The following is a 230,686-nucleotide window of genomic DNA, read 5'->3' on the forward strand; positions in this document are numbered from 1 at the left end:
TTCCGAAACCCAGTCAAAATCTGAGGATCAGAGAACTCAGGAATAAACTTTGAGATCGGATCATCCAGTTTAAACTTCCCCTCTTCCCAAAGCATCATCACCGCAGTGGAAGTGATTGCTTTGGTCTGAGAAGCAATTCTAAAAATTTGATCTTTAGCCATCTGAGTACCGGAAGGAACATCGGCGAAACCTTTGGCTTCATGATAGACTATCTTCCCGTCCTTTACAATTAACGCTACCAAACCGGGAACTTGGTTATCGCTTAGGGTTTGATCTAGCATTTGATCTATACGATCCAAACGAGTAGCAGAAACCCCATTTAATGGCTGATTTCCTTGGGGAACAAGTTTGGTGGATGGAGTTTGACTTAGAACGGTATTGCTTAAAATCAACAGTAAAAAGCAAGAAGTAAAACTTGAAAAATATTTTTTCATACGGAGTGAATTTATTGGGGAAGTAAAATAGTAAATATGTTCAGAAAACCTGTCCTTCTACACCTAATCACAAAAAAACAGGCCGATGATCTCTCAGCGGCCTGTCCATTTATCAATTTTTATTCACTCAATTTACCTCAAAGTAATATTCCGTACCATCTTGGAACATTCCGAGTACGACTATAGGATCACCTTCTGTATCATTTAAAACTTCTAGTAATCTATCTACGCTAGTAATCCTAACTCTTCCGCTTTCTGTAATAATGGACGTAATGATAAATCCTGCTCTTGCGCCGGCATTTTTCCATTTTTCACCCTTCACTGATGCAATTACAGCTCCACCAGCAAGCTCTAATTGTGTCTTTATTCCTTGCGGCACTTCTTCGAAGCTAACCCCTTGAAATTCATAGGTTATAGGGATTACTTTCTCTACGATGTCTGTTGTTCCCGCAAAATTCTTCAGTGTTGCATTAGTTTTTATTGTTTTTCCACCACGGATATATTCCACATCTACTTTGTCCCCAGGTCGCTTTCTTGCAACCATTTCCTGCAGGTTAGCTACATTATTAGTCACTCTGCCGTCCACGCTGACGATAATATCACCTGCCTTGAGACCAGCTTCCTCGCCTCCACTATTCTTATTTACTTGGCTTACATAGACTCCTTGCTCTACTGGAAAATCAACTCCAAGTCCCTCAGCTAGCTCTTGACTAACATCTAAGATCCCAACGCCAAGCAAAGCTCGTTGTGCAGTACCATACTTCATGAGATCATCCATTACTTTTTTCACCAGCGTACTTGGCACTGCAAATGAATAGCCATTGAATGTTCCTGTTTTGCTCGCAATAGCAGTATTGATACCGATCAACTCTCCAGCAAGATTGACAAGTGCTCCTCCTGAATTACCTGGATTTACTACCGCATCAGTTTGTAAGAATGCTTCCACAGAAAGATTATCTTCCACATTTCTAAGAATCCCGATATTCCTGGCTTTTGCAGAAATAATTCCTGCAGTAACTGTAGAGTTTAGATCAAATGGATTCCCAACAGCAAGCACCCATTCTCCAATTTTAGTCATGTCAGAATCTCCAAACCTTACAAAAGGCAATCCTTCGGCGTCAATTTTCAATAAGGCCAGATCGGTTGTTGGATCAGTTCCAATTACTTTGGCCACGTATCGCTTATTGTTATCCAGAGATATCAGCAGCCTTGTAGCATTTTCTACTACATGATTGTTTGTCACTATATAGCCATCTGGCGAAATAATCACTCCTGAGCCTGTACTCATCACAGAAGGTCGCTCTTGGCCGCTTCCTCCCTGTTCTTCTCTGGGAGGTATCCCAAAATACTCCTTTATAGGATCTCTACGGCCTCTGCTGCTACCAGAATAGGTCATTTCACTTCTCACATGAACCACTGCCGGTACCACTGCTTCAGCTGATGCTACAAAATTGATTCCATCAGGAACCGTGAATTCAGCCCCTGAAAGTAAGTTGGCAAAACTCATTGGCTGCTTCTCATCGAAGCTATTTCCACTGTTTGGTTGCGTGAGAAACCTAACGCCCGCTAGGACGACAATGCCTCCGATTAAAGAGGCAAGAAGCATTCCCAGAAAGAATTGTCTTTTGCTCATATTTTTTTGGTTTATTTTACAACTACATAAACTGATTGTCGCTCAAAAAGGTCCAACTATAACAGCTTAAAATTTAAGCGTTTGGTCAAATTAACATGAATTAACCGCATTTGAGCACATTACTGTAAATTCTCAGCTTCTAACTTCCATAGTTAACTGGTAAGTCTGTAACTCAATTTTACCGCTGGATGTTTAATATAAGCTAAATCATATCGTCCGTAAATCTTGTATCCTTGCATATAGAAGAAAATTAATCTCACAAAATCGCGAATAGTACTTAAGGTTTGTGCTTCAAATGCCATTTAGAACGATTTTCTCTATATTAAACTCAAATCTGAATTTATGAAGCGCTTGTTATTAGCAATAAGTTTTATCCTTTCCATTTCACTATTAGGCCAAGCCCAAAATAATGCAGCCCCAGCAGAAACTAATAAATCAAATTCTATCACAGCTATTGACACGCTTTTCAAATTTGAGGGCACAACACCCGCACCTGCTCAGGCTCCCAAATCCGCAGGTGCTGTTCTCACTCAAGTAATCAATAAAGCGCAGCAATATGCCTTCGATCTGAGCGAAATAAAGATAGAACTCTCAGATTACTTGGACACGACGGATATGTCCACTCAGCTTCCTGAAATAAATCTTATCGCGGTAAGGATAAAGGCTAGGACTGAACGAGATTCTGAGTACCTCAACCATCGCTATTTGATAGGTATGGAAAATTTGGTCGCTACCGTCGGGGACCTTAATAAATCCTTCCAAAATAGAATTCAAGAACGTGTCGAAATTCTAACTGATGTAGGTACTAAACTAAATGCAATTAAATCAGATTCACTTTTTGCTATGACGCTGCGTGATTCAACTCTGATTCCTGAGATTAATCATGAGCTCAAAATGCTAAATAATTCCTTGAGAACAATTGACAGCATTTACTTGGAACAAGAGATCCTAACAGCAAAGTTTCAAGCTAGAATATCTGAAAACGCTGTGGTTTTTCTGTCTTTAAAACAATACTTAAATCAAAACAAAAAGAGACTAGATAGGCAATATTGGACTAAAGAAATCAACTACGCATGGCAGCCCTCCACATATTCAGGCGACATAATTTTCTCATCTGTAGTCAAAGAGTCAATGGAATTTAATATCGCGTTGATGAAAGCTTACCTGGAGCGGACAGGTTACATTTTTCTGATATGCGTAGTGATTTTAATTTTATTCTATTTAAAAATAAAATCAACTATCAATGAAATTAGTAAGCAAAAAGATTTTGCCTCCCTAATTCTTGATCGTATCAAATACTTTAAAAAGCATACGTTCATATCTACTTTACTAATTCTGGTACCTGTATTTCTGATTGTTTTCAATAAGCCTCCTTTAGTTTTCATATCCATCTTGTCATTGATGATGGTCATAGCATCTAGCTTGCTGGTTAAAGAACAGTTTGGAGATTACTTTAAAAAAATCTGGTTTGTTTTCCTTACCCCTTACATACTGCTTGCTTTAAGCAGTTTGAACTGGAAAGTTGCGTATCAAGAAAGATGGTTCATCCTCTTATCAACCATACTATTCATTATCATGGGCATCTTGCTGTTGAAGTATGCCAATTCAAGTGAAAACAAACGACACAAATTCGTCAAGTATCTCGCTATCTTTTTGATAGCCATTGAAACATTCGCTTTCCTAACAAATGTGATGGGAAGATTTAATTTATCTAAAACTTATGCAGTCACAGGTGCTGTACTATTTTATAGAGGCATAGGCTTGTTTCTTTTTGTCAATGTATTTCTGGAAGCTATTTATCTATTTATTGAGAATAGCAAAAAAGAGACAGATGGCTTCACCACCTATTTTGATTTCCAGGATTTACAGAAGCGAATGAAAGGCTTGCTGTATGCTTTCGCCATCTCAATTTGGGTGTACGGAGTCTTATGGCAATTGGGATATTTTGACGATGTCTATAAATGGTTTTACGACTTCCTTATTCAGGACCGCACCTTGGGGGAAACTGTTTTTCAATTTGGTAGTATTCTACTTTTTATCACCATTTTATATGTATCTACCTTTCTAGCTAATAACATCGCTTATTTTGCGTCGGTTAAAGATCAGAAAACAGCAATATCTAGGAAGCAGAGATTGGGAAGTTCCGTGCTAATTATCAGACTTGCCGTTTTGACAATAGGGTTCTTCATAGGTATGACAGCCGCCAAAATTCCATTTGACAAAATCGCCATAGTATTAGGAGCATTATCAGTCGGCATTGGCTTCGGTTTGCAAACGATTATCAACAACCTCGTTTCTGGTGTAATTTTAGCCTTTGAGCGCCCTATTCAGATCGGGGATGAGATTCAGGTGGGAGAAAATTCCGGAACTGTGAAGGAGGTAGGAATCAGGGCCAGTAAGATTCAGGCTTATGATGGTTCAGAGATTGTAGTCCCGAATGGCGACTTGCTTTCGCAAAGCTTGATTAACTGGACGCTCTCTGATAAAAAACGAAGAGTAGAATTGATTATTGGAGTTGGATATGGCTCTGACATGAAAACTGTGAAGTCTGTGCTGGAAGAAGTGCTGAGCCAAGAAAGAATACTTAAAGCTCCTTCTCCAAAGGTATATATGCAAACATTCAATGATAGTTCGGTGGACTTTCGTGTATTATTCTGGGTGGAAAGTATGGATATTTGGGTAGATGTACGTGCAGAGGTGATGAGTACTATTTTCGAGAAATTCGCCGAACATGAGATTGAGATCCCATTTCCAAAAAGAGACCTTTACCTTAAGTCAATACCTTCGAACTGGCAGGAAAAAATATCCAGACCAGGGGAAGATATAAGTCCTAAACAATTAGATGTTGGATCAAAGGAGCCAACAGGTATACATAAAAAATCCTCTGAAGAGTAAACTTCAGAGGATTGATTCTCGCTAACAAAAAAAGATCTTAATTAAGCTCTTTTTACATTGACAGCATTAGGGCCTTTGTTGCCTTCTTTGATGTCATAAGTTACTTTGTCGTTCTGTGCGATCTGATCTACCAACCCGGTTGCGTGTACGAATACTTCGCTTTGAGATTCATCGTCAACGATAAATCCGAACCCTTTGGCCTCATTGTAAAATTTTACTGTTCCCGTAGACATAATAATTTGTAATAAATTGTAATTGAAAGAGTGCTAAAATAAATATTCAATTAAAAAAAACAAAATAATAATTCTTTTATTCCGAAAATGAAGAAAATAATTTTGGTTAGACATGGGAAGTCTGCTTGGAACAATTCCAATTTGACAGATCACGATAGGCCCTTAGCTACTCGAGGACTTGATGATGTACCAGAAATGGGCTTTAGATTAAAGGAAAAAGGCATAATTCCTGATCTCATAGTTAGTTCTACAGCCATACGCGCTTCACAAACTTCCGAACTACTTGCAGAGGTACTTCATCTACCCAAATCAAAAATAGTCTATGATAAAAACCTCTACCATGCCTCTTATTCTATGATTTTGAAATGCATACAGAGACAAGATGATGCACATGAATTAATCTTCATAGTTGGGCACAACCCAGGGATGAATGATTTTATTGATTTTTTCGGTGGCAATTTTGACAATCTCCCCACTGCTGGACAATATGGATTACTCGTTGATTCAGCACATTGGATACAGCTTAGACCCGAAAACGCAAAGTTTTGGTTTACAGATTACCCGAAAAACAAGAGCTGAAACGCTGTCAGCAGTAAAAGGGAAAAAGTAGTAAGTAGTAAATTAGTAAAAAGTAAGATGTAAAAAGTGTGCAGTCGCGGTGATCAGTATTGAATAACGCGAGCTCTCATCGCCGAAGTTTGTGTCTCCAAGATCGAATTGCTAAAACAACTGATTGCATTCCCCGAGTATTATTTTGAGAGTTTCGCGGTGACAATTTAACCATCAGTAAAAACTAAGGCAAATCAAAATCCCGAACATCCTGAATCACTTCTTTGAATTCATTTTCATTCTGTAGCAAGTAGCTGATCTTGGCGGCCACGGATTCAGGTGTGGATAGGTCTCCATTTTCCTTGTACGTTTTGAATCGTTCGATTTCGGGAAAATCTAATCCATCAGCTAGTCTGATTTCATGCTGCATCTCTGTGTCCACTATTCCTGGAGCTACGCTGAAAAACCTGAATTGCGAATTGGTATTTTCTTTTGCAGCAACTTTCGTAAACATCGCTATGGCTGCCTTTGTACTGCAATATTTGCTCCAGCCTTCCATAGGCTTGGAAGCAGCACCAGAACTGATGTTGCAGATGATTTTTTTCGCATCTAAGTCTTTGTAAGCCGCTACAAAAGCGTTAGTCAAGTACATGGGAGCCAATAAATTAATATTAACATTCTCCCTCATCATTCTCACCTGAAGGCTTCCTACTGCTTTGATCTCTCCTATCCACCCAGCATTATTGATCAGGATCACTTCTTTAAAATCCCCAGCTGGAAACAAATCAGAAAGCTTATTCTCCAACACATCCAAATCCCCAAAATCAATACTGATTTCGCTTAATTTGGAATCTTCGAGACCAAGTATCGTTCTGGAAATCCCTACAATTTCAAATTCATCCTTTTTCAGGTAGGTATCCAAAATGGCTCTCCCTAAGCCTTTGCTATGGCCAGTAAGTATAAGAAGTGATTTTTGCATTGCTAAACTACTTAAGTTCTCAATTAAAGAATATACTGGGACAAATCTCTATTTTTCACGAGAGTATTCAATCGCTCTAGTACCATTTCTTTGTTCACCATTATCTTAGAATTAGCAGTGATTGTATCCGGCACATCAAATAAGAAGTCATTAAGTAGATGACTCATCACAGTATGAAGTCTTCTTGCTCCGATATTTTCCACTTCCTGATTGATCAAAAATGCCAGTCTGGCGATCTCCTCAATTGCATCCTCAGTAAATTCAAGATAGACTTCTTCCGCCTCAAACAGCGCTTGATACTGCTTGGTAAGTGCATTTTTTGGCTCGCGCAAAATTCTAGAGAAATCCTCCTGGGTCAAACTTTGCAGCTCAACACGAATCGGGAATCTACCCTGCAATTCTGGAATCAAATCAGATGGCTTCGCGATATGAAAAGCTCCCGCAGCAATAAAAAGTACGTGGTCTGTATTCACCACGCCGTATTTGGTATTTACCGCTGATCCTTCAACAATTGGCAATAAATCACGCTGTACACCTTCACGACTTACGTCCGGACCACCGCCATTCTTGCTGGATTTGGAAGCAATTTTATCAATCTCATCAATAAAAATAATTCCGTTATTTTCTGCCAGTTTGATTGCTTCTTCCTTCACTTCCTCAAAATCAACTAGCTTAGACATTTCCTCTTCAAGCAAGATTTTTCTTGCTTCAGAAATACTCACTTTTCGTTTTTTTACTTTTTTAGGCATCATGTTGGAAATCATATCCTGAAGTCCGGCCATGCTTGCGTCGTCCATCATTCCATTTCCAATCATCCCTACTCCCATTGAGGAGCCTGCTTTGACGCTGATTTCGATTTTGCGATCATCTAATTCTCCGTCACGAAGTTTTTCTCTAAAACGATCACGCGTTCTCTCATTCAATTCTGCATCGCTACTTGGCTCCGAATCACCCTCCGTATCCACAGGGATAGCACGAGTGAAACCGGCACTTTTCACTGGAGGTATCAAAATATCCAAGATAAGTTCTTCCACCGCTTCGGTAGCTTTCACTTTTACAGCCTCATTTTTCTGCTCTCTCACAAGCGCTACTGACTGCTCCACAAGGTCTCTAACCATGCTTTCCACATCACGCCCTACATAACCAACTTCGGTGAACTTGGAGGCCTCCACCTTGGTAAATGGCGCATTGGCAATTTTGGCAAGTCTTCTCGCAATTTCCGTCTTGCCGACACCGGTAGAACCTATCATCAGAATGTTGTTTGGAACTATATCCTTTTGGATCTCCGTCTTCACCATCAGGCGTCGAATTCTATTTCTCAGAGCAATCGCTACGTTACGCTTGGCATCGTTTTGCCCAATAATATATTTATCCAACTCAGCGACAATCTGTCTCGGAGTAAGTGAAATTATTTTTTCCATGATGTTAGGTTAAAATGTGTTCAGATCGACGTGGCCACTTGCGATCTAAACGGTTATGGTATGTTAGTTTAGGTAAAAATGCCTCCAATAGAGGGAGCATTGCTATTCCTACTGGTTGTCTTTTCCGTTTTCAGGTTGTAGTCTAAATTGAAGCGGGTCATCGACTTTCGTTTTCAATAAAGCGATTTCCAATACTTCCTCCACTCTATTCACAAAATGGAATTCCACTCCCTTTACATAATGTGCATCGATTTCTTCGATATCACGTCGGTTTTTGTAGCAAAGGATAATTTCCTTGATTCCAGCTCTTTTGGCAGCTAATATCTTCTCCTTGATTCCTCCTACAGGCATCACTTTTCCTATCAGACTGATCTCACCAGTCATCGCTACTTTAGCTTTGACTTTTCTTTGTGTGAAAACAGAGGCCATAGCCGTCAGCATCGTAATACCAGCGGAAGGCCCATCTTTAGGAACTGCACCAGCAGGAACGTGAATATGTAGATCATATTGATCAAATACCCGGTGATCGATCCCCAACTTATCAGCTTTCGATTTCAAGTAAGAAAGAGCGGTTATTGCCGATTCTTTCATCACCTCTCCTAATTGCCCGGAAAGTGTAAGCTTACCTTTTCCTCTACTTAAGCTAGTTTCAATAAATAAGATTTCTCCTCCTACACTTGTCCACGCCAGACCCGTCACCACGCCAGCAATGTTGTTATCCGTGTAAGCTTCCTTGTCGAAAATCTCCGATCCCAGTATTCTTCTTACTGCTACTGCATTGATTTTCGGATCATATTCCTCTTCCATCGCTATGGATTTAGCAATATTTCGGACCACTTTTCCTATTGCTCTTTCTAGGCTTCTTACGCCTGATTCCCTAGTGTAATCTTCTATCAATTTAACCAAAGCACCCTTGTCAAATGAAATTTGCTTAGCTTTCAAACCATGCTCTTTTCGTTGCTTTGGCACTAAGTGACGCTTCGCAATTTCTACCTTTTCCTCTTGCGTGTAACCAGTTACTTCGATGATTTCCATTCTATCCCGCAAAGCAGGTTGAATAGAATCCAGCGAATTTGCTGTCGCAATGAAAAGCACTTTACTCAAGTCATATTCTACCTCCAAATAGTTATCTAAGAAGGCATTGTTTTGCTCCGGATCCAGCACTTCAAGAAAAGCTGAAGAAGGATCGCCACGGAAATCAGAAGAAAGCTTATCAATCTCATCCAGTACATAAACTGGATTGGAGATCTTCACTTTTTTCATATTCTGGATGATCTTGCCAGGCATCGCGCCTACGTAAGTCTTGCGATGACCACGAATCTCCGCTTCGTCATGCATCCCTCCAAGAGACATTCTTACGTATTTTCTACCCAAAGCCGCTGCTACAGACTTTCCGAGAGAGGTTTTACCCACACCTGGAGGTCCATAAAGGCAAAGAATTGGTCCTTTCAGATCATTCTTCAGCTTCAAGACGGCAAGGTATTCTATGATTCTTTCTTTAACTTTTTCTAAGCCAAAATGATCTCCATCCAGTACCTTTTTAGCATGCTTGAGATCAAAATTATCCTGAGTAAACTCATTCCAAGGTAATTCAACCATGGTTTCAGCGTAATTCAAGGCGATCGGATATTCTGCTGCAGAAGGGTTAATTCTGAGAATTTTATCCAATTCCTTCAGAAAATGCTTATTGACCTCAGGAGGCCAATTTTTCAAAGCTCCCCGAGCGGCAAGGTCCTCCACTTCTTTTTCAGGTCCTTCATCTCCAAGCTCAACCTGAAGAACTTTCATCTGCTGACGCAGGAAATAATCTCGCTGCTGCTGATCAATATCTGTATGCACTTTCTTCTGGATCTCAGACTTCAGTTCCAGCATCTGGATATCCTTCATCATGAATTCAAGCAAAAGCGTCGCACGCTCTACTCCATCGTTAATCTCAAGCAATCGCTGCTTTGCTTCCACCGGGGCATTGATATTGGAAGACAGAAAATGAGTTAAAAAAGGTGTATTGTCAATGTTGTCCAAGGCAACCTGAGCTTCACGGGGGATTTCAGGATTCAAATGAAGAATGCGCGTTGCAGATTCTTTCAAAGATTCTTCTAAGGCTTGAATCTTCTTGGAGCTTTTCGGAAAATTCTCTTCCAAATATTCTGCTTTAGCGATGAAATACGGATCATCCGTCACTTGCTCAGTGATTTTGAAACGCTTTTTACCTTGAATAATTATGGTAGTATTTCCGTCAGGAAGGACGATCATTTTAATAATCTTGGCGAGAGTACCTACTTGATAGATATCTTCCCACCCTGGATCATCGATATTTGGATTGATCTGAGCGCATACTCCTATCAATTTATTTCCTTTTTGGGCTTTCTTGACCAAACGAATGGATCGCTGTCTTCCCACAGTAATCGGGATGACAACTCCTGGAAAAAGGACCGTGTTTCTCACTGAAAGGATCGGAATTTCTTCTTCAAGAATTTCTTTTCCCGGTGTATCATCCTCTTCGTCAGTTATTAGCTGGATCAGATCTCCCTCACCGGCAAAATCACCGACCATTAAGTTTTGAAACACAGAATTTTCGAATTGGCTCATATAGACAGAATGACAGCTAGGCTGTCGGTTTTATGCTAAAATAAAAGAAGAACCCCCAAAATACGAAGGTTCTTCCTAAAAGGTCAAGGTGTATGCCAAGAGACCGAAGTGGTCAGATTGGCAGTTGATAGGAATTATCCCTCCCCTGTAAATAGCTTCAGTACGTCATTTCCTATTGCAAAAACCATTAGGGCAAGAAGTATAACCATTCCGACTTTCTGAGAATTCTCTAAAAATCTATCTGAAGGAGCTCTCCCAGAAATCATCTCATAGAGCAAGAAAATAACATGCCCACCATCCAAAGCTGGAATTGGTAGCAAATTCATAAATGCTAGAATCATTGAGATCAAACCAGTAATAGTCCAGAACTTACCCCAGTTCCATGTATCTCCATATATCTTTGCCATTCCAATGGGACCACTTACATTTTTGGTAGAAACCTCTCCTGTGAACATCTTACCCATTGCTTTCGCATTTACGATTACAACAGTAAACGCCTTTGAAGTCCCTTTTTTAAGTGATTCAGCAAAGCCATACTTATGCTGCACCATTTCAATCATAGGTGTCACTGCGATGTCAATAGTACCTCGCTCAGTCACCGCTACCTTTTTATGAATTGTTTCATTTGAGCTTGTCACTAATTCAATATCAGTTTCTTGGCTTTTATACTTTGCCAATTCAGATTGCAATTCATCGAAGTAAGTAACTGGCTCACCATTCACCGATACAATCCTATCCTCCGTCGTGATTCCAGCTTTAGCCGCAGCACCACCCTCGTCTATTACTTTTAATTCAAATGGATATCTAATATCCACAAAGCTATTGATCGCTTCCTGACTATTAAAAGAGTTGATAAAACCCCTTGGAATGTCAATTTTAATAATATCTCCATCACGATCTACTGTGTAATAGCCATTTTCGCTTAGCAGAGCTGAACCAGCAGTCAGATCATTGATCGACTTATAGGGTTCCCCATTAATATCCAGAATTTTATCTCCAGTTTTCAGACCGATAGATTCGCCGATCTCCAAGGCAACTATACCATTTTCTACAACTTGATCACGTGAAAAATAAGTTTCGCCATTGTTATAAACCAAGATCACAAAGATGACAATACCAGTAACGACATTGACAATAATTCCACCAAGCATCACTATGAGGCGCTGCCAGGCTGGTTTTGATCTGAATTCCCAAGGCTGAGGTTCTCCAGACATTTGATCAGAATCCATGGATTCATCTACCATTCCGGAGATTTTGACAAATCCTCCCAATGGGATCGCTCCTATAGAATATTCCGTTTCCCCATACTGGAAACCAGCGATTTTCGGAGGGAATCCTATAGAAAATTTCTCTACTCTCATGCCAAACATCTTGGCGGTAAGCAAGTGGCCCAACTCGTGTAAACCCACTAGAATTGATAATCCTAGGAGCAACTGGCCCACCATAATTAAGGTATCCATTATGCTTTATTCGTTATTAGTTCTTTAGTAATTTCTCTCGCCCGCTTATCCGTCCCCACATAATCCTCCAAATTTGGCTGCGCAATAAACTCAGCTTTTTCGAGAGTTTCGCCAATCAAATCAGACATTTCTAGAAAACCGACTTCTTTATTCAAGAAAGCTGCTACCGCAATTTCATTGGCTGCATTTAACACACAAGGCGCATTACCGCCTTTTGCAAGAGCATCATAGGCCAACTGAAGGTTTTGGAAAGTCTTTAAATCCGGCTGCTCAAAGGTCAATTGTGGGTAATTCATAAAGTTAAATCTCTCGAAATCACTTTTCAATCGATCAGGAAAGCTTAGGGCAAACTGAATTGGGATACGCATATCAGGCAATCCGAGTTGTGCTTTAATCGATCCGTCCTCAAACTGTACCATTGAATGAATGATACTCTGTGGATGTACGACTACTTCTATCTGTTCGGTTTTTAGTCCAAAAAGCCATTTCGCTTCGATCACCTCCAAACCCTTATTCATCAGAGATGCCGAGTCAATGGTGATCTTGGCGCCCATATCCCAATTAGGATGCTTAAGTGCTTGTTCGCGAGTGACAGTTTCTAGGAAAGTTCTGTCTTTACCTCGGAAAGGCCCACCAGAGGCTGTAAGGATTATTTTCTCAATAGGATTATGAAATTCACCAATAAGGCATTGAAAAATCGCCGAATGCTCCGAATCTACTGGATAAATATTTACGCGGTTTTCCTTAGCCAAAGCGGTAATAATTTCACCTGCTACTACCAAGGTTTCCTTATTAGCTAGCGCTATCTGCTTGCCAGCTTTGATGGCATTTACAGTAGGTATAAGTCCTGAATAGCCCACTAAGGCTGTCAACACCACATCAATGGTTTCCATCTCGACTACCTGGGCAATTGCTTTCATACCCGCAAAAACCTTAATGTCCTTTGGCTGCAAAACATCTCGTACTTGTGCATAAAGGCTCTCATTTCCGATTACCACAGCATTTGGATTGAATTCCAGTGCCTGCTCAATTAGTAAGTCTGCGTTATTTTGTGCGGTAAGAACCTCAACGATAAAGTCTTTAGGATGCTGACGAATTACCTCTAGGGTCTGAGTACCAATGCTTCCGGTACTTCCTAGGATGGCTACGCGTTTGGGTTCTGTCATTCAATTTTTGGTTGTTGAGCAAATTAAAACCCTCAAGAATAATATGGGTTTTCTCAATAGCTGACAAAATTACAAGATGCTCCCAGTTTTCCTCTTACAAATCGACAGTTTTTGCTAAATGGCATGATAATTAATCTTATTAGCCGCAATGATTCCAGTATCCTAAATCCCTCTGATTGGGTGGCAAGAAGACCGCTGACCGAAGACCGAAGTGGTCTAAAACACAGTTAGGATCATATCAACTCATGCTTTTGACCCTTTTGTTTCAGAGAAAATTGAATATAATTGAATTGTAAACTGGACAAATATCACACCTATACAGAAATTAAAAAATGTGAAATACCCAACTGAATATTATCTCGCTCGTCAATTGATTAATGATAATGTATATCCACTATTGCACCAATAAAAGATAAAACGCGGCTTATTAGTGAGTAAACACTCGAATTGAGATTACTTCTGTCAAAGGTCTCCCTATTGCTATCGGAAGGTCTTCCAGCCTGATAAGTAAGGAAAACAAACATCCTGGCAACATTTCAGATAATCATATAAACTATTTACCTATGAAAAATCTATTTAAAACAACCGGAGTTTCCTTTTTGGCAGGCTTGGCAGGAGCTGCAGTCTGGGGCTCCATCAATTTTAATGAAGTACAACCAACCTTTGATTTTCCCCAGAAAAATAAAATGGATGTGAGTTTTACTTCGCAGTTCGAACCTATCGGCTCTTACGCTCCATCCGATACTCCCATTTCTTTTGTGGAAGCTTCTGAAAACAGCACAGAATCCGTAGTGTTTATCAAGAATTTTTCCGGAACAGATCCAACTCGATACAGTATGTTTGACTATTTCTTCGGTGGTGGGGGCGGAGCACAATCACAGCAAGTGAGTACTGGGTCTGGAGTGATCATATCAGGAGATGGCTACATCGTCACCAATAACCACGTGATAGACCGAGCTGAGACAATCGAAGTAGTACATAAAAAAAGAACCTACAAAGCGAAGCTAGTCGGCACAGATAAAAACACAGACATTGCTGTTTTGAAAATAGAAGGTGAAGATCTCCCATCAATTATCCGTGGCAGTAGTCGAGATCTGAAAATTGGAGAATGGGTTCTCGCTGTCGGCAATCCTTTCAACCTGACTTCCACCGTCACTGCAGGGATAGTTTCTGCCAAAGAGCGCCAAATCAATATCTTGGGAGGAGATTTCCCTTTGGAAAGTTTCATTCAAACTGATGCACCTATTAACCCAGGAAACTCAGGTGGAGCATTGGTGAATTTAAAGGGTGAGTTGGTCGGCATCAATACCGCTATTCTGTCTAGAACTGGCTCATACACAGGCTATGGTTTTGCTGTGCCTGTAGATATCGCAATGAAAATATCAAATGATTTGATCCAATACGGAGAGGTTCAAAAGGCCATCCCTGGAATCGAAGCAGTAGAGATCACCCCTGAGCTGGCTGAAGAGATGAAAATCAAAACCCTTGATGGTGTGATAATCACACACGTTATCAAGGATGGAGCTGCCGAAAGAGCTGGCCTTCAACGAAACGATGTGATTACTAAGCTCGGAGCTCAAGCGATTACAGGAAAAGGAAGTTTTGAAGAAGCACTTTCCTACTATTATCCTGGAGATGAACTTCCTGTTTTTTATATAAGAAATGGAGATCAAAAGACTGCCAAGCTTCAACTTCAGAATCTAGAAGGTGGAAATGGTATAATCAAGAGGGAATTTTACACTTCGGCTATTTTGGGGGCCAGACTTGAAGCTGTTAACACCATTGAAAAAGATAAGTTTGGAGTGGATTACGGGATCAAACTCACTGGACTGACACGTGGATATCTGAGAGAACTTGGACTGAGAGAAGGGTTCATAATCACGCAAATCAACGGCGATGCTGCCAAAGACCCGAATAAAGTTGGTGGCTATTTGGAAAAATTCAGTGGCAGATTACTTCTAGAAGGTGTTGCTGCTAATGGCCAGCCATTTATGCAGAGCTATTCTATAAGATAGGCTTCATTTGTAGTTTAAACTTGGATGAACCTAAGGGATAACCGAGCTTTTCAATTTGAGAAGCTTAGTTATCTCAATTCATTTTTGTACTTTAAAAGTACTTTCTAATCGACCACAAGCTATCAAGCCCAAAATGCATCTTACTATGAAAACTGTCTTAAAATCCTGCGAAAAATGTCTAGAAGAATTCAGTAGGGAATTAGTTGACCTTACAGATTATGCCAATCGCTCTAAAAGTGGGAAACTGACTGAAACTCAGTCCAGAGATTTATTGAAACATTTTGAAAAAACACATGAATTAGCTTTAGATACCATTACGCAATATTTTGTAAAGATTGGAAAAGGCCCCTATTCAGGTTCGCGGGATTTGACGGTCGAAGCATTTCATGCAGAGTTAATTGATGATGGAAAAGCTTGGCTAGATATCGTGATTGATCGTATCCAATATAATCCAGTGTATGATATTGATACTCAGGAAAATTTTCTGGAAAACATTCAAAAAAGCTACATCAGATTACTTCAGCGATTTGAAGAGACAATGGGGAAAAAGCTGAATGAATAAAGCCGCGCTTTAGAGTGAGTTTTAATTTTTGTAAGAAGGGAGTGGTGAAAAGTAAAAAGGAAACAAACAATAGGTGAATACTCACTTTTTTATCAATAGAAACTTAACGAATCAAAGGTCTTGAATTTTACTAGCGAATTCGCGTCTTCTCTCATCCTTTACTTGTACTGAGCGTATCAAAGTATCGGTCTTCCGTCCGGTAAAGCAAAGCAATAAGGCTAATGACATATCTTCTGACCGGGTGGGCGAAGAAATTTTGGTTACTAGCAAGATTAAGGACAAACAGATTCTAATAAGACCTCATTTTGAATTTTTTCTTCAATTCAAGCACTGAATTACGGAATGAAGTATCTGTTTCCATGATGTCATTCACTGTCTGAACCGCGTGAATCACCGTAGAGTGATCTCTACCTCCGAAGTGGTAACCAATCGATTTTAAAGAATGATTGGTGAATTCCTTGCAGAAATACATTGCTACTTGTCGGGCGGTTACAATCTCCTTTTTTCGAGTCTTTGCTTTCAAATCATCCAGCGCAATACCGTAATATTCTGAAACGGTTTTCTGGATAAAATCTACACCAACTTCCGTTTCAATATCCTTGATGATATTTTTCATAACGGTCTTGCCAAGCTCAAGACTTATTTCCACACGATTCAAAGAAGCATGTGCAATAAGAGAAATTAGAATTCCTTCCAACTCCCGAACATTCGTATCTACAGTGTAAGCAAGGTATTCTACTACATCGTCAGGAATGACAATTCCCTCAGATTCCATTTTTCTCCGGATAATTGCTACTCTAGTTTCAAAATCTGGCATTTGAAGATCAGCTGTCAGACCCCATTTGAAACGGGAAAGCAAACGTTCTTCCAAGCCTTTTAAATCCCTAGGCGGGCAATCAGAAGTCATGATGATTTGCTTCTTGCTCTGATGCAGGTGATTGAAAATATGGAAAAACATCTCTTGTGTCCTATCCTTTCCTGCCAAAAATTGAATATCATCAATGATCAATACATCTACTTGCATGTAGAAGTTGGTGAAGCTTTTCACATTACCGTCCTTGATGGAGTCCATGAATTGATTCACAAATTTCTCAGAAGAAACATACAGCACGAATTTGTTATCCGGACCATTTTTGATCTCGTTCCCAATCGCTTGTACCAAATGCGTTTTTCCTAAACCTACTCCACCGTAAACCATCAGCGGGTTAAAAGAGGTGATCCCTGGTTTGGTCGCCACAGCAAAACCAGCTGAACGAGCAAGCCGGTTACAATCACCCTCTATGTAAGTAGTAAATGTGTAAGTGGGATTGAGATTACTATTCGTGAGCGCCTCAGCATTCAAGGATTTCATCTCAAAAGGAGTCTTATCTGGCTCTACATTAGCCTGAACCTTCTTATTATTTCCAGAATTCCCTTGGGGGAAAGAAACCACATACGGTTGATTCGACGAATTTCCACGATCTACAACTACTGCATATTCCAGTCTTCCGCTCTGCCCCAAAGTAGTTTTGATGGCAATTTTTAGTTCTTGCACATAGTTGTCCTCCAGCCACTCATAGAAGAATTGGCTGGGAACCTGAATAGTCAGCGATGTGCCTTCAAGTTTGACAGGATTAATGGGCTTAAACCAAGTTGAAAAGCTCTGCTCATTGACGTGCTGTTCGATAACACGTAAACATTCATTCCAAACGGCGCTAGCTTCTGAACTCATTAGAGAAGATTTCTGAAAAACAAATTTCTTGCGGTAAGTGCAAGGGGGTCAAATTTGAGCATAATTAACTTAAATAAAAAATTGATTTCTTCTTGAAATATTGAGTTTTTGGACAAGAACTAATTTACCACCAAAGGAAATTTGGTAGCCCAATACTTTTAAGTTTGAAGGATTCAGGATAGGGTGAAATAGAGACCTATTTGGCTTCTTTTTACTGAGTATTCTAATTTTCAGCCTTTTAAAAAGAAGTTTAAAACAAATCGAAATATTAAACCGATTCACATAAACTCTTTGTTTTCGCTTCATTTTCCTAATTTTGGTAAAGCCTATTAGGTAGCACTTCTACTAATTAAAAAGTAGATTTTATTCTCAGATATTCGAGTTAAGTATAAATTAAAAACCCAACTATGATAAATCAGGACTTTTATACCTTCCCTCCTTCCAGTAAAAATGACTGGATTGATCAGATAAAGCGAGATCTAAAAGGCAAAGATTATGATAGCACCCTCACTTCCGAGCTTTGGGACAAAATCAAAATTCAGCCTTTCTATACTTCAGACGATTTAAATGAAGAGGTCGCCGAGTATAAATTCCATCCGGAGTCAAAACTCCCAGGAATGTCACCAAGATTATGGAATAATTTAGTTTCCATATACCCTGAAAATGAAAAATCAGCAAATGAAGAAACTCTGCATACACTACAAAACGGGGCTGACGGACTGGTTTTTCATTTGGATGGATCAGAGAATCTAAATCAAATTTTAAGGGCTGTCCATACTGAGTTTATTTCTACTAACTTTTTACCCACCGGCGAAACTGCCCTCTTATTTCGAGCTATCCATGAATGGATTCAATCAACTACCCTTAAACCAAGTATGCTCAGCGGAGCAATCCTTTGGAATCCCTGCGATGAGTTATTTTTGACAAACGGAGATTTAGAGCTAGGAATTGACTTAGCTGCTAAAGCAATAAACGACTTCAAAGAATTCAGAGAATTTTATCCTATGACTATCGATCTTTCTCGCTACGCAAATGCTGGAGCCACGGGAATCGAAGAGCTCACTTATGGATTAGGGGAAGTCATCGAATTGATAGATAAGCTTTCCAAAAAAGCTATTTCACCAACTCAAGTTTTTGAAAACCTCGCTTTCCATACGGCTATTGGCGATTCTCACTTTGCAGAGATCGCCAAAATAAAAGGGTTGCGAAAGTTAATCAAGGAGCTGGCAGGGAATTACGGCGTTGAGGTAGAGATGGAAAGCATTCATATTATTACCTCCACCAGTACTTGGAGCAAATCACTTCTGGACAAAAACACCAATCTTATCCGACAGACCTATGAGGCTATGGCGGGAATCCTAGGAGGGGGAAATTCACTTTGGGTGAAACCTACAGAAGGAAGGAACGCATCCGTTTTGGAAAAAAGGATTGCTAGAAATATTTCAACCATAGTAAAAGAAGAGAGTTATCTCGACAAAGTGATGGATCCTGCAGCTGGATCGTTTTATTTAGAAAAGCTTCAACAGGAAATCGAAGAGGAGGTAATCTTGGAGCTTCAAAAATTAGAAGAAACAGGGGGTTGGCTTAAGGGATTTGAAGCTCGCACTATTCATAAAGAAATTCGAGCATCACGAGAATCCGCTCAGAAGAAAATTCTTTCAGAAGCTAACATTAAGGTTGGCGTAAATAAATACCTCGCCAAAGGTAAACTGGAAAACCATCTTCCATTTGAGCAAATCATCGAAAAAGACTTTGAGTTAGTTCCTAGTCGAGCAACATACTTTGTAGAACAAAATATCCTAAGCAAGGCATGAGACCAGATATAAAAAATTGGAAATCCTCGAAAATTCAGACTTCTAAATCGGAAGTAAAACAGAATTGGGAAGCTCCTGAGCAGATTTCTATTCCTTCTGTTTTTGACAAAAATGAAATCGCTGCCCTTTCTCATGTGAATTATGCTGCAGGAATTCCTCCTTATTTGAGAGGCCCTTACAGTACGATGTACAGCATGCGACCATGGACAATTCGTCAGTATGCTGGATTTTCAACTGCTGAAGAGTCCAATTCGTTTTACAGAAAAAATCTAGCAGGAGGTCAGAAAGGGCTTTCTGTGGCTTTCGATCTGGCAACTCACCGAGGCTATGATTCTGATCATCCCCGCGTAGTTGGTGATGTAGGAAAAGCTGGCGTTGCTATCGACTCAGTGGAAGATATGAAGTTGTTGTTTGACCAGATTCCTCTGGATCAAATGTCAGTTTCCATGACTATGAATGGAGCTGTAATCCCGATTTTAGCTTTCTACATAGTCGCAGCTGAAGAGCAAGGCGTAAATCCTGAGCAACTGAGCGGCACGATTCAGAATGATATTCTGAAGGAATTTATGGTTCGCAATACTTACATATATCCTCCACAACCGTCGATGCGGATCATAGCAGACATCTTTAAGTTCACTTCCGAGCGCATGCCTAAGTTCAACTCCATCTCTATCTCTGGCTATCACATGCAGGAAGCTGGAGCCACAGCAGATCTGGAATTAGCTTACACCCTTGCTGATGGATTGGAATATTTGAGAACAGGTGTACAAGCAGGTTTGGATATTGACAACTTCGCTCCTAGACTTTCCTTCTTTTGGGCAATCGGAATGAATCACTTTATGGAAATTGCAAAAATGAGGGCAGGGCGTCTGCTTTGGGCGAAAATTGTAAAGCAATTCAATCCAAAGTCAGATAAATCACTGGCTCTAAGGACGCACTGCCAGACTTCCGGCTGGTCATTGACCGAGCAAGATCCGTATAATAATGTGACACGGACCGCCATCGAAGCGCTAGCCGCAGTGATGGGGCATACACAATCACTCCACACGAATTCACTTGATGAAGCTATTGCTTTGCCTACAGATTTCTCTGCAAGAATTGCACGGAATACGCAATTGGTACTCCAAGAAGAAACTAGCGTCACCGACGTAGTTGATCCGTGGGGAGGCTCACACTATGTGGAGTTTTTGACAGATCAACTCGTACAACGAGCTTGGACTCTGATCGAGGAAGTAGAAGCACTTGGTGGCATGGCCAAAGCCATTGAAGCAGGTTTACCAAAGCTTAGAATTGAGGAGGCTGCCGCCAAAAAACAAGCTCGAATAGACAGCGGAAGAGATATTATCGTTGGAGTAAATCGCTTTCAAGTAGATGAGGAATCTGAAATAGAAGTTCGGGACGTCGATAATCAGGCTGTTCGAGAATCTCAGCTTGCAAGATTGGGAAAAGTGAAATCATCCAGAAATAAATCAGAAGTAGCAAAAAGCTTAGATTCTTTGATTCATGCTGCCAAATCAGGCACAGGTAATCTCCTTGAGTTAGCAATCGATGCAGCTAGAAAAAGAGCTACTTTGGGTGAAATTTCAGATGCAATGGAATTGGCTTTTGGTCGTCATCAAGCACAGACGAAATCTATCACTGGAGTATATGCCGCAGAAGTGAAAAATCAAGTATCATTTAAAACAGCAATTACTCTCTCCGATGAGTTTGCAAAACTAGAAGGTCGCAGACCAAGAATAATGGTTGCCAAAATGGGCCAAGACGGTCATGACCGAGGAGCAAAAATAATTGCTACAGGCTTTGCTGATATGGGATTTGACGTGGACATCGGGCCACTTTTCCAGACTCCTGCCGAAGTTGCCCAGCAAGCAATTGAGAATGATGTGCATATTGTCGGTGCTTCCTCTTTGGCCGCAGGCCACAAGACGCTAGTTCCACAATTGATAGAAGCGCTAAAAGAATTAGGTAGAGAAGATATTATGGTTGTGGCTGGCGGAGTAATTCCAGCGAAGGATTATCAATTTCTAAAGGATGCTGGAGTATTTGCTGTATTCGGTCCTGGGACGGTACTTTCTGAAGCAGCTAGTGAGATTCTGAAGAAGTTGATAGAGGAGTGATTTAGATGCATCATTTTGATTTAAATATCTCCTAGCCCCCTTAGAAGAAACACCATATTTGAACTTTGGTATTTTACACCAAAAGTATACCTGCCATTAGATTTGAAAGCCTAAAATGAAGAACATCACTTTTGTATATGATCCGGAAACGGAGCAGGAAAAACTTGAAGAGTTGCTAGAAAGGCTAGATCCAAAACCTGTTGAGCACATTTCTTTTTCAGATCTTAAAATATCTAATTATTCAGAAAGGGATTGCTTGGCTTGTTCGCTTTCAGACGAGCATCTAAAAGATCTCATACAATCGCTAGGTGAAAATAAAGTGAAGTTAGCCTTGCTGCCGCATCCTCAGATGATCGAGGCAAGGAAAGGATATGGTATCAATTCAAATTTTGAGAAAGCCTGGGAAGAAATACAACTAGCTGAGGAAATACCAGTAATCGATATGATGCAGGTAAATGAAAAGATGGCATTCAACTCTTTGGTCGTGGGCACATCGTTGGGAATCTTATACTCCAGTTCTTCTTCCAACTTTTTTGAAGGCCTCAAACAGCGACTAAAGCAATTAGGTAGCCTTTTTCGAAGGGTAAAATTGAAGCCCTATACGATCACCTACAAGAATGGAAGTGATGAAGAGAAAGTCATAGAAACTGCTGCTATGGGTATTTTGGCAGTCGCTCACTGCGAAAGCAACATAATTTTCCGAAGGGTCATTCAAGAATCCGGACTCGAAGACGGAAGAGTTCATCTTTTGATTTTAGCTCCAAAAAGTCTGTTTTCACTTATTCAATTTGGACTTCAAAATCTTTTTTTCCCAGTAAAAGGAAGTACGCTTCCAAGTTTTGTAGGATACCTCTCCACAAGTGAGGTTGTAATTACATCCTCCGAAACTATTCAATTTGCTATGGATGGAAAGGAAGGTGAGGAAAAAGAATTACATATCAATTTGGTTGAGGAGAAGATAAAACTTCTTCCGGGAGCATCCATACTCGAAGCCGAAAAAACAGATGGTCCGGATGAAATCAACGCAAGACTACTGCCTACTGGAAGATTAAAAGAAGAGCTGCTCCACTCCTATTTGCCTTGGGTGCGTCACGCAACGGCTGAAGAATTCAAGGAATTATTTTCATTGTTAAGACAAAATGCTCAAACAAGTTCTACCTACTTGGTTTTAATGGCTTTGTCAACGATGATCGCCACGTTTGGTTTATTTGGAGATTCAGCCCCGGTAGTAATTGGTGCGATGATCTTAGCGCCTCTGATGGGGCCGATTATCTCCTTGGCTATGGGAGCACTTCGGCAAGATGCTTTGCTGATAAAAAATAGTTTAATCACGATTTTCTGGGGAATTATATTGGGACTTCTATTTTCTATACTGATAACTTCTATCACACCTTTAGAAATATTGAATGATCAGATTCTTGCACGGATTCGTCCAAATTTACTTGACTTGGGAATTGCCGTTGCATCCGGGATAGCTGGCGCATATGCCTATTCTAAAGAAGAAATTAATAAAACACTGGCTGGAGTAGCGATATCAGTTGCTTTAGTACCTCCTTTGGCGGTGGCTGGAATTGGGATAGGTTGGCTGGATTGGAGCGTTTTTGGAGGCGCGATGTTATTGCTGGGAACAAACTTGGCAGGTATTGTCATGGCTGCCTCAATTACTTTTTTGGTTCTAGGATTTTCTCCCTTCAGGCTGGCCAAACGAGGCCTTATGATTAGCCTTGGAATATTTATCGCAATAGCATTACCCCTTGGACTCAGCTTCAATAAGATGGTAGATGAAAACTCCATCATCCAAGAACTTGCTGGCAAGGAAATTCCTCACGGTTTATTAAGAGAAGTGAAGGTAGTTCAAATGAATCCGCTACGTCTATCTGTCACCTTGCTTTCGGATAAAGTTTTGACGGAAAATGATTTTGAAGAGATAAAATCAGAGATTGAGGAAGAAATCAAACAGCCAATAGAACTTGAAATGACCTTAGGAATTTCTATGGGTGAATCAGCAAGAAAAGTCAAACAGGAAGGATTTAAGGACGGTATCTGGAAGTCAATTTTCAATTAGGAATCAAGTCACAATACCAAAATCCATACGCGGATGGATCTTCCTTTTTATCAGAAAAACACTGGTCAGCATCATCTAGAGTTTTCGGTGCTTCGTACTTTCTTAAGACAATTTCACCAAGTTCAAATTTAACCGGGTTGCTAAAAATTGGTCCATCAAATACGAATGTATGAAACTCCCCATTCTCTCCAAAGGGATCAACATTTGCAGGTAAATCTTTCAAAAAGTCTTTGTCGATCACTCGACCTACAAAGCTTTTATCCAAAAATTTCTCATTCACACAAGTAGTGATAGTCTTAAAGCCTAAATCCAAAAATTCTCTGATAAGCCTATCAGTTGGTTGCTTCCACAGTGGAAACACAGCTTCAAGCTCTAATTCCGCTAATTTACTTTCACGATATGACCTTAAGTCTTCCAAAAATATATCGCCGAAAATCGAGGTAGTGATACCTTCTTTCTTCAGATTAACAAGCGTAGTACGCATCGCCTCTTCATAGACCTCCATAGATGGCATATCTGGGATTTCCATTTTTACCAAAGGAATTCCGATACTTTCAGCCTGTAATTCCAGCAAATCTACTCGAACTCCATGCATGGAAATCCGCTGAAACTTCTCACTTATACTCGTAAGTAAGCATGCAATTTCATAATCTTGGGATTGTTGCAATTTGTAAAGTGTCAGCGCAGAATCTTTGCCTCCACTCCAATTCATCAAGGCTTTATGTGTTGATTTCATACTAATATAATAGGACTTAAGGTCATAAAAATGCCCCATTTCAACAATTGGACTGCTGAAATAGGGCTTTTCAACTAATTAATAATTACTCTTTGGCTCGGGTCAATTTTAAACTTCCCATTTCAGACTTAATCAGTATTTCATCTTTTGAAATTAATTCACCAGCGTGCTTAATAGTCATGTTATTAAATACAAAATCATAGGTGAATTTTTTCCCATCAACTTTCCCGTGATCTAAGGGAAGCTCGCCCATTTCACTTCCGATTGTGCCGGTCACAAGCTCATTATTCACTTTAAACTTGAGAACCAACGGGTAATCTCCATCTGGACTGGAATAGACTGTGTTCCACTTTCCATTAATGTCACTCTGTGCGTAAGCTGCCATTCCGACAAAGAGAAACACAGCACATAACAATACTAATTTTTTTAAATTCATATGTAGTTGATTAAGGGTTTATTATGCTGCTATTTAAATAAAAATTTACTTTTTCAACTTCTTTCTTGGAAGCATTTCATCTTTTTGTGCTGTGCTATATACGAAAGAAGCTACTACTACCGCCATCTGTTTTAAGTCATCCATCTCCAATCGCTCATACGTATCCATGTTGGTATGGTGTGTACGCGTACGGTATTCGATAGGATCTTGAATAAACTGAAACCCTGGGAGGCCAAGTGCATCAAAGCTCTGGTGATCTGTTCCACCTGTGTTATCTATCGTGATGGTTCGGTCTTCTACGATATCATCCAAAGGAGCAAACCATTCATTAAATATCGGCCCAACTGCCTCATTTCCTTGAAGGTAAATTCCACGAATTCTTCCTGTACCATTATCGATATTGTAATAGGCAGACATCTTCTCATGCTCTGGCAACATTTTCATAGTTTCCCGATCACCAAAATGGTTGTTCACATAGCCTCTAGAACCATGTAAACCTTGTTCTTCACCACCCCATAGCGCAATTCTAACAGTCCTTTTTGGCTGTAATCCAGTTGCTTGCAATATTCTTACGGCTTCCATCATCACGATACATCCAGCAGCATTATCTGTAGCGCCATTTGCTCCATGCCAAGAATCCAAGTGACCTCCAAGCATTACAATTTCAGACTTCAATGTAGGGTCTGATCCAGGAATCTCTGCGATGACATTGTATCCCTGAAGATCATCATTTCTGAACCTTGTTTTTACTTCAGCTTCGATTTCTACTTCAACTCCATTTTCACTCAATCGAGCCATCAAGTTCACATTCTCAGGAGCAGTTTCCAATTCAGGAATACCTTCTGGAGTATCTTTAATATATCCTCTTGGGCTACTTGTAAAAAGTGTCCCATGTCGCCCGTTCACTCCTTTAATAATCAAAGCAGGACCTTCAGCAATAATAAATTCACTGATTTTTTGAGACAAAGCTCTGGCAGCTCTGATTTCAGACATTCTATCAGTGTTTCCATTATTTGCACGAGATTCTCGTGAAGCTGGTGCCGCCATACGCTGCAATTCCTCCTCCGTAAATCTTACTGCATCTGGTGCAAATGTTGGTTCTTGAGTTCCAGATGGTTTGATCGCCACAATAGCGCCTTTGAGTTTTCCCTTGTATTTAGCGAAATCTTTCTCTGTTTTAATATCTAGGAACACAACTTTTCCGCTCACCTCACCTTTAGTGCTTTCCGTCCACGCTTTCGGAATAGCGATGAAAGGCATGTAATAGGGTTTGGTCATCGCCACATAACTCTTTTCCATTTCCCAGCCACGACCAAATTCTCCCCACGGTTCAGCGGCTGCATTTTTCAGTCCCCAGTCAGTAAGTTGTTTGAGGGTATACTCAACAGCCCTTTCATAGCCTTCCGAATTACTCAATCTAGGCCCGGCCTTATCTACAAGTTGAAAAGCCAACTCTTCTACATGCGAATTTTCAAGGCCTTCTTTTTTAATTTTCTCAATTGCATCAAGCTCAACTACTTGCGCAAAAGTCATCCCAGCTAAAAACAATGCTGGCAGCAATAATAGTTTTCTCTTCATAAATATTAGGGTTACGTATTCGTGGTGCCTCTATGAAGTTCTGCTACTACATAGATTTCAGGCTTAAATTAAACCAAAAAAAAGGATGTTAATTGCTGCTCGTGTAAAAGTCAGGTGAAGGCAGAACCTCTATTCACAGGATTGTCACTCAATTCTGCTAGCAACTTTCAATTTATAAAATCCAAAAAATGTAAATTAGTCTGGTCACCCAGCCTAATTCCCTGTTGGAAGCATGTTTCTAATAGCAGAGATTTTCCATTGATTGGTCTCCGTCACCACGACAAAGGTGCTCCACATTTTACGGATAGTCCCATTTGCATTTTTGATATCATAGCGCGCATCCACAATAGCCGCATCAGGATTGACAAAACGAATAGACTCTACTTTCAATGTTCGGTCTCCAGGATTTGACGTAGAACTCTCCATCATTCCTTGAACTGCTTCTGCGATCCCTTTGCGCCAAACTCCAGAGGAAACCAATTGATCCACATCTTTGATCAATATCTCTTTCAGCAACACGGTATCTTTAGTGTCACGAGCTTTGGAATACGAATTGATCAGGTTGATTATTTCTTGGGATTCTTCTTTTGTGTCGAGTGGATTTTGGCAAAAAGCGGAAGAGGTGATCAGGAGGAGGAAGAAAAAGATTGGGAGAGTTTTCATTGGGTAGATTTTTTACGAAATTTCAAATTACTCAATCAACGATAGAAAGCACAAAATCAAGTCCGCTTTTTTCGTGAAGCGGTACTGTCAAAGCCTAATTCCCATTTGTGCTCAAAAAACTCTTTTCTCCCCTCTCCGGAAGATAGAAATAGACAGGCACAATAACTTTGAGGGCACCCTCAACTGAATCTTCTTTCCTGTGGAATCTTATCTCCCATGTTGATTTAAAAAGCTCATCTATTATCTCCGAATCTATCTCAGCTTCAAACCCTTTTATCAAATTTATTTCCGAAGGGCAAACCTGATCATTAAGAATTACTTCAAAAAGTGCGTATTGTTCTTTCAGCTCAATCCCTTTTTTACTTTCCAAAAACTCGGAGAAACTTGAAGATATTATAGGCTCATATGTGGCTGTAAGCGTACTGTCATACTTACTTAAAACTCGTATGCTCTCTAAATCACGCTGATCTTTATCTCTGTTGTTTTTGAAATCAATTGGAAAGGAGCACATACCAAAAGAAACTCTTCCACCAGAATCATTTCTGGCAAAAACCAATAAGTCTGATCCTTCAGGATAAAAAACATCGCAGGATGAACCTAAACTTCCATCACTTCGCCCAGCGATGTAGATTGATTTGATTTTGTCCCCTTTGAAATGCTCGATTATTTCCACATCAGCTTTATAGGGTTTATTATCTGCCTCATTGGGATACACTTTTACAATCTTTATCCGGCCCACAAAATCAGCTGACAGAAATCTATCTGAAGGGGTAGAAAAGGCACATCTACAAGCCAAAGCTTGGTCGCTTAAAACCAGGAAAATAAAGATTATTAAATATTTCATGTCACACTAAAATAACAAAAGCTACTCAGCACTGAATTGCTTTAAGAATTATTAAGGTACGTATACTAGTTTTAATAGTCTAGCTTCTGAAGAAGCAGGATCTCTGTGCTTTTTGCGCATCCTTTGGGAACTTTGTGATTGAAAAAATAAAGCCACCCATTACTGAGTGGCTTTAAGAATATTTAAAACTAGTAATCGCTTACTGATCTTCTCCCCGTAGTTTGATGACAGAGCCATCTAGCACATCTCCGATGCGGATTTGGCAAGCCAAACGTGAAGTAGGAAAGTAATCTGGAAGATTCTCCAGCTGATCCAATTCAGGATCAGTAGCTTCGCCCAATTCGTCCTTTCCTTCCAGTATTTCGATGTGACAAGTGCCACATAGTGCCATACCTCCACAGGTTGCCAAAATAGGATATTCGTATGCTTTGAGGACTTCCATCAGATTTAAGCCCATGTCATCTGGCGCTTCGCAATCTTGACGATTTCCTTCTTGATCTTCTACAGTGAAATTAACCATACCGCAATAATAGTATTAAAATGAATTCACACCATTAACGGTTGTGTATTTGAAGCTCAATTTTTGATCTGGATAGACATATTTAAATGCTGAGTGCATCATAATTGCTGCTTCATGGAATCCACAAAGAATTAATTTCAACTTACCAGGATAGGTATTGATATCACCGATCGCATAGATTCGGTCCACTCCAGTGGAGTAATCACGCGTATCAACCTCTATCGCATTTTTGTCTATGCTCAATCCCCAATCCGCAATCGGCCCAAGCTTTGGACTCAAGCCAAATAGCGGGATCAAATAATCTGCCCCAATTTTGATTTCTTCCTTGTTTTTATCTGTAAAAGTCACCGTATCCAACACACCATTTCCAGAAACTCCCTTCAAATTGGCAGAAAGTATCAGGTCTATTTTACCTTTATTGGCCAGATCAAAAACCTTTGAAGCAGAATCTGGAGCTCCACGGAAAGTCTCATTTCTATGAACTAAAGTGACTCTTTTGGCAACTTTAGAAAGAAATATAGTCCAGTCCAAAGCTGAATCTCCCCCGCCGGCAAGAATCACATTTTTATCACGGAAAGTCTCAGGATTCTTCACCATATAAGTAATTCCTTTGCCTTCGAACAGTTCCAAATTCTCAACGACTGGCTTTCTAGGCTCAAAACATCCCAAACCACCAGCGATGACGATCACCTGTGCATGAATTTTAGTCTTATCGCTAGTAGTCAAAATGAAGGATCCATCTTCTTGCTTGGCCAAGTGATCCACGCGCTCACCCAAAGTAAAAGTCGGTGAAAATGGCTTAGCCTGCTCCATCAAGTTATCCACCAAGTCCTGAGCATTCACTTCAGGATAACCCGGAATATCATAAATAGGCTTTTGCGGATAAATCTCCGAAAGCTGACCTCCGACCTGAGGCAGAGCATCGATTAGGTGACAGCGCATTTTCAGCAAACCAGCTTCGAATACTGCAAATAGGCCAACTGGGCCGGCTCCGATAATACAAAGGTCTGTATGGATCATAATGAATGAAAATTTGGGGTTTTCCCTGATTAAAATTCTCTTTAGTTATTAACTAGTTATTGTTCAAGTGACTCACCGTTAAGATTTTGGTAAATCGTATCAAGAATCCGCTTAAACTCGTCGAAATCGTTTGGACTTAAGTTCTCCCAAGCTTTTTCTCTGATATTATGTATTTCAGGTCGAAGTGAGACAACTTTAGATACGCCAGTTTCTGTAAGATGCAACTGAAAACTACGCCTGTCCTGAGGGTGTGGCACACGCTCCACATACCCCTTTTTGCAAAGCAAATCGATAATTCGAGTAAGCGTAGGATGATCTTTAAAGACCAAATTTGCCAGTTCCGTCTGACTTAGGGCATCGTTTTCCGACAAGTTTTTCATCACCAACCACTGATCTACCGTCACATCAAAATCTCCTGATTTGAACTGTTGCTGAGCGTATTGCTTCACTTTTCGGGCCGTACGGTCCAATAAAAATGAATACTTAGAATATTGCTCTTGTGTCATACCAATAGTTAGTGTGACAAATATATAAAAATATGAATTGAGTTTCCAATTCTCTATTATTTTTATGGGGTTTGTAGGCTTTTAATATTGGAAGATTGCAAAATTGAAAGATTTGAAAATTGAGACTTGAATTTGAAAATTGAAAATTCTCAATAACCATATTTCCCCTGCCACTTCGAGCTAAGATATCTTCTCAACTCATTTTCCCTGGCATTTTCTCCTGGATCGTACAATTTCAAGCCTTTGATCTCATCGGGCATAAACTCCTGAGCAACGAAATTTCCAGGGAAATCGTGGGAATATTTGTAAGCTTTCCCATAGTTCAATTCTTTCATCAACTTGGTTGGAGCATTGCGTAAGGCCAAAGGCACGGACAAATCTCCCTTCTCCCGCACAAGAGCCTGAGCTTGATTGATCGCCATATAAGCCGCATTGCTTTTCTGAGAACTCGCCAGGTAAGTCACGCATTGGGAAAGAATAATCCTTGACTCAGGATACCCAATAATCTTGACAGCCTCAAAGCAATTAGTAGCCAAAAGCAGCGCATTCGGATTGGCATTTCCGATATCCTCAGAAGCCAAAATCACCAAGCGTCTAGCGATAAATTTCACATCCTCTCCCCCTTCGATCATCCGAGCCAGCCAATAAACGGCCGCATTCGGATCAGAACCTCGTATGGATTTAATAAAAGCTGAAATAATATCGTAATGCTGCTCGCCGGACTTATCATAAAGCGCAACTTTCTGCTGTGCGATTTGCATGACCTTTTCATCAGTAATTACACAGGGATCTTCATTGATTCCATCAATTACTATTTCCAGCAGATTCAGCAATTTTCGCCCATCTCCTCCAGAAATCCTCAATAGTGCATCTGTTTCTTTAAGCTCTACTTTGATTTTTTTCAACTCAATATCATGCTCCAACGCCTGATGGATCATGGCTTCAAGCTCAGATTTACCCAAAGAATTCAACGTAAAAACCTGACATCTAGAAAGTAAAGCTGCATTGACTTCAAAGGAAGGATTCTCCGTAGTAGCTCCTATCAAGCGGATCACTCCCTTTTCCACAGCACCCAGAAGCGCATCCTGCTGGGACTTATTGAAGCGGTGAATTTCATCGATAAAAAGAACTACTCCCTGCTGAAACTTCGCTTTTTCGATCACCTCACGGATATCCTTCACCCCAGAACTGATCGCACTTAGCGTATAGAAAGGAGCTTTAATTTCATTTGCAATGATATTCGCTATGGTCGTTTTTCCTACGCCAGGAGGCCCCCAAAGGATCAAAGAAGGTACATTGCCAGTTTTGATGGCCTTAAATAAAAAAGACTTGGGCGAAGATAAATGTTCCTGCCCAATCAGGTCTTCCAATCGGGTTGGGCGCATGCGTTCTGCAAGAGGGGTGTTATTCATTTGCTAGCGTGATTAAGGCTTGCAAGATACTAGACAAAAAGTAAAGCTTGTGAAGAGCCTCCTAAATTGACAAAGATTGTCACCAAAAAAATTAGCCGAAAAGAGATATATTAGAAAGTGGTTTTGAGCTTGAATAAAAGGATATGATGTGAATCAATTCATTGTCTAAAACCACATAAATAATTCTGAATTGCTTGTAAATAATTTCCCTGACACTTTCATTATTCAACTCTGGAACCACTCTTCCTACGGTTGGAAATGATGCTAAAAGTCTCTCCTTAGAGAAAATCTGGTCAGTTACTTTATTCGCAAATTTGGGTGAAAGCGGCAAATAATATTCTCAATAGCTTGCTTAGTCCATTTTACTTTGACCATTCCTTGATCATCTTTTTAGCTTCCTTAGCCGTAAAGGTCTCGCCATTTTTGGATTGATCCAATCCTATTTCAATTTTGTTCAATAGAAGCAATTTATCTATCAAATCATCGATTGAAAACTCTTGAGGCATATTCTTAACAGCTTCTAATACTTTTTCACGAGTCAATATATTTTTGCATTTTTATGAATATACATATTTAAAACGTACAGAAGATTCACAAAGGTTTAATAATTACACTCCAAAAACTAACTACATAAAGCGAGAAAGATACTTCATCACTGCGGTGTGCGTCCCCACAGATCAATCCAAATTGGGCGAAAAATGTTTCGCCACTACCACTTGCGAACTCTGTATAAATCTCTGTGAATCCTTGCTGTTAACTATCCTAAAATGAAATCTGTTTAACTCTACTCCCAAACTCCTCCAACCCCTCATCTCCAAAATCCAGATGTGTAACAAATCGCACCAAGTCTGGCCCAAATTTGACTGATTTAATTTGTTGCTCATCCAGCTTATCCATGAATTCTTCCGGAGAAAGACCATCCAATCTGGCGATCACAATATTCGTCGCTACGGGAAAAACTTCTGATACAAAGGACAAGTTCTCAAGTATCTTTCCCAAAGCTCTTGCTCGGGCATGATCTTCTTTTAAACGATTGACGTGATTATCCAGCGCATATATTCCTGCCGCAGCCAAAAATCCTGCTTGACGCATTCCTCCACCCCAGACCTTTCTGACTTTTCTCGCGCGCTTGATATCTACTTTGGAACCCAGAAGTAATGAGCCAACTGGACAGCCCAATCCCTTACTCAGGCAAATCGAAATCGTGTCGAATTGTGCTCCCCAGTCTTCTGGGCTTTCTCCAGATTCAGCCAAGGCATTGAACAATCTTGCTCCATCCAAATGAAGCTTCAAGCCATTTTCTTTGCAAAGCTCCTTAATTGGATTGACTTCATCCAATGTATAAATACTTCCTCCACCCTTATTCATGGTGTTTTCCAAAGAAACCAAGGTTGTCTCCGGCGCATGCACATCGTCCGGATTGATTGCTGCTTTGATCTGATCCGCAGAGATTTTCCCCAAATCTCCTTCAAGCAACTTCACTGATGCCAGAGAATTTGACATGATTCCGCCACCCTCATAGAGATAGACATGAGAATATTTATGACAAATAACCTCCGCCTGAATACGGGTATGCAATCGAATTGCGATCTGATTGGTCATAGTGCCAGATGGGCAGAAAATAGCCGCTTCCATTCCAAAAAGTTTAGCAGCTTTCTCCTCCAGCGCATTCACTGTAGGATCTTCACCAAAAACATCATCTCCTACATGCGCAGAAAACATCGCTTCCTTCATTCCTGCCGTCGGTTTTGTGACGGTATCGCTTCTTAAGTCAATTATCATTTCTTGAAATACTTGGATTTAGAACTTGTTGATGGAGCCAAAGTCTTGATGGCCGCGGCGGCTTCTATAGGTCTATCAGTGGCCAGGATATCTGCACCTTTCTGCACAAAACTCGCATACAACTGATCTCCACGGGCAATTGCTCTTCCGTCTAGGTTACCCAAAACGCCCAAAATAGTAAACACTCCTTTTTCATGTAAAGCCTTATTAAATTCATGTGGACGCTCTGCTACTCCGGTAAAAGCAATCACTCGAGTCCAAGGGATACCCGACTCCTCAAATCGCTCAATCTCCTCCATATTCCGAATCGTCACTGAAAGCATCATCTCAGGAGCCATATAATGCAGCTTTTTGGCTGACGCAAAAGAATAAGTAATCAAGGCCGCGTGAGCTTCAGATCCGGTACTTCGAACTACTTCAACTATCTTTTCATAAGGCACCGACTGCTTAATATCAACTGTTAAAAGTGCTTTCCCCTTGGACCAAATCAAAGCTTCTTCCAAGGTTGGCACTTTGAAATCAGTGATATTCCCATCTTCATCTTTCAGAAAAAGGGTCTGAATATCAGCATAAGTTGCATTGCTCACCAATCCTCTGCCAGTCGTCGTTCTATCCAGTTTATCATCGTGCATCAGCACCAAAACTCCGTCTTTGGTCATCGCCACGTCCAATTCAATTATCGTAGGAGTATATTTCACCACATTGGCAAAGGTCTCGATAGCATTTTCTGGAAATCCCGGATAGGGTCCGCCTCGATGGGCTGAGACCATAGGGATTCGATCTGAAGTCCAAGTATAAAACGCTCTAGCTTCTTCTACACTGCTTAATTGGATGTGATTCCCGGTCGTTTCTACTTCTGAATCAACTGCTAGAACTCCCTGTTCTACTACTGGTTTTTGGCTACATGAACCAAAAAATAAAAGTAGAAACGGAATCCACAAAAACTTATTCTTCATCTTTTTTCGTGTCTTTTTTGAATATAAAATCTAATCCGCTACTCCGTTTTTGAAAGATCTCTTCCATGTCCTTCAGTTCCAGATTTAATGCTTTCGTAGAAATCTGAATCTCCACCAAAGAAATCAAGAGCGAAACTAAAAGCGAGCCCATACTTCCTACAAAAATCCAATTGGCGGCCATAGTATAACCACGGAAAAGCAAATACATACAAATAATACATAATAGAAAGCTGAATACTCCAAAGAGTTGCATGTTTTTGATGAGTGTCAGTCGACGGCGTAAATTATGAATTTGCTCCACGATAATCTCTTGATCGGGTGCTTTCATGTAGTTTTTATGTAGCCCCCGAATCAAGCTGGCTATAGCCAAAAAGCGATTGGTAAAGGCGAGCATCAAAAGTGTAATTGCCGAAAAAAGTAAGGCTGGCGTTGAGAGTTCGAGTTCCATGAGTTCAAAGATGCCTCAATTTACTGGAAATGAAAAAAGCCTGCTCTTTTCAGAACAGGCAATTTTAAATTATATCATTTTCAATTTAAAATCCTTAAGCCACTTCCCCTAACACAACTAGTTTCTCAAGTGTAGGTGCTTTGGAACCACCTTTAGGTTCTATAGTGATGGCAAATGCCCCAGCTTGTGCCACTGCTTCCATTTGCTGCCTAGTCATTTTTATACCTTCATTCACCAAACCAATTCCCACTGGCCCGTCATCTCCAATTGCCCAAAGTTGATAGTCAAGATCATCACTTAAGTCATTAAGATTATTGACAGCGATAAATACCTCCTGTGCTTTCTGATCCCAAATCAAATCGACTCTGGCATCTTTTTGCATCTCAAAACCTTCGCCTTTCATCTCCACTCGCTTATAAATTCCTGCCACGAATTTATCGAACTGACCATCCACTTTTTTAAGTTCCTGATTTACCTGATTCAGATTGCCTGCCATCACAGTTTGATCTTGAAGTAAAGCAGTAAATTGCTGATCTTTTTCCTGAAACTTACCTGCATAATATAATGCTGCTCCTGAAGCAACGATTGCTGCAATAGATGCTGCTATGGCGAAAGGCTTCCATGGATTGCTCATTGAAATAACTTTCGCGTCAGCTCTGTCAGCGGTAGGCTTTGGAACTTCTTTGAGGATAAAGCTACTCTCGAGGGTTGAAAAGATTCTCTTCTTAACTTCCTGAGATGGCGCTAAACCAGTTAGATTATCAAATGCAAACATAGTCTCCTGCAGATCATCCAACTCCTGCTGGATCTCAGGATAACGCTTCGCAAAGTCTAAGACTTCCTCGCGCTCCCTCTCTGTTAACTCTCCAAGTAAGAAAAGTTCCAGTTTTCCTGACGATATGTATGATTGAATATCCACTAAATTCTTGCTACATTTTTTTTCAACACTTGTATGGCCGCTCTCACCCTAGACTTAACGGTGCCCAGTGGTATATCAAATTCCTCAGATACCTCTGAATGCGTATACCCTTTAAAGTAGATATATTCTACAATGAACTTTTGATCTTCATTAAGTGCGATCATTAATTCCTTCACTCCGATTCCGTCTATATGTTCTTGGGTGCCTGATTGGCTCTCCATTCCATATACGAAGTCATCTATTGTGTTGGTCTTACCGGATTGTGAAATTTCTTTGGAGCGAAGTTTATCAATGGCTGAATTACGACAGATGTTGGCCATCCAAGTATATAACCGACCTTTTGACTCCTCGTAACGATCTATTTTTTTAGTTATTTTGACAAAAGCATCATGAAAAACTTCCTCTGCAATATCCTTATCAAATACAATTCTCGAAATCACCGCATAGAGAGCTCTAGAGTATTTGTCGTACAAATACTCTGTGGTCTTTCTGTCTTTTGCCCTTAGTCCGGCGATGATTTGTACTTCTTCCAAAAATCGGTGGTTTGAAAAATTTCTTCCTTAAAAGTAAGACAGAAGACCAATTAGTTGTTGGTCTTCTGTCTTTTTATTTTGAAAATTTATATCAAAGGTGGATTACCTCGTCATAAGCAGCGGCTGCAGCTTCCATTATCGCCTCTGACATCGTTGGGTGAGGATGCACGGTTTTGATAAGTTCATGACCTGTGATCTCCAATTTACGAACAGCAACAATCTCAGCGATCATCTCTGTCACGTTTGCTCCGATCAGGTGTGCGCCAAGCAACTCACCGTATTTCTTATCGAACACCAGTTTTACGAAACCATCCTTTGCGCCAGCAGCTGAAGCTTTACCAGATGCAGAGAATGGGAATTTCCCTATTCGCAACTCGTAACCAGCTTCTTTAGCCTTAGCTTCCGTCATACCTACAGAAGCAATCTCAGGAGAGCAATAGGTACAACCTGGGATATTTCCATAATCCAATGGAGCAGGATTCTGACCAGCAATCTTCTCCACGCAAATAATCCCTTCCGCAGATGCTACGTGTGCCAAAGCTGGTCCAGGAACCACATCTCCAATAGCATAATAGCCCGGCATATTTGTCTTATAGTATTCGTCAACTTGAATTTTTCCTTTTTCCACCAAGATTCCAACGTCTTCTAAACCACAGTTTTCCAAGTTTGAAACAACACCAGCAGCAGAAAGAACGATATCACATTCTAATGTTTCTTCACCTTTGGCAGTTTTTACCGTCACTTTGCAACCTGTTCCTTTGGTGTCTACCGCAGTCACTTCCGAAGAAGTCATGATAGTCATTCCTGCTTTTTTGTAGAGTTTCTCCAAAGTCTTGGAAACTTCAGCATCCTCCACGGGTACGATTCTATCTAAAAATTCTACTATAGTCACCTCAGTGCCCATAGTAGCGTAGAAATAGGCGAACTCAATTCCGATGGCTCCAGAACCAACGACCACCATTTTCTTTGGCATCTTATCCAACACCATGGCATCACGGTAACCGATAATTTTCTTCTTATCAATTTTCATTGAAGGAAGTTCACGAGATCTTGCTCCAGTAGCGATGATGATATTATCAGCTGAATAAACAGTCTTTGTATCTTCGCTATCAGTGACTTCCACTTTCTTTCCAGACTGGATTTTACCCCAACCTTTAATTACTTCGATCTTGTTCTTCTTCAGCAGAAATGTTACTCCCTTACTCATTCCATCAGCTACGCCACGACTTCTTTTGACGATCCCTGTGAAATCGGCACTTGCATCGGCCACTGTGATCCCATAATCCGCAGCGTGATTTATATACTCAAATACCTGAGCACTTTTCAATAAAGCTTTAGTGGGAATACAACCCCAGTTAAGACAAATACCACCCAATTCCGCAGCTTCTACTACGGCAGTTTTTAGACCGAGTTGGGAAGCGCGAATAGCAGCTACATAGCCACCTGGTCCGCTGCCCACCACGATTAAGTCAAATTTGGTCGAAGACATATCTATTACTTGTTTTTAGAACGAATTGAATAATGTAAACCAGGTATCCTCAATTTTTCAGTAGCATTAATCTCCTTGCGTTATAGGCTAGAAGACGGATGCCCTCCAGATAGTTATCGGGAGACCGAAGTGGCCTAAAGTTTAAAACGAAGCTATTTCTAATATGCTTTGAGCTATCTACTGGTACAATTGAATATACCTATCGCAAAAATAAGCCTTTTGGCTTCAGAAAAAAATTTGGTTTGATTCTCAATTTCGGGAGAAAAGCCTGATTTCTTTAGTACAAAATCTCTATTTCCAATTAATATTCTACTTTTCAATGATATTGTGAAATAATCTATTTAATAAACTTCATTTGGCCAACGATTGACAAATACTCTAATCATAAGGCAAGTGAATTCATTTTTAGAATCAAAAGTTTTAGCTTTTTTTCTAATTTTGGCAAAACAAAATTTTAAAGTCCATGGGATTACTTTCAGGAAAAACGGCATTGATCACCGGTGCATCCAAAGGCATCGGAAGAGCAATTGCTATCAGATATGCACAAGAGGGCGCAAATGTCGCTTTTACTTTTTTGTCAAGTGTGGAAAAAGGCCAAGCACTAGAAGCGGAATTGGCGGCATTTGGCATCAAAGCCAAAGGCTATAGATCTGATGCTTCGGACTTCAAAGCAGCTGAAGAGTTAGTAAACGCAGTTGTAGCAGAATTCGGTAGATTGGATGTTTTGATCAACAATGCTGGTATCACTCGTGACAATTTGTTGATGAGAATGACAGAAGAAGCTTGGGATGAAGTGATTGGAATCAACTTAAAATCCTGCTTTAATACTGTAAAAGCAGTGAACAGAACTATGATGAAAGCGAAGTCTGGCTCCATCATCAATATCACTTCCGTAGTGGGAATTAAAGGAAATGCTGGCCAGGCAAACTATGCTGCTTCGAAAGCTGGAATCATAGGTTTCACCAAATCTATTGCCTTGGAACTTGGCTCTAGAAATATTAGATGCAATGCTGTCGCACCGGGTTTTATCGAAACTGAGATGACAGCCGTGCTTGATGAGAAAACTGTACAAGGCTGGAGAGACGGAATCCCTATGAAGCGTGGTGGCCGACCAGAAGAAGTGGCCGATGCCTGTGTTTTCCTGGGGTCAGAGATGAGTAGCTATATCTCTGGACAGGTGTTGCAGGTGAATGGTGCTATGCACACCTAGGTGATCTTAGATTTTTGATTTACGATTTACGAGCGGCTGGAGAGATTCAGCCGTTTTTTGTGTTCTAACCTTTGTGGTGTTATTGTGAGCTAAAAGGTAGCGCACAATCTCCACGAAGTTTTTTTTTAAAATAAAGTGAACCTTTGAGTTCTTACTTTAGGAATCGTAATTAGACTTTAAAGGCTTCATATCACCTAATTTCTTTTATATCCAACACCCCTGAAATCAAGACCTTCGAGGAGATCCCGAAGCCGCTGGCATTCGGGACAACACCTCAAAGGTCAATCGACAAACCCACTCAAATCAATCTTATAAAACTCGTATTCATCCTCAGATTTTTGCTCGGGTTTATTGATAAAAAGTCCTTCGGAAGTAAGGAACCAATTTTCAATTTCTAGCTCTGTTTCGAAGTCAAAAAAGTATTCTCCTTCGGCTCCCACTCTCCTGAGTAGATACTCAAAATATAATGTTTGGTTCGTTCAAATTTGGTCTCCCCAGTTCCAGATTCCTTGATCTTTGAGCAGCGGATATTCAGATCACGGTAAGAATCATATAGTAAAAAGACATTTGCTGAGGCTTCTTTAGGTAGAGTCCAAGCTGTCCACATCTCTCCCACTGGAATAATCTCGCTGGGAAGAAAATTAAAAGTAATAGTGGATTTGGGAATTACCTTTTTCTGGAGATTAAGTCCTTCCAAAACATATAACTCTTCGGAATATGGCCACGCGAGCGCGTAAACCCCTCTTTTTTCATCATATGCACCCAAAAGCTGTGTCGCTGTCACATCTCCTTCAAAAACTTCATACCCATCAGGTATTCCAAAATCGCTGTTCTCAATCTCCCCGGTTTGTACGTTTATTCTGGTCAGCCATGACTTGAAATCCAATGGAAAACTAGACCTCATCTCACCCGGACCGGTGTTTTTTGAAATTGTGTTAAAATGAGAAGGGTTCTGACCTATTTGAATATAGGGATGTTGAAAGTACATCATCCCTCTTTTAGTTTCCGCCATTACCAGAGATTCCAAAGTACTAGATAGATTCAACTCAGATTTCAATTCAGACAACTTTGATCCTTTAGAATCATAAGCAGCTGTCCAGCCCTTTCGATTTACAGCCAATATTTTATCTGGAGAAATTGGCAAATAATAGCCACCTCCACTCATTGCGTCTGGGCTTTCTGAAGGAATAGTTATTTCTTGTTCTATTTCTGAAGTTTTCAGATTTAAGAAAATATAGGAAGTTCCTTTAACAGATCTTGCTGATCGAGGATAGACTAAATACTCATTGTCAGAATCGGTCAAAACTCTAAGATTTGTAAACCCTCTTGTCAGAGAATCTTTTTCCAAGCTGAAATCCTCCAAAAGCAATTCTTCAAGTTTGCCTTGGTAGATTTTTTCAGTCCCTTTTTCGGCGCAGGAAAAGATTACTATAATTAAAAAAAGTAAACAAAGTCTTTTCATTTACGAGATTTTAGAAGAATAATTAAACCTAAAAAAAATTCTTGATTAGGAAAATGATTCATTAATAAGAAGTCTATTTATTTAATCTACCACTAGCTCTGATGCTGTTCATTCTACTCAACTATAAAACCTTTGATTTGTAAAAAATCCATCAAATTCATATAAGAATCTGAGCACTTACATTCTAAAAAATTATGTCATTTTTTTAAAACTTGTAAGGCTTTCTAAATCCACTGATTCGTCCTATAAATAAATGAAAATCATAAGCATCCAGCAGGTTGAGAATTTACGTATGTATTAAAATAATTAACAAATTTTAACCATCATACCATGAAAAACTCCTTTCAAAAATTAATGTCCCTTGCTTTTTTGGCCTTTGTTGCATTCAGCTGCCAAAACTTGCAAGATGTATCACCTGTGATGAATCAAGCATCAGATGATAATGCAATTGCTTCTGCCTCAGAATCCGACCCCAATGCACGTAAAGGTCAGCTTGCTGAATTCGGCGCATTCTTAATAGGTACAGAAGAAAACCCTGCAGTGATTTCCCCTGGATCAGGTGCTGCACGTATTACTCAAGTAGATGGAAACACACTTAAATTCGAAGTGCGAGTTGCAAACACAACAGGAATACTTTTCGCTCATCTTCACAAAGCGGTGACAGGATCAAATGGAGGAGTGGTTGTTACTTTACTTCCAACTCAAAGTCCTTCAGGACTTATGAATGGAGTAATTGCTGAGGGCATGATAGATGCCTCTAACTTGTCTGGAGCTTTGAAAGGAATGTCAATTTCAGATTTGATTAAAGAAATGGAAGAAGGTAGAATCTATGTAAATGTGCACACTTCAGCTAATCCAAGCGGTGAACTTCGTGGTCAAGTAAGTATGGTGAAGTCTAATGACAACAAAAATTATGGCGCAAAGCTGACTGGATCAAACGAGGTACCTTCGGTAATGTCCTCAGGGTCCGGAATTGCAAAATTCAATTTTTCAAATGATGGAAATTCAGCCTCATTTCATGTGAATGTTGCAGGTTTATCTGATGTAAGATTTGCTCACATTCACTTTGCAAAGGCTGGCGCAAATGGCGGCGTAGTATTTACACTTAGAATGGATAAAGTGAATGGTCCAGTTTCTGGTCTTTATGCAAAAGGTGAAATCATGCCAATGAAATTCTCTGGACAACTACTCGGTGGTGATTTAATTATACTTAGAGAGGCGTTTAGAACAGGTAATGCTTATGTTAATGTGCATTCAGATAAATTTCCTGGTGGTGAATTGAGAGGTCAAGTTGATTGAGTTAACTAGTCCTTTAAAAGTTAAAAAAGGTCAGCAGATGCTGGCCTTTTTCTTTATCTATAAAAAATGGATTGTTATGGCGAAATAGAACCTGCTGTTTACAGTTATAATTATCCACCTCGAAGTTTCGTTTTCTGATACTTCTTTAGAACATTTCTCTAATTTCTATATTCTTTAATCTTATTATCCGCAATCTTGCCAGTACCCAAAATCCCTTTGCTCAACCGGTCAGAAGACCGAAGACGGGTGACCCCTGCCTACCAGCAGGCAGGGAAGTGGCCTAAATTCTTAAGTTAACCAAATCCTATTATGCTTTTGATTCTTTACTGGTAACAAAGCGGATATACATATTCTATAATTCACGTTTGTTTACTAAAGTATCCCACACTAAAAAAGCATGGATATTGATATTACATTCATTTTTTCATGTTCTGAGAGAATATTTATTTGTAATAATAAATAATTGTTCAGCCCCACTTCTTCTACTTTTTCATCAGATAAGACAATTATAAAACAAATTGTAGTGGCATTTTTATGCTAATCCTCAGGCTATATTTTGAAAAAAATTATAAGTACTACTGTCTTCTCCTCTATCTAAAAAAGCCCCGAATCTAAATCCGAGGCTCTTGTAACCTTTGTGGTGTTATTGTGAGCTACAACGTAGCGAACAATCTCCTCGAAGGTTTTACTTCAATAAGTATCTACTCAAGACCTTCGAGGCGATTCCTACTTCTTCGTCGCAGGAATGACACCTTAAAGGTCACTCGTATTACTTGTCGCTTTCCAAGAAAGGATATTTATAATCCACCGGAGATACGAAGGTTTCTTTGATCGTACGTGGAGAAACCCAACGTAGCAAGTTGATCATAGAACCAGCTTTGTCATTCGTGCCGGAAGCTCTCGCCCCACCAAATGGCTGCTGTCCTACAACAGCTCCTGTTGGCTTGTCATTGATATAGAAGTTGCCCGCTGCATTTCTAAGCTTGATAGTAGCCAACTCAACAGCATACCGATCCTGTGAGAATATCGCTCCTGTCAAAGCATATGGGGAAGTCTGATCGACCAATTCAAGCGCCTCTTCGAATCTTTCTGCATCATATACATAAATTGTCAGAACAGGACCAAAAATCTCTTCGCACATCGTCGTGTACATGGGATCTTGCGTGACGATGACAGTCGGCTCGATGAAGTAGCCTTTCGACTTATCGTAATTACCTCCAGCGATAATCTCTACTGCTGGGTTAGACTTCGCATTGTCTATGTATTTGGCGATTTTGTCAAACGATTTTTCGTCAATCACAGCATTGATGAAATTGGTAAAATCTTCTGTTCCGCCCATTTTCATATCTGCAAGATCAGCGACTAAACCTTCTTTTACTTCATCCCAAATATTGGAAGGGATATAAGCACGAGAAGCTGCAGAGCATTTTTGACCTTGAAACTCAAAAGCTCCACGAGAAAGTCCTACTGCCACAGCTTTAGGTATTGCAGATTTGTGAGCGATCACAAAGTCTTTACCACCAGTCTCACCCACGATCCTAGGATAAGCTTTGTATTGATGAATGTTCGTTCCGATGGTTTTCCAGATATGCTGGAAAACACCGGTAGAACCTGTAAAGTGAATTCCAGCAAAATCAGGATGCTTAAAAATAATATCTCCTGCCGTTGGCCCATCCACATAGATTAAGTTGATCACGCCATCCGGAACTCCAGCTTCCTTAAATACTTGCATCAACACATTTGCAGAATAAATTTGCGTGTATGCTGGCTTCCAAACAATTGTATTTCCCATCATGGCAGCAGAAGTAGGGAGGTTTCCGGCTATTGCCGTAAAGTTAAACGGAGTCAAAGCGAAGATAAACCCTTCGAGTGGACGCTGCTCCAATCTATTCCAAATGCCATTACCAGAAACCGGAGGCTGTTGGGCATAGATTTCAGTCATGTATTGCACGTTGAAGCGCAGGAAGTCTATAAACTCACATGATGCATCTATCTCTGCCTGCATCGCATTTTTGGATTGACCAAGCATGGTTGCTGCATTGATTTTTGCACGATATGGACCTGCCAAAAGATCTGCTGCTTTCAAGAAAATCGCTGCTCTTTGCTCCCAAGCTAAGTTTTCCCAAGCCTCCTTGGCTCCAAGTGCGGCATTGATTGCCTGCTCCACGTGTGAAGCATCTCCTTCGTGAAAATGACCCAAGATATGCTGGTGATCATGTGGCGGTGACATTTTATGCGTATTGCCAGTTCTGACCTCATCCGAACCAATGTACATCGGCACATCAATTTGCTGAGCTCGAGCTTCCTTTAAAGCGGCTTGCAATTCAATTCTCTCGGGACTTCCGGGAGCGTAAGCTTTTACTGGCTCGTTTACTGGAGCTGGGACATTAAAAAAACCTTTGAGCATAGTATCTGGGGTTATAAATTTTCTGTTTGGCCAAAGATAACCAGAAGGTTTTATTGGCTGACGAATTTGAAGTAAAAGAACCCTAAAGTATAACTTCTGGTTCGCTAAAACTTCCGTTCATTTTTCATTTAAAGGGAAGTAAATGTGTAAAGATTGTTGAAGCTGTGAGTGTCACCTCTCACTCTGGAGAGTCAGGCAGACCTTAAAGCAGGTCTTCCAACTCTCTTAAATGAGTAATAGTATAAGTTGGAATAAAGTCAATTGAATTCCCAAGCGGATTGAAAAACACCTGATCAATGCCCGCTCCATGCGCTCCTTGGATGTCTGAAATAGGATTATCACCTATCATGAGGCTGCATTCCTTTTTTGCCCCTGCTTGCTCCAACGCAAACTGGAAGATTCTAGGATCCGGCTTTTTATGTCCTGTCGTCTCCGATGTTACAACTAACTCGAAGTAATCACTTAAGCCTGAAGACTTCATTTTTCTAGCTTGACTCTCGTCAAAACCATTCGTGATCACATAAAGTTTGTACTTAGGTTTGAGGTAATCCAGGATCTCTATGGTATGAGGAAAAAGATGTGGCTTACTCGATGTGCGATGCATAAAATCACTTTCAAATTCTTCTGGAATTGCTGCATCAATGATCCCTGCATGTGCAAAGATTCTAGGAAACCGAGTGGTTCTCAATTCCTCTTTGTGCATTTCTCCTTTATCATAAGCAGCCCAAAGTTTGAAATTCACCGCATAAAATGAATCAATAAAATGCTGTGAGGATACTACTCCTAGATTTTCAAGCTGATAATGAATGAATAGTTCTGAAAGGGATTCTTGGACATTTCGATCATAATCCCAAAGTGTGTGATCAAGATCGAAGAAGAGGTGCTGGTAAGTTTTCAAGGTAATTAACGTCTGTACTGATTGTTCTGAATTTTATTGATAGCAAGTTCTCTGTTCGATCTGAGGATTTCAAAAGTCGCCTGATCCTTAATGAGGCTTGGATCTTTCTGGATAAACTTGAAAATCTGCTGAATGATTTCCATGTACTCTTCTAAAATGTAGTAAAAAACCCATTGATCCACTCGCTTACTACCGAGTAGGCCGGCATTTTTCAAGTAAATCAAATGCCTGCTTGTTTTAGTTTGAGTAAAATCAAGTATCAATTCAAAGTCAGATATCGAAAGTTCCTTATTTAACATCAGCAGATGAAAAATCCTTACTCTCGGTTCTTCGGAAAGTGCTTTGAAAATTCTAAGCCCGTAATTTAAACTGATATTTTTTAACCGCATTTGTAAGATTTAACGGAGTTTATGAGTGTAAAAATAAAATTTCAGCCGAAATTAGGGTAATATCGCATCAGAAACACCATTGTCTGCCACACCATAAAGTCCTCTAATTTGTGAAGAATTCATTACTCCTTAGTGCCTCCTTTGTTTTCCTCGTGGGAATATTTTTTTCTTCACTTGAAGTGAAAGCTCAAGATGTGAAAGAAAAAAAAGTAATCCAACTTTCTGGTATTATCCTTAATGCTGACAGCACTGATGCTGTAGCGGGTGTGAATATTTATGTTCCTACTAAGGGACGAGGTACAAGTTCTGGGCGCTTCGGATACTTTTCTATGCCTGTTTTAGCAGGAGATTCTGTCGTATTTAGCTTTATAGGATTGAAGAAGCAAACCTTTAAAGTTCCTGATGTAATGGAGGACGATAAAATCAGTTTGATACTAACTATGCAAGTGGACGAAATTGCTTTGGCTGAAATTGAAGTCATGCCTTATCCCACTGAGGAGGAGTTCAAACAAGCTGTGATTGCACTGAACATGGTGGATCCTATGGCAATATCTCGAGCCAATATGAGTCCAGAAATGCTTCTTCGCTGGGCAGAATCCATGCCTGCCTCTGGAAACGAAAACTTTCGATATTTCCAACAAGGCCAAGCCCAACAAAACCAAGATCTCTACGGACCAAGAACACTTCGTCTCCTCGATCCATTCGCTTGGGGACAGTTTATCCGGTCTATCAAGCGGGGTGATCTGAAGAAGAAGGATTAATTAACGATTTAGAATATCTCCCGCAAGGAAACTGATTAATAGTCTGAAATAATCTCGCGGCGACGCAGCGGCGCAGCGAATAATTTGGTTGATTATTTTTATACTAGTTATAGATTATTGGCAACTCTTTTAATTCCATCTTTCAGTAATGCTTCATTGAAGTTTATCAGTAAGCCTAATTTCAATTTTGTGAGTCGTAGATATGTCATTAATTGTTTCGCGTGAACTGGAGAAATAATTTGCACTGACTTGATCTCTACTATTATACTTTTTCATTAACAATTAAATCAGCCCTAAATCCATTTTCAAACGTGATATCATCCCACTTGAAAGGGATGAATACTTGACTTGTAACATTAAGTCCAGACTTTTTCAATTCATGGAATAACACTCGCTCATAAATAGATTCCAGCAAGCCTGGCCCCAATTCCCGATGAATCAGAAATGCCTTATCTAGAATCAAAGTAGCAATATCATTTTCAACCTTTTCCATATTCAAAACAAAAATCGCTGCGCCGCTGCGTCGCCGCGTGAAATAAATCTTAAATTCTCACTAATCGATCTCTGGCAGCACCCACTCCTCCAGCACACTTGGCAGACGCATCATCTCCTCGATACCAGCGACAGTTCTAGGCGCATCTCCAGACAGATTCACAGATCCTTTCTCAGTAATCAAGATATCATCTTCGATTCGCACCGCAATTCCCCACCATTTTTTGTCGCAATCAGAACCCTCTGGAATATAGATTCCTGGCTCTATGGTAAACACCATCCCTATTTGCAGTGGGTTACTCGTACCTGGATCATGAACATCCAATCCTATGTGGTGACTGGTGCCATGTGGAAAATACGAGTGACTTGCTCCTCTTTTGATAATACCAAGGTTAGCAAGCCCTTCGTCTATGATTTTACGACCTGCGGCATCGATCTGCTGAAAAGTGGTCCCGGGCTTTGATATTGCTATTCCTGCTTCTTGAGCTTGATAGACCAATTCATAGATTGCTTTTTCTTCTTCATTGAATTTACCCGAAATTGGAATAGTACGCGTAACATCAGCCGTATAGCCTCTCCATTCTGCACCTAGATCCATGAGCAGTAACCGATCTGTCAGATTACGCTTGTTATTCTCGATGTAGTGTAAGATGCAACCATTATTCCCTCCACCCACGATGGATGGATAGCCAAGTTCTTCTGCACCGTATCGCTTATAAATAAACTCATGAACACCTTGAATTTCTCTTTCCGTCATCCCGATTTTGGCAGCTTTCATCACCTCCACTTGCCCTACAGCGGAGATTTTTACTGCCTTTTTAAGTAGCACAATTTCCTCTGGAGTTTTGATTTCTCTCAGTTCAGCCATCATTTCTCCAAGAGCGGATATATCAAGCTTTTGCTCAGGAATCCCATCTTTTACAAGCATTCTCTTTTCTGGAGATTCTGCATTCATATAAGAAGAGATTAAGGGATCTTCCATAAAATCTGGGTATTGGCGCTCATATCTTTTAAGCATTTGTACCACCTTATCAGATGTTTTCAAATCCGAGTTTTTTATCATTTTATATACTTGTGCACTCACTTCATCCTGCTTGTTCGGGTATGCAGAGGCAACTTTAAATTCATTCACCATCTGGATTAAAGGCTGATTAACACTGCTTTCTTCAATATTTTCAGATAGGCTAAAAGTCAAAATCTTATCAAAGTCCTCTAAGTTGATGCCCGACTTCGTGCCAAATTCTGAATTAAGCATTGCGTCCTCAAAACCCAATTCACTCATCATACCTTCGATTCCCAATCGCTTTCCATTCCACATTTCTGCGCGAGGATCTCTATTCTGCAGGAAAATCAGCTCGTCGGATGACCTGCCATTAACTTCTCGAATTTCACTGAAAATAACCAGCACTGCATTTGGCTCGCGAAAACCAGTCAGATAGAAAAAATTAGTATTGGGATGATAGATAAAATCGACATCATTGGTTCTATTTTTCACTGGATTATTGAAAAAAACCGCAACCGAATTTGGTGACATCAGTTTTCTCAATTCAGCTCTTCTACCCTTGTGCCATTCTGATGAAAGCCCGTCTTCAAAATAAGATTGAGAGAATCCTGTGAATGTAAATGCCAGATAAAACAAAATTCCAAATATTCTTTTCATATCGATAACGCTAATTAAAGTTTCTAATGTCAACGCTTTTGACCACTTAACAAAGACTTAATACACAGATTGAGGCATATCCTTATCTTTGGGCACTGATAACAAATCAAAATATGAAATCAAGCATTATAAAATCGTCACATCCTGGGATGACATTTTACCCTGCGAGATTCCTCCCGATAGCTATCGACTTGACCATAAAAAACTAATTATAAACAGATGAAAAAATTCGGAATTATATTTTTGCTATGTGTTCTGGCTTCAAGCTCTATGCAGGCGCAGTCACAAGCTGACAAGCCTAAGCTAATTGTCGGGATTGTAGTCGATCAAATGCGCCAAGAGTATTTGTACCGCTTTGCGGATAGGTATTCTGATGGTGGATTTAAGCGAATGATGAAGGATGGCTTTATGATGAAAAATGGCCATTATAATTACATTCCGACTTATACAGGTCCCGGACATGCGTCTGTTTACACAGGAACTACTCCAGCCACCCACGGGATCATTGGTAACGATTGGTATGTAAAAAGCTTAGATCGTATGATCTATTGTGCCGAAGATACATTAGTAACTAACGTAGGAGGTTCTGCTGAAAACGGATTTATCAGTCCTAGAAATTTACTTACTACAACTATTACTGACGAGCTTCGAATATCTACTCAGAAGCGTTCTAAAGTAGTTGGTGTAGCGATCAAAGACCGTGGCGCAAGTATGCCAGCAGGTCACCTCGGCGATGCTTATTGGTTTGATACCAATACAGGTGAGTTTATGACTTCTACTTATTACCATGACAAATTGCCTGAATGGGTTGAAAAATTCAACGCAAAGAAATCTGTAGACTCATACTTATCTCAGACGTGGAATACACTCTATCCAATAGAGACTTATACTGCAAGTATGGTAGATGACAATCCTTTTGAGGGGAAATTCAGTGGAAAAGACACTCCAACTTTTCCTTATGATCTTAAAGAACTAAGACAAACAAATGGAGATTTTGGATTAGTTTCTGCAACGCCATTCGGCAACTCGATGACATTGGATTTTGCGATTGCAGCACTTGAAGGTGAAAAAATGGGAATGGGAGAAGACACTGATTTCTTAGCCTTGAGCTTTTCTTCTCCAGACTATATAGGACATAGATTTGGGCCGCAGTCTAAAGAAGTTGAAGACAACTACCTTCGGCTAGATCAGGACATCGAAAGATTGCTGAACTACCTAGACAAGACTTATGGCAAAGATAACTATGTAGTATTTCTATCTGCCGATCATGCGGTCGCAGAAATAGCTACACATATGGTAAGCGAAAATGTACCTGGAGGAAATGTTCGTACAGGTATAGTGAATACAGAGCTTCTCAATTACCTATCAGCCACTTACGGTGAAGGAGATTGGATCAAAAACAGCTCAAATGGTCAACTTTTCCTAAATCATGAATTGATTCACGAAAAAAAATTAACCCAAGAGGATTTAGAAAATGAAATTGCTCTATTCTTGCTCAAATTTGACGGGATCAAAGAAGTCTATACAGGGACAGCTATGCGCACCAGTGCCTTTACAAAAGGTAGAGCAGAGCTACTTCAAATGGGATATAACCACAAATCTTCTGGAGATATTATGATAATTCTAGAGCCAGGATGGCTCACGGGAGGTGCAACAGGCACATCTCATGGCACAGGCTACACATATGACACTAACGTTCCCATCTTGTTTTATGGGTGGAATGTACCAGCTGGAGAAAGTTCCCGCTATGCCACGATCACGGACATCGCCCCTACACTTTCTATGATGTTAAATATCAAGCTACCAAATGGCGCTACCGGACAGCCAATTTTGGAGATTACTGACAAAAAGTAAGTACTCCTCCTAGCAACAAAAAGCCTCGATCTTCAGTAGATCGAGGCTTTTTGTTGTTTAGATAAGCTGGCTTAACTCGCTATAGTTTCTAGTAACCTTACGCAACGCAAGACGGCAGCTGTCAACTATGAAACAACAATCTCCACTCTCGCAGCAAGGCAGTAAAATCTATTGCCGTAATTCGCAAAACCTACTCCGTCCAGCTCATTGGATAGTTTTCATCCACAAATTCTAGCGCATCCGTGGTAATCTGAAGTGACTTGAATGTATCCAGCATCACAGCATATTCATCCGTAGATTTTGCCCCTATGGATTTCTCTACCGTGCCAGGATGCGGCCCATGTGGTAATCCGCCCATGTGAATGGTAAACGACCCACGATCTATCCCTTTTCTGCTCATAAACTCTCCTTCGGCGTAGTACAAAACTTCATCCGAATCAATATTGGAATGATTGTAAGGAGCAGGAATGGAAAGTGGATGATAATCAAAAAGTCTCGGCACAAAGGAGCAAATCACAAATCCAAATGCCTGGAATGTCTGATGAACTGGAGGTGGCTGGTGAATTCTTCCTGTAATAGGTTCGAAATCATAAATCGATAGTGCATACGGATATAAATACCCATCCCAGCCTACAATATCTAATGGACTGTGCCCATAAGAATACTGATGAAGCATTCCCTGTTTTTTGATTTGTACTAGGTAATCACCTTGCTCCTTTTCTATATGAAGTTCATGAGGCGGACGAATATCCCGCTCACAGTATGGAGAATGCTCCAACAGCTGCCCAACTTCATTTCTATAGCGATTGACTGTCTCTATTGCTCCTTTGGACTCAATGATAAGTAACCTCAGTGGCCCTTCTTCCTCGAATTCAAATCTATAAATTGTTGTCCTTGGAATCACGATATAATCTCCCTTGCGCACCTCCAGTTTTCCAAACTGAGAATACATGACACCTTCTCCATCATGTACATAGATTAACTCATCTCCATCTGCATTTTTGAAGTAGTACTCCATTTTCCGCTTCCGAGGAGAGCAGATCCCCATCATCACATCAGAGTTCATCATGAGATTTCTTCTCGCATCAAGGTAATCCTCCCCAGTAAATTGTACATCAGATGTTTTCAAATGGGTCTGATTCAATCCATGATCTGTGGCCGGCTTCCATGAAAATGGCTTAGGAATACCTATAGATTTCACTTCATTAGGATTATGGATGTGATAAAGTATTGAGTAGATGCCTGAGAAGCCTTTGGAACTCACTACTTCTTCTTTAAAAAGACTACCATCGGGTTGACGGAACTGCGTATGTCTTTTAGGCGGGATGGTTCCCATTCTGTGATAGTATGCCATTAGTTCTGGGTTTATTTCTTTGGTTAAATTTAATCAAACTATCAAAGGGACCTTGCTTAACTGCGAAAAATGATTGGAGGCATAAACTAGGTGGTAGTAGAAAATAGATTAATGTGATTATCCGCAATGATGCCAGTTGCCTTAAATTCTTTGTTTATCTGGTCGGAAGACCGATGACCGAAGACCGAAGTGACCTCAATTATAAATTTGAACAAATTCTAGATTGCTTTTCCCTCTTTACTGGTAGAAAATCGGATATACATATAGATTAAAAAAGAAAAGCACCTGATATCATAATAAATCCAGCTTCTAGGGAATATAGAAAATAGTTGGGCCTACAAGATGTTTTTATAATTGATATTACTATTTCTCACGAAATCGGCATAAAAAAAGCGGCTATTGCCGCTTTAATTCTAATTCAAATTAATCTTCAAAGAGCTCTTTTCTTATAGCATCTTCCGCTTGACCAGTTCGCTTTTGGATTTTACCTAGCAATTGATCCTCTTTGCCTTCTACATAAGTCAAATCATCATCGGTCAATTCTCCGTATTTTTCTTTAAGCTTACCTTTTAAGATATTCCAGTTTCCTTTTAATTTTAAGTTGCTTGACATAATAGTTGTGGTTTAAATTTAAATATTAACTATCTAGTATTTTGCAAAGCAAATACCAATTAAGTCCAAGATGAAGACAGCTCTCTCCTTTTCCCTTCTACTATTCTGCACAAACCTATGCGTAACTGCCCAAGAAGCCCGAATAGTCTGGTCTGATGAGTTTTCTACAGAAGGGTTGCCTGATCCGAGTAAATGGACTTACGATGTGGGAGACCATGGCTGGGGCAATCAGGAATTGGAATTTTATTCACAAAGTGACCTTAAAAATGCCCGAATTGAAAACGGAACATTAGTTATAGAAGCACATGCTGACTCCGAATACTCCAAGGGATATACCTCAGCAAGATTACTCACGAAAGGAAATGCAGCTTGGAAATATGGCTACATAGAAGTCAAGGCCAAATTACCTCATGGCATAGGTACTTGGCCAGCAATCTGGATGCTTCCCGAAGAAAACCTTTATGGCGGCTGGCCAAAAAATGGGGAAATAGATATAATGGAACATGTAGGCTATGATCCTGGAAAAGTTCATGGTACTGTCCATACCGAAGCATTCAACCATAGCATCGGTACACAAATAGGAGGATTTCAACTAGTACCTGATTTCAATACTGAATTCCATACCTATGCCATCAATTGGACTGAAGAGAAAATTGATTTCATTATCGACGGAAGCATTTATTTTACTTTTGAAAACAGCGGGAATGACTATAAAGAATGGCCATTTTATCAGCCTTTTCATTTGATTTTAAACATTGCAGTCGGTGGCGGATGGGGTGGCGTACAAGGAGTTGCCACTGACATTTGGCCTCAGCGCATGGAGGTAGACTATGTCCGTGTCTATGACAAAAAACCTTAATTAGGTTGTTTAAATTAGAATTATAGAGCTTTTATAAATAAAACATCCTTCTCCTCTTGGTTTAAAAAATTTGGGAAGTCTTTCTAATATCCCTAAACTAAGATCTGAAACACCTTACAACTGAATAAAAATGAGAAATATTATTTTTAAAAAAAGGAAAATTACAGCACTTGTAGTTATTGGTTTATTAATGCTTTTGATGTATGGAACAAACCTAACTGAACGTCAAGCATTCAAAAATATTAGTAACACGTTCACAGAAGTCTATAATGATCGCTTGGTGGTGGAAGGGTATATCTTCAGGATTTCGGAAAATCTTTTTCGAATTCAAAAACTAGTTGATCATTGTGACAACAACTTTGATTATTCGAATGTGGTAGATAAAATCGCTGAACACGAAAGGAACATTTTAGGAATAGTGGATGCATTTGAGAAAACTAACCTCACAGAAAATGAAGAGCAATATTTGACTGATTTCAGAAACATTATTGAAAATGATCTTCAAATAGAAAACTATAGCTTAATCTTTTCAGATTCTTCTGGCATTAATTTGAGTCAAGTACAACTCTATGATGATAAGATCAGCAAAGCTCAGCAAGACCTCGATAATTTGAGTAAAATCCAGTTAGAAGAAGGTGAAAAACTTATTAACAAAGCCAACATCATCATCAACAGATCACAGATTTGGTCTCAATTCGAAGTTGCATTATTGATCATTTTAGCGCTCACGTTATATCTGACGTTATTTAGAAATAAAGAAACTATTTCTTAACGAAAGCTTTCAATGGGATGAGGTAAATAGGATTTTTCGCTCAAATGTCTATAAGTTTTATTCGAAGAAATCGAGTTTGGTGTGCTACGAAATACTTCATCCGTATTGATACAACTGATTTCTTAAATCTTTATACTGAACCCACCGATTCTATGGAGTGCCAAGTTCGTGAACATCACTTGCTTAATTTCTGACCTCTTTATTATTAATAAGTAAAACTGGCTAGAGAATCTTTCTATGTAAAGGTTCATAAATAGAAAAGCCTGCTCCGATGAGCAGGCTTTATTTATAGAGTTTTAATAGTTTAAGCGTATGCTTTGTCGCCCGAATTGTATGGAATACATGCATCAAATCTCCCTGGAGTTTCCACGTATTTCAATGCTTGTGTAGATCCAATTTCAGAAGAGAAATAACCTAACACAGTCAAATCGCGGAGCATATTAATCACTTGTGGACTTCTATCTTCCCCTCTACCTTTGAACTCCTCATACATTCCATTCAAATAAGCTAATCTTTCCTCTGCAGGTGCGCCTACAAAATCTTTTCCATTGGCAGCTTTGAAGTCTTTACCCAACTTATTCACTCCATCGACGAATGCTTTTTGGCTTTCGCCGTCATAGGTGTCTTTGACCATCATCGCCATAAATGACCCTATACCGGCTGCTTTAGCGCCAGGAGTATCTGTATCAGGAATTATAGTGTCTCCTAATTCATCTAAGAAAGCAATATCGTTTGGATCAAAATCCAATCCTTCAATTTGGTTTTCAGGAGTACAACCTGTCATGATCGCCGTAGCGCCGATCATAGTCCCTCCCATCATTACCATAACGCTTTTCAAAGCGTCTCTTCTATTCATAGTCATAGTATTGTCTTTTAGGATTAGAGATTTTGCTTATTCAATTCATTCACTGCGAAAGCTGCCGCTCTTGCCGTCAATGCCATATAGGTAAGTGAAGGATTGACCGCTGCTGCTGAGGTCATGCATGCACCGTCAGTCACGAACACGTTTTTTGCTTCCCACACTTGGTTATTTCCATTCAAAACAGACGTTTTAGGATCGCGTCCCATTCTTGCAGTTCCCATTTCATGAATTCCCTGTCCGAAGGTATAGCCAGCGTCATACTCTTGAACATCTTTAAATCCTGCCACTTCAAGCATTTCGGCAGCATCAGACATCATGTCTTTACGCATTTTTAGCTCATTCTCTTTGATTTCTGCGTTCATCACCAATGCCTGCATGCCCCACTTATCTTTTACTGTATCACTAAGCTTTATTGTGTTTTCATGATAAGGAAGAATCTCTCCAAAAGCGGTAATACCCATAGACCAAGGGCCTGGCTGAGTTAAAGCTTCTTTCATCGGAGCACCAAAATTCAATTCTGCAACATCTCGAGACCAGCCACTTCGACTAGCTCCACCTTGATATCCAAAACCTCGCAGGTAATCTCTCTTATCACCTTGTACGTTTTGGAATCTTGGTATATATAGTCCCGTTGGTCTTCGACCAAAGTAATATTTATCTTCATATCCTTCCATTGATCCTCTTGCTCCAAGACGGAAATGGTGATCCATGACGTTGTGTCCAAGTTCTCCTGAGCTACTGCCCAGTCCACCTGGCCAAACATCCGTAGCAGATCTCATTAGGATAGCAGTAGAATGGAATGCTGATGCACATAGAAATACAATTTTCGCATCGTATTCTATGGTTTGGTTAGTTTCTGCATCTAATACTTCGACGCCCGTAGCTTTCTTCTTGTCTTTGTCATAAATCAATTTAGTGACAATAGACCAAGGTCTAAGCGTAAGATTACCCGTAGCTCTCGCTGCAGGCAAAGTGGAAGATTGCGTACTAAAATATCCGCCAAATGGGCAGCCCAATGAGCACTTATTTCTGTATTGACATCCAGGTCTGCCAGGAAGTGGTTGTGTAATATTAGCAGGACGACCGATCGTCCAAGTTCTTGCTCCTTTATAATACTCCTTTATTTTGGCTGCGCCATCTTCCTCAACACAGTTCATTGGCATAGGTGGCATAAATTCACCGTCTGGCAGTACTTCCAAGCCATCTTTTGAACCCGACACACCTATAAATTTTTCTACATAAGAATACCAAGGAGCGATATCCTTGTATCGTATTGGCCAATCGACTGCTACGTCTTCTTTTACATTTCCTTCAAAATCAATATCAGACCATCTGTAAGACTGTCTGCCCCATAGAAGCGAACGCCCACCTACTTGATAGCCTCTGAACCATGTAAATGGTTTTTCTTCTACATAAGGAGAATCATCTTCATGTGCCCACCAGTCTAGGTTCAACTCATTCAGCACATAATCTCTTCTCAGGTTTGGGTGATTTTCTAATTGCTCTTGTGTCCTTCTACCACGATGAGGCACTTCCCATGGAGGGGTAGTAGCAGTTTTGTAATCTTTGACGTGCTCTACCATTGGTCCTCTTTCGAGCATCAATACTTTTAGTCCTTTTTCTGTTAATTCTTTGGCAGCCCATCCGCCACTTATTCCTGACCCAACTACAATTGCGTCATATGATTCATTTGCCATAGTTATGGTTATTAAATTGTCAATTCTTAGATATCACACTCCTGCACACCTTGTGCTAGAGCTGCCATTTTATCTTCTGATTTCGGTATAAATTCATGAGAAACATATCCTTTAAACCCTGTTGCGAGAATAGCTCTCATCACTGCCGGGTAGTATATTTCTTGTGTATCATCTAGTTCATTTCTTCCTGGATTACCTGCTGTGTGGTAATGCCCAAAATACTGATGGTTGTCCTGAATACTTCTGATGAGGTCACCTTCATCGATCTGCATGTGGTAGATGTCGTAAAGCAACTTGAAATTCTCGCTACCGAGGCGCTTACAAAGTTCTATTCCGAAAGCAGATTTATCACACAAATAATCTGGATGGTTTATCCTACTGTTGAGTAACTCCATCTGGATTATCACCCCATGTTTTTCTGCAATGGGAATAATTTTCTCCAGACCAGCTACACAGTTTTTCAGTCCAGTTTCATCATCCATACCTCTTCTATTGCCAGAGAAACATATCAGATTCTTGTATCCCGCTTCAGCTACTTTTGGGATCATCTCCGTATAGTTCTTAAGCAATTGCTCATGGTACTGTACTTCACCGAAGCCTTCAGTAAGACTGATCTCAGCACCATTACACATGGATGAATCTAGTCCGTGTTTTTTCAGAATATGCCAATTACTTGGGCCAATTAAATCTACTCCTTTAATACCAATTTTCTTTACTTCCACGCAAAAGTCCTCAAGGCTATATTGGCGAAAACACCAATGGCAAACGCCGTGATTGATATTCCCTTTCAGTGCAAAGGGTTTTTCTTGCTTAATTTCAAATGAAGACAGGGAGCTGAGAGCTGCACCACCAAGCAGAACTTTTTTGAAAGATTCTCTTCTTCCGTTACTAATAGGTTTGATCATTAGGGGTTTATTGAGATGAATTTATTTGCTCTTTTTTGAAAAGAGCCATGAAAAGTAACAAAACCAATACAGAAATACCAGAAGGAATCAACCAAATTGATTTCCAAATATGCGCACCACTTTCCAAAACATAGAAATTTGATATCATTCCTGCTGCCCAAAAGCCAATTAGCATACCTACGCCATAGGTTGCTAAAGTAATTAAACCCTGAGCTGATGACTTATATTTTGCTCCGGCATGTGCATCCGTATAAATCTGTCCACTTACAAAGAAGAAATCGTAACAAACGCCATGTAAGGCTATTCCTAAAAGCAACATCCATACGCCTTCATTTCCATCTCCATAAGCAAATAATAGGTAACGTACCGCCCATGCGAGCATAGCTACAATCAAGGTTTTTTTAATCCCAAATCTAATAAAGAATATAGGCAGAGCGAGCATAAAAACCACTTCCGAAACCTGGCCCATTGCCATTTTTCCTGTGGAATTAGGTAATCCAATCTCAGTGAGGAATGGACTTGTATTTTGATAATAAAAGGCGAGAGGAATACAAATCAAAATAGAGGAAACGAAGAAAACCGCATAATTCTTATGCTTGAGCATTCCTAAAGCATCCAATCCAAGAACTTCAGAAAGCTTGAAACCTTCTACAGATCTGGCTTGAGGTGGAGTATGTGGTAGTGCAAAACTGAACAGACCAAGAGCCAGTGAACTGACTGCTGCCATCAGCCAAGTATTTCTGAGCAGACCTTCTTTCAATCCTTCTGCACTGTCCCATGACAAAAAACTGATCAATAATCCAGCGACTACCCATCCAATTGTTCCCCATACGCGAATTTTGGAGAATTCTTTGGCAGGGTCCTTCATCTGATTAAAAGAGATAGAGTTCACCAGTGCGAGTGTAGGCATGAATAAAATCATGTAGATAAGAAGAATGGGGAAAAACCCAGAGAAATCCGTGGATGTATAAAGGAAATACATTAATCCCGCTCCAATCAAGTGTATTACACCCAATATTCTCTGTGCATGAAAATACCGATCGGCAATCATTCCGACTATGAATGGCGCAATGATAGCTCCGAAAGATTGTGTGGAAAATGCGAGCGAGATTTCCTGATCTTTTGCTAGAAGATTTGAGCCCAGAAATGTCCCCAAAGTCACAAACCAGGAGCTCCAGATAAAAAACTCCAAAAACATCATCAGAGAAAGACGAAACTTGGTATTGAAAGGCATAAAATTAAAAAGGGATTAGGTAAGTGTCATTTTTAAAGAGATCGCCAAAGTTTAAAGTCTAGCCAATTTGACTTATTTTAGGCAGTTCAATTGAGTTCCAAGGAAAGGCTTATTAATAGAATACAAATAGCCATTCATACCTTGATAGCGCTATCGATCAAGTATTCTATCAATTCGATCTAATAGCACAGGTTTTTCTAATCAGAATCAATTATTTCAAGCATTTAATCCTGAATATAAAGTCTTTTATCAAATGTATTCTTCACAAAAACTAAAAATCGGACTTATCGGTGGCGGCCCCGGATCTTTTATAGGAGCTATTCATCTAAATGGAGCTTTAATGGATGGCATGTTTGAGCTAGTCGCTGGAGCATTTAGTTCGAATCCTATGAAGTCAAAACAACGTGGAGAAGAACTTATGCTCGATCCTTCACGGGTCTATGACAACTACGATGAGATGTTTGCAAAAGAACTAGAACTGCCTGCAGCTGAGAGAATAGACGTAGTGGTGATTGTAACACCTAATAATTTGCATTTTGACCCGACGGTAAAAGCGCTAAACGCTGGTTTTCATGTCGCACTAGATAAGCCGTTAACCTTAAATTATGCTGAAGCTAAAGAGCTATATCATATTGTACAGGGCTCGGAGAAGAGATTTCTACTGACGCACACCTACTCGGGATACCCGATGATCAAGCAAGCCAAGCAAATGATTGCCGAAGGCAAAATCGGGAATGTCAGAAAAGTCTATGTAGAATACCCCCAAGGCTGGCTTTGGAGATTGCTAGAATCTGAAGGAAATAAACAAGCAGCATGGCGCACAGATCCTAAAATAAATGGATTGGCAGGATGTATGGGGGATATTGGTACGCATGCCTTCCATTTAGCTGAGTATGTTTCGGGTGAAAAAGTAACTGCTCTATGTGCAGATTTATATATCAAAGTAGATGGTCGGCCAATCGATGACGATGGAGTAGTGTTGATGAGATTTGAAAATGGCGCCTCTTGCGTATTAACAGCCTCACAAACGGACACTGGAGCAGAAAACAACCTGAGAATTCGCGTATATGGTGAAAAAGGAGGATTGGAATGGCAGCAAGAACTGAACAACACCTTAATAGCCAGATGGCCTGATGCCCCTGCTCAGATTCTGAGGGCAGGAACAGGGTATTTGGGTTCTTTAGCAAATGAAAACACCCGTACCCCAGCCGGACATCCAGAAGGCTATGTGGAGGCTTTCGCCAACTTGTATAGAAATTTCGCAAGATGTATTTATGCTGATCGAGCAGGAGAAACTCCAAAACCAGAATGGGAAGATTATCCTGGTATTGAAGACGGAATCAGAGGTATGGCTTTTATAGATCATGTTTTAAAAAGTAATAAGTCCGATCTTAAATGGACACCTTTCATAGTAGAAAAATAAATACTTAAACCTAATAAGTTAACCTAAGTAAAATGAAGACAATTAAAGGACCTGCGATCTTTCTCGCTCAATTTATTGACGACAATGCGCCATTTAACAACCTAAAGAGTATCTGTAACTACATGGCCGACCTAGGCTACAAAGGAGTGCAGATCCCTTCATGGGACGCTCGGATGATAGATTTGCAAAAAGCAGCCGAAAGCAAGACCTATGCAGATGAAATCATCGGCACAGTACAAGAAGCCGGTTTAGAGATTACAGAGCTCTCCACCCACCTCCAAGGTCAATTAGTGGCAGTTCATCCTGCATACAATGAGTTGTTTGATGGGTTTGCACCAGACAATTTGAAAGGAAATCTTAAAGGAAAAGCAGAATGGGCTACAAAACAGTTGAAATATGCAGCTAAGGCGTCCCAAAACATGGGACTCACAGCACATGCTACGTTCTCAGGAGCATTGATGTGGCAGACAGTTTATCCGTGGCCGCAACGACCTGCAGGATTGGTGGACACTGGTTTCACAGAGTTAGCTAATAGATGGCTACCTATCTTGAATGAATTTGATGATAATGGAGTGGACCTATGCTATGAACTTCATCCTGGGGAAGATTTACATGATGGAGTGACATTTGAAATGTTTCTAGATAAAGTAAATGGTCACAAAAGAGCTAACATTTTGTACGATCCAAGTCACTTCGTATTGCAGTGCTTAGACTACTTGCAATTCATTGATTTTTACCACGATAGGATTAAAATGTTTCATGTGAAAGACGCTGAATTTAATCCAACAGGAAAGCAGGGAGTATATGGAGGATACCAAGGTTGGGTAGAGCGTGCGGGAAGGTTTAGATCTTTAGGCGACGGACAAGTTGATTTTAGCGGAATTTTTAGCAAACTTTCGCAGTACAATTATGATGGGTGGGCAGTTCTAGAATGGGAATGCGCTATCAAGCATCCGGAACAAGGTGCGGCAGAAGGTGCCCCATTCATTGATTCACACATCATAAGAGTTACAGAAAAAGCCTTTGATGACTTCGCAGGAAGAGGTGCAGATGAGGCATTCAACAAAAGAATTTTAGGAATTTAATTACACAATTTTAATATCCAACTCAATGAAAATGGTAAAACCTATTAACCTTGCCTTAGTAGCTTTGGCAGGTATTACATTCGCCTGTGGCGGAGGAGAGAAAACATCAGAAACCACTTCAACCCCAGTTGTGGTAGCGCCAGCGAAAGAAATTAGTCTGGAAGAAAAGCACCAAGATGATCCTATTTACATCAAAGGCTTAGCAAAACTTAAAACCTCTGACTGTACATCTTGTCACATGGTAGAAAGAAAAATCGTCGGTCCTTCTTATGCAGATGTAGCAGCGAAATATGAAGCAACGGATGAGAATATCGATATGCTAGCCAAGAAAGTAGTTGAAGGTGGTGTAGGCACATGGGGAGAGATTCCAATGACTCCACATCCAGCAGTGAGTATGGAAGATGCTAAAGACATGGTTCGCTATATTCTACTTTTAAAATAATAGGATGAAAAGACATTATATTTTAGGCGCAGCATTGGCGGGCATTCTTGCTTCTTGCTCTGGGGAAAAAGCAGTAGAAACAAAAGAGATAATCGTGATTGAAACTCCTACTGAAGAATGGACTGATCTTTTTGCAAATAATGATTTCTCTAACTGGCATAAATACGGCGGTGGAGAAGTGGGCAAAGGTTGGAAAATCGAGAATGGCGAAGCTTACCTTGATGCCACAAATAAAGATAACTGGGCAGAAGGAGATGGCGGAGACATTACCACAAATGAGGAATATGAAAATTTCCATTTGAAATACGATTGGAAAATCTCGCAAAACGGAAATAGTGGATTGATATTCTACACGCACGAAGCCCCGGATTACAAGCGCTCATATAATACAGGCTTGGAAATGCAAATTCTAGACAATGAAGGCCATCCAGACGCTAAAATCATCAGCCATAGAGCTGGTGATCTTTATGATCTAATTGTAAGCAGTGAGGAGACCATAAAGCCATATGGCCAATGGAACTCTGCTGAGATCATATCAAATGATGGTAAACTAGAGTTAATACTTAACGGCACCACAGTAGTAAGCACTACACTGTGGACTCCTGAGTGGGAAGCTCTGGTTGCTGGTAGCAAATTCAAAAACATGCCAAATTGGGGTACCTTCAAAAAAGGAAGCATCACCCTTCAAGATCACGGCGATCTGGTTTATTTCAAAAATGTAATGATCAAAAAACTTTAATCTTTACAGATAATAGAAATAAGAGTCCTGCAGAGATGTGGGACTCTTTTTTTGTTTAGGGTTGACTCTACCCATCAAAACAACCTTTCTTAATAGCCATGTAGAACTCAGTCTTAGCTTAATCTATAAAAAAGAATACTGTTACATCAAGTAAATTGTGATGAAGCGAAAAGCTTCTTGCTCACATGTGCTAGAGAATCTTATTAGTCAAATACTCGGCTTTTGATTGTAATCAATCGGGGACTTGTATCTAGCGCTTTACAAACCCAGAAACCTCACGATAAAAATCGGGATGCTTTGCTACTCTGAGCTTACTTAATCCTCTATATACTTACTAGATTTCATTTTTTTTATCTGAGATTTCCTTCATTTAGCAGATGGTAAATCATCAAATTGCTCTTGATAGACTAACTCCCATGGAAGTGAATTTGGAGTATTCTATAGAATGCTTATACAGTCGCCTTTCTAAATCTATGCATGCACCCACATAATATTTATTGAGCTTTTAAGTAAAAAAGAAGGTAGACTGCTGCCATAAAGCACTACCAAAATAATTGGCTAAAAATAAGAAAAGCAGTCCAATTAGACTGCTTTCTTGTGATTCCTCTGGGGCTTCCCGATATCTTCTTGCTACGCTTCGGCTTCATCAGGATAAACTTCTAGCCCAAAGTGTATAACCAAAAAAATCTAGCCTATGGCTAGATTTTTTGAAAGTGATCCCTCTGGGGCTCGAACCCAGGACCCATACATTAAAAGTGTATTGCTCTACCAGCTGAGCTAAGGAATCGGTAATAGATATTAAAGTAAAAAGCGGAACGTTATTCCGCTTTAGTATTAGTGTGATCTTGTCAGGCTCGTCCAGATAACTATCGTGGACTAAAACCAACTACTTAGATTCACATTAGTGATCCTGTCAGGACTCGAACCTGAAACCTACTGCTTAGAAGGCAGTTGCTCTATCCGGTTGAGCTACAGGACCGGACAATTAGTAAGAAGTGAAATACTCCAAAACTAATAATAATAAAGTCGGGGTGGCAGGATTCGAACCTACGACCTCCTCGTCCCAAACGAGGCGCGATACCGGGCTACGCTACACCCCGAAACTTCTTTTTAACTCCTTATAAGTTAAAGTTGTGAATCTATCAATCTTTCAATGACATCATCTTGTGATCCCTCTGGGGCTCGAACCCAGGACCCATACATTAAAAGTGTATTGCTCTACCAGCTGAGCTAAGGAATCATAATGGTATAAGTGAAACTTTTTTCACTTTGTAATTCTATTCTCTGACCCAAACTTCAGTTCTCCGAATTATTATCAAAACGAGCTAAAATTTGAAATCATAATCCTCTGAAAATTTTCAGAAAATTTAACCATAAATTGATGGCTTAAAACCTTTCAAATTGACTCCCTAGCCTTGCTTTTTGCTAGATCATTGCCGTTATTGGACTGCAAAAATAAGGGGACAAATTTTAAATGCCAAACGTGAAATCAATCTTTCTCACAAAACTTTTGATATTTTTATCGATATCTCTACAAAGTATTCATTGTCAAGCAGATGTATTTGCTATAGAAAAAGCAGATTCTTTGTTTAATTCCAGAAGCTACAAGGAAGCGATGGAAATCTACGATTTTAAGTACCAATCTGGGATTTATTCGCCTGCAATGCTCTTGAAAATGGCTTTCATTGCCGAGGGAATTGGAGATAATGAGAGGGCTACACTCTACCTGAGTAAATACTACGATCTGGATCCAAATCCTCAAGCTATTACTAAGATCAAAAGTTTAACTGGACAAAGCTCCTTAGTAGGATATGAAGTGAGCGATGGTCAGCGATTTTTGATTTTCCTTACTGAGTATCAAACTTACATTGTAGGAGTGCTGACACTATTTCTCATGCTCTCTATTATTACCAGTTGGATAACAGGCAGGAAGTCGGAAAAGACACAAACCTATTGGCCTACGATTTTATTGATCCTAATGATCTTTGTAGCGAACAACTTTCTCAATGGGCCAAGAACTGGGCTAATCACAAGTAGTCCTACTTACATCGTCAGTAAACCAACAGCTGGTGGTGATTTAGTAGATATGGTAGAACCAGGTCATCGAATCCGAATAAAGTCATCAAAGGACATTTGGTATGAAGTGGAATGGAAGAATGAGCGAGCTTATATCAAAAAAGAAGATGTGACTAGACTTTGACTTCTGGAAAGGATAAAGCGTGTAATTTGGAAACTTACCAGTATGTAATACAAATCCCTGCATCATCAAGCTCTCTTAGGAGTATATAGGATGTATGGAGAGACCATCTTTTTGAATACGCAGCTTTGATCACCTAGAAGCCTCGCATGCCTCTTGTAGCTATTAAAAGCAAATTTAGATTTCAAACAGAACTTGAAAAAAACAAAATGCTTGACTCTTGATGATTTGGTGCTGAGGCAGAAAATAAAAGGTCACTTCGTTATTGGGGTGTCAACAAAAAACTGATGTTTATGAAACCTATGATTCATTTGTAATTTATCCCCTACCCCAGCACCTTTTTAACCGTTTCTAGAAAATTTTCAATTTCAGACTTACTGTTATAAATATGAGTTGATATACGGATAGCGTTCAACTTGCTTTCTGGCACTTGACGAATACGGAAACCTTCTTTGCTGATCAAAGCTCCAGCCTCTTGATACCCTATGGATTTGGGTTTGAAAGTGATCATACTGATTCTTGACTCTAATTCTGGCGAGCTCAAAACATCCAACAGTAAACTCATTTCAGAAAGTCCATCATACAAATATTGATTCAGTTCGCGTAATCGACTTTCTATTTTCCCCTTCCCTATTTCCAGATGAAAATCTGCAGCTGCTACTGCCCCACGCATCATCGGTAAGCTTTGACTTCCGTAATCAAAGCGATGCGCAGTCGGCACATAGCCTTTAAATTCTGGTGGGTTTTGGTATAGATCCCAACCCAAATCCGAATAGGCACCAACTTGGTACGCTTGAACCTGCTCTAATATTTCCTCTCTCACATAAAGAAATCCTGTTCCATTTGGCCCCAGAACCCATTTATGATAACTACTAGCATACAAATCACAACCTAGATCATGAAGATCAAGATCGAATGTCCCTGCACCATGAGCACCGTCGATGGCAGTGAAAATCCCTTTACTTCTTGCGAATGCTGAAATCTCTTTGACCGGAAAAACCAGGCCGGTGGTACAGGTGACATGTGGAATCGCTATAACTTTGGTTTTTGAAGTCACAAGAGATTTGATCAAATCCAAGTTCTCTGCTTGTGTAGCTTTTGGTTCAAAAGGCTTCAAGACTATTCCGTGCAATTTTGCCCTATTGAGCCATGGGATTGCATTGCCAGCATGTTCATGCAAAGTGATAATTACCTCGTCGCCGGGTTTCAGAGGAAGGCCCCAAGTCATGATGTTGATCCCTTCGGTAGTATTATGAGTCAGGGATATCTCAGAAGTTTCGATTCCTACAAACGCAGCTAATTTCTCACGTTCAGGATCAATATGACCATATTCTCCACTGGTGTTTGTCTCTGTAAAAGAGCTATGAAGAGCTTTTAAAACCACATTGGGTGATGGTCCGAATGTTCCATTATTCAAGTAAACTCGTGAATCTTTCAATGGGAATTGCTTTCTAATCCCAGCCCAAAACTCTTCACCTTTCAGAGACTGGTTTATTACATTCTGGGATATCTGTTGTGGAGAATTGAAAGAAACTAAGCCGGGAATGGCTATTCCAACTCCAAGTTTTTGAATAAACGATCTTCTACTTTTCATCTGTGTATAATTGTTGTCAAAGGTCCTCCCGATAACTACCAGGAGAAATTTCGCATGATTATTAACTTTCCCCTTTTTGATGCTTAGATCATATCTGTCTGCCTTAGGCAAACACGATTTCATGAGAATTTTGGCTTCTCGTATGAGTTATGTAATGATCGCCAATAAATCAAAAGGAATGCTAACCGAAAGCAAAAAAACAGATTTATCGGAAAATAGATAAGGAGAAAAATGCCTGTAAACTAATCATATGGAGAATATTCACAAACTTCTTAAAAAAATGATGGCCTGTAAATTCACAGGCCATCAAAGCAAAATTTTTAAGTAATAATGGGTTACGCTAACGCGTCGATTACTTTTTTCAACCCATCTCGCACTTCTTTAGCTACAGATTCCAATCCATCGTTTTTGACACCCATCATGGAGACCACGGGATCTACTGCAGCCACTTCAATTTGACCCGGCACTTTTTCCTGAACTATAACATTGCAGGGAAGCATCAATCCGATTTTGTCTTCGGCTAACAAAGCTTTGTAAGCATTGGGAGGATTACATGCTCCGAGGATTTGATAGTTATGAAAATCTACATCCAACTTTTTCTTCAGTGTTGCCTTCATATCAATAGTTGTCAGGACTCCAAATCCTTCTTTTTTCAATTCTTCTGTGACTTTTTCTATCACTTGATTAAAGTCTCCCTTTATCGTGGTTGTAATATAGTAGCTCATGTGTTTTTTTTATTCAATAACGGAAATCCTGTTTCAAAGGATGGTGACAATAGTCACCTACACTATTTTATACCTTCAACACAATTAAATAGTGACTTTAAACAGCATATTTGTCCTCTTAATTTACAGTTAATTTTACAGAAATGCATGGAGATCCATCCAATTTCTCATCACGAATGGCAAAGAGATTGGTAAAACTCTCCCATAATTCTATAATTATTTTTGACAAAAAACAATTTTTTAAAGAGGACGAAGGTAGTTTTTTACGCATCTCTAAATTCACATACTCAACCTTACTCCTCAGCTTAAACACTATGCTGAGGGTTCTGTCAAACCTCCTCAATCACTTCGGTTAAAATTCTTTCAAAACACCTCAATTAATTGCATCTTAAGTCACTATTACCTTTAAAGCCCAACATGAATCAGTATATACTTATTCTACTTTTTGCATTCAGTTCTTTTTTAACTCAGCAAAACACTGAGACTAGCCCTACAGATTTCTTAGCTAAAGAAAGAATCCGAGTAGTTCGACTTGCAGCCATATACAAAGATCTTAAACCCATCACTGTGACCGCGGAATACAGTTCCCGAAGTGCTGGCGGAATTAAAGATTTCTATTCTGAAGGAGATTACTGGTGGCCAGACCCTGATAATCCAGATGGTCCATACATTCAGCGAGACGGCTTAACCAACCCAGATAACTTTATAGCACATCGCGAGGCTATGATCCGTTTTAGCCAAATTTCAGGAGCATTAGCTTCAGCTTATTTGGTAACCAAAAAGGCTAAATATGTGGAAGCTTTGGCACCACATCTGAAAGCCTGGTTTATAAATGAGGAAACGAAGATGAACCCAAACTTGCTCTATGGACAAGCTATCAAAGGCAAAGTTACCGGGCGAGGTATCGGGATCATCGACACGATCCAATTGATGGAAGTAGCCAAAGCAATTCAGGCGGTGGAAGGTTCTGGAATGATAATTAATTCTGAAATTCAACTGATGAAAGACTGGTTTGAAGAATACTTAACTTGGATCACAACGCATCCTTATGGTGTCGCAGAGCGGGATCATGGCAACAATCACAGCGTGTGCTGGGCGATGCAGGCTGCAGTTTTTGCGCATCTTGTCGGAAACCAAGAAGTTCTCGACTACTGCAAGGAAATGTATAAAACCGTGCTTTTACCTGACCAAATGGCAACTGACGGTAGTTTCCCGCAGGAGCTTAAGCGCACCAAACCCTATGGCTATTCTTTATTTACTCTGGATGCCATGGCCACTCTGTGTCAAGTATTTGCAGGGGATACTGAGAACCTATATGATTATTTTACCCCTGACGGAAAATCACTGGGCTTAGGGATTTCATTTCTCTATCCATTTGTGGAAGATAAGGATGCATGGCCTTATCAAAAAGATGTGATGTACTGGGAAAAGTGGCCCGTGCGTCACTCATTCCTACTTTTTGGAGGATTGGCCTATGATCAGAAGACTTACATAAAACTTTGGAATAATCTTAATGCTGATTTTGATACGCCAGAAATTATCCGAAATATGCCCGTGAGATTCCCCCTACTGTGGATAGTAGGAGAGTAATAGTATATTTCAAAAAATATTAACTACAAAAAGCGCATAGTTTTCGCAAAATTCATCCCCTCCAAGGGCTGTGACCCTACCTACCAAACAATGAGCATGATTTTGTAAATACTATATCTAGAAATAATTGAAAACAATCTGAGGTCTTCGAGTCAACATCCATAAATATTTCCCCATGAAATCCCTTTTACTTCTATTCTTTTTTTCTATCACCCTAATCTTTGCACAAGCTCAAACCGACAGATCTTTTTACTCTATTTCTTCAGAAAGAGCATCACAGCTAATTGCGGATGGAATAGTTCGCTACACTGACTTTGGGGCAAAAGGCGATGGGACAACAGATGACATGGCATCCATTGCAGCAGCTCATGAATTCGCAAATAAGCAGGGTTTATCCGTGAAGGCAGACAATGATGCTACCTATTACATCGGTGGACAGGAGCTCACAGCTATCATTCAGACAGACACTGATTTTGGGAGAGCTAACTTCATCATTGACGATATAGAAGTGGAAAATCGAGATGCTCCTGTTTTTCTAATCGAATCAAGTCAAAAATCATTCAAACTAAATGGAATCAGCTCTCTTAAAAGAAATCAGGAAAAGATCGATGTATCCTTACCTCAATCTTCTTTAATTACGGTTACCAATACTAATGTTAATCAATACATCCGTTTTGGACTAAATCCATCTAACGGAAATGCTCAAACGGATATTTTCTTGGTGGACAAAGACGGCAATGTGGATAGCAAGGCACCGATTATTTGGGATTTCGATCAAATCACCGATATCACCGCACTTCCTATTGATGAGGATACTCTCACAATTACCGGAGGGATATTTACGACTATTGCTAATCAAGAAAAGTCCGAGTACAATTACTATCAGAGAAATCTCTCCGTCAAACGATCCAATGTAATCATCGACGGGCTTGTACATCACATCACCGGGGAAGGTGAACACGGTGCGCCCTACAGCGGTTATGTCTCTATTAGCTATGCTACTAATGTCATGGTGAAGAATACAATTCTGACTGGACACAAAACCTACGTAACTATTGGCAGAGCTGACAAGCCAGTTTCCATGGGTTCTTATGATATTTTAGTCAACAGAGCGCTGAATGTTTCATTTGTCAACGTCACTCAAACAAATGACATCGATGACAGTACCTACTGGGGAATTATGGGTTCAAACTACAGCAAAAACTTACTTTTCGACAAATGCACTCTATCTCGTTTTGACGCTCACATGGGCGTGGCCAATGCTACCATCCGGAATTCTACACTTGGACACATGGGAATCAATGCGATTGGCAGTGGGACTTTCCTTTTGGAAAATTCGGAAATCCGCGGAAGGAGTATTATCAATCTACGTTCAGACTATGGTAGTACCTGGGAAGGAGAACTAATTATTCGAAACTGTACTTTCATACCTTCAGGCGGAAAACCAATCAGCGCTTCCCTGATCAGCGGATACTACACCGGACAGCATAACTTCGGTTATACCTGCTTTATGCCAGAAAAAATCACAATAGAAAATCTTAAAATCGACGATTCCAACCATCCAGAAGATTATCAAGGCCCAGCTATTTTCAGCAATTTCAATCCAGAGATGACAGCTGACACCTATCATGAGCAATTCCCTTATATTATAACCAAAGAAGTTAGACTCAAGAATGTTACTACTTCGAGCGGCAAGGAATTCAGAATAAGTGACAATGAGGTGATGTTTAAGGGGGTGAGGGTTGTTGAATATTGATAATTTTTAATAGCCCATTAAAAGGAAAATTACCAAGCTGGCCCAAAATACCATTTAGCTGTAAACTGAATTTGACCCGAGATATCAGGGCTTAGTGATTTGTCTTTTATAGTGTTCCCATCCAACTTTGAATTGGTAGTGGTCATAAGTACAAATTCCAATGCAAAATCCCAATCTCCACTTAAATTCGTGCTCACTCCAGTTCTTATAGGGATATAAGGAATAAAATTAGTTTCGTTGTAAGTGACAACACCTCCATCAATTATTTCACTATTTCCTAAAATTTTATTTTTCAGTATTTTTTGCTCTCTTTCCACATACATGACCCCAAAACCTAATCCTGCATAGAATTGAACTGAAGACATAAGCATACCCGCAGCATTCGGATTAGTTGTAAATACAGGCATTACATCCGCAAAGTACCCTCTACCTTTGTAGCCATATGCTTGATTCTCATCTCCCCATTGTCTAATTTTCTTGGGAAACGCCAAATCATAATCACCACTATCAAAATTTTGAGCACCTATAGAACTTCTTAAACCTATATATTCATTTATCTGCTTATTGATTGAAAGAGTAATAGCAGGTTGAACTTTAAATTTAAATTTACGGTATATCCCAGAATTATCTCCATAAATCAGAGATGGCCCAATCCCCAAAGAAATATGATCTCCCTGTGCAAATAGTGATTGGCTAAAGAACATAGAGAAAATAATAACTAAAAAAACCTTGTTCATTTCTTGTAATATTTTTTTTGGATTTTGAATCATAAATAATGCATTTGGATCAATACAATATTTGCGAAATTAGTCATGTAATTGGAATTTACCATGAATAATATTTTTAACATGGCTGCTTTTTACAGAAAAAATCACATTTGATGAGATTTTGAGAATTTGAAGATTAGATTATTTTTTCACCTCTAATTCATCTATTGGACTATCAATATTTTTTGGCGGAACAAAAAACTGTAAAGGCTTAAGTGCAAATCGACCGAGCACTATCTTAAATAGTTCAGCCCGTTGATTAAAATTCACTCCCCTAGACTTTGTCGCTACAAAAATTGCCAAAGAAAAACTCACCAGAAAATTCATTAACCCAATACAAATAATACCGAAAATAGTCACTCCTATATCTTGGTGGGACAAGGAATCACCTACAGATACGAATGCCAACCCGAAATTTGCTGAGGCAAAAGTTATATGGCGGATATCTAAGGGCAATCCCAGAATGACACCAATTGTACCAGTACATCCTAAAAAAATTCCTAAGAAAAAATTCCCCGCCAGGTTCCCCAGATTTGAATCCAAATACTCACTGAAGTTACTGGTTACTTTTTTTCCGAAAACATTATTCAAAAACCTATGTTTCTTTATCCGTTGCGGGATCTTATTATAAACACCCTTATTATCATAATACCCTGATATCAGGCCAGATAAGAACAAAAATACGCCAGCAATGCCTGCATGTAAAATTGCAAAACTGGTAAAAGGGTTGAGCTCTTTTATTAAAAGTAAGGCTTTTTCTGGAGCTGCAATTTGGTTTCCAGAGAAATAAGCATAACCCCGTGCAATCAGAAAAGCGACAGGAAAAGCTATAAGCACATTCCCCACAAATGCTATAAATTGAGATCGGGATATCCTGACAATTACCTCAGCGAGATTTTCCAAGGCTTCAGATTTTGCCTTCACTAGTTTATCCAATGCCTCCGATAGGTTGGAAGCCGTCATAGAAGGCTGCTTTGTTGCCAATGTGGAATGAGACAAGTGGATTCCCATAAATCCGAATGAATAATTCATACTGTACATAAAGGCTTCTCCAAATAAAGGAAGTCTTAGATAGTAAATTAACACCTTGAATATGGATAGAAACCCTACTATAAATCCTCCTCCCATAGATGAAAAAAGCATACTCCACCATTCCTTTCTATTATTGGCGATGTAATGTTCTCCCGTTTTGCTCGCATGCTCTGTGATTTGAAATGCAAGTAATTTTATATTGTTCTCAAAGTGTTCACTTAAAGAATTCTTTTTGTTTTCTGCTATAACCAGATTTTTAAAAAGTTCTATTTCAACATTGAAAGGTGTTTTTTCTGGCGAGGTTACGATCAAGCGCAAAAGTGTACGGAGTCTATCAATATTTTGATTCAGGCGCGACAGTAAGTATGTCAAATGGAGGTCTGCACCGTATTTTCTTTTATTCTTACCAATCACCAGTCCGAAGTCTGAACATTGGTTCAGCATAACCAAAATCTGCTTGTAATCTGGATTTTGATCAGATAGGTCAAATCCAACACTATTTTGGATATTGTCTAAGTATAAAAAAATATCTTTGTTTTGCACCATAAATGGCGAGTCAAACTCCTCCAACTCAGGTAGCTTTGAGAGGATTTCCTGCTCAAGACCAAGAGATCCTATGCGTTGTGATAGAACTAAGATGCTATTCGTCAATTGACCAAACACCTCATCCGTTACCTCTAGATCATTTACTTCTTTTTGCCCTAGCACCCGAAATAATGAAATCCAATCCTCGTAAGCTATTTCATTTATCCACAGATAGTCCCAAGGTTTATGAAATATTTCATTGAATGTCCCTGTATGATCAGAATCTCCATAAGCTCTCGGCAATACTTTGGAAGCCATTCTTTCAGAAGCTTCAGCAAAAAAACCTTTATTAGTCAGAATTCCTGAGTTCGTTAAGAGAGGCACAAGATGCTTTGAATTAATGAAATCATTAAAATAAAGATGTAAAGCTTCTTTTTCTCTTTGGTGTTTTTCTAACACCTGGATCAGATCTCTGACGTTTTCACTCGCTTTATTTAAATTCTTCTTTGGCGGTCTGATTTCATCAACGATTAGAATCAATCCTTCCGGTGAAGAAGGGTCCTGAATCCCCTTTATTTCTTCAATTATATCCAATAATTTCATTCTTCTATGGGGTAGGGCTTTTTTAAGCTCAAAATCATAAGGGGGCTTAAGCAAAAAATCTAAAATTAGATTTAGTTGTATACTGTCTACCTAACCGAAAGGTTTGAGGTCAAAATTAACCTTAGCAATTACTTCTTCCTACTATTCTGTGACTCCAAATCAACTGTTAGAAAAATCAACTCCTTTAAATCTAAAAACAGGATAAAGTTCTCACTCTGCCTTTGTTTGCTAACTACTTAATTTACAAACATGTTTGAGAATTTGTTTCGAATTTGTAACATAGGCAACAACAGCTTACCAATTATTTAAAAAAACTATGAAAACATGAAATCTTAAGAATTCAAATGAAAGAAAATTATGTTCATGTTTCAGGACAAAATTTTCGAAGCCTATCCGTGTAATAAAAATACGATGGTCTCCCGATAGAATTTTGATGATTTGGTGGGATTATACACTATACCGCCCATTCGTATCTGAAATAATAAATCATTAGGTCGCGTAATGTTTCTTTATCGTGCCATGCGTACCAAAATCCAAAAGACATCAATTCCTAAACCCTCTCCTTTATAATTTTGATTTCTTAATTTGAAGTTTAATCCTAATCTCATCATATATCCATTTCATAAATGAACATCCTTGAAAATTTAGCCTTCACAGACGAAAGACCTTCCGTCTGTCCTATCCAACGAAGTGATAAGACTAACTACTTTGCCATAGGCCTCCTCTCTAATCAAGTCCTGAAAAAACACACAGCAAATGTCCCTTCCCTACTTACAGTATTGAAAGGAGAAGTTGAGTTTTATATCAAAGGAGAGATCTTACTCCTCAAGGAATTTGACACCTATGATATTCCTGTGATGATCGAGCATGAAGTGAAAGGAGTGAAAGAGAAAAACATCTTTACGATTATTCAGGAGAAATAGGAAATGCCCCCTTTGTCATATCCTCCCCTTGTACACAGCTAGCACTTCTACAATCTTTTCTAGCGAAAAAGTATTTTAACAAAGAAGTAGCGCTAACAAGACTACCAGTCTTGTTAGTGCCCGCTTTTAATTTCTCACCCCAACATCCCTGCAATAAAAAATCCAGCATATGTCCCGAGCGCATTTCCCAAACTACCCACTAATACGCCTGGAATCAGAAGATCTGGACGGTCCAAACTTTCGGCAGCGGCAAGAGCAGTGGTATTTCCCCCTACGTTAGCTTGAGAAGCCACAGCGATCACATCCCAATCGACTTTAAACAATGCACCCACCCCAAAAATCACCAAACCATGGATCAATACAATTATGGTCACGAAAAGAAATAGCGTTGCAGCCAGTTCTCCAATACCCGATAGCGTCCCTAGATCACACAGGGTACCGATAGTAGCTAGAAATAGTAAGATGAGAAAAAACCCAATAGTGTGTGTTCCTGATAGTTTTTTAGCGAAAGGCAACTGTGCCAAAATCAAAGCGAGTGTTGTGAGCGTGATAATCTCAGGAATCTGTGGAAAAGCCAGAAATACAAACTTTGAAAATGCTAAAGATAAAAATGCTAAACCCAGAATAGTCGCCATACCACTCATGCTTATAGCTTCGTGCTTTTTTATTTTTTGCAATTCATTATCTGCAGACATAAGTTTCTTTCTAGGGAAAAAGCGTTGCAAATACTTTGGTAAAATTAGTGTCGCGATGATCCAAGGCATGCCAATCAGGTTATCCACCACCGTAGTAGCTGCATACAAATCCGCATTTTCATTGACTTGATAGCTCAAGGCTATCGCGTTGAAATTAAGGCTGCCACCAATATATGTTCCAGTGTACATACCTGCCACAGCATTTGCCATCGAACCAATTTCCGCAGCAGGCTGCACCAAAAACCAAGCAACCAACACCCCAATAATCGTCCCCAGCCCACCAATACCAAACATAAACAAAATCGGTCCACCGGCTTTTTTAAGACTTTTGAGATCTACCTCTAGCAATGCAATGAAAATCCCCATCGGGGCTAAATACATAAACACACCCGTATAAACAGGATTACCACTAGTAGCCGTAGGAATAATTCCAAAATTACTGGCAATAGCCGCAATCAGAATCACCAAAATCGGCGTACCGAGAGCTTTCCATCCTCTAAATTTGGCTAACCAGACGGACATTAATACAAATATGCACAGCATTCCACTGACGTAAATCGGGTCTTGCGTCCAAGTCATGCGGGAAATTAATTGAAAAAGTCCTGAATAGTTTTACTTATATATTCTATTTCTTCCTCTTTCATCCATGGATTGAGCGGAAGAGAAAGTCCTCGCTGACTCAGATTTCTAGCATTTGAGAAATCTCCTTTAGTAAAATATGGCTTCATGTCAGGTAAAATATGAGGGTAATGAATAGCGGTTCTGATTCCATTTTCCAATAAAAAACTCCTCAGTTCTTCTCTTTGGGATGTTTGAATAACAAAAAGATGAGCATTATGACATTCTTCCAGAATTCCAGATGGAAGTTTCAAATCCTCGATTACAGCTAAACCTTCTAAGTACAACTCAGCATACTTTTTTCGAAGGGTTTGAAATGAGTTAAAACGCTCTAAAAAAACATTCAAAAAACCCGCTTGTAAAGAGTCAATTCGGCTATTTCTCCCTACCATTTCATGCTGATCACGAACCAACTGCCCATGATTTAGAAGCATTTTAATCCGATCACTAAGTTCCGACGAGCCCGTCAAACACATTCCAGCTTCTCCCAAAGATCCAAGGTTTTTCGTCGGATAAAAACTTAAACATCCTACATCTCCAAAAGTCCCAGCTGCTTTACCGTTTTGAAAAGATCCAAAAGATTGCGCTCCATCTTCAATAACATAAAGTTTGTGGCTTGCCGCCTGAGTAGTCAAACGCACCATATCCACCATTTTCCCATAAAGGTGAACAGGCATGACAGCTTTGGTTTTTGGTGTTATTGCTTGTTCCCAATCTAAAGCCAAGAGTCCATCTTGATCAGTACCCCAAAAACTGGCGTTGCCCCTACCATCATGACTACTTCAGCGGTAGAAACCCAGGTCATGGCAGGGACGATAACTTCATCTCCAGGACCAATTTCTAAAGCTCGCAAAGCAAGCTCGAGGGCATCAGTTCCATTGGCGCAGGAAATAGTATGGGAAGAATTAAGGTAGTTTGATACTTGAGATTCAAAAGCCATAACTACCGCTCCTCCAGAAAAAACGCCACTTTCCAGCATCATTTCAAACTTGGACTTTAAGGCATTTTTCAGCTCCAAATCCATTTTCTTCAGATCAAGAAAGGGAATCTGCATCCAGTAATTTAGCTAGTTGAAAACTTAAATTTATGCGGGAATACTGCTCAATTCCAGTAGCGGGCTCTGATTCGCCACTTCGCTCAAATAACTTCCGAAGGCTTATCTGAATAGCCACTCGATCGGAATGATTTAATATTTCCCCAACACCTGTTTTATCCAAGATCTTGGCTGAATCTCCTTCAGGATCTCCTAGAGCTAAAATAGGCAAAGATGTCGCCATGTATTCGAATAACTTGCCAGGAATATTCCCTTTCGCATTTTTAGTATTCGTGAGGATCAAAGCCAGTGCATCGGCTTTTGCATAATATTCAAAAACCTCATGATGAGAAACATAACCAGCGAAATACACGTGTGCCGACAGCCACGAATCTGCTATTATTTCCTCCCGAACCTGATCACTAACTCTTCCAACAAAAGTAAATTTCACATCTGCATTTTCATGTGAAAACTCTTCTCGCATAGCTTTTAGCAAAGGCATTGGATTTCTGATCGAATCAATGATTCCACTGTAAAGAAGATGTAAACTGTCAGCCTTTTTCTCTCCCACAGAAAATCCCTTAGGAATATCTGAAGAATCAAATCCGTTGGTAAGAAGAGCTATTTTTCGGTTTGCTAATTTCTCCAAATCTTCCTGAAATGTAGGTGAAATGGTAGCCACCACATCTGCTTCTTGAAGCACTTCCTGCTCCAGTTTTTTATGCTTGTTGCGCACACGATTCTGCATCGGAAGCTTATCTAGAAACTCCCATTGGGACCAAGGATCACGGAAATCAGCTAACCAGAAAACACCTGTCTTTCGCTTTAAGTCCCTACCTATCAAATGCATGGAATGTGGCGGACCAGTAGTTATTATGGCTTGAAATTGCCCTTTTTCAATCAGTTCAGTCAAGAATTTTACGGATGGCTTCACCCAGAAAACACGAGGATCTGGAATCATCATATTTGCTCGTAACCAGATGGCAGCTTTTTCCACAAAATTCTGCTCCTTTTGTTCCAGCACTCTCCCTGGATGTGATTCTTTTTTACCACGAATCCTATCCAACAACTGATAGGGCTCCCAAATCGGGAATTTCATTACCTCTAATTCGTTAGAAATTTCCTTTTGCAGGCTTTCATCTTTCAAATCAAAATCAGGATTTTCTGGTGTGAAAATCACAGGCTCCCAACCTGCTTCAGGCAAATACTTAGCGAATTTTAGCCAACGCTGAACGCCTGACCCTCCACTTGGTGGCCAATAATAGGTGATGATTAGAACTCGTTTTTTCATAAGTGTACCATGTCCTGAATACAAAGTACCAAGTAGCTAGCCAAAAAGTCAAATTTGAGGAAAACATTTAGTCCCAGTAGCTAATTAGCGCAAGTCATCAGAACTGTCTGATGCCGGTCAGGATTATTACAATCGCGTTTTGGTGCTCGGAAAGCTAAAATTTTATACAGGCTAAGCAGTCTAAAGAATACCTGATTAAGAGTTCAAGTTTGAAGACTTGAATTAAAATATCCCAATAAAATGAAAAAAGGGATCTGGCTTCCCAAATCCCTCTCACTATTTATTTATCTAAAATTCAAACATTTTAAATTTAAAATGCCCTTACTCTCCCTGTGCTAGAGAATATCCTCTCACACCATCGAATGCATACAAATTTGCTGTTTGGATGAAATCAAATCCTAGTTCTTCTACTTGCTTCAAAAGCTCACGGATTTGTGCATGAGAAATTGTGGATTGCTCAGGAGTTTGGAATCTACATCTCCAGTGATCAGTACAGAATGTTTCTCGCATTCCGTCAGGGAATACCTTTATCCCACGATTAGTGATCAAGGTCAACTGCAATCCATCAGCATTTGCTTGGCGAAGTTTCTCACCCAATACCTGAGGATCCCTTCCTGACTCATCCCAATCCACAAACACGTCAACGCCGATCAATTCTTTTTTGGCTTTCACCACTGGCGACACAAATACATTCATCGGAGTAGTATCCTTATCAAAAGAGGCAGCAATCATCGTTGCAGGAGTTTGACCAATTCTTTCGATCACAGCATTTGCAAATTCCTCAGTACCTACTTTTTTCGAAGAAAGACCTTCTTGATAAATATCACCTGTGTGAATTCCATCTTCCAAGGTTTTCATCCATGCGTTTGAGATTTTCTCTGCAATTTCCGGCTGGCCGATATGCACCAACATCATAATAGCGCCATTCAACAAACCAGATGGATTTGCGATACCCATTCCTGTGATATCAGGTGCAGAACCATGAATCGCTTCAAACATTGCAACTTCCTCACCTACGTTTGCAGAACCACCAAGTCCTACAGAACCAGTAACCTGAGCTGCAACATCAGAAATAATATCACCGTAAAGGTTCAATGTCACGATCACATCGAAGGTCTCTGGTCTATCTGCGATCAAAGCTGTTCCGATATCGATGATTTTGTGATCAACCTTAATATCTGGATATTCTTTAGAGATTTCGTCGAAGGTTCTGTGGAAAAGCCCATCAGCAATCTTCATGATATTATCCTTTGTCATACAAGTCACTTTCTTGCGCCCGTATTTTTTAGCATACTCAAATGCATAGCGGATGATTTTCTCAGAACCTGGCTTAGATATCAATTTCAAGGACTGGCAAACTTCCTGAGTCTGTCTATGCTCGATTCCTGCATAAAGATCCTCTTCATTTTCACGGATAATCACCAGATCAGTCTCAGGGAAATGAGTATGTATGAATGGTGAAAAAGCTTTGCAAGGTCTCACATTCGCATACAAACCAAAAGAGGTACGTGTAGTCACATTTAGCGACTTAAACCCTCCACCTTGCGGCGTGGTAATAGGTGACTTCAAAAAAACTTTTGTTTCTCTTAACGACTCAAATGCATTTGGCTCCATTCCCGAGCTAATACCTTTAAGATAAACTTGCTCGCCAATTTCGATTACATCGTATTCGAGTTGAGCACCTGCTGCTTCGAGGATCGCCAAGGTAGCCGTCATGATTTCGGGACCAATCCCATCCCCATAGGCAACTGTAATTTTTCTTTTAGAAGTCATATTATTATAGCGGATTTAATTAAAATTCGATTTTGAACAAAAGTAAATAAAAATGTGGAAGCAGATTTTAGACCGAGGACAAAATCCATTTTATCTCATGTTAAATTACAAAAAGGGTAATATTCAATTACCTTGGGCATTGGATTTTCTAAGTACACAGTTTGGGATTGAATACCCTGCTTGTATATTTGTTTTATTACTCAACGATGAACTATGGCTGATTTCAAAAATATCCTAACTGATGTCAAAGGCGGAGTACTCCATCTCACGATCAATCGCGAAGACAAAATGAACGCGTTGAATTTTGAGACCTTGGAGGAATTAAAGATAATTTTTGACGAAGTATCTGATAATAAGGAGATCAAAGCAGTGATTATCACCGGGTCGGGTGAGAAAGCATTTATCGCCGGGGCCGACATAAGTGAGATTGCTACGTTGAATGAGGTAAATGCTCGAAAGTTTTCGGAGAATGGTCAGGAAATTTTTAGCATGATAGAAAATTGCCATAAACCTGTGATCGCCGTTACCAATGGCTACACGCTTGGGGGCGGTTGTGAATTAGCCATGGCTTGCCACCTTCGGATTGCTTCTGCAAATGCAAAATTCGGTCAGCCAGAAGTGAATTTAGGAATTATTCCTGGCTATGGAGGCACTCAGCGACTGACTATCTTGATAGGTAGAGGCAAAGCCTACGAACTTATGATGACTGGGGATATGATCGGAGCTGAAGAGGCTAAATCACTTGGCCTTGTAAATCATGTACTTCCTACGAAAGCGGAAGCTTTAGCCAAAGCTGAAGAAATCATTGCAAAAATCTTAAGTAAAGCTCCACTTGCAATAGGCATGATCATCGACTGTGTCAATTCAGCATTTATTCCTGATGAAAATGGTTTTCAAACGGAAGCAAACAGCTTTGCCAGATGTGTGAAGTCTGGAGATTATAAAGAAGGAACTTCAGCTTTTCTCGAAAAAAGAAAGCCGCATTTCAAAGGAGAATAAGTTCCTTAATACTGAATGAGTAATTTCAAGAAACTAGCCGGACAAACCGCAGTTTATGGACTGAGCAGTATCCTCGGTCGATCGATTAATTTTTTAATGATCATTGTGTACACCAAATACCTCAGCACTGAGGCATTGGGTTCGTTCACAAGTATCTATGCATTGATTGGATTTATGAATATTGTCTTCACTTATGGGATGGAGACTACTTTTTTCAGGTATTCGACAGGAAAGAATCTAGATTCAGCTAAAGTTTATAATTCCACTCAATCCTTATTGATCACAAGCACACTACTGCTTGGAACTGGATTATACCTACTTGCGCCATCGCTAGCAATTTGGCTAGATTACCCTGGACAAGCCTATTTATTCAGATGGACGGCATTAATTCTTTCTTTTGACGCAATTTTGGCTATCCCATTTGCAAAGTTACGCCTAGAAAATAAAGCACTGATTTTCGCAGGATCTAAAATCATCAACATTCTTCTAAATATATTTTTCAATCTTCTTCTGATTATTGGTTTCCCATACTTAATCTCCATTGGTGCGATTCAAGAAGGCTTCCTAGGCTATAGATCAGATTGGGGAGTGGAATATATTCTTCTATCCAACCTCTTTGCAAATGGTTTAATTATTCCTTTTGTCTGGTGGAAAGCTGGTTTTTTCAAATTCCAGATGGATGGATCAATTCTCAAACCTATGTGGACTTATTCCCTTCCACTCTTATTTATGGGTTTGGCCGGGGTGACCAATGAGTTGTTTTCAAGGTTTCTATTTGAATATGTGCTTCCTCCAAATTTCTATGCAGGGCTAAGTGCTCGGCAAGCAGGAGGAGTTTTTGGAGCCAATTTCAAACTGGCAATCATGATGAATCTGGTGATCCAAGCATTCAAATATGCCGCTGAGCCATTTTTCTTTAAGAAGTCAACTGATAAGAATTCGCCTCAATTATATGCCAAGGTGATGCACGTCTTCATTCTATTTTGTTCTATATTAATGATAGCCATATCAGTTAATTTAGACTGGATTGGCCCACTCTTTTTACAAGGCGACGACTATACAGAGGGACTCTATATAGTGCCGATGTTGTTGATGGGTTACTTGCTTTTAGGGGTTTATTTCAATCTTTCGATTTGGTTCAAAATCACTGATCAGACTAAATACAGTTTCTGGATCACGCTTGCAGGAGCTATTCTCACTATTTCGATAATCTTTATTTTCGTGCCAATATGGGGTTATATGGGCGGAGCGTTAAGTACCATTTCCTCCTATTTCGTGATGTGTTTGCTATGCTATTGGTATGGGCAGAAATATTACCCTATACCCTACCAGACTTCAAAAGGCCTCTTCTACTTACTCATTTCATTTGTATTAAGCTATCTCGGATTTTACTTAGATCTAGGTATCCCAGTTCTAAATTTTCTAGTAAAAAACAGTCTGATTCTAATTTACTTTGGGATTATATTTATATTAGAAAAAGAACAGATCATGGCTTATTTGCCTAAAAGCAAAAAGGTTTAGCCATAATTTTCGCAAACCAAGAATCATTTTTAAGTCAATTGGCGTTACTTAACATTAGCTCCCAAAACTTTATAGTCAATTACATAAATCTGCAATCACACCACTGAAAGTCAAAAAGCGACTTATTTTATGGTAAAAACTAGCATTCTATCTGCCTCGGACACCCGCTATCATTCTTCCAGCTTGATAAGAAAGGAGAACAAGGCTACTGATATGATTGCGGATATTCAAATAACACTTTCATTCCTTTATTCAAACGAAGCCTAATTAGGTAAAAGGCACTATGTTTGTGAATTCAAGCAGAAAGTCCAGATTTCCCGTGAAATTTAAAACAACCCTCATCATATTTTTCTTAGTCTCCGTAAGCATTACTGCAAGTTTTGCGCAAAACAGACTTTCTAAGAAAGAACGCACAACTCAATTAAATAAATCTCAAGGCACGCGTTATTTCATCGAAGGTGAAAAAAATCTTGTCCTAAACGATTTTGAGAAAGCATATTTCTATTTCCAAAAGGCGATGGAATTTTCACCAGAGGAACCAGCTATACACTTTAAAATCGCTGAGGTGCTGGTTAAGGCAAATCAAGCCGAAAAAGCAATGCCTTATGCCACAAAGGCTGCCGAGCTCGATGGAAATAATAAATATTATTCATTGATGGTCGCTGAGATTTACACTAATCTCAAACAACCACTCAAGGCTGCTGATATTTTGGAAAAGCTAACCGAAGACGGCGAAAATAACCAGCAATACAATCTTGACTTGGCCTCTATCTATTTAAGTGCATCAGAACTTGACAAAGCGTTGATCGCTCTGGATAGGGCAGAAGAATTCTACGGCGTAATGGAACCCGTTACCATGCAAAAGCAAAGGATTTATTTAAACAAAAACAACCTAAGTCAAGCCTTAGCGGAAGGAGAAAAACTTATAGATGCTCGCCCTGGAAACCCTGCCTTTGTGATGAATCAGGTAGAAATTCTTTATAATAATAATCGCGTAGATCAGGCTTTAACTTTGGTTTTTGACGAAATTAACAAGTATCCTAATCAGCCCGAACTGCAAATGGCTGCACATACCTTATTAAAGGATAAGGGTGATGTAGAGGCATCAAACAAACATTTATACGCGGCTTTTGCCAGCCCAGATTTAGATCCAGAAGTGAAATCAAAGGCTTTTATTAGCCAATTAAACGAGATTAAAACTCCAGAACGTGAGAGTTTACTGGATAGTCTGGAAACTTTAATGATCACATCAAATCCTGAAAACGCTGATATTTTTGCGGCTATGGGCGAGCGAAGGATAAAAGAGCAAAAAATTAAGGAAGGGATTACTTATTTCAAAAAGTCTCTTTTGATCAATCCTAAGAATGATAAAATGCTGGAGCAGGTTATTTTGGGGTCATTCGATGAAGGTGCTGACTTTCCTGAGCTTGAAAAATTCACCATTCTTGGAGTTGACGAATTTCCACTAAGCCCAGAATTCTGGTTTTATGATGGCGTGGTAAAGTCCGCTCAGAAGAAGGATAATGAGGCTGTTATTTCACTTAAAAAAGCAATTGAATTAAACGCGAGTAAAAATCCACAATTAGATCAGGTCGCATTTGGATCTCTTGGGAGCTCACTATATAATTTAGGGGAAAAGGATGAAGCTTTTGCCAATTTCGATAAAGCACTGGAAATCAACCCTAATGATGAGCAGGTACTGAATAACTACTCTTATTTTCTTTCGCTAGAAAAGAAAAATCTAGAGAAGGCCAAAACCATGTCTGATAAAGTTGTTAAGCGATTTCCAGATAATGGCACTTTCCTTGATACGCATGCATGGGTTCTGTTTCAAATGGAAGATTACGAAGGCGCCAAGAAATTCATGGATCTAGCACTGCAGCATGAAGCAGAGCCAAGTGGAGTGATGCTTGAGCATTACGGAGACATTTTATTCCACCTTGGCAAAAAGAATGAAGCAATCAGTTATTGGAAAAAAGCAGAGGTAACTCCAGAAGCTTCAGATAAAATTTCACAGAAAATTAAAGAAGGAAAATATCATGAATAAACTTTTTGCAGGAATTACACTTGTCGTGGGCTTAGGCTTACTTTTCTCCTGCTCCAAAAAGACAATTGTCTACAAATCGGATGGAAAAATGGAAGATTTCTCTCCAGTCTACACCGATTATGAATTCATGAGTGCCAAGGCGAAAGTAGTAATTGAAGAAGAATCTGGCAAAATCACTCGTGGAACTATGAATCTTCGAGCCAAGAAGGACTCAGTTCTTTGGTTTATAATTTCTCCAGGAATGGGCATGGAAGCAGTAAGAGGTCTGATCACAAAAGATAAGATTCAAATACAAGATCGTATCGGTAAAGAAAACGTCAATCTATCCTTCAAAGAGTTTGAAGCTATATACGGTCTGAAATTATCACTGGATATTTTCCAAAATGTACTATTCGCAAATCCTCCTTATGAAGTCGACTACAAAGATCGCTTAGTTCGAGTAGGAAAATCTTTTGAACTCACCCAAGTTCGGGACAAAGTGCGTTACTTTTCTAAAGTTGATGTTAACTACAGAAAAGTATCCGAACTGGTAAGTAATTCTTTGGACGATAGAGGATCTTTGCTTGCCAGCTATGCCACATTTCAGGATATTGAATCCAAACCATTCCCTTTTGAAGTACTCTATAAGCTAGCCTACCAACTACCTGAAGGTGGACAAAACACGATTATCAATGTAGAGTGGACTTCGGTAAATCCGCATTCTGAACCTCTTAGCTTTCCCTTCAAATTTTGAATTGCATGCTCAGCAAATATATTATTGTCTTTAGCCTTCTGATTGGATTAATTTTTTTTTCTACAGTAGATCTTGCTGCACAAACTAGCATCACTCGTGAGCAACTTGAAAAACAAAAAGCTGAGGTACAGGCACGTTTATTAGAATTTGACAAAATCCTAAAGCAGACTGCGGCTACTAAGAAAAATACGATAGGTGAATTGAACGCCGTAACCCGGCAATTTCAAACTCAAAACAGATTAGTAAATACACTTGACAGAGAGGTGAAGCTCATCAATCAAGAGATCAAAGAAACTGAGACGAAAATAACAAGTTTGGAAAGTCAGCTTATAGAATTGAAAGCTGAATATGGACGCATGATTTACAATACTTCTAAGCTCAATCGAGGACTTTCCATCGTTTCATTCGTATTCAGTTCTGCAAATTTCAATCAGTTATATTCTCGACTGATGTATTTGAAACAGTACACAGATAACCGCAAGCAACAAGCAGCACAAATCGAAAAATTAAGTGTTGAGCTGACAGATCAACGCATATTACTTGATGACAGAAAAGCCGATAAGGAAAAAGTTCTCGTTGAAGAGCAACAAGAACGCGCGCAACTGGACAAGATGAAGCGTGAGCAGCAAGGCATAGTGAATACACTTACCACTAAAGAGAGAGATATCAAAAAGCAGATTACCGCTACCAAGAAGCAGCAAGATCAACTCAATCGGATGATCAAGCAGGTGATCGAGGATGAGATACGACGCGCAGAAGCTGCTGCCAAAAAAGATAATAGTACTGCTACCAAATCCTCTGGAAGCAGTATGCCGATGACTCCAGAAGTTGCAGCTCTATCAAATTCTTTTGCCGGAAATAAAGGCAGATTGCCATGGCCAGTAGAAACAGGTTTTGTAGCTCAAGGATATGGATCATATCCACACCCTACATTGAAAGGGATCATGATGGAAAGTGACGGACTTGACATCAGGACACAGCCAAATTCCAATGTGAGAGCAGTATTTGATGGGACCGTTACCAAGATCACAACCATGCCAGGCTTTGGAGGTACAGTGATTATTAAGCATGGGGAATATTATACCATGTATAGCAAGTTGAAAACCATTACTGTAAAATCAGGCCAAACTATAAGCGCAAAAGACGTAATTGGCCAAGTAGCTACAGGAGCTGGAGGCGAATCAGAAGTGCATTTTCAGACATGGAAAGGTCTTACTGTAATGAATCCTTCAGCATGGCTTACATCCAAGTAGAACTTAAATGCGTATATTAAAAAAAAGATAGCCTGCTTTGCCGCTGAACTTTGTGTAAGCGGATCACAGTTATATCTTTGTACTTACACTTACTCTTAAACAAACACCATCATGACTACATTAGGTTTCATTCAAAACATGGGCGGTGGCTCGATCATTTTGATCGTATTGGTCGTCCTTCTATTGTTTGGTGCTAAAAGAATACCTGAATTGGCTCGTGGCCTAGGACGTGGTATCAGAGAATTTAAAGATGCTACAAAGGACATTCAGAACGACCTTGAAGAAGGACTGAAAGACGACAAGAAAAAGTAATCTCTTAAGCCAAGAAAATTGGAAAAATTCATTTCATTCGACGAAATCAAAAAATCGCTCGAAAAGAAGGAAACAGACTGTCGATCGATAGTCCAATATTATCTTAAAAACATTCAGACGAAGGCGCACCTCAACGCCTTCGTCGAAGTTTACGAGCAATCCGCCTTGGAGCAAGCTGATCTTATCGATCAAAAATTAGCCAATGGAAATGCTGGTAAATTAGCCGGCATGGTAATAGGAATTAAAGATGTCCTTTGCTATGTTGGTCACGAGGTTAATTCCTCTTCCAAAATCTTAAAAGGATTCGAATCTCAGATAACCACCACCGCTATTCAACGATTGTTGGATGAGGATGCTATCATACTTGGCAGACTCAATTGCGATGAATTTGGCATGGGAAGTTCAAATGAAAATTCCTCACATGGCAATGTCTTGAATGCCGCTGATGAATCACGCGTACCTGGAGGTTCATCTGGAGGATCAGCAGTAGCGGTTCAAGCAAATCTCTGTACGACATCCTTAGGAACTGATACCGGAGGATCCGTGAGACAGCCTGCTGCATTTACCGGCGTTATAGGAATGAAGCCAACCTATTCACGTGTATCTCGCTGGGGTCTAATTGCGTACGCCTCTTCTTTTGACTGCATTGGAGTATTTTCCCACACTGTCAAAGACAATGCGCTAGTAATGGAGATCATGGCTGGACACGATGAATTCGATAGCACATCTTCAAGAAAATCAGTCCTACCCTACAGTCAGCTTTTACATTTCGATAAAAAAGCAAAGGTTGCTTACTTAAAAGAAACCATTGAATCTCCAGCATTGCAGCCAGAGATCAAAGCCAATACCTTGGCAGTTCTAGAAAAATTGAGGTTAGAAGGACATAACATTCAAGAAGTGGATTTTCCACTCCTGGACTTTATTCTCCCTACTTATTATATTTTGACAACAGCAGAAGCAAGCTCAAACTTGTCTCGCTTTGATGGTGTGAAATACGGCTATAGGACGCCAAATTCTCACAACCTAGAAAGCATGTATAAGCAGACAAGAAGTGAGGGTTTTGGCGAGGAAGTTAAGCGAAGAATTATGCTGGGCACATTTGTGCTTAGTGCGAGTTATCACGATGCCTATTTCACCAAAGCGCAGAAGGTTAGAAGATTAATAAAAGACTTCACTGAGAATCTTTTAAATGAATTTGACTATATTATTATGCCGACTACGCCATCAACTGCGTTTAAGTTTGGTGAGCATAGTGGGGATCCCGTTGCTATGTACTTGGAAGATTTATTTACAGTACAAGCATCAGTATCGGGAGTACCTTCCATTTCGCTTCCAAATGGCAAAGATGCCCAAGGAATGCCTATTGGTTTGCAAGTCATTTGTAATTCTTTTAGAGAGGCAGAACTATACGCTTTTAGTAATTATTTAACCGAATTGACAGCATAAACTACATCCCAATGAAAATCACTTTGTTCAGAACCGTCATACTTGCGTTTATCACCTGTTTGATTCCACTGTCCAAAGTCTTTTCACAGGACAGTGATGAAATGGTAGCAGCAGCTCCCTTGCTAGACGAAGAGGTATTGCCTAATTATCATTACGAGTACATTCCCGATTTCACCTATGATCAGATTGATCGACGTGTCAAAGCCATGGATCATGAAATGGAATTTGAGCTGAATGATCGTATTTTTTCCTTTATTCAATACTTTACGGTAAGAAATAGAGACTATACTAAAATGGTTTTAGCGCGAAAGGAGCTCTTTTTCCCAATGTTCGATGAGACTATGGCAAAGCATGAAATGCCACTAGAAATCAAATATTTATCTATTATTGAATCCGGCTTAGATCCACAAATCCGCTCTAGAGTAGGCGCTATGGGTCTATGGCAATTTATGCCGGCTACAGGTGGGATGTATGGAATGAAAGTCAACAGTGAAGTAGATGATCGGATGGATCCGGAGCTTTCTACCGATGCTGCGGCAAAGTATCTGAAATCGCTTTATCGCATGTTTGGGGATTGGGAAGTAGCCATGGCGGCTTACAATTGCGGACCTGGAAACGTAAGAAAAGCAATCCGTCGATCTGGAGGAAAGAAAACTTTTTGGGGTATTTATAATTATTTACCATCTGAAACCCGAAGCTACGTACCTCAAGTACAGGCAATGATCTATATCCTGAATCACTTGGAAGAGCATAATTTTTATCCTGAAGACCCAACTTATGTGGTTGAATATGAGAAAATTCGCTTTGATAGAGCACTTAGTTTGGATAAACTTTCTGAGCTCACTAATCTATGCTTAGCTGATTTAAAATCATTGAATCCTGCAATCAAAAACAAGACTTTACCGGAAAGCAATAGAAGTATGGCACTTCGCATTCCGAAGTCAAAAACACCCTATATCAAGCAGAATTTAGCTTGGCTAAATGATTCGCTGAATAACGCACCTACAATTCTTTTAGCATCAACTTTACATGTACAATCCGTAGAAACCCTAGCCCAAGAAATCAAGCAAAACGGGACAACTTATAACGTAAGATCTGGTGATGTATTAGGATCTATCGCCCAACGCCATGGTGTGAGTGTCACTCAGATTAAATCTTGGAACAATCTTTCTTCAAACCTTATTCGCGTTGGTCAAACGCTCAAAATCAATTCTGGAATAGCAGGAAATATTGCTTCTACTAAAATCAATACCTTAGGTCAAACGACTTACACGGTGCAACCTGGAGATTCATTGTGGATAATTTCCAGAAAACACGAAGGGCTGACAGTAGATCAAATAAAACGTTTGAATAACCTCAATTCGAATAACATTAAGCCAGGTCAAAAGCTAATAATTGGCTGAATCAAGCTAATTCCTCTCCTATTGTGTTAATTTTTTTTAAGTAATGGGAATATTTAATCCTAAATAAGGATAAGTGTTTTTATGTCATTAATTTGACATAATCCAAGAACCAAAAAATCAACAATGAAAACCCTTTCATCTATTCTCATAGCCCTAGTTATGGGTTGCATTCTAGCTTCCTGTGAATCAACTGGAACTACTGCTGATAGCTCCAAACCAAAAGCGAGAGGCTCTATCGGTGAAATTATCTTAGTAATAGACTCTGTCAAATGGGCTGGACCTGTTGGGGAAGAATTAAAAGAAATTTTCGAATCCGACATTCCTGGGATGATACGTTCTGAAGCCAAATTCAAAGTGAACACAGTGGATCCAAGACAGATGACCCGCATGCTTAAGATGTCCACCAACTTGATATATGTGACTACATTTGACGACAAAGGATCTGCAAGTCAAGTAATAAATGCACAGTTCTCGAAGGAATCCAAAGAAAAAGCAATGAATGATCCAAGTATTTATTCTTTGCGAATCGAGGATGAATATGCGATCGGTCAAGAGGTATTGTATCTTTTCGGAAACACAGAAGATCAACTGATAGAAAATCTTAAGAAAAATGGAGACCGACTTCAGAACTTATTTGAAGTAAGAGAAAGAGGTAGATTGGAAAAAATACTCCTTACTAGAAAAAATTCCGCGGCGACAGTTGCCGGTAGAGAGAATCTTGGAATCGAAATTAATGTACCTGCATCTTACCAAATCGCTAAGTCTGAAGACGATTTTTTATGGGTAAGACAAATCACCCCAAGTGGAAATAGAGCTGATATCAGTTTATTTTTCTACGAAACTGACTACACCTCCGAAGAGCAAACTTTTCCTGCAAACATCCTAGCACTCAGAGACTCTATCACAAAACAACAAATATTTGGAGATCCAGATGATCCAACTTCCTATGTGGTGGCTGAAAAACAAATCCCTCCGGCATTCAGAAACATGACGATTAATGGTAATTTCACAACTGAAATGAGAGGTTCCTGGAAAACCAACAATATCAGCATGGGTGGCTCCTACTTAGGTTACCTAATGGTTGATCAGAAAAAAGGAAAACTTTATTACATTGAGGGGTTCGTATTTTATCCAAATGAAGTACATAGAGATGCCCTCCGTGAAATCGAGACCATTCTTCTCAACACAAATGTGAGTTGGACCGATGACCAGGGGGCCTAAATCCCAAATATTAGCTTTTTATGGCAATTAAAATCCGCAAGGAAGACGCACTTAACTATCATACGCAAGGTTCGCCAGGCAAAATTGAAGTAATTCCCACAAAGCCACTTTCCAGTCAAATGGATCTTGCACTAGCATACTCCCCTGGAGTGGCTGAGCCATGCAAGGAAATCGCAGCCGATGTGGAAAATATTTATAAATACACTGCAAAGGGTAATTTGATCGGTGTGATCTCAAATGGCACAGCAGTGCTCGGCTTGGGAGATATTGGACCAGAAGCGTCCAAGCCAGTGATGGAAGGTAAAGGAGTACTTTTCAAGAAATTTGCTGGGATTGATGTGTTCGATATAGAAATCAACGAAAGAGATCCTAAGAAACTGATCCAAATAATAAAGTCTTTAGAGCCCACTTTTGGTGGAATCAACTTGGAAGACATTAAAGCTCCAGAATGTTTTGAAATAGAAACCGAACTCAAGAAAGAAATGAAAATCCCTGTCATGCATGATGACCAACACGGGACGGCAATAATTTCTGGAGCAGCATTATTGAATGCCCTTGAGATCGTAGAAAAAGATATTTCCAATATCAAATTGGTAGTAAATGGTGCTGGAGCGGCTGCTATTTCATGTACCAGATTCTATATTTCCTTGGGGATCAAAAGAGAGAATATTGTCCTGTGTGATATCGTCGGAATACTTAGATCAGATAGAACAGACCTGGATGAAATCAGAAGAGAATTTTGCACAGACAGAGATCTTTATACACTTACCGATGCAATGAAGGATGCGGACGTATTTCTAGGACTATCTGCTGGAAATATTGTAAACCAAGATCAGCTTAGATTAATGGCACCAAATCCGATTGTTTTTGCATTGGCAAATCCTGATCCGGAAATAGCTTATGATCTGGCTATAGCAGCACGTGAGGACTTAATCATGGCTACAGGCCGATCTGATCATCCTAATCAGGTGAACAATGTGCTTGGATTTCCCTACATTTTCAGAGGTGCATTAGATGTAAGAGCAACTGCGATCAACGAAACCATGAAGCTTGCAGCAGCTCATGCAATTGCCAAATTAGCGAAAGAACCTGTTCCTGATATTGTCAATAAAGCGTACGGAGAAGACAAACTTGGTTTTGGCCGATTGTATTTAATCCCAAAGCCATTAGACCCACGATTGATCACCACCATCGCTCCAGCAGTTGCCAAAGCAGCAATGGAGACAGGAATAGCAAAATATCCTATTACAGATTGGGATGCTTACGAATTAGAGCTACAGGAAAGAATTGGTATCGACCAGAGACTAATGTCTGTAGTAATAGCAAGAGCCAAAAAGAACCCTAAGCGTGTTGTATTTGCAGAAGCCGATAATAGAAAAATCCTCAAGGCTGCACAGATTATACGTGATGAGAAAATTGGTGAACCCATCCTTCTAGGTAATAGAGAGAAAATATTATCTCTAATTGTGGACAATTCTTTGGACTTGACTAACGTCCTGATCATTGATCCAATGGAGGAAAAAGAGATGCTTGCTAGATTTGCAGATATGCTTTTCAAAAAGCGACAAAGAAAAGGGATGACTTCTGGAGATGCTTCTAGACTAGTCACTCAGAGAAACTACTTTGGCGCATTAATGGTAGAATCTGGAGCTGCAGATGCATTTATTTCGGGTCTTACTAGAGATTATCCTAAAACTATTTTGCCTTCACTTCAGACTATTGGTGTAAAACCAGGCGTGAATAGAGTAGCAGGAATGTATATCATGAACACACCGAAAGGCCCATATTTCTTTGCAGATGCAACAGTAAATCTAAATCCTACCGCTGAAGAATTAGTGGAGATAATAGGTTTGACTGCAGATGCAGTTAAATTCTTCAATGTGGAGCCTAGAATTGCAGTTTTATCCTATTCCAACTTTGGCTCAGCCAAAGGAGATATTCCTGGTAAAATGGCCAAAGCAGCTGCACTTGCTAAGAAAAAATACCCAGATTTAATAATAGAGGGAGAAATGCAAGCAAATGTGGCGATCAATGAAGATATCCAGCGTGAAATGTATCCATTCTCGAAACTCATAAATAAGAGAGCTAATACGTTAATTTTTCCAGATTTGAGTTCTGGCAACATTGCCTATAAATTACTTGCCGAACTTGGAAATTCTGAAGCTATAGGTCCTATCCTTCTAGGAATGAACAAACCTGTACATATCCTTCAGCTGGGAAGTTCGATTCGTGAAATCGTAAATATGGTAGCGGTAGCCGTAGTTGATGCACAATCTGCAAAAAATCTATGATTGATTACTTAAATGGAAAACTTGTTTTCAAGGACCCTACTTATGTCATCATAGATGTAAATGGAATCGGGTATCATGTGAAGATTTCACTTCAAACATATACTGAAATTAAGGATGAGGAGCAGATCAAGCTCCTCACCTACCTTCATATCAAAGAAGACGCACACACACTTTTTGGATTCAAAAAAATCGAGGAAAAACACCTCTTTTTATTGCTTCTCTCTATTAATGGCGTAGGCCCTAGTACTGGACTCATGATCCTATCATCGCTAAGTTCATCTGAAATCGAACATGCAATTTTGGCAGGAGATGTTGCTACAATTCAGCATGTCAAAGGGATAGGTGCCAAAACTGCCCAGAGAATAATTTTGGAGCTTAAAGATAAAGTAGGCAAAGGTGGAACTGACGCTTCTGCCACATCACTGGGATTTCTTAAATCAAGTAATAAAATCCGTGAAGAAGCGTTACAAGCACTAATTACCCTAGGTTTCCCGAAAGTCGCTGCTGAAAAAAATATAGCAGCTGTCCTCAAAAAAACCACAAGCGAAATTTCATTAGAAGATTTAATTAAGGCATCTTTAAAGACATCATAATATCAAGTTGAATTGAACTTTTGGAGTGTACTGACTTTTTGCGGGAGGAGGTTTCTCGGTAGTTGGCCTAAATTATTCATCCTTTTTGGTCTCCTACTGGCCTATTCCACTTCTGAGGCTCAACAAACCAATCCTGACAGTGTTCGGTCTCGGATTGATTCTTTGAATCTAAGGAGACTAACGCCCTCATATTTGCTTTGGCAAAATATGAGGACAAATCCTCTATTCCCTACCCGCAACCCATTTTTGCAGTCGCAAACTTCATTTTTACAATCCAACCCAATCACTCAAAATGTAGAGATTAAAATAGATTCAACGCTGCGTTATAACGTCGTCGATCAGCTTGATACCGTACGGTTGGGAAATGAACAAGAATATGATTTCGAGCAATTTTCAAAAATCCAAGAATATAAAGTAAGACAAGATTACTGGAGGAGCAGAGCACGGGGTAGCGATGGAGAAAGCGCTGTAGAAGGGAGAGGTTTGATTCCTCCACTGACAGTAAGCCCATCCTTAGATAGAATATTTGGAGGTAGTGAAATTAATATTGTTCCATCTGGCTATGTCAACTTGGATTTCGGAGCGATTTTTCGACGGATAGACAATCCTACTTTACCGATTCGCCAGCAGCAAAACGGAGGATTTAACTTTGATCAGCAAATCCAAATGGCTGTAAATGGATCATTAGGTGAAAAAATGAAGATCGCAGCCAATTTCGATTCTAATAATTCCTTCGATTTTCAGAACCAAATGAAATTAGAATATGATGGCTTTGAGGAAGACATCATACAATCCATTGAAATCGGAAATGTCAGCATGCCTGTTCAAAATCGATTGATACAAGGAGCTCAGAATCTTTTCGGAATCAAAACGCAACTTCAGTTCGGGAAATTAGCTGTAACTGCTGTCGCTTCTACTCAACGAGGACGTAGGGACAATTTGACAATTGATGCCAATGGGCAAGGAAGGTCCTTTGATATACAGGCTTCCAAATACGACGATAATCGACACTTTTTCATCGGACATTTCTTCAGGGACAATTATGAAAAATGGCTAAGAGGACTTCCTCAAGTTCTTTCAGGTGTTAATATTACTAGAATTGAAGTTTATATTATGAACCGTGCAGCTAATACGGAGACTCTTCGGAATTTCTCGGCATTCATGGATCTTGGAGAAGGTAGAGTAATCTATAACCCTTCTAACCCTAGTATAGGCTCTGGAAATTCTACCTCTCCAGCCAGCAATTCTGCCAACAATCTCTTCTCAAGCATTTCCACCAACTCAGCTTTCCGTCCCTTTGACACAGGAGCTAGAGCGATGGAAACAAGTTTAGGCATCAAAAAGGGTGTTGATTTTGAACAAATAAATGGAGCAAGGAAACTAGATCCAACTGAATATTTTTTCAATCCTCAGCTTGGTTATTTATCTCTATTCAGACGAGTACAGAATGATGAGGTGATCGCTGTCTCCTATGAATACACGTACAACGGACAGGTTTACAAGGTAGGTGAGTTGACTGAAGATTATCAAAACAGACAGGAGGACGAGATGATATTCTTAAAACTTCTTCGGCCAGCCCGCATCAATCCTCGTGTCCCAACTTGGGACCTAATGATGAAAAACGTCTATAGTTTGAATGCTAATCAAATCACAAGAGATGGTTTTCAACTTCAGGTAATCTATAGAGATGACCGTACTGGTCTAGACAATCCTTCGCTGCTGGAGGGAGCAAATGTAAAAGATAAGCCATTGATTCGTCTTACAGGATTAGACAATCTCAATCCTCAGAATGACCCTGCCCCTGATGGGAATTTTGACTTTGTGGAAGGACTGACAATTCTCACAGACCGTGGGCTTCTGGTATTCCCGGTTTTAGAACCTTTTGGGTCAAATCTTGAAAAATATTTTCTACCTGGCGAAGTCGTCTTGAAGGACAAATATGTTTACGATACTCTGTATAGGACGACTCAAGCAGATGCTGAGTTAGTCACACGCTTGAACAAATACTTTATAAAAGGGCGATTAACTTCAGGTTCGGCAAGTGAGATTCAACTACCAGGATTAAACATCTCTCCAGGGTCTGTAATCGTTCAAGCTGGAAATATCCCACTGACAGAGGGTGTCGATTTTACAATAGATTATAACGTAGGGCGACTAGTCATAATCAATGATGCAATTCTACAATCTGGTAAGCAAATCAATGTGAGTTTTGAAAAAGCTGATTTGGTATCTTTCCAAACCAGAAGTTTATTGGGGACAAGGCTAGATTACCTTTTCAACGACAAGTTTAATTTGGGAGGTACTTTCCTCTATTTAAACGAAAGACCCAATGTCACAAGAATAGCTACAGGTAGCGAAACCTTGAGAAATAGTATGTGGGGATTGGATGGGAATTTCAGCGATGAATCTCGTTGGTTAACCAAAATGGCTGATGCACTACCATTTTCCAGCACCAAGGAAACCTCACTGGTTAATATTAGCGGAGAATTTGCACATTTCATACCCGGCACTTCTAATAAAGTGAATGGTGAGCAAGCTTCTTATATAGATGATTTTGAAGCAGCGATTACTCCTTATAATTTGGGCGGTGCCGCAAATCAAAACTGGAAACTATCATCAACACCGCAAACTTTTGACGACCGATTTGACTTGAGTAATCAAACTGAGGATAACCTGGGAACGGCTTACAGGAGGGCTAGGATAGCTTGGTACAACATTGATAATATATTCTATAGAGAAAGTGGGCAAGGTGTTCCACCTAATATTACAAGAGAAGATCGTCAGAATCATTATGTTAGACGGGTTCTTCCACAAGAAATTTTTCCACAACAAGATCGAGATGTCATTGTCACTCCAGAGCCTCTCTTTGAAATGGCATTCTTTCCCAGTGAGCGAGGGATGTATAATTACAACACAAATCTGACCACGGAAGGCTATCTGCCTAATCCTAAATTGAATTTCGGTGGAGTAACTAGAGCTATAACTACGGAAGTGGATTTTGATCGAACCAATATTGATTACATAGAATTCTGGCTATTAGACCCATTTATTGAAGGTGAGAATGGCCGTGTGCTGGACGGAATATTCAACCAAAACAATACAACTGGTGGAAAGTTGACAATAAATCTGGGGGATATTTCTGAAGATTTGATGAAAGATGGAAGGCATTCTTTCGAAAATGGCTTACCTGCAGATGGAGATCCAACGAAGACTAGCGTAGATGAATGGGGACGAATTACGCGTGAACAATTTTTACTGCCCGCCTTTGATAACTCAGAGACCTCCAGACAAAATCAGGATGTTGGTCTTGATGGACTGAAAAATGAAGATGAGGCAGCTTTTTTCGGAGACAGATTTATTAATCGATTGAATGTAAGTCCAACTGCCAAAAATAAAATTCTAGAAGATGTTTCTTCAGATTTATTCAAATATTACTTAGAAGATACTTACGATAATGAGGACACCAAAATTCTTGAGCGATATAAGAAATTTAATGGTATGGAAGGTAATACGCCAGTAACCATAAACGAGAATCTACCTTACACACCTTCCGGTTCCAATACACCAGATAATGAAGACCTTAACACTGATAATACCATCAACGAACTTGAGAATTATTACGCTTATGAAATGGATCTCAAGCCAGGCAACTTAGAAGTTGGTCAAAACTATATTGTAGATAAAACTACTGCCAATGTAAATGGTCAAAATGTAAATTGGTATTTATTCCGAGTCCCTATACGGCAACCAGATCGTGTTGAAGGAGATATCACTGGCTTCAAATCTATTCGATGGATAAGAACTTATTTATCAGGTTTTGAACAACCTGTGGTTTTGAGAATGGCAAACTTTCGCATGGTCGGTAGTCAATGGAGAGTATTTCAAGAATCTCTCTTCGAAAGAGGCCTTTTTGAAATCCCAGAACCTGACAATTCAAACGTGACCGTGGATGTTGTGAGTATAGAGGAAAACAGTCAAGGAAGTGCTACAGAAAGCCCTTATGTACTACCTCCAGGCATCTACAGGGACCGTGATAACACCTCGACTGTAGAAAGAAGATTGAATGAGCAATCTCTTCGAGTGTGCGTAGAAGATCTTGGTGCAAAAGATGCTAGAGCTGTATTCAAAAACGTTAGGCTAGACTTGGTGCAGTTTGAGCGAATAAAAATGTTCATACATGCGGACAGCGAAGATGCTATGGATGGAGAAATCACTGCGTTCCTGAGGTTAGGCACAGACTATACCGATAATTATTACGAAATAGAAGTACCACTAGTGATCACCCCAAAAGGAACAAGAGATCCTGAACTTATATGGCCTTCTGACAACGAAATTGACATCGCGATTCAGGATATAGTTGGAGTGAAAGTGAGTCGTGACAACCAGAAAGTGCCACTTAATATTCCGTTTTCTCAGGAGGTTGGCCGATACAAAGTAACAGTAGTAGGTAGACCTGAGCTAAGTCAATCGCAATCATCTATGATAGGCGTGAGAAACCCTGGTACAAATGGTGCCGGCAGTAAAAGCCTTTGTATTTGGGTAAATGAGCTTAGAGTAACAGGCTTCACTAAATCTAATGGATGGGCTGCAAATGCACTGATGAATGTGAAGATAGCTGATATAGCGGTTGTATCTGGTTCTATCAGACATAGCTCCATTGGCTTTGGCGGCTTGGAAACTAGACTTTCTGAACGCGCAAGGCAAGCTACTACCCAGTATGACATTTCCACTAATGTGAACATTGACAAGCTATTGCCAGAAGCTTTGGGAGTAAGTATCCCAATGTATTTTTCTCTAGAAAATAGCACAACTAAGCCTGAATACGATCCACTTAATCCTGATGTGCCTTTTGAAGTAGCGCTTCAAAAATTCGAAACACAGGATCAAAAAGATGCGTATCGTAAAATCGCATTAGATCAAGTAAATCGGAAAAACATAAGTTTCAATAATGTACGGAAGCTCAAAACTGATCCTGAAGCAAAGAGCAAGTTCTACGATATAAGCAATTTGTCATTTTCGTATGCATTTGGAATTATGAACCAAACTAATGCACAAATTCAGGACTATAGCTACAAAACCTACCGTGGCAATGTCACCTATAGCTTCCAGCCCAAGCCATTAATCATAGAGCCTTTCAAAAACGCCGGATTCTTAGATTCTCCACATTTGAAACTTATCAAGGATTTCAACCTGAACTTATCCCCTACATTACTTTTGGCTAGGTTAGATATTGACAGAAAGCATTTACGTTCCCAGTACAGAAATGATCAATTGAGTACTTCTGGAGTCGATCCATTGTTCCAGAAAAGCTTCTTTATGAATCGCTTTTATTCAGTGAATTGGGATTTGACCAAGAATCTTAGAGTTGATTACACAGGAAGTATAATGGCTGTAGTTGATGAACCTCAAGGCGATTTGGATACCGAACAAAAGTCAGATTCAGTCAAGTACAATGCCTGGAGATTTGGACGTAAGACAAACTATAATCACAACGTTTCTATCAATTATACCCTACCTCTGGATAAGTCTCCGATTACAGATTGGATCAAAGCAGATTATAAATATATCACTACTTACACCTGGCTGACTGGAGCTATAGGCCAGAAGGACACACTTGGCAATACGATTCAAAACACGCGAGACCAATCGCTCAACGGGAAATTGGATTTAGTCAGGTTGTACAATAAAAATAAAAAACTCGCAGCCCTAAATGCCCCCAAACGACCGACTATACCTGGTAGGACCGGAACGCAAACAGTGGATACGATAGGAACGCCTTTCACAAATAAACTGCTTAAAACCCTTATGATGGTGAAAGAAGTCACCTTCAATTATGGGAAAATAGAAGGTACTTTTCTGCCAGGTTATATGCCAAATACGGGACTTTTAGGAATGGATCGGGCATTTGAAAACCCGGGTTTGGCTTTCCTATTCGGTAGCCAGAATGCAGGGCTCAGAAATGAATTTGCACTACAAGGCATCATGGCCCCAAGCAGTGAACTAACACAGACATTCAGGCAGAATCGTGCCGTGAATATGAGGTTTGGAAGTTTGATAGAACCTTTCCAAGATTTTAGAATTACACTGAACGCTGCAAAGCGAGAAGTTGGGAATTATGAAGAGATATTTAGAAACTCTATGGATAGCCCTGGAGTATATGAATCCATAAGCCCTAATAGACTAGGAGCATATAGTATTACCACCATCATGCTAGGAACTACCTTCAGCAAAGATGGTTTTGATAACGTGTCGCCACTTTTTACAGAATTCGAGAACAATAGAGCTATAATCAAAAGTAGGCTTGACTCTGAGAACGCTGGCGGAGAATTTAGCATCAATGGACAAGATGTGTTAATACCTGCATTTCTAGCAGCTTATCGTGGGGAGGATGCGAGTTCATTCAATATGAATCCTTTTCCGAAAACACCATTACCAAACTGGCGATTAGACTATCGAGGGCTTTCTAGAATAAAAGGATTAAGTGATATTTTTAGTAGCATCAATATCACACATATGTATACATCAACCTATGATGCTAGTAATTTCTCTAACTCGCTCCAATATCAGCAAGGTTTGGAGCTTTTTAATACCTTACAACAAATTCCAAGACCTAATCAAGTGAACCAAGAAGGTCAATATATTCCAATCTATGTACTCAATGACGTGGTTCTTTCTGAGCGTTTTGGTCCGCTTATAGGGATTGATATGTTGACAAAAGAAAGATTAAATATTGCTGTGACGTATAATAAAGAACGGAATCTTGGTTTGAATTTTTCTAACTCCCAAGTAACTGAATCTAAAAGCAATGACTTTGTCTTGTCGCTAGGTTATACTAAAGCAGGAGTCAAAATCCCATTTAAATTTCAGGGAAAGCAATCTGTACTCAAAAACGACCTTCAATTTCAATTGAATTCTAGTGTAAAAAGCACAAAACAAATTCAACGAAAGATCGAAGAAGGAAGCACAATCACGAGTGGAAATTTGAATTTCTCTATAAGACCAACCGTTTCTTACCTGATTAATCAAAATCTAAATCTTACTCTGTATTTCGACAGAACAGTGAACGACCCAAGAGTGACCACCGCTTATAAGCGAACATCGACTGCCTTTGGCGGTCAATTGCGATTTAATTTAGGCCAATAGATTTTATCCTTACCTGATTCCTATTAATTTTGACATCGATATAACTAATTACAAACATGAATTTCCCTCAAGAACTAAAGTACACCAAAGACCACGAATGGGTTAAAATTGATGGTGACGTTGCAACCATTGGCATCACTGAATTTGCTGCTGGCGAACTCGGTGATATCGTTTATGTAGAAGTTGAAACTACAGGTGAAACGCTAGACACTAATGAAGTTTTCGGGTCAGTAGAAGCGGTAAAAACCGTTTCAGATTTATTCATGCCACTTAATGGTGAAATTTTAGAAGTTAATCCTGACCTAGAAGATTCACCAGAGCTAGTGAACGAATCACCTTATGAAAAAGGCTGGATGATCAAAGTGAAAATTACTGGTGATCTTCCATCGGATTTGTTGTCAGCAGAGGAATACGCAGAATTGGTAGGCAAATAATTTATCAATTTTGAGATTGGTATTGGCACTAAGTTGCCTGTTAATAATAGCTTTTGCCATGTTGACACCAGGTAATAATTTCCCTGACGCATCATTTAAATTTGAGGATAAACTTATCCACTTTATATGCTTTGGAACTTTGAGTTTCCTTTGGTGTGGAGTAGGTGTTAAAAGAGCTAACGTAGAAGGCCTTCAAGGCAGAGTTCTTAGCAATTATTTGATCTTCGGTGTAGCTGCTGGTATAGTTTTAGAATGCTTACAACTATTTGTGCCTTTCAGATCCTTTGATATTATGGACATGATTTTCAATGAAATAGGTGGGTTGGCAGGTTTATTAGCATATTTTAAGATTCCGACCAGCAAGATTGGCTTGGATTAATGCCTATTAATTATTACAATTGTTACTCTGAAATAGAACAAAAATTTAACCTTTATAACCAAACTCCATCATGGAAGCAAAAAAGACTCCCAGCGCTGATCTAACAAGGAAAACAGGAATGTTTATGAACCTTGGTTTAGCAGTAGCTGTAGGTGCTACCCTTGCTGCCTTCGAGTGGAAGTCGTTTGACGATGGTTCTTTAAAAGACCTTGGTCAAGTAACTGACAACTTCGAAGAATTGCTAGATATTCCAATCACTGAGCAGCCACCACCACCACCACCACCACCGATTGAGCAGCCTATTATTCAGGAGATTCCTGATGAGGTAGAGATTGAAGAAAAAATCGAAGTAAACTTTGATGTAGATGTAAAGGAAAAAACGGTCATCAAAGAAGTAGTAATCGCTGCAGCTCCAGTAGTGGAGAAAGTTGATGAAATCTTTGACGTGGTAGAAACTCAACCAGAGCCTCCAGGGGGAATGTCTGCCTGGAATGCATACCTTTCTAAAAACCTAAAATACCCTACTCAAGCAAGAAGAATGGGTATAGAAGGATCGGTAATTGTGGTATTCGTTGTGAACACTGACGGTTCAATTCAAGACGTAGACGTTTTGAGAGGAATCGGCGGAGGATGTGATGAAGAAGCAGTGAAAGTAGTAAGTAACGCTCCAAAATGGACTCCAGGAAAGCAAAGAGGTCGTCCGGTACGAACTCGTATGAGACTTCCGATTAGATTCAAATTGAGCTAATTAAATAGCAATACTTTAGACCCGAGAAATCGGGTCTTTTTTTTGTCTTGTTTTTAACAACTTTTAGCTTAATTAAATTCTATTAGCTTATTAGTATCAGTGAGTTATGTAGTGTAAATTTTTAGAACAGTTTTTCTAACCCCTAATTTTACACTCATGGAATACAAAAAAAGCCAAAAGTCTGATCTTAAAAGGTGGTCAGTCACATTGTTCAACTTGGGACTAGCTATTAGTCTCGGAACTACCTTGGTAGCTTTCGAATGGAAAGCTTATGATCAGGCAATTATTAAAACATTTAATGGAATGGAGGATGATTGGGATGTACTTAATATTCCAATCACAATTCTCACGCCTCCTCCTCCCCCACCTCCAGTTCCTATCGAAGTGGTAATCAAACAAGATGATATTACGATCGAAAAGCTTACAGAAATTACCATAGATCTTAATACAAGTGAGAAAGCCGTCATACCTGAAGTAATTATTACAACTGCTCCAATTATAGAAACAGTGGATAAAATCGAAAACTTCGTAGATGAACAGGCGATGTTTAAGGGAGGAATGGACGCATGGAATGCCTATCTCAATATAAATCTTAAATAACCTTCACAGGCTAAGAGAATGGGTATAGAAGGAATGGTTATCGTAAGATTCGTCGTCAATACAGATGGTTCAATTCAAGACATTGAATTGGTAAGGACGATTGGTGGAGGTTGCGATGAATTAGCAATGGAGGTGATCCAAAACTCTCCAAATTGGAATCCTGGAAAAATTGGCGGTAGAACAGTTAGGTCTCGAATGACAATGCCGATTCGTTTTCGATTGAATTGACCTCTTGTTTTTAAAATAAAAGAGGCTGTCTTGTTGGGACAACCTCTGTTATTAATAATGTGAGTAAACGCTTTAATGCCAGAAAAGAATATACAGCAGGGTCCACGCAAGGCTTTTGGCCACATCTGTCATCTGTGTTCCAGCCTATAAAATAAAAAGTATACGGCTATCGACATCAGTGCGTCAAACCATGTTTTATAAAACATTCAGCGATTGTTCTTTTACTTTCTCCAGCTCATCCTTCATCAGAATTACATGCTTCTGCATCTCGGCGTCATTTGCTTTGGAACCAATGGTATTGATTTCTCTGCCTATTTCCTGCGATATAAAACCCAGCTTTTTACCTTGGCTGTCTTCCTCGTTCAGGCACTTTGTAAAATATTTCAAGTGGGTGTCCAATCTTACAATTTCTTCTGTAATATCCAGCTTTTCGAAGTAATAGATTAACTCCTGCTCAAAGCGATTGGCATCAAAAGAATTCTCGTCTAGCCAATCGTTGAAATGATTTCTGATCTTTTGTTTGATTCTATCCTTTCGATTTCCTTCTTCCGCTTCAATTTTACTCAGGCCACTGGCAATCATTTTTATATTGCCCTGAAGCTTTTCTTCAAGTGAATTTCCTTCATCTTGCCTAAAGGAATTACACTTATTTAAAGCTATTATTAGAACTTTTTTGATTTCCTCCCAATCTGCCTGATCATCCCTTTGCTCACCTGTTACCTGGGTTATTACGCTAGGGGATTGCAAAGCAAGTTTAAAAAGATCCTGAGAATCGTCTTTAACTGTTTCGGCAAGTCCTTTATACTTCTGATAGAAAAGGTTGAATAAATCTTCATTGATGCTAACTGGCATTTCAGCAGAGCCTTTGGATTGAAAATCAATCGAAATACTCACTTTACCACGATCTAATATAGATTGAACCAGATTCCTGATCTCAAGCTCTTTATCATTAAACTGTCTGGGACTCCGGATAGAGAGATCCAAAAATTTCGAATTGAGCGTGCGAATCTCCACTTGGATTATCATCCGTTCATCTTCAAATCCGGCATTACCGAAACCGGTCATTGATTTGATCATAATAAAATTTGTAGTTAGAAATTGAAGCCCAAAGTTACGTAGAACTTTAAGTCTTCTGCTTCATAATTCCGAATTGGTCGTGCTACATCGAATTTGACATAATAATTAAGCAAAACTGTTCGCAAGCCAGCCCCATAACTCTGCAGCCATGGATTATTGAAATTATTAAGCGTTATCACAAATGGAGAACCTTCTGTATTGATTACCTCAGTATTCTGATCATTTATACGTTCCCAAGGTGCAGAATCGTTCCAGGCTGAACCTATATCATAGAATCCTACCAATTGGAAATTTCGGATGAAGTTTGACGTAATATTTCCTCGTGTCAAATAAGAGAAAACAGGAATTCTGAGCTCAGTAGTGAACGTTAACATGTTTCTGCCACGAATTTCATCGTAATCATACCCCCTTAAATCCACAAAGTCTGCGAAGAGAATATTGGAGTTTTCTACTCCATTAGGATTACGAATAGGAGATGTTTCAGGCCTGTTGGAAGGAGGTCTGTAAAACTCATTGAATAACCAATTATCCATTCCTCCTACCATATAGGTCTGAGGATTATTTCCCATAAAGGACCCTGCATACAATCTTGCTGCAAGCACAATGTTCTTGTGAATGGTTCTGTACTCCCTCAGGTCTATGTAAAAGTTGCTAAATGAGCGTTGATTATTATTAAATGATTTGTATTGAACATAGCCTATTTTCCCTTTAAAACCGGTTTGAGAATAAAGTCCTAATGGCTGAGTTCTATCATAAACTAATTCCGCTTTACCACCTACGTAATTGACATTGAGCTCATTTTGAACTGGCACTTGACCGTTAATAAGGGAGTCAGGGTTAAGATTAAAATACTGTGTTTTTGCCACAAAAGGTGAAAGCGAAACCTTGGCATTTGCATTCAAAGGATAAGAAAATCCTGCCTCAATCTTCGTAAGCACATATTTCTGATCTGATAAATAGCTCTCATTGACACGAATAATTTTTCGATCAAATCTTCCTTTGAAATCAACTCTGCTTTTCAAATACTCATATTCAAAGAATATATCTCCTCCCGATCGAAAATCAAGTGTTGTCATGACTCCTGCTTGGAAGGAATGGTTATCAAGCAAATCAGTCATTTTACCTGAAAAGCCAAGCCCAAATCCTCTCAAAGGATCAACTACAAATCGGGTGTTTATCGTGTTGATAAAAAACTGAGGCTCCATCCTTTTAGGCCCTGTGACTCTCTTTTGCAAACTTTGTTTCCTAAATGTCTCCAACAAGTTGGATTTCGAATCAGCTGAAGAGACTGCAGAAGTGTTGAGATTAGCCGGTAAGGTATCGAAGGTGTAATTGTCCGTATTGATTCCATTTTCAGACTCAAAACTCAAGCGCTTAAGATCTATAGATGATGTCTTGTTTTTTGCAATTGTATCAAGTAGCACCAATGGTGAAGAATCGATATTACCGACTGCAGTATTCTGTGCACTTGTTTCCTTTGCTGTCTTCTCTTCTAATAGTCGCCTAGCAGCCATTCGCTCATTCAAGCTTTTTGCTTGCTCGAGCTGTATCCTAGGGGTACTTGGAGTGAATTGATCTGAATTAGAAAAGCCTTCTACAATTAAAAAACTCTCTCTTCCATCTCGCACAGAATAAGCCATTTTATTCATTCGACTTGTTACGTCAAATGCTTCAACACTCTTATTATATGCGGAAATCTGGTTGGAAACCTGATTCCCTATGTTCATTCGCATCAGATTATTGATTCCACTGAGATCAGAGAGGTAGACTATCGTGTTACTGTTTATTCTTTTAGGCTTTATATTTTTACTATTTGAATTAGTCAGTTGCTTGGTGACAATTGTATCTGTCACCTGCACCATATAGAGGTTATAATAATTAGGGAGTGAAGACAATTCCAGATTCTTTCCCATTACCGAATCTGGCAAATTAGTGGCATTTGAAGAGTAAATTATGGTTGAATCATTTAGGAAAATAGGAGTTAACTCATCAAATTGATCATTCGTCAATCTCTTACCTGCTCCTCGTGCATTGAGGGTATAGATATCAGACTTTCCGTTTGAGATAGCAGAAAGAACCATATTTTTTCCAGTACTATTGAAGTCAAGGCTTAAAATCTGTGTGATATTTCTTAAGAATATCTTATCCTGATTTGAACCATCAAGTGATCTTAGTCTGAGGGTTGTAAATCCTCTTTTGAATGAAGCAATGGCAATATTCGCTGAATCTCTCCAGGCAATTATTGGTGAGGTAAAGTTTGCCTCTTGATCTTGAAGGGATGTACCACCAGCAAAAATCGTCTGCTCACGTCCAGAACTAACTTCCCTAACCTGAACCTTATATTTACCACCATTATTGATCACATAGGCCAAATTCAATCCATCTGGGCTGAATTTGATATCATTAATGGCTCCAATGAATTTCGGAGATGTTTCTGCGACAGCCGCGTCTCTATTTGGTTCCTTGAAGGTAGAAGAGACTTGCTTATTAATATCTAAGTAATACTTTTTCCAGTCTTCGGTAAATGTCTTATAACTCAGCCCTACAGTATTTGCAATGCTATTTTCTTCGTTTCTATTTATCCTCGAAAGGTTAAGAACACTTGAGACATATCTTCTGCCATACCTTTCAGCAATATAATTCCACACGGACTGACCAACGAGGGCAGCCTCCTTTTCTTTAAGCTTGAGAATTTTTGGATTTTGATCTTCTTCAAAATAATGTCGTACAAAATCATCCATTTCACGACTCCATCCTTTGGCCAAATACAATGCTATTCCATCCACATACCACTCTGGAAAACTATTAGTAAGATTGGATTGAAATGCATCTGATACAGAGGAACCATATAGCATCTCTTCAATTATCACCTTCACCGTGCCGTATATGATATCTTCTTTGAATTGATCCACTTCCCCTTTATAGGCTACTTCTGCCAATAATCTGTTGAAGTTTGTCTGACCTTGCTCATTGTATTCCTCCTTGTTGAGATTAATATTGCTTTGCAAAAGCTCTTCAGGAGAGTTGTAGATGTAAATCTTGGGCTTAGTGTAAGCGACATAGCCAATCATCTGAGTCAAGCGATTAAATTCACTTTCAAGATAATCAATCGCCATCTTGGCATTTGCGCCTCCACGGTCGTAGTAATAAACCTCAAAATTATTTGAGGAGTAGAAATACCATTCAAATTGCTGGTGTTGTATTCTGTTTTTGCCAAATCGTTCTTGATCAAACTGAGCAAGGGCAAAAAAGGAATTCAACCATAACCCAGCAAAAACCAAAATTTTAAAAAGGTGATAGCGCATTCGATTTGCTGAAAGATGTCTTTAAATATAATTAAAATACCGAGCTATGTCCACTTCTGTGTCAATAGCCTTATCATTTATTAGATACGTCACCATTTGTTCAGAGAAATATGGAATGAGTGAAACACCTTTGGCTCCAAAACCATTGAATAGATAAACGCCTACCTCGGTAGGATGTTTTCCTAGAAATGGTTTTCTATCTCTAGTAGCTGGCCTTATTCCTGTCTTATGACTCACTATTTCTTCTACAGGAAGTCGAACCAAATCAGTCAATCTCCCCAAAATCTCAATTTTAGCAGCATCTGTAGCCCCTATGTCCAAGTCATGCTTGGTGTATGTAGATCCAACTCTATGCACTTTATCCCCTAAATGAACCCTAAAAACTCCACGATTCACCACATAATCAGGAGTAAATTCTTGCTTTAGTTCCAAAATCTCTCCTTTCACTGGAGCAAATGGAAGAAAATTGAAAAACTTGGAATTCATAGCCCCCGTGCCATTGCAATAAATTATTGCTTTGGCCCTTAGATCCCTATATTCCCAAAGCTCATCCTTTTGTGAAAGTAAACCTTCGTCAAATTTTTCCAAAATCAACTCCTCCTTAAAATACGTAGTCATCGCATCAAGTAGATTGTTGATATTCAACCAGCCAGAATTACGAAGCATCACTCCTCCATAAGGATCTTTTAGAAATTCGGATTGACTGGTTGAATAGATCTGCTCTAAATATGCTTCAAACCCGGGATCTGCGCTATGCCCCATCCATTCGTTTTGCTCTTCAAAAGTCAAAAATGGTCTATAAATAGCTTTCTCTGTAAGAAATTGACTTCCCGTAACTCGTTCAAGTTCACGGTAAAATGGCTTAATCAGAGGGAAAAGATAGTCAGCTTTCCACGTTTTAACCATTTTCCTACCTGTCACTGGATTGAAAAGCCCTGCAGCAATTCTACTCGAAGTATTCGCTCCAGCCTCATCGATTATCCTAATTTTCTTTCCAGCTTGCTTCAGTCTATAGGCCAGCGCTGTTCCGGCTAGTCCATGTCCTATGAGCAAAAAATCAATTTCCATAGCCCAAAATAAAGGTTTAATTCCTTATTTTGTTCGATTACCCACATACATTTCACATGCTTCACATTAAGTCTTTTACATTCAACCCTTTTCAAGAAAATACCTATTTGCTTTACGATGAAAAAGGCATTGGTACTTTGATCGATCCTGGATGCTTTGATCTCGCTGAGCGAAAAGAGTTACTGGATTTCGTTACTGAGAATAAGATTAGAATTACTCAATTACTCAACACACATTGTCACATAGATCATGTACTGGGAAATGCTTGGGCGAAAAAAACATTTGGCGTCGAGCTTCTTATTCATAAAGAAGAAGTTGCTGTGCTCAAAGCGGTAGAAGTTTATGCTCCTAATTATGGTTTTGTAGGCTATGAAACTAGTGAGGCTGATGGATTTCTATCCGAAGGTGAAGAGATTAAAGTTGGAGATGAAATCCTTAAAATCATCTTTGTCCCTGGACATGCTCCTGGCCATGTGGTCTTTTATCATCAGCAATCTGGACAGTGCATCGCAGGTGACACACTTTTCAGAGGAAGTATTGGGCGAACAGATTTGCCAGGTGGAGATCATGACTTGTTGTTGAGTAAAATTAAATCGGAGCTCTTTACGCTTCCTGAAGAAACCGTGATTTATCCAGGCCATGGTCCTGAGACGACTATAGCATTCGAAAAAATTCACAACCCATTTGTGGGTAAAAACGCAAGATCTTGAAAATAAAATCGCATATCCCTAATATTATCACGCTCCTAAATCTACTTTCAGGAGTAATTGGAATTATATGGGTGATCAATGGCAACATTTTCTCAGGAGCCTATTTCATCATTTTAGCAGCAATCTTCGACTTTTTTGATGGCTTTGCAGCAAGATTATTAAATGTACAAGGTGAACTTGGAAAGCAACTCGATTCGCTTGCGGACTTAGTTTCCTTTGGTGTCCTCCCTGGTATGATTCTGTTCCAAATGGCGAAAGTCAATACCGACATAGAATGGCTCCCCTATCTTACCTTGATCGTCCCACTTTTGTCCGCCATGCGACTTGCGAAATTCAACTTGGACACTAGACAAAGTGATAAATTCATAGGGCTCCCTACCCCAGCAAACGCACTATTTATTTGTACACTTCCTTATTTAGCTATTCAGTGGCCCTATATCGGAACTTTGATCACCTCTCCTTTTATCTTGATAGGAATCGCATGGATTTTTGCAATACTCTTACTTGTTGAGCTTCCTTTGATCGCGTTAAAGTTTAAATCCTATTCTTTTACGACCAACAAATTCAGATATGCTATAATTGCACTTAGTATAGCACTAATTTTGATTTTCGGCCTGGCAGGAATACCTATCGTAATATTAGCATATCTAGGTTTGTCATTAGTAGAAAATGTGATAAGTCCCGAATGATTACCCAATGCCAAAAGCTTCTGTTCTTTCTGCTTTTCTGCTTTCTGCTGATTGAATCTGCCTCTGGCCAAAATTCATTTTTCAAGTTCAAAATTCAAGAAGAAGGTATTTATAAAATAAGTGCCAGCAATGCTCAAATGCTAGGTATCAACTCTCTTAGTGAAGTTGCAGTTTATGGGTACCCTGGTATGCTTCCTCAAGTTCTACAACCTGAAAACCTAGTACTTCAAGAGATCCCAGGCTTAGAGAAAGACGGAAATTTGTATTTCTATCTTTCTGCCCCAAGCAGCTATGAATACAATAAGGATAGCATAGCCTATCATCCAAATCAATATGCAGATTCGATCAGTTTTCTGATTGGAGTTTCCAGACAAGCAAGGAGAATTACCACTATTGGTGGACAACCCGGCGAGTTACCCCCTGCTACCCTTTATCAATGGAACTGGCTCAAAGAGGATCAAAATAATATTCTGAATTCTGGGAGAGCATGGTATTCACGAGCTGTAGCTCCAGGAGTTACTCGTGGCTACTCATTCCCATTAGAAACAGAAATTAATGCGGAATGGAAGATTGTTGGGAAGGTAATGGGCAGGTCTAGTGCAGCTGCCAAAATCTTTATGGCTGTAGATGATTTGAATATTTCTGAAAGTTCTATTGATGGGATTCCAAACAGTACTTATGCTATCAAAGGCCAAGAGGTGCTTTTGAATGAGAGCTTCTCCCCTGCTGGAAATAAAGTGGACAGATTGAGAATTTCATTTCAAGCCTCAAATCCTAATGACGCTGGCTATTTTGAATACTTAGGGATTGGAGTCCCCCATTCGAGTAACTCGCTTAAAGAAGGAGTTTACTCATTAAATCAAAAATCTTCAATTCTCTTAGCTCCCTTGGCTGGATTATCTGCTTGGGAGGTGAGTGACTATTACGTTCCAAAAGCTATAGATTTCAATTCAGGATCAGAGCTAAGTGGTCAGAAATTCATTGTATTCAACGAGAAACACATAAAAGAAATTTCCCAGTTAAAACCCGCAAACCTTTCGCTAAGAACTCAATCTGTTTGGCCAGACTTTTTACTTATTGCGCCAAGGTTACTTAGTAATTCCGCTGAAAAACTTAGCCTTCACAAAGTCGGAATGGGGATTTATTCTGAAGTAGCTTATCTCGATGAGATTTACGATGCATTTGGTTATGGCAATTCTGATCTTAACGCCATACGCAATTTTCTGGCTTGGCATTATCACAAGGGAGCAAAGCTCAAAAATGTCCTGATTCTCGGCAAAGGGACGTTTGATTACAAGAGTAAACTTGGAGGACGACCAAATCTTGTCCCAATTTATACGAGTAGAAACAGTCTGAACCCACTAACTACCTACAGTTCTGATGATTATTTCACTTTGCTTGAATTTGGGCAAGGAGAATGGGAAGAAAGCCGATCAGGAGATGAACTGATGAAAATAGGGGTTGGAAGATTGCCAGTCATTAATGCCCAAGAAGCTAAACTAGTTGTTGACAAAATTATTGATTACGAAAGCAATCCTAAAACTGGTGACTGGAAAAAAACAGTCACCTTTTTCGCAGACGATGGTGATAACAATATTCATTTGCGCGATTCTGAAGCTCATGCGAGCTTTTTAACTAAAAATCATAAAGAATACAAGCAGGAGAAACTATATCTGGACAGGTTTGAACAGGAAAAAACTGGAGAGCGCCAGTCCTCTGCACAAGCGAAATCTGCGCTCGAAGAAACCCTAGAACGAGGGACACTGCTCCTAAACTATATCGGTCATGGAAATGAAACGACGCTGACAGCCGAGGAAGTTTTTCTCACTTCAGACATTCCGAACTGGGCGAAGCAGAAGCAATTGGCACTTTGGGTGACTGCCACCTGCGAATTTGGGCGACATGATAGCCCCTATTTAAGATCAGCTGCAGAAGAACTTCTAATTGCACCGAATAAGGGTGCAATTGGGCTTTTGACTACAGGAAGACCTGTTTTCAGTAGTGTGAATTTCTCATTAAATGAAGCGTTTATTGCCGAAGTATTCAGACTTGAAAATGAGTTCGCACAAGACCTAGGCAGTATTTTCAGAAACACTAAGAACAAGAGTCAAAATGGATCTTTAAACAGGAATTTCAGCCTTCTAGCAGATCCCAGCATGAGGTTGGCCACGCCTACATTCAAAATAGAATTTACCTCATTCACAGATCCTGAAAATCAAAATCCTTTAGATACACTTTCAGCTCTTCAAGAGGTGACATTCGAAGCCTTAGTGATAAACCCAAGCTCAGGTGGTATTGCTGCTAATTTCAACGGAAACTATACTATCGAACTCCATGACAAACCTGCAAAGAGTAAAACTCTAGGAGACGAAAATACTGTGGTGGAATTTCAAGAAGAGAAAATACTACTCTTTAGAGGTACTGGTACTATCACCTCCGGCTTGATCAAAGGGAAATTAATCATTCCAAAAAACATAGATCTTGAGTATGGTGATGGCAGCATCAGGATCTTGGGAGAAAGTCAAGCTCAAGCTTGGGAAGCTTTTGGGTTTGATTCAGCTATTATTGGAGGTATATCCAGCAATTTTCCAAAGGACAGGGAAGGTCCTAAAATTAGAGTAGTATTTGGAGGTAAAGAATCTCCTCCATATATTTTCCCCTCTACATCTATACGTATGAAAGCTACATTTTCAGACACTAGCGGTGTAAATATATCCGGTCTAATACCAGCTGAAAACTTGACAGTTCAAATAAATCAAAACACTCCAAATCAATTGAATAAGATTTATATAGCTGAAAATAACACGTTCACTTCTGGTATTGTGGATACTAGGCTTGTAGGATTAAAAGAAGGTAAGAATTTGGTAACTGTCCGAGCTTGGGATAACTTAGGCAATGAGAGTGTGCTCAGCCAAGAAATAATCGTACGGGGTAGTGATGAAATTCAAATCTTACATCATAAGACCTACCCAAATCCTACACAAATTGAAAGTCATTTTGAACTTGAGCATAATCGTCCTGGAGAAAACTTAATGCTAACATTAGCAGTTTACCAAACAGACGGAAAGATACTATATTCAGAAGATAAGCGTTTAGTCAAAGCTGACACACAAATAGTGGATTTGTCTTGGTTTTTTTTACAAAGGCAAACCAAATATCCAGCAAAAGGAACTTATATTTACAAATTAACGCTTCAGTCAGAACTTGATAATTCAACAGATTCAGTAAGCGGTCTAATCATGATTCAATGAAAAAAATAGCCATTTTAAATAGGAGAAACTTACTTCTTGCAGTTTTTACCCTGGCTACTTTATCTGCTTACGGGCAGAATGGTACTATTATCTCTGGTCAAGATCCTGGCCGAAGAGTGATTACCACTGCTGTCCCTTTTTTAAATTTCGCTCCAGATTCTAGACACTCAGGGATGGGCGATGTAGGCGTTGCACTTTCTCCAGACGGTAGTTCAGCACATTGGAATGCAGGGCAACTTGCTTTCGTAGAAGAGGACATGGGTTTTTCCCTTTCTTATTCACCTTGGCTGGGCAAACTCGTGAATGATATGTCTTTGAGTTATTTAACTGGATTTTTCAGAATTGATCAGGTTTCCGCTTTTGGATTTGACCTTCGTTACTTCGATATGGGTGACATTCAATTAACTGATGGAAATGGTCAAGATCTTGGAGAATTTAATCCCCGCGATATTGCTTTAGGAGGAACCTATTCTAGAAAACTATCTTCCTATTTAGGACTAGGGATTTCTGCACGCTTTATCTATTCAAATCTTTCAGGGAATATATCTTCAGTAGGTGGTACTGAAGCCAAACCAGGAATAAGTGTCGGAACCGATGTAGGTTTATATTATTCGAAACCAATATATGCGGGTGCAAAAGACGCCAACTTCTCATGGGGGGTTAGCATCTCCAATATAGGACCAAAAATTACCTACAACTCTGCAGACGATCTAGATTATATTCCCACCAATCTAAAAGTAGGAACTGCATTATCCTTAGATCTGGATCCAGTTAACACACTTACTTTTGCATTAGATCTAAACAAACTATTAGTCCCAACACCACCAATCTATGCCACAAATGAGGATGGAACATTGGTGACAGACAATAATGGGAACTTAATAATAGAAGAAGGTAATGACCCTAATCGCCCATTACTTTCAGGGATGTTCGGTTCCTTTGCTGATGCTCCGGGAGGGTTTTCTGAGGAAATGCAAGAGATTATGATCTCATTCGGGGTGGAATACATTTATGACAATAAGTTTGCTCTTCGCACTGGATACTTTTATGAAAATCCAAATAAAGGAGGGAGGCAATACTTCACTATGGGCGTAGGCTTCGATTTGAAAAAACTTGGGTTTGATTTCTCTTACTTAGTTCCTCAAAAGCAGAACAATCCACTTGCGGAGACACTTAGGTTCACTTTGATGTACAATATCACTAATTAAAAAATGTTCTTAGACAGGTCAAAAGCTCCGGAATTTAAAGTTCCTGAGGATTTTGAACTATTGCCCCCATCGGAATTCAAACTTTCCAATGGAGCAAAGTTCTTTTTTATTCCCACTCCTGGATTGGATGCCGTCAAAATCGACATAATATGTAAAGGTCAACGAGCTTCTCTTCCACTCGAACTATCCTTAATTCCTTCCTTCACCCTTCAAATGTTACAAGAGGGAACGAAGCTAAAAAATGCTGGAGAAATAGCTGAATTCTTTGACTTTTATGCCTCAGAAGTTCATCCAATTTTGACATTCGCTCATGAAGGACTTGGGCTACTGACAACAAGAAAACATCTTTCTACAGTATTAGACATATTTATTTCCTTGTTTACTGAAGCTACTTTTCCTCAAGACATGTTGGAAAAAAGGCATTCGCAGCGTAAGCTCAGTATTCAATTAGAAAGAGAAAGAACAGCTTCTAGAGCAAGTCAAATTTTTAGTAAGTGCCTATTTGGAGCATTTCATCCCTATGGAGTTGAGATTACAGAAGAACATGTGGATGCAGCTGTAAGAGAGCCTCTAGTCTCTTATTACGAAAGTATGCTTTGGCAACACCTAGAGATTTTCGTGACAGGAAATCTAGATTCTACTGAAGTGGATAAGCTTTGTATACTCTTTGGACAATTGCCAAATAGGCAAGTATCAGAATCTATACTTCTACCTGGAATAAATACGCTTTTAGCAGTGACAGAGCCTAAAGAAAAATCAGTTCAAAGCAGCATTCGCATCGGCAACTGGTCAATTCCAAAAACACACCCTGACTTTATTGGGCTTACGGTTTTCAACACACTATTAGGAGGCTATTTTGGTTCTAGACTTGTTAAAAATATTCGGGAAGACAAAGGCCACACCTATGGGATACATTCAACTTTGGCTGAAATAGGCGACTCGAATTATTGGGTAATAGCAGCTGATGTTCAAAAAGCTTTCTATCCGGAGGTAATTAAGGAAATCTATCACGAGATCAAAATTTTGACAGAAGTGAAAATTGATGGCGATGAACTAGAAGTCTTACGGAATTATCTCATTGGACAAATGCTAAAGCAATTCAGCACTTCCTTTGATTTGATTGACAGATTCAAAGCTGTTCATCATTCTGGAATGGACTTTGGCTATTTTACTGAAAAATTGGCCTACTTAAAACGTTTTACATCGGAAGACATACGCAGCATAGGACAAAAGTATTTCTCGAAGCCGCCATTTATAGAAGTTATTGTGGGCTAATTATGTCAATTGCACATAAAGCCATGACATATCAAGCCGTAACAGAAGCCAAATTTTATACAGTCTGAGCTCCATACCTTTTATCTCCAACTCATCTGCAAGATTCACAAACCCTTTTGCTACCTGAAAGTTTGCAGACCAAAGCGAATGCTTTAATTCATATAATACTCGATTCTTTAAAGCCACATCCTCACTAAAAGTTTTATTCATTTCTCGGATTTTCTCACAAACACGGAGTGTACTAGGGAGCATTGCTGATTGATAGCGCTGGTATTGATTGGCAGAAAGTGATTGGGCATGCTTTCGCTTATAAACACCTACATGATCCGAAAACACCACGGGATACTTACTCGTAAGACGAAGTTGAACATCAAAGTCTTCGTATGAAAGTGACATGTCATATCCACCTTCTATCTTTAGTATTTTGCTTCTAAAAACCACGGTAGGAGATGAAATAAAGCTTCTACTTATGAGTGTTTGGTAAAACTCCCTTCCTAAGATCTTGCCCTTTAGATCTTTCACATCTTTGCTCTCGTAGTAGCTCTCCTGAGTGCCATTTTCTTCGCAAATCGTAGCATTTGAAAATACAAAAGCAGCATTTGGAACTTGTTTTAATCTTTCAACAGAACGTGAAAGATGGTTGGGATACAAAAAATCATCCCCAGAAAGGTCCACTACAAATTCTCCGGTTGTAAGATTCAGCATTTCGTCAAAAAGCTTACAATAAGGCTTGACTTCTGATTTACATATTACAGATACAGCAGATCCTGGGGAGTTCTTTTTTACCCAATCCTGAATAATTATAGCCGTTTGATCTGAGCTCCCATTATCCACAATGATTAGGTCTTTTGCTCCATAGTCTTGATGAATTACACTTTCTATTGCTTTCACAATCCATTTTTCATGATTGAAAGCAATGCAAATTATGCTGACTTTGCCTACTTGTTCCATATCAGATCTTCTTTGACCAAGTGATCTTATTGCATGTGTCATTGGAGAATCGGGACTTGAAGAACATCAGACTATGATTTGCACCTTCCTCTAGATCTGAAGACCCCAAATCTATGAAATTCACTTTTTGCTCCACAGCAAGCAGGAAAAGCTCATTCAGCATAAGTTCACCTGCATTTTTTATAGGGCTTTTCGGATTTATACCAGAGAGAAAATAGTAAAGCGAATCGCTGGTGAGTTTTACAGCCAGCGAATACCCAATAGCCTCCTCATTGTGGATTATAGCAATAAGAAAATATCGCTCCGGATGCGATGAAACTTGCTGCACAATTCTATTCTCATCGAATGTGACTTCATAGCCTCTTAGAGTATTCCAAGACCGAATATCCTTCAAAAATCCTAAGTTAGAGATAGAAGAATGGCTAACTTTCAGACTAGAATTCGTAGTTTTCTTTTGATTTCTAGGTGACTCTTTTTGCACGAACTTCTTGATTTTCTTTTTGCCAAGAAAAAAATGATGGCATATTACTTTAGCCTGTTCAAACCCATTTCTAAACAACAGGTAATTAATCAAATCAAACTGCGGATTGTAGGGCTTCGGAGATTGAACAAGGGAAATAGAATGAATGCCACGCTGAATCAATTCTTCAACAATGGCCAATATAAAAGTTTCCAAAGAAGCCGAACTTAGATCCTCATAAATCCAAAACCCACCAAAAGGAGCTTGGGGTAGGGAGATTGCCTCACCAGTTTTTGATATGGCAAAGGTGATACTTGCCTTTGTTTTTTGATTTTTTTCCCATACAAAATCAAGCTGATCTTGATGCGATTCAGTTAAAAAATTACTTAGAAAATAATCTTTGTCCCGCTCTACAGTGGATGTCACACGTAGACAGGGAAATTTAGGTTGTTCTTTTTTGTAGCTTTTCAAAATACTGTAGGTCTCTGATGTAATCATCTTCTGAAAAAGCCAAATCCGACATCCCAAGCAGCACGGCCTTGGGGGAGAAACTGACCACTAACCAATTTAAAGGTGGAATATAAACCGCCTGATCAGGCGAATTCAACTCAAAATGGTAAAGTTCACCCTGTACAGAGTTAATCTTCAACAGAACTGACCCTGCTACGGCAACGAGTACCTGAGACTCTTTCCAATGTGCATGATTGCCCCGAGTTTCTCCTTCTTGGACCCCCGAAATCCAGAAACATCGCTGAATTCCATCAGGAAAAATTTCTAAATTCTCCCAGAAATGTAGATTTCCAGTTTCGGTGGAATTTCCAGGAAGGCTAAACTCATAAGGTGCTTGGGCAGTAATTGATTCGGGCATTTCGCTATATTCTTCTAGCTAAAATTAAGATAATTCGAATGGATAACCTGTTACCCAATTGTTAATTTTCTAATTTCGCTACACATCTATTCCATCAACTCTATGTCAGACTTAGGCGACGAGTCAACATTCGAAGATAAATATCATACGGTTTCTAGGACCAGTGAAGGGCAATACAAAGACAAAGGGAGCAAGTTTTTCTACTTTGCTTATCCCGTAAAAACTGAAGAGGAAATCAAAATCCACTTAGGAGATCTTCGGAAAAAATACTTTGATGCCAGACATCATTGCTTTGCTTGGATGCTGGGAAAAAATGGAGATCAATTTAGGGCTAATGACGATGGAGAACCCAATCATTCCGCAGGAGACCCGATTTTGGGGCAGATAAGATCGAATACCTTGACAAATATTTTAATTGTAGTAGTTCGCTATTTTGGCGGAACAAAGCTTGGAATGGGCGGCTTGATCCAAGCTTACAAAACTTCCGCTGCTTTAGCCATAGAGGAAAATGAAATTGTAGAAGAGCAGGTCAAAACTTCCGTCTCTATTCATTTCCCTTACCCTGTAATGAATGATGTCATGAAACTAATCAAATCCTATGATTTACAGATTGTATCTCAAGAAATGGCGCTGGACTGCCAAATGAAATTGGAATTCAGGAAAGGTCTGGAAGAACTTATTGTTCATTCACTTGAGGAAATTGAGAATTTGGAATTAACTATTGGTTAAACAATTCATCCAAATATCCTTCTGCTTTTAGCTTTTTGAAAATCTCCAAACAACCCCAAGCATCAGTAGCCGCATAGCGTTGTTGTTTATTGGTAAGTGTATCTGCTTCCCAGTTTGAAACTTGCTCTGACTTGGAGATTCGAATACCAAGTACCATAGCACAGAGATTACGTACGCCAATATTTATAAAACCCACCCTTTTCAGCTCATCATTTAGATCGAAAAATGAATTTGCATAAAATGAGTCTGTGAGTTTTGCGAGCCCTTTAATATCGTCATGAACTGCTGCTCCAACTTTTACGATACTCTTTTTTTCTAAAATATTTCGAATAGAATCTGGAAATCCAATTTTATTCAATCTAAAGAGAAAAGCTTGGGTAGATGTAGAAAGCTGAAGCAAAGAAACCTGATTGGTGATTCCTTTTTGAAATGCAGGTTTAGTCTCCGTATCAAATCCAATTACTTGCTGCTGCACAAGAAATTCGGCGACTTCTTCTACATCCTCAATCTTGTCTATTAAAAACATCTCACCCTCAAACTGTCCCAGTGAAAGGGTATTTACTTCTTCTTTGGTAATCTTAAATGGAATCATACTAACTTTTCTTCTTCAACTTCATCGTAATAGGTAAGTCCAATTTTAAAATATCCATATAGAATAGTCATAAAAGGACTAATAATATTAAAAAAGCAATAGGGTGCATAGGTCAGTGTTGCAACTCCTAATACCGAAGCTTGTGTAGCTCCACACGTGTTCCAAGGTACTAATACGGATGTCACCGTACCAGAATCTTCCAAAGTTCTACTGAGGTTTTCGGGTGCTAATCCTCTTTTTTTATACACATCTGCATACATCCTGCCAGGAACCAAAATCGCTAAATACTGATCTGAAGTAGTGATATTAAAGAACACACAAGTAGCCACCGTAGATGCTATCAAAGAACCAACACTATGGACTTTCTGGATTATGGCCTCAGCAAGTACTCTTAGCATACCACTTTCTTCCATTATTCCGCCAAACACCATCGCTGTAATAATTAGCCAAATCGTATTCATCATTCCTGCCATACCACTGGTCATCAGCAATTCGTTAACCACATCATTGCTGGTAGGAATACTGATCTCCCCATACAGAGACATCATTACTGCCTTGAAACTCTGATATGCGTAGGAAGCATTTTCAGCCGCGATCCCACGAATTATTTCCGGCTGAAATATGATAGCAAAAAGCCCCCCTAACAGCGCTCCAGTAAGCAACGCAGGAATGGCAGGCACTTTTTTTAAGATCAGCACGATCACCACTACAGGAACGACAAACAGCCAACCAGTAACATTAAATTTCTCTAAAATTATATCTGAGATAATTTGAACATCATTGACATTACCATTCGCTTCATAATTCAACCCGATAACAACAAAGATAATCAATGTAATAGAAATGGATGGAATCGTAGTTTTTGCCATGTAGCGAATATGGGTAAACAAATCCGTGCCCGCCATGGCAGGAGCAAGATTAGTTGTATCTGAAAGAGGTGACATTTTATCACCGAAATAAGCTCCCGAAATGATAGCTCCAGCGATGATACCTTCTTCAAATCCCAGCGCTTTCCCAATACCTAAAAGTGCCACACCCACTGTAGCAACGGTAGTCCAGCTACTCCCTGTAGCTAATGAAACTACCGCACTCACAATACAAGCAGCTACTAAAAATATTGCTGGACTCAAAATCTGAAGTCCGTAATAAATCATTGCAGGGACTATGCCGCTAAGTAACCAAGTACCAGCAAGAGCTCCAATCAGGAAAAGGATTAAGATGCTAGACATCGCGGCACTTATGCTCTTAACCATACCATCTTGAAGTGTCTCCCAGTTATATCCTAATCGAAAAATTGCTACAATAGCAGCAACCATGGATGACAGAATAAGTACTATTTGGTTAGACCCAGATAGTCCATCAGTACCAAAAACTTGAATATTCAATACCAAAAGGACAATCAAAAATACCAGAGGAATCAGTGCGTCGAAAACTTTTGGGGTACGGATTAAACCTTGCATTAATCGGGGTTAGATGAGTTTAGAGTCTGAATCTAATGAAAAAATATTAATTACATCTTGGTCAAAAGTTCGGAAAGCTCCTTACCTACTTGCCAGCCTATGGCCACTCCCATTCCTCCAAGTCGTACAGCTGCAACAGTTTTAGGACCTATCCTTTGGATAAGTGGAGACTTAATTTTGCCAAATGCCATAACACCAGTCCATTCCATATCCCAGCCAATCTGTTTCCCTGGAAAAATCACATCCATTGCTATATTTTTCAAGTGTGATTTTATTTTTGGATTGACTTCAAAATCTATACTTTTTTCTCCCTCAAAATCCTTATTCCTAGCTCCTCCAAGGAGAAGCCGTCCATCTATTTGGCGGAAATATACATAGCCTTTATCTAGGTGGAACGTCCCTTTCCATAGAATTTTGAAATCCAACGGCTTAGACAAAAGAATTAATCCTCTGCCTGGTTCAATATCTGAATCAGGCCAGAGCTTCTTAGTAAAGGCGTTTGTGCAAATAGCAATTTTATTCCCCTTGAATTCGAGATTAACTTTTCCAGCGCCATCTTCGGCCAAAACAGTCCCTTCATTTTTCTGGACTTCGCAGACCGAAACACCAGTTAATATCCGAATCCCTGAATGCTGTGCTAGTTGCCAAAGCGAATCCATATACATTCCTGGATCCAATTCTCCCTCAAATTTATTCTTTACTATTACTTTCACTTGATCAGAAAAGCCCATTTTCATTGGCTTCTTAACCAGAGAAAATACCTCATCTTTGAAAACAGAATGCAAGAGACAATTAACATCCTTCATTTTGTCCACAGCATCCAACTGGTGTTGCTCCAACAATTCGTATCCACTGGAATGAGAATATTCTAGTTTTTTCTTTCCAAACTGCCTTCTTATCGCTTTGAGTCCTTGGTGTCTACGGCCCACCAATGCCAACACTTCGTCATGAGACATATGATTGAGATCATCCAAGATCTCGGTTAAGCTTCCGAAGCATGCAAAACCTGCATTTTTTGTACTTGCACCCGTCGGAAAAATACCACGTTCAAGCACCAGCACATTGGCCTTTGGACGTTTTGCCTTATAATGAATGGCTGTAGAAAGTCCTACAAAGCCAGCCCCTACTACAATAAGGTCGTAATGAAAAAAGTGCTTTTTCTCCCAATAGCTAAACATTTCGAATTTTTGAAAAAGGAATTAAAATAGATTTAGTATTTTAAATAAATCTAAGCGATAAACTCCCAATATACCATGAGAAAAATTGATGAATTATTCAACGAGTACGGACGGAGTCATCAAAACATGACTAATAAGCTGATCCACTGGGTTTGCGTTCCAGCAATTTTTTTCAGTATAGTTGGGTTGATTTTCAGTATCCCTGTGGGCCCACTTCCTGAGATATTGCCTTTTCTTGGTAATTTTGCTAATTGGGCTACGGTAGTGTTGATTTTAATATTAATCTATTATCTCATGTTATCCACTCCACTTACGGTGGGAATGTTTCTCTTTTCCGTATTATCTCTAGCAATTTCAAATTTCATTGATCTCACTTTCCCAGGAAAGTTATGGATGATCAGTCTAGTCGTTTTCTTCTTTTCGTGGATACTTCAGTTTTATGGACATAAAATTGAAGGCAAAAAACCTACTTTTCTAAGAGATCTACAGTTCCTGCTAATTGGCCCTGCTTGGTTGATGCATTTTATTTATAAAAAGTGGGGACTATCCTATTGAATACTGTCTTCTAAAACAGGCAGATTTTTGGTAAATAGCTCCTCCAGTCGCTTCAATGAACTTTGGTTTTTCAGTGTATAAACACTTTCCAGAATTGACTTTTTCTCTCTAGCGGTAAGTCGCCAATTTAACGATGCTCGTTGCATTGTCTCTTGACTCTCTGTTAACTCCTCCGCTTGGACTTTCTCTGGTGCATATTCAAACTCCATTCTTTCCAGATCAAAGGGCATAGATTCAGCCATGTAATTGAAAAGCACTTCATTTTGTATGGTTTGTACATTATCCCAATTAGAATAAATATTTTTCAAGGGGGTGAAAATCTTTTCGAAAATCCGAGGAGGAAAACTAGGTGCTATTTCAGTCACTTTCTCCGAGTCTCTGATCGTAATCAAAACTACTCCTCCTGTATTTTCATTGATCCAGGATTGGAAGACATACATAAACCGAAGAGCGTCCTGTATTCCAAAATTATCAGACAAACCTGTATCCATCGTTTCCATGACAGGATGAGTGGGTAATTCAATATTTGGAGTAACAAAAGGGAAGGTAGCACTCATTCTCAATGCGGAAAGAAATCTTAGATTTTTCGAATCATGATTTTCGAAAAATCTAAGGAAATCTATCGTTTGCTTTTTCTCCTCAGCCCCAAACTTTCCTAATAAGGATGTCCCAAAAAAAGACATAGAATGTGGCGATATAACCAACTTTCTACCATCATTTGTAATTAAGGTAGTAACAGGAAGTAGAGGTATACTTCCCGAAAACTCGGGTACTTTGTATGCAGAAATTGGTTTATCAAGGATTCCTTCTGTATTATCATTCAATTGACTTTCGAAAGCATATCCTCTGTCTTTCAAATACTTATGTCCATTGTAGTGGAAATACTGGTTTCTAATCAATAAATCATTCACTAGCAATGTGAAAATTATTGGATTAAGATTATCAGCAGATATTTGATGTAAGTACTTTTGGTCCAAAGGATCAACTGATGGGTCCGTGAGAGATCTTAAATAAACTTCTCTAAAAAAAGCCTCTCCCAAAACTCCTCCTGAAGCCCCTGTAAATAATTCAGTATGTTTTAGAACCTCTCCGTCATCGATTTTATAAATATCCTGTAAAATCTTCACGGTCCATAATGCTGCCCGTTGCCCACCTCCACTTGCAGCTACCATGACCAGCTTTGGTTTTCTTTCGTCTGGAAATTTGGCTCGCCAATTACCCAAAATTTTCAAAACATTATCGCGGTCCTTAATGACTAGTTCAGGCGACAATAGAGAATCCATATGTGCGAGACTGTAAGTGACTGGCGTCATAGAATAATCCAGTCCATAAGCCTCGTGTGGACGATTGAGAAAACCGAAATTACTGAAATAATTAGCTAGAATCAGAAAGGCAAACACCGCAAATGTGGACCACCTTCTCAACCAAAAACTCACCGCTCCTACTAGCATAATCAGTATTGCAAACAATAAAGTCGCACTCATTGCAGCAGGAAGCTGGAGGTAAGGATTCTCTTTAAAAAAACCCAAGAACAAAACGAATAAAATCAATAAAATCTGAATGATGAACAGATTCAGGTGATTCTGATCGAACACCCGTAATAATTTTGTCCCTTCAAACCTCGAAATATCCGGCCTTACCTTTTCAGGTCGAAGGTTTATATTCAGATAATATAGAACCTTGTAGTTTTGAGTTTTCAGCTCTTTGTACTGACTCATTACATTAGCTCTGGTTAAGCGAACTTTACGCAGCCTTTTGTCCACTGTCCCTGCAAAAAGGATAAAGAAATCTTTGTTGGTAAAGGCGAAATATCCAAAAATGACTGAGTAGGTAATTACACCCCCCGCAGCAAATCCAAGAAAATAATAGAGTACTTCCCAATCACTACCTAGGTTATTGTCAAGCTGAAAATCAACAAATCTGATGATATATACTAAATAGAAAATCAATGGTATTATGCCATTATTTACACAATAATGTATAAAAGGTTTATTTAGGATGGCTAAAAAAGGAAATTGCCTTCCATCCATAATGTAGGTGGACATGTGGAACCCCATCGTCAAAAAAGCAAATCCAATCCCCATCAAGAAAAAGCTCACCCAAGAAACCTGATGCAAATATTCAGGATCAAGAAAAAGAAAAGGAATACCAAGCATCACCCCAAAGTATTCTAGAATCACCCCCATGAGAACTACCCATATAAGCACGAGGCCTAAATTTTTTCTTAGATGTAGTAGAAATAATTGTACCGGAAAGCTGTACCAGATTTTATCCCGCATGTAAAAGGTTTTGCGATAATTTAATGCTTTTCTTTCACACCCCACTATCTATAGAGGAATCGATAGGCCCAAATTAAATGTAAATTTCTCTAGTAAATAAATCAAGCTGAACGTCAACTACTTACACTAAACCTTAGTAATTTATCAATTTCTTTGATCGGAAATCTTCTTGTCCTTCTAAGGATAAATTTTACCTTCGACCTTCAAATTAGAAACATATGAGAACCTGGTTTTTGTGCAAAGTCAAATACGCGAAAGAAAATGAACAAGGATTGCTTAAGAATATATCTGAGCAGTACCTAGTAGATGCAGTCTCGTTTACCGAGGCAGAAGCAATTTTATACGATAGGCTTGCTTCGCAGATTCGCGGAGATTTCCAGGTCACTGGAATCAGCAAAAGTAACATTGTAGATGTGTTCTTTTACGATGATGCAGACATCTGGCATAAGTGTAAAATCTCATACATGGTAGCTGATGGCGAAAGTGGAAAAGAGAAAAAAGTCACTCAATATATGATCGTCACTGCAAATGATGTCAAGGAAGCTTATGATAGAATTCAAGAAAGCTTAGGGAATATGCTAGTAAGCTTTAGAGTTCCAGATATTGTGGAAAGTGCAATTATAGAGGTATTTCCTTTTGAGAGAGATGAAGTAGCTGATCAACTGCCAGAAGGAAACTTCAGACCAGTATCTGAGGTGAAGAAAGAAGTTGAAGTTATGCAAGATTCAGAGGTTACTCAAGACGAAGAATAGCTCTGGTAATAAGAAAATATAAGAAACGAAAAAAGGCCGCGAATGCGGCCTTTTTTCGTTTCTAAGTAGCATCCTATTATTCTTTTAGACCTTCCTCAACTTAGACGATTTCTTTTGCAAAGGTTATTCGAAATACATTTGAAATAAAACAAAAGCTTAGGGACTGAACCCAAAGCTAAAATCTACTATACTCTATAGGCCAAAAGGCCATCTCATTCTTATAGCTGACCGGTAAATCAAGCTTTTGAGGGTCCCTTAACCAGAATTGCACACACATATTTTAATTTTATCGATGCTCTCCACCAATTGCAACGGATGACGTCATTTGTTTTTTAAATATATTTTTATGTACTTCACACTATTAATTTTGTTTTTTACAACAATAAAAATAAAGGTCGCTAATCCGTACTCTATGATAAACCACCATGCTATTCACGCTTTAAGTCATGTAGCGGAAGTATCCGAGTATTTTTTGCAACTAACGATTGATAAGACCGGCAAGATTCTTACTTCTGGTCCTGGTATAGGGCCAAATTCCACTTCTCTTGACAATGCTGGGAAAGCAATCTACTTCGCGGACTGTTTTGTTGACTCTAATTGGACCAAGTTCGAAATTCAGCGAACTAAAGCTTTTAAAAATTCGCATCAATCCTTTACAGTAGATTTACAGAAATTAGTACACCCTCAAGGTGACGTTGTGGATACTAAATGGGAGTTCTATTTTACCACAGAAGACTTTAGTACTTGCCTAGGTATTGGTCATCCTATTGTTCAAGCAATCCCTTATAATATAGGATTGGGTGATTTTTTTGATAGTGCTACCAGCGAAGGCAGAGAAATTATTGACAGTATATTAGAAGACAATTTGCTGGGTTTTTGGGAATTCGATCTAGTGAATAAAGATGATATCATAAATCTTGGTTTGGGGCAGATGCTAGGTTATACACCAGATGAATTATCAGGTACCACTACTAATTCTTGGCAGAAACATATCCACCCAGAGGACTTCCCCAATTTGCTAAAGGATTTGGAGAAACATATTAATACCACTGAAAACATCCCTTTCAAAAAAGAATTTAGGATAAAACAGAAAACAAATCAGATGATCTGGGCTTTAGGTTTCGGCAAAACTATAGAATGGTCAAGCAGTGGACATCCTACCAAAATACTGGGGTGTATTTTGGATATTTCTGATAGAAAAAAGCAAGAAATTTGGCTCAAAGAGCATAAATATTTTCTTAAAGAACTTGCATTTGAGCAGTCACATACCCTGCGAGCTCGGGTGGCGAATATCCTGGGTATTTTGGAAATTCTCGACAGCGAACCACAAAATCAAGAATCCAAACGACTGGCACAGCTGATCAAAAATGAAACAAAAATGCTGGATCAATCCCTAAAGAAAAGTATTAAAGAATCTGTCCAACAAAACAAATCTATCGAGAACGATTTATCCAGTGTAAAGAATCCTAAATCCATATAATTTTAGGAATTACTGAAATTCAAAGTTTTCTGATTTTCCATTTTGCTTTTAGATAGCCCCAAATCACTTTGGGGCTTATGCTTTTTTTCCTCTTGAAGCTTCCATCATGTCCCACATCTCTTCTGGAATCACATCCAGATTATTAAATTCCCCAGCCCCTTTTAACCATTCACCTCCGTCTATGGTCATTACCTCACCATTAACGTAAGAGGAGTAATCAGACACCAAATATGCCGCAAGATTTGCAAGTTCCTGATGTTCCCCTACTCTACCCACTGGAACTTTCTTAGCTGGATCGAATTTTTTAACAAGATCTCCTGGCAACAATCGACTCCAAGCCCCCTCCGTAGGAAAGGGTCCAGGAGCAATCGCGTTAGAACGAATATCGTATTTCGCCCATTCCACCGCCAAGGAACGTGTCAACGCCAATACGCCTGCTTTGGCTGCAGCGGACGGTACTACATATCCTGATCCAGTCCAAGCGTAGGTGGTTACTATATTGAGAAAAACACCTGCCTGCTTCTTAGCTATCCAGTCCTTTCCGGCTGTGAGAGTAACTTGGGAAGTTCCTTTTAATACAATATCCAATACGGTATTGAATGCATTGGTAGAAAGTCTTTCAGTTGGGCTTATAAAATTGCCAGCGGCATTGTTCAGAACTACATGAATTTGACCCAGCTGCCCAGTTGCCTCTTTCCACATGGCTTCCACCTGCTCGATCTCTCGTACGTCACAAGCTATTGGAATTACTTTCCCGCCCTTTGCAGCCATCATTTCTTCAGCTGTCGCTAGCAGTACATCGAGCTTACGAGAAGTGATTACTATATTAGCACCCAACTCTAAAAAATACTCTCCCATGGATTTACCCAATCCTGTTCCTCCCCCAGTTATAAGTATATTTTTTCCTTTCAATGCTCCTGGCTTAAGCATTCCTTCTGCTAAAATCATAAATTTGTAGTTTATCGTCGTTTTCGAATATAGTTATTTCGGCTTGGTAATTGAAGTAGAGCCATTAAACCAACTCCACTATTTTTAATTGTCATTTAATGAGAAAGATAATTTTCGGACTTATCATCGTAGTCCCAATGCTTCTGAGTTGCGAGGAAGATGAATACAAAGTAATTCAAACAGACTTACCTAAAGAGGCCGCTGAGTTGTTCAATATTTCAAAAGGTTGGAACGAAAGCCTGTTTTTTGCTTTGATGTCTTGGGAGCAATACCAACAAATCGATTCCGTAGGATTACCTAGCTGTCCTGATATTTTATTGGATCAAACCTCAAAAAAAGTAACCTTGAATTTTCTCTCAAGCACCGCCTGCATTCAAACGGGATCTTATGCAAGAGGCGGGAAATTAATAATCCAATTTGACACCACAGCCGAAAGTTCTTCCCAAAAATGGACAATGGAATACGAGGATTATAACTTTGAAAGTAACGCAATAGAAGGAATTCGCACTTTTACTAGTAATGATAAAATCAATGTTTTAGAAGAATTCAGTGAGATGACCGAAAGAACTGCAAATGAACTTAGCACTATATTCTCTGGCACATTCATTCACAAGAAAGCTTTCTCCCAAAACGCTTTCTCTAGCTTCACATCCTCTGGAGAAATCATCGGTATAAATGCTGCTGGTCGAGAATTTGAAATTAAGATTGCAACACCGCTATTTCGCTCTATTGCCTGCTATCAGCAAAACGAAATTCTTCCTAGCGCAGGAAAATCAAACTGGTTAGTATCGCGGGGAGGCAATTCAAAAGTTACTTATATCGCAACATATGAGCCATTACCTGAAACCTGCAAAGTTGTTGTAAATGCCATTTTACCTGACGGGAAAAAATTATTACTAAACCAAAGTAACTAGCAACAAAAAAGCCCCGACTCTCATCGGGGCTTCATTTTGACTTTTTAATCTACTAATATCTATAATAGTCAGGCTTATATGGCCCTTCTACAGTTACTCCGATATATTCAGCCTGATCCTGAGAAAGAACCTCAAGAACAACGCCCAATTTGGCAAGATGTAAAGCTGCTACTTTCTCGTCCAAATGCTTAGGTAATACATATACTCCAGGCTTATACTCGTCTGTGTTGTTCCACAGTTCTAATTGAGCTAATACCTGATTAGTAAATGAATTTGACATTACAAAAGATGGATGGCCAGTAGCGCAACCAAGATTTACCAAACGACCTTCAGCTAAAATGATAAGCTCATTTCCATCTACGTTATATAAATCGACTTGAGGCTTGATTTCAATTTTAGTGTTTCCATAAGTTCCATTTAACCAGGCCATGTCGATTTCATTATCGAAATGACCAATGTTACAAACGATAGTCTTATCTCTCATTCCTCTGAAATGCTCCTCAGTGATGATATTTTTGTTACCAGTAGCAGTTACGACGATATCAGCTTCTTTCACCGCATCTACCATTTTCTTCACTGCAAAACCATCCATAGCAGCTTGAAGTGCACAGATAGGATCAATTTCAGTTACAATAACTCTAGCACCGGCACCTCTCAATGAAGCTGCAGAACCTTTTCCAACATCACCATATCCACCTACTACTGCTACTTTACCAGCCATCATCACATCAGTCGCTCTTCTGATCGCATCTACCAATGACTCTTTACATCCATATTTGTTATCAAATTTAGATTTAGTTACGGAGTCATTCACATTGATCGCAGGCATTGGAAGTGTGCCATTCTTCATTCTTTCATATAACCTATGAACACCGGTAGTTGTCTCTTCGGATAGCCCTTTGATGGCACCTACTAGCTCTGGATACTGATCCAAAACCATGTTAGTCAAATCACCACCATCGTCCAATATCATATTCAATGGCTGACGGTCCTCACCGAAAAATAATGTCTGCTCAATACACCAATCGAAATCCTTCTCATTCAAACCTTTCCATGCATACACAGAAATACCAGCAGCAGCAATAGCAGCTGCAGCATGATCCTGAGTAGAAAAAATATTACAAGAAGACCAAGTCACTTCAGCGCCAAGAGCTACTAGAGTTTCAATCAAAACCGCAGTTTGGATAGTCATGTGAAGACAGCCTGCAATTCTTGCGCCTTTCAAAGGCTGAGCATCTCCAAACTCCTCACGAAGAGACATTAAACCAGGCATTTCCGCCTCAGCCAATTTAATTTCTTTTCTTCCCCACTCTGCCAAGGAAATGTCTTTCACCTTGTATTGAACGTACTTTTCAGATTTAATTTCTGACATAATATTGATAGTTAACGTATTTTTTTTCACTAAAACCTGCGCAAAGGTACCCTATAAAATTTGGAATCTAAAATAGAAAAGGTTTATAAAAAAGAGATCTCTTTCAAATCAAACACTTCTATTTCACCATCTTTCAATTCTATTTCAAGTTTACCTCCTGCACTTATCCCAACTATTTTCCCGGAAAATTGTTCCTCATTCGCCGAATATTTTGACCAAGAATCCCTTCTATGCAAATTCATCAGGTATTCAGACTTAATTTCTTGCAATTTGCCTTTTTTCAACTGAATATAACCTTGCTCCAGCTGCGTGATCAACAGGCGAAACAGCTCTTCTAATTCAAACTGACTGCCAGTTATTGATTTAAGTGACACTGCAGTTTCTGAATCAAAACTAAGTTGATTGATATTCAACCCAATGCCCACAACAGCAAATTCCCATTCTTTTCCAGAGAAAGTATTTTCAATCAAAATCCCACCCATCTTTCCATATCCGGGCACGATCAGGTCATTCGGCCATTTAACTTCAAGCTGAGGCACATAGTCCTGAAGTAATCGTCTTAGACTATTGGAAACAGTCATATTCAGATAAAACTGCTCCGAAATATCCAGGAAATCAGGCCGTAAAACTAAAGAAAAGGTTAAATTCTGACCTGCCTCAGACTGCCAGAAATTACCTCGCTGACCCTTCCCCTTAGTTTGATTGTCACATATCACAATACTTCCCTCACCCACTTGAAATTGCCTGACCAAATTCAAAGCAATGTCATTAGTAGAGTGACACTCTGACAGGAAATGAACATCTTTCCCAAAAAAAATCGTATTGGCAAGAATTTTATACATAAATTTTGAATTCGTCTAGTCAAGGACATTTTTATCTCGGACATTGCAAAATTAAATGAATAATATGACAGCAGAACAGCTGAGCAAAGTAATCATAAAAGGAATGGAGGAGAAAAAAGCCTCGGACATTGTAGTAATGGATCTAAGAAACATAAAAAATACGGTAACAGATTTTTTCGTTATTTGCTCCGGATCCTCTGACACCCAACTCGACGCTATCGCAGATTCTATTGAAGAAGAAGTGTTCAAAAGTGGTCAAGAAAACCCATGGAAAAGCGAAGGAAAAAGTAGTCGCCAGTGGATATTGGTGGACTATGTGAACGTTGTTGCACATATTTTCCTTAAGGATAAAAGACAATTCTATGGATTAGAAGATTTATGGGGGGATGCTAAAGTCACCCGAATTGAATAAAAGCTTCGAACTTTCAGCTTGACACTCCGTTTTACCTAAAGTTTATGATATTACCCTAATACGAAATGAGCGAAACTACCAATAAGAATAAAAAATTTACACCAAAGACCCCTCAAAAGCCTAATTTTCAACTCTGGTTGATAGTTGCCGCTGTAGCTGTACTTATAGGCCTTACATGGGTTCAAAACAGAAATTCAGTAGTTGACATCACTCAAAAGAGATTTGAGGATATGTACTTAGCTGGTGATCTCTCCAAGGTTACTATGGTGAAAAACATGGAGCGTGTGGATGTCACTCTCAACTCAGCCTCTCTATCTACAGATAAATATAAAACAGAGCTGGAGGCTAATTCCTCCTTCTTTAATCCGCAGGGACCTCATTATTCTTTTCAAGTTGCTTCTGTAGAGAAATTTGCAAATGATTTTGACGTGCTAAAAGAGGACGTTCCTCAAGAAAAAAGAATTGAATTATCTGTGGCTACTGAAGAGAACTGGAGTAGTTATTTTGGTAGTTTTGGCTTCTTAATATTGCTATTTGTCCTCTTCTGGTTTATGATGAGAAGAATGTCAGGCCCTTCTGGCCCAGGTGGACAGATTTTCAATGTGGGTAAATCAAAAGCGCAATTATTCGATGCTGAAAATAAAGTTAAGATCACTTTTGACAATGTGGCAGGACTTGACGAAGCGAAAGAAGAAGTTCAGGAAATAGTAGAATTCCTGCAAAATCCAGGGAAATTCACCAAACTAGGTGGTAAAATCCCTAAGGGTGCATTGCTAGTAGGCCCTCCAGGTACTGGAAAAACCTTGCTTGCAAAGGCTGTAGCAGGTGAAGCTGGTGTTCCATTCTTCACTCTTTCAGGTTCTGACTTTGTAGAGATGTTCGTTGGTGTAGGAGCTGCTAGAGTACGTGACTTGTTTAAGCAAGCAAAAGAAAAAGCACCTTGTATCATCTTCATTGATGAGATCGATGCGATCGGTAGATCTAGAGGAAAAGGTCAAATGCCAGGTTCTAACGACGAAAGAGAAAACACACTCAATTCTCTTTTAGTGGAAATGGATGGTTTCGGAACTGACACAGGAGTAATCGTTGTCGCCGCTACCAACAGACCAGACGTATTGGATAGCGCTTTGCTAAGACCAGGTCGATTTGATAGACAGATCTCTATAGACAAGCCAGATATCGTGGGAAGAGAAGCTATTTTCAAAGTTCACTTGAAGCCAATCAAAACGGCTGATGATGTGGATCCTAAGAAATGTGCTGCTCAAACTCCAGGGTTTGCTGGTGCAGAAATTGCAAACGTATGTAATGAAGCTGCTTTGATTGCGGCTAGAAGAAATAAAGAGGCTGTGGATATGCAGGATTTCCAAGATGCCGTTGATCGTGTGATTGGTGGTTTGGAAAAGAAAAATAAAATCATTTCTCCTGAGGAAAAGAAAATCGTCGCTTACCACGAGGCTGGTCATGCAGTAGCCGGTTGGTTCTTGGAGCACGCAGATCCATTGGTCAAAGTCAGTATAGTTCCGCGTGGTGTAGCAGCTTTAGGCTATGCACAGTATCTTCCAAAAGAGCAGTTTTTGTATCAAACAGAGCAGTTGATGGACGAGATGTGTATGACACTAGGTGGTCGTGCAGCGGAGGAAATCATCTTTAAGAAAATTTCTACTGGTGCTTTGAGCGACTTGGAGCGCGTCACTAAATTGGCCTATTCTATCGTATCAGTTTATGGTATGAACGATAAAATCGGAAATGTTTCTTTCTACGATTCCAAAGCCGATGGTTACAAGATGACCAAGCCTTATTCTGAATCCACTGCTGAGGTGATCGATGAGGAAGTTAGAAAACTGATTCAGTCAGCTTACGACAGAACCAAAGAGTTACTTACACACAGGATTAAAGAACTTGACATCTTGGCGCAAGAGCTTTTGGAAAAAGAGATTCTATTTCAAGCTGATCTAGAGCGATTGATAGGGAAAAGACCTTTTGATAAGGAAACAACTTATCAGGCTTTTACCAATAAAAAAGATGAGGTAAAATTACCTGATTTGATCTCCACGGAAGGAGAGGAAGAAAATCCTGAATCATCAGATCCTCTGATAGATCCAATTCCGGCGCCGAATTCTGATAATCGAATCTTATAAATAACAGCCCCGAACTACTCGGGGCTTTTTTTTGATTTAATTCCTGCACGTTTATCTTTAGCTATGCAATCAACCCCATTGGATTTTCCTCTAAATGGAAAAAAACTCTATTTCGCTTCTGACTTCCATCTCGGAGCTCCAAATGATGCTGAAAGTAAAGTTCGCGAAAAACGCATCATACGCTGGCTGGATTCAGTTGCTGATGATGCGGCAGCCATACTAATAGTGGGAGACATTTTCGATTTTTGGTTTGAGTACGGGCAAGTGATTCCAAAAGGCTTTATTCCTTTTATCTCAAAAATTCATCAGCTCAGAGATCGTGGTATTCCTATCTTATTTTTCAGTGGAAATCATGATCTATGGATGAAAGACTATTTCACCATCGAACTTGGAATACCCGTTTATACTCATCCAATTGAGATTAAAGTTGAAGGGAAATCAATACTTGTAGGACACGGAGATGGACTTGGGCCAGGAGACAACTCCTACAAATTCCTGAAGAAAGTATTTACTAATCCTATTGCAAAAGGGCTTTTCAGATGGCTTCACCCAGATATTGGAATTACAATAGCTAAAGCCTGGTCTGGTCATAGCCGGATTACAAACATGGAAAAAGATGAAAGTCGTTTCCTTGGTGACGATGAATGGCTTTGGACTTACTGTAAAGAACTAGAGCAGAAGAAACATCACGATTTATACATATTTGGGCATAGGCATTTACCCTTAGAGCTAGAAGTTGGGGGAAGCTCTACCTATTTCAACCTTGGTGAATGGGTAACCCAAAACACTTTTCTGTCCTTTGATGGCAACAATGCCAAGCTTTCAACCTTCGAAGGATGATACGACTCTCCCTCCTACTAAGCACTCTTCTTCCCCTTTTGGCAATTGCCCAGAGCGAAAGGAAACTAAGTGATCCCATTGCTGAGATTTCACTCGAAAATTTAGATCTGATTTCTTTTGATACAAGAGACCAGATATATGCAAGCACAATGGCAGGTGATATTTACCTTTTCAGCCCAGAAGGAAAGCAACTCAACCTCTTTTCTCCAACTCGTCAAGGAAGACTGAATCAGCTAGAGGCTGCCTGGACGGTGAATATCTTCAGCTTCTCCGCAGATTTACAAGAGTACAGAATCTTAGATAGATTTTTGAATCCTTTGGCTGAAAAAGGATTTAGCCTAACTGACATCAACCTAGCTAAGGCCGCAACACTTGGCAATAACAATGTTATCTGGGTTTGGGATGAATCTGATTTAAGTCTGAAATCAATGGACTACCTGCGTAATTTGATTATTCAATCCCAACCTCTCAATTTGCTACTTAATTCAGAAGAGTTGAATATCTCTGAAATCAGGGAATTCAAGAATCGACTATTTATGAATTTACCTGAGTTAGGTGTTTTAATCTTTGATAATCAAGGCAATCTGATGCGAAAAGTAGCGGTGGCAGAAATCAAGAAATTATGCTATTACAATGAGCATCTGTTTTGGATTGGGGGAGATAAGCTAATGGCAATATCACTGATTACTAATGAAACATTCACTTTAGCTGATTTGGACATACCTGATGCCTCCTATATCCAAATTGGACAAGAACGAATTGCACTGGTTACAAAAGATAAAATAAGCTTATACACTACTCCTGAGTGGATTAAGCAAATAAAATGAAAATCCCTTCCTCTGAGAATGCTACTGACTCCTTATTAAACAATTATAATTCTAATGTAATTGGTTTAGGAGGTGGCTGTCACTGGTGCACAGAGGCTATTTTTCAAAGCTTAACCGGTGTAGTCAAGGTAGCTCAGGGCTGGATCGCTTCGGGTGGCGTGAACAGCAGTTTTTCGGAAGCTGTACTTGTAACTTTTGATCCAGAAGTAATCAGCCTGGAGACTCTATTAGAAATCCACCTGCTCACGCATTCCAGCACATCTACACACAGTTTGAGAGGTAAATATCGTTCTGCTATTTATTACCAGAATCTAGCTCAGAAAAAACCTATGGAAGTTATTTTGGAGAACTTACGGCAGACTGACAAATACATCACAAAGATATTAGCCCTAAAAAGCTTCAAATTAAACGAGGAAAAATTTTTGAATTATTACCAATCAAGACCCGACGCTCCCTTCTGCAAAACCTATATTTCACCTAAATTAAGCTTTCTAAGAAAGCAGTTTACTTCAGTAGTTAAGTCCTCAGACCCCTGTAATGTTCAATAATCCCAATAAGAAAAACAGGTGTAATCAAAGACTACACCTGTTTAAATACTTAATTATATTAGAAGATCACATTATGTGTTTTTCTCGTCAAGCTATCTCCTTTTTCTAGTTTGTTTAGCTTCCAGCTTTTTCTGTATTTTATCTTGTTTTTTTGCTTTCAAATCAACAGATGAGGACTTTAGGTTTTTATTACTAGCCATGATCTTTATGTTTTTTTAAAGTTAATTTAGAAATGGTTAAAATGACAATCCTTCTATTCGAAAATTTCACATACGGGTATTGATTCAGCGTTAAAATATTCTGATTTTCAATAGTTTAATAAAATTTACCGGATTTTTACTAGCACCCCCGCAAGTGCTAAAAAGACAGAAAGATAAGCGGAGGTTTACGAATGTTAAGCAATAGCTTATGCATGAAAGCAGAAAAATCAAGCTTACATCTCACATCAATAAGTGATGTTATAAAAAATAAAGAGGCTCTATATGAAAAGTTATTAATCATTTTCAATCAATTACATAACCAGCCATTTTTTAGCCTGCTATGTTGCAAAGATTAATCCCAAACATATACCTGATTATCTACTATTCCAAATTAAAAAAAACTTTAAACATAAAAAAAAGCAGTTCCGAAAACTCGGAACTGCTTTATCTCATTTAATATTGAAATTTAGTTGACTTTCACCAACTCAATATCGAAGATCAAATCCTTACCCGCCAATTGGTGGTTAGCATCCAATGTGATTTTCTCAGCATCCACTCCTACTACCGTTACTGGCATAGGCTGTCCATTATCTCCCTGAAGAGTCAAAGACAATCCTATTTCAGGTTTGATATCCGTTGGAACTTGCGCGATAGGCACATCGATCATCATATCTTCTCTGCGATCGCCATAAGCTTCTGCAGCAGGAATTGTCACAGTTACTTTGTCGCCTAGCTTCATGCCATCGACAGCCGTGTCAAATCCTTTAATCATATTACCATCGCCTAAGGTAAATCCTAGCGGTTCGCGGTTTGCTGAAGAGTCAAACACACTTCCATCCTCTAATTTTCCAGTGTAATGCACTTCTACTGCATCCCCTTTTTTAGCTTGCATAGTCATTCGTTTTAGTAAAGCACAAAGGTATAAAAATCTTTTAAGGGAGAAAACCCGATCAACACTGTCCGATTTTAGTATAAAACCGTACACTTGTGGACACTTCCATGTCAGAAACCTACTTATATGGCTTATATTAGTGTTGGCATCATTTTGCCATAAGCAAGACCAAACACTCAACCATGGAAACTCAAGACTTAGGCAAGATTCTTATCATCGATGATAACGAAGATTTATTATTTGCTGCCAAAATGCTTTTGAAAAAGCACGCGAAAGAAGTGATGATAGAAAAGGATCCCCGCAGAATTCCTTTCCTGGTTAATAACAATAATTACGATGTGATCTTGCTCGATATGAATTTCCGTGAGGATACTACTTCCGGCAAGGAGGGTTTTCACTGGCTAAAGCAAATAAAAGAGATAGACCCTAAGGCTGTAGTGATTCTTATCACAGCTTTCGGAGATGTCGAAATGGCCGTGCAGGCACTGAAAGAAGGAGCAACCGACTTTATCCTAAAACCTTGGCAAAATGAGAAGTTGATCGCAACGCTTTCTTCTGCTGTAAGATTGAAGGAAAGTTATAATGAAGTCGATAAGCTGCAGAAGAAGCAAAAACAAATGCAGACGGACATGAAAAAGCCTTACACCGACATCATCGGTCAAAGTGCTTCCATGAAGAATATCTTTTCAATCATTGATAAAGTAGCTCAGACAGATGCCAATGTTTTGATTTTGGGAGAAAATGGTACGGGTAAAGAATTGATTGCTCGCGCTATTCACGATAGATCATTGAGGAAAGATGAGATTTTCGTCGGAGTGGATATGGGAGCGATCACAGAAACATTATTTGAATCTGAACTCTTTGGGCATAAAAAAGGCGCTTTCACTGACGCCAAAGATGATCGTGCAGGTAGATTTGAGATTGCTGATCAAGGTTCTTTATTTTTAGATGAAATCGGCAATCTTTCACTTCCACTTCAATCAAAACTCCTGACAGTATTGCAACGAAGAGAGGTCACTAGAATAGGTACTAATAAGGCGATTCCTGTTGATATCCGTCTTATCTGTGCTACAAATATGCCCCTGCACGAGAGTATAGCAGAAAATAATTTCCGTCAGGATTTATTATATAGAATCAATACCGTAGAGATCTTCCTTCCTCCACTTCGTGAAAGACAGGATGACATCCCCATGCTAGCAAATCATTTCCTAAAAAGCTATAGCCAGAAATACCGTAAAACCTTCACTGGTTTTACAAGCTCAGGCATGGATCTATTACAGCACTATGCATGGCCAGGAAATATCCGTGAACTTCAGCATGCTATAGAGCGCGCGATCATAATGGCTGAAGGTGACATCTTAGATTCACGTGATTTCTTCTTCCTTTCTGCAAAGCCTGCATCGGATAAAGCACCAGTATCGGTGACATTAAACCTAGATGACATGGAAAAGACCACTATCCAGCGAGCAATAGATAAAAACGGTGGAAACATCTCCAAAGCAGCGAAGGAGCTTGGTCTCACCAGAGCTTCACTCTACAGAAGGCTAGAGAAATATGGACTATAAAGTTGGCTTACTTGGGCGGATCGCCTTCTTAGGAGCTTCCCTCTTTCTACTTGCTTACGCTATCATCGATAGTTGGGGAGTCTTTATGACCTCCCTTTTTCTCATTTTGGTCGTTTTTCAGATCATTTATCTGCTTCGTTATTCCGAAGGCTCATTTAAAAAAGTGCGTGTTTTTCTAGATAACATCAAGCAGGATAAATATTCCCAACTCTACCCTGTCAAATTTGATGGGACAGAAACAGATGACTTGCACATAGAATTCAACGCGATTCTCGCAAAGCTAAAAGAAGATCAAGCGGAAAAAGAAGCGAATTATCAGTACTTCCGATCTGTATTCAAACACCTAAGTATAGGTCTGATCACTTTTGGAGAAAACGGTGGTATTCAGATCGTGAACACGGCCGCGAAGAGAATTCTCGATGTGGAAGAACTAAAAAACATAGGCGATATCGAGGGTATAAACAAAGAGTTGCATCTAGCAATCAATAATCTGCGAACTGGCGGATCTGAGTTGATCAAAATTGCACATCCTGACGGCATAATGCAGATTTCGGTCTATGTAATTGAATTACTGATGCGTGGGGAAAAGTTTAAGCTCGTTTCTCTTCAGAACATTCAGTCTGAACTGGAGGAAAAGGAGATGGAAGCTTGGCAAAATTTAGTCAAAATTCTGACTCATGAAATTATGAATTCAATTGCACCTATTTCATCTTTGGCAGGAACTATCCAAGGGGAAATGGAAAGTAAAATAGACAACGTGGAACAAATCACTCCTGCTGAGATGGAAGACTATCTCATGGGAATAAGTACGATTGAAAAGCGTAGTCAAGGTCTAATCAGTTTCGTGTCTGACTTCAGAAGTTTGGCTCATATTCCAGCACCAAAATTTAGCAGTATTGCTATCGCAAAGCTTTTCCATCAATTGGAGGTGTTACTACAAAACCAACTGGACACCTATCAGATTGAATTAATTAAAGAGATCAACCCAACGGAATTAATCCTATTTGGAGACCAAACTCAGATCGAGCAGGTGATGATAAATCTGGCTCAAAATGCTATTCAGGCAGTGGAAGATTCTGAAGTAAAACGAATTATCCTTCGAGCATTTATAGACGAGGCAGGAAAAATCATTTTGGAAGTAGCAGATACTGGAAAAGGCATCGACGAAGAAGCACTTTCAAAGATTTTCATCCCATTCTTTACCACCAAGTCTAAAGGATCGGGGATCGGCCTAAGTCTTTCCAAACAAATCATGCGTCGACATAAAGGCAATATCCAGGTGCGAACTACACAAGGTGAAGGGACAACTTTCAAGTTGATATTTAACGGGTAATTATTGAAGGGCATGACCAAGAACACGGGATATATGATGGGGTTTATACGCATCAAATTTGTTCTGATACCGTGGTCTGTGTCCACACAGACCAATAAAAGCAATCAAAAGTTAAAACCTATCCATGTAATGAGTCAAGAAACCGAAATTATCAACTCCAACCTCATAAAAACGAGCTGAAGACCACCTATAGCTTTCAGGTCTATCAACTATGCCCCATCTCTCATGCAGAGGATTATTGTGGAGATAGGTTAGCTTTTGCTCCAATTTCTCCCTCGAATCCATCAAAATAGCTAAAGGATCACGTTGCCAGACACGAAAATTCCTTTCTCCATCTTCCACTTTAAATAAAGGCAACAATTCTGGACTATAAAGCTTCAAATCCTTTACGATCATGTGGCTTGTAAACTTATTAAAACTAGCATGAGGCATTTCTTTACCATTAGGCTCCTTCATTTCCCAAATCACATGTAAATGGTTTGGCATAATCACGAATCCATACACAATTACTAATCCCCTCGTGACTAGATTTCGCCATGATAAAATGACAATCTCTTTATATTGATCATGATTCAACAGGCATTTCCAATCCTTAATTGTATCCGTCCAAAAATACACTTCATCAAAATCCATTCGAGAATTTCGGTATTTACTCTCTTGATGTTCCATATTTTATTCTTTTTAATGAAAATACAAAAATGGTCTGTGAGGACACAGACCACGGTAAAGAAGATGCTCTATACATTTGTGCCAACCCAATTTTTAAATTCCCTATGAACCAGCGAAACCTATTTTTATTCGGATTCATACTCATCAAGTTTATCCTTCAATACCTGCTGATAGATATAGGTTACGACTTGCATCGGGACGAATACCTTCATCTAGACCAAGCGCATCATCTGGCTTGGGGATATATCTCGGTTCCTCCTGTGACTTCCTGGTTTTCTTACCTGATTTACCTGCTTGGAAATACTGAATTCTGGGTCAAGTTCTTCCCTGCGCTCTTCGGCACATTGACTATTATGCTGGTTTGGAAGGCAATAGAAAGACTTGGCGGCAATTTATATGCTCAGTCCTTGGCGGCGATTTGTCTGATATTTTCTTCTTTAGCTAGACTCAATATTCTATTCCAGCCCAATTCTTTTGATATTCTGGCTTGGACTTTTGTGCTCTTCGCCATGCTTTGCTTCATCCAAACTGGTAAAAACAAGTGGCTCTACTGGCTGGGAATCGGTATTGGTTTTGGTTTTCTGAATAAATACAACATCGACTTTCAAGTACTGGGATTATTGCCTGCTTTGCTGCTGACTTCAGAGCGGAAGATCTTCAAAAACCCACACTTCTATACTGCTTTTGCGCTAGCATTTTTGATTGCCTTACCAAACTTGATATGGCAATGGCAAAATGATTTCCCTGTGCTCTGGCACATGCGCATGCTGAGTCAAAATCAGTTAGTGAATGTGAATCGAGTTAATTTTCTGAATGATCAATTTTTCTTCTTTTTCGGGTCAAGTTTTATTCTCCTTTTGGCGCTGATTTCCTATTTCACTTACCCTCCTTTCGAAAGTATCAGGTTTTCTTTTGGGCGACATTTTTCACTTTGGCGATCTTCACTTACCTCAAAGCCAAAAGCTATTACGCCATCGGCCTCTACCCTATTCACTTTGCATTTGGTGCGATTTATCTTTCTCACTTGCTGTACAAAAGCTGGGGTAAATATCTGAAGCCAGTAGTGATGATTATTCCGATAGCATTATTTATTCTCGCTGCTCCGATTTCATTTCCTATAGGAGATCCAGAATACCTTAAGGGCGTCCAATCTCGCCATCCTGAACTGATGGAAAATCGCTGGGAAGATGGTGAAATTCATGACTTGCCACAGGATTACGCGGATATGCTGGGCTGGAAAGAGCTTGCGGAGAAAGTTGATCTTGCCTATTATAAAGCTCCTCCAGATGAGTACACGATAATCATCTGCGACAATTATGGGCAAGCTGGCGCGATTAACTTTTACACCAAAACCAAAGGATTACGAGCAGTTACTATGAATGCCGACTATGTCAATTGGATAGATCTAAGCAGGGAAATCAAGAATGTGATTTTGGTAAGAGAAGTGGAAGATGGTGTTAGCGAAAGAGAAATCTCCTTCTTCGAAAAATCTGAAGAGATAGGAACCATTACCGATCCCAATGCCCGTGAATACGGAACGATCATTCAGCTACTTCTCGGTGCTAAAACTGATATCAATGGAATTTTAGCAGCTGAAATTGAAGAGAAAAGAGCGGAGTTGAGAGACTGAGAAATTTGAGATGCGACCTCTACAAGAATATACCAAGTAAAAGAGTTTGTATATTTGATAAACCACAGAAAATGACCACGAAGGAAATTATATTGGAAAAACTCAGGTTGAATAAACCCCTACTGTCTAAACTTGGAATTCGAGAAGTTGGTTTATTCGGTTCCTATTTGCGGAATGAGAATACTATTTCTAGTGATATTGATTTGCTTGTAGATTTCGATCCGGAAAAGGAAACATTTGACAACTTCATGGCTGCTTACGATTTATTTGAAAGCATATTTAAAAATCAGAAAATAGAAGTAGTCACAACCAATGGATTAAGCGAACATATCGGCTCTAATATTTTAAGGGAGGTGCAATATGTCTAAAGATTCTATTAGCTATCTGCGACATATTTCTGATGAATGCAACTATATCCTTTCTGTGAGTAAGGAGCTTCCTTTTAATGATTTTATTGAAGATGAGACTTTAAAAAGAGCAATTGTTCGCAGTTTGGAAATAATTGGCGAGGCTACCAAGAAAATCCCATCAGATCAAAAAGTTAAGTGGAATACCATACAATGGAAAAATATGGCCGGCATGAGAGATAGGCTCATTCATGATTGTATGGGAGTAAATTATTCCATTGATTGGGATGTAGTAAAAAATAAAATCCCCGATGTACACAAGCAAATTCAGATCATTCTGACTCAATTTTAAAGTAAAGAAATCACTCCAGCTCAAATAAATGGATGAACTCTTTCAATACATCGCATGCCGAATCAAGCGTCTTAAAAAATCCAATAGTTTAATCACATTTACCTTTTTACTTGTAGGAGTTGGTATTATAACCTGGAAATACTCATACTATTCAGCAATAACGACAGTTTTCATTTTTACTTCGGCACTAACTCTGTTTGATCTAATTCTTAATCTCAAATTCTACTTATACCCATTAAAGAAAAAGTCGAGTTTTGACAAGGGACAAAAATTATTCACATGGATTTTGATTGCAATTATCGTAGTAATACAGTGCATTTTATGGAATAGAAGAATTACCATCTTGACTATCGGTATTGGTTTAACTTACGCAGTTGTATTAAAAATTATTTTATTCTATAAATCAATCTTTCGATGAACCTTAAACTATAGTGCCCATTGTGCACCAAGTGGGAATATAAACCCCTAATTCAATACTTTTAAGTCTTCACTTTTGTTCCTTTGCATTCCAAAGAACCTTCACCCACCTCGTTCTTCCTTATCAAAGCTTAATTTTCCAGTACAATCCCCATTCATGAACACGTTCAAACAAATAGAAGCTGAAATTCTAGCAGCATCAAACATCCTTATTACTGCCCACAAATCTGCCGATGGTGACTCTGTCGGTTCTTCTTTGGGACTATTGCATTTTATAGAAAAGTTTGGAAAAAAAGCTATCATCTGTCATCCTGACAAAGCTCCAGATTTTTTGGATTTCCTTGAGCTCTCTTCCATCACGGTGATGGATCAGGAACCTGAGAAAGTAACCGCAGCATTTCAAGAAGCAGACCTCATCTTTTGTCTGGACTTTAACGCAACAGACCGTGTAGGAAAAAGAATGCAGCCCTTGCTGGAATCAGCAACTTGTACCAAAATCATGATTGACCATCATCTAGACCCGCAGGATTTCGCTTCTATTACAGTATCCGACACCTCAGCATCATCTACGGCAGAGTTGATCGTTGAACTGATCGAGCAGTCTGGAAATGGAGCTTTATTGGACGAAAAAATCGGTAATCCCTTGTACCTAGGAATTTTGACTGATACGGGTAGCTTTCGCTTCAACTCCGTCAAGCCTAGAACTCACGAGGTGCTAGCAAAATTGCTTGCTGCAGGCGTAAAACATCACCTCATTCATGAATTGCTGAATGACACGAATACTGCATCTCGTCTTCGTCTACAGGGATTTGCTATGAGCCAAAAAATGGAGATCAAGGAGGAAAACACTGTGGCTATAATTTCTCTTACTAAAGAAGAACTGGAAAAGTATCAGTACAAAAAAGGAGATACAGATAGTCTAGCCAACCTTGCGCTGTCCATCAAAGGGATGAAAGCTGCCATGGTCTTTTCGGAACGAGACGGCATTATCAAGATTTCCTTCCGCTCAAAAGGCAAAGAGAATCCAGTAAATGTCCTGGCTGCAACTCATTTCGATGGTGGTGGACACGCAAATGCATCTGGAGGAATGAGTGCACTCTCCATGCCTGAAACTTTGGATAAAATCAAAAGTCTAGTTCCTGAGTATTTTACTTTAGTGTAATTAAGTTCTCAAGGTTTGATTGGAATAAAACCAGGAATTTAAGAATAGTAAGAAAACGTTCGAGGTCTGAAAAAAGACCTCAAACGTTATTTCAGCGGCCTCTGCGAAACCTTCGTGCCCTTTGCGGTAAAAAATAAAAAAAACTCCTTGCGAAATCAATCACACGGAGTTTTAAGTTTCAGGCTTAATCGTTTATGGATTAGTCTTTCAAAGTCACTGTTCTAGTTACGTCATTGAATCCACCTGGGATCAAAGTTCCGTCTGCATCCAACAATTCCAATTTGATAGTCACCTCACCTTTTGCAAGGCCTTTGATTACATAAGGAGCCCAGTCAGTGATCATGAATTCCTGACCGTTGATGGTTGCTCTTACTTTATTTCCAGTTTCAGAAAGTGTGGTGTTTAACAAGAAGAAGTCAAGCAATAAGTTCTCAGTATCAGCACCGCTATACTCACCTTTTGGACGGCTGTAAATCATGGTTGGCTTAGCAAAATCAACATTCAAATCATCACTTGCTTTGCCAACTACCATTTTCTTAGCAATAAAAGACTTAGAGTTTTTCACAGATTCATGATATGATCTGCTTAAAAATGCCACTAGGTAGTGAGTTCCTTCTGGCATTTCTCTTTTGAATTCTGCTTCATAATGCGCAGAATACGGTTGGTTATCTAATATGAAGTGAATATGCTGACCTTGGTCGGAGTTAGCCAAATTCTCAGCCATTCCATTTCGCTCAGTTACTTCTCCCAACTTATAGTCTTTCACATCAAATGCAAAGTCTACTTCACCCGCTTTTGCAATGGTAGTGTTTGTAGGCTTCTTTAAAGTTAAAGAAGAGGAAGAGTATGCTGGAGTATCGGTAAACTTCTCAATAGAAATTTCGGCAGGAGTATTCATCTCCATCTCTACAACCTCTTCACTTTCTACTTTTTTCGGCTGGCAACTTACCGCCATCAGCAATGCTACAGCAGCTGTACCTAATATCTTGATGTTCATAATTTTCAGTTTTGGTGTTAAAATTTTCTTTTAAAGTCACAAATGACATTCCAACGGTAGATCGGATGAAATTTGAACTCAAAGTTATTCATATCATGAGACATTCTATAATTTATGGCTTTTGATTTCACTTTATAATTCGAATAAATAGACCTTTAGGCATAACAAAAGCTTAATTATAAAGCTTAATCTAACTAGTATAAAAACGGAAAGTCCTACTGTAAGAAGCTTTAGATTTTCTTATAATTCTTACCATGCAAGCTGTATTCTTCGATCAAAAGTGTAACAACTACCCGAACTGGGGAAATCCATCTCTTAAATCAAGAATATTAATCATCACTGAATTCACTTTTAGAAGAGTTTAAGAAATTAGAAAATCATTTTTTTTACGAAGTCTATACTTCCCATTTAAAAATTGCTTTTTCCAGTCAACGAAAACATCCTAAAAGATCCCAATTACTCTTAAATATCCCATTGTTAAATATACTTTTCACTCCTGCATTTGTTTGATCTCATTAAGCAATTCACTCAACCGAACTCGTAGAATTGTAGGCTTCTTAATCACAACCATATCTCCCAGAGAGATCACCCAGCGCACAAAACCCTCAATAGAAGAATTCATAAAAGTCATCACGGTTCTTTCCCCAACCTTTTCCTCAGACACAAAACCATTATTGTATTTGGAGTTTGCGAGGTATTTCAATGACCCATCAGGCACTTCTAGCACAATTTGATGGAGTTTTTGTTCCCCAGCAACTTTGTCCAAATAAGACTGTAAGGATGGATGCTTGGCTGTGGAATACGAAATATCTGTAAACCTAAATTTGCTGAATCTATCTAATCGAAATGTACGGTAATCCCTACGCATTCGACAGAATGCCATCAAATACCATTGCTCGTAGGAATGAAACATACCAACAGGTTCCAACTCTCTCTCTGTTATCTGCTCTGGATCGAAAGTAACGTAGGTGGTAGCTACAACATTTTTATCAGAAATAGCCTGAAGCATGAATTGAAAAGCTTTGCTAGATTGATTCATGTTTGGTGAAGAACTCGACTTCAACACTTTGATTGTATCCTGCACTTCCACCAGTAAATCCTTTTCGGTAGATTTTAACACCGCTTTAATTTTAATCAACGCATTATTGAAATGCTTGCTGGTTTGCTCACCCAGCGCTTTTTCCATCAATTTCTCTGCTACCAACATTGCCAATGCCTCCTCTCTGCTAAACATGATGGGTGGAAGTCTATACCCCTCAACCAACGAATATCCCTGCCCTGCTTCACCAATGACTGGAACTCCTGACTCTTCCAGAGATCTCACATCTCTGTAGATCGTGCGCAAACTCACCTCAAAACGAGCAGCTAGCTCGGAAGCACGAACAGTTCTCTTGGATTGCAGATGCGTTAGTATGGCTGTAAGTCGATCTATTCTATTCATGGAAAAAAAGTAAAAGGCTAGTAAGTAAAGAAACTTGAAAAAAATTAAAAAAATTTTCAAATCTCAAAATCCTACTGACATAGGGTTGACACTATGCGGTTGTTTATTTGAGTATTCTTAAACAAAATATATCCACAATGGAAACGACAACATCATCATCAAGCGCTCAAATCATCAACAAAGATCAATTATTCACCCACTGGCTAGGACATCGCAAAGTCACCCGCAGGACGCTGGAAGCTTTTCCTGAGAAAGAATTATTTGAATTCAGCATAGGCGGAATGCGGACTTTTGCGCAGCTCATGAAAGAAATGCTGGCTATGGATAGTGCCACCGCTAGAGGTTTGGCCACGTCAACTTGGGAAGCGCTTGACGAGGAAAAAGCCGAACTGACTACCAAAGCTGATCTGCTTGCGAGCTGGGATCAATCAACAGAGAAAATCCAAGAATATTGGAAGGATATTACGATGGAGGAATTTCAGAAGCAAATCAAAGCCTTCGGACAATATGATGGCACAGGCTACAGCATTCTATTTTATATCATAGATAATGAAATCCACCATCGCGGCCAAGGCTTTGTCTATTTACGCGCACTGGGTATTACACCTCCAAATTTCTGGGAGCAATATTGACATGATTTTTTTTTTTAGGACTAAGCTCAGGTTTATGAGTCGGCTGATATCAATTTTAGGAAAAACAAGCATTTCATCTCCTGAAAAATCACACGCAACAAACAGCTATTCCGGATATTCTCCGATAGATATTTAGGCAAAATACCCTCTACTATAACGGAGGGTATTTTGAGTTTACTCTAACAACGGTAATACTTGCATCAACGCAGGATTACGATTTTCGGCTTTCCAGATGGCAGACAGCTCGGTAAACTGACGAATATCGGGAATCTCCATAAAGCGTACATTCAGCTCATACCCTTCCTTCAGGGAAGTCGGCACTATCGCCACTCCCATTCCATTTTCCACTAATTTAAAGATCGTCAAGGCATGAACAGACTTATGTCTGATCTTCGGAGAAAAACCGGCATCTCGGCAAATTCCAATAATTTGCTCGTAATAGAGATTGCTATAATCAGAAGAAAAAAGCACGAAAGACTCGTCCTGAAACTGAGCTACTGAAACAAATTCCTGCTTCTGAATTGGATGATTTTTTGGCACAACCAAAGAAAAGCTATCTCTCAAAACAACCTTCATCTCGAGATCACTTGGCACGGAGGCCAACCGAACAAATCCCAAATCCAGTTTGTCCTTTTCAATCATTTCCACCTGCATAGAATTGCTCAACTCTTCCAAACTGGTGCTGATCAAGGGCTGATTCGAATTGAGTTTTCCAAGCAAATCTGGCAAAATCTGATTGGATGCAGAGCCTAAGAATCCAATCCTGAGCTCCCCTATTTTCCCAGCTGCGATCAACTTCAACTGATTTCTGGTGAGATCAAGATGATTCATAACAAAATCTACTTCTCCTTTTAGAAATACCCCAGCAGATGTTAACTCTACATGCTTTTGATCTCTATCAAAAAGTTTTACTTCCAGCATTTCCTCCAATTGCTTGATTTGCCTACTCAATCCAGGTTGCGAAATAAATAAGCGCTCAGCTGCTTTTCGGAAATTTAATTCCTCGGCAACAGCTTTAAAATAATTCAAATGTCTCAACTCCATGATGCTTCAAAGGTATCACATCATGACCATATTGATATCAATACTTATCACTCTAGGGTGATATCTTTGTGAAGACCCTGAATCTAAACCCGATTATAATGAACACTTTCCGATACGGCCAAGACCAACTGACAGTAGGAACCGCTTTGCAACTCGCTAGAAAAGAGATAAAAGGAGTTATAAGCTCAGAAACGCTAGACAAGGTTAAAGCTTCCGCTTCGGCGGTTGCCACTATTGCGAAAGGAGAAAAAGCAGTCTATGGTATTAATACGGGTTTCGGTCCACTTTGTACCAGCAAGATTTCTACAGCTGACACACAGACTTTGCAGGAAAACCTCCTAAAAAGTCATGCTGTTGGGTTAGGAGAACCAGTTCCTCTTGAAATCTCCAAGTTGATGCTTGTCCTAAAACTTCAGGCCTTAGCTCAAGGATTCTCCGGAATTAAGCTAGAAACTTTGGAGAGAATGATTTGGATGCTGGAGAATGACGTGATTCCAGTTGTCCCTATTCAAGGCTCAGTGGGTGCATCTGGTGATTTAGCTCCCCTTTCACATTTATTTTTGCCGTTGTTAGGTTTGGGAAAAGTGCATTATGAAGGCAGCATTGTGAAAACCTCAGAACTTTTTGCGAAGCTCAATATTACTGCACTTCACCTAGGTCCCAAAGAAGGTTTGGCGCTGATCAACGGCACCCAATTCATGGCTGCTTATGGAGTAAAAGTCGTCGATCGACTGCACAATTTGCTCGTTCATGCTGATATCACCGGCGCGATGATGATCGAAGGATTGATGGGTTCGATCAAGCCTTTTTCGCCCGAATTGCATCAATTAAGACCATTCGCAGGAAATCAGCATGTGGCTCAGAATATTTTGAATTTGCTTCATGAGTCTGAAATCGTCAATTCTCACTTGAACTGCGCGAGAGTGCAGGATCCATATTCTTTGCGCTGCATGCCGCAGGTTCATGGCGCTTCGCGAAATGCTTGGCTTCATCTGAAAGATACCATCGAAATTGAAATCAATTCAGTGACTGACAATCCAGTTGTTTTCAATGAAGATCACACGATTTCCGGTGGAAGTTTTCATGGGCAACCCATCGCTATACCATTGGATTATGCTTGTCTTGCGGCTTCGGAACTAGGAAATATTTCCGACAGGAGAATCTATCTTTCTCTGGTTGGAGATACGCCTGGAGTACCAAAATTGCTCATGAAAGAAACAGGCTTAAACTCTGGACTAATGATTCCGCAATACACCACGGCTGCTTTAGCTTCAGAGAATAAAGGACTTTGCTTCCCCGCTTCTGCCGACAGCATCCCAACTTCCCTAGGTCAGGAGGATCACGTGAGTATGGGATCGATTGGAGCGAGAAAAGCCTTACAAGTCATTGGAAATGTGGAGAAAATCTTGGGAATTGAGCTATTTTATGCTGCTCAAGCGATGGATTTTCATGCGCACTTGAAATCTGGAAAAGTAATGAATGCGATCTACGAACGAGTTCGTGAACGAATCAGTCCAGTATTCAACGACCGTGTGATGACCGAAGATATGGAAGCGGCGATTGAGATGGTTCAAAGTGGAGAGCTGATCGAAATCGCAAATAAAGTAGCAAAAGAGGAAGGCTTGCCTTTTGAAACCAAGTGGAGTAACTTATTCACCTGTTGAAATCTAGCCTTCTAGTAATCTTGAGTAATTCTGCTCACTGATGATTGCAGAGAAGGCTGCAGGCTGGTGCGGATCATCTCTGATCATCTGCTGGAAATTCACAATAACTGCAGGAAATAAACATGAAAAACACAATATTAATCGGCCCATTTACTCAACTGCTTACACTTGACAAACTTCCGCTAAAAGGAGCTTTAATAGATGAGCAATTGGAATTATTGGGAAATGCAGGAATTCTTATAGAAGGAAATGAAATCTTGGAAGTTGGCGAATACACTGTTTTATTGGAAAAAGCTGCTTTACTAAATGCTGAGATAATAGAGCTTATAGGTGAATACGTAGCACTTCCTGGCTGGATAGATTGTCATACACATATTTGTTTTGGCGGCAGCCGTGCAAAAGATTTCGCTATGCGGAATGCTGGAAAATCCTATCTGGAAATCGCACAATCTGGGGGTGGTATTTGGGACACGGTGACACAAACAAGAAATCTCAATCAGTCCGAACTTACAGAAAGAACCATCGCAAATGCAAATCGTCATCTAAGCGAAGGTGTTACGACGATTGAAGTGAAAAGCGGTTATGGATTAACCGTCGCTGAGGAATTAAAAATGCTGCGAGCTATCAAGGAAGCAGATCAGAAAACTGAAGCCGATTTGTACCCAACTTGCCTAGCGGCTCACATGAAGCCAAGGGATTTTGAGGGAAGCAATTCAGAATATCTCAAACTAATTAGTGAGCAACTTTTCCCAATTCTGAAATCAGAAAACCTTACAAATCGCATCGATTCATTTATTGAGAAAAGTGCTTTTTCTCCAGAAGAGATCGAGCTTTATTATCAAAAAGCGAAAGACTTAGGGTTTGAAATAACTGTTCATGCAGACCAATTCACAGCTGGAGGATCTGAAGTTGCTGTGAAATTTGGCGCAAAATCAGCGGACCATTTGGAAGCTTCAGGTGAGTCAGAAATTGAGCTTTTAGCAAAATCAGAAACTGTAGCAGTAGCACTTCCGGGCGCTTCAATAGGTTTGGGTTGTGGGTTTACTCCGGCTCGAAAGATCTTGGATCTTGGAGGATCATTAGCAATTGGTAGCGATTGGAATCCAGGCTCCGCACCTATGGGAGACTTGGTGACACAAGCTTCCATTTTGGCAACATTCGAAAAACTCAGCACAGCAGAAGTGCTGGCAGCACTCACTTTTCGAGCAGCAGCAGCTTTGGGCTTAGAAGATCGCGGAATTTTAAAAGCAGGATCACTGGCAGATTTTAACCTTTATCCTATAGCCGATTTTAGAGAGATTCTATATCAACAAGGGAAAATGAAGCCCGCTCAAGTCTGGAAGAAAGGAAATAAAATCTAAGACAATAGACTTAAGACATTAAAACCAAGATCCTAGACATGGCAATCTTTTAAGTAAGAGTTTGAGTTTATAACAGAAGATTGAAGAACAGATCATACTCGTAAATCCCAAATCGTAATTCGTAAATCCAATGGTTTTTCAAGATCAAATTCAACAAGGAATACCTTCACAGCTCCCTTCCAAAAAATATAGAAGTAGAACTTTGAGTCATGCTCCAAAGCGAAAAGATATTTTGAATCTCGATGAAAAGAAACTGGCTCTCAGGAATGCACTGCGCTATTTCCCTAAGGAATGGCATGTGGAATTGGCAGAGGATTTTTTAGCGGAGCTCAAGGAATTTGGTAGAATTTACATGTACAGATTTATGCCTGAATACGCCATTCATGCTAGACCTATTCAGGATTATCCAGCTAACTGTCAGCAGGCAGCAGCAATTATGCTGATGATTCAAAACAATCTAGATCCGGCTGTTGCTCAGCATCCTGAGGAATTGATCACTTACGGCGGAAACGGCGCGGTTTTCCAAAACTGGGCACAATATCTTTTGGTGATAAAGTATTTGTCTGAAATGACAGATGATCAAACCCTTCACATTTATTCTGGTCACCCAATGGGGCTTTTCCCTTCTTCACCAGAGGCACCACGTGTAGTGGTCACGAACGGCATGATGATTCCGAATTATTCGAAGCCTGATGACTGGGAGAAATTCAACGCACTTGGAGTGACACAATACGGGCAAATGACTGCTGGTTCGTTTATGTACATCGGGCCACAAGGGATTGTTCACGGCACTACCATTACAGTGATGAACGCTTTTCGTAAGAAATTGAAAGCAGGAGAAAAGCCAGCTGGCAAGATATTTCTAACCGCAGGTTTGGGCGGAATGAGTGGAGCGCAGCCTAAAGCAGGAAATATCGCTGGTTGCATTACAATCTGCGCTGAAGTAAATCCTGCCGCAGCAAGAAAACGATATGAGCAAGGTTGGGTAGACGAACTCATTGAAAATATAGATGAGCTGGTATTCCGAACTCAACTTGCCAAGCGCAACGAGGAAGTGGTATCTATCGCTTTTATAGGGAATATCGTCGATGTTTGGGAGAAATTTGACCATGAAAACATATTCATAGAGCTTGGTTCTGATCAAACATCACTTCATAATCCTTGGGCTGGTGGCTATTATCCAGTGGGGATTTCTTTCGAAGAATCGAATAAATTGATGGCTGCACATCCTGAAATCTTCAAGGAGAAAGTTCAGGAAACTCTACGTAGGCATGCAAACTCCATCAACAGACATGTAGCGAAAGGCACTTACTTCTTCGATTATGGAAATGCTTTTTTGTTGGAAGCATCAAGAGCAGGCGCTGAGGTAATGTCAGAAAACGGCATTGATTTCCGGTATCCTTCTTATGTTCAAGATATTTTGGGGCCTATGTGCTTTGACTATGGTTTCGGGCCTTTTCGCTGGGTTTGTACTTCCGGAAAGACCGAAGATTTGAGAAAATCCGACCAGATTGCTGCTCGAGTATTGAAAGAAATCATGAAAGATTCCCCTGCTTCAATCCAGCAGCAAATGCAGGATAACATTACTTGGATCGAGGAAGCCGAAAAAAACAAACTGGTCGTGGGATCTCAGGCTCGAATCCTCTATGCAGATGCAGAAGGTCGGGCGAAAATTGCGCAGGCATTCAACAGTGCTATTTCAGCTGGAGAAATCTCTGCACCAATAGTCCTAGGCCGAGATCATCATGATGTCAGCGGAACAGATTCTCCTTATCGTGAGACAAGCAATATCTACGATGGAAGCAAATTCACTGCTGATATGGCAATTCACAATGTAATTGGTGATAGTTTCCGTGGCGCCACTTGGGTTTCTATCCACAATGGCGGAGGCGTAGGCTGGGGAGAAGTGATAAATGGAGGCTTCGGTATGCTCCTGGATGGGACAGAGGAAGCTGAGAGAAAGCTAAAGTCAATGCTATTTTACGATGTCAACAACGGAATTGCAAGACGTGCTTGGGCGAGAAATTCAGGTTCTTTGGAAGCAATCCAACGCGAAATGGACCGAAGTCCTGGATTGAAAGTGACCTTGCCAAATCTTGTGAATGATGATATTTTTGGATCAATTGAATTCTAAAAAAAACCAGAAATAGGAATTTCAATACCGATAATAATACTGCTTGTGGAGAAGAAGGAAGTTATCTGTTCCTTCTGTTCCAACACTGTGACCAATTTGGTTAATTGATCTTTACAAAATTTCTTCTAGATCAAGTACAAACCCTGGAAGCGCAGTAGATCGAATCTGATCTCCTGAAGTAAAAAGTCGAGAAGGCTGGAATTTCTCATCAACCAAGGTGTAAATCAAAACCGTGCAATCTGTTGGATGTACCACCCAATATTCTTTGACTCCATATTCCTGATACAGTTCATACTTATTTTGGAGCTCGACACGGCTATTTCCAGGTGAAAGTATCTCTACCACCAAGTCTGGCGCACCAAAACAACCTTTATCATCCAATTTGGATGGATCACATATTACAGAAATGTCCGGCTGGACTACAGAATCTATTTTTGAATAATCTGAGTCTCTTGAAAACCTTACATCAAAAGGAGCTGAGTATATTTTGCAGGTATATTTCTTTAGAAATTGGCCTATCGTTAGATAGATATTTCCTGAAACCTCTTGATGTCGGCGATTTGGAGCAGCAGCTTTAGCAAATATTTTCCCTTTGATTAATTCTACGATTTCCTCAAAGTCCCACTTGAGGTAATCTGCATAGGTGTAGCTTCCAGATTCACCATCAGGCTCATTGAAAGCATCCAAGTCAATATTTTCTTTCTGGGGAATTCTATATTCTTTCATATGATTATAATTTGATTTTCAATAGCCATATGGAATCTCGCAGGGTATAATCATTCCAGTGTGTGACTTTTGAGTCATGCCTGACTGCCTCAGGCAGGCTCGATTTCATAGCTATCATATTGGAACCCAGCTGAACTTTTGAATATTACCTAAAAACAGAATACATTGTTTCTGGTATCTAACGTATCAAACCTTCATCTTTAAGTTAGCATAAAATTAAATCCAACACTCAATGTCCCATCAGAATCCAAATCCATCTCTTTGGTCAGGCAGGAAATCAGAAACTATCGAATATTGGCATCAAGCAACTATCTCTGTCAAAGACCTCAAGGTTGACGATAACCATGGAACTCCGAAAGTCGGCATCTTAGGCTATGCTGGAGAAGAAGGAGTTAAAAGAAATCATGGCCGACTTGGTACTGCGGAAGGGCCAAATGCAATCCGAAAGAATCTTGGCACTTTAGCTTTTCACTTGCCAGAAAAAAGTAGAATCTTTGACTATGGTGATGTTTACACAGAAAACTCTGAGTTGGACGTAAGCCATAATTTGATTTCTGAAACAGTTTTTAATTTGCTTGAAACAAAGCATTTCCCTATTCTATTGGGCGGAGGACATGATTTAGCTTTGGCACATGGACGGGGAGTTTACAAACATTTGGCAACCAAAAACCAGAAACTCGGCATTATCAACATGGATGCTCATTTTGACCTTCGTCCTACGATTGACGGGCAGAGTCATTCTGGTTCTCCATTCTTACAACTTGCTGAAGAGAATCCAGACTCATTCAACTATTTATGTTTAGGAGTGCAACGCTCGGTAAACCCAAAATCACTTTTTGAGACTGCAGACAGAGTTGGAGCAAAATGGATGGTAATGGAAGATTTCAGAATGAATAACTGGGAAGTGATTCAGGAGAAAATCCTTTGGTTTCTAGATTCTGTTGACAAAATCTACCTAAGTGTTGATATGGATGGATTCTCCTCAGCTTTTGCTCCCGGAGTATCCGCTCCTTCGCCGATGGGCTTCAGGCCTGAATTTGCCTTCAAAGTGTTTGAATTAATCGCTTCCAGTAAAAAGCTTATTTCTCTAGATGTCGTAGAACTCAATCCAGCTTTTGACCATGATCAAGCTACTGCCAGACTGGCCGCAAGATGTGCGGAATATGTAGCTAGGAAGGTATTAGGGTAGTGTGGATTACTGGCTAGTTCAGATCAACTGTTTTATTTTAGAGATGCCTTTGGAGGGATAGTTATTTCCTTCATTTCTAGTTTAGATTTTTTCGGGCATTTCTCAAAAATATTAGAAGCACGTATTCCTTTTCTTTATTCTAAATATTTCTTTAAGCTCAAATCTTAAAGAGATATTTTTTTTTTTACATTAGATCAATCCAACCCAAGATCCAACTTCGTATATAAGAAAACCTTGATTAAACGCTCAAAAAAGCACTTAATCCCTAATGGTAAATTTCAAGCCGACAACTTGAAAACGTCACATGGTATTACTTTTTAATCTTTTTCAGATAGCAATCATAGTAGTTTAACATATATTTTATTCCTTCTTGAATTAAATACTGCCAGTTTATTAGCTGAGTTGCTCTGCTATGATTGTTCAATTTATTCAAACCATTTTAATTAAAACACCATGTCAAAACAAACAACATCAGAGGATTTAGTTCCTATGTTAGGCCTACAGAAAGTGGGCGATCGTAGGAACTTTCTCAAGTTCAGTGGAGCAGCCATTGCTTCGACTGGAATTTTACTATCAGGTTGCCAAGAGGTATTTGAAGAACTTCCAAATGCAAGAAAAACCGGGAAAGGCCAAGAAGTAAGGGCGGTTCCTTTGGGAAAAGGAGATATCGGAATCCTGAATTATGCCTATGCTTTGGAGCAGTTGGAAGCAGCATTTTATTTGATGGTAGTAGCGAATATGTACGCTGGAATTTCTCCATCGGAAAAGGTAATGATGGAAGACATCAAAAACCATGAAGTTGCTCACAGGGATTTTCTAAAAGCGGCGTTAGGTAAAAATGCTATTATCGATCTGTCTTTTGATTTCAGCAGCGTTAATTTCAACGAAAGATCAAGTGTATTGGCTACGGCAAAAACATTTGAAGACCTCGGTGTGGCTGCGTATAATGGCGCAGGGCAACTTCTAGAAAGTGCTGATTATCTATTAATTGCAGGTAAAATCGTTTCAGTTGAAGCTCGACATGCTGCAGCGATTAGAAGTATTCTTGATGCTGACCCAAGGTCCTTTGCTGGTGCCGATGTAATTGATGCAAATGGTTTGGATAGAGCTTTTTCTCCTACTATGGTATTGGAAATGGCGGCACCGTTTATTACCAATAAGATCATTGCAAATCAATTACCAACCTCATAACTCTAAAATTCACATCATGAAAATATTTGAAGTTCTCAATAAATATGATATCAAGACAGAAGAGCTTGAATCATTTACCTCTAGACGTGAAGCATTTAAAAAGCTCACAAATTTTGGAAAAAGTGTTGCATTTGCTGCAATCCCTGTCGGAATCTTGGCTGCCAGTACGCAAAAAGTCTCAGCTGCCCATATACCTACTGTATTAAATGTGCTCAATTTTGCACTTACGCTTGAATATTTGGAAGGCGAGTATTACACTATGGGCATCAATAGCCCTAATTTAATTCCTGCCGGAAAAGATCGGGCCATCTTTGAGACCATCGAAAAACACGAAGTAGACCACGTGGCATTTCTTAAAAAGGCCATTATGAGCTATGGCGGAACACCTGTAGCGAAACCAACTTTCGATTTTACTGTGGGTGGAGCATTTTCCCCATTTACAAATTATGAGCAATTTCTCATCTTAGCTCAAGCTTTCGAAGATACTGGTGTAAGAGCATACAAAGGACAAGCAGGAAACTTGATCGCTGAAAATGATGCTTTGACTGCTGCGCTACAAATCCATTCAGTGGAAGCAAGACATGCTTCTGAAGTTAGAAGGTTGAGAGGCCTCAAAGGCTGGATCACACAAGCTGAAAGAGGTGCGGGAATGCCGGAAGTCACACAGGCTGTATATAATGGAGAAGATAATTTAATCCAAGGTGGGGTAAATGTCACCACTGTTACACCTATTGGTTCAGATGGAATTACCGAAGCATTTGACGAGCCTTTGACTAGGGATGAAGTGTTAACAATCGCTGGATTGTTCATCGTAGCTGCTTAAGTGTATTGCTAACTAATTTTAGAAAAGGCCGGTTATTAGACCGGCCTTTTTTTGATTAGAAAATCTATCTTTTTTTTAAGCCAAAGCTTCCCACAAGACCTCCACCGGATGCTTTGCTTTTCTTCCTGTACCATCCGCTATCTGATGTCGGCAGGAAGTTCCTGGAGCTGCAATAATAGTTTGTAAATTAGCCTTCCTTATAGCTGGAAATAACACCAACTCTCCCACTTGCTGAGAAACTTCATAATGCTCAGCTTCGTAGCCAAAGCTTCCAGCCATTCCACAGCATCCGCTTGGGATAGTTTCTACAGAATAATTTATTGGGAGCGAAAGAATTTTCTGCGTCCAAATCATGGAAGAAAGTGCTTTTTGATGGCAATGACCGTGAAGCTTAATATGCTGTGTCTGTGTATTGAACGAATCAGCTTTGATATTTCCTGCGGCGATTTCCTGAGCCAAAAACTCATCAATAAGCTTCACATGAAATTTCAATTTCTTTGCTGCTTCCGCCAATTCTTTCTTTACAATTCGAGGATATTCATCCCGGAAACTCAAAATAGCCGATGGTTCTAATCCAATCAGCGGTGTATTCCCATCAATCAGCTTCTCAAAAACTATCACATTTGCCTCAGCATGTTTTTTAGCTTTAGGCAATAAGCCCTTAGAAAGTGCAGAACGACCACTTTCCTCATGATCTACGACTTTCACATCATAGCCTAGCTTTTTCAACAATGAAATCGCTTTAATACCTATCTTAGTATCATTGAAATTGGTGAATTCATCTACAAAAAAGTAAACAGATTTGATTTGCTTTGCTGCACTTGGAAGCGACTGATAATTCTTCTTGTACCACTTTCGGAGACTAACTTTACTGATTTCAGGCAGATTTCTTTCTGGAGCTACACCCAAAATAGACTTCATTAAGCCGCCTGTTAGCTTATTTCCTAACATGAAATTTGCTAAGCCACCAGTTTTCGCACCCAATTCGTTTAGCTCATTGATGTAGGCAAAAGCTCTAGATCGCAGTGGAATACCGTTTGTCTTTTGATATTGATAGAGGAATTCAGCTTTCATGCTAGCCATGTCCACGTTCGAAGGACATTCGGCAGTGCAGCCTTTGCAGGAAAGACACAAATCCATCGCCTCCTTGATCTCAGGATGGTTGAAGGCGTTTTCCTTTTTGTCCATCGTGAGAAACTCCCGAAGCGTATTGGCGCGGCCACGAGTAGTATCCTTTTCATTGCGAGTAGCCATATAGCTCGGACACATCGTGCCACCAGATTCAGGCAACTTGCGACAATCCCCAGAACCGTTACACTTTTCTGCCAAGCGGAGAATACCCCCCACATTGGAAAAGTCCATTAAGGTATCATGAGTTGGGGTCTCCATATCTGGCTCATAGCGCAGAAATTTATTCATCGGAGCGGCATCCACGATCTTGCCTGGATTGAAAATATTCTGTGGATCCCATGAGAATTTGATCCTACGGAAAAGCTGATAATTCTTTTCCCCCACCATCATAGGAATGAAGGCCGCACGAACTCTACCATCTCCATGCTCCCCACTTAATGAACCCTGATACTTTTTCACCAATTCGGCGGAAGCCTTAGAAATCTGATAGAACTCCTCCACATCCTTAGATTTTTTCAAATCCAAAATCGGTCGCAAATGTATCTCTCCAGCTCCGGCATGAGCATAATGAACAGGCTTTTGATTGAATCCTGCCATCATTTCATCTACTTCATCAATGTAATTGGCGAGATCTTCGATATCCACAGCAGTATCTTCAATACATGCCACCGCCTTCGCATCTCCAGGTATATTTGCCAAAAGCCCCAACCCTGCAGAGCGAAGTGCCCAAGCGGTAGAAACCATCGCTGGCTCAATGATAGGATACGCATAGCCAAGTCCTGTTGCTTTCAAGTCATCCACCAAAGCTTTGCCTTTTGCCATAGCTTCTTCCAAAGTATTTCCCCGAAACTCCACCATCAATAGTGCCTCAGGATCACCCTCTACGAAATAGCGGTTTTTGCTATACTCTATACTCTCTTTGGTGCAATCCAAAATAATTTTATCCATCAATTCCACTGCAGTTGCTGGATGCTTCATGGCCGTCTGAGCTGAAACCATACTTTGATGAATCGTCTCGAAATGCGCTGCAACCACGATTTCAATAGGCTCAGGTAGTGGATCAAGGCTGATTTTGATTTCTGTAGTGAAAGCCAAAGTGCCTTCAGAACCACTTAAAAGCTTACAAAAGTTGAATTTTTCTTCCCCCTCAAAAATATCAGCCTTCAACAATTCATCTACTGCATAACCAGTGTTTCTTCTATGGATAGACTTTTTGGGAAATTGAGCATGAATCTCTTGTCGAGCTTCCTCGTCTCCCAACTCCTCAGCTACTTTTCTATAAATATCACCTTCAAGCGATTGAAGTTTTGTCTTTTTCTCAAACTCATCTTTTAAAAGCTCCTCAAATTTCACTGAATTTCCATCACTCAAAATAGTATCAAGGGAGATGACTTTATCGCGCGTTACTCCATAGACGATTGAAGTAGTACCAGAAGAATTATTTCCTACCATACCACCAATCATCGCACGGTTGGCAGTGGAAGTAATGGGACTAAAGAAAAGTCCATGAGGCTTTAAAAAGCGGTTGAGTTCATCACGCACCACTCCTGGCTGCACTCGAACCCAGCGCTCGGCTACATTCAATTCCAGTATTTTGGTAAAATGCTTGGACACATCCACCACAATCCCATTACCTACGCACTGACCCGAAAGTGAGGTACCCGCAGTTCTTGGTATCAGTGAAGTGCAATTTTTGGAGGCAAAAAGTATCAGTTTCTGGATATCTGAATCGCTTTTTGGAAAAGCTACTGCCAAAGGGATTTCCCTATAAACGGAAGCATCAGTGGCATAAAGTGTTTTGGTAAGCGCATCCAGTTGCAAAGTTCCTTCCAGTTGAGTGGAAAGTTCTTGAAGCAAAGGCAATAGGTTAGGTTGGTTTGAACTCATGCTCAAAAATAACCCGATGTGATGGATTTAAGGAAATGTTGGGCAAAAGATTTTGGAAATGAGCAATGGACAATTTTCATTGCTCAATTTTCAAGGCTTGGCTACTTGATTATTGCACATTTAACATTGAATTTGATTATTGATCATTTCACTCCTTTCTTTACAACAAACACTAAAATCAATTCATGTTTTTCTACTTCTCCCAATTTTTAAGCTTCCTTGCTCTTCCCCTCACTATTATTATCATTCTGATTGTGTTTGGGGCTTTTTTCATCAAAAGAAGATGGGGAAAAAGAGCACTTTGGATAGGGATATTTTTGCTTTGGTTTTTCTCAAACCCATTTATTGCAAATCAAGCTATGCTTGCCTGGGAACCAGATTTTAAAGCCTTTAATGAGGTGGGAAATCACGAAATAGGCATAGTACTCACCGGAGTTACAAACCTGAGTAAGACCGCTTACGACCGGACTTTTTTTAATAAGGGTGCAGATCGAATCACTCATGCCTTGCAGCTTTACCGTGAGGGGAAAATTAAGAAAATACTCATCACCGGTGGACAAGGGCTCAACCCCGTAAATCCACAGTCAGAAGCCGAACTTCTGCAACGATTCCTTCTGATGACTGGAGTTCCAGCTGAGGATGTAATGATAGAAGATCAATCCAAAAACACATATGAAAATGCTCTTTTCACCAAGGATTTTTTGGAGCAAAATGGAATAGACGTTAATCAGGAATTTATACTGATCACTTCCGCTTTTCATATGAAAAGATCCAAAGCTTGCTTCGATAAAGTTGGGTTTCAAACAGAAACTTTCCCCACGGATTATTATAGCAACGACACCAAATACGATATCCCAACCTTATTTTTCCCTGACCCTTATTCCATCTTTATCTGGCACAAACTGTCAAAGGAGTGGATTGGGATAGTCGTTTATACTGCGGTTGGGTATATGTAAGTATTTGGTCACTTTCACTTAGTACTTAATATTTCGCTCTTAAAAATAATGACGAATTGATAATTAAGGTTTTTATTACGTACTTTACGTAACGCTATTTACGTAACGCTATTTACGTAATATTAAATCTAAGAATCATGAAAGATCCCTTCAATCCATTTGTAATCAATACCTATCAAGGGAAAGACTATTTCTGTGACAGAGAAAATGATCTAAACATGCTCATTTCTCATATAGAAAACGATAGAAACGTGGTACTTTATGCATGGAGAAGACTAGGTAAATCAGCGCTTATCCATCGACTTTTTGAAGAATTAGAAACTTCCAAAGGTTGTGAAACAATCTACATAGACTTGCTTGCTACCCAAAACATGGACGAAGCGATACAAGCAATTGCTTCAGCTATCTATGAAAAATACGGCAGAACCACCTCAGGCATCAGTGCAAGCATCCAAAAACTACTCGCTTCTATTGGAGCATCAATCAATTTCAGTCCACTTTCTGGTTTACCGGAAATAACACTTGGAATAAATAAATCAGAGCAACCAAGCCAATCACTCAAGGCTCTGGGAGAATTTCTGCTTTCTCGAAAAAAGCGAATAGTGATCGCAATCGACGAGTTTCAGCAAATCTCAGACTATGAAGACAACAAGGCAGAAGCTGTTTTTCGAACCTGGGTTCAGCAAATCCCTGAAGTACGGTTTATCTTCAGCGGTAGTCATCGCACGCTGATGGAGGCTATGTTTACGGAGAAAAAGCGGCCCTTTTATCAAAGCTCCCAGCTGGAATCCCTTCAGCCAATAGCCCTTGAGGCATATGCGGAATTTATCACTGAGCATTTTCAAGCTGCAAAAAAGACAATAGAGCCTAATTCAATTGAGAAGATTTATAGCTGGAGCCGTGGACAAACTTATACCGTACAGCTAGTCTGCAATCATCTTTTTGCTAATTACAAAAAAGTGAGCAATTCGGATGTGGATGTGGTATTCGATCAGATTTTGAAGCAGCAACAGGCTGTTTTTGCAAATTTCCAAAAGATGCTTACACGCGCTCAGTGGAATGTATTTCGAGCGATTGCTAAGGAAGAACCCTTGCAAAACCCACTTAGCAAAGACTTTACCCAAAAGCATAACCTCGGAGCAGCAAGCACTGTGAGTACAGCCTTGAAAGCTTTAGAAAAATTAGAATTGGTCATAAAAGACGAAGGGAATTACCTTGTACATGAAGTACAGCTGGCTAGATGGATGGCGAGTTTATAATCTTTTACAATACTGATATCGATAAGAGTGTCCCCACTCACATCATATCAATAATGTGCTTTGAATAGAATCTCGTAAACCACTCTCAACATTCACTTCATCCGCAAATTCGCCCCATTTACTCACTGCTGATTTCACCTGAGCGATCTTTTCCTCAGGCTTTTTGATATTCATCTGTCGGGCTACTTCCAAGAAATCAGCTTCGACGATTTCTTCTCTTTTACCATTTACAGTCAAGGACTGAGCACTCACCCAGAGACTTCCAGGGCGATAAGCATAGCAAATATCGTAAGCGGGTGACAGCGACCATTTCCCGTTTTGATCCATCAGAAACGCAAAGTTCTTGGTATGATCATCACAGTTCCTTGCCAACACATTAAAAACCATTCGAATGAACATCTGCTCAGCTTCAGGATACGAAAGTCGTAGCATTCTCATGGTCTCAAAAACCTGCTCATAACTAAAGAATCCAACTTGATTGAAATCAAAATGGCGGATACCACATAAGCTCTGCATATGTATTTTTTGACCATTATCCTCTCGATCAAATCGCTTGGTCATAAAGTGAGCGCGGCCATTTTCCTCAAGCAATCTACACTCACTCATCTCGACCCCAGCAGCTACAGCCATTAGATAATAGGCCATTTCTACTCTTCCAAAGCCCACTGTAGCACCAAATTGAGAATCATGTACACCATCAAATTTGATGATCCAATAGGAGAATCCAGCTGGAGCCTTTACCTGACCACTTTTCACCGCACCTGTTTTAGGATTGAAAGCAATCACTGCCTTTGCACGCGCACCACCTGCGGAAGTACCGATCTTGAGAATATCAGAAAGCGCAGACTGTTCCTCGTCTGTTAAGTTGGACTGGAAATCGGCTCTGGAATTGAGGATTTTCCCTGCGATATTTACCAGGCTATCTATTTCGATTGAACTCGCTTTGATCGACTCATCCCGAAGAGATGGCTTGATTTCCAAAGCTCCAACCCCTCTCTTTCCAATAAAGCAAAGTTGCTCTACAGGATTGAGACTATCTGCTCCTCTACCATTTTGGATCAACCAAGCATTAATCAATTGATTCCCATATTTGTCCGGTAGCATATCTGCCAGCAAACCGGGCAACCCCTTGAACGTGTCAAAAACATCGCCTCGGGACTTTCGGATTTCAGGAAATTTATAAACCCTGTTCCCTTGACTCAAAGGCATTTTGATAAGAGAAATATCCAGACCCGAGCTAAGGAAATTTTGATTGAATTCAAAACTGCCCATCAGCTCCGACTCATCCCATAGTATCGCCCCAGCAAACTTATCCCATATCCAGATTTCAGCCGATACTACCATTCTAAGGGTGGATCTTCAGCTGCCATATTCACATTGCGAATACGCTGACGCTCATGCCTCTTTTGAAGCTTAATATAGGTCATAGGACTAATTACGGGCTTTACTTCAAACGAGTCCAACCATTGTAATTGATTAAGGACACGGAGCACTTGAATCAAAGTGATCAAATTAACCTTTTCGCCGCGCTCTAGCAGGCTCAACGTGGATCTACTCACACCCGCCTCTGTAGCCAACTGCTCTTGAGATTTGTTTTGAGCCATACGATGATGCTTGACAAAGTCTCCCAGCTTTTGAAGAATTGCTAAATCGCTTATTTGATTGTAATCCATGACTTAAATATCATTCATTATCCATAAATGTACCTCTTAATGAATGAATTATAATACAAAAGATCAAAAATAATAATGAATGACAAATCAGTCATTAATTAAGAAAAATAGACTTAACGAATGAATTATCATTCAAAATGATACTATTTAATGCTAACAAGAATCTCTCTACTCCATTTCCATTCAAAACTCCATCCTTTTTGTTCAAGCAAAATAGGATGATAAGCTAAAGCCGCTTTTGCACTAGATGCACTAAAAAATCGTTGGTCGTCCGTAAGCACTGCCTTCTTAGCACCATTTGATTCACTCCAAATCATATCCATCACTGCTGACGGGGTTTCTAAAGTGTAAGAATTACCACTAGCAAGCAGCTTATTCTTCAAGCTCCAATCAATCTCGTAACCTTTCGCTTTAGACTTCGCAACTGGAATGGAAGGACATTTACTTTGCTCTTGAGCAAAAGCCAAAAACTCTCTGAGTAAAACTAATCCTGGATTTTTAAGTTGGCTAGGACGAAAATCCGCCGGTTCAATACTTGAAATCACATGCATCATCTTCCGAGCTCGGGTGATAGCCACATTTAGTCTATTTTCCGCTCCCGACTTACCTAGCAAACCAAAGTTAGTCACCAACTTCCCTTCTAGATTTGGAGCATAGCCCAAGGACAAAATAACCTGATCGAACTCGTCTCCTTGCACATTTTCGATATTACGAACCTTGATTCCAAAATCTTGAAAACCCGCTTTCCAGAGCTTTTCGCGAATCAATTCCATCTGAAAATAATTTCCAGTCACTATCCCAATAGTATCTGCTGGGCTGGAACTTAGAATAGATGCAACTTTCAAAACGACTGCATCAGCCTCCATTTTATTCACTTGGTTAGTCCAAATACCTTCTACTTTTTCCCAAGAAAATGCAGGCTGGCCAGCCATCGAAGTCTCATAATCCGGTAAGGATTCCAATTGATTTTCGTAGAAATGCAGATTGGAAAAATGAATCAAATTCGGATCTGAAGAACGATAATGACCTTTCAGTTGATATTTTTCAAAGAAATTACCTGCCAATTCAAGTAATGATTCTGCTTCGTATTCCAAGCCTTCCTCATCAGACTCCCATTTTACTTGATAGAAATCCGAAGGCCTCAGCTGCTTGGAATCTCCAGCAATTACCACCTGCTTTCCACGAAGCATTGCCGGGAATCCTCGCTCAACCTGACATTGTGAAGCCTCATCGAAAATCACCAGATCGAATTCTTGATCAAGTGGAAACAAGGCAGAAACAGTCTCCGGGCTCGCAAACCAACAGGGCAACAAGCGAAAAACTTCCTCCCCAATTTCTTCCACTAATTTACGAATTGGCCAACGTTGCCGCTTCTTACTCACCTGATGAAGCAAATCTCGATAAGTCAGCCTATTTCCCAATCGATTAAATTCCAAATCAGCCGTGACTTGCTCCCTAAGCCTAAGTAAAGCGATATGTTTAGAGATCTTCCTTTTTTCAAGAATTGCTTCCTTCAACTCATCCAACTCATGCTCCATTTTCAAACCGCCAGCTTCAGCCAAAATAGGATTTTTCGCTTCCAAACTAGCAATCCAAGCCAAATACCAAGAATTCCAGAAAGCTGAAAGCTGATTTGACAAGTCTAATTCCGGGAATTCTGATTCCACCTTTTTGGCAAGTGAAATAGTAATTGAGTCAGAACTTTCCAAGAAGCGATCAAAGGCAACCAACTCAGAAAAAGTCTGATTCAACTGCAGTTCAGCAGAGGTTTCAGGAATTTCATTTTTCAAAACTCCCAGAATTTGCTCATCACTAAAATAGGCCTTCCACTTTATAGCATTAAGCTGAAGTGATTTTGCTAGCTGATTTAGTTGGGCGAGCTGAACCTTAAATTCACTGATATTCCAACTAACTATCGATTGAATATCACTTTGACTCTTCCATAACTCTATCCAATTTAGAATTGGGTCAAGTAAATCAAGCTGACGTCTTAATGCTTCGACAGAGAGCTCAGTCACCTCCACTCCTTCAATTTTTGGAAGTTCGGAAAGTTCATGATTTAATGATTTGAGCGTTTCAAGTTCGTCCCGAATACTGGAAATCGACGCTGCATCAAAACTCAGATTCGCCTTGTTCAGAATTCCAAAAGTCAGTAAATACCTGCTTTTACTCAAATTCACTTGGATTTTCCCAAGCCATGAATTTGATTTTGGGCTCAGAGAATATAGCTCTATTTCAAGTTTTGACAGGTTTTCTGGACTGGTCCCAATCCCTAGCTGCAAATGCTGAAGTTTTTCAATCGATACCAAAATCCATTTCTGAAGTTTGGTGATTTTCGATAAAAACTTTGAATCGAAAACTGCGGAAATAGCTAAAGTAGGCCGCTCCAACTGATTCAGATAATTCGTCAAACCATCCAACTCATCAACGAAATTGCATTTCGTTAAAATCAGCTGAGCTAAAATATCGGGATTCGCAATTGTTGAATTTGAACTGAAACCAGATATCTCTTTAATGCTTTGAGAAATTCTTGGGAAAACAGCTGGCTCAAAATGGGCAAAAGAAATTCGGCTTTCCCAAAAGTTATCTTTGAACTGAGCCTGATAAGAAAAGTAAATTTTATAAAACTTCTCAAATTCCTGCGCTCCTTGAAAATCGAGCTTAGCTAAATCCGAATGCTCAAACATTGGCATTTTCAGATCTGCGTTCAGATACATTGCCTTGATAGGAATTCCAGCAGACTCAGAGTCAAAAAGAGCAGTTCTAAACATTTCAAATTTCTCTGAAAGTCTGGTTATAGTCTTGGAATACTGCGAGATCTCGCGTTCGAGTTGAATAGAATCAATTCCTCTATTCTCCTCTTGATATGCTTCTATCCCTTCGATTTGAGCTTTGATTTTCTGAAAAAGGACCTTTTGATCTGCACGAAAATCATGTACTAAACCCAAGAAACCACCAAAACCAGCATTCTCCAATCGCTCAAATACCACATCCAAGGCCGCTCTCTTTTGAGAAACTACCAAGACTTTTTTTCCTCTAGCACAATAATCCGAAACTAGATTCGCGATCGACTGGGATTTACCTGTACCTGGAGGACCTTCTACTACTAAGCTCTTTCCTTGTCGAACTTTAACCAACACATTCTCCTGTGAAGCATCTAAAGGAAACACAGGAAAAAGCTGCTCTTCTCTAGGAATAGGCTGATTGTCATCCCTTGCAAAATGCTGAGTGAACATTTCCTCCAAACTCAACTCGCCAAATTCATTTTCCAGATTTTCATAATCTGTAAACAGAAAACTGCCCTTCTGAGCAAATTGACCCAAAAGTGCATAGCTTTTCAAAACCAACTTTCCATCTTGGAAACTAGTAGAATCAACGCTCAATTGAGAAATTGGAAACTGAGTTAGCTGATCTTCAAACAGCGATGAACTTAGCTGAATCGAGAAGTGATCATTGAGTAATTTAGAGAACCCAGTACGGAATTCAGTTGCATCTATTGCTAATTCCTGCAAAGCTTGATTCAAAGCGTCCACATCAAATGCTTTCACATATCCGCGTGAATAAGCTAACAGAAAAGCAGGATTCCATTGCCAATCATCGGTTTTGGAGAGATTCCAAAGCCCATTTTCCAGTTGGACTTTTACTCCCAAAAGCAATAATGGAGCACGAAGAACTTGACCATTTATTAATTTCCCCTCCACAAATGGCCAACCTAGATAAAGAGATTGCTCGCCTGTCTCCTCCCGGGTCAATTGGTCTCGAAATGAAAGCCTAGCTAATGTCTTGGAAAGCGTATTTACACTCCCAATTCTAGGGTCAGATTCTGGAATTAATGGAATTGGTTTCTTAGAAGAAATCGCCTTTCGTATGATTTCAAAGCTATTTTCTCCATTCAAAAAATCTAGCTCTTTCAGATCAACGATCCCGAATCCTTCCGTTTTTGGCAAATAAAGTGACCTATTTTTGGAAGACAGGTCAACAAGTCTATTTCGGTAAGTCTGAAAGATCGATTCATGCATTTAGTGGAAAGGTGAGTCTTTTTCCTTTTTCAATTGATTGTAGACAATATAATCCAACCTTCCTGGCATCCATTTATTTAAGAACTTCAACCACCATCCTTGTGTAGTAAGCGTCAAATCACGCTTTCTTTTCAACGTAGCTTTCAGTATTCTCTCTGCTACTTCTTCCGAACTCATCATTTTAGATTCATCTCTGGGCGAATCGCCCTGCAAAGATCCATGCGCATCCAGTGCGTTTATACGAATGTTTGAAGCAGTAAATCCAGGACAAGCCACCAGCACATGAACACCTCTCTTCATTACCTCAGTTCTAAGTGATTCAAAAAATCCATTCATGGCATATTTGCTAGCGGTATAGGCCGTTCGAGCTGGTGTACCGCGGAATCCATTGACTGAAGAAATCCCGATCACAGATCCTTTGTTCTCGAGGATAGACGGCAAACAAAACTTAGTGGCATAAACTGTACCCCAAAAATTCGTGTCCATCACTTTATGAAAGACCTTAAAATCAAGGTTTTCAAACAAGGCTCGCATAGTTATTCCCGCGTTATTTATCAGAATATCAATTTTCCCAAACTCTGCCAATACTGTCTTTGCCATGCGCTCATTGTCATCAATCACCCCAGCATCAGCCGAAATAGCCAACACAACTATGCCTTCAGCTTCAAGCTTAGCTTTACTTAACTCCAGTTTATCCTGATTTCTGCCTGTAATCACAATCTTAGCACCAGCCTTGCCAAAGGCAAGAGCACAGGATTCCCCTATACCAGAGGAAGCTCCAGTGATGATTACTACTTTATCTTTTAGGCTGTCTTGTTTCATTGATCGTGCAAAGATACTGAATTGTGATTTTTAAATTTTGAATTGGAGAAAGCAACAAAAGCGATTTGCTTCAATTTCTCAGCCAAAATGCAAATTTTCTATTGAACCTTTTTCTAACCAAAAAATCAATTTTAAAGTTTTGGAATTATATATAACGATTGAAGATCTAATCGCACCGCTGGTGCTTTGGCCGATTCGGAATCCTGTTATTACAATAAAAATGCGCCGCTGGAGCTACTCAGAATATATCGAAAACCCAACAGCTAAAATATCATTCAATTAGGTCCTGAGATTAATTTTAGCTTCAGAGAAGCTTTTTATTTATAAAAAATAATCCCATTAATCTGCAAGAGCTTAAGAGAAGTGATTTTATAACTGATAACATCATCAGAGTAATTATTTGCCCGATTGAAGATCTAATCGCACCGCTGGTGCTTTGGCTAATTCACAACCACGTATTAACAGTCAAAATGCGCCGCTGGCGTTATTAATGTAAGAATTTGTGTTTTCAGAGTCAATCACTTTTATATCGAACAATATTGGCTTTGAAACAGCTTCAGAGAAGCTTTTTGATTGTAAAATTCAATGAAAGTTGATAGGAAGAGCTTCGGAGAAGCGATTTAATATCCAAACCTATCATAGAAATTTCAATTTACCCGATAAAGATTAAATCGCACCTCTGATGCTCTGGTGGATTCGGGATCACATTGCTACAATTAAAATGCGCCGCTGGCGTTATTAATGTAGATTTTATATTTTCAGAGTCAAACTATTTTTTATCGAACAATATTGGCTTTGAAACAGCTTCGGAGAAGCTTTTTGATTGTAATTATTAATCAAAATTGATAGCACGAGCTTCGGAGAAGCGATTTATTATCTACCCTAAAATCGCTCATAAGGGCACATCATCCAAGAATTCAAATAAATACTCATCCTTGAATTCAATTTCAAATTTCCTTAGAAGCGTCATATACTCTTCCTTAAAAGTCATTTTTTGATGATGAATCTCTTGATTCAATATATACTGATACACGTTATCGACATGAGATTTTGAATATGAAAAAGCTCCATACCCTTTCTGCCATGAGAAATTTCCGTCCGCCCACTTCTTATCTTTTAAAAAATGGTTAGATGAGGTTTTTAATTTTTCAACCAAATCTGAAATGGTTTTGTCGGGATTTAGCCCTATAAAACAATGGACATGGTCAGCGACTCCATTGACTATAATGGACTTGTGGCCAAGATCTTGAATCATCAAAACCATAACTTTGAAAAACTCCTGACGAAACTCCTTTTTCAAAAGACTCTGCCGCCCCTTCACGGCAAAAATCAATTGGATGTAAATCTGATGATAGGTGTTTGCCATTTTATTATAGTTGTGAAAAAAGGCTAGTTCTATCCTAATTTACAATCAATTGACGAAAAAACACCTTATCCTCAATAGAGTCAGGAGTTACTGCTACATAAACACCTTCCTTTAGAAAGAATAGATTGTAGCCAGAGGCACGCCAGTCCTTATTAAAATCAAATTCTCCGATTCGTTCTAGATTTTCATCATATATAATAACTGACCTCTGGTTTGGTAAACCTTTATCAGTTTTAAGTATTTTTGCAATGGATTCCTCATCATATTTCTTATAAAACAGTCTCCAGTATTCTTTTCTAAAAGGATCGTAGTTCAAGGAAAAATAGTAATCTGTTGACAATTGAAAATGTCGCTGCTTATCTGTTTGGCTTTCTTTAAAATTAATTGGATTAGGTTTTTCAATATGTGAATTACCCATCCAAAAAAATGGTGACATCTTTTCAGTTCTGAGGTCAAGCAAATAGATTGAATCTACCAGGGGAAAGCTTACTAAAATCTTATCTGGATCTTTAAAGGATGATATGCTGGGCAAAATATGGTCTGCCCCTCCCCAGTAATTCCCATCTTGGTACCATTCAGGATATCCTAAAAGTGTAGTATACTCTCCTGTTTCCAAGTCTAATTTGATCAGTAAATTCTTACTCTTGTATTGACTTTTAAATGGATCTGTATCTGGGACGCAAGGAATATACAGAAGTTTACCTTTGAGAAACATCCGTGATTTGGAGGTACTCCAGGGTAATACAGAATCCTCATCTGGCCTATTGCCTTCGTTTTCTTTAAGCCTATACGATTGCTTAACTCTTCCAGAAGAATCCGCTAGCGAAACCGTATAGCTGTATCTATCTACTAAAAAGATAGAATCATAGGAATGAAAATAAAACTCAGTTATGGTTCCCACTCCGTTTGGCCCTTCATTCTCAAATTCCAAAACCAAATCTAAAGCGGGATCTGCGAAGGAATTAATAAATATATAGTTTGGATTAGAACGGAAATAATTGAGATGAATATAAAGTTGATTACCATTTTCCTCAATGTGAACTTGAGAAAGTATGGAAAAATTAGTGGATTTGTCATTCACTGGAATAATCTTTTGTCCACCTAATCTGAGAATCAAATCATTCTTTTCACCCACCTTCCCGCCACCCTTTCCACAGGAATAGAAAAATAAGGCAAGGCACAAAATCATAAAAGTGCTTTTCATTATACTATTTTTTCATTAATCATCTAATTATTCGTAGAACACCTAAATATACATTTTTATTCTAATTCTCATTCCATTGATCCACCTCATCTTTTTTACTTAATTTTGCGCCCATGTCGCGAAAAATGAAAAACAAAGTGATTACCAACCTACTCATCGAGCGAATAGCTTCGGAGGGGAAATGTTTGGGACATCATGAGGAGAAAGTGGTTTTTGTAACGGGAGTAGCTCCTGGAGATGTGGTAGATGTACGGATCACCAAAGGGAAAAGCTCTTTCATGGAGGGAGAACCGGTTAATTTCCACGAATATTCCAAAGAACGAATTGATCCTTTTTGCTCACATTTCGGCACATGCGGTGGCTGCAAGTGGCAACACATCAATTATGACTTGCAGAAAACCTACAAGCGTCAGCAGGTTTTGGATCAGTTTCAGCGCATAGCCAAAGTGGAAATCCCTGAAGTGATGCCGACTTTAGGTTCTGAAAATACTCGATACTATAGAAATAAGCTTGATTTTACTTTTTCAAATAAGAAATGGTTAACTGTTGAGCAGATCCAGTCAGGAGAAGAGTTTGACAGAAATGCATTGGGCTTTCATATCCCGAAAATGTTTGACAAAATCGTCGATGTGGATCACTGCTACTTGCAAGGGAATATCTCTAATGACGTTAGAAATGAGTTGAGAACTTTTGCGCTCGCAAATGCACTAACCTTCTATGACATTAGAGGACGAGTTGGGCTACTTCGCAATCTCATCATCCGAACCACCAGCACGGAGCAATCCATGGTGATCGTGCAATTCGGGGAAGATGATCCGGAAGGAATCCAAAAGGTAATGGCGCATTTGATTGAGAAATTCCCTCAAATCACCTCTTTGCTGTATGTGATTAACACCAAAGGAAATGAGACTTTCCATGATTTAGACTTAGTTACTTTCTCAGGAAAGGATTATATCGAGGAAGAAATGGAAGGTTTGAAATTCCGAATTGGCCCGAAATCTTTCTACCAGACCAACTCCGAGCAAGCCTACGAATTGTACAAAGTAGCGCGTGATTTCGCCGATTTGCAAGGCGATGAGGTAGTTTATGATCTCTATACGGGAACAGGCACTATTGCCAATTTCATAGCCAAAAAAGCCAAGCAAGTTATAGGCATCGAGTACGTGCCAGCTGCTATCGAAGATGCGAAGATCAATTCTCAGATCAACGGAATAGACAACACCCTTTTCTATGCTGGCGATATGAAAGACATGCTGAACGAGGAATTCATCGCAAATCAAGCTGCTCCAGATCTCATCATCACTGATCCTCCACGTGCCGGAATGGATGAGAAGGTAGTTCAGATGCTCTTGAGATTGAACGCTCCCAAAATCGTGTACGTGTCCTGCAATCCTGCGACTCAGGCTAGAGATGTAGCGCTTTTGGGAGAAAAATATAAAGTAGAAAAAATTCAACCTGTGGACATGTTCCCGCAGACTTATCACGTAGAAAACGTCGTACTCTTAACTCTAAAATCATGATTTCAGATTTCAACGATCCCGAACTAAGTGGTAAATACCTGGGTACAATAACCAGTGATTTTATAAAGATTTCAGATACGCTCAAGGAAGCATCCTATCAAATCAGAACTCGAAAATTCTCTGATTTCCCAATCTTTCCTATCTCCAAAGAGATGCAGCCAATTGGGAAAATCTTCATCGGAAAAGATGAAAAAGATTTGGATTGGAACTACTTCATGACCTATGTGGATGAGTTTGTGCAACGCAAGTTAATCGCTGAAGAATCACTTCCTGACTTCGAAAAAGCCTACAAGGACCCAGATGAATTCTGCTGTTTATTTGTGATGGATGGTGCTTTTACGAGCTTCGTTTACATTCCTTACCCAAACGACTAATATCAATACAGACTCATAAATAAAGCTTTACCTATTGATTAGGTAAAGCTTTATTGTTTATTGTAAATAAATATGTTACAGATTTTACATAAAGTTATTATTTAAGAATTCACCACCTCTTCGAACACGGCTTCTTTTAATTATCTAAACCAGAATTCTGAGGGAATTAACACCGTAGGTCCATTTTCAAAACTCCATGACAAGTCAAGTTTTGGCGAGCTGTCTTCCTTCAACATATAAATTTTCACAGGGTGATTTCCTGCTTCCAGATAAACAGTACCCTGAGGTGAATCATCTGTCGAATAATTACCATCTACTACCGAACTATCATGAATTCGCATAAAGAAGTGACTTTGTTTGCGATCAGCAGAAAAAGTGTATTTCCCACCTTCTGGAACTTTGATGTATCCAGTCCAAACTACTAGATTACCATCTCCACTTTCGCCTTCAATAGCTGGCAAATCCTGCACTTCTTCTGAAATTGCTTTCCCCAATACTGAAGGTATGAAAGCGCTGTTGACCTGATATGAAGTGGCTAGTAAGCCTTCTTTGACTTTCAGACCTTCCAATGCTGGAACAAGTGAATTATCATAAGGACGAGGAGCTCCTACATCCGCCATTCTACCTCTAAGTGCCATAGACTTGAATTCCTCTTGCAGTTTGATATTTTCACCAGCTAGGTTCCTCGCTTGCTGCGGATCTTTCACTACATTATATATCTCAAAATCATCGGCTTGGTTTTGAATATCATAGCGAACCCCTACCATATCACCTTTTTTAAGCATCTGCATTTCCCCACGCTTTTTGTTTCGGTGAGATTCCAAAAACTCATCATAGCCAGGCACTTTCCCATTTTCAGAATATTCTACATATATTTTGCTGGAGGCTTGTTTTCCCTTTCCGATCAGAGAAGGCAATAAGGATACACCATCTGTACGAATAGGTGCTGCTGCCTGGGAAACGTCCGCGAAGGTTGCCATCCAGTCATACGAAATACTTGGGGTAGAAACGACAGTCCCTCCTTTGATATGTGATGGCCAATGTACAATCGTAGCTGTGCGTAAACCTCCCTCATACACATCTCTCTTTATGCCGTCAAAATTTGCGAAATTATTAAAAAACTCAGGCGTATAGGCCACATAGTCCTTGGGTAAATAAGACTCTCTGGACGGACCATTATCTGAAGTAAATACAACCAAGGTGTTTTCTGAAATATTCAGGTCTTTGAGCAATTGCATCAAATCTCCTACTTGATCATCAATACGTCTATTCACGGTAGCGTATCGCTTGTAGGTAGATGGCCACTCCTCCTCTGGAGTGTTTACATCTTTGTCGTGATCGTAGGTAGCATTGGCAAATTCAGGATAGGTAAATGAATCCACTTCGCCGGAAGCTGTATTAATCATTTCACCAGGAGTACCTAGCCATTGAAGTCCTCCATTCAAGCCACCACCTGCAGGATAATCTTGCGTAGGTAATTCCAGTACTGCATGAGGGGTGTCATAGGCCAAATACATGAAAAATGGTTGTGCTGACTTCTTATTTTGATGTGAAATAATATAGTCTTTTGCCTTGGCCGTGAACAAATCTCCCGTATAAGACTTGTCAAGTCCTTCTACCAATTCATACCCATCGTACACTTCCTTGCTCCCACGGTAAACTCCTTCTACAGGATAATGCTCGTGTCCATCTCCATGTCGGATATAACCAAAGTACTGGTCAAAGCCCTTTTTCAACGGGTGTGCTGGCCAATCAGGCCCTTTTCCTTTTCCCTGTAATTCCCATTTACCAATCGCAATGGTTTCGTATCCTACATTCTTAAGCACATCAGCGACCGTATAATTATCCCCGATTTCCTTATCAAATTGATTATTGCGAACGTGCGCATGTCCTTGGCTGACCCCCATTAAAATTGAAGCTCTAGAGGGTGCGCAGACAGGAGCAGCAGTATAATGGTTCGTCAACATAGCTCCCTCATTTGCCATTTTATCCAGCATTGGAGTCATGATCCATGGTTCACTTCGGTCGTTCCGTACTTTTCTTTCATTTTGAAAAAAAACACCTATGTCACCATATCCAAGATCATCTACCAGGATGAATATTATATTGGGTTTCTCCTGTGTGTGTCCCACACTTGGAAAAGCGCCTACCAATACGAGCAGGCTCATCATTCTTAAAAAACTATTCACTTTCGATATTGGTTTAGATTGAAAATTGAGATTAAAATTACTCGTTCAAAACACCTCTGGGAACAACAATTGAAATTCAACTGAGTGTTAGATATGAGGATTCAAATTTAATGAAAATGCCCTCCAATCTATATGGACTGAAGGGCACTAGTTATTCTTAAGTAGAATTTACCAACCTGGATTCTGTTCCAATTTTGGATTAAGGGCTATCTCTTCGGAAGGCACTGGATACAAGTATTGATAATCTTCCCAAGCTGGAGGAGTACCAGGAAAGAACTGGATATATCCTTCTGCAGCTCCACCTTGGATTGGAATTCTATTGTTCACTTTAGATCCTACTATCCAGCGACCCAGTTTTGGACTATTAGTATAGTCCATTTTCTTCCATCTTCTCAGATCATCAAATCTAAAGCCTTCAGCCATTAATTCGATGCCACGCTCACGTCTGATCTCCCACAACACAGGATCAATATCGGGATCTCTTTTAGGATCAAATCCCACAGTAATACTTGCCACATTCATCGGAGCTACTTTTCCTCTTGCTCTAAGTTTATTGATAGTCATGTCTGCCACATTCTGATTAAACTCACCCAGTTCCCACTTTGCTTCAGCATAATTGATCAAGACCTCACCCATTCTGAAAATCGGTGCGTCATTGAAATCATTGTTCTGAATATCGTGAAGACGGTTGTAGTATTTAAACAACTTGTAACCTGTTCTGGAAACATTATAAGGATCACCTTCATTGAAATCTCTGTAGTGAGGTGAAACCCTCAATATATAACCGGCATGATTTCTAGATGGTAATTCTTTCTGAGTCGGACTTGAAATACCAGCCATAAAGTCAATATACTCACGATCTTTTACGTCACTAGTATAATCCCAAGCGAGCTGATTTCCTGCTACTGTTTTCACTCTGAAAGGAGGAGTAATGGTATACAACATTCGGAGATCTCTTTTTCTGAATTCAGCATAAGGATCCTTATCTGTTTCAAAATCTGGGCTGGTCCAGATAGTCTGACCATCCTGCATCAGGTAGGAATCAGCACCACGTTTAGTGATATCCCAGTTACCTGCCGAATTTCTATGTCTAGAAGTCAAGCTATGGGTCAATATTCCATTTTCATATCTTTTGAAAAGCAGAATACCTGGTACGCCATCCAAAGACTCACTATTAAACACCTCATTGTAATTAGGGTGTAGCGTTGGGTTATTAGCGATAAGCTTTTCTGAAGCTGTAACAGATGCCCTTAGAAATTCATCTCCTCCTGATAAGCCATGATAGCGCCTCCAAGTCCCTTCAAAAAGGCCAAATCTTGAAATCAAAGCTCTAACTACATCGCTGCTAATTGTATTACTAGCCACACCATTAGTGCCAGGCTCAAAGATATTCTGCTCTGCAAAAAGCAAATCATCCAACATATGCTTTGCGACTTCTGCACGAGGCGTACGAGGAGCAAAAAGTAGTTCGTCCTGATCCGAAAGAACTCTATCTACCCAAGGCACGTCGCCATAAGCTGCGATCTTGGAATAATAATCATAAGCTCTGAAGAAATAACTGATCGATCTCCAATGATTTTTTTCTGCCTCAGTCATGTTAGACTTATCTAGATTGTCCAACATGATGTTAGCCCGACGCACAAAAGAAAAGTCCCAGATTGATGATGATGTAGGAATAGTTTGCCTACCCCAGATCCAAGCAGAACCTTGATTAGTATTATTCTGCATCATCAGATCTGCATCCCAATCACTGTTGATTGGAGCAAAGTCATATCCTGGAAACGCAGTGTAAAACCCATAGGCATAGGTCTGCGAAACCTGGAAATTCTCAAAGGCATTCTCCTCTGAAAATGCTAATTCCGGCTTTTTGTCCAAGGTGCTTTCGACACAACTAAATGTCAAAAGCGCTAGCGCAAAACCGAAAGCTATATTTTTAACTATTTTCATAATCTTCTGTTAATTAAAGTGTCACATTAAGTCCGAAGGAGATCTTCTTAATGAAAGGATAATTCCCACCATTGTTAATCCCAGTCAAATCTGCATCAAGCCCATCAGGCAAATGATCAAAATTGAGTAAATTTTCTCCTGACACATACATTCTAAATCTTGTGATTTTCAATCTATCTAAAAGCTGATCACTCAAAGTGTAGCCCAACGTAATATTCTGCAATCTGAGGTAAGCACCATTTGAGAGGTATTTACTCTGAACATTTCTACTTACACCGTAATTACCTGCACCATTAGGGTAGTTTCTAGGATAGAAAGCATCCGTATTCTCTGGTGTCCAGTAATCCAACTGGTGCTCGTATATTGTAGTAAATTCAAATGTATAAGGGAAATACACCGGATTATTAATCCATACGTCACGCTTGCCTATTCCTCTTAGAAATAGAGACAAGTCAAAGTTGGCAAAGGAAAGAGAACCATTTACACCATATTCAAATCCTCTGGTGGAATTACCGATGACAGATCTATCCCCAGGATCACCAAGCGTACTGTTGCCAGAGAATATCACTCCATCACCATTCAAATCTAAGTATTTGATATCTCCTGGGTTTTGTTTCACACCATTGAACGAAGGCACTCCGTCTTTCAATTGTCCATTGAGTAGGTTGGCATCCAATGTGCCTTCTACGAAATCATCCACAGTATAAAAGCCATCGGTCGTGTATCCCCAGATTTCATTCATTTTTTGACCTACATAGAACTGGTTAATCAAGCCTGCTTCATTCTGGAACCGGGTGATCTCAGTAGTGCTGTTGTACAAGTTGAAACCTACAGTATAGTTGAGTCTCTTGCTCGTCTCTCTCCATTTGATATCCAATTCCCAACCCAGAGTTTTAAGATCGGCTACGTTTTGAAGTGGCGCATTAGCACCGAGTGCAGCTGGCAGTTGAGAGCCTGCTGCTAGCATATCCAAGGTCTGTCTATTGTACCAATCAAATGTGGTAAATAACTTATTCTCAAATAATCCAAAATCAACTCCAACATTGGTCGTTCTCACTCGCTCCCAAGAATAATTAGAGCTTACCAAGCCAGGAGCGCTTAAACTAACAGCACGAACTCCGGAATCGTTATCTATCCAAGCTACGTTGGAAGAATTCATAGTAGGCAGGTAAGGATAATTTCCCCATGCTCCTTCTACCGCCTGATTTCCGATTTCTCCCCAAGATCCTCTCAGTTTTAGTTCGGTAATCGCTTTCGCTACGCCTGCCATAAATGGCTCTCTACTTACTTTCCATGCTCCAGAAAAAGAAGGGAAGAATCCGAAACGGTTTCCTTCAGGGAATCTGGAAGAGCCGTCATATCTACCATTTGCTTCCAATAGATATTTTTCTTTGAACTGATAGTTTGCTCTACCAAAGAAACCTACGATGCCATAATCAGTGTAGAAATCACTCACATTCACTACGCCAGTGGCAGTAGAAAGCCCAGGATTGGAAGGTGAAATAAGCTCCTGTCTAGAAGCATTGAAACCTTCACTCATAGACACCTGCTGGTTCATTCCCAACATGAAATCCAAGGCATGCTCGCCGAATTTCTTATTGTACTTACCATAGGCGTTTACAGCATGGTAATTTCTCTTGTTTGAACTAGTAAAGTATGAAGACTGACTAGGGTTGTATGGACTAATAGATAAAGTAGCAGGATTGATCATCGTCGGAGTGAAAGAAGGAGAACTGATCTCATCTCTACTTTTCTCAAACGTGTATTCAGCATTGAATTCCAGTCCTGCAAGAGGCTTATAAGATCCTTTTAAAAAGAATCGTATAACCTCTTCAAAATTTTCACGCTCTGGTGAATATTTGATCAAATTCGCTGGAGTCGCAAAAGGAACCTGTTCAGTACCACCTAGATTATCACTTCCTATAGGAGTAGCAGAGTGGAAGTTAATAGCACTATAATACAGGCTACCCCAATTTCCTCCAATAGGACCGGTTCTCAGACCATTTTTATAAAAACTATTGAAAGTTGTACTGATCTTAGGACTGATCTGTGTAGTCAAATCTACATTCGCAGTATATCTCTTGTAGCTATCTTTATCCGTCACCATGATACCATCTTCGTCATTGAAACCCATGGATATACGGTAAGAAGTGTTTTTACTACCTCCTTTTACAGATAAGTTATGGATTTGCTCGAATCCACTCGATCCTAAAAACTCCTGATAAAGATCATTTTCACGAGTGTAATACCTCAGACCACTTGGGTCAGTGATATATCCTTCTGGATAAGCACTTGGGTTGCTATTGTACTCATTGATATATCCCTTCCAGGTTGACACATTCTGACCGGTCCAGTAAGTCTGCTGTCCCCAGTCATCCAATGCAGTAACAAAATCTAGCGGAGATGCTTTCTTAGGTAGCGTACTTGGTTTAGTAAAACCAAAGTTGTTAGAGTATTCCAGCTTCATAGGCTGCTCGAATCCACCTGTCTTCGTCGTGATCAAAATCACACCAAATGCAGCTTCAGCTCCATAAATAGAGGCAGCGGATGCATCTTTCAGTACTACTACATCTTCTATATCTCGAGGGTTGACATCGTCTAAACTCATTGGCACGTTGTTCACCAAGACAAGTGGGCTACCACCATTGATAGAAGTGAATCCTCGAATGTTGATATTCGTACTAGCACCTGGCTGACCACTTCCGTAAGTAATCTGCAAACCTGGAACAGTACCTTGAAGAGCTTTAGCAGCATCAGTAACAGGTCTATCACCCAGCACTTTGTCCATTTTCACAGAAGTCACAGCACCTGAAATATCCTCACGCTCCTTGCTACCGAATCCTACCACTACGACTTCATCCAGTCCTGCGTAATCTTCTTCCAACACGATATCTACACGGCTTCTAGCCCCTACTACTACTTCCTGCTTTTTGAACCCTATAAAACTAACCACGAGCACAGCTCCTTCATCAGGAACTGAAAGTGTATAGTTTCCATCCAAATCTGTAATAGTACCCTGTACACTTCCTTTGAGCAAAACATTCACTCCTGGGACACCCAAGCTATCTTCATCTGTGATCTGACCCGTGATCTCCCTTTCCACTTTCTCCTCTTTCTCAACTCTTTTGGCCGATGGAGTAGTAGCATTCACACTTATGGTCTCATTGACCTGCTTAAATTTCAGCTGGGATTGCTGAGCGATTTCGCCTAGAAACACCGCTACTGAAGCACGGCTATTTTTCAAAATCACATTTCTAGAAAGATCCACACCTGCGTCAGTGAAGAAAAATGTGAAAGGGGTTTTTTGCTCAATTTCTTTGAAAGCATCTTTAATAGACAGCTCTCTTGGTTGCATCGAAATCACAACCTTCTCTATATCCTTAGCCTGTAGCAGCTCATTTGCGGAGGCGGTAGAATATACCGACATCCCCAACATGAGCATTACCAAAAAGCCTAGATTTAGCAACGGACTAAATACACGTAAACTTTTAATCATAGTACATCATTTATTGTAGGTTTATTAATTGCATTTTTCACTTTTACTTATCACTTCTATATAGCTCTACTTGACTGAAGATTACTCTCTAGTAAAATCAACATAGACAGTATCCTTATTTATTTCATAGTTGAAAAACGTGGAATAGCTCAGCACGTCCAGTACATTTTCTAAAGTCTCTCCTTCTTGGAATTTGCCCAATCCCTTAGCTGAGGACAGACTTCCTTTCACCTCGATCTTCACTCCATACCAGCGCTCAAGTCGCTTAAAAATCTCCTTGAAACCCAAGTTTCGGAATTCTAAAACACCTTCAGTCCATTGCGTATCACGTCTGACATCTCCTTTTCTTTTCTCAAATCCACCCTTATTGCTAGTCAAAACTGCTTTTTCACCCGGTAATAGAATTAGAGCCTCATCACTCTCTCCCTTATCCACTTTCACTTTCCCCTCGACTAGCAACACCTCCACGCTATTCTCATTTTCATAAGCTTTGATATTAAAAATAGTCCCGAGCGCTTCTGTGTTCAACCCAAGACTTTTGATAATGAAGGGATGCAAACTGTCTTTTGCCACGGTGATGTATGCCTCGCCTATTAGCTCAATATTTCTATTGACTGCGAAGTCCTCCTGATACACCACTGAACTTTCAGAATTCAGTGATACCAAGGAGCCATCTGGAAGCTGGAATTTTGATTTTACGCCTGATGGATTACTTCTAGTGATTACTTTGGAAGGAAGTTCCTGCTGGGTAGGCTCAGGAGTATTCGTTGATTTGAAAAAAACCAGAGGAACCAAAATGACCAGTGTCACGATGGCTGCTACACTTACCCAAGAAGGTATATGTCCTTTAGTTGTTCTATGTACCTCTCTGCTGTAGTTAGTGTCGAGCTTCCGCGTTTTAGCTTTTACTTTCTCAACATTGATTTTATCTAGGAGGGATTGATCGTTCCAATCTGCATAGTCTCCGACTACAAGCTTACTGTTCCAGTCAGAATTAATTTTAGAATCTAAAAAAGAGGTGCCTTCCTCAGTATTCAGCCAAGCACAAAACACTTTCGCATCTGACTCGGGCATTTTCCCATCAAAAAAATCCTCGAACTGTCTATTCTTATCCATTAGGTTTATTTAGTTAACCCGGATTATGAATTAGAATTCATAGGAAAATAAAAGCCACAAGTATATCAACTTAATGATTTCAGGCAGTCTTAATTCGTAACAGATTTCCTATTACATATTTCGGGTTCAAAAGTATATAGACCTGAGGTCCGCAAAAGTCCCGGAGAAATGTGAAAAAATCTTAATTATTTTTCCTTGAAGGAATTCCAACTAATAAATTACTACTACAATTCGCCCATAGTCGATAGCCACAAGATGACAATAGGAATAATATCCCGCTCTGAAATCTTGGACTTCAAGTACTTACTCGCTTCTACTAATTGATTTTTAACTGTTTTCTTGGAAATATGCAGTTGATCAGCAATCTCATCCAGAGACAGTAATTCTACCCTTTTCAATAAAAAAATCTGTCGCTGTCTAGGAGGAAGGTTATTCACCTCCTTTAGCGAAGCTTCCAGCATTTCTGCATAAATAAAGTCATCCTCTGTAGAATTATGAGCATCACTACCTGTGGACATTAATTCAGTTTTTTGAAGGGATTTTCTGGCATTCTGCTGGACAAGTCGAATCACCAGTGATTTGAGGATAGCTAGTAAGTAAGCATTGAAGCTCAAGGAGGGATCCAATCGCTCTCTATTTTTCCAAATCTTGATAAAAGTCTCCTGCACTACTCCTTCCGCATCCTCATGATCCAGTTTCATTTTTCGGGAGGTGTGGTAGATTTTCTTGGAATACTTGGTGTACAAAAAAGTAAATGCTTCTTCTGAGCCCGACCTAAGGTCTTCTACCCACATCGCATCTTCTACTTCACCTTTCATCTAAGAATCCTTAATTGTACCTGAACTTGGTATTTGAAATAGCAATTAAAGAATTTTAGGGCAAATATTCCAAACACTGCATAGCCCAAATTATCTAGGACAAGGGACTATGCAGTGATTATTTTATATTCTATTAGCTATTCATCAACTCTTCAATCTCCTCAGCTTCTACGGGGATGTTTCGCATCAGGTCAAAGTACCCTTTGCCTTCCTGAATCACGATGTTGTTTTCCAATCTAATCCCAAGACCTTCCTCTTGAATATAGATACCAGGCTCTACTGTGAATACCATCCCTGGCATAACCGGCCCATGCATAGTTCCTACATCATGCACGTCGAGTCCTAGATGATGTGAAGTCCCATGCATAAAATACTTTTTATAGGCAGGCCACGCTGGATCTTGATTTTTGATATCTGTATCATCAATTAATCCCAAACTCACCAATTCACTCTGCATGATCAAGCCTACTTCCTTGTGGTAATCCTGAATATTGGTGCCAATTCTCAATATCTGAGACGCTTCTTTCTGCACGCGTAATACAGCATCGTACACCGCACGCTGTCTCTCGCTGAATCTACCACTCACTGGAATGGTACGTGTCATATCAGCATTGTAGTTCCCATACTCAGCTCCTACATCCATAAGTAGCATTTCGCCTGCAAGACATGCTTTGTGATTCTCTATATAATGTAGCACACAGGCTGATGCTCCAGAAGCAATGATAGGCTGGTAGGCGAATCCATTACTCCTATTTCTGACGAATTCATGCAGATACTCTGCTTCAATTTCGTATTCCGTAACACCAGGTTTTACAAAAGACAAGATCCTTCTAAAGCCTTTCTCAGTAATATCACATGCAATCTGGAGCTGGTCGATTTCTTCCTTTTCCTTCGCGCCCCTCAATTCATGCATTATTGGCGCAGCGCGATGATAGGTATGGAGCGGGAATTTGGTTTTGCACTCTTTGATAAATCTTGCATCCTGAGTCTCTACTATTACTCCAGCTCTGAGATGCTCATTCGTGTTCAAATAAATATTACAAGAAAGTGCCATCACCGTGTTTAAAACCTGCTCAAAATTGGCTAGCCACTGGATATTCTTTATTCCAGATGTAGCCTCAGCCTCTTCCTTAGTGTATTTATGTCCTTCCCAGATCGCAATGTGTTCGTTTGTTTCTCTCAGAAAAAGGACTTCACGCATGTGTGGATTTGGACAATCAGGCGCTACCAGCAAGATTGTCTCCTCCTGATCTATTCCCGTCAGGTAAAACAAATCGTTGTTCTGCCGAAAGCGCATTGTCCCGTCGGCATTGGTAGGCATGATGTCATTTGAATTGAAAATCGCTACGCTACTTTCAGTAAGTTTGTAGCAAAATTTCTCACGATTCTTAATGTAGAGCGCACTAGAAAGAGGTTGATATTTCATGTATATATATTTGTTTTTGCAATGGTCATCCTCCATATAGTTAATCGGGCTATCGGAAGGAATCTCGTATGGCTAAAATTCATTTCTATAGGAAAACCTTGAACATGACTGACTGCCTCTTGCAGGCGCCACTATTAAAATTTTTCCTAATTCTGAAACGGAAAGTTACTAATTATAGGTCGAAATTCTGGACAGAAATTGATCAGAAACCAATTTCCTGCTTTACTTTGTATATTACCGACAGGGTAAATAAAGCATGGAATTAAACATTAAAGAACTTAGTAACGGCATTCGGATTGTCCATCAGGAAGTTACTCATACCAGACTGGTTCACTGCGGATTTATATTAGATATAGGAAGTAGAGACGAGACCAAAGAGCAGGAAGGACTAGCTCACTTTTGGGAGCACATGGCTTTCAAAGGCACCAAAAAGCGCAAAACCTTCCATATCCTCAATCGCCTCGAATCTCTTGGCGGCGAACTTAACGCTTACACGACCAAGGAAAAAGTCTGTTTCTATGCCTCTACCTTAAAAGAGCATTACAGCAAAGCCGCCGAACTACTTTTCGACATTACATTCAACAGTACTTTTCCTGAAAAACAAATTGAAAAGGAGCGTCAGGTGATTTTGGAAGAGATGTCTATGTATCGAGACTCTCCAGATGATGCAATTCAGGATGAGCTGGATGAGTTGGTTTTTGATAATCACGCCTTAGGGAGAAATATCCTCGGCACAGAACAAACAGTGGGAAGTTTCACCCAACAAGATTTCTTCGACTTCATTTCTACCCGACTGGACACTTCTCGCCTCATATTTTCGGTCGTCGGAAATATCTCTTTTCAGAAAGTGTTACGTGTAATAGAGGGTCCTTTGACCCAAATCCAAACGAAAAGAAGTCTATACGTCAGGAGTGAATTTCACAGCTATGTACCAAAAGTAAAAACACTAGAACGAGACGTAACTCAATCCCTATGCGCCATAGGCCGGCCTACTTTTTCCCTTTACGACCCTAATCGATTTAAACTTTATCTTCTCAATAATGTCTTAGGAGGGCCGAGCATGAATAGCCGATTGAATTTGATGCTCCGAGAAAAACACGGGTATGTATACAGCATTGAATCTAGTTATCAGCCATTTTCTGACATTGGGTTCTTTGGAATTTATTTTGGAACAGAGGGAAAAACCTTAAAAAAAGCGCTTGCATTAGTACTCAAAGAAATGAGTAAAATGGCACATACAAAACTCGGCACTGTGCAGCTTCATATGGCCAAGGAGCAAGCCATAGGTCAGATGGCTATGGCTGAGGAAAATTACGCTGCCTTGATGTTGGTCTATGGAAAAAGTCTACTCGACCACAACAAAATAGACCCCTTGGAAAGTATTTTTACCCAGATAAAAAACACGACTGCAGAAGAAATTCAAGAGATAGCACAGGAGGTTTTCAATCCAGAAATGCTCACTTACCTCACCTATACGCCACAATAATAATATGGATTTTATCGACCCAGCACTTTTAACGTATTGCGAGAATCATAGCAGCAAGGAGGATGATTTACTTTTAAAAATCACGCGGGAAACACAGGCGAAAGTTATGATGCCTCGTATGATCTCAGGCCATTTGCAAGGAAAAATGCTGGAGCTTTTCACCAAAATGCAAAATCCAAAAACGATCCTGGAGATTGGTACATATACCGGATACTCTGGAATCTGTATGGCTAGAGGATTGGGAAAAGAGGGGAAACTGATCACTATAGATATTAATGATGAGCTAGAAACGATGGTACGAGGATTTTTTGAAGAAAGTGGATTAGCCGATCAAATCGACTACAGACTTGGGAATGCACTTGATATTATCCCAATTTTACCTGGCCCTTTTGATATGGTCTTCATTGATGCTGATAAAGACAATTATTGTAGTTACTACGATCTAATCATCGACAAGATGAATCCAGGAGGGATTATACTAGCTGACAATGTACTTTGGTCTGGGAAAATCTTGGTAGAAGAGGGACAGAAAATAGATAAAGACACACAAGCAATTCTGGATTTTAATGCAATGGTTCAAAATGATCCTAGAGTAGAAAATGCCTTACTTCCCATCCGAGATGGAGTAATGATGGCAAGAAAAATCTAAGTGAAGCCAAAAGGGTACCATTTTTGCTAAAAAGAGGCTGAATCGACTATGAATGCCTTTTTCGCATGAAAAAAATACATATCTCCCACTTAGTTTTTATCCTTTTCCTTTTTTCCAGCCATGAATCTCTGGCTCAGATCCCACAAGTACCCGGGGAATTGCAATTTGCAGACCTTATCGTTAGAATCAATCCTCAAGCGCGTCGCGAAATCCAATTGGATGTAGACGCACAATATCGAAACCCTACCTTTTTCAAAGTAAAACAAGACAGGGTCAATCTCTATATGCCTATTATCGAAGATGAACTAAGAAAAGCAGGGGCTCCTCTAGATTTGAAATATCTGGCTATACAAGAAAGTAGTTTGATTGGTGACGCAGTATCCACCTCAAATGCGGTGGGCTTTTGGCAGTTTAAGCAAGGGACAGCTGAAGAAGTATTCCTTCGTGTGGACAATCAAATTGATGAGCGTAAAAACATAGTTTCATCCACGAAAGGCGCCGCTCTTTATCTCCAAAAACATAATAATACCTTTGATAACTGGATGTGCGCATTAGTTTCTTATCAAATGGGATTGGGTGGAGCCAAAGCATATTTTGGCACAGAATACAATGGGAAACAAGTCATAGATGTGGATAGAAATACGCATTGGTACTTCAAAAAATTTCTTGCGCATAAAATTGCCTTTGGAAGCCAAACAACTTCCCTTGTTAGTAATGGGCAATATATGGTAGAAGAACGTGTGCAAGGCCCAACAACATTGGCTGTGCTGGCAAAGAAATACGGTGTAACGGTGAAGCATCTTGAAGAATACAATCTATGGACTCGCAATGGGAAAATCCCTGGAGATAGAGTTTATACCGTTATCTATGTGAAAGATGGCTCCCTACCAATACAACAAGCAGTCATAGTAGAGCAGAAACCTCAAACGCAACAAATCCCAAGTACCACCACTGCTGCTGCATCACGTACCTACAAGCAAGCGGATTCATTCCCTAGAATTGCTGGGAATACAACCAAAGCTTCTCAAGCAGATCAGATTACTGTCAATAACTTAGAAGGGGTGCAAGCTGCGCAATCAACGAATCAGAGCGCATTCTCCGACCGAGTTGGCTTGAGTGAGAATAAGCTGAGGAGACTCAATGACCTAGATAAAAACGAGCGAATCGAAGCTGGCAAATATTACTACACAGAGAAAAAGAATGGCAGCGCCGAAGTATCTACACACATTGTACGTCCAGGAGAAACGCTGTGGAGCATCTCTCAGAAATATGGAATCAAACTATCTTCCCTGAAGTCAAAAAACAGGATCAGGCAAGACAGAGATCTAAAAGCTGGAATGGTTCTAAACTTGCAAGAACATAGAAAGCGTGGAGATGATATCCCAATCGTAAAATTGGCGGATCCTGCTCCTGTGAGACAAACAACTGCCAACCCAACTCCCACACGACCAAGCAATCAACCGGCAACTACTACAGCCCCACCAAGTAGACCAGCATCTACAACTAATATAACACATACAGTTGCAACTGGCGAGACGCTATTTGCTATCAGCAAAAAATACGGAGTGACAGTCAATCAATTGAAAGCCTGGAACAATATCGGAAGTCAAAACATCATATCCATTGGGCAGAAATTGGTTATCTTTCGCCCCTGATCCGCAATCCCTCAAGCTTTTTAAATGTCAAAGTATCTTCTGATTTTTGGATTATTCCTACTATGCCTCAGCCATTCTATTCAGGCTCAGGATAGGCAGTATATTCCTGATACTGTACTAATAAATGGCGATACTTTACTGATGTTGGGTGATTCTCTATTAATAGAAGTTCCCGTCAAAGAAATCTTCTGGAAAACTGGAGGTAATTACAATCTTAACATCCAGCAAGTAACCTTGTCCAACTGGTCAGCGGGTGGATCAAGTACTTTTGCCCTTAATACTGGCTTGGCGCTTTTCGCTAACTATAAAAAAGACAATAAAGTGTGGGACACTCAACTGAATGTCAGTTTGGGTTACAATCGGCAAGACGATAGAGCCTACCAAACTAGAAAGACCAATGACAACTTCAATTTTGTAAGTAACTATGGACGTGAACTCTCGAAATTCTTTTATCTCTCTACACAGTTAGATGCAAGAACGCAACTTCTTGCCGGCTACAAGTACTCTAGGCCCAGTGGAAGTGATGTAGAAGTGCGCACCAAAATATCAGACTTACTATCTCCTGGATATGTGCAGTCTTCTACTGGTCTTAACTACCGTAAAACCTACAAGGACAAGAGTAAAATTTCAGTAATTCTTTCACCTTTCACAGGCAGATTCACCATCGTATTGGACGATTCTCTGAGCAGAGCTGGAGCATTCGGTGTAGTTCCCGGTGAAAATGTACGAGCAGAGGCAGGTGTCTCTATAGCTGCTTCAGTGACAGACGTTAAACTGATGCAAAATATCACCTGGACTTCTGACATCAATCTTTTCTCAAATTACGAGGTCTTTGGAAATATGGTGGTCAACTTCAAATCTGTGATTAAAATGCGAGTAAATAAGTTCATTTCCACCCGAATAGAAACAGTATTGATTTACGATGAGGATGTGTTTATCAAACAAGATGACGGCTCATCCAAGCAAGCACTCCAGCTCCAGAATCTAATAAACTTTGGAATATCGCTAGATTTCTAGTAGTCTGTCTCCAAGCCAAACATTCGCTGAAACTCTCCCAGAGCAGCATGTTTTTCTTTTAGAAAATTAAACTTGTCGCTACTCGTATAAAGCTTACTACGCTCAGACTCTAACTCTTCTTTAAATTCCAATTCGAGTTTAAAGTGATTTACAGAAGCTAATTCCTTAATTATTCTGATCACTTCTGGCTTCATTTTTAAAGCAAGCTCCTCTTGTACATGCCCCATTACCTGAAGCATTACAACTTCACCTTTCATTTTCATTCCCTCTCCCAGAATAGCAAGCTCCATACTCTTACCTAATTTCTGAAAATGATCTTTTACGTCTAAAAATATCCCATTTAAGATCTCTTGGGTAAGATCTCTTCCTTCCAGTTTAATTTCCACCACATCCTCAGTAGCATTGGATTTAGCACTCTCGAGATCCTGCTTCGCTTTTTGATCTGCTAATTGCTTAGTATGGCCAAGATTTTTGGGAATAGAAATAGTCTTCTGAAAAGAACTAGTCTTGGGCGTGCTGGGAGAAGTAGAAAGAGGAATTGGTTCTTTGGCTGTCTCAGGAATCTCCTCTGCTAGGCTTTTTTTTTTGCATCAGCAGCCACCACCATTGAGAGACGGAAAGCCTGCGGCAACTTAGCCATTTTCATTAGTGCCAGTTCCACGTGCAAGCGCTGGTTTTTCGAAGTCTTATAATGGATATCGCAGTAGTTCGCTATGTTCAGAGCAGAAAGCAAGAAAGAAGCGGATGTAGCTTCTGTTTGTTGCAAATAACGCTCTTTAGCTGATTCAGACACCTCTATCAGTTCAATCGTAGCTGCATCTTTGGCAACTAGCAAGTCTCTGAAATGCTCACAAAGTCCAACAATGAAGTTATGCCCATCAAATCCCTTCTTCAAAATCTCATCAAAAATCAATAAGACTTGGGAAAGATTCTCAGTAACTAAAGCATCTACAACTTTAAAATAATAATCATAATCAAGGATGTGAAGATTCCCAATCGTCTCATGATAAGTCACTTTTTTCCCTGCGGAATAAGTAACGATCAAATCAAACATGGAAAGTGCATCACGAAGCGCACCATCAGCTTTGGTAGCGATAAGGCGAAGAGCTTCTTCTTCATAGTCCACTTTTTCCTTTTGAGCGATCTGTTGAAGATGGTTAGAGATGTCTTTAATCTGAATTCTATTGAAATCAAAAATCTGACAACGGGAAAGAATGGTAGGAATGATTTTGTGCTTTTCTGTAGTAGCCAAAATAAAGATGGCGTACTTAGGTGGTTCTTCTAAGGTCTTCAAAAAGGCATTAAATGCCTGATTTGAAAGCATGTGAACCTCATCAATTATATAGACTTTGTACTGCCCTTTTTGCGGAGCATAACGGACTTGATCAACTAGATTACGAATATCATCTACGGAATTGTTAGAAGCAGCATCGAGCTCGTAGATATTGAAGGAACTGTTGTTTTGGAACGATACGCAGGATTCGCATTTACCGCAAGCTTCGAAGTCAGCTTGCAAATCTTCGCAGTTAATAGTCTTCGCTAGAATACGCGCACAGGTAGTCTTCCCCACTCCACGCGGGCCACAAAACAAAAAAGCCTGCGCTAAGTGGTTGTTTTTTATGGCATTCTGAAGCGTGGTGGTGATATGTTGCTGACCAACTACGCTTTTGAAATCTGCCGGTCTATACTTTCTTGCCGAAACGACGAAATTTTCCATCACCGCAAGATATAAAAAACTCTATACTCAGGAAGCCCTACAACTGGCATTTTCAGAGAATTTTAGCTAATACTTTGATTTACAAATGGATGAAAACTTAAGTATTTAAAGGAAAACTCTTAGAGTAAAATCTCTTGATCTTCGGAACGAAAATTGTATTACTTTTGTCATCCTTACACAAATGGGGCTGACCGGTATTGACAGTAAGAGTAAAGATCGGGCTCGCATGCAGGCTGGAGTATGTACGGCCTTAAAATATTCATACGCACTATAAATGGCGAAGAATCTTACGCTATGGCTGCCTAATCTTACCCTAACAGGAAAGAAAGCTTAAAGGGTTGAGTTACGAGAGTAATTCCCCAGCCACATCTCTCCGCCCCCCGTCCTTTCGGGGTGGATTCCGGGATGTCGACTTGATCGGACTGCTGCTTGTGATGCTATTATGCAAGCCTAAGACCCAGTAGCTAAGTCGAAACTAGGTGTGTCACCCAGCATATTTCGATCGAAAATCCAACAGGTGACTAAGCATGTAGAAGGTACGTTGTTTCCTTATCTGGACGTGAGTTCGAATCTCACCAGCTCCACCCCATGAGAGAGAGGCGATTTTATCGCTTTTTTCTCATTTTTTTTGCCTTGTAACTCTCTGTCTATCAAATACATTGAGTTGACTATAGAATTAATTCTAGTGGTTCGACTTTTAGATTTGTCAAAACACAGTTTTTCAGGAAAAATCGAACCAATCAGCATCCTTTTTTGTGCTACCGAAGCATTCAAAAACAATTCGTCAAGTTTTGAAAGTCTATTAACACACTGATTTACAATATCTTTTACATGTAAATCTGTCTTGGGTTCATTCAATGTCAGTTGCTTCTCGAGTTCGACTATTGTCTCATTTGTAATTGTCTTAATTTCCTTATAATCGGCCCCATCTATATCTCCTACCAAAAGTAAATTGCGCGCGTTTTTAAGCCGTTCATGTTGCTCTTCTATTTTGTCAGAAAGCCTTTTACGTTGGTCTATACCATTCTTGAAACTATTCTCAACCATTATTCTTAAGGTCTGTTGATACGCTTCTTTGGTTCCACCCTTTAAACTAAACTTCCGCAGCTCCTTCATAAGAGTATCATGAGCCTCCTGAACTTGGGAGCGATAGCCACATTTGGATTTGCAGTGGTAATAAAAGTATCTTTTTGTTCTTCCTTTTGATGCGCTTCCTGTTAAAACGTGTCCACACTTAGGGCAAAGCAAATAGCCTCTTAGTGGAAAACTCTCATCTGTATCCTCCTTCGACTGGATTGTAGGCCTACCATTATTAGCGAGCAAAATCTGTACTTTCAAAAAATCATCCTCTAAAACAATTCCTTCATGTAAGCCTTCAACTAATTTCTCTCTTTCTTCCTCAAAAGCTGGGACAAATATTTTCCCGCAGTAAACGGGATTCCTTATTAGCCTATGAAAATTAGGACGACTCGTCTTAAGTCCTTTCTCCCTTGCCATCTCCCAAATCTTATCAACTGGATGGACATTCTCCAATACTATTTGGAAAGACCATCGTATAAGGGAAGCTGCAGGTTCTATTGGCTCAATAAATTTCCTTCTACCTTCTGCCTTATTTATGTAACCAACTGGTGCCATTCTAAGGAATCGTCCTTCCTTTAAGCCTCTTCTCATTCCAAAGAAAATATTTAGTCCCCTCCTGTCATTTTCCACTTCAGGAGTTGCAAGGTATATTGCCAGCATAATTTTGGACTCCGGCACCTTCATATCTAGTGGTTGCTCAATGGCCTGCGGTTCTATGCTTAATTTTTTCAGTGTATTAATCATTGCATATGCATCACCCGCATTTCGGCTGAACCTATCCCATTTACAAAAAAGTACAATATCAACACCCCTACCCTTATTTTTTTTCCATTCCGAGAGTAAACGTTGCCATCCTGGTCTGTTAAAGGACTTTGCAGACTGTTCTTCCGAAACTACTTTTCTGATTAAAATATCTTGCGCTTCACAATACTTCCTCAGAGCCTCTTCTTGGGCTCGGGGACTATAACCATACTTTTGATCATCGGTACTCACTCGGATGTAAAGGTCAGCAGTTTTCATTCTTTAAACTTTAAGTAATTGACTTATACATAATTTACTAAATCTCTCTATCAGCTCCAATATCTTAGTTGATTTTTCAATTGTAATTTCTTCACCGTGTTTATTAAATATTTCCTGAAGTTTCTCCGGCGATAAATTTTCCCATTTTTTGGTTTTATCCATATTAGCCCTCCTTTTTAGCTAATGTGTATATCCAACCTTGCAAATTATCACATCGAAGACCGAAGTTGGAACTACTTAAAGTCGAATAAAAAGGGGATTCCCCCTTCCCATTAATAATTCTACTATATCCACAAAGGAATAGTATCCAGCCACAGTAATATTAACATGGGCTGTAGTAGCTTCAAAAAAATAATCCAGCGTATCAAGCGATCCACCGGATTTAAATGAGCTGAATCCTAAAATATTTAAATGGTTAGAAGCAAAGTCCTGACGCCTGTCAAATATTTTCTATCCATTGGGGTTTGGGTAACGTCTCTATAAATCCCCAATATCCTTCAAGTAATACTCTACCATTTCATTCCCTTTTTCATTCAACTCATCCATAGGAATCATCTCCTTGACCTCTTTCTTTATTTTCTTGAATGAACCGATCTCAAACCCGATCTTCATCTGAACTCTGCTTTTACATAGACTTGATTTCTCTTTAAAGAAAGGATTAACGGGTCTATTACCACAGAGCGGATGACTTTTACCCATAGGAATGGTTCTTCCTATGGGTAAGTTCGAAGCCCAAGCCTAACTATCGAAATTCCGTGCCTCTTATCCATCCATGTTGGTAATGGTATAACGGTTGCGCTATACAGTATTCTGTTCGAATCAATCTCTATGCAGAATCGTAAGCCAGAATACAATCCCTATCCTGCTTTAGCAATTCTTAGTAAGAGATCTCTGCTTTGCCGGTAGATCAAGTTGTTAGTGCTAAAAGTGTTCATCCGAAGCTTCAGTGGCAATCCACTTGGCTATTTCTCGCTATAGCTACACTCTCTAAGCACTAAGTTCAACACCATTTGAAGCATACCGTTTTTCACGGCTTATTTTTTTTAGGACCGGCACCCACATACCTTCCATCCTGAATAATAATTCTATTCCGCTGGACTGTATCTGCTTCAGGTTTAACTTTCAGTTTGCTCTTTGATGAATTGAATAAATCTTTCCTCTGCTTCAAGCTCATCATCCTTTCAGACCTATAAGCTGAACCTGTACCAATATCTTGTCCCTGTTGCAAATAAAATCTCTTTTCACTGACTTTATCATTTTCAGATGTAGTCGGGTTAGCTATTCTCAAATCTTTTCTAACTACTATTAAACCTTTGTTCTTTTCTGGATTCGCACCAATATATAACCCCTGTTCGATTTTAAACCGCCGTGTACTATCATTTTTGGATTCAGGTTCCCCTAATTTTTTTGCTGTTTCTTTAACCTGAGAGAAGGCTAAAGTTCCAAGCAAAACAAAACATATAGAAAAGAGTATCTTCAGCTTAGTTTGCATTTTGTAAGTTTTTAAGTTTTTGTCTTAGCTCTTGATTTTCTTTCTCAAGCAATTCCAGTTTTTTCTGATGCTCTATTAGATACAAAGTAATTTCTTCAACTTTTTTCAAAAGAATAGCATCCATCTGCCCTAGATTTATTCCATCTAAAGCAACTGTTTCGGCGGATGGAACTTCAGGTAAAGTACCGTTCTCCTGTATAAATTGATCCAATTCTTTTAAGTCTAGTCTCTGATATCCTTCTTTAAACACATAATCAGGCCATGCTGTCTGCAGTTTTACATCTATGGACTCTGCCACTACCGAACCGGCGACTGCCAACTGATACTCTGTAGCCTCAGTTCCGATACCTACCCTCCCATGGAAGACGGCTGTGGTATCAGGGGCCAGAGACAACACCTTATATAGTTCGGTCCCGTCACTGTATTCAAAGTGAAACTTCTTGTAATTTCCAGTACCTCTTTTTTGTAGGCGTATGCCAAAGCTGCTGTTGCTAGGATAGTTCATATTATAGAGGTCGAGAAACTCCTCCTCATTGTCCCCATTGACTAGGGCAAGGGTGGACTCGTAGGCCTGTCTGGAAGCAGTCGGGCTCCAAATCTTAAAAATGGTGAAGTCGGATCCATACCTCCTGATATAGGGGATGCCTGAAGGAGGATAAACCATAATCAAGGAAGAACCATCCTCTTCGAAAATATCATAAGATCTGTCAAATCGAAGTCCACCATCTTCTAATACTGCGGCGGAACCATCCAAATTTCCCTGAACTATAAATGGATCCTGATACCCATGGGTTAGACCATACACTTTTAGATTTCTGTGCTGAACCCAAGCGCCATTATCAAGGCCAACTCTATTAGTAGTTTCTGCTCCGTTATTAGTCACAGACTGAAGCGTTTCCTGAGCTATTGCTCCGCCAGAAATAAGAAAAAGAAAGTAAACAAGTTTTTTCATAATACTATAGTTATTTTATATAATTATTTTAACAATACACATATATAATCTTACTGTTGCAGTAGCACTTAAAATTATACTCTATGTAGACACCTATTTTGATAAAGCAATAAAGAATGGTTTATCAAAATAAAGAGTTTTTAATCTGGTAATGGAATGATTAAATAACATTAAACTATATGTTAATAGATAGGGAAGTAAAGCCTAACCTCTCGTTTTGCTTTAAATGAAAGACCCTCATAATATTTGAATTTATTAGTACACCTACCATCTTGACCAAACAAACTGATTAAAGTACGAGACGAGCCATAATATTCAACAAGTATATAACTTGTGAATATATTCTTAAGAATTGATGATACAACCAAAAAATTATCCCTTAAATCGTTATCTGACCAATCTAAGGCTTCTGATATTCTATCCAATCTAATTTCCATCCCCATTTCCGTAATAGTTAAGCTCAGCGGAATCTTATTATGATTACTTACAGTTAAATTGATTCTCAACCAAGATTTCATTGACATCTCATCCACGGAAAAATCAGAATTTTCAAACAAATGACAAACATCGATTTCATCTAATACTCTATTTAATAATTTTATTTTTTCTGACACTTCTAAAGTATAGTTCATGGTTTTAAGGTATTAGTCCAAGATTGAAAAGTGAACGCTTTAAGTTAATAGACAGGTTGGCAAAACTATTTGGCACAAAACTTCTAGGAACGTACATGTGGAACAGCGAAATATTGGGATTTACTGAACTAGATCCTATTCCAATTCTAAATTTGTAATCCCTTTGTCCAGCAGGATTTGTTCCAGTAAACCAACCTGCCTTAAACAGTCCACCTCCTTGATAATACCCATTGTGCATTTGCAGCAGGACTACCATGTAGAAGGTTTCCCAAATCTTTCACTCAAAAACAGTTTTGTCTGAAGATACTCCCCCCTGACGGCAATTCTTTACAAGCATATAAGTTACACCTTAGATCCCAGCTCCTTGAGTTCTTTCATATACACGTTCAATTTATTTTGTTTTTCTCTATCTCTTAAATCTATATCCCTGATTGATCCTACTCCACCCCAAATCATTGATGATTTAAATTCCTTTCTAAATTTTTTGACATCATTTATCTCAACACAATAAATCAACTTTCTAATTGTTTCAGATTGTGCACTAAACCCCTGATCCCTTAGGAAAATGTATAACTGTTCAAGCAATTGGTTTAATTTTTGATCCATAGTCTTAAAATTTTGTTCTTGTTACATTTCTTGGAGACCATATCACCTTATTCCATGACTGACCGATTCGAAGTTCAGGAACGAGTCTTCCAAAGTTGCCATCCAGAGGTTTTGCAAGTCCAAAGCCATTTATATCACCCAATCTAACTTTCCCTCTTAGTAGAAAAGCTCCCGAGTTATTGTTGGGTAGTCCTGCGAAATTCCGATATGTCCCTCCGTACAATTTAGGATTAATCGGGGACCAAAAATTACCAAGTCTACCTGCACCACCTCCATACACTCGATAAACAGGGATTTTGAGATTACCTATTCCCCTAGCAGCCTGTCCTATTCTTGTTGCAGGGAGCAAAAATCCAGCTGCAAAAATACCTGCTTGAGTAACAGGATGATTTGCAAACGCTTCACGAGCTCCATAGACTCCTGCCAAGACTGGATTTGATCCACTTGCGAATAATTTGTGCCAATCCGCTACATCAAACCCTTTTAACGCTTCAATGCTTTGAGAAGGCAGAGGATAGTAATCATCATTTGGATAACCAAGATTATAGTTCTTAGCGGTTGCATCATATCCTTGAGAAAGGCCCAATGGATTAGCATCACTCATAACTTGACCTGTCATCGCTGCACTTCCTATGGCCGTCATCCATTCCATAGGGTTACTTGGCATCCCGCCTCCTGCTAAAGTTCCTGTAAATGACCCTAATGCCCCCCCTATAAAATTGGAAGTTTGTACCCCTACGCCAACAGCATTCAGGCCAGCTGAAAATCCTGCCCCTGCCCCGGCAGTTAATCCTCCAATCGCTGCTCCTTTTCCTACTTGGGCAGCAAATTGTCCCCAGTTCCAACTTTGCCCTGATATTACTGTAGTAGCTGCATAGGATGCTGCACTAACCCCTGCACTGACAATCGCAGCTTTTGCAGCTAATACTAAAATTGGAAGAACGGCAAACTCACCATCAGGATCGACCATCATCACTGGATTATTCCCCATGCCCAAATAAGGCGATGCAAACTGATTCTGAGGATCCATAGCTAGCCACCTGCCCAATGCAGGATCATATTGCCGGGCATGGAAGTCATACCAGCCGGTCTCACTATCCCAATTCTTATTCTGGAACAATTCTCTAGTCTCCTCTTCCCCTTCCCTAAGCTCTTGCAAAGCAATCATGCCATAGCTATAATATACTGTGCCCTGAATAAAGGGGGACTCACTTACTTGCACACTAAAGTCGTCAAAGAATGCCTCGGATGGCTCTTGGCTATCATTACTTAGATATATGTAATAATAGCCTGGCTCCTCTGCCACAACCTCCTGATACAGCCGTTCATGAGCTACATTTGTTCCGTCTTCACGAGCGGTCTCACTGAGCTGCACAAACCCTCCATGCTTATAATTTTTATCCTTATCAAAAAAGATATAATTCAAATAAGCAGGTGGTGCCTTGCTTTCCTTGGAATTCTTGACAAGCAAACCTCCAAATGGACTGCTATTTTCAGACAGTGAGCTGTACTGAGCTGCTGATACTACACCATCAAACCCTGCAGATACTCCACTGCTTGCCAATGTATTTACTAAGGAGATGAGCATTGGACTCATCTTCTTTTTGTTTAGATCAAGGTATTTACCAAATGCCTCCATCCTTACTGTATCTCCCAGCAAAACATGTATTGCTTTTGCAATGCCAATATTCTCACCTTGCCCACCAGCAAGTCTTATGGCAACTTGACTATCTTTTGCTTTTGTATGATTAAAAAGGGATTCTGAAACTCGTGTGGCATTTTCATAATCAATAAATTGTTGGCTTTCTGCTTCATATGAATTGTCTTCAAATGTTGCCAGACTATTTACCATATCAGCGGTCTCTTGCATAACGACCCAATTGTTCCCTAAATGGTCTAGCATGTAATACCGATATTTCCCAGTTGCCACGTCCAATTGTCCCATTGGGTGATTAATAAATTTAACCACCCCATTTTCCAATTCTAACTCCCCCACATAATCTCTTGTAAGGCTGGTTTGCCCTGATATATCTCTAACTTCCTTAAACCGATCGCCTCCTGCATTGTATGTATATTGAATAGTATTCCCGTTCGAAAAACTAACATTTTGAGGCAGATCAATTACATTATAACTAATGGATGAGATCCCCTTATTCTTGTCTTGAATCAGGTTTCCAGCAGCACTATAATAATAATCATTCCCTGAGGTATTGCCGTCATTAAAGCCAGTGGCCTTAGTGGAAGCTGGAGCATTGTCTATTACTGACAGAAGTTGATTGCCTGAATAAGTGTAAGATAGCTGGTCTGTAACTGGGGTAGTAGATGATCCATGCAAACGTCTTGTCAATCCAAGTATGTTACCGTTATCACTATAGGATATTTGGTTTTCATCAAAAGCATTGGGAATACTCCAAGTGGATGAACCTATAGGCCTTATTTTAGTGTCCGTATCTGTCAATCTACCGGCAAGATCATATGTATAATTAAAGGCTGCCTCTATATCTAGCATATTTACACTGCTCACCGTGGACGAAATCATCCCATCATAGCGAGAAGTACTTCCAGACCCAATATCCTGATTATAACCTATCTTCTCGTTGAAAACCACTTCATCTGTGGTTGGAATTCGGTAATCAAGTTCTTTTAACCAGCCTTGCGGAGTATATTCTTCCTCAAGATTATAAAAATAGCTTGCGCCATTATCCCTACTGTGTACATCTGTCAGATAAGCCTGACCTAACTCATTATAAGAAGTGGAGCTAAGTAGGATTTCGTCTTCACTATTATACTTGTGGAAGGTATCCAAGAGCCTTCTTTGATGGTCGTAGGTATATCTATAGCGAATTGCATGGTTCCCCATACTTCCTGAATATTCATTAAGGTGCTCTAACACTTCTCCCGAATAAGCATAAGCGATGGTATTCCTTATTAATCCATTAAGGTGATGGCCACTTACCGTTTGAACTGGTTGGTAATACTTATCATAATAGGTGACATTATGCTGCCACTTGACAGTACTTTCTGTAGTCCGGGACTTAACACCTGTAACTTCTCCCTTAACAGTTCCTGTAGTCTTTGCATTAGTAAAACCAGTTGGAACGTTGTACTCGAAACTTTTCCCTTCAGGATCCCAACCTGAATTTGATAGAAAGGAGTAATCATCATAATAGGTAATCGAAAGTACATTTGAACTTGAGACTGTAGTTGGATATGTCCGGTTAAGAGAATATCCGATAGAGTTGGTATTCCTGATTTCATCCCGGGTTACAGCTGCTTCTACAGACGTACTTAGAGGTTCTATATCTAGAGTGGTTACATATGTTCCAGTCACAACCGGTCGGTTGTGAATATCATACTTGATGAAATTCCACTCCTTCGCATTTCGTAAACGATTATCGGGACCCTGAACCAACACAGGTCTGTCCCATTTGTCATAAATCGTATATGACCAACCCTTTCCTGGTTCTTTAAAAGCGATTTGCCTCCCCAATAAATCATACTGGTATTGATAAGACAAGCCTTCTAGCTGAGCTTGGCTTGGTGAATAAACCGCAGCTAGTTCAGGAGTTATCAAAAAAATCAACTCATTGAAATCATTGAATATGTAATAGGTCTTAAGCCAATTTGTACCTGTCGCTTCAACCTCACTAAGAACAGTTCTTCCTCTACTATCCACATAAGTCCTGGTACGTGCGCCTTTTTCATCAGTATTTTCCTGAATCATCAACGTACCGGCTGCGTAAGTAGACGTTGATTGTGGAAGGCTGGAAACTATCCCCCATTTCCTGACAGTTCCAGAAGTATTGACTATCGTTCTTGATGTCCGGGTTTTACTCTGAAAATCGTTACCAACATTAGATGATGCCAACACTCTCTCCAGCGGAGAATCCTCAAAGGTTGCCGTAGAATACGCCTTGTCATCACTGGAAACTCCAATAGGCGGAGCATTGTAAAAGGCGCCCTGTTCTGTTTGCGCTGTCGCTCTAAACCGCCCATCTGAACTTGTTGCCTTGTAGGGTAAATAGGCTCTGGAAGCACGGTTTTTGGAATCGAAATAGGAAGGTTGGATCCAGTCCTTTTTATCTGGACTAGCCTGAACTGATACAGTTTGAAGACTCCTCCCCCATCCATCCATATAAGAAAAAGTTGTGGCTTTGTCTTGTGAATTCAGATTGATTACTTGGTCATCTGAGTGTATTCCCGGCACATTTACCGATTCGGTTCTTACAAAATTATAATCTTCAGATTGAGCTACAGTCGGCTGCTGTGAATTGATGACACGAGCGTAAAAACTACTATTCTGGGAAGCGCTAAAAGTAAAACCTGGTTTCAGGGTCAGACTACCTACAACAAGGTATGATGAATTACTATATTGGTTTATCTGTGAATTCTCAACTATTTCAGCTTGTTGAGCATATCCACAAATAAAAATTTGATAGATCAGAATAATCAGTGACGCTCTTTTCATAATCTTAGATTAAATTCTAAACAATAAAAAACTAATGCTTTTATTTTGAAACTTATAAGTACATATGCATGCTGCGTTGAGTCAGTTACTGTTATTATGTACATGAAGGATTGCTTTTATAATAGTTAATGTAACTATAGGCTACATTGGTATTACCGCAACCATCCGTCGCAGTACACCTGACTTGATAATTTCCTTCAGTATTTACAAATGGAGGAAATGTCATGTTCGAATCAGTAACCGTCATAGTAGTCCACACCGAATCAGTGCTTTTTTTATACTGCCATTGGTAAGTGTAAAAACCTACACATCCTGTGGAAGAAGGCTGAGCAAAATTCGCATAAAATTGAGTGTTATTAGACGGGGAATTGTTATTCACCGTGCAGCTTCCATAGCTGACTGGAGTTATTCCACAAAGGTCAATAACCTGTGGACCATCAGCACATATCGAAATCTGCAAAGGATCTGACACTAAGTAATTCAGGGTTTTTATTTCAGGCTCAAACTCATTTGCTGAGATAACAGCTTTAATAGAATACATACCCTCATTTGAATAGGAAGTAACAACTTCTTGTCTATTATCATCATACACTGTCCCGTTATCCATATCCCAGGCAAACTCCGCCTCTCCACCAGTTGGAACAAAAATATCATCAAGGGAAAAGGTGACGTTTTGCCCTACAATTGCTTGCTCACTACTGGATTTTATAGAAAAGTTTGGAACTTCATCCTTAGAGTGATACCTAATTCGCTGCACAATGTTTCCTTCATGATCATAAACAAGTCTTTGCCTGCCAACTAGGTCATACTCTATAGATGAAGACCTATTGTTAATATCAACAACCTTTGTAGCACCTACTAAAGGCTTAAACTCGGAACTAGTACTCATCCCGTAAGATCCAGGGTTTATTGTTGTGGATCCAAGAATTGTATTGTCATGCAAATACGTGTAAGCTTTCACATCTCCACCTCTTGTAGTTTCCTGCACTAACCTGCCATAAATATCTTCATATTCATTATAGGTATGCATTAGTTGAAAGTTAGACGGCAGAATAAAAAAGCCTGAAGCATTGATTGTGGTGAGTCCGGTAGATCCTTTGGTGCTTTGCCACTGTGTATCCGGTACTATCCATTTTGATCCTGGCCCATCAAACCTATAAAGGGAAACACTCGTACCAAGTTCTACTAAAGCTTGCGAGGTTCTTGTTAGGTAATTTCTTTGTTCTATAACAGTATTTATGGCTTTTTTAGCTTTAAGTGCATAAATCACTTTCGTTCTAGCATCACTTGAATTACTTGATATACAGGATAAATATGTCGAGTAACATGATTGCACACACGCATCATCACCTATAGGACAGTTTTTATAGCAACTATTGTAAGTACTCAAACATGAGTTCAGGGAAGTAGAATTATACGCAGTACTGGTTATATATTTGATTGCTGAATTGTATTGCTCTGAGGCATCAACAGTATTATAAGAAACTGTTCTAATTCTTTGAAAATTAGTTAAGTCATAAAAATACTCCTCTGTTGTTGAGATTTTCTTCACATTGGAAGGATCTATCTGATCATAGATTTCAGAAATCTTCTTTTGTAATGTAAATGGTTTTGAAATAATTTGATAAGTACCTACTAACAGATCACCTTGGGAACAATATTGTTGTAGGTACAAACTCTTTTCTCCGGTAACCACAGATTTTTCAGGATGGTTGAAAGTATACTCATATGAATCTTGGGTAAGTATACGATTGTTTAGATCTTTCATTGTAACCTTTTTAACATTACCCCTCTCCCAGAATTTACTTGTTACAGAAACAAAAGGAGGTTCTCCACTGGTTGCATTACCGGCTGCATCAATATCAGGGTGATCATCATAATTTGTAAATTCATATATAGTTTTACCTTTACCTTCAATGATCTCCTCAACCCTCGAATAACCTATATTCGCACCATTTAAATCAAAAAGCTCATTACTTGCATGTGAGAATCTTGTGAGATAATCATACCCTCCATCTCTACTATATCCAAATACAGGACTTCTAAAAAGAATACCACTCGATTGGGTTGTTGAACCTTCTACTAGATATTTATAAAAATTCCTTTGAATATTTCCCATCCCATCTGCACTTACCTTAAGGTAGATTCTATTTCCACTAACCGTTGATTTGAAAACCCCATCCCTGTATCCGTCATTTGACTCGTAATAAAATGTAGAATATCCTCCTCCACGATGGTTTATACTTGTCAAAAGATCAGCCTGCATTTTGTCCTCATCTGGGTTTCGTGTAGCTCCAGGATAGGTGGCCGAAAAATATGGTATCCACTCATTTCCTGTGTATGCATTGTATAACCCTAAATAATCAATACTTTTTGAGTCTCTGGAAGGCAAGGAAAAAGTAGTATTATATTCAAAAGAATAAAGGGGAATAGATTGTAAGTCATTGATAGAATCAAGCCTAAGTCTCTTACAATTACGATCCTGGCAAGAACCAAAATAACTATAAGACAGCCTTATTTTGCTGACAATATCTTCTTCAAGATTAACTACCTGAACTTCAGAAAGAGATTTACCTCCAATTAAATCATCTCTACTATTATTCCATGACAACTCTATTCTTCCTCCAGATGTAGTTATAGTCTCAAGATATTTTGCATGTACATAAACAGTAGAACTTCTATTTTTAATAGTACTATTTATTGCACAGGCACCATCATCCTTGGTGAAAAGATAGTTCACAAAGCTGTAGCTTCCACTTCCATAGCTAAATGATAGTTCATCCGTCTTGTTAGCGGATATTACTTTGGATAAATGCCAAGTGGAGACATAACTAATTCCCGGCTCACTGTTATCAGATATTCTTGAACTAATCGTCTCTCTTTCTAAAGATGATAAACCAAATTGATAGGTGACGCCGTTTTCATCTATTATTTCCCAAGAGTTGGAGTTCACTGATCTACATATTCCAGGTTTTATGCTTAGTGGTTGAAACGGAAATAATACAGGTTGCCCTTGTTGATCCAATACAAATTTACCAGACCTCCCCATGAATGAAAAAAAGAACAAATCGGGCTCCTTGTCATCTTTATCCGGAGTACAGAACCCATCCTCCTGATCATCCGGCAATCCTCTTACGATCCGCGTTATAGATCCGCCCGCCGCCAGAGACCACCCCAAACCTTCAGAAGAGGCTACATCCTGGACCCTATGACCAAAACTATTGTAATTTAACCCAATACTAGCCCCCAACTCTCTTCCCGACACATTAGCCAGAGGTATTGATATTCCTGCTGCACCAGTATAATAATTAACTCCAACAGATATCTGGCGTATTATTGACATTGCATCTGCAGAAGGTGGATGAACATCTTGAGCTTGAGCAAAGGAAATCAAAAAAATTCCGAGCCAGACAAAAAGAAATTTTCTCATTACATTTTTATTTTTTCTTTAAAACTATTCCTACTGTGGCTTGCCATTGAGGTGCATTGCCTTCTTTGAGTGTTTCCAGTTTATTAACTCTATATAATACCGTAGACCGAAGTCTTATACTTTTATACAATTGAACCTCAGTACCTAGTCCTCCTAAAAAAACAGATTGCGTTTTTTTATATTCATGAGGTAAATCCTTGTGGCCTGATAAATTCTGGTATTCCGCCTGAATAAATACCGATTCTTTGACCCAATACTGTCCAAATGCTTTAAAGCCTGCCCTATCCGGTAATGGTGTTTTTTGTTTCGTGTTCCAAATTGCTCCGATACCCGCAGTCCACTGCCGGTCAATTCTATAGCCAACAACCCCCTGAATGACAAATGGCTTAAAGGTTGAAAAATTTCCGAGAAAGGATATTTCAGTGCGCTCACCAAAAGACTCCTCTTTTAAACTATGACGTTTAACCCCTTCACCTTCCAGTCTGGAATCTTTCAGTTCGTTGTATTTGGATTTGGATTTATCCAATGACTGCTGTGCTGTTTTTAGTATACTTAAATCAGGAAAATAATCTTGCTGGATTTGTTTTGGATTAAGTTTTTGAATTTCAGAAGTCCCTGCACCTGGTCCATTTTCCACCAACTCTCCTGAAAAGGCTGATTGGATATCATGATTCTCAGAAAGCCCCGACAACTCCTCCCGTTCCATCATCTGCTGTTCAACTCGACTCATTCCAACTTCGCCAAAGTTTATTAGCGTGCTGTCCATATTTTCGAAACTATTCAAAGAATCTAACCTTGAATTTAGTTCTGTAAATTGGCTACGAATTCCTGCTATCCCTTTGGATACAGTTCTCGTTTTTTCTTCAATCACCTTAGTTTCCTCTCCAATTTTCCCATTGTGTATTTTTAAAATCTTTTTATGGTCTAACTCCGGTAGTTTAAAATCAGGTAATTCCAATGCTGGTACTTTGAGAATTTCAGATTTATTCCCAACAATATTTTTAGAGGCTCTATTTTGAATTATTTCGTGTTCAACACCTTTAATCTTCCGCGACAATAACATTAAGGAATCCTCTGTGCCTTTTCTGACTAGATCCAAAGAATCAAGAATTTCACGGCTATCTATAGCAACCTTATTATTGAATTTTATTTTGCTAAGGCTATCCAGAGACTGTGAAAGAGCATTTCCTGTGGAACAAAGAAGAAAAAAAGCTAGAATGAGCAAACACTTTGCAACAGCTCCAGTACCAAATGGATTTCTTTTAAAAAACTTTAAATAAGAGCTACAGGGCAAAAATGCAGATAGCCATTTGAACAGTGTCTTTATTTTAGCAACTACCAATGCCTCCTCATGCCAAACCTTTAACGGAAAGGAATTGGGTTCTGGATTTATCACAGATATAGGTAAATCTCCAGAACTCACTTTTTAATTAATCGTTTTTGCGTAGGATTCATCTATTAAAGTTTTCTCTTCTAGCTTTGACATAATCACATCTAGTCTCTCCATTACTTTTTACAATTACTCATCCTGCTCAATTGTGTGTAACGTCAATTTCTCTACTTTTCTGCAACAGTTTCACATTCATTTCAGCCAGATTTACTCCAATTTCCATTACTTCTGATCAAGAAGATGGCCCTTCCACTTAATACAAACTTTTAATTCTGGTAATGGCATTCGGTAATTTTCAGACTTGAAACCAAATTGCGCCTTACGTAAGACTTGATGTTCAATTTATCCCTGTTTATAAGTTCAAAATTTCTCATACCGTCGTGCATAACCTATTGCTTTGTAACGTGTAAAAAATTCCAATCTTCTAAATTTTCTCCGCTTAGATTACTTTGAAAGAATATCCCAGAAAGTAAATTATCTGAAGTTCTACTTTCATAGCAATTTCGAATGGCTCATTTTCATATCTAAAATCCAGCAACAATAATTAATATTTTTTAAACAAAAAACACTCCTTACAGGGTATTGTATTTAAATTAATTTTAACATCTTAACTATCTTATGATTAACTGTATAAGAAGTTCATTTTACTTAATTTGAAATATTTTTGACATATCGGATTTTTTACTGTTCGTTAAAAATTAATTTTTTTTGACCTGAATAAGAAATATAAAAATCCAAAAAGGAAGCCTAAAGCTCCCCTTCATCCGCAAATGAATAATACCCATCTACAGTAACAATGACATGATCTAATACCGGAAGATCCAAAGCCTTTCCAATTTTCACTAGATTAGCTGTAAGTCGCCTATCCTGCTCAGAAGGCATTAGATTACCACTTGGATGGTTATGTGCCAGAATTATCGACTGGGCTGCTCCCTTTAGTGCAGTTGCAAAAACCAGCTTGGCATCTACCACTGTACCTGCAGTTCCTCCTTTTGAAATCGTACATATTCCAAGTACTCTATTGGCTCTGCTTAGTAACATTACTTGAAAATGTTCTGCCAATTCAAGGGTGTCTTTATCCCAAAAGCTATACAGGACTTCATATACCTGTCTCGAGCAACCTACTTTTGGGCGTTGGCTTGATTTTACTTTTGGATGATAACCCAACGTGATTTCTGCTACCTGGTGAAGAGTGTTTACTTGATTTACAGCTTCCATAATACATTCATTTAAGTTAGAAATTATTTAGGATGCCTTATTCAGGTGTTTCGGGAGCAAGGAGGGAAGGAAACGGAATAAAAAGCGCAGCGGCTTTATGCCGTAGTCTTCCTGACGCCCCGACCGGAGCGCCTACCTTTGTATCGAAATAATAAGAACTAAAACCCATTCTCATTACAGGAGTTGATTATCCGATTTTGAATTCTGTAACTAATGGCTTATTAGAAATAGCATGTTACCGCTATTAGGATTGAATCTGAAAAGTTTCAGGCGATAAAAATAATCTGGCGGGACAAGCGTCCCACCAGACTTAAATCAATTGGATCCTAGTATTTCTAAACCGTCAGATGCTATAGTCTGACACAAATTAAAGGCTTTCTGCCCTTTGGTTTGGGCAGTCCCTCCAAAAAGGATGGACTTCATTTTCTCCTCTTCAGTTTTGTAGTTTCTGACATTTTGGAAGTATCCCGTCACCGCATTATAGGCACCGAAGAGCGTACCTTCAGTGGTCGGAAGCAGTTGGGCATCACTCATCATGGCGTAGGAAAACGCCTTTTCTGCCTGATTTTTGAAATTGGTACTCAATTCATCGTATGCACCAAGGGTTACTTTTTGGGCTGTTTCGGTATTGGGTGCCAGTGCCAGTTCAATCAGCTTTTTCACCTCCTTATCAGAAATCCTGATTTTGGACCAACGGTTAAATGTAGTTTCTGCAATTTCTGTGGATCTAGAAACAATCCCCATCAGCTGGTGAGCTTGTTTCAGACGCTCCTTTGCACCTGAAGTATGTCTGATTCTCACCACGTTGGATAGTTTACCCATCGCGGCATTCAGCGTATTCTGGCAGACTACGCGGACGGGGGTAAAAGCTGCCGTTATACTTCCTGTGCCGTTATGAGAGGTGGAAAGAAAAATATACTGATCTATCCGATCATCGTTGCCTATGGTGATCCCTTCTGCTAGTTTAGCGGTAATAAAAATTCGCTCCCCGTTACCAAGGGCTCCTGCGGTTTCATAATTTATCCCATTTCCATCTGCTACAATAGCATCAAAGAAAGCAAAAGCATCTGTGTTTTGGATGATTTTATAGTCTTTCCCCACGACTCCTAGCGGAATATTGAGATCAGACCGTAGCGTTACGAAATGTGAAGGAACAGGAATTTGTCCAAGAGGCTCCAAATCTCCAGAATCCGAAACCTGTAATCCCTCTGGTTTGGTGAAAATCGGAGATTTCACCACTTGGTAATCCAACCCCGCAAAACGGAGTGCCTCTGCACTGTTTGGATAGTCGGATACCAACTGACCTAGGTTATGCCAAGCAGGTTGTTTGACAGAAAAGAAGGCATGTTTTCCTGTTCGTTCGTTGAAATGAATGTTGTGTCCCATGATGTTTGTGTTTTAGGGTTGAACTTTGATTCAATTCCTCCTTGCCCTTAATTCTTCTAGATGCTGCAAAACACTTTTTAAAAGAAAAAACGGCAAAAAAGAAAGCACGAAAGACAGGGGCGGTCCATGGGACATAAAGGAAACGGAATAAAAAGCGCAGCGGAGCCAGCGGCTTTATGCCGTCCCTTTTGGCCCCCTTTTGCAAAAGTCAATCCATACCGCCCCTATATTCGCTGCGCTTTTCTGCCGTTGATTTTTAAAAAATATGAGTGGATTTACCTTCCCTCTTAATAAAGCTCACCATCAGGTTCAGAAGCGATAACAGTCTTAGTCAAAGATTTCAATCCTCAAAAAAGAACTCCTCAATTGATTAAATATTCCGAACACATACCAACACAAAACCCGGCTATTAAACCGGGCTTAGGATAAATAATCACACCTCATATTCCAGACTTTCAGCTTACATCTTCACCCCTTTTGATTTAGTCTTTAATTGTGTGTCCTTTTTGGCTTCATGTGATACTTGATTTTTAGCTGCTTTTAAGACACTGTATTTCATACGTTTCCCCTGTCCATCATACATATTTATTGTCTTAAACCTTGGATTGGCTTCAAGAAGAAACTTCCCATCATTCCCTTCAATTTCCACCTGGTGACGGTTTCCCTTCTTAAGGCTGTACAGTAACAGATCAATTTGGTCAGGAGACTTCAAGTCCTTCAATGGAAGTTCCTTAACCGCACCCTCCAGCTTAAACCCATAATTCTGGTGATATTGAGTTACTGGATGCTGTCCCTTCTCGTCCCTACTCCCCAAATCCAGTTGTAGCCAGGCATTGTATCGTTCTCCTTCTTTGTTGAACATACTTTTATACACTGCCCTTCCTTCCAATAGATTCAAGGCTTCTTTGGCTGAAATACCCTGATTCTGGTAAAATCGCTGAGATTGCTCTTTGCCTTCAGGGGTACTTAATTTGGCATCAAAACCATTATAATAATACCTGCCCTCGTCAGATTTTCTAAAATTTAATCCGTAATCCAGTTTTTTTTCCCCAAGATCCTTGCTCATGTCCAGTACAAAATCGCTTTTCTTGGCCTTGATCTGTTTTTCCAGTTCTTTGTTCAGCGTTTCACCGAATCCTGAATATTTCAATCTATCCTGTAATTCCTGAATGTTTTCTTTTATAGTCATGATTGGGTTATTTTTGGTTTGAAATTAAAATGGGCTTAACCTGAAGCAGTTTCTTCCCTGACAGCGTCACGACCGGATTGCGGTCACCGTTGCTTTCAAATATTTGAATGGAAAGCTCCTTTGCATCAGCTATGGTAAAGCGGGGAAATGCAAATACAGCCAACCCTGCCGACTTACCTTCAACGCCAGGAAAAGGACTAAATGAAATTGGCTCTAGGGTTAATTGTCTGATCGCGGTGCGTTTCGACTCCCTCTTGTCCTGAATAGTAAAAAGCCACTTTTGGGGCAGGTAGTCCACCCAGCTTTCGTTTTCAACTGCCAGTTGAAAGAATAGCAACCCATCCTTCTCTACTATTTCACCCAAACTCAGACGAATCATGCCACTCTTTTTTCCCCAAGAAAATCTATGAGGAATTCGCTGTGACATCTCTTCGATCACTGCGGAAATATCAGCAGCATTCATAACAGATCCATCCAACAGGGCTTTAGCATATTCCACTTCCTGTTGTTTTCCGATGTCTATCGGTCTGGCATCCGGATATTCCGTGAAGCCGACCGTAAAAGGATACAGTTTACCTTCCGCCGTGATGACATACATACTGGTCGGACTGAAATATCTTTGTGCTGCCTTTAATTTCAGCACGTTGGGGGCAGCTTTGTCTTTTTCAGACAGCACAGCCGGACTTCCAAAGTCTGCACTGACTACTTCAAAAGGAAAGACCAGCACGGTGGTTTTGTCCCATCCGATCTGAAGTGGATACATTTCCGTCTGTGCCTCATTAACCAACTGGGCACAACAAATCCTGGATAGCGCAAACGCTATCAATAGCATTGGAATTCTCATCATGTATGGTTTTTTTAGTGGATAATCAATTACCGGAAAGATCTGCCAAGAGTAGCGGGTGCCCTGCTTTGACGGTTACTTTTACTAATTTTGCTTTTTTGGACAGGATGCCTTTTATCGTTTCCATACCAGCCATGGAAGCCTGTGCCTCCCAGGAGGATGACATGCCCATCATATTCATAGATTGGATTCCATCTCCTGCTCCCTGCTTCACCGCATCACGGGTGATTGCATTGGGAATCTTTATTCCAGGGAGTGCATCCAGATCTATTGCGGTCATATTGACCGGAATAATTAGGTTGCCGGAGCGGATTCGTTGGACTTCAATATTCAGCCGTTCACCGTTTAGGGTACAAACTCCCGTTACAGGCGTACCCGGTATAAATTCCACCCCTTCAATAAATACGGATTGGGTAAGTTCTAATTGGATGGAAGCACCCGTTACCACTTCCTGATCTTTGGTCACCTGCGCAGAAATAGCAGGCCGAATGGTAGCAAAGGATTGCTGCCTATCGCTGCCCAGTGAATAGAATCCATTTCTCTCTCTTTGCAGATTGGCTGATTCCTTAAAATTCTCCTCTTGAGGAATATCCCGATCTAAACGAACTGAAAAAACAGCTTCCCTTTCCAGTGCATTTGTCTGTAACAAGCGCTCATGAACCCGTTGGGGATGTTGCACATCAAGCAATTTATCCAGCATAGCATCAATACGCTCCATTTCAGGATCTTCCATTTCCGGTTCAATGACCGAGGACATCATAGCCTCCAGCCTTTTCATTTCCAGGTCATCTGACATATTCCCCTGTACCGAATTAGATGATGAAGTTGATGCAACTGAAAGAATAGATTTATTTTTCCTCAGATCTGGTTCATCTACCACCTCAGATTGAATAATCAGTTTTTGAAGGTTAGCCAACTTATCCTGTACCTCCTCTTCGGTTTGTAGTAGTGTATTTGCCTTTTCTAATCCTCCTAAAAACCCCCTAGAAGTATCAGGCTTTTCATTTTCAACCTCGGAGAAGGGATCCATTCGCCTTTGTTCCCTTAACAGATATTCCTTACGCTCCGCCTGTCGATAAGACTCGAGCTTGTCCATCGAATCATCTCCAATATGAGCCTGAGGCAGTGACATATTCAAACCTGGCAATCTGGAGTTGCCCTCTACTGATTTTCCACTTCCTCCTCCCATCGCCCAGAAGGCAAGGCAAAGGAATGGTAGGGTTAGGATGGGAAGTGCAAGTAGAAATTTGCGTTCTTTTTTCTGTTTTTCAGTGATGAGTTTCATGAAGTATGTTGTTTAATGGTTGATGAAGAAGCGAATCATAGTAAATCACAGGAGGCTCCCAAACTGGAATAGGCAATACTCCTTTATTTTCGGTGTAAAGTCCCTGAATTAATACAGCACTGGTCAGGGAGACAGAAAGCAGGATAAAAGCAAAAATCAATTTTCTTTTTGATTGCTCAGAAAACCGATTAATGCGGTCAGAAAACAGCGCTGCGTATCTTTTAGCGAAGACACTTGAACCAAGTGAAAAGGTGACCGGGATTCCCATTATTTTCATCGTTTCTCGATACTTAAGTTCTCATTGGAAAGCGTCTCCCAATTTTCTATCAGGAAACCATGTGGATTCTTATCAGTTCGATCTATGTGACGCAACCTCCCTGTTGTGATCAGGTTTCTTATTACCACCGAAGTAGGCCGGATGATCTTCTGTTTGCCATAATACCGGAACCCAAAGGGGTAGGAATCCATCGAAATGGCCACACTGTCCATTTGAATTTCCTGATTCATATTGGCTGAGACGATCTCTGAGAAATACCCCCTTTCTTGTAGGTTATCATAGACTTTCTTGGCAGAGCCATCCGCCATATAAAGACTCTTGGTCAGTTGGTCTCTGATGAAATTTTCGTCCGGGCTAAGGGTAAAGAAGTAGTGATGGAACATTTTAACATGATCCCTTGCTTCTACTGGAATGTTCTGCTTTTTGGTAGCCGAAAAAGCTTCCAGCGCTTTTCCCTCAGCCAAAATATAAATTCGCTCCTGCGCAGCTTCAGTGGCATGAATCGCTTTCATCCCCAAGTATCCTGACAGACACAATGAACCCAGGATGGCTACAAAGGAGAGGTATTTTACATGGCGAAAAGCCGTGTCCAGGTTTCTTAGATTTTGGAACATAGAAGCTTATTTTATAACTCTTGTAATGACTTGGGTTCCACCCAACGCACTGGACTTGGCTGCCCCTGTGGCATTATTGAGAAGCCCATCCCTACCTCCAGGCTGTACTATAAACCCTGCCACATTGGGCACCGTCATGTAGCCGATAATGGCGATGACCATGAAAACCAGATAACCAAGCGATGATGCAAAATCACCATCCAGCACCATCATGTTGAGTTGGATTTTTGCTATGATCGCTCCGAAAATATTGGCAACGGGGAGCCACATGGAAATATTGATGTAGCGGGCAAACCAAGCCGCCATTGTATGCTGAAATCCATCAAAAACAGAAAGACCAAACACAAGTGGCCCAAGAATGGAAAGCACCACCAGCTGAAACGTGCGAAGGGTATTGATGCAAAGGGCCGCTGCAAAAAACAGCATCTGTAAGAACTCCGAGATCAGCTTGCTGACAATAGCTTTCAGATTAAAGACGAAAACCTCGTTTGCCATCCGCTCAAAAAACCCCATATCCTTAAGATTTTCAGGGTATTTTTGATCTCCGCCTCCATTGATAGGATTGATATAGGGTTCAAGCTGTTCAGCTTCCATTTCATAGATGTGATTGGCAACAGCCAAGTTGGTTCCTTCCACCATTTCAGAGGTAGCCCGGATGATTGGGTTCATGGTTCCGTTGATCACCGCCAATACCTGCGGAAAAAGCATAATTGCTATACCTATTGCAAAAGGGCGAAGTAACGGATACATATCAATAGGTTCAGAGCGTGCGATATGACCCCACACCCGCATGCTGATATACCAGATTGCAGCAAATCCGGCCAAGGCCCGTGCAACGGTGATCAGCTCATTGGCCAGCGGAATCATTTCATCGTAGAGTTGATCCAATACCGCATGCAGTCCTTCCACACTTCCGGAAATAGTCTGTGCCTGGGCAGATTGGATAAGTAGAAATACAATTCCCACCAGCAAAATAGCTTGTTTCCTCATGGATTTATTCCGTTTAAATTCAGAATTGACTTACGCTCATTTCTTGTTCTATTTCGTTGATTCCCAAGAATAGAAAGCTCAGAGTTTTTGCCCCGAAGGGAGATCAACAGGCCTGACATTTCGCCATGCAGGCGATCAATGGCCACCAGCCTTTCAAAATCCGACATCCGCAATTCTCCTGCGGTAAGAATCAGCAGCAATTCATCGAGGTTACGCAGGGAAGCTTTAAACAGTCCTTCATACAGTTCAGCCATGAACGCGAGTTCCTCACCAGAAAAAGATCCCCCAATTTTCACTTTGGCATAAGTGGACTTGTACTCACTCATGATCCGTTGCTGGTACTGGATGATTTCAGCAACCCGGTAATAGTTTCTTACTTCAGGGCTCACCTTCAAAAGTTCATTTAAAAATGCCTCGTGAAGTTTGAAATTCCCTTCTGCTATGCCCTTCACCTTCGAATACCCCTGCTCCAGTATGGTATAGCCTTGATACATATTGTCCAGAATTTCCTTCATCTGCATCAACTTTTCGTAATTCAGAATCAGCTGCGTAGCCTCATGGCTCTGGCTTTTTACCAGACCCGGTTTCAGCAAAGCAAGCAACAGCATCCCCAACCCAATAAGTGATTTGATTTTACCTACCATTATAGAATCTATTAACCTGTTGCTGTTGGATTTCTTCCCGTTTCCTTTTCAATTCCAGTGACCGAATTCTGTCATTATAAGCCTTCAAGTCCTGAAAAAGCTGCTTTACCCCACTATACAAACCATCTATGGCCGCCAGTCGCTCTCCGTCATCCATTTCATAGCCTGATGAAGTCAGTACTTGGTTGAGTTCACTGATAAGCAAACCTGACCTCTCTTCAATATTCACGTTGAATTTGTTAACAGCCATAACATCCCCGTATCCCATCATCTTTTGCTCAGTCAAGAAATGATTCATCCAATCCAACTCCCGGTCGATCTGTCTATCCACTTTTAGTATTGCCAGCACAATAGGGTAATCCGAAACCATGGGATGGATAGCTTTCAAAGAGCCGAAATAATCTGTGTTAAGTGAGAATTCACCGTCTTGTATGTCACCGACTAGATTCCATCCAACTCTCGCTACTTCATATCCTTTTTTGGCTACCTCCAAATAAGCAGAGAGCCCTGCAATCTGCTTGAGCTTATAGCTGGTCTGCAGCTTCTTTTGTTTGGTCCATTCTTCCAGGGTTTGCGCCTGGGCGCATAGCCCTATACCAGTCATCACCAGTAGGAGAATTACCTTTCGCACCACCCAGAAATACTTACTATTTATCCAATCCATAGTTCTTTTTTAGGTTGTTAAGTGGCAGTAATTCACGGGAATGGATCAGGCCCATATTCCGCGCATTAACCGACCGTAAATCCGCTAGATTTTTTCGGATCCTGTCCTCCGCCAGATGAAGGGAAGCCAATCGGTCTGCATCATTCATCTGCGTGGTAAATGAACTCATCACCCCGGTCAGATGGCTGAGATTCTGCAGGGATTCCTCAAGGATTTGCTGATATACCCCAGAGATCACCCTCTTTTCTTCCCATGCCAATACCGCAGAACTGTTGATTACACCCCAAGCCTGTTGATATTCGTTGACCAACTGTTGTTGCATAGCAGCAACATCCCGCACCCGCTGAACCTGTGAAATGATCCGCTTGACTTTCCATAGTTCCTCAAAGAGCTCGTCGTATTGCTTTCGCTGTTTTTCAGTCCATTCTGAAATTTCTTCCAACTTCAATTCACTTAGTTTATTTTCCAGCACCTTCTGGGCATTCTGCAGCCAGATGGTCTGGTTCTGCAAGCGCTGAATTTTTAAATCAATCGCCTGAATGACTTTTTTAACCGCTGCTTTTATCACTTCCATAATTACAGTGATTGGAATTGCTTTAGCAGATTGGTTAGGCATTGCTGTAAAACCCAACACCATGGGAATAAACAGGACAAGGATTCTTTTATTGAATTTCATGATCGTTGATTGTTTAGTTCTTCGGCCAGAATCTGTATGGCTCTTTTCCGGTTGCCATATTTCAGGGTGTATTCTTCCACGGTCACTTTTTCAGTTTCTTCAGTGGTATATGTGAGGTATTCTTCCGGGCTCACTTCCACCCGGTAAACCTTTTTGTAAATACTTATATACACCTCCTTGTAATTTCTGCCGACCTCTTTGGCTTTATTCATCGAGAGTATAATAGCCTTCTCCTGATCGGTCAGTCCCAACAATTCCTGGATGTCCTTAAACTTGTTTTGGTATTTACTCTGGTCTAGGAGAATCTTGACATCCGCATTATTGATGATCGCATTTTTAATAATCGGACTGGAGATGATGTCTTCCACATCCTGAGTTACTACAATAGCTTCCCCAAAAAATTTGCGAACTGTTTTGAACAGGTATTTGATGTATTCGGCCATCCCTTCTTTTGCGATGGCTTTCCAAGCTTCTTCGATTAGGATGATCTTTCTGACTCCTTTGAGCTTCCGCATTTTGGAAATAAATATCTCCATGATCATTAGCGTGACGACCGGAAACAAAATGGGATGATCCTTGATGTTGTCCAGCTCAAAGACTATAAACCGTTGCTCCAGTAAATCAAGATTTTCACGTGCATTCAGCAGGTAATCAAACTCCCCTCCACGATAGTAAGGACGCAGCACATATATGAAATTATCCACATCAAAGTCATGCTCCCTGACTCCATCCCGCTTTAAAATATCCCTGAATTCATCGTTCAGAAAATCATAAAAGGTGTCGAAGCAGGGGAAGATCTCCGGGTTCTTTTCCAACAGCTCAAAATACCCGGACAAGGCATTGGAAAGCGCCACATACTCTGAGCGCTTGAATGCTTCATCCTCTTTCTTCCAAAGCGCATGAAGCAGAGTTTTCAGGCTTTCCTTTTTCTCGGTTTCCGGCCGCTTTCTTCCTTCCACATGGAAGGGGTTGAAGCGGATCGGATTATCTTCCTCATAGGTGAAATAGTATCCGTCTACCAGCTCACATAATCCCCGGTAAGAATGTCCCACATCAACTAATACCACATGTGTGCCCTGTTCATAATAGGTGCGCATCAGGTGATTGGTGAGAAAAGACTTTCCTGAACCGGAAGGCCCCAGTACAAATTTATTTCGGTTGGTAATCAACCCCTGCTCCATGGGTTCATCAGAAATATCCACATGTATAGGATATCCTGTGATCCTGTCTCCTAACCTAATTCCTATAGGACTGTGAGAGGTTCTGTAATGTGTTTCCAGGTTAAAAAAACAGGTAGCCTGTGCGACGAAAGTATCAAACGTTTCATTCACTGGAAATGCAGCCTGATTGCCGGGAAGGCCAGCCCAAAAGATCTGTGGCGCTCCCACAGTTTCTTGTTTGGGTACCACGTTCATTTTCGCCAGGGCTCCGGAAGTCAGGTTTCGCAGCTTCCCCACATCCTGCCTTTTATCCGTCCAGCTCATCACATTGAAATGCGCCTTTACAGCCTTTCTTCCGGTGGAAATCGCCTCATTTAAAAATTCGGCAGTAGCATCCCGTGCAATGGCATTCTCTCTGGAATAGTTGGACAGCGATTCCAGCCGTAGCCGTTTGGATTCCAGTTCCTTTAACTTTTTTTGGGAATCCTCAATAAACAGGAACTGGTTATAGATATGGTTACAGGGAAGCAGTGCACAGACAGGCGTAGAAAAACCAATAGGAAATTCTGTCTGATCAGTTCCATAGGGCTCGTAACTACGATATGGACTTACCACAGAAGGCAGATTATCCACATCCCCCAAGGTGTAGAGTTGAATATATTTGCTTCCTATTTTCCACTCCGGTTTAAACTGAATATCCTGAAGAACCCTATCCCTACCAAGGTTTAAATATTCCTCCAAGATGCCCGTATATAAAGATGATCCCGCAATTTGTACTTCATTCAACCGCTTCAGTACAATTCCTGCATCACTGAGAATTTGAACAAGTTGCCCGATTACATTTTGGAACTCTTCCATTGAATTGCCCTCCAGCATTTCTAGCGGTACGAGTGATTTTCTCAGTAGATTGGAAACAGCGGAACTGCCTAGTTTACTACCTTTAGGCCTTTTGGTGACAAAAAGTCGGCAACGATGATCCAGATGGGGACGTTCGGCAAAGAAGCGCTCACTTGAAATGGAGTGAAACGAATGATTTTCGCCTTCAAACTTATCCTGATAAGAGCCGTCAACAAACCAATCCTGTTTGTGGAGCACTGTATTTCCGGGTAATACCCCAACTGCTTTATTCCAGGCATGATGCACAGCTTCGAACCCTACCCCACTAAGTGAGAATAGCTCAGGCAGGTCAACTTCAAAGGCTGCAGTCATATCTCCCTGACGGGAAAGTATCATCTCATGCTCCACTTTATAGATTGGAAATATCTTAGCTAGATCCATATTTAGCGCTTAATCAGAGAATAAAAGATTTTTCTGTTTCGAATTATCACACTGTCAGGCACCTGATTTCGGGCCATTCGCTTCATCAGACCATGCTCCCCGTAGGTGCCACTTAGATGAAATACCAGCATAAAATCCGCTGTTGCCAACATTACAGCCACCGTCATGCACAGGTACATAGGCATACCTAAGACATAGCCGATAGCGAATCCGATCAGAGTAATTCCCAACCCTGCCGCCAGATATCCGATATACTGCGCTTTGAGCCCTTTAAACTCCATTGGTTTATTGATACCTCTGTTGATGCTGTATTTGATCATCTCCTTGAATTTGTATGAATTAGAACCTGCTTCAGTTCCACCCGCTGAGTTTTGAAACTATATCCAGTATTTAAATCCCGAAACAGCTCTAGGGGTTAGTAAGCACTTAATTTGGTTACACTTAGACACCAAAGAAACTCTGGAGTACAGTCGCCACCACGACCAGAAACACACAGGAACCAAACCATGCGGCAGCAACTTTTCCCGTATCTGGTTCCCCGTTATTCCACTTGTTGAAAACCTTGACTGCACCAATGAGTCCTACTATGGCACCTATGGCATACATCAACCCGGTACCCGACTGAAAGTAGCCACGTACCTGCTGGGTAGCTTCGTTGATTCCGGCATTTCCGTCCTGCGCATTAACCACTCCAACAAGGAGTAATAGGCAAACAGCACTAATCCATTTAATAGTCCTTTTCATTTTATGTGAGTTTAGTTGGTTTGAATGATCAGTTTGGAAATTCATTAAATAGAAGCAGTAGATCCTCCTCTGTTAGGTCAAAATGCTCTGACTTGACGAAAAGCAACAGATGGTTCATCAGTATTTTGCGACCAACAGTAGAATCAGGCAATCCGTAGTGGAGAATTTTTTGTCGAAGGAGTTGAATCAATTCAACTGCGGTTTCTGCATTAGCCATGAGCTCACCGTCTATTTCAGCCAGCAATGCCGATAAATTATCCAATGAAGATCGTTCACTTTCTAAAGTATTCTTGCCAAACCTACCAGTCAGCCCCTTACTTTTTCGGTTTAGCAGTAAACTGGAAACATCGGATCCGAAGTAGCGAATTACGACATAGCCATAATAGCAGGTCAGAACAATTCCCAGCAACTTAAGAAAGACTCCCCATGAAACATTTTCGAGCATAACTGTGTGATTTTGTGGTTACAAACCTGGGGCAGAATCTGATGATAACCTCACACTGAACTCCGAAGGGGGAGGAAAAAAAGTCAGCCCTCCCCCTTACTGTTTAAGTCGGTATTGTCCATCCAGTTCTCTAGTTTTTCCTTCAGACGATCCAAGAAAGTGGTACGGCTGTTTTTGCGGATACGTATCTCCTGAAAGGTTCTATAAAACTGGGAGAGATCCTGTTGGAAAACCCGCTCCAGATGAGTGGCTATATCCCGGATGGATGAGTTACCGTTATTGATGGCTCCGGATGCTTTTAGTGCATAGGCAAGCTCGACCAATGCTGCTTTTGTCGCAGTCCATTTAATGGAATGACTCCCTTTTTCTGTCCTGTTTTTCAGTTTGCTAATTTCCTTTTCCAAAAAGCTATGCAATTCATCGTACGCCTGGAATCGTGCAAAGACCTTCCCTGCAGGAACCGAATCCCTATCTCCTGAAGGCAGTGGCTGGGTAATCAAAAAACGAGTACCTGGATCACTTCTTTTAAAGAGTTTATCATCATAATCTGATCTTCCCAGGCGGTAGTATTCAAACAGCAGTTGATATCGTTTCTGATAAAGTCTGAGCGGTGAAAACTGCTTTTCCAGATATCGAATAGCATCCCGACTTCTTTGCGGGATTGTAGAAAGTATAAAATAAACCTCTTCGAAATAAATGAGTTCGGCTTCAAAACCAGGCTTGATTTTTTTAAAGAACTCCATCTCCATTTCCGATGTATCAAACACAGCGGGCGCCTTCACTTGTGCGCAATAGTTATTGACCAGTATAAACGATTTCTCCATCGTCGCCAATTTGTTGGAGGAAACTGCAGCAATAGCTGCAACATCCTCTTTCATCTTTAAAAAAAGAGGATTGAAATTTTCAATATAGTTCATGATTAGACAATTTTAGTAGAGACGAATCCCCTGTTAAAACTGCCCGCGGGCTTATGATTTAAAAGGCCTTGGTACCAAAGAGGTACTTAACAAACTTAGTTTTAAGACGACAAAAAAGTAAAAAAATTCCGGATCATAAAACCTGAAACAGGTGAATACTAGGATGAAATGGTATCACAGCAAGATGAACCTAAAACGAATATCAGCATATAACTATGAATACTGCGCTATTTCAAACAGCAAGATCCAAAAGAACGTCTAAATAATAGTAAAAGCTGCATCCTAGCCGGACATATTCCAAAATAACCAAAGAGTTTATTAACTTATAAACTAGTGATTCCCCTTTTGGAAGCTTTAGGCAAATATTCATTCCGGTCAGCTCCATTCCCCAGACCACAACTTTGTTGATTTTGATTAAGAAAAATCTACCTGTAAAATACAATGATAAGTTACTGCGAATTCTACTTTGCGTAGCATCAGCCTTTCTTGTGGCGATGTATGGAGCCAGTGCACGGTTTTTGGACTCACTTACCTCAGCATCCTTTTACATCAAGTTGTTGGCTACGATATTCATTGCTGGCTTCTTTCTTGAGTTTGTCCACCGGATAACAGTCAAATTAGATAAGGTCTATGACTGGAAGGAAAGACCATTAGTTCGATTGACATTGCAATTCATTCTTGGCGTATTTCTTCCGGGTATGATCGATTTTTTCTTTCTTTCGGTATATAAATGGTATTTTGAACTGACCTCAATTCATGAAAATCCCGGTTCACATAGTAATGTTTCTGCTATGATACTGCCTGTTTTCTTGTTCAATCTCTACTACCTTTTTTATTATCATATTTTAAGGAGAAAGGACACCAAAACCCAAATCAAGGATGAAAATGAGTTGCTGTTGATACAACAGGGGAACAGAACCATACCCGTACTGCTAAAGGATATTCGTTACATCTACCACAAGGACAGGTTGAACTATCTGATCATTTCTGGGGACACGAGGTATTTTCTCAGCGAGCCCCTCGATGAATTGGAGCGTCAGCTACCGGATCGTGATTTTTTCAGAGTAAACAGAAAGATGATCATACACTTCCGAGCCTGCATCCACTTTCAATCCAATGGTCATGGCAAACTTTTACTTCGCCTAGATCCCTCCTTTGATGAAGAAGTAGCGGTGAGCCAGTCAAAAGCACGGAAATTCAGGGAGTGGATTAGGCGATAATGAAACCAAAAATTAGTTGCTAAGTTTTCAAGATCTAATGCATTGAAGGTATTTACAAATCTATTTACTCAAAAAAAATTATAATAAGTGTTGCAATAAACAGTCAGTTTCCTATTTATGAGACTTTGAATCGAGGCATGATTTTATGAAACAAAAAAGCTTCTCTTTGGTATATCAATACGCAATCAAAAACCGTCTCAATAAATGGTCGCTTTTTGGGACACACAAAAGGGCTTTTCACCCTACTAATCATTCAAACTTTAATCGCTTTACTATTTTTCAAGAACAAATTGCGAAATTGAATTTTGCGCGATTACGGACATTTTTGTTCGGACTTTTCTCCTTAATAGAAAATTACTTTCCCTGCAATGCTCTTTTATGTATATTTTTTGGCATAAAAGTAGAATATCAACTATTGCTTTCATCATAACTAAAAACAAAATGTGGAAAAACTACTTTCTCGTAGCATATAGAAACCTTTTAAAGCATAAAGTTTTTAGTGCCATTAACCTATTTGGACTTGCCATTGGAATGGCTGCATGTCTGGTTATTCTGCATTATGTCCATTTTGAGTTCAGCTACGATCGTTTTCATGAAAAAGCGGATCGAATCTATCGTGTTCAACATAATCGATATTTAGACGGGGAACTCCAATATCAGAAAGCCCAGACATTTATTCCTACAGGAGAAGCTATGATGGATGATTTTCCTGAAGTGGAAGATTATACAACTATGTTTAGGATTAGCAATGAATCTGATATTGTCATGACCCACTTAACTGCCGATGGTGAAATGCTTCGATATGCGGAAAAGGAAGTTTACCATGTAAAAGGCAATTTTTTTAAAATGTTTTCCTTTCCGATTGTAGAAGGAAATACACAAATCAAACATTTGGAACCAAAAACTGCAATGATCTCCCAGTCTACCGCATTCAAATATTTTGGAAATGAATCAGCAATTGGAATGGTCATCAGTCACAATTACGCAGAGAATTATAAAGTTGTAGGCATTTTTGAGGATATCCCCACCAACTCCCATATGAAATTTGATTTCCTGTTTGCCTGGCAAGAAGTAACAAACCAAGAAAGTGGCGGTGATAGCGAGAACTGGAGAAATGACGGGTTTTATACTTTTCTCTTACTAAATTCCAACGCCGATGTTTCAGCTCTGGAAGCTAAATTCCCTTCTTTTGTTGAAAAACATATAGCTGAAAAAGCTAATAATAACATCAGTTCGTCCTTTTCTCTTCAACCTATAACAGCTATTCACTTAAATTCAAATTTACTGGCAGAAGTTGAGTCTAATAATGAAGCGAAGATCGTCTATGCGCTTTTGGCAATAGCTATTTTTGTAATGCTTATTGCTTGGATCAACTTTATCAATTTGTCCATCTCACGTTCATTGAAAAGATCTAAAGAAGTTGGAATACGTAAAGTTATAGGATCTGGAAGATCACAACTTATCAGACAGTTTTTAACTGAATCACTGGTGATGAATCTTCTCGCATTCAGTATTTCTTGCAGTATCTTATTATTGCTTAATCCATATATTTCCCCCTTCATTGGAGGACAATCTACTTTATCACTTTTCTCCAATCCTGCGTTTCTTTTTGGACTTGTAGTACTTATCTTTTTTGGAAGTGTATTGGCTGGGATATACCCTGCTTTTGTCTCATCATCTTTTAAACCTATTCTTGCGCTGAAGGGTAATTATTCAATTGTTCCCAAGAGGTCTTCCTTCAGCCTAAAACACAGCCTGATCGTATTTCAATTTGTGATTTCCATTGCTTTGATTGCAGCATCTATGGTCGCTTATAGACAACTCAGCTTGATGAAAAACAGTAGTTTGGGGATTGACATCGAAAGTGCAATCGTGGTAAACACCCAGGCTACTTTTGGCCCTCTGGGTTCAGACTCTCTATTTACCAAAAGGCTCATTGCCTTTCGAGATAAGCTAAATGCAAATCAAAAAGTACAGGGAATTACTGCCTCACACGATATTCCTGGAAAAGAGCACCTTTCTTTGATGCCTAACTTTCGGCACGCAAAGAATCCGGATAAACTTGTTACCCTTTACTTTACTCGAATGGATTATGATTTCATCCCAACTTTTGGAGTCAATTTAATTGCAGGAAGGAATTTCATAGAAGGTGTAGACAATCAACAAGCTATGATCCTAAATAAGGAAGCGGTAAGAACCTTAGGCTATGAAAACCCAGAAGATGCTATAGGTAATGAAGTTAACTGGGGTAATAAAAATTTAGCAAAGGCTGAAATCGTAGGAGTTGTTGATTTTAGGGCTGTTAGTTTTAAGGAAGCTAATTATCCTATCGCTTACACTTCAACTTTCTTTCCTTATAAATACGTGTCTATCAAATTTGATGAAATCAATGGAGTAAACGCACAGCAAAATATAGCTTTAATACAAGATACTTGGAACGAAGTATTCCCTGATAAGCCTTTCGAATTTTTCTTTTTGGATGATTTTTTCAATAGTCAATATCTTGCTGATCAAAAGTTTGGACAATTGCTTGGCGCATTCACATTACTTGCAATTTTTGTGGCGGGATTAGGACTATATGGCATTACCCTACTTCACGTGACACAGAGGATCAAGGAAGTGGGTGTTAGAAAAATCATGGGCGCCTCCGTTAGCCAAATAATAATCTTACTTGCGAAACAATTCATGGCATTAGTATTAGTGGCAGGAGTGTTATCAATCCCAATCATTAGATTTAGTATGGAAAATTGGCTAGCAACTTATCCATATCGAATCGAAATAACTTGGTGGACATATTTACTTCCGATTGGTTTGATTCTGGTAATTACATGCTTTACAATAGGTTTCCAGATCCTTAAGGCCTCTCTCATCAACCCCGCGAAATTGCTTAGATACGAATAGGAATGATGATTTTATTTACTATGTGAATAATGATTGGTGTAAATCTCCGATTTCACAATATTCAATCTTGCAAAATTTAGAGACTAGTTAAATTAAAAAAATCACAACACAAATTCGCTACTGATTCAAAATAAAAGCCTTAACTATCAATATTTATAATAGTTAGGGTTTTTAGATGTGGAGAGGAAGGGTCTAAAACCTTAATCTGTAAAATTAAACACATTGATTTCACAATTCAAATTATAAAACCTGGCTTTAATCACCCGAAACATTATACCGTTCTGTTTCCGCTGACCAATAAAGACATCCACCCAACAAAAGCAGGAGACCATCCACCCAAATTTTATTTTCCATTGATACCTGGCTAATCAAAATGCTACTTGTCCTGATTTTCTTCTGTAAATAGGAAAGCTCTCCTTTCACCATTTCAATCGCTACTTCCTCCCCATATTCTTCGGAGAGAAGTAAAACTTCATTATGCATATCTCCTATCGCTCTCTCCTTTGGTGCGGATACTAGGTCATTTGACAAGCAGACAAATCTGGCTATATCATTTTCCAATTCCATAGTATCACTATTGAAAAGTATATCTCCACGCAGCAACTCAATAGCTATGTATACTCCTGAGCTATGTGGTCTCATATACTGATAATCCTCTAGGGTAAGCTTCCATTTCCCTCTCCTATTTTTCATCTCCCACTCAAGTCCTGCTATATGCAGATTCCAAGCTCGTTGAAACCTATCTTTCAAAGCCTCCTGGGAAAAACATTCCAAAATATCGAGATAACAGGTATCAATAGGCAAACCTAGACCGGTCAAGATCATCTTGCCTTCTATCAACTGGTCATGAGCCATTTCTTGAAGAAAACCCTCGGCCTCCTCATCGTCCATCAAGTCCAACAAGTCGTCAAGAATAAAAAGACAAAAAAACAACTTTGCAATCCTTTCCAATTTGTTCAATTCCATACCGGGAAAAAGATAGCATGTGAACCAATTGAGCTGTTGGACACGACAGCGCTCAATAATCTCCCAGTCCGGATTTCCATCGCTAGTTACCAACCAAGTTTCCGCCCACTTCAGAACAGATTCATCAGTATACCGTGTTTTTACATGTAAAGCTGAGGGGAAATTCAAGAAGTTCATTGCTTCGCATTTTTAAAGTCATGTTTGAACCGCTCGACAGTTCGACGGCTTATCCGAAAAAAATCCCCCAAATCTCCATTGGTAATTTCAGTTTCCAATCCGGGAAAAAACATCATTAAATCTTCATACCCATTTTCTAGGCCTTTTTTGCTCAGCTCGAACACAGTAGAATTACGCTCATTAATCCGCAGGCTAATCTTATGGGCCAGTGTTACCAGCCTCGGCTGCCTGCCTAGCACATCCCGTTCCGAATCAAGTGTAAATTCATAAAATGCAACATCAGAGATGCACTTGAGTATGGAATCACTGGGAATTCCGGTACGAAAAGATCGGTCGTCAAAAACTGTGTCTGTGGTTTTAAAGATGACCGATAGGGAATGTTTCGTATTGATAAGTGAATAGGCGCCTATGAACCCCTCGACCAAATACCTACTTACCACATCTGACTCACCACTACCTTTCAAAACCCGACCTCTTTTCATACGCTTTAATTCCATCTTAGGAAATATTAGACTAAAGTCTTCCTCAGGTAAGTCAAGAAGTTGCCTTACATCATCCATCAACAGTTTCCTATACTTTTCCTCCATCACGATATTCGGTTAAGTGATCAGTAAATCTCAGTAGGCTTAACAAGCTGAGCTATACTATTTTCTTCACAATTCAACTAAAACCCAACTATTAATCTAAATACCTGAGTCTTTTGAACCAAATAAAATAGGCTTAGAATTAAATTTTCACTCAAAATCTCCGACATATGTCGGAGATTTTGCCATGAATCCTCATTTCCGACATTTGTCGGAGGCACGGATGGTTTTCATAAAGTAATTTTATTCAAGGATAGATTTTAATCCATCCCAAAACTGAAATCAACAAAAATGGAAGCTCCTGCCAAACAGTTACACGACAAATCGAATGATCAATCGGCTCTAGCTATCCAGCTGTCTAGTTTGCTACTGATTCTTCTTTTCGTGTATACAGGATTGGACAAATTGATCCGATGGGAGGAAAGCAAAAATGCTTTTTACAACCAGACCTTTCCAGCTGAGTTGGCAGAAATACTGGTCTATGCAGTGCCGATTTCAGAATTGCTGATTGCTCTGCTCCTGCTCTTTTCAAACACTAGATGGTGGGGATATCTCTCGAGTCTCTTACTTCTCACCGTCTTTACCACCTATGTGGGGCTGATCTGGGTGGGAGCTTTTCCACGGGTTCCCTGCAACTGTGCAGGAATTATTGATCAGTTGGGATGGGGAGCACATTTCTCTTTAAACCTAATTCTAATCGGATTAGCAATAGTTGGTCTTCATCAGTATCAACGAAAAAAGCCCAGGGCGTATGCCCCAGGCTTCTCAGGTTGTTAAGCTTTTACTTAGTATAGAAAATGTAAATTTCTACGACGCAAATTTAAATTATTATCCTAAGCATTCAATACCTCATCCAGTAATCATTAGAACATGTAAAAGGGTGGCGGAGGTAAATCCGCCACCCTACAGCCCTCAAAGGAAAGGCCAGGGCTGCAAAAAATAACAAGGCCACTTCATTATACACAGAACAAAAGTATCAAATCAATAGCGCATCGCTCCTTTCTAAGGGTTGGGAGTAGAAAGGCCAACCAACACTCGGCGGTGCAGGGATCAGAACCAATTCCCAAACCGGGGCAACCCGGACGGTTCAACCACTGAATCGGAGTTCTTGGGTGGATTCCTCACTAAGGATGAAGTCCTCGGAAGGATCTTCGGATCAGTGGAACTGAGTAAAATCTATGTTTAATCGGGAGGCAACTCTCCTAAACGACACGATTATGAAATCTATAAGAAATCTGCTCCCTGCACTAGGATTAGTGTTCGGAGCCACACTCGCTATGGCAATGAATTTTGCAGATCCTGCGGTGGGTAAATATCATCCTACAGGACAACCGGATGAATGGTATGACCTTACCAATGTTACACCTGGTCCGAGTACTTATCAATGCAATAGCTCCTCTGAAGTTTGTACCTTCACTGAGCCTGATGATCAGAGTGCTTCTGCTAGTATGGGCATCTTCCAGAAAAACGGAAGCCTTCCTATCTTGTAAGGTATTTTGAGTGTTCATCGTAGTTTCAGGCGCGGAAAAGTCCGCGCCTGTTTTAGTTATTGATATCCCTGATTTTGTTCCAGTCCATTCAACTTGATTTCATCCAAGCCAATGGGAAATGCATACTTGTACGAATCAGGCTCCAAGCGATAGCTTTCGCCCTCTATATTTCTAACCAGCGTAGTCTGGAACTCAGGTTCCCTATTAAGCCTTCTCAAATCCATCCATCTGATATTTCTGTAAACCAATTGCTTTCTTCGTTCCTGCAGAATAAAAGATAATAATGCACTTTCGGTTAAGTCCTCAACAGGCTCATAAATGCCACTTTTATAACGCGTTGACAGTAATTGATCCATGACAGCCCCTGCCTCGGCTTCGTTCCCCAATCTTGCCAAACATTCTGCCTTTGTCAGATATAACTCGTCAACTCCATACCCAGCGAAGCGCTCGTAATTCCCGGTGTAATCTCCTTTAAATAGCATAACCGAATCCGGGCTTTCATTAAAGAATAGGGTTTTGCGTAAATCTGTGCTGTCATAACTTTTATACAAGTCCTCGTTGACTCCTATTCCAGGTGAAGTCCAAAATTGTCTAACTGTCATTACCACATTATAAATATTCTCTTTTCCAAACTCCGCAAAAGGATAAAAAGCATCCGAGTCAAGCGAATTGTAATTTATCAGTTCGTCTCCCAGTGCCAGTGCCAAATCCGCTTGGGCCAAGGACTTTTGATAGGCACCATTGATCAAATAAATTCTGGAGAGTAGCGCATGTGCCGCCCACTGAGAAGGCTTTTTCCTCGATTCATCGCGCTCAGGTAAATAGTTCAGCGATTCCAGTAACAGATTTTCCGTTTCCTGAAAAGATTCTTCCAAATTGCTCCTTTTTGTCAGGATATTGATATCTGAGGAATTGCGCAATGGTATTCCCAAAAGACTGGAAGCAGTTTCGGAGTCATACGGAACTGTATAAGACTGAAGTAAAAAATAATAAGCCTGAGCTTTCACAAATAAGGCAAATCCCTTTGCATGTGATAGTTCTATTCCATCTTCCCCGGTTTGTTCCAATTCTTCTAGCCCTTCCAAGACTAAATTCGCATAATACACCTGCCTATATACTGTTGCCCATTCACTGGACACCTCTTCCAAAAAAGGATCATATTCCCAGGTACAACTATTTCTTTCCAATTGGCTCAGTTGCATGAACCCCCCATCGGTAATTTCAAAGTCATCTGTTGCCAAATGTCCTAGGGTTGGATCCCGGTTCATTCCGAACCCATTCGCATTCAACAACCCTTCCAACTCGCTCACAGTGGTTGGGATCACCTGATTCTTGGATGGCTTCTCATCCAAAAACCCCTCACAGCCCAACAGTAACACTCCGCTAAGCATCACAAACCCTCTTTGTATATTTTTAATTATATGATTCATTTCTATAAAATTTTAGTGTTTACTGATCTATTGCTTTAGAAAGGGTGCCAGGTGCAATGCACCCGGCCGGTGAATGGTCAACCAAACCTATGAAGAAAGCTCACCCCCTATTCCAATTTTTTATTGAGTTAGAAGTTCATCCGAAGCCCAAGTGCAAACGACCTGGAGGGTCTGGAGGCAGCGTAATCCGGATCTGCCAGCACCTTACTTTTCTTCCAGAGGATTGCCACGTTATTCATGTAGGAATAAAACTCTGTGTTGTTAAGCCATTGCTTAGACGATTTCAATGAGTAGGACAAGCGGATATCCTGAAGTCTTAGATTATCCCCTCTTTCTATCAATGCACTGGATTTCAGATAAAAGGAGGACTGCTGGGAGTCTCTGCTTTCCGGCATGGCAGGAATATCCGTACGAAGTTCATCTCCGGGATTCATCCATCTGTTTTCATAATCCCCATGTCCAAACTCTCCTCCCATTAAGCTGTAATAATCAATCCCCGATCTACGGGTGTAATATCCGAGTCGGTAGCTGAGGTTTACCGAAAGGCTGAAATTCCTGTATTGCAGATCATTCCTCAACGCACCAAACCAGGTAGGTCTACCCGAACCATGATAAATCAAATCCTCTGGCCCTGTCTGTCCGATGATGGCGCTGTAGTCTGTACTACGCTGACCTTCCAAAATCCCGACCGGTGCTCCGGTCTGGGGATCGAGTCCCGCCCAGTCATAACTGTATATCCCTTGAAGTGGCCTACCTTCAAAAGGAAAGCCACTACCTGAACCAAGACCGTAATTCAGGTAACTGGAAACCAATCCCCTTCCCTCGTATTTGGAAACTCTCTCATTGAGGTGACTGACAAAAAACACGGTATTCCACTGAAATATCTTTCGAATAATTCCTACGTTGACTGAAAAATCAAATCCTCTGGTAATGGTATTTGCATAATTACCCCTGACCGAAGAGAACCCCAAAGAGCTTGGAACTGAATAGTCCCCAATGATATCCTGACCGGATTTGCTATACCATTCAAATGTACCTGATACCCTATCTTCAAATAGGTTGAAATCCACCCCTAAATTGGTGATCTGGATACGCTCCCAACGTAGTTCCGGATTTCCGGGAAGATCAATTACTGTGTATGGCAGATACGTGAAGTAATTTCCAGCCCCTGAAAAAAGCCTTCCGCTAGGTAGGGCAGCCACGCGCTTGTCTGTATTGCCGTTATACCCATACGAAGCCCTTAGCCGTATAAAATCTATCCAACCCACATCGAAGAAAGACTCTTCACTTAGGGTGTATCCCAGTCCTGCTGACCAGAGCGGAACAAACTTCTGATTGGTACTTACACCAAAGAGGTTTGAAGCATCACGCCTGATACTTGCGGTCACCGAATATTTCTGATCCAATGTGTAGCCTGCATTCATATAAGCAGATACATACCGGTCGGTCACCCCTTCAAAAGAATCCAGGTAGGGAATATTTGCAGGAAATCTATCCGGTGCTTTTTTCCATCGGGTCAGGTAGTCCACTGGCTCTACCAATCCTGTCTCCTCGGAATAACCATAACTTCTACTCCCCTGTGTCTCAGAGCCAAAATCACGTACTTCAAATCCCGCAATGGCATTGACTGCATGCCGCCCCTGAAACACCCGATCAAAACTCAGCATCCCCCGAACCGTGTGGCTTTTGGCAGTACTATAGGAAGCATCCCATATATCAGCCTTAGGAATGGGATAACTCATCCCCCCAAACTCGTCCACCTGAGTATAGGTATTGATCAGGTTTCTGGTGTAGAAACTCTCCAAAGGAAACAGCTGGGTTATTTTCCCCTGATTCTGCCAATATTGGTAGGATAATTCTGCCGAAAGATCCTGAAAAAGCTCATACCCAATACGGGCATTCAAGCGCAGATCCTGTGA

Annotated in this window: 191 protein-coding genes, 4 tRNA genes, 1 other RNA gene and 1 pseudogene (2 of these 197 only partly in view); 81 read left to right on the top strand and 116 right to left on the bottom strand. The window is 39.8% G+C overall.

Features of this window, described 5'->3' with window-relative positions:
• A protein-coding gene (locus BVH02_RS08760; protein WP_086501058.1) for a serine hydrolase domain-containing protein crosses the window boundary here: on the bottom strand, window positions 1-434 show its beginning. It extends 859 nt beyond the left edge of the window; the window shows 434 of its 1,293 coding nt (coding positions 1-434); it begins with the start codon at window positions 432-434; the stop codon falls past the left edge of the window.
• A gap of 127 nt (window positions 435-561) precedes the next feature.
• The gene (locus BVH02_RS08765; RefSeq protein WP_086501059.1) at window positions 562-2,067 is read right to left on the bottom strand and encodes a trypsin-like peptidase domain-containing protein; all 1,506 of its coding nucleotides are present in this window, start codon (window positions 2,065-2,067) and stop codon (window positions 562-564) included.
• 342 nt (window positions 2,068-2,409) lie between these two features.
• On the opposite strand from BVH02_RS08765, the gene BVH02_RS08770 reads away from it, so the two are divergent.
• The gene (locus BVH02_RS08770) at window positions 2,410-4,962 is read left to right on the top strand and encodes a mechanosensitive ion channel family protein (protein ID WP_086501061.1); all 2,553 of its coding nucleotides are present in this window, start codon (window positions 2,410-2,412) and stop codon (window positions 4,960-4,962) included.
• Window positions 4,963-5,003: 41 nt separating this feature from the next.
• Here the strand turns inward: BVH02_RS08770 and BVH02_RS08775 are convergent, their stop codons facing one another.
• Entirely contained in the window at window positions 5,004-5,195 is a 192-nt protein-coding gene (locus BVH02_RS08775; RefSeq protein ID WP_086501062.1) for a cold-shock protein, read from the bottom strand.
• Window positions 5,196-5,282: 87 nt separating this feature from the next.
• Between BVH02_RS08775 and BVH02_RS08780 the strand changes: the two genes are divergently transcribed.
• Complete coding sequence (locus tag BVH02_RS08780) at window positions 5,283-5,774, top strand: SixA phosphatase family protein (protein ID WP_086501064.1); 492 nt, start codon at window positions 5,283-5,285, stop codon at window positions 5,772-5,774.
• Window positions 5,775-5,988: 214 nt separating this feature from the next.
• Here BVH02_RS08780 and BVH02_RS08785 read toward each other — a convergent pair whose 3' ends face one another.
• From BVH02_RS08785 to BVH02_RS08805, 5 genes are all read right to left on the bottom strand, one after another.
• On the bottom strand, window positions 5,989-6,723 hold the full coding sequence (locus BVH02_RS08785; protein WP_086501065.1) for an SDR family NAD(P)-dependent oxidoreductase: 735 nt from the start codon (window positions 6,721-6,723) through the stop codon (window positions 5,989-5,991).
• A gap of 23 nt (window positions 6,724-6,746) precedes the next feature.
• Window positions 6,747-8,144 (bottom strand): ATP-dependent protease ATPase subunit HslU, encoded by a 1,398-nt coding sequence (hslU, locus tag BVH02_RS08790; RefSeq protein ID WP_086501066.1) that lies wholly within the window; start codon window positions 8,142-8,144, stop codon window positions 6,747-6,749.
• Window positions 8,145-8,252: 108 nt separating this feature from the next.
• The gene (lon, locus tag BVH02_RS08795) at window positions 8,253-10,733 is read right to left on the bottom strand and encodes an endopeptidase La (protein WP_086501068.1); all 2,481 of its coding nucleotides are present in this window, start codon (window positions 10,731-10,733) and stop codon (window positions 8,253-8,255) included.
• 134 nt (window positions 10,734-10,867) lie between these two features.
• Entirely contained in the window at window positions 10,868-12,193 is a 1,326-nt protein-coding gene (gene rseP, locus BVH02_RS08800; protein ID WP_086501070.1) for an RIP metalloprotease RseP, read from the bottom strand.
• Window positions 12,193-13,359 carry a 1-deoxy-D-xylulose-5-phosphate reductoisomerase gene (locus BVH02_RS08805; protein WP_086501071.1) on the bottom strand — a complete coding sequence of 389 codons (1,167 nt, stop codon included), beginning with the start codon at window positions 13,357-13,359 and terminating at the stop codon, window positions 12,193-12,195. The genes rseP and BVH02_RS08805 overlap by 1 nt, the downstream gene beginning before the upstream one ends.
• A gap of 563 nt (window positions 13,360-13,922) precedes the next feature.
• Here BVH02_RS08805 and BVH02_RS08810 point away from each other — a divergent pair.
• Together BVH02_RS08810 and BVH02_RS08815 are read left to right on the top strand one after the other, a co-directional pair.
• On the top strand, window positions 13,923-15,374 hold the full coding sequence (locus BVH02_RS08810; protein WP_086501072.1) for a S1C family serine protease: 1,452 nt from the start codon (window positions 13,923-13,925) through the stop codon (window positions 15,372-15,374).
• Window positions 15,375-15,519: 145 nt separating this feature from the next.
• Window positions 15,520-15,936 (top strand): nucleotidyltransferase substrate binding protein, encoded by a 417-nt coding sequence (locus BVH02_RS08815; RefSeq protein WP_086501285.1) that lies wholly within the window; start codon window positions 15,520-15,522, stop codon window positions 15,934-15,936.
• A gap of 289 nt (window positions 15,937-16,225) precedes the next feature.
• On the opposite strand, the gene dnaA is transcribed toward BVH02_RS08815, so the two are convergent.
• Window positions 16,226-17,647, bottom strand: a complete 1,422-nt coding sequence (dnaA, locus tag BVH02_RS08820) for a chromosomal replication initiator protein DnaA (protein WP_086501074.1) — start codon at window positions 17,645-17,647, stop codon at window positions 16,226-16,228.
• Window positions 17,648-18,054: 407 nt separating this feature from the next.
• Between dnaA and BVH02_RS08825 the strand changes: the two genes are divergently transcribed.
• The 3 genes from BVH02_RS08825 (at window position 18,055) to BVH02_RS08835 (ending at window position 23,643) form a co-directional block, all read left to right on the top strand.
• Entirely contained in the window at window positions 18,055-19,461 is a 1,407-nt protein-coding gene (locus tag BVH02_RS08825) for a methylmalonyl-CoA mutase family protein (RefSeq protein WP_086501076.1), read from the top strand.
• Complete coding sequence (scpA, locus tag BVH02_RS08830) at window positions 19,458-21,578, top strand: methylmalonyl-CoA mutase (protein ID WP_086501077.1); 2,121 nt, start codon at window positions 19,458-19,460, stop codon at window positions 21,576-21,578. Before BVH02_RS08825 ends, scpA begins: the two co-directional genes overlap by 4 nt.
• A gap of 115 nt (window positions 21,579-21,693) precedes the next feature.
• Window positions 21,694-23,643 carry a TIGR00341 family protein gene (locus BVH02_RS08835; RefSeq protein ID WP_086501079.1) on the top strand — a complete coding sequence of 650 codons (1,950 nt, stop codon included), beginning with the start codon at window positions 21,694-21,696 and terminating at the stop codon, window positions 23,641-23,643.
• Here BVH02_RS08835 and BVH02_RS08840 read toward each other — a convergent pair.
• From BVH02_RS08840 to lpdA, 17 genes are all read right to left on the bottom strand, one after another.
• Window positions 23,636-24,379 carry a Dph6-related ATP pyrophosphatase gene (locus tag BVH02_RS08840; protein ID WP_086501286.1) on the bottom strand — a complete coding sequence of 248 codons (744 nt, stop codon included), beginning with the start codon at window positions 24,377-24,379 and terminating at the stop codon, window positions 23,636-23,638. The two genes, BVH02_RS08835 and BVH02_RS08840, sit on opposite strands and share 8 nt — an antisense overlap.
• An 85-nt stretch (window positions 24,380-24,464) precedes the next feature.
• Window positions 24,465-24,815: a hypothetical protein gene (locus BVH02_RS08845; protein ID WP_086501080.1), complete on the bottom strand. Its 351-nt coding sequence runs from the start codon at window positions 24,813-24,815 to the stop codon at window positions 24,465-24,467.
• A gap of 45 nt (window positions 24,816-24,860) precedes the next feature.
• Entirely contained in the window at window positions 24,861-26,393 is a 1,533-nt protein-coding gene (locus BVH02_RS08850; protein WP_086501082.1) for a M20/M25/M40 family metallo-hydrolase, read from the bottom strand.
• Between the two features lie 213 nt (window positions 26,394-26,606).
• Window positions 26,607-27,056 (bottom strand): SgcJ/EcaC family oxidoreductase, encoded by a 450-nt coding sequence (locus tag BVH02_RS08855; protein WP_086501083.1) that lies wholly within the window; start codon window positions 27,054-27,056, stop codon window positions 26,607-26,609.
• 94 nt (window positions 27,057-27,150) lie between these two features.
• Complete coding sequence (locus tag BVH02_RS08860) at window positions 27,151-27,900, bottom strand: hypothetical protein (protein WP_086501085.1); 750 nt, start codon at window positions 27,898-27,900, stop codon at window positions 27,151-27,153.
• Between the two features lie 199 nt (window positions 27,901-28,099).
• A complete protein-coding gene (locus BVH02_RS08865; RefSeq protein ID WP_086501087.1) occupies window positions 28,100-28,420 on the bottom strand; it encodes a 2Fe-2S iron-sulfur cluster-binding protein in 321 nt (106 codons plus the stop codon).
• 15 nt (window positions 28,421-28,435) lie between these two features.
• Window positions 28,436-29,440: an NAD(P)/FAD-dependent oxidoreductase gene (locus tag BVH02_RS08870; RefSeq protein ID WP_086501088.1), complete on the bottom strand. Its 1,005-nt coding sequence runs from the start codon at window positions 29,438-29,440 to the stop codon at window positions 28,436-28,438.
• Between the two features lie 56 nt (window positions 29,441-29,496).
• On the bottom strand, window positions 29,497-29,946 hold the full coding sequence (locus tag BVH02_RS08875; RefSeq protein WP_086501090.1) for a MarR family winged helix-turn-helix transcriptional regulator: 450 nt from the start codon (window positions 29,944-29,946) through the stop codon (window positions 29,497-29,499).
• Window positions 29,947-30,095: 149 nt separating this feature from the next.
• Window positions 30,096-31,358, bottom strand: a complete 1,263-nt coding sequence (locus BVH02_RS08880) for a replication-associated recombination protein A (protein ID WP_086501092.1) — start codon at window positions 31,356-31,358, stop codon at window positions 30,096-30,098.
• Window positions 31,359-31,449: 91 nt separating this feature from the next.
• Window positions 31,450-31,689: a type II toxin-antitoxin system RelE/ParE family toxin gene (locus BVH02_RS22020; protein ID WP_086501094.1), complete on the bottom strand. Its 240-nt coding sequence runs from the start codon at window positions 31,687-31,689 to the stop codon at window positions 31,450-31,452.
• 31 nt (window positions 31,690-31,720) lie between these two features.
• Complete coding sequence (locus BVH02_RS08890; protein WP_223271854.1) at window positions 31,721-31,900, bottom strand: hypothetical protein; 180 nt, start codon at window positions 31,898-31,900, stop codon at window positions 31,721-31,723.
• Between the two features lie 220 nt (window positions 31,901-32,120).
• Window positions 32,121-33,140, bottom strand: coding sequence for a threonine aldolase family protein (locus BVH02_RS08895; protein WP_086501097.1), 1,020 nt, complete (start codon window positions 33,138-33,140; stop codon window positions 32,121-32,123).
• On the bottom strand, window positions 33,137-34,096 hold the full coding sequence (locus BVH02_RS08900) for a glycerophosphodiester phosphodiesterase family protein (protein ID WP_086501098.1): 960 nt from the start codon (window positions 34,094-34,096) through the stop codon (window positions 33,137-33,139). The genes BVH02_RS08895 and BVH02_RS08900 overlap by 4 nt, the downstream gene beginning before the upstream one ends.
• Window positions 34,086-34,544 (bottom strand): DUF2721 domain-containing protein, encoded by a 459-nt coding sequence (locus BVH02_RS08905; RefSeq protein ID WP_086501100.1) that lies wholly within the window; start codon window positions 34,542-34,544, stop codon window positions 34,086-34,088. Before BVH02_RS08905 ends, BVH02_RS08900 begins: the two co-directional genes overlap by 11 nt.
• A gap of 94 nt (window positions 34,545-34,638) precedes the next feature.
• Entirely contained in the window at window positions 34,639-35,463 is an 825-nt protein-coding gene (locus BVH02_RS08910; protein ID WP_086501102.1) for an anti-sigma factor, read from the bottom strand.
• Entirely contained in the window at window positions 35,463-35,996 is a 534-nt protein-coding gene (locus BVH02_RS08915; protein ID WP_086501103.1) for an RNA polymerase sigma factor, read from the bottom strand. Before BVH02_RS08915 ends, BVH02_RS08910 begins: the two co-directional genes overlap by 1 nt.
• Window positions 35,997-36,087: 91 nt before the next feature.
• Window positions 36,088-37,485, bottom strand: coding sequence for a dihydrolipoyl dehydrogenase (gene lpdA, locus BVH02_RS08920; RefSeq protein WP_086501105.1), 1,398 nt, complete (start codon window positions 37,483-37,485; stop codon window positions 36,088-36,090).
• 463 nt (window positions 37,486-37,948) lie between these two features.
• On the opposite strand from lpdA, the gene fabG reads away from it, so the two are divergent.
• Complete coding sequence (fabG, locus tag BVH02_RS08925; RefSeq protein ID WP_086501107.1) at window positions 37,949-38,695, top strand: 3-oxoacyl-[acyl-carrier-protein] reductase; 747 nt, start codon at window positions 37,949-37,951, stop codon at window positions 38,693-38,695.
• A 394-nt stretch (window positions 38,696-39,089) separates the two neighbouring features.
• On the opposite strand, the gene BVH02_RS08930 is transcribed toward fabG, so the two are convergent.
• Complete coding sequence (locus BVH02_RS08930) at window positions 39,090-40,157, bottom strand: hypothetical protein (protein WP_086501108.1); 1,068 nt, start codon at window positions 40,155-40,157, stop codon at window positions 39,090-39,092.
• A gap of 330 nt (window positions 40,158-40,487) precedes the next feature.
• On the opposite strand from BVH02_RS08930, the gene BVH02_RS08935 reads away from it, so the two are divergent.
• A complete protein-coding gene (locus tag BVH02_RS08935) occupies window positions 40,488-41,456 on the top strand; it encodes a CHRD domain-containing protein (RefSeq protein ID WP_086501109.1) in 969 nt (322 codons plus the stop codon).
• A gap of 769 nt (window positions 41,457-42,225) precedes the next feature.
• Here the strand turns inward: BVH02_RS08935 and pruA are convergent.
• The 3 genes from pruA to BVH02_RS08950 form a co-directional block, all read right to left on the bottom strand.
• Window positions 42,226-43,863 carry an L-glutamate gamma-semialdehyde dehydrogenase gene (gene pruA / locus BVH02_RS08940; protein ID WP_086501110.1) on the bottom strand — a complete coding sequence of 546 codons (1,638 nt, stop codon included), beginning with the start codon at window positions 43,861-43,863 and terminating at the stop codon, window positions 42,226-42,228.
• A gap of 202 nt (window positions 43,864-44,065) precedes the next feature.
• Window positions 44,066-44,761, bottom strand: a complete 696-nt coding sequence (locus tag BVH02_RS08945) for a YjjG family noncanonical pyrimidine nucleotidase (RefSeq protein WP_086501111.1) — start codon at window positions 44,759-44,761, stop codon at window positions 44,066-44,068.
• A 5-nt stretch (window positions 44,762-44,766) separates the two neighbouring features.
• The gene (locus tag BVH02_RS08950) at window positions 44,767-45,150 is read right to left on the bottom strand and encodes an ArsR/SmtB family transcription factor (RefSeq protein ID WP_086501112.1); all 384 of its coding nucleotides are present in this window, start codon (window positions 45,148-45,150) and stop codon (window positions 44,767-44,769) included.
• 152 nt (window positions 45,151-45,302) lie between these two features.
• Between BVH02_RS08950 and BVH02_RS08955 the strand changes: the two genes are divergently transcribed.
• Window positions 45,303-45,911 carry a carboxypeptidase-like regulatory domain-containing protein gene (locus tag BVH02_RS08955; RefSeq protein WP_223271856.1) on the top strand — a complete coding sequence of 203 codons (609 nt, stop codon included), beginning with the start codon at window positions 45,303-45,305 and terminating at the stop codon, window positions 45,909-45,911.
• 107 nt (window positions 45,912-46,018) lie between these two features.
• Here the strand turns inward: BVH02_RS08955 and BVH02_RS21940 are convergent, their stop codons facing one another.
• The 3 genes from BVH02_RS21940 to BVH02_RS08965 are packed head-to-tail and all read right to left on the bottom strand — an operon-like array spanning window position 46,019 to window position 48,063.
• Entirely contained in the window at window positions 46,019-46,120 is a 102-nt protein-coding gene (locus BVH02_RS21940; RefSeq protein ID WP_317045422.1) for a GxxExxY protein, read from the bottom strand.
• A gap of 53 nt (window positions 46,121-46,173) precedes the next feature.
• Entirely contained in the window at window positions 46,174-46,404 is a 231-nt protein-coding gene (locus tag BVH02_RS21945) for a GxxExxY protein (protein WP_317045423.1), read from the bottom strand.
• Between the two features lie 60 nt (window positions 46,405-46,464).
• Complete coding sequence (locus tag BVH02_RS08965) at window positions 46,465-48,063, bottom strand: aminopeptidase P family protein (RefSeq protein WP_086501114.1); 1,599 nt, start codon at window positions 48,061-48,063, stop codon at window positions 46,465-46,467.
• Between the two features lie 219 nt (window positions 48,064-48,282).
• Here BVH02_RS08965 and pafA point away from each other — a divergent pair, with 219 nt between their 5' ends.
• Entirely contained in the window at window positions 48,283-49,917 is a 1,635-nt protein-coding gene (gene pafA / locus BVH02_RS08970) for an alkaline phosphatase PafA (RefSeq protein ID WP_086501115.1), read from the top strand.
• A gap of 190 nt (window positions 49,918-50,107) precedes the next feature.
• On the opposite strand, the gene BVH02_RS08975 is transcribed toward pafA, so the two are convergent.
• The gene (locus BVH02_RS08975; protein ID WP_086501116.1) at window positions 50,108-51,271 is read right to left on the bottom strand and encodes a homogentisate 1,2-dioxygenase; all 1,164 of its coding nucleotides are present in this window, start codon (window positions 51,269-51,271) and stop codon (window positions 50,108-50,110) included.
• Window positions 51,272-51,694: 423 nt separating this feature from the next.
• The gene (locus BVH02_RS08980; protein ID WP_086501117.1) at window positions 51,695-51,883 is read right to left on the bottom strand and encodes a CsbD family protein; all 189 of its coding nucleotides are present in this window, start codon (window positions 51,881-51,883) and stop codon (window positions 51,695-51,697) included.
• Window positions 51,884-51,953: 70 nt separating this feature from the next.
• Here BVH02_RS08980 and BVH02_RS08985 point away from each other — a divergent pair, with 70 nt between their 5' ends.
• On the top strand, window positions 51,954-52,742 hold the full coding sequence (locus BVH02_RS08985) for a glycoside hydrolase family 16 protein (RefSeq protein ID WP_086501118.1): 789 nt from the start codon (window positions 51,954-51,956) through the stop codon (window positions 52,740-52,742).
• Window positions 52,743-52,872: 130 nt separating this feature from the next.
• Window positions 52,873-53,514, top strand: coding sequence for an MCP four helix bundle domain-containing protein (locus BVH02_RS08990; protein WP_086501119.1), 642 nt, complete (start codon window positions 52,873-52,875; stop codon window positions 53,512-53,514).
• Between the two features lie 304 nt (window positions 53,515-53,818).
• Here BVH02_RS08990 and BVH02_RS08995 read toward each other — a convergent pair whose 3' ends face one another.
• The 4 genes from BVH02_RS08995 to BVH02_RS09010 are packed head-to-tail and all read right to left on the bottom strand — an operon-like array spanning window position 53,819 to window position 58,212.
• Window positions 53,819-54,376 carry a gluconate 2-dehydrogenase subunit 3 family protein gene (locus tag BVH02_RS08995; protein ID WP_086501120.1) on the bottom strand — a complete coding sequence of 186 codons (558 nt, stop codon included), beginning with the start codon at window positions 54,374-54,376 and terminating at the stop codon, window positions 53,819-53,821.
• Window positions 54,377-54,393: 17 nt separating this feature from the next.
• Complete coding sequence (locus BVH02_RS09000; RefSeq protein WP_086501121.1) at window positions 54,394-56,073, bottom strand: GMC oxidoreductase; 1,680 nt, start codon at window positions 56,071-56,073, stop codon at window positions 54,394-54,396.
• Window positions 56,074-56,099: 26 nt separating this feature from the next.
• Window positions 56,100-56,978 (bottom strand): hydroxypyruvate isomerase family protein, encoded by an 879-nt coding sequence (locus BVH02_RS09005; RefSeq protein ID WP_086501122.1) that lies wholly within the window; start codon window positions 56,976-56,978, stop codon window positions 56,100-56,102.
• A 7-nt stretch (window positions 56,979-56,985) separates the two neighbouring features.
• The gene (locus tag BVH02_RS09010) at window positions 56,986-58,212 is read right to left on the bottom strand and encodes a nucleoside permease (RefSeq protein ID WP_086501123.1); all 1,227 of its coding nucleotides are present in this window, start codon (window positions 58,210-58,212) and stop codon (window positions 56,986-56,988) included.
• 253 nt (window positions 58,213-58,465) lie between these two features.
• Here BVH02_RS09010 and BVH02_RS09015 point away from each other — a divergent pair, with 253 nt between their 5' ends.
• Genes BVH02_RS09015 through BVH02_RS09030 form a run of 4 tightly spaced genes read left to right on the top strand, consistent with a single transcriptional unit; the run spans window position 58,466 to window position 61,901 of the window.
• On the top strand, window positions 58,466-59,635 hold the full coding sequence (locus tag BVH02_RS09015) for a Gfo/Idh/MocA family protein (protein ID WP_086501124.1): 1,170 nt from the start codon (window positions 58,466-58,468) through the stop codon (window positions 59,633-59,635).
• A gap of 32 nt (window positions 59,636-59,667) precedes the next feature.
• A complete protein-coding gene (locus BVH02_RS09020) occupies window positions 59,668-60,720 on the top strand; it encodes a sugar phosphate isomerase/epimerase family protein (protein WP_086501125.1) in 1,053 nt (350 codons plus the stop codon).
• Between the two features lie 31 nt (window positions 60,721-60,751).
• Complete coding sequence (locus BVH02_RS09025; protein WP_317045424.1) at window positions 60,752-61,162, top strand: c-type cytochrome; 411 nt, start codon at window positions 60,752-60,754, stop codon at window positions 61,160-61,162.
• A 4-nt stretch (window positions 61,163-61,166) separates the two neighbouring features.
• A complete protein-coding gene (locus tag BVH02_RS09030) occupies window positions 61,167-61,901 on the top strand; it encodes a 3-keto-disaccharide hydrolase (RefSeq protein WP_086501127.1) in 735 nt (244 codons plus the stop codon).
• 714 nt (window positions 61,902-62,615) lie between these two features.
• Here the strand turns inward: BVH02_RS09030 and BVH02_RS09035 are convergent.
• From BVH02_RS09035 to BVH02_RS09050, 4 genes are all read right to left on the bottom strand, one after another.
• A tRNA-Lys gene (locus BVH02_RS09035) sits at window positions 62,616-62,688 on the bottom strand.
• Between the two features lie 118 nt (window positions 62,689-62,806).
• Window positions 62,807-62,880, bottom strand: a tRNA-Arg gene (locus BVH02_RS09040).
• A 47-nt stretch (window positions 62,881-62,927) separates the two neighbouring features.
• Window positions 62,928-63,001: transfer RNA gene (locus tag BVH02_RS09045), tRNA-Pro, on the bottom strand.
• 67 nt (window positions 63,002-63,068) lie between these two features.
• Window positions 63,069-63,141: transfer RNA gene (locus BVH02_RS09050), tRNA-Lys, on the bottom strand.
• Window positions 63,142-63,375: 234 nt separating this feature from the next.
• Between BVH02_RS09050 and BVH02_RS09055 the strand changes: the two genes are divergently transcribed.
• The gene (locus BVH02_RS09055) at window positions 63,376-64,101 is read left to right on the top strand and encodes a tetratricopeptide repeat protein (protein ID WP_086501128.1); all 726 of its coding nucleotides are present in this window, start codon (window positions 63,376-63,378) and stop codon (window positions 64,099-64,101) included.
• Window positions 64,102-64,423: 322 nt separating this feature from the next.
• On the opposite strand, the gene BVH02_RS09060 is transcribed toward BVH02_RS09055, so the two are convergent.
• Together BVH02_RS09060 and BVH02_RS09065 are read right to left on the bottom strand one after the other, a co-directional pair.
• Window positions 64,424-65,692, bottom strand: coding sequence for an aminotransferase class V-fold PLP-dependent enzyme (locus BVH02_RS09060; RefSeq protein WP_158093873.1), 1,269 nt, complete (start codon window positions 65,690-65,692; stop codon window positions 64,424-64,426).
• A gap of 335 nt (window positions 65,693-66,027) precedes the next feature.
• Window positions 66,028-66,417 (bottom strand): DUF302 domain-containing protein, encoded by a 390-nt coding sequence (locus BVH02_RS09065; RefSeq protein ID WP_086501130.1) that lies wholly within the window; start codon window positions 66,415-66,417, stop codon window positions 66,028-66,030.
• Between the two features lie 417 nt (window positions 66,418-66,834).
• On the opposite strand from BVH02_RS09065, the gene BVH02_RS09070 reads away from it, so the two are divergent.
• Window positions 66,835-68,007: an alginate lyase family protein gene (locus BVH02_RS09070; RefSeq protein WP_086501131.1), complete on the top strand. Its 1,173-nt coding sequence runs from the start codon at window positions 66,835-66,837 to the stop codon at window positions 68,005-68,007.
• A gap of 175 nt (window positions 68,008-68,182) precedes the next feature.
• Window positions 68,183-69,763, top strand: a complete 1,581-nt coding sequence (locus tag BVH02_RS09075) for a hypothetical protein (RefSeq protein ID WP_086501132.1) — start codon at window positions 68,183-68,185, stop codon at window positions 69,761-69,763.
• A 29-nt stretch (window positions 69,764-69,792) separates the two neighbouring features.
• Here the strand turns inward: BVH02_RS09075 and BVH02_RS09080 are convergent, their stop codons facing one another.
• Together BVH02_RS09080 and BVH02_RS09085 are read right to left on the bottom strand one after the other, a co-directional pair.
• On the bottom strand, window positions 69,793-70,500 hold the full coding sequence (locus tag BVH02_RS09080) for a hypothetical protein (protein ID WP_143244195.1): 708 nt from the start codon (window positions 70,498-70,500) through the stop codon (window positions 69,793-69,795).
• A gap of 171 nt (window positions 70,501-70,671) precedes the next feature.
• Window positions 70,672-72,690, bottom strand: coding sequence for a site-specific recombinase (locus tag BVH02_RS09085; protein ID WP_086501134.1), 2,019 nt, complete (start codon window positions 72,688-72,690; stop codon window positions 70,672-70,674).
• A gap of 626 nt (window positions 72,691-73,316) precedes the next feature.
• On the opposite strand from BVH02_RS09085, the gene BVH02_RS09090 reads away from it, so the two are divergent.
• The gene (locus BVH02_RS09090) at window positions 73,317-73,613 is read left to right on the top strand and encodes a cupin domain-containing protein (protein WP_086501135.1); all 297 of its coding nucleotides are present in this window, start codon (window positions 73,317-73,319) and stop codon (window positions 73,611-73,613) included.
• A gap of 134 nt (window positions 73,614-73,747) precedes the next feature.
• On the opposite strand, the gene BVH02_RS09095 is transcribed toward BVH02_RS09090, so the two are convergent.
• The 5 genes from BVH02_RS09095 to BVH02_RS09110 all read right to left on the bottom strand — a co-directional run bounded on the left by BVH02_RS09095 (window position 73,748) and on the right by BVH02_RS09110 (window position 79,023).
• Window positions 73,748-74,887 (bottom strand): DUF819 family protein, encoded by a 1,140-nt coding sequence (locus BVH02_RS09095; protein ID WP_086501136.1) that lies wholly within the window; start codon window positions 74,885-74,887, stop codon window positions 73,748-73,750.
• A gap of 8 nt (window positions 74,888-74,895) precedes the next feature.
• Complete coding sequence (locus tag BVH02_RS09100; protein WP_262481335.1) at window positions 74,896-75,603, bottom strand: DegT/DnrJ/EryC1/StrS family aminotransferase; 708 nt, start codon at window positions 75,601-75,603, stop codon at window positions 74,896-74,898.
• A gap of 38 nt (window positions 75,604-75,641) precedes the next feature.
• Complete coding sequence (locus BVH02_RS21880) at window positions 75,642-75,980, bottom strand: aminotransferase class I/II-fold pyridoxal phosphate-dependent enzyme (protein WP_262481336.1); 339 nt, start codon at window positions 75,978-75,980, stop codon at window positions 75,642-75,644.
• On the bottom strand, window positions 75,961-77,250 hold the full coding sequence (locus tag BVH02_RS09105) for a glycosyltransferase family 4 protein (protein ID WP_086501137.1): 1,290 nt from the start codon (window positions 77,248-77,250) through the stop codon (window positions 75,961-75,963). Before BVH02_RS09105 ends, BVH02_RS21880 begins: the two co-directional genes overlap by 20 nt.
• Before the next feature lie 321 nt (window positions 77,251-77,571).
• Window positions 77,572-79,023, bottom strand: a complete 1,452-nt coding sequence (locus tag BVH02_RS09110) for an NADP-dependent isocitrate dehydrogenase (protein WP_086501138.1) — start codon at window positions 79,021-79,023, stop codon at window positions 77,572-77,574.
• Between the two features lie 213 nt (window positions 79,024-79,236).
• Here BVH02_RS09110 and BVH02_RS09120 point away from each other — a divergent pair, with 213 nt between their 5' ends.
• The 17 genes and pseudogenes from BVH02_RS09120 to BVH02_RS21745 all read left to right on the top strand — a co-directional run.
• Entirely contained in the window at window positions 79,237-80,022 is a 786-nt protein-coding gene (locus tag BVH02_RS09120) for an enoyl-CoA hydratase/isomerase family protein (RefSeq protein ID WP_086501140.1), read from the top strand.
• Between the two features lie 15 nt (window positions 80,023-80,037).
• Window positions 80,038-81,543 carry a polysaccharide biosynthesis C-terminal domain-containing protein gene (locus tag BVH02_RS09125; protein ID WP_086501141.1) on the top strand — a complete coding sequence of 502 codons (1,506 nt, stop codon included), beginning with the start codon at window positions 80,038-80,040 and terminating at the stop codon, window positions 81,541-81,543.
• 319 nt (window positions 81,544-81,862) lie between these two features.
• A complete protein-coding gene (locus BVH02_RS09130) occupies window positions 81,863-83,590 on the top strand; it encodes a tetratricopeptide repeat protein (RefSeq protein WP_223271853.1) in 1,728 nt (575 codons plus the stop codon).
• Window positions 83,583-84,323 carry a DUF4292 domain-containing protein gene (locus BVH02_RS09135; RefSeq protein ID WP_086501143.1) on the top strand — a complete coding sequence of 247 codons (741 nt, stop codon included), beginning with the start codon at window positions 83,583-83,585 and terminating at the stop codon, window positions 84,321-84,323. The genes BVH02_RS09130 and BVH02_RS09135 overlap by 8 nt, the downstream gene beginning before the upstream one ends.
• Before the next feature lie 5 nt (window positions 84,324-84,328).
• Window positions 84,329-85,576 carry a murein hydrolase activator EnvC family protein gene (locus BVH02_RS09140; RefSeq protein WP_086501144.1) on the top strand — a complete coding sequence of 416 codons (1,248 nt, stop codon included), beginning with the start codon at window positions 84,329-84,331 and terminating at the stop codon, window positions 85,574-85,576.
• A 111-nt stretch (window positions 85,577-85,687) separates the two neighbouring features.
• Entirely contained in the window at window positions 85,688-85,888 is a 201-nt protein-coding gene (locus BVH02_RS09145) for a Sec-independent protein translocase subunit TatA/TatB (RefSeq protein WP_086501145.1), read from the top strand.
• 18 nt (window positions 85,889-85,906) lie between these two features.
• Window positions 85,907-87,334, top strand: a complete 1,428-nt coding sequence (gatA, locus tag BVH02_RS09150) for an Asp-tRNA(Asn)/Glu-tRNA(Gln) amidotransferase subunit GatA (RefSeq protein WP_086501146.1) — start codon at window positions 85,907-85,909, stop codon at window positions 87,332-87,334.
• Between the two features lie 11 nt (window positions 87,335-87,345).
• Window positions 87,346-88,737 carry a LysM peptidoglycan-binding domain-containing protein gene (locus BVH02_RS09155; RefSeq protein WP_086501147.1) on the top strand — a complete coding sequence of 464 codons (1,392 nt, stop codon included), beginning with the start codon at window positions 87,346-87,348 and terminating at the stop codon, window positions 88,735-88,737.
• A gap of 123 nt (window positions 88,738-88,860) precedes the next feature.
• Entirely contained in the window at window positions 88,861-89,958 is a 1,098-nt protein-coding gene (locus BVH02_RS09160) for a DUF4837 family protein (RefSeq protein ID WP_086501148.1), read from the top strand.
• A 20-nt stretch (window positions 89,959-89,978) separates the two neighbouring features.
• Complete coding sequence (locus BVH02_RS09165; RefSeq protein ID WP_086501149.1) at window positions 89,979-92,249, top strand: NADP-dependent malic enzyme; 2,271 nt, start codon at window positions 89,979-89,981, stop codon at window positions 92,247-92,249.
• Window positions 92,246-92,842: a Holliday junction branch migration protein RuvA gene (gene ruvA / locus BVH02_RS09170; protein ID WP_086501150.1), complete on the top strand. Its 597-nt coding sequence runs from the start codon at window positions 92,246-92,248 to the stop codon at window positions 92,840-92,842. Before BVH02_RS09165 ends, ruvA begins: the two co-directional genes overlap by 4 nt.
• Before the next feature lie 207 nt (window positions 92,843-93,049).
• Complete coding sequence (sov, locus tag BVH02_RS09175; protein WP_223271852.1) at window positions 93,050-99,985, top strand: T9SS outer membrane translocon Sov/SprA; 6,936 nt, start codon at window positions 93,050-93,052, stop codon at window positions 99,983-99,985.
• 56 nt (window positions 99,986-100,041) lie between these two features.
• Window positions 100,042-100,419 carry a glycine cleavage system protein GcvH gene (gene gcvH / locus BVH02_RS09180; protein ID WP_086501151.1) on the top strand — a complete coding sequence of 126 codons (378 nt, stop codon included), beginning with the start codon at window positions 100,042-100,044 and terminating at the stop codon, window positions 100,417-100,419.
• 10 nt (window positions 100,420-100,429) lie between these two features.
• Complete coding sequence (locus tag BVH02_RS09185; protein WP_143244196.1) at window positions 100,430-100,798, top strand: VanZ family protein; 369 nt, start codon at window positions 100,430-100,432, stop codon at window positions 100,796-100,798.
• Between the two features lie 70 nt (window positions 100,799-100,868).
• On the top strand, window positions 100,869-101,546 hold the full coding sequence (locus BVH02_RS09190; protein ID WP_086501153.1) for an energy transducer TonB: 678 nt from the start codon (window positions 100,869-100,871) through the stop codon (window positions 101,544-101,546).
• A 156-nt stretch (window positions 101,547-101,702) separates the two neighbouring features.
• Entirely contained in the window at window positions 101,703-102,146 is a 444-nt protein-coding gene (locus BVH02_RS09195; protein ID WP_223271851.1) for a hypothetical protein, read from the top strand.
• 12 nt (window positions 102,147-102,158) lie between these two features.
• A pseudogene (locus BVH02_RS21745) lies at window positions 102,159-102,374 on the top strand (energy transducer TonB); the annotation flags it as partial.
• A 195-nt stretch (window positions 102,375-102,569) separates the two neighbouring features.
• Here BVH02_RS21745 and BVH02_RS09200 read toward each other — a convergent pair.
• From BVH02_RS09200 to BVH02_RS09210, 3 genes are read right to left on the bottom strand one after another with little or no spacing between them, the layout of a single operon-like run.
• On the bottom strand, window positions 102,570-103,451 hold the full coding sequence (locus BVH02_RS09200; RefSeq protein WP_086501154.1) for a YicC/YloC family endoribonuclease: 882 nt from the start codon (window positions 103,449-103,451) through the stop codon (window positions 102,570-102,572).
• A gap of 14 nt (window positions 103,452-103,465) precedes the next feature.
• Complete coding sequence (locus tag BVH02_RS09205; protein WP_086501155.1) at window positions 103,466-106,756, bottom strand: biopolymer transporter Tol; 3,291 nt, start codon at window positions 106,754-106,756, stop codon at window positions 103,466-103,468.
• A gap of 21 nt (window positions 106,757-106,777) precedes the next feature.
• Window positions 106,778-107,824, bottom strand: coding sequence for an NAD(P)/FAD-dependent oxidoreductase (locus BVH02_RS09210; protein ID WP_086501156.1), 1,047 nt, complete (start codon window positions 107,822-107,824; stop codon window positions 106,778-106,780).
• Window positions 107,825-107,880: 56 nt separating this feature from the next.
• On the opposite strand from BVH02_RS09210, the gene BVH02_RS09215 reads away from it, so the two are divergent.
• From BVH02_RS09215 to BVH02_RS09235, 5 genes are read left to right on the top strand one after another with little or no spacing between them, the layout of a single operon-like run.
• Window positions 107,881-108,534 carry an MBL fold metallo-hydrolase gene (locus BVH02_RS09215; protein WP_086501157.1) on the top strand — a complete coding sequence of 218 codons (654 nt, stop codon included), beginning with the start codon at window positions 107,881-107,883 and terminating at the stop codon, window positions 108,532-108,534.
• Window positions 108,531-109,223: a CDP-diacylglycerol--serine O-phosphatidyltransferase gene (pssA, locus tag BVH02_RS09220; RefSeq protein ID WP_086501158.1), complete on the top strand. Its 693-nt coding sequence runs from the start codon at window positions 108,531-108,533 to the stop codon at window positions 109,221-109,223. The genes BVH02_RS09215 and pssA overlap by 4 nt, the downstream gene beginning before the upstream one ends.
• On the top strand, window positions 109,220-112,474 hold the full coding sequence (porU, locus tag BVH02_RS09225) for a type IX secretion system sortase PorU (RefSeq protein ID WP_086501159.1): 3,255 nt from the start codon (window positions 109,220-109,222) through the stop codon (window positions 112,472-112,474). Before pssA ends, porU begins: the two co-directional genes overlap by 4 nt.
• The gene (porV, locus tag BVH02_RS09230; RefSeq protein WP_111357107.1) at window positions 112,471-113,682 is read left to right on the top strand and encodes a type IX secretion system outer membrane channel protein PorV; all 1,212 of its coding nucleotides are present in this window, start codon (window positions 112,471-112,473) and stop codon (window positions 113,680-113,682) included. Before porU ends, porV begins: the two co-directional genes overlap by 4 nt.
• Before the next feature lie 3 nt (window positions 113,683-113,685).
• Window positions 113,686-114,957, top strand: a complete 1,272-nt coding sequence (locus tag BVH02_RS09235) for a M16 family metallopeptidase (RefSeq protein ID WP_086501160.1) — start codon at window positions 113,686-113,688, stop codon at window positions 114,955-114,957.
• Here BVH02_RS09235 and BVH02_RS09240 read toward each other — a convergent pair whose 3' ends face one another.
• The 3 genes from BVH02_RS09240 to BVH02_RS09250 are packed head-to-tail and all read right to left on the bottom strand — an operon-like array spanning window position 114,958 to window position 117,236.
• Window positions 114,958-115,908 (bottom strand): glycosyltransferase, encoded by a 951-nt coding sequence (locus tag BVH02_RS09240; protein WP_158093874.1) that lies wholly within the window; start codon window positions 115,906-115,908, stop codon window positions 114,958-114,960.
• Window position 115,909: 1 nt separating this feature from the next.
• The gene (locus BVH02_RS09245) at window positions 115,910-116,839 is read right to left on the bottom strand and encodes a hypothetical protein (RefSeq protein ID WP_205635720.1); all 930 of its coding nucleotides are present in this window, start codon (window positions 116,837-116,839) and stop codon (window positions 115,910-115,912) included.
• Window positions 116,811-117,236: a sugar 3,4-ketoisomerase gene (locus tag BVH02_RS09250; protein WP_086501162.1), complete on the bottom strand. Its 426-nt coding sequence runs from the start codon at window positions 117,234-117,236 to the stop codon at window positions 116,811-116,813. The genes BVH02_RS09245 and BVH02_RS09250 overlap by 29 nt, the downstream gene beginning before the upstream one ends.
• Before the next feature lie 102 nt (window positions 117,237-117,338).
• Here BVH02_RS09250 and BVH02_RS09255 point away from each other — a divergent pair, with 102 nt between their 5' ends.
• Window positions 117,339-117,965 (top strand): IMPACT family protein, encoded by a 627-nt coding sequence (locus BVH02_RS09255; protein ID WP_086501163.1) that lies wholly within the window; start codon window positions 117,339-117,341, stop codon window positions 117,963-117,965.
• Here the strand turns inward: BVH02_RS09255 and BVH02_RS09260 are convergent.
• From BVH02_RS09260 to BVH02_RS09270, 3 genes are read right to left on the bottom strand one after another with little or no spacing between them, the layout of a single operon-like run.
• Window positions 117,955-118,557 (bottom strand): 3'-5' exonuclease, encoded by a 603-nt coding sequence (locus BVH02_RS09260; RefSeq protein ID WP_086501164.1) that lies wholly within the window; start codon window positions 118,555-118,557, stop codon window positions 117,955-117,957. The two genes, BVH02_RS09255 and BVH02_RS09260, sit on opposite strands and share 11 nt — an antisense overlap.
• Window positions 118,554-120,017, bottom strand: a complete 1,464-nt coding sequence (gene nhaC / locus BVH02_RS09265; RefSeq protein ID WP_086501165.1) for a Na+/H+ antiporter NhaC — start codon at window positions 120,015-120,017, stop codon at window positions 118,554-118,556. Before nhaC ends, BVH02_RS09260 begins: the two co-directional genes overlap by 4 nt.
• A gap of 50 nt (window positions 120,018-120,067) precedes the next feature.
• Complete coding sequence (locus tag BVH02_RS09270; protein ID WP_086501166.1) at window positions 120,068-121,195, bottom strand: NAD(P)/FAD-dependent oxidoreductase; 1,128 nt, start codon at window positions 121,193-121,195, stop codon at window positions 120,068-120,070.
• Window positions 121,196-121,270: 75 nt separating this feature from the next.
• Between BVH02_RS09270 and BVH02_RS09275 the strand changes: the two genes are divergently transcribed.
• The gene (locus BVH02_RS09275; protein WP_086501167.1) at window positions 121,271-121,750 is read left to right on the top strand and encodes an Mpo1 family 2-hydroxy fatty acid dioxygenase; all 480 of its coding nucleotides are present in this window, start codon (window positions 121,271-121,273) and stop codon (window positions 121,748-121,750) included.
• On the opposite strand, the gene BVH02_RS09280 is transcribed toward BVH02_RS09275, so the two are convergent.
• Window positions 121,744-124,029 (bottom strand): phospholipase, encoded by a 2,286-nt coding sequence (locus BVH02_RS09280; RefSeq protein WP_086501168.1) that lies wholly within the window; start codon window positions 124,027-124,029, stop codon window positions 121,744-121,746. The genes BVH02_RS09275 and BVH02_RS09280 overlap by 7 nt on opposite strands.
• Before the next feature lie 218 nt (window positions 124,030-124,247).
• On the opposite strand from BVH02_RS09280, the gene BVH02_RS09285 reads away from it, so the two are divergent.
• Together BVH02_RS09285 and BVH02_RS09290 are read left to right on the top strand one after the other, a co-directional pair.
• Window positions 124,248-124,781, top strand: a complete 534-nt coding sequence (locus BVH02_RS09285) for a DUF4494 domain-containing protein (RefSeq protein WP_086501169.1) — start codon at window positions 124,248-124,250, stop codon at window positions 124,779-124,781.
• Window positions 124,782-125,193: 412 nt separating this feature from the next.
• On the top strand, window positions 125,194-126,261 hold the full coding sequence (locus tag BVH02_RS09290) for a PAS domain-containing protein (protein ID WP_158093875.1): 1,068 nt from the start codon (window positions 125,194-125,196) through the stop codon (window positions 126,259-126,261).
• 75 nt (window positions 126,262-126,336) lie between these two features.
• On the opposite strand, the gene BVH02_RS09295 is transcribed toward BVH02_RS09290, so the two are convergent.
• Window positions 126,337-127,209, bottom strand: coding sequence for an SDR family oxidoreductase (locus BVH02_RS09295; RefSeq protein WP_086501171.1), 873 nt, complete (start codon window positions 127,207-127,209; stop codon window positions 126,337-126,339).
• Window positions 127,210-127,307: 98 nt separating this feature from the next.
• Here BVH02_RS09295 and BVH02_RS09300 point away from each other — a divergent pair, with 98 nt between their 5' ends.
• Window positions 127,308-128,123, top strand: coding sequence for a hypothetical protein (locus tag BVH02_RS09300; protein ID WP_086501172.1), 816 nt, complete (start codon window positions 127,308-127,310; stop codon window positions 128,121-128,123).
• A 52-nt stretch (window positions 128,124-128,175) separates the two neighbouring features.
• On the opposite strand, the gene ahcY is transcribed toward BVH02_RS09300, so the two are convergent.
• Together ahcY and BVH02_RS09310 are read right to left on the bottom strand one after the other, a co-directional pair.
• A complete protein-coding gene (gene ahcY / locus BVH02_RS09305) occupies window positions 128,176-129,495 on the bottom strand; it encodes an adenosylhomocysteinase (RefSeq protein ID WP_086501173.1) in 1,320 nt (439 codons plus the stop codon).
• Window positions 129,496-129,578: 83 nt separating this feature from the next.
• On the bottom strand, window positions 129,579-130,337 hold the full coding sequence (locus tag BVH02_RS09310) for a biotin--[acetyl-CoA-carboxylase] ligase (protein ID WP_086501174.1): 759 nt from the start codon (window positions 130,335-130,337) through the stop codon (window positions 129,579-129,581).
• Window positions 130,338-130,401: 64 nt separating this feature from the next.
• Here BVH02_RS09310 and rsfS point away from each other — a divergent pair, with 64 nt between their 5' ends.
• The 5 genes from rsfS to BVH02_RS09335 all read left to right on the top strand — a co-directional run bounded on the left by rsfS (window position 130,402) and on the right by BVH02_RS09335 (window position 135,102).
• On the top strand, window positions 130,402-130,749 hold the full coding sequence (gene rsfS / locus BVH02_RS09315) for a ribosome silencing factor (protein ID WP_086501289.1): 348 nt from the start codon (window positions 130,402-130,404) through the stop codon (window positions 130,747-130,749).
• Window positions 130,750-130,814: 65 nt separating this feature from the next.
• A complete protein-coding gene (ftsH, locus tag BVH02_RS09320; protein ID WP_086501175.1) occupies window positions 130,815-132,887 on the top strand; it encodes an ATP-dependent zinc metalloprotease FtsH in 2,073 nt (690 codons plus the stop codon).
• 63 nt (window positions 132,888-132,950) lie between these two features.
• Window positions 132,951-133,727 (top strand): UDP-2,3-diacylglucosamine diphosphatase, encoded by a 777-nt coding sequence (locus BVH02_RS09325; protein ID WP_223271849.1) that lies wholly within the window; start codon window positions 132,951-132,953, stop codon window positions 133,725-133,727.
• Window positions 133,724-134,554, top strand: a complete 831-nt coding sequence (locus BVH02_RS09330) for a hypothetical protein (protein WP_086501176.1) — start codon at window positions 133,724-133,726, stop codon at window positions 134,552-134,554. Before BVH02_RS09325 ends, BVH02_RS09330 begins: the two co-directional genes overlap by 4 nt.
• Window positions 134,551-135,102, top strand: coding sequence for a peptide-methionine (S)-S-oxide reductase (locus BVH02_RS09335; protein WP_086501177.1), 552 nt, complete (start codon window positions 134,551-134,553; stop codon window positions 135,100-135,102). The genes BVH02_RS09330 and BVH02_RS09335 overlap by 4 nt, the downstream gene beginning before the upstream one ends.
• A gap of 666 nt (window positions 135,103-135,768) precedes the next feature.
• Here the strand turns inward: BVH02_RS09335 and BVH02_RS09340 are convergent.
• Window positions 135,769-136,194 carry an FKBP-type peptidyl-prolyl cis-trans isomerase gene (locus tag BVH02_RS09340; protein WP_086501291.1) on the bottom strand — a complete coding sequence of 142 codons (426 nt, stop codon included), beginning with the start codon at window positions 136,192-136,194 and terminating at the stop codon, window positions 135,769-135,771.
• Between the two features lie 182 nt (window positions 136,195-136,376).
• Here BVH02_RS09340 and BVH02_RS09345 point away from each other — a divergent pair, with 182 nt between their 5' ends.
• Both BVH02_RS09345 and BVH02_RS09350 read left to right on the top strand, forming a co-directional pair.
• A complete protein-coding gene (locus BVH02_RS09345; RefSeq protein WP_086501178.1) occupies window positions 136,377-137,759 on the top strand; it encodes a sigma-54-dependent transcriptional regulator in 1,383 nt (460 codons plus the stop codon).
• On the top strand, window positions 137,749-139,092 hold the full coding sequence (locus BVH02_RS09350) for a sensor histidine kinase (RefSeq protein ID WP_086501179.1): 1,344 nt from the start codon (window positions 137,749-137,751) through the stop codon (window positions 139,090-139,092). Before BVH02_RS09345 ends, BVH02_RS09350 begins: the two co-directional genes overlap by 11 nt.
• Before the next feature lie 111 nt (window positions 139,093-139,203).
• On the opposite strand, the gene BVH02_RS09355 is transcribed toward BVH02_RS09350, so the two are convergent.
• A complete protein-coding gene (locus BVH02_RS09355; RefSeq protein WP_223271848.1) occupies window positions 139,204-139,761 on the bottom strand; it encodes a transposase in 558 nt (185 codons plus the stop codon).
• A 104-nt stretch (window positions 139,762-139,865) separates the two neighbouring features.
• Here BVH02_RS09355 and BVH02_RS21750 point away from each other — a divergent pair, with 104 nt between their 5' ends.
• The 5 genes from BVH02_RS21750 (at window position 139,866) to BVH02_RS09380 (ending at window position 143,669) form a co-directional block, all read left to right on the top strand.
• A complete protein-coding gene (locus BVH02_RS21750) occupies window positions 139,866-140,816 on the top strand; it encodes a glycosyltransferase family 39 protein (protein ID WP_223271847.1) in 951 nt (316 codons plus the stop codon).
• Complete coding sequence (locus BVH02_RS21755; protein WP_223271846.1) at window positions 140,786-141,391, top strand: hypothetical protein; 606 nt, start codon at window positions 140,786-140,788, stop codon at window positions 141,389-141,391. Before BVH02_RS21750 ends, BVH02_RS21755 begins: the two co-directional genes overlap by 31 nt.
• 71 nt (window positions 141,392-141,462) lie before the next feature.
• On the top strand, window positions 141,463-141,759 hold the full coding sequence (locus tag BVH02_RS09365) for a nucleotidyltransferase family protein (RefSeq protein ID WP_086501180.1): 297 nt from the start codon (window positions 141,463-141,465) through the stop codon (window positions 141,757-141,759).
• Window positions 141,752-142,090: a HepT-like ribonuclease domain-containing protein gene (locus tag BVH02_RS09370; RefSeq protein ID WP_086501181.1), complete on the top strand. Its 339-nt coding sequence runs from the start codon at window positions 141,752-141,754 to the stop codon at window positions 142,088-142,090. The genes BVH02_RS09365 and BVH02_RS09370 overlap by 8 nt, the downstream gene beginning before the upstream one ends.
• Before the next feature lie 574 nt (window positions 142,091-142,664).
• Window positions 142,665-143,669, top strand: a complete 1,005-nt coding sequence (locus tag BVH02_RS09380) for a DHH family phosphoesterase (protein WP_086501183.1) — start codon at window positions 142,665-142,667, stop codon at window positions 143,667-143,669.
• 199 nt (window positions 143,670-143,868) lie between these two features.
• Here BVH02_RS09380 and BVH02_RS09385 read toward each other — a convergent pair whose 3' ends face one another.
• The gene (locus BVH02_RS09385; protein WP_086501184.1) at window positions 143,869-144,666 is read right to left on the bottom strand and encodes a hypothetical protein; all 798 of its coding nucleotides are present in this window, start codon (window positions 144,664-144,666) and stop codon (window positions 143,869-143,871) included.
• 490 nt (window positions 144,667-145,156) lie between these two features.
• Window positions 145,157-146,107: a helix-turn-helix transcriptional regulator gene (locus BVH02_RS09390; protein WP_143244197.1), complete on the bottom strand. Its 951-nt coding sequence runs from the start codon at window positions 146,105-146,107 to the stop codon at window positions 145,157-145,159.
• A gap of 137 nt (window positions 146,108-146,244) precedes the next feature.
• Here BVH02_RS09390 and BVH02_RS09395 point away from each other — a divergent pair, with 137 nt between their 5' ends.
• Window positions 146,245-146,739 (top strand): DinB family protein, encoded by a 495-nt coding sequence (locus tag BVH02_RS09395; protein WP_086501186.1) that lies wholly within the window; start codon window positions 146,245-146,247, stop codon window positions 146,737-146,739.
• Window positions 146,740-146,913: 174 nt separating this feature from the next.
• On the opposite strand, the gene BVH02_RS09400 is transcribed toward BVH02_RS09395, so the two are convergent.
• Window positions 146,914-147,783 (bottom strand): LysR family transcriptional regulator, encoded by an 870-nt coding sequence (locus BVH02_RS09400; protein ID WP_086501187.1) that lies wholly within the window; start codon window positions 147,781-147,783, stop codon window positions 146,914-146,916.
• A gap of 98 nt (window positions 147,784-147,881) precedes the next feature.
• Between BVH02_RS09400 and hutH the strand changes: the two genes are divergently transcribed.
• The 3 genes from hutH (at window position 147,882) to BVH02_RS09415 (ending at window position 152,942) form a co-directional block, all read left to right on the top strand.
• The gene (hutH, locus tag BVH02_RS09405; RefSeq protein ID WP_086501188.1) at window positions 147,882-149,447 is read left to right on the top strand and encodes a histidine ammonia-lyase; all 1,566 of its coding nucleotides are present in this window, start codon (window positions 147,882-147,884) and stop codon (window positions 149,445-149,447) included.
• A 122-nt stretch (window positions 149,448-149,569) separates the two neighbouring features.
• Window positions 149,570-150,808: an imidazolonepropionase gene (gene hutI / locus BVH02_RS09410; RefSeq protein WP_086501189.1), complete on the top strand. Its 1,239-nt coding sequence runs from the start codon at window positions 149,570-149,572 to the stop codon at window positions 150,806-150,808.
• Between the two features lie 130 nt (window positions 150,809-150,938).
• Window positions 150,939-152,942, top strand: coding sequence for a urocanate hydratase (locus BVH02_RS09415; protein WP_086501190.1), 2,004 nt, complete (start codon window positions 150,939-150,941; stop codon window positions 152,940-152,942).
• Window positions 152,943-153,053: 111 nt separating this feature from the next.
• Here the strand turns inward: BVH02_RS09415 and BVH02_RS09420 are convergent, their stop codons facing one another.
• Entirely contained in the window at window positions 153,054-153,668 is a 615-nt protein-coding gene (locus BVH02_RS09420) for a Uma2 family endonuclease (RefSeq protein WP_086501191.1), read from the bottom strand.
• A 232-nt stretch (window positions 153,669-153,900) separates the two neighbouring features.
• Between BVH02_RS09420 and hutG the strand changes: the two genes are divergently transcribed.
• The 3 genes from hutG (at window position 153,901) to BVH02_RS09435 (ending at window position 156,871) form a co-directional block, all read left to right on the top strand.
• Window positions 153,901-154,857: a formimidoylglutamase gene (gene hutG / locus BVH02_RS09425; protein ID WP_086501192.1), complete on the top strand. Its 957-nt coding sequence runs from the start codon at window positions 153,901-153,903 to the stop codon at window positions 154,855-154,857.
• A 453-nt stretch (window positions 154,858-155,310) separates the two neighbouring features.
• Window positions 155,311-156,048 (top strand): ferritin-like domain-containing protein, encoded by a 738-nt coding sequence (locus BVH02_RS09430; protein WP_086501193.1) that lies wholly within the window; start codon window positions 155,311-155,313, stop codon window positions 156,046-156,048.
• Window positions 156,049-156,064: 16 nt separating this feature from the next.
• Window positions 156,065-156,871, top strand: coding sequence for a ferritin-like domain-containing protein (locus BVH02_RS09435; protein ID WP_086501194.1), 807 nt, complete (start codon window positions 156,065-156,067; stop codon window positions 156,869-156,871).
• A gap of 75 nt (window positions 156,872-156,946) precedes the next feature.
• Here the strand turns inward: BVH02_RS09435 and BVH02_RS09440 are convergent, their stop codons facing one another.
• Window positions 156,947-159,889 carry an FAD-binding and (Fe-S)-binding domain-containing protein gene (locus tag BVH02_RS09440; RefSeq protein WP_086501195.1) on the bottom strand — a complete coding sequence of 981 codons (2,943 nt, stop codon included), beginning with the start codon at window positions 159,887-159,889 and terminating at the stop codon, window positions 156,947-156,949.
• Between the two features lie 185 nt (window positions 159,890-160,074).
• Here BVH02_RS09440 and BVH02_RS09450 point away from each other — a divergent pair, with 185 nt between their 5' ends.
• Complete coding sequence (locus tag BVH02_RS09450; protein WP_086501197.1) at window positions 160,075-160,845, top strand: YdcF family protein; 771 nt, start codon at window positions 160,075-160,077, stop codon at window positions 160,843-160,845.
• A gap of 137 nt (window positions 160,846-160,982) precedes the next feature.
• A complete protein-coding gene (locus BVH02_RS09455) occupies window positions 160,983-162,104 on the top strand; it encodes an AAA family ATPase (RefSeq protein WP_086501198.1) in 1,122 nt (373 codons plus the stop codon).
• A 42-nt stretch (window positions 162,105-162,146) separates the two neighbouring features.
• Here the strand turns inward: BVH02_RS09455 and BVH02_RS09460 are convergent, their stop codons facing one another.
• The 4 genes from BVH02_RS09460 to BVH02_RS09475 form a co-directional block, all read right to left on the bottom strand.
• Complete coding sequence (locus tag BVH02_RS09460) at window positions 162,147-163,448, bottom strand: type II toxin-antitoxin system HipA family toxin (protein WP_086501199.1); 1,302 nt, start codon at window positions 163,446-163,448, stop codon at window positions 162,147-162,149.
• Window positions 163,442-163,777, bottom strand: coding sequence for a helix-turn-helix domain-containing protein (locus BVH02_RS09465; protein ID WP_086501200.1), 336 nt, complete (start codon window positions 163,775-163,777; stop codon window positions 163,442-163,444). Before BVH02_RS09465 ends, BVH02_RS09460 begins: the two co-directional genes overlap by 7 nt.
• 143 nt (window positions 163,778-163,920) lie before the next feature.
• Window positions 163,921-167,796: an AAA domain-containing protein gene (locus BVH02_RS09470; protein WP_086501201.1), complete on the bottom strand. Its 3,876-nt coding sequence runs from the start codon at window positions 167,794-167,796 to the stop codon at window positions 163,921-163,923.
• Window positions 167,797-168,618 carry an SDR family oxidoreductase gene (locus BVH02_RS09475; protein WP_086501202.1) on the bottom strand — a complete coding sequence of 274 codons (822 nt, stop codon included), beginning with the start codon at window positions 168,616-168,618 and terminating at the stop codon, window positions 167,797-167,799.
• A 37-nt stretch (window positions 168,619-168,655) separates the two neighbouring features.
• On the opposite strand from BVH02_RS09475, the gene BVH02_RS09480 reads away from it, so the two are divergent.
• Complete coding sequence (locus BVH02_RS09480; RefSeq protein WP_086501203.1) at window positions 168,656-168,901, top strand: hypothetical protein; 246 nt, start codon at window positions 168,656-168,658, stop codon at window positions 168,899-168,901.
• A 609-nt stretch (window positions 168,902-169,510) separates the two neighbouring features.
• Here BVH02_RS09480 and tnpA read toward each other — a convergent pair.
• Both tnpA and BVH02_RS09490 read right to left on the bottom strand, forming a co-directional pair.
• Window positions 169,511-169,984 carry an IS200/IS605 family transposase gene (gene tnpA / locus BVH02_RS09485; RefSeq protein ID WP_086501204.1) on the bottom strand — a complete coding sequence of 158 codons (474 nt, stop codon included), beginning with the start codon at window positions 169,982-169,984 and terminating at the stop codon, window positions 169,511-169,513.
• A gap of 34 nt (window positions 169,985-170,018) precedes the next feature.
• Window positions 170,019-171,188 (bottom strand): DUF4221 family protein, encoded by a 1,170-nt coding sequence (locus BVH02_RS09490; RefSeq protein ID WP_086501205.1) that lies wholly within the window; start codon window positions 171,186-171,188, stop codon window positions 170,019-170,021.
• 113 nt (window positions 171,189-171,301) lie between these two features.
• On the opposite strand from BVH02_RS09490, the gene rlmD reads away from it, so the two are divergent.
• Window positions 171,302-172,708: a 23S rRNA (uracil(1939)-C(5))-methyltransferase RlmD gene (rlmD, locus tag BVH02_RS09495; protein WP_086501206.1), complete on the top strand. Its 1,407-nt coding sequence runs from the start codon at window positions 171,302-171,304 to the stop codon at window positions 172,706-172,708.
• The gene (locus tag BVH02_RS09500) at window positions 172,705-173,082 is read left to right on the top strand and encodes a hypothetical protein (RefSeq protein WP_086501207.1); all 378 of its coding nucleotides are present in this window, start codon (window positions 172,705-172,707) and stop codon (window positions 173,080-173,082) included. The genes rlmD and BVH02_RS09500 overlap by 4 nt, the downstream gene beginning before the upstream one ends.
• Before the next feature lie 140 nt (window positions 173,083-173,222).
• Here BVH02_RS09500 and BVH02_RS09505 read toward each other — a convergent pair whose 3' ends face one another.
• From BVH02_RS09505 to BVH02_RS09530, 6 genes are all read right to left on the bottom strand, one after another.
• Window positions 173,223-175,271, bottom strand: coding sequence for a sulfatase-like hydrolase/transferase (locus tag BVH02_RS09505; RefSeq protein WP_223271845.1), 2,049 nt, complete (start codon window positions 175,269-175,271; stop codon window positions 173,223-173,225).
• A 168-nt stretch (window positions 175,272-175,439) separates the two neighbouring features.
• Window positions 175,440-177,218, bottom strand: coding sequence for a RagB/SusD family nutrient uptake outer membrane protein (locus BVH02_RS09510; protein ID WP_086501209.1), 1,779 nt, complete (start codon window positions 177,216-177,218; stop codon window positions 175,440-175,442).
• 13 nt (window positions 177,219-177,231) lie between these two features.
• Window positions 177,232-180,714: a SusC/RagA family TonB-linked outer membrane protein gene (locus BVH02_RS09515; protein ID WP_223271844.1), complete on the bottom strand. Its 3,483-nt coding sequence runs from the start codon at window positions 180,712-180,714 to the stop codon at window positions 177,232-177,234.
• Window positions 180,715-180,795: 81 nt separating this feature from the next.
• Window positions 180,796-181,830, bottom strand: a complete 1,035-nt coding sequence (locus tag BVH02_RS09520) for a FecR family protein (protein WP_086501210.1) — start codon at window positions 181,828-181,830, stop codon at window positions 180,796-180,798.
• Between the two features lie 224 nt (window positions 181,831-182,054).
• A complete protein-coding gene (locus BVH02_RS09525) occupies window positions 182,055-182,648 on the bottom strand; it encodes an RNA polymerase sigma factor (RefSeq protein WP_086501211.1) in 594 nt (197 codons plus the stop codon).
• Between the two features lie 133 nt (window positions 182,649-182,781).
• Window positions 182,782-184,074, bottom strand: coding sequence for an aminopeptidase P family protein (locus BVH02_RS09530; protein ID WP_086501212.1), 1,293 nt, complete (start codon window positions 184,072-184,074; stop codon window positions 182,782-182,784).
• Window positions 184,075-184,330: 256 nt separating this feature from the next.
• Between BVH02_RS09530 and BVH02_RS09535 the strand changes: the two genes are divergently transcribed.
• From BVH02_RS09535 to BVH02_RS09550, 4 genes are all read left to right on the top strand, one after another.
• Window positions 184,331-185,560 carry a M16 family metallopeptidase gene (locus BVH02_RS09535; protein ID WP_086501213.1) on the top strand — a complete coding sequence of 410 codons (1,230 nt, stop codon included), beginning with the start codon at window positions 184,331-184,333 and terminating at the stop codon, window positions 185,558-185,560.
• A gap of 4 nt (window positions 185,561-185,564) precedes the next feature.
• On the top strand, window positions 185,565-186,209 hold the full coding sequence (locus tag BVH02_RS09540) for an O-methyltransferase (protein ID WP_086501214.1): 645 nt from the start codon (window positions 185,565-185,567) through the stop codon (window positions 186,207-186,209).
• A gap of 65 nt (window positions 186,210-186,274) precedes the next feature.
• Window positions 186,275-187,864 (top strand): LysM peptidoglycan-binding domain-containing protein, encoded by a 1,590-nt coding sequence (locus BVH02_RS09545; RefSeq protein ID WP_086501215.1) that lies wholly within the window; start codon window positions 186,275-186,277, stop codon window positions 187,862-187,864.
• 24 nt (window positions 187,865-187,888) lie between these two features.
• Window positions 187,889-188,881, top strand: coding sequence for a DUF3078 domain-containing protein (locus tag BVH02_RS09550; protein WP_086501216.1), 993 nt, complete (start codon window positions 187,889-187,891; stop codon window positions 188,879-188,881).
• Here BVH02_RS09550 and BVH02_RS09555 read toward each other — a convergent pair.
• Together BVH02_RS09555 and BVH02_RS09560 are read right to left on the bottom strand one after the other, a co-directional pair.
• A complete protein-coding gene (locus BVH02_RS09555) occupies window positions 188,878-189,267 on the bottom strand; it encodes a hypothetical protein (RefSeq protein ID WP_143244198.1) in 390 nt (129 codons plus the stop codon). The genes BVH02_RS09550 and BVH02_RS09555 overlap by 4 nt on opposite strands.
• Before the next feature lie 185 nt (window positions 189,268-189,452).
• Window positions 189,453-190,598 (bottom strand): DNA polymerase III subunit gamma/tau, encoded by a 1,146-nt coding sequence (locus tag BVH02_RS09560; protein ID WP_086501218.1) that lies wholly within the window; start codon window positions 190,596-190,598, stop codon window positions 189,453-189,455.
• Window positions 190,599-190,781: 183 nt separating this feature from the next.
• Between BVH02_RS09560 and ssrA the strand changes: the two genes are divergently transcribed.
• Window positions 190,782-191,185, top strand: a transfer-messenger RNA (tmRNA) gene (ssrA, locus tag BVH02_RS09565).
• On the opposite strand, the gene BVH02_RS21385 is transcribed toward ssrA, so the two are convergent.
• The 26 genes from BVH02_RS21385 to BVH02_RS09690 all read right to left on the bottom strand — a co-directional run bounded on the left by BVH02_RS21385 (window position 191,148) and on the right by BVH02_RS09690 (window position 219,999).
• Window positions 191,148-192,698 (bottom strand): recombinase family protein, encoded by a 1,551-nt coding sequence (locus BVH02_RS21385; protein ID WP_158093876.1) that lies wholly within the window; start codon window positions 192,696-192,698, stop codon window positions 191,148-191,150. The two genes, ssrA and BVH02_RS21385, sit on opposite strands and share 38 nt — an antisense overlap.
• A gap of 477 nt (window positions 192,699-193,175) precedes the next feature.
• Window positions 193,176-193,397 carry a hypothetical protein gene (locus BVH02_RS21390; protein WP_146849427.1) on the bottom strand — a complete coding sequence of 74 codons (222 nt, stop codon included), beginning with the start codon at window positions 193,395-193,397 and terminating at the stop codon, window positions 193,176-193,178.
• 328 nt (window positions 193,398-193,725) lie between these two features.
• Entirely contained in the window at window positions 193,726-194,190 is a 465-nt protein-coding gene (locus BVH02_RS09575; protein ID WP_086501219.1) for a hypothetical protein, read from the bottom strand.
• Window positions 194,180-195,142: a hypothetical protein gene (locus BVH02_RS09580; RefSeq protein ID WP_086501220.1), complete on the bottom strand. Its 963-nt coding sequence runs from the start codon at window positions 195,140-195,142 to the stop codon at window positions 194,180-194,182. Before BVH02_RS09580 ends, BVH02_RS09575 begins: the two co-directional genes overlap by 11 nt.
• A 182-nt stretch (window positions 195,143-195,324) precedes the next feature.
• Window positions 195,325-195,774: a hypothetical protein gene (locus tag BVH02_RS09585; RefSeq protein WP_086501221.1), complete on the bottom strand. Its 450-nt coding sequence runs from the start codon at window positions 195,772-195,774 to the stop codon at window positions 195,325-195,327.
• 4 nt (window positions 195,775-195,778) lie between these two features.
• Window positions 195,779-196,030 carry a hypothetical protein gene (locus BVH02_RS09590; RefSeq protein WP_086501222.1) on the bottom strand — a complete coding sequence of 84 codons (252 nt, stop codon included), beginning with the start codon at window positions 196,028-196,030 and terminating at the stop codon, window positions 195,779-195,781.
• Window positions 196,031-196,116: 86 nt separating this feature from the next.
• Window positions 196,117-196,380 (bottom strand): hypothetical protein, encoded by a 264-nt coding sequence (locus tag BVH02_RS09595; RefSeq protein WP_086501223.1) that lies wholly within the window; start codon window positions 196,378-196,380, stop codon window positions 196,117-196,119.
• A gap of 4 nt (window positions 196,381-196,384) precedes the next feature.
• The gene (locus tag BVH02_RS09600) at window positions 196,385-200,848 is read right to left on the bottom strand and encodes a DUF6443 domain-containing protein (protein WP_086501224.1); all 4,464 of its coding nucleotides are present in this window, start codon (window positions 200,846-200,848) and stop codon (window positions 196,385-196,387) included.
• Between the two features lie 94 nt (window positions 200,849-200,942).
• Window positions 200,943-204,278, bottom strand: coding sequence for a hypothetical protein (locus BVH02_RS09605; protein WP_086501225.1), 3,336 nt, complete (start codon window positions 204,276-204,278; stop codon window positions 200,943-200,945).
• A 7-nt stretch (window positions 204,279-204,285) separates the two neighbouring features.
• Window positions 204,286-205,701 carry a hypothetical protein gene (locus tag BVH02_RS09610; protein WP_086501226.1) on the bottom strand — a complete coding sequence of 472 codons (1,416 nt, stop codon included), beginning with the start codon at window positions 205,699-205,701 and terminating at the stop codon, window positions 204,286-204,288.
• A gap of 714 nt (window positions 205,702-206,415) precedes the next feature.
• A complete protein-coding gene (locus BVH02_RS09615; protein ID WP_086501227.1) occupies window positions 206,416-206,886 on the bottom strand; it encodes a JAB domain-containing protein in 471 nt (156 codons plus the stop codon).
• 315 nt (window positions 206,887-207,201) lie between these two features.
• On the bottom strand, window positions 207,202-208,272 hold the full coding sequence (locus BVH02_RS09620; protein WP_086501228.1) for a DUF932 domain-containing protein: 1,071 nt from the start codon (window positions 208,270-208,272) through the stop codon (window positions 207,202-207,204).
• Window positions 208,273-208,732: 460 nt separating this feature from the next.
• Window positions 208,733-209,461, bottom strand: coding sequence for a hypothetical protein (locus BVH02_RS09625; RefSeq protein WP_086501229.1), 729 nt, complete (start codon window positions 209,459-209,461; stop codon window positions 208,733-208,735).
• A 7-nt stretch (window positions 209,462-209,468) separates the two neighbouring features.
• Window positions 209,469-210,308 (bottom strand): DUF4138 domain-containing protein, encoded by an 840-nt coding sequence (locus BVH02_RS09630; protein ID WP_086501230.1) that lies wholly within the window; start codon window positions 210,306-210,308, stop codon window positions 209,469-209,471.
• Between the two features lie 22 nt (window positions 210,309-210,330).
• On the bottom strand, window positions 210,331-211,590 hold the full coding sequence (gene traM, locus BVH02_RS09635; RefSeq protein ID WP_086501231.1) for a conjugative transposon protein TraM: 1,260 nt from the start codon (window positions 211,588-211,590) through the stop codon (window positions 210,331-210,333).
• Entirely contained in the window at window positions 211,574-211,858 is a 285-nt protein-coding gene (locus BVH02_RS09640; protein ID WP_143244199.1) for a hypothetical protein, read from the bottom strand. Before BVH02_RS09640 ends, traM begins: the two co-directional genes overlap by 17 nt.
• A gap of 5 nt (window positions 211,859-211,863) precedes the next feature.
• Window positions 211,864-212,481 (bottom strand): conjugative transposon protein TraK, encoded by a 618-nt coding sequence (gene traK, locus BVH02_RS09645; RefSeq protein WP_086501233.1) that lies wholly within the window; start codon window positions 212,479-212,481, stop codon window positions 211,864-211,866.
• A 6-nt stretch (window positions 212,482-212,487) separates the two neighbouring features.
• Window positions 212,488-213,471, bottom strand: coding sequence for a conjugative transposon protein TraJ (traJ, locus tag BVH02_RS09650; RefSeq protein WP_086501234.1), 984 nt, complete (start codon window positions 213,469-213,471; stop codon window positions 212,488-212,490).
• Window positions 213,468-214,115: a hypothetical protein gene (locus BVH02_RS09655; RefSeq protein WP_086501235.1), complete on the bottom strand. Its 648-nt coding sequence runs from the start codon at window positions 214,113-214,115 to the stop codon at window positions 213,468-213,470. The genes traJ and BVH02_RS09655 overlap by 4 nt, the downstream gene beginning before the upstream one ends.
• Window positions 214,105-214,779, bottom strand: coding sequence for a hypothetical protein (locus BVH02_RS09660; protein ID WP_086501236.1), 675 nt, complete (start codon window positions 214,777-214,779; stop codon window positions 214,105-214,107). The genes BVH02_RS09655 and BVH02_RS09660 overlap by 11 nt, the downstream gene beginning before the upstream one ends.
• Complete coding sequence (locus BVH02_RS09665; protein ID WP_086501237.1) at window positions 214,763-215,455, bottom strand: conjugal transfer protein TraI; 693 nt, start codon at window positions 215,453-215,455, stop codon at window positions 214,763-214,765. The genes BVH02_RS09660 and BVH02_RS09665 overlap by 17 nt, the downstream gene beginning before the upstream one ends.
• Complete coding sequence (locus tag BVH02_RS09670) at window positions 215,452-217,893, bottom strand: TraG family conjugative transposon ATPase (RefSeq protein WP_086501238.1); 2,442 nt, start codon at window positions 217,891-217,893, stop codon at window positions 215,452-215,454. The genes BVH02_RS09665 and BVH02_RS09670 overlap by 4 nt, the downstream gene beginning before the upstream one ends.
• 2 nt (window positions 217,894-217,895) lie before the next feature.
• A complete protein-coding gene (locus BVH02_RS09675; RefSeq protein WP_086501239.1) occupies window positions 217,896-218,213 on the bottom strand; it encodes a DUF4133 domain-containing protein in 318 nt (105 codons plus the stop codon).
• A 121-nt stretch (window positions 218,214-218,334) separates the two neighbouring features.
• Window positions 218,335-218,637 carry a DUF4134 domain-containing protein gene (locus BVH02_RS09680; RefSeq protein ID WP_086501294.1) on the bottom strand — a complete coding sequence of 101 codons (303 nt, stop codon included), beginning with the start codon at window positions 218,635-218,637 and terminating at the stop codon, window positions 218,335-218,337.
• 28 nt (window positions 218,638-218,665) lie between these two features.
• Entirely contained in the window at window positions 218,666-219,082 is a 417-nt protein-coding gene (locus tag BVH02_RS09685; protein ID WP_086501240.1) for a hypothetical protein, read from the bottom strand.
• An 83-nt stretch (window positions 219,083-219,165) separates the two neighbouring features.
• Window positions 219,166-219,999, bottom strand: a complete 834-nt coding sequence (locus BVH02_RS09690; RefSeq protein ID WP_086501241.1) for an RteC domain-containing protein — start codon at window positions 219,997-219,999, stop codon at window positions 219,166-219,168.
• Between the two features lie 410 nt (window positions 220,000-220,409).
• On the opposite strand from BVH02_RS09690, the gene BVH02_RS09700 reads away from it, so the two are divergent.
• Entirely contained in the window at window positions 220,410-221,219 is an 810-nt protein-coding gene (locus tag BVH02_RS09700) for a LytR/AlgR family response regulator transcription factor (RefSeq protein ID WP_143244200.1), read from the top strand.
• 441 nt (window positions 221,220-221,660) lie between these two features.
• Window positions 221,661-224,120, top strand: coding sequence for an ABC transporter permease (locus BVH02_RS09705; protein WP_158093877.1), 2,460 nt, complete (start codon window positions 221,661-221,663; stop codon window positions 224,118-224,120).
• Between the two features lie 255 nt (window positions 224,121-224,375).
• Here the strand turns inward: BVH02_RS09705 and BVH02_RS09710 are convergent, their stop codons facing one another.
• A complete protein-coding gene (locus tag BVH02_RS09710; RefSeq protein WP_086501245.1) occupies window positions 224,376-225,263 on the bottom strand; it encodes a terpene synthase family protein in 888 nt (295 codons plus the stop codon).
• On the bottom strand, window positions 225,260-225,850 hold the full coding sequence (locus tag BVH02_RS09715) for a cyclic nucleotide-binding domain-containing protein (RefSeq protein WP_086501246.1): 591 nt from the start codon (window positions 225,848-225,850) through the stop codon (window positions 225,260-225,262). The genes BVH02_RS09710 and BVH02_RS09715 overlap by 4 nt, the downstream gene beginning before the upstream one ends.
• A gap of 288 nt (window positions 225,851-226,138) precedes the next feature.
• Between BVH02_RS09715 and BVH02_RS09720 the strand changes: the two genes are divergently transcribed.
• Both BVH02_RS09720 and BVH02_RS09725 read left to right on the top strand, forming a co-directional pair.
• A complete protein-coding gene (locus tag BVH02_RS09720; protein ID WP_086501247.1) occupies window positions 226,139-226,624 on the top strand; it encodes a MauE/DoxX family redox-associated membrane protein in 486 nt (161 codons plus the stop codon).
• Between the two features lie 440 nt (window positions 226,625-227,064).
• Complete coding sequence (locus BVH02_RS09725) at window positions 227,065-227,337, top strand: hypothetical protein (RefSeq protein WP_086501248.1); 273 nt, start codon at window positions 227,065-227,067, stop codon at window positions 227,335-227,337.
• A 56-nt stretch (window positions 227,338-227,393) separates the two neighbouring features.
• On the opposite strand, the gene BVH02_RS09730 is transcribed toward BVH02_RS09725, so the two are convergent.
• Both BVH02_RS09730 and BVH02_RS09735 read right to left on the bottom strand, forming a co-directional pair.
• Window positions 227,394-228,767 carry a RagB/SusD family nutrient uptake outer membrane protein gene (locus BVH02_RS09730; protein ID WP_086501249.1) on the bottom strand — a complete coding sequence of 458 codons (1,374 nt, stop codon included), beginning with the start codon at window positions 228,765-228,767 and terminating at the stop codon, window positions 227,394-227,396.
• 128 nt (window positions 228,768-228,895) lie between these two features.
• Window positions 228,896-230,686: the 3' portion of a SusC/RagA family TonB-linked outer membrane protein gene (locus BVH02_RS09735; protein ID WP_086501250.1), read on the bottom strand. It continues 1,404 nt past the right edge of the window; the window shows 1,791 of its 3,195 coding nt (coding positions 1,405-3,195); its start codon lies off the right edge, out of view — the gene reads right to left on this strand; it ends in the stop codon at window positions 228,896-228,898.

This window comes from Algoriphagus ratkowskyi (assembly GCF_002150505.1).
GTDB classification, from domain to species: Bacteria; Bacteroidota; Bacteroidia; order Cytophagales; family Cyclobacteriaceae; genus Algoriphagus; species Algoriphagus ratkowskyi.

Coding starts and splice junctions, on each gene's coding strand:
- BVH02_RS09515 (WP_223271844.1), bottom strand. CDS start 180,714: ATGATTAAAAGTTTACGTGTATTTAGTCCGTTGCTAAATCTAGGCTTT.
- BVH02_RS09200 (WP_086501154.1), bottom strand. CDS start 103,451: ATGATCAAATCAATGACCGGTTTCGGTAATGCCGGATTTGAAGATGAA.
- pafA (WP_086501115.1), top strand. CDS start 48,283: ATGAAAAAATTCGGAATTATATTTTTGCTATGTGTTCTGGCTTCAAGC.
- BVH02_RS08935 (WP_086501109.1), top strand. CDS start 40,488: ATGAAAAACTCCTTTCAAAAATTAATGTCCCTTGCTTTTTTGGCCTTT.
- BVH02_RS09725 (WP_086501248.1), top strand. CDS start 227,065: ATGAAATCTATAAGAAATCTGCTCCCTGCACTAGGATTAGTGTTCGGA.
- BVH02_RS08780 (WP_086501064.1), top strand. CDS start 5,283: ATGAAGAAAATAATTTTGGTTAGACATGGGAAGTCTGCTTGGAACAAT.
- BVH02_RS09420 (WP_086501191.1), bottom strand. CDS start 153,668: ATGAAAGAATATAGAATTCCCCAGAAAGAAAATATTGACTTGGATGCT.
- BVH02_RS09595 (WP_086501223.1), bottom strand. CDS start 196,380: ATGGATCAAAAATTAAACCAATTGCTTGAACAGTTATACATTTTCCTA.
- BVH02_RS09335 (WP_086501177.1), top strand. CDS start 134,551: ATGAAAATCCCTTCCTCTGAGAATGCTACTGACTCCTTATTAAACAAT.
- ruvA (WP_086501150.1), top strand. CDS start 92,246: ATGATTGATTACTTAAATGGAAAACTTGTTTTCAAGGACCCTACTTAT.
- BVH02_RS09640 (WP_143244199.1), bottom strand. CDS start 211,858: ATGGGAATCCCGGTCACCTTTTCACTTGGTTCAAGTGTCTTCGCTAAA.
- BVH02_RS09370 (WP_086501181.1), top strand. CDS start 141,752: ATGTCTAAAGATTCTATTAGCTATCTGCGACATATTTCTGATGAATGC.
- BVH02_RS09005 (WP_086501122.1), bottom strand. CDS start 56,978: ATGATCAAACCTATTAGTAACGGAAGAAGAGAATCTTTCAAAAAAGTT.
- BVH02_RS09125 (WP_086501141.1), top strand. CDS start 80,038: ATGAGTAATTTCAAGAAACTAGCCGGACAAACCGCAGTTTATGGACTG.
- BVH02_RS09240 (WP_158093874.1), bottom strand. CDS start 115,908: ATGGAACAAGTAGGCAAAGTCAGCATAATTTGCATTGCTTTCAATCAT.
- BVH02_RS09090 (WP_086501135.1), top strand. CDS start 73,317: ATGAACATCCTTGAAAATTTAGCCTTCACAGACGAAAGACCTTCCGTC.
- BVH02_RS08985 (WP_086501118.1), top strand. CDS start 51,954: ATGAAGACAGCTCTCTCCTTTTCCCTTCTACTATTCTGCACAAACCTA.
- BVH02_RS09500 (WP_086501207.1), top strand. CDS start 172,705: ATGATTTCAGATTTCAACGATCCCGAACTAAGTGGTAAATACCTGGGT.
- BVH02_RS09615 (WP_086501227.1), bottom strand. CDS start 206,886: ATGGAAGCTGTAAATCAAGTAAACACTCTTCACCAGGTAGCAGAAATC.
- BVH02_RS09525 (WP_086501211.1), bottom strand. CDS start 182,648: ATGAAAGGTGAAGTAGAAGATGCGATGTGGGTAGAAGACCTTAGGTCG.
- BVH02_RS09535 (WP_086501213.1), top strand. CDS start 184,331: ATGGAATTAAACATTAAAGAACTTAGTAACGGCATTCGGATTGTCCAT.
- BVH02_RS09600 (WP_086501224.1), bottom strand. CDS start 200,848: ATGAAAAGAGCGTCACTGATTATTCTGATCTATCAAATTTTTATTTGT.
- rseP (WP_086501070.1), bottom strand. CDS start 12,193: ATGGATACCTTAATTATGGTGGGCCAGTTGCTCCTAGGATTATCAATT.
- BVH02_RS09540 (WP_086501214.1), top strand. CDS start 185,565: ATGGATTTTATCGACCCAGCACTTTTAACGTATTGCGAGAATCATAGC.
- BVH02_RS09580 (WP_086501220.1), bottom strand. CDS start 195,142: ATGAAAAAACTTGTTTACTTTCTTTTTCTTATTTCTGGCGGAGCAATA.
- BVH02_RS09395 (WP_086501186.1), top strand. CDS start 146,245: ATGGAAACGACAACATCATCATCAAGCGCTCAAATCATCAACAAAGAT.
- BVH02_RS09545 (WP_086501215.1), top strand. CDS start 186,275: ATGAAAAAAATACATATCTCCCACTTAGTTTTTATCCTTTTCCTTTTT.
- traM (WP_086501231.1), bottom strand. CDS start 211,590: ATGAAACTCATCACTGAAAAACAGAAAAAAGAACGCAAATTTCTACTT.
- BVH02_RS08860 (WP_086501085.1), bottom strand. CDS start 27,900: ATGAAATATTTAATAATCTTTATTTTCCTGGTTTTAAGCGACCAAGCT.
- BVH02_RS08895 (WP_086501097.1), bottom strand. CDS start 33,140: ATGATAATTGACTTAAGAAGCGATACCGTCACAAAACCGACGGCAGGA.
- BVH02_RS08900 (WP_086501098.1), bottom strand. CDS start 34,096: ATGAAGAATAAGTTTTTGTGGATTCCGTTTCTACTTTTATTTTTTGGT.
- BVH02_RS21750 (WP_223271847.1), top strand. CDS start 139,866: ATGAACCAGCGAAACCTATTTTTATTCGGATTCATACTCATCAAGTTT.
- BVH02_RS09530 (WP_086501212.1), bottom strand. CDS start 184,074: ATGAAATATCAACCTCTTTCTAGTGCGCTCTACATTAAGAATCGTGAG.
- BVH02_RS09665 (WP_086501237.1), bottom strand. CDS start 215,455: ATGAAATTCAATAAAAGAATCCTTGTCCTGTTTATTCCCATGGTGTTG.
- BVH02_RS09095 (WP_086501136.1), bottom strand. CDS start 74,887: ATGACTTGGACGCAAGACCCGATTTACGTCAGTGGAATGCTGTGCATA.
- BVH02_RS09380 (WP_086501183.1), top strand. CDS start 142,665: ATGAACACGTTCAAACAAATAGAAGCTGAAATTCTAGCAGCATCAAAC.
- BVH02_RS09345 (WP_086501178.1), top strand. CDS start 136,377: ATGGAAACTCAAGACTTAGGCAAGATTCTTATCATCGATGATAACGAA.
- BVH02_RS09560 (WP_086501218.1), bottom strand. CDS start 190,598: ATGGAAAATTTCGTCGTTTCGGCAAGAAAGTATAGACCGGCAGATTTC.
- BVH02_RS09100 (WP_262481335.1), bottom strand. CDS start 75,603: ATGCCTGTTCACCTTTATGGGAAAATGGTGGATATGGTGCGTTTGACT.
- BVH02_RS09190 (WP_086501153.1), top strand. CDS start 100,869: ATGGAAGCAAAAAAGACTCCCAGCGCTGATCTAACAAGGAAAACAGGA.
- BVH02_RS09365 (WP_086501180.1), top strand. CDS start 141,463: ATGACCACGAAGGAAATTATATTGGAAAAACTCAGGTTGAATAAACCC.
- BVH02_RS09235 (WP_086501160.1), top strand. CDS start 113,686: ATGTTCTTAGACAGGTCAAAAGCTCCGGAATTTAAAGTTCCTGAGGAT.
- BVH02_RS08875 (WP_086501090.1), bottom strand. CDS start 29,946: ATGACACAAGAGCAATATTCTAAGTATTCATTTTTATTGGACCGTACG.
- BVH02_RS09120 (WP_086501140.1), top strand. CDS start 79,237: ATGGCTGATTTCAAAAATATCCTAACTGATGTCAAAGGCGGAGTACTC.
- BVH02_RS09690 (WP_086501241.1), bottom strand. CDS start 219,999: ATGAACTATATTGAAAATTTCAATCCTCTTTTTTTAAAGATGAAAGAG.
- BVH02_RS09630 (WP_086501230.1), bottom strand. CDS start 210,308: ATGATGAGAATTCCAATGCTATTGATAGCGTTTGCGCTATCCAGGATT.
- BVH02_RS09295 (WP_086501171.1), bottom strand. CDS start 127,209: ATGATTTTAGCAGAAGGAATGCTTAAGCCAGGAGCATTGAAAGGAAAA.
- BVH02_RS09140 (WP_086501144.1), top strand. CDS start 84,329: ATGCTCAGCAAATATATTATTGTCTTTAGCCTTCTGATTGGATTAATT.
- BVH02_RS09470 (WP_086501201.1), bottom strand. CDS start 167,796: ATGCATGAATCGATCTTTCAGACTTACCGAAATAGACTTGTTGACCTG.
- BVH02_RS09705 (WP_158093877.1), top strand. CDS start 221,661: ATGTGGAAAAACTACTTTCTCGTAGCATATAGAAACCTTTTAAAGCAT.
- BVH02_RS09440 (WP_086501195.1), bottom strand. CDS start 159,889: ATGAGTTCAAACCAACCTAACCTATTGCCTTTGCTTCAAGAACTTTCC.
- scpA (WP_086501077.1), top strand. CDS start 19,458: ATGAGACCAGATATAAAAAATTGGAAATCCTCGAAAATTCAGACTTCT.
- BVH02_RS09675 (WP_086501239.1), bottom strand. CDS start 218,213: ATGATCAAATACAGCATCAACAGAGGTATCAATAAACCAATGGAGTTT.
- BVH02_RS09030 (WP_086501127.1), top strand. CDS start 61,167: ATGAAAAGACATTATATTTTAGGCGCAGCATTGGCGGGCATTCTTGCT.
- BVH02_RS09730 (WP_086501249.1), bottom strand. CDS start 228,767: ATGAATCATATAATTAAAAATATACAAAGAGGGTTTGTGATGCTTAGC.
- BVH02_RS09715 (WP_086501246.1), bottom strand. CDS start 225,850: ATGGAGGAAAAGTATAGGAAACTGTTGATGGATGATGTAAGGCAACTT.
- hslU (WP_086501066.1), bottom strand. CDS start 8,144: ATGGAAAAAATAATTTCACTTACTCCGAGACAGATTGTCGCTGAGTTG.
- BVH02_RS09355 (WP_223271848.1), bottom strand. CDS start 139,761: ATGGAACATCAAGAGAGTAAATACCGAAATTCTCGAATGGATTTTGAT.
- BVH02_RS09680 (WP_086501294.1), bottom strand. CDS start 218,637: ATGAAAAGGACTATTAAATGGATTAGTGCTGTTTGCCTATTACTCCTT.
- BVH02_RS09590 (WP_086501222.1), bottom strand. CDS start 196,030: ATGGTAGTCCTGCTGCAAATGCACAATGGGTATTATCAAGGAGGTGGA.
- BVH02_RS09340 (WP_086501291.1), bottom strand. CDS start 136,194: ATGCAAGCTAAAAAAGGGGATGCAGTAGAAGTGCATTACACTGGAAAA.
- rsfS (WP_086501289.1), top strand. CDS start 130,402: ATGACAGCAGAACAGCTGAGCAAAGTAATCATAAAAGGAATGGAGGAG.
- nhaC (WP_086501165.1), bottom strand. CDS start 120,017: ATGCAAGGTTTAATCCGTACCCCAAAAGTTTTCGACGCACTGATTCCT.
- BVH02_RS08775 (WP_086501062.1), bottom strand. CDS start 5,195: ATGTCTACGGGAACAGTAAAATTTTACAATGAGGCCAAAGGGTTCGGA.
- BVH02_RS09000 (WP_086501121.1), bottom strand. CDS start 56,073: ATGGCAAATGAATCATATGACGCAATTGTAGTTGGGTCAGGAATAAGT.
- BVH02_RS09275 (WP_086501167.1), top strand. CDS start 121,271: ATGAGAAAAATTGATGAATTATTCAACGAGTACGGACGGAGTCATCAA.
- BVH02_RS08785 (WP_086501065.1), bottom strand. CDS start 6,723: ATGCAAAAATCACTTCTTATACTTACTGGCCATAGCAAAGGCTTAGGG.
- BVH02_RS09670 (WP_086501238.1), bottom strand. CDS start 217,893: ATGGATCTAGCTAAGATATTTCCAATCTATAAAGTGGAGCATGAGATG.
- BVH02_RS08815 (WP_086501285.1), top strand. CDS start 15,520: ATGAAAACTGTCTTAAAATCCTGCGAAAAATGTCTAGAAGAATTCAGT.
- BVH02_RS09255 (WP_086501163.1), top strand. CDS start 117,339: ATGTCAGACTTAGGCGACGAGTCAACATTCGAAGATAAATATCATACG.
- BVH02_RS09025 (WP_317045424.1), top strand. CDS start 60,752: ATGGTAAAACCTATTAACCTTGCCTTAGTAGCTTTGGCAGGTATTACA.
- BVH02_RS21940 (WP_317045422.1), bottom strand. CDS start 46,120: ATGACATATCTACGACTCACAAAATTGAAATTAGGCTTACTGATAAAC.
- BVH02_RS09055 (WP_086501128.1), top strand. CDS start 63,376: ATGCCAAACGTGAAATCAATCTTTCTCACAAAACTTTTGATATTTTTA.
- BVH02_RS09550 (WP_086501216.1), top strand. CDS start 187,889: ATGTCAAAGTATCTTCTGATTTTTGGATTATTCCTACTATGCCTCAGC.
- BVH02_RS09325 (WP_223271849.1), top strand. CDS start 132,951: ATGCAATCAACCCCATTGGATTTTCCTCTAAATGGAAAAAAACTCTAT.
- BVH02_RS09490 (WP_086501205.1), bottom strand. CDS start 171,188: ATGAAAAGCACTTTTATGATTTTGTGCCTTGCCTTATTTTTCTATTCC.
- BVH02_RS09155 (WP_086501147.1), top strand. CDS start 87,346: ATGAAAATCACTTTGTTCAGAACCGTCATACTTGCGTTTATCACCTGT.
- BVH02_RS09450 (WP_086501197.1), top strand. CDS start 160,075: ATGTTTTTCTACTTCTCCCAATTTTTAAGCTTCCTTGCTCTTCCCCTC.
- BVH02_RS09075 (WP_086501132.1), top strand. CDS start 68,183: ATGAAATCCCTTTTACTTCTATTCTTTTTTTCTATCACCCTAATCTTT.
- BVH02_RS09205 (WP_086501155.1), bottom strand. CDS start 106,756: ATGCGCTATCACCTTTTTAAAATTTTGGTTTTTGCTGGGTTATGGTTG.
- BVH02_RS08840 (WP_086501286.1), bottom strand. CDS start 24,379: ATGAAATCAACACATAAAGCCTTGATGAATTGGAGTGGAGGCAAAGAT.
- BVH02_RS09620 (WP_086501228.1), bottom strand. CDS start 208,272: ATGGGACACAACATTCATTTCAACGAACGAACAGGAAAACATGCCTTC.
- BVH02_RS09465 (WP_086501200.1), bottom strand. CDS start 163,777: ATGGATTACAATCAAATAAGCGATTTAGCAATTCTTCAAAAGCTGGGA.
- BVH02_RS21385 (WP_158093876.1), bottom strand. CDS start 192,698: ATGAAAACTGCTGACCTTTACATCCGAGTGAGTACCGATGATCAAAAG.
- porV (WP_111357107.1), top strand. CDS start 112,471: ATGAAAAAAATAGCCATTTTAAATAGGAGAAACTTACTTCTTGCAGTT.
- BVH02_RS09210 (WP_086501156.1), bottom strand. CDS start 107,824: ATGGAAATTGATTTTTTGCTCATAGGACATGGACTAGCCGGAACAGCG.
- BVH02_RS09065 (WP_086501130.1), bottom strand. CDS start 66,417: ATGAGCTACTATATTACAACCACGATAAAGGGAGACTTTAATCAAGTG.
- BVH02_RS08950 (WP_086501112.1), bottom strand. CDS start 45,150: ATGCGGTTAAAAAATATCAGTTTAAATTACGGGCTTAGAATTTTCAAA.
- BVH02_RS09585 (WP_086501221.1), bottom strand. CDS start 195,774: ATGAACTATACTTTAGAAGTGTCAGAAAAAATAAAATTATTAAATAGA.
- BVH02_RS09350 (WP_086501179.1), top strand. CDS start 137,749: ATGGACTATAAAGTTGGCTTACTTGGGCGGATCGCCTTCTTAGGAGCT.
- BVH02_RS09145 (WP_086501145.1), top strand. CDS start 85,688: ATGACTACATTAGGTTTCATTCAAAACATGGGCGGTGGCTCGATCATT.
- sov (WP_223271852.1), top strand. CDS start 93,050: ATGAGGACAAATCCTCTATTCCCTACCCGCAACCCATTTTTGCAGTCG.
- BVH02_RS09110 (WP_086501138.1), bottom strand. CDS start 79,023: ATGACTTCTAAAAGAAAAATTACAGTTGCCTATGGGGATGGGATTGGT.
- dnaA (WP_086501074.1), bottom strand. CDS start 17,647: ATGAGTTCAGAAGCTAGCGCCGTTTGGAATGAATGTTTACGTGTTATC.
- BVH02_RS09655 (WP_086501235.1), bottom strand. CDS start 214,115: ATGGTAGGTAAAATCAAATCACTTATTGGGTTGGGGATGCTGTTGCTT.
- BVH02_RS08975 (WP_086501116.1), bottom strand. CDS start 51,271: ATGGCATACTATCACAGAATGGGAACCATCCCGCCTAAAAGACATACG.
- BVH02_RS09020 (WP_086501125.1), top strand. CDS start 59,668: ATGAAGACAATTAAAGGACCTGCGATCTTTCTCGCTCAATTTATTGAC.
- hutH (WP_086501188.1), top strand. CDS start 147,882: ATGAACACTTTCCGATACGGCCAAGACCAACTGACAGTAGGAACCGCT.
- BVH02_RS08810 (WP_086501072.1), top strand. CDS start 13,923: ATGAAAAATCTATTTAAAACAACCGGAGTTTCCTTTTTGGCAGGCTTG.
- BVH02_RS08835 (WP_086501079.1), top strand. CDS start 21,694: ATGAAGAACATCACTTTTGTATATGATCCGGAAACGGAGCAGGAAAAA.
- tnpA (WP_086501204.1), bottom strand. CDS start 169,984: ATGGCAAACACCTATCATCAGATTTACATCCAATTGATTTTTGCCGTG.
- BVH02_RS09080 (WP_143244195.1), bottom strand. CDS start 70,500: ATGAACAAGGTTTTTTTAGTTATTATTTTCTCTATGTTCTTTAGCCAA.
- BVH02_RS08980 (WP_086501117.1), bottom strand. CDS start 51,883: ATGTCAAGCAACTTAAAATTAAAAGGAAACTGGAATATCTTAAAAGGT.
- BVH02_RS09135 (WP_086501143.1), top strand. CDS start 83,583: ATGAATAAACTTTTTGCAGGAATTACACTTGTCGTGGGCTTAGGCTTA.
- BVH02_RS08905 (WP_086501100.1), bottom strand. CDS start 34,544: ATGGAACTCGAACTCTCAACGCCAGCCTTACTTTTTTCGGCAATTACA.
- BVH02_RS21880 (WP_262481336.1), bottom strand. CDS start 75,980: ATGCAGATTCCCTTTCTTGATCTGAAGAAAATGGATTTGGAGCTGAAA.
- BVH02_RS09400 (WP_086501187.1), bottom strand. CDS start 147,783: ATGGAGTTGAGACATTTGAATTATTTTAAAGCTGTTGCCGAGGAATTA.
- BVH02_RS08880 (WP_086501092.1), bottom strand. CDS start 31,358: ATGAATAACACCCCTCTTGCAGAACGCATGCGCCCAACCCGATTGGAA.
- pruA (WP_086501110.1), bottom strand. CDS start 43,863: ATGCTCAAAGGTTTTTTTAATGTCCCAGCTCCAGTAAACGAGCCAGTA.
- BVH02_RS08930 (WP_086501108.1), bottom strand. CDS start 40,157: ATGAAAAGACTTTGTTTACTTTTTTTAATTATAGTAATCTTTTCCTGC.
- BVH02_RS09285 (WP_086501169.1), top strand. CDS start 124,248: ATGAGAACCTGGTTTTTGTGCAAAGTCAAATACGCGAAAGAAAATGAA.
- BVH02_RS09460 (WP_086501199.1), bottom strand. CDS start 163,448: ATGGTAGTATCGGCTGAAATCTGGATATGGGATAAGTTTGCTGGGGCG.
- ftsH (WP_086501175.1), top strand. CDS start 130,815: ATGAGCGAAACTACCAATAAGAATAAAAAATTTACACCAAAGACCCCT.
- BVH02_RS08965 (WP_086501114.1), bottom strand. CDS start 48,063: ATGAAAAGAATATTTGGAATTTTGTTTTATCTGGCATTTACATTCACA.
- BVH02_RS08770 (WP_086501061.1), top strand. CDS start 2,410: ATGAAGCGCTTGTTATTAGCAATAAGTTTTATCCTTTCCATTTCACTA.
- BVH02_RS09270 (WP_086501166.1), bottom strand. CDS start 121,195: ATGTTTAGCTATTGGGAGAAAAAGCACTTTTTTCATTACGACCTTATT.
- BVH02_RS09195 (WP_223271851.1), top strand. CDS start 101,703: ATGGAATACAAAAAAAGCCAAAAGTCTGATCTTAAAAGGTGGTCAGTC.
- BVH02_RS09385 (WP_086501184.1), bottom strand. CDS start 144,666: ATGAACATCAAGATATTAGGTACAGCTGCTGTAGCATTGCTGATGGCG.
- BVH02_RS09605 (WP_086501225.1), bottom strand. CDS start 204,278: ATGAGAAAATTTCTTTTTGTCTGGCTCGGAATTTTTTTGATTTCCTTT.
- BVH02_RS09415 (WP_086501190.1), top strand. CDS start 150,939: ATGGTTTTTCAAGATCAAATTCAACAAGGAATACCTTCACAGCTCCCT.
- BVH02_RS09260 (WP_086501164.1), bottom strand. CDS start 118,557: ATGATTCCATTTAAGATTACCAAAGAAGAAGTAAATACCCTTTCACTG.
- BVH02_RS09015 (WP_086501124.1), top strand. CDS start 58,466: ATGTATTCTTCACAAAAACTAAAAATCGGACTTATCGGTGGCGGCCCC.
- BVH02_RS08850 (WP_086501082.1), bottom strand. CDS start 26,393: ATGAAGAGAAAACTATTATTGCTGCCAGCATTGTTTTTAGCTGGGATG.
- BVH02_RS09720 (WP_086501247.1), top strand. CDS start 226,139: ATGGAAGCTCCTGCCAAACAGTTACACGACAAATCGAATGATCAATCG.
- BVH02_RS21945 (WP_317045423.1), bottom strand. CDS start 46,404: ATGGAAAAGGTTGAAAATGATATTGCTACTTTGATTCTAGATAAGGCA.
- BVH02_RS08865 (WP_086501087.1), bottom strand. CDS start 28,420: ATGGTTAATTTCACTGTAGAAGATCAAGAAGGAAATCGTCAAGATTGC.
- BVH02_RS08825 (WP_086501076.1), top strand. CDS start 18,055: ATGATAAATCAGGACTTTTATACCTTCCCTCCTTCCAGTAAAAATGAC.
- BVH02_RS09390 (WP_143244197.1), bottom strand. CDS start 146,107: ATGAATAGAATAGATCGACTTACAGCCATACTAACGCATCTGCAATCC.
- BVH02_RS09455 (WP_086501198.1), top strand. CDS start 160,983: ATGAAAGATCCCTTCAATCCATTTGTAATCAATACCTATCAAGGGAAA.
- lpdA (WP_086501105.1), bottom strand. CDS start 37,485: ATGTCTTCGACCAAATTTGACTTAATCGTGGTGGGCAGCGGACCAGGT.
- BVH02_RS09160 (WP_086501148.1), top strand. CDS start 88,861: ATGAAAACCCTTTCATCTATTCTCATAGCCCTAGTTATGGGTTGCATT.
- BVH02_RS09575 (WP_086501219.1), bottom strand. CDS start 194,190: ATGCAAACTAAGCTGAAGATACTCTTTTCTATATGTTTTGTTTTGCTT.
- BVH02_RS09165 (WP_086501149.1), top strand. CDS start 89,979: ATGGCAATTAAAATCCGCAAGGAAGACGCACTTAACTATCATACGCAA.
- BVH02_RS09215 (WP_086501157.1), top strand. CDS start 107,881: ATGCTTCACATTAAGTCTTTTACATTCAACCCTTTTCAAGAAAATACC.
- BVH02_RS08765 (WP_086501059.1), bottom strand. CDS start 2,067: ATGAGCAAAAGACAATTCTTTCTGGGAATGCTTCTTGCCTCTTTAATC.
- BVH02_RS09310 (WP_086501174.1), bottom strand. CDS start 130,337: ATGTATAAAATTCTTGCCAATACGATTTTTTTTGGGAAAGATGTTCAT.
- BVH02_RS09625 (WP_086501229.1), bottom strand. CDS start 209,461: ATGACTATAAAAGAAAACATTCAGGAATTACAGGATAGATTGAAATAT.
- BVH02_RS09685 (WP_086501240.1), bottom strand. CDS start 219,082: ATGCTCGAAAATGTTTCATGGGGAGTCTTTCTTAAGTTGCTGGGAATT.
- BVH02_RS09290 (WP_158093875.1), top strand. CDS start 125,194: ATGATAAACCACCATGCTATTCACGCTTTAAGTCATGTAGCGGAAGTA.
- traK (WP_086501233.1), bottom strand. CDS start 212,481: ATGTTCCAAAATCTAAGAAACCTGGACACGGCTTTTCGCCATGTAAAA.
- BVH02_RS09280 (WP_086501168.1), bottom strand. CDS start 124,029: ATGCGGGATAAAATCTGGTACAGCTTTCCGGTACAATTATTTCTACTA.
- porU (WP_086501159.1), top strand. CDS start 109,220: ATGATTACCCAATGCCAAAAGCTTCTGTTCTTTCTGCTTTTCTGCTTT.
- BVH02_RS08990 (WP_086501119.1), top strand. CDS start 52,873: ATGAGAAATATTATTTTTAAAAAAAGGAAAATTACAGCACTTGTAGTT.
- BVH02_RS08845 (WP_086501080.1), bottom strand. CDS start 24,815: ATGAATTTAAAAAAATTAGTATTGTTATGTGCTGTGTTTCTCTTTGTC.
- BVH02_RS09510 (WP_086501209.1), bottom strand. CDS start 177,218: ATGAAAATAGTTAAAAATATAGCTTTCGGTTTTGCGCTAGCGCTTTTG.
- BVH02_RS09060 (WP_158093873.1), bottom strand. CDS start 65,692: ATGAAAAGTAGAAGATCGTTTATTCAAAAACTTGGAGTTGGAATAGCC.
- BVH02_RS09105 (WP_086501137.1), bottom strand. CDS start 77,250: ATGAAAAAACGAGTTCTAATCATCACCTATTATTGGCCACCAAGTGGA.
- BVH02_RS09300 (WP_086501172.1), top strand. CDS start 127,308: ATGAGAAAGATAATTTTCGGACTTATCATCGTAGTCCCAATGCTTCTG.
- lon (WP_086501068.1), bottom strand. CDS start 10,733: ATGAGCCAATTCGAAAATTCTGTGTTTCAAAACTTAATGGTCGGTGAT.
- gcvH (WP_086501151.1), top strand. CDS start 100,042: ATGAATTTCCCTCAAGAACTAAAGTACACCAAAGACCACGAATGGGTT.
- BVH02_RS09710 (WP_086501245.1), bottom strand. CDS start 225,263: ATGAACTTCTTGAATTTCCCCTCAGCTTTACATGTAAAAACACGGTAT.
- BVH02_RS09250 (WP_086501162.1), bottom strand. CDS start 117,236: ATGCCCGAATCAATTACTGCCCAAGCACCTTATGAGTTTAGCCTTCCT.
- BVH02_RS08855 (WP_086501083.1), bottom strand. CDS start 27,056: ATGAAAACTCTCCCAATCTTTTTCTTCCTCCTCCTGATCACCTCTTCC.
- traJ (WP_086501234.1), bottom strand. CDS start 213,471: ATGAGGAAACAAGCTATTTTGCTGGTGGGAATTGTATTTCTACTTATC.
- BVH02_RS09430 (WP_086501193.1), top strand. CDS start 155,311: ATGTCAAAACAAACAACATCAGAGGATTTAGTTCCTATGTTAGGCCTA.
- hutG (WP_086501192.1), top strand. CDS start 153,901: ATGTCCCATCAGAATCCAAATCCATCTCTTTGGTCAGGCAGGAAATCA.
- BVH02_RS09010 (WP_086501123.1), bottom strand. CDS start 58,212: ATGCCTTTCAATACCAAGTTTCGTCTTTCTCTGATGATGTTTTTGGAG.
- BVH02_RS09475 (WP_086501202.1), bottom strand. CDS start 168,618: ATGAAACAAGACAGCCTAAAAGATAAAGTAGTAATCATCACTGGAGCT.
- BVH02_RS09330 (WP_086501176.1), top strand. CDS start 133,724: ATGATACGACTCTCCCTCCTACTAAGCACTCTTCTTCCCCTTTTGGCA.
- BVH02_RS21390 (WP_146849427.1), bottom strand. CDS start 193,397: ATGGGTAAAAGTCATCCGCTCTGTGGTAATAGACCCGTTAATCCTTTC.
- hutI (WP_086501189.1), top strand. CDS start 149,570: ATGAAAAACACAATATTAATCGGCCCATTTACTCAACTGCTTACACTT.
- BVH02_RS08870 (WP_086501088.1), bottom strand. CDS start 29,440: ATGATCCATACAGACCTTTGTATTATCGGAGCCGGCCCAGTTGGCCTA.
- BVH02_RS09085 (WP_086501134.1), bottom strand. CDS start 72,690: ATGAAATTATTGGATATAATTGAAGAAATAAAGGGGATTCAGGACCCT.
- BVH02_RS08995 (WP_086501120.1), bottom strand. CDS start 54,376: ATGACTATGAATAGAAGAGACGCTTTGAAAAGCGTTATGGTAATGATG.
- BVH02_RS09520 (WP_086501210.1), bottom strand. CDS start 181,830: ATGGATAAGAATAGACAGTTCGAGGATTTTTTTGATGGGAAAATGCCC.
- BVH02_RS09660 (WP_086501236.1), bottom strand. CDS start 214,779: ATGGATTGGATAAATAGTAAGTATTTCTGGGTGGTGCGAAAGGTAATT.
- BVH02_RS09070 (WP_086501131.1), top strand. CDS start 66,835: ATGAATCAGTATATACTTATTCTACTTTTTGCATTCAGTTCTTTTTTA.
- fabG (WP_086501107.1), top strand. CDS start 37,949: ATGGGATTACTTTCAGGAAAAACGGCATTGATCACCGGTGCATCCAAA.
- ahcY (WP_086501173.1), bottom strand. CDS start 129,495: ATGTCAGAAATTAAATCTGAAAAGTACGTTCAATACAAGGTGAAAGAC.
- rlmD (WP_086501206.1), top strand. CDS start 171,302: ATGTCGCGAAAAATGAAAAACAAAGTGATTACCAACCTACTCATCGAG.
- BVH02_RS08805 (WP_086501071.1), bottom strand. CDS start 13,359: ATGACAGAACCCAAACGCGTAGCCATCCTAGGAAGTACCGGAAGCATT.
- BVH02_RS09435 (WP_086501194.1), top strand. CDS start 156,065: ATGAAAATATTTGAAGTTCTCAATAAATATGATATCAAGACAGAAGAG.